Below are 213,998 nucleotides of genomic sequence, written 5' to 3' on the forward strand. Positions count from 1 at the left end.
AGACTTCCTCGATGGGCTCCAGGCGCTTGCCGTCCTCGTCGGTCTGGAACAGCACGCGGGGGCGCGAGATGGACAGTTCGAAGCCCTCGCGGCGCATCTGCTCGATCAGAACGCCCAGCTGCAATTCGCCACGGCCGGAAACCTCGAAGGCGTCCTTGCCGGCGGTCTCGCGCACATGGATGGCGACGTTGCTTTCGCATTCGCGGGCGAGGCGGGCCATGATCATGCGGGACGTGACCTTGTCGCCCTCGAGGCCCGCCAGCGGGCTGTCATTGACCGAGAAGGTCATGGACAGGGTGGGCGGATCGATGGGATTGGCCTTCAGCGGCTCGGTGACTTCCGGGGCACAGATGGTGTCGGCCACGGTGGGCTTGGTCATGCCGGAGATGGCGACGATGTCGCCGGCCTCGGCAAACTCCACCGGCACCCGCTCGATACCGCGGAAGGCCAGGATCTTGGCCATGCGGAAGGTTTCCAGCACCTGACCGTCATGGGACAGGCCCTTGACCTGGGCGTTGAGACGGGCGGTGCCGGAATAGATGCGGCCGGTCAGCACACGGCCGAGATAGGGATCGGCTTCCAGGGTGGTGGCCAGCATGGAGAACGGCGCGTCCAGGTCGCGGGTGGGCGGCGGCACATGGGCGACGATCAGGTCGAACAGCGCCGACAGGTCCTTGCGCGGGCCTTCCAGCGAGTCGTCGGCCCAGCCGTCGCGGCCCACCGCGAACATGGTGGGGAAGTCGAGCTGGTCGTCATTGGCGTCCAGCGCCGCGAACAGGTCGAAGCATTCGTCATGCACTTCGTGGGGGCGGGCGTCGCCGCGATCCACCTTGTTGATGACCACGATGGGGCGCAGGCCGAGGCCGAGCGCCTTGCCGGTGACGAACTTGGTCTGGGGCATCGGCCCCTCGGCCGCGTCCACCAGCACCACCACGCCGTCGACCATGGACAGGATGCGCTCCACCTCGCCGCCGAAATCGGCGTGGCCGGGGGTGTCGACGATGTTGATGCGCACCCCCTTCCATTCCACCGAGGTGGCCTTGGCCAGGATGGTGATGCCGCGTTCCTTTTCCAGGTCGTTGGAATCCATCACGCGCTCAGCCACCTGCTGGTTTTCGCGGAAGGTTCCCGATTGCCGCAGCATGGCGTCCACCAGGGTGGTCTTGCCGTGGTCGACGTGGGCGATGATGGCGATGTTACGCAGTTGCATGGGTCTAGACAGTCTCGAGAATGGAGGGGCCCAGCTTGGCACGGGCCAAGTCCTTGAGCGAATGCTCGGGGCGCGCCCCGAAATGGGAAATGATCTCGCCGGCGGCGATGCCGCCGAGCAGGGCACAGGTCGGCAGGTCGCGGCCCTGGGTGAAGCCGAACAGGAATCCGGCGGCATAGAGGTCACCGGCGCCGGTGGTGTCCACCACCGCCGCGACCGTATCGGCGCCCACCACATGGGTGTCGTCCTCGGTGATCACCACCGAGCCCAGCGCGCCGCGGGTGACGGCGGCCACCGTGCAATGGCCGCGCACGGCGCGGAGGGCGTCGTCGAAGGACTCGGTCTGGTAGAGCGAGCACAGTTCGGCCTCGTTGGCGAACAGGATGTCCACATGGCCCGACACCAGGTCCAGGAAGGCATCGCGGTGGCGATCGACGCAGAACGGGTCCGACAGCGACAGCGACACCAGCTTGCCCGCCTGATGGGCGCAGGTGGAGGCCTGCAGGAAGGCCTGCTTGGCCTGGGGCGGATCGTAGAGATAGCCTTCGAGATAGGTCACCGCCGCCGAGGCGATCAGGGCGTCGTCCAGGTCCTCGGGGCCGAAATCGACGCAGGCGCCGAGATAGGTCAGCATGGTGCGCTGGGCATCGGGAGTCACCAGCACGAAGCAGCGCGCGGTGGACGGGCCGGTCTCGGCGGGCTTGGTATCGAAGCGGACGCCGGCATTGCGGATGTCGTGGCGGAATACCTGGCCGAGCTGGTCGCCCTTGACCTTGCCCAGATAGGCGGCATGGCCGCCCAGCGCGGCGATGCCGACGATGGTATTGGCGGCCGAGCCGCCGGAGCATTCGATGCCGGGGGGCAGCTGGGCATAGATGGTCTCGGCCTGGTCGGCGTCGATCAGGGTCATGACGCCCTTTGTCAGCCCCAGCTTATGCAACAGCAGGTCGTCGGCATGGACAAGCACATCGACGATCGCGTTGCCGATACCGGCGACGTGGATGCTGTGGTCAGCCATAATTCGGTACAGCCTTTCGCGGGTCGAGCCCGAAACCGGATCGGGCAGCCTCCGGGGCGCGCAGTCGCGGCCGAGGGAGGAATTTTGCGGCGCAGTATACTGTCGCGGCCGCTCAAAACAACAAAAATGCCTGCATCGGGCTTGGCCGAAATCGCTGGGCGTGCTTGAATCGCAGGGATTCCACGGGTTTGGAGGCCAGTCGGTGATTTCCGCATTGATCAAGGCGTTCGGCCAACTGGGCGATCCGCGCCTGAAACGCATCCTCAAGATCGGGGTGGCGGTGGCGCTGGCCTGCTGGATCGGACTGGCGGCCATCGCGTCGGCGGTGGCTGGCCGGGTGCAACTGTTCGAGAACAGCTGGGCCGATACCGGCGCCGACACCGCCGTGATCCTGGCTTCGCTGGTGGTGCCCATCCTGTTCTTCTCGGCGCTGGCCACCTTCGTCATGAGCTTCTGGCTCGATCAGGTCTGCGACGTGGTGGAAGGCCATCACTATCCCCATCTCGGCCCCGCCGTCGAGCTGCCCTGGACCCAGGTGCTGCTGGCCTCGGCCCGCTTCCTGCTGGTGATGGTGACGGTGACCCTGGTGGCGGCGCCGTTCTATGTGGCGCTGCTGTTCTTCGGCCTGGGGCTGATCCTGAACTATGCCGTCAACGGCTATCTGCTGGGCCGCGAATATTTCGAACTGGTGGCCTGCCGCCGCCTGGAGGCGGATCAGGCAAAGTTGCTGTTCCGAAACAATCTGGGCAAGCTCTGGCTTTCAGGGGCTCTGATCAATCTACTGTTCCAGATTCCCTTGCTCAACCTGACGGCGCCGGTGGTGGCGACCGCCTTCATGGTCCACATGGTCCAGGGTTTGCGGCGGGGGCCGGGCGGGCTATGATGGCGGCCATGAAGACCATGCTCCGCCCCCTCGTCCTGCTGTCCGCCTTGGCCCTGGCCGCCTGCCAGGGCGCCAACCAGTCCACCGGTGGTCCGGCGGTGAGCCGCTGGAGCGTGCCCGAGGACGGTGCCACCGAGACCGCCGCCCTGCCCCGCTTCAAGGGAGGGCGTCCGGGGCCGGATAATCTGCGGGGCATGACCCTGGCCCAGGTGGAGGATTCCCTGGGCAAACCCAGCTTCCGCCGCAAGGACCCTCCGGCGGAAATCTGGCAATACCGGGTCAAGGTCTGCACCCTGGACCTGTTCCTCTACGAGGAGAAAGGCGGGGTGGTGGTGACCCATTACGCGGTGCGGGCGCCGCAAGGCGGCGGCATCACCGACAAGGGCTGCCTGGACGAGGTGCTGGATCGCAAGGACGGCCTGCCCACCAGCTGAGACGGTTGGCGGATATGAAAAAGGCGGACCCGAGGGCCCGCCTTGATCGTTTCGGTATGGAACCGAAAACTCAGACCATCTTGTCCAGTTCGCGGACCACGGTCTCGCCCATGACGGTGGTGGACACCTTGGCCTTGCCCGGCTGCATGATGTCGGCGGTGCGCAGGCCGCCCTTCAACACCGCCTTCACCGCGGCCTCGATCATGTCGGCCTCGGTGGCCATGTCGAAGGAATAGCGCAGGCACATGGCGAAGGACATGATGGTGGCCAGCGGATTGGCCATGTCCTTGCCCGCGATGTCGGGGGCGGAGCCGTGCACCGGCTCGTAGAGCGCCTTGCGGCGGCCTTGCGCGTCGGCGGCGCCAAGGCTGGCCGAGGGCAGCATGCCGAGCGAGCCGGTCAGCATGGCGGCGCAATCGGACAGGATGTCGCCGAACATGTTCTCGGTGACGATGACGTCGAACTGCTTGGGATTGCGCACCAGCTGCATGGCGGCGTTGTCCACATACATGTGGGAGAGCTCCACATCGGGGAACTCTTCCTTCTGCAGCTTGATCATCTCTTCGCGCCACAGCACGGTGCATTCCAGCACATTGGCCTTGTCCACCGAACAGACGCGCTTATTGCGCTTGCGGGCCAGCTCGAAGGCGACGCGGCCGATGCGGACGATCTCCGGTGTGGTATAGACCAGGGTGTTGAAGCCCTTGCGGGTTCCGTCGGGAAGGGTTTCGATGCCGCGCGGCTCGCCGAAATACAGGCCGCCGGTCAGCTCGCGCAGGATCATGATGTCCAGGCCAGCGACCACGTCGTGCTTCAGGGTCGAGGCATCGGCCAGGGCGTCCAGCACGGTGGCGGGGCGCAGATTGGCGAACAGGCCCATATCCTTGCGGATGCCCAGCAGGCCGCGCTCGGGCTTCTTGTCGAAGGGCAGGTCGTCCCACTTCGGCCCGCCCACGGCGCCCAGCAGGACCGCGTCGGCGGCCAGGGCCTTTTCCAGGGTCTCGGCGGGGTAGGGGGTGCCGTGCACGTCATAGGCGGCGCCGCCCAGCAGGCCCTCGGAGATGTCGAACTCGATCTTCCGCTTCTTCGCCATCCAGTCGATGATGCGGCGGACCTGGGCCATGACTTCGACGCCGATGCCGTCGCCGGGCAGGATCAAGAGCTTCTTGGCGGCCATGCTATTCTCCCAAATCAATGTCGGTCGCGGCTTACAGCCAAGGGGTCGACTGCTTGCGGGTGTTCTCGAACTTGGAAATCTTGTCTTCGCGCTGCAGGGTCAGGCCGATATCGTCCAACCCGTTCAGCAGGCAATGCTTGCGGAAAGGGTCGACCTCGAAGCTGATGGACCCGCCATCGGGGCCGGTGATGACCTGCTTTTCCAGATCGACGGTGACGATGGCGTTGGCGCCGCGCGAGGCGTCGTCCAGCAGCTTGTCCACCTGTTCCTGGGGCAGCACGATGGGCAGGATGCCGTTCTTGAAGCAGTTGTTGAAGAAGATGTCGGCGAAGCTCGGCGCGATGACGCAGCGGATGCCGAAATCACCGATGGCCCAGGGCGCATGCTCGCGCGAGCTGCCGCAGCCGAAATTGGCGCCCGCCACCAGGATCTTGGCCGAGCGGTAGGCGGGCTTGTTCAGCACGAAGTCGGGGACCTCGGCGCCTTCGGGGGTATAGCGCATCTCGTCGAACAGATTCTTGCCCAGGCCGGTGCGCTTGATGGTCTTCAGGAACTGCTTGGGGATGATCATGTCGGTGTCGACATTGATCATGGGCAGGGGCGCCGCGACGCCGGTCAGCGTGGTGAACTTGTCCATGTCCGTTTCCCCTTACAGCGAGCGAACGTCGGTGAGCTTGCCGGTGATGGCGGCGGCGGCGGCCATGGCCGGGCTGACCAGATGGGTGCGGCCGCCCCGGCCCTGACGGCCCTCGAAATTGCGGTTCGAGGTCGAGGCCGAGCGCTGGCCGGGCTTCAACTGGTCGGCGTTCATGGCCAGGCACATGGAACAGCCGGGCTCGCGCCATTCGGCGCCAGCCTCGATGAACACCTTGTCCAACCCTTCCGCCTCGGCCTGCTCCTTGACCAGGCCCGAGCCGGGAACGATCAGCGCCTGCACCGTGGGAGCGACCTTGCGGCCCTTGAAGATCTCGGCGGCGGCGCGGAAGTCCTCGATGCGGCCATTGGTGCACGAGCCGATGAACACCACGTCGACGGCGATGTCGGTGGCCTTCATGCCCGCGGTCAGACCCATATAGTCCAGCGAGCGCTGCACCGCCTTCTTCTTGGCCTCGTCCTTGATATCGTCGGGGTTGGGCACGGTGCCTGTGATCGAGATCACATCTTCCGGGCTGGTGCCCCAGGTGATCTGCGGCTCCAGATGGGTGATGTCCAGCTCGATCTCGGCGTCGAAATGGGCGCCCTCGTCGGTGAACAGGGTCTTCCAATAGGAGACGGCGGCCTCATAGGCGGCGCCCTTGGGAGCACGCGGCTTGCCCGCGATATAGGCGAAGGTCTTCTCGTCCGGGGCCACCAGACCGGCGCGCGCGCCCGCCTCGATGGTCATGTTGCAGACCGTCATGCGGCCTTCCATGGACAGATCGCGGATGGCCTCGCCCGCGAATTCCACCACATAGCCGGTGCCGCCCGCCGTGCCGATCTTGCCGATGATGGCCAGCACGATGTCCTTGGCGGTGATGCCCACGGGGGCCTTGCCCTTGACGGTGATGCGCATGTTCTTGGCGGGCTTTTGCACCAGGGTCTGGGTGGCCAGCACATGCTCGACCTCCGAGGTGCCGATGCCGAAGGCCAGCGCGCCGAAGGCGCCATGGGTGGCGGTGTGGGAATCGCCGCAGACGATGGTGGTGCCCGGCAGGGTGAAGCCCTGTTCCGGCCCGATGATGTGGACCACGCCCTGGCGGATGTCGTCCATGGCGAAGTACTCGACGCCGAACTTCCGGGCATTGGCTTCCAGGGTTTCCACCTGGATGCGGCTTTCCTCGTTCTCGATGCCCTTGGAGCGGTCGGTGGTGGGCACGTTGTGGTCGGCCACCGCCAGGGTCAGCTCGGGATGGCGGACCTTGCGCCCGGCCATTTCCAGCCCCTCGAAGGCCTGCGGGCTGGTGACCTCGTGGACCATGTGGCGGTCGATATAGATCAGGCAGGTTCCGTCATCCTGCACATCCACCAGATGCGCGTCCCAGATCTTGTCGAACAACGTGCGGGGCTTGGCCATGTGTCTTTCCTCAACAGCCTCGACCCCCTGCCCCGGCCTCGCCGGGGGAGGGTCGGGGTGGGGGCCCCGGCCTGCGCCGGGGATTACGGGTAGTCAGCCATGCGACGAATGCCCCCTCCCCATCCCTCCCCCGGCGAGGCCGGGGGAGGGGGGAAGAAAGCGAGGGCGGCTAGGGTCGCCCTATTCCTTGGCGCCTTCGACCTTGGCGGCCTTGGCGGCGGCGGCGTCGGCACGCTCGGCGGCGGAGACCTTGCCGGAATGGCCGGTGGTCTGCTCGGCGATACGGGCGGACTTGCCGCGACGGTCACGCAGATAGTACAGCTTGGCGCGACGCACATCGCCGCGGCGGACCACGTCGATGGAGGCGATGTTGGGCGAATACAGCGGGAAGATACGCTCCACGCCCTCGCCGTAGCTGATCTTGCGCACCACGAAGGACGAATTCAGGCCGTCATTCTTGCGGGCGATGCAGACGCCTTCATAGGCCTGCACGCGTTCGCGATTGCCTTCGATCACCTTCACATTGACCTTCACCGTATCGCCCGGAGCGAAGCTGGGGACGCCGCGCTCGGCGGTCAGCTTCTCGATCTGCTCCTTTTCGAGCTGCTCAATGATGTTCACCATGGCTCAACCCTCGTTTCCTGTCTTGGCGGCTTGGTACCGATCCCACAGATCGGGCCGGCGCCGCCGGGTTACGTCCTCTGCCTGACGCTTGCGCCAGGCGTTGATCTTCTCGTGGTGACCGGACAGCAACACGTCCGGCACCTCCCGCCCGTCCCAGACCTGGGGGCGGGTATAGTGGGGATATTCCAGCAATCCCCACTCGAAGCTCTCTTCCGCCAGCGATTCCTGCTTGCCGATCACTCCCGGCAGCAGCCGCACGATGGCGTCCAACATCACCAGCGCCGCCGGTTCTCCGCCCGACAGGACGAAATCGCCCACGCTGATCTCCAGCGCCTCGTGGGCTTCCAGCACCCGCTGGTCGACGCCCTCGAACCGCCCGCACAACACTCTGACGCCCGGTCCCTCGGCCAGTTGCCGCACCAGGGACTGGTCCAGCATCCGCCCGCGCGGCGTCATATACACCAACGGCCCCGGTGCCGGAGTTCCCCGGATGGCGGCGTCCAGCACATCGGGACGCATCACCATTCCGGCCCCTCCGCCGAAGGGGGAATCGTCCACGTTGCGGTGTCTGCCGGGTGCGAAGCCCCGGATGTCCACCGCGTCGATGGACCAAAGTCCCTCTTCCAACGCCCGGCCTGCCAGCGACAGGCCCAACGGCCCCGGAAACATCTCGGGGAAGATGGACAGCAGGGTGGCCCGCCAGGGCTGCCTAACCGTCTCTTCCACCGCTTCAACCATCCTTTTCACCATCAGCCTCAGGCGCCGGCGCGAACTCCGTTCGCTTGGCTTCCCTCCGCTGCGCTCCGGCTCGCTCAACGCTCGCGCGCTCGGCTTTGCCTCGCTCGTCCTCGTCGGCGGCATAGACCGGCGGGATCACCACCAGCCTTGCGCCCGCCACATCCACCACCGGCACCTGCGCCTTGGTGAAGGGCACCATCAGGTTGCCCTTCGGCGCCAGCGCGATGTCCAGCACGTCCCCGGCGCCGAAATCATGCACCGCCGCGACGGTGCCCAGTCTTTCGCCGCCTTCATCCTCCACCGCCAGGCCGATCAGGTCGGAATAGAGGAACTCGTCCTCCGTCGACTTGGGCAGGCGCTCGCGGGCGACCCAGAAACGGGTGCCCTTCAGCGCCTCGGCGGCGTCGCGGTCGGAAATCCCCTCCAGCGTGGCGATGACCGAACCCTTGGCCTCGCCCGTCACCTTCAAGCGGAACTTCCGGCTTCCGGTCTCGTCCTCCACCGGGGAGTAGTAGCCGATATCCTTCGGCTCCTCGGTGAAGCTCTTGACCTTGACCGCGCCCCGGACCCCATGCACGCCAACGACGACGCCGACGCACACCCGGTCCGACATGGGATGTTACTCGGCGCTGGCGGTTTCGGCGGCCGCGGCGGCGGCACGATCGGCCTCGTCCTTGGCGCGCTGCTGGGCCTTGGCCTTGGGCTGCGGCTTCTTGGTCTGCTCGGGCTTGGCGGCCTTGGCCACCAGGCCCTTATCGGCGAAGAAGCGCACCAGGCGATCGGTGGGCTGGGCGCCGACGGACAGCCAATGCTTTACCCGCTCCTCGTCCAGGGTCCAGCGCAGGCCGGATTCCACGGTGACCATGGGATTGTAGGTGCCGACCTTCTCGATGAAGCGGCCGTCGCGCGGGCTGCGGGCATCGGCCACCACGATCTTGTAGAAGGGGCGCTTCTTGGCGCCACCGCGGGAGAGACGAATCTTCAGAGCCATTCTTCAGTCTTCCTCTTAGAGAAAATTTCCCAGGACGCCGGAACCCCTAGCGCCCGAACCTCGCGCCGGGCGGCAGCAGACCGCCGATGCCGTGACGCATCAGCCCCTTCTGGCCCAGCTTGCCGACCTTTTTCATCATGTCGGCCATCTGCTGATACTGCTTGAGCAGCTTGTTGACGTCCTGAACGCTCATGCCCGCGCCAGCGGCGATGCGCTTCTTGCGCGACGCCTTGATCAGGTCGGGATTCTTGCGCTCGGCGGGCGTCATGGACAGGATGATGGCTTCCTGGCGGGCCACCATCTTGTTGTCGATATTGGCGTCCTTGATCTGCCCCGCCATCTTGCCCAGGCCGGGCAGCATGCCGATGATGCCCTTGAGATCGCCCATCTTTCGCACCTGGGCGAACTGCTTGCGCATGTCCTCCAGGTCGAACTTGCCCTTCTCCATGCGCTTGGCGAGACGTTCGGCCTCTTCGACCTCGATGGTCTCCATGGCCTTCTCGACCAGGCCGACGATGTCGCCCATGCCGAGGATGCGTCCCGCGATGCGGTCGGGGTGAAAGACTTCCAGCGCGTCCAGCTTTTCGCCCGCGCCGAGGAATTTGATGGGGCGTCCGGTGACGGAGCGCATGGACAGCGCCGCGCCGCCACGGGCGTCGCCGTCGATACGGGTCAGCACGATGCCGGTGACGCCGACCTTCTCGTTGAATTCACGCGCCAGGGTGACGGCGTCCTGGCCGGTCATGGCGTCGGTGACCAGCAGGGTCTCGGTGGGCTTGGCCACGTCGCGGACATTGGCGACCTCGGCCATCAGCTCCTGGTCGATATGCAGCCGCCCGGCGGTGTCCAGGATGACCACGTCGTAGCCTTCCTTGCGGCCCACATCCAGGGCGCGCTTGGAAATGGCCACCGGCATCTCGCCCATGACGATGGGCAGCGAGCCGACCTCGGCCTGTCCGGCCAGAATCTGCAACTGCTGCTGCGCGGCGGGACGATAGACGTCCAGCGAGGCCAGCAGCACCTTCTTCTTCTCGCGCTTCAGCTTGAAGGCGATCTTGGCCGAGGTGGTGGTCTTGCCCGAGCCCTGCAGGCCGACCATCAGGATCACCACCGGCGGCACCGCGGAGAGGTTCAGCTCGGTGCCCTTGGTGCCCAATGTGGCGATCAGCTCGTCATGGACGATCTTGACCACCATCTGGCCCGGGGTGACCGACTTGATCACCTCGGTGCCGACGGCGCGGGCCTTGACCCGGCCGATGAAGTCCTTGACCACCGGCAGCGCCACATCGGCTTCAAGCAGGGCGACGCGGACTTCGCGCAGGGCTTCGGTGACGTCGGCCTCGGTCAGCGCGCCGCGCCCGGTCAGCCGCTCGAAAACCTTCCCCAGCTTTGAACTCAAGCCCTCGAACATGCGAATCCGTGACCCATAAGCAATGACACGCCGGTGCGCGTAAAGTCGCGGACCGACGGGCCTCCGTGGAGGCGGTGGTCTCCAGAAATCTGAAGAGGGTGGGGTTGTAGTCCGCTGAGCGGGGAGAGTCAACAATTTCCCCGCCGGTTTTGTTCAGAGGCCATTCATGTTGCACCGCATATGCTGGCCGCTCCAATCCAAGCCGCACCTAGGGAGGATGCGCGCATGACCCTTTCCATAGAACCCGCAGACCAGCCGTTTCCCATTCTTCGGCTGTTTCGCACCCGGTTGGTTCCGGGCCTCGCGCTTTCGGCCGTGCTCTTGCTTGGTGGCGGCTGGGTTTCCGTAACCTCCCTTGAAAAGAGGGTCTATCTGGAAACCACCCAGCGCCGGGTCGAAAACACGGTGCGACTGGTTGAGCGGGCCGAGCCCCAGACCTGGGAACGATTGCTCAGTGGGGAGAGCCCCGCCCTGGTCCTGGCCGATCCGGCCGGGGCTCGCGCCCGCTTCCTGCTGGAAGAAACGGCCAATGACGGTCATGTGCTGCAACTGAAAATCTTCAACGAGCGGGGAATCACTTTGTACGCCACAGACCCGGCAGACCTGGGCGTGAGGGAGGAAAACGCCCTGATGCGACAGGTGCTGCGGGACAAGAAGCCGCAGATTGAAACCACTCAGCGGGATAATCTTTCACTCTACGAGATCTATGTTCCGATTAATACGAAAGAGCACACCATTGCCTTCGAGGTCTACGAGCCATCCAGCATACTGGACGAAGTCATCGTCGAGAGTTTCTCCCGCTTCGCGGTACTGCCCATCGTCATCCTGCTAGGCTTCGGGCTTTGGCTGCAGCGCGTTGTTACCAAGGCGCAGGCGGATATCGACGGACGTGTGGAGGTGCAACAGACGCTGAGGCGGCAGTTGGAACGTTTCGTATCCCAAAGTGCCGGTCTTGCCGCCAGGCAATCTCCAGGCGGCCAGGTGCCGACAACCCGCGCCGGCATGACTCTCTTTTATTCCGACGTTCGAGACTTCACCAGCCTGGCGGAATTTCATCCGCCCAAGGCCACGGTGGAGTTCCTCAACGAGTTGATGACCCGTCAGGTGGAGATCGTCACCACCCATGGTGGTGATGTCGACAAGATGATCGGCGATGCCCTTCTGGTGCGCTTCGAGGGCAGTGATCGTGAAGCCCGTGCCCTGGCCGCGGCCCAATCGATTCTGATCGACCTGGCGGCGCACCCCATGGCGCGAGCCATCGGAATCGGTATCTATGACGGTGAAGCCATCTTGGGGGCCATCGGCCCCAAGGAGCGCCAGGACTTCACCGTCATCGGCGACAGTGTCAACCTTGCCGCGCGTCTATGCTCCCTCGCGGAAGAAAACCAGCTTGTCATCGACGAACAAGCCCTGCGCCGCTCGGGATTGCCAGACGATGGCTTCTCTCCCGCCGAGGAAAACAAGGTCAAGGGCCGCAAGGGGCTGGTCAGCGTCCGGCGGTGGTCGCCATCCGTCTGAACCGTCAATCTCCGGCTCACAGCTTCAGGGCGTAGCGCAGGGCACCCCAATGGCGCGAGCCGACCATGATGGGGCAGTCGATTTCCTTCAGCAGCATGAACTGGCCACCGCCCATGTCGCGGACATAGGTTTGGGCCAGATAGGGCTGGGTATTGCGCGACGCCAGGATGCCGGTGCGGTCGTCGAAGATGCGGCGGTTGCGCGAATGAGCCATGTTCCAGAGCTTGTCGCCGGGGCGCTGTGGCTCGGAATACTTCCGGTTATGAGTGGCGATATAGCCGTTGCGATCCGAGGCGCAGCACAGCACCACCCGGGGATCCCGGGCCAGTTCGGTATCGATGATGTCGGGCAGCAACAGGTCGGTCAGGGCGGTGTGCTTGGCCAGCAGCTGCAACGGATCGGTATCGGGGATGGGGACATAGTCGTTGTCGAACAGGTCGCCCAGACTGATGCGGCCATCGGCCACGGCCTTTTCCAGGGCGGTGGCCACCTTGGCGGCGGTCTGTTGCGCTGCCTGGATATAGGGAAGGTCGCGGGCCTTGGCCGCCTCGATGGCGTCGGTGATGGCCTGTTTCTGATCCTTGGACACCTTGACGAACTGGCACTGGATGCCGAGTTGGCTGCCCAGGATGGCCTTGGACGGAATGGTGCCCACGCCGGGGAAGGTGATGGTGCCCATGGCGCCTTCCAGCTTGGGCGCGTTGCCCACCACCAGCAGGGCGCCCATCACCGAGATGTCGCCGGTCTGGCCCGAGAAGCGCTGGTCGCCGAATTCGGCCGAGAACTCCACCGAGACCGGCACCCGTTCCACGGCGCGGCGGTTGCCGCCGTAGGAGGTGCGCAGGATGACATTGAGGCGGCGTTGAAGCGCGCCGATATCGTGGCTGACCAGGGCGGACAGCTCGTTGACCTTGCGCGCCGTGGTGCCGGTCATCTCGGCCCCGTGCAGTACCGAGGCGGCGGTATGGGCCACTTCGCGGGTATGGTCGGCGGCCTGGACGGCGCTGGCCATGATTTCGGCGGTGGCGGCGCGCTGCTGCTCGGCGGATTCCGCCACCTGGCCCGCGATGGCATCAATGTCGCGGATGGTTTCGGCCACCGCTTCCACGGTGGTCACCGCCTCGCGGGTGGTGCGCTCGATGTCCTGGGCCTGGGCATTGACGCGGCCGATGGCGTCCTCGGTCTGGCCCGCCAGCCCCTTGACCTCGCTGGCCACTACGGCGAAGCCCTTGCCGGTCTCGCCGGCACGGGCGGCTTCGATGGTGGCGTTCAGCGCCAGCATGCGGGTCTGTCCGGCGATGGCCTGGATCAGCGAGGCCACATCGCCGATGCGGGCGGTGGCCTCGGTCAGGGTGCCGACGCTGGCGCTGGCGGCGTCGACCCTTTGGCGGGCCGCCTCGCTGTATTCCGAACTGTGCTGGATGCGCGCCGTGATCTCGCGCGACGAGGCTTCCAGTTCCTCGGTGGCTCCGGCCACGGTCTGGACATTGCCGCTGGTGATCTCGATGGCGGTGGCCATGGATTGGGATTGGGCCTGCAATTCCTCGGCGGTGGCCAGCAGCTTGGCGGCACCTTCGCGCAGGCGGTCGGCCTGGGTGGAGATTTCGGCGACGGTGGTTTCCACCTCGCCCTCCAGCAGGACGGTCAGCTTCAGCATTTCCTTCTTGAGGTGGGCCTCGGCCTTGGCGGCATTTTCCTGCCGTTCCAGGGCGGCATAGCCCAGCTTGGCCTTCATGGCGCGCAACTGGGCATTGGGGCGCTGGAACTCGGCGACCGCCTCGATTTCGATCTCATGGACGAAATCTCCGGCGGCGATGGCATTGAAATGCCGCTCCAGCCGCGCCAGCGGCTTGCGCAGGAAACGGACCAGCAGCACCGCCAGCAGCACCGCCAGCAGGGTTCCCGACACCAGGAACGTGAAGCCCAGCCGCATGTGATGGCGGAAATCCGTCTTGGCGTCTTCGTAGAGTTCGCCCGCGACCCGGAGCTGGAGCAGAACCAGGCTCCGCGCCGCCTGATGCGCTTCTTCGAACAACTGGTGCAAGGTGTCGGCGGAATGCCCGCGCAGACCCTCGAGATCCTTGGCCTCGGCCAGGGATATGGCCACTTCCAGTCCATTGGACACATAGCTTTTGCGGGCCTGTTCGAACTCGTCGGCCAGTTCCTTCTCTTCCTCGGTGAGGGGATTGGACCGATAGGTCTGCCAGACCGCCCCGATATGGTCGCGATTGGCCCGGATGCGGGCGATCCGCTTTTGCACGCCCAGGCTGTTGGACGCCGCCAACTCGTCTTGCAGCAACTGGGCGTTCAGCAGGTTGTCGCGCATGCGGTCGACGACATCCGCCAACTGTCCGGCGGGAACCGTGCGGTGTTCGTAGACCGCGCGCAAGGCCTCGTTGGAATCGCCCATGCCATCCAGCACCGCGCCCATGCCCAGGATCATCACCATCACCAGCACCGCGATGATGACGGTCAGGCGGCCGGTGATGCTGTTGGCCAGGCGGCCCAGCCGGGCGGCCAGGGTGGTGCCAAGCACCCTTCCTTCCGTGACCGTGATATTGCGGGCGGTGCCGTTGCGGATCTGCTCGTAGAGCTTTTCCGCCGCGTCGATCTGGGCGCGGCTCGGGGCCGAGCGGATGGAGATGAAGCCGGTGATCTCGCCATCGGTAATCTCGGGGGTGGCGTTGGCGCGCACCCAGTAATGATCACCGTTCTTGGCGCGGTTCTTGACGATACCTTCCCACGGCTTGCCCGATTTGATGGTCGCCCACAGATCGGCGAAGGCGGCGGGTGGCATATGGGGATGGCGGACCAGATTGTGGGGCGCGCCGATCAGCTCTTCCTCGGTATAGCCGCTGATGTCGATGAAGGCTTGGTTGACGAAGGTGATACGGCCCTGGGGATCGGTCTTGGACACCAGGACTGTGCCCTCGGGCAACTCGATTTCGTGATTGGTAATCGGCTCGTTGACACGCATCTGGACACCCGGCTCCCAAACCTGAAACCCCATACATCCGCTGTATGCATATAAACGAATGGAGTGTCCAGCCCGGCTTTAGGTTGGAACAGAGACCGTGGCGAAATGCCGGGCACTTGCCTGCTTTTTAGGCGATTCGCCTCAGTTATTCGGCCCGTCGCCGCCGTCTCCGGAATAGGTACACCTCTTGCATCAATGGCGGGAGCAGTAAGGCTCAAACCGCGCCAAGGCGGAAGAATGGGATTCGGGAGATGGCGGTCATCGTATTTTATGAAAAGCCAGGATGTGCCAACAACACCCGCCAGAAACAGGCGTTGATCCGGTCGGGGCACGACGTGGTGGCGCTGGATATCCGGGTTCAGGCCTGGACACCCGACACGTTGCGCCCATTCTTTATCGGCCGTCCGGTGGCGGACTGGTTCAACCGTGCCGCCCCCCGGGTGAAGTCGGGGGCGGTGGTGCCGGAACTGATGCAGGCCGACGAGGCCCTGGCGGCCATGTGCGTCGATCCCCTGCTGATTCGCCGCCCGCTGATGGAATCCGATGGCAGGCGCATGGTGGGATTCGACGAGGCGGCGGTGAATGCCTGGTTGGGGCTGGTGCCCGAAGGGCCGCCGCTGACCGAGGTCTGCCCCCGCAGCGACGGCGCCTGTCCTCCGCCGAAGGTGTGATCAGCGGCACTTGGAGAAATCGGGCGGTCGCTTCTCGGCGAAGGCGGCCACCGCCTCCTTCAATTCCGGCCGCTTCAGGCAGGCGTCGAACACCAGCGCCTCGCGGGTCAGGCGGTCCATCACCGGCTCGGCCGGGGTCTTCATCAGTTGCTTGATCATCAGCAGGGTGGCGCGCGGCTTGGTCGCCAGCTTGGCCGCCTGGGCCAGGGCGAAGGCCTCCAGCTCCTCGCCGGGCACCACCGCGTTGATCAGGCCGATGGCCAGCGCGGTCTCCACCCCGAAGGGCTCGCCCAGCAACAGCATCTCGGCCGCCTTGCGATGGCCGGCCAGGGCGGGCAGGGTCTGGCTCGACGCCGCTTCCGGCACGATGCCCAGATTGATGAACGGGGTCAGGAACTTGGTGCCCGGCGCGGCATAGACCAGATCGCAATGGGGCAGGATGGTGGCGCCCACCCCCATGGCGGCGCCGCGCACCGCGGCGACCACCGGCTTTTTCGCCCCGGCCACGGCGCGGATGAAGCGATCCGCCACCGAGCCCGACAGCTTGTCCCAGGTCAGGAAGTCGGGCAGGTCGTTGCCCGCGGTGAAGTCGGTCTCGCTGCCACGCAGCAGGAAGACGCCGGTCTCGGAATCGGCTTCTCCGCCCTCGAAGGCCTCGGCCAGGGCCTGGTACATCTCGCCTATCAGGGCATTCTTCTTGTCGGGGCGGTTGATGCGGATCACCCGCACACCGCTTTCCACATGGGTCAGGATCAAGTCAGTCATGGACGCCTCCGGTTCGGATTTTGAGCGAAGTGTAGCTCAGCATCGGCGGCTGGCAAGACGGGCCTGGGCGGGATATGGTTGAGACCGCCTCTTACCTTGGATCAGGCCATGACCGCTCTCAATCCCATCATCGTCATTCCCGCCCGCATGCAGGCCACAAGGCTGCCGGGCAAGCCGCTGGCCGATATCTGCGGCGAGCCCATGATCGTCCATGTCTGGCGCCGCGCCATGCAGGCGGGCATCGGGCCGGTGGTGGTGGCCTGTTCCGAGCCGCAGGTGTTCGACGCGGTCTATGCTCATGGTGGCAACGCGGTGATGACCGATCCCGATCATCCGTCGGGGTCGGACCGGGTGTGGGAGGCGGTGGAAAAGCTCGACCCCGACCGCGCCTATGACGCGGTGGTCAATGTCCAGGGCGACCTGCCCACCCTGGAGCCCTCGGTGATCCGCGCCGTGTTCGCGCCGCTGGAAACACCCGGCGTCGACATCGCCACGCTTGTGACCGAGATCACAATTGATGAAGAGCGGACCAACCCCAACGTGGTCAAGGCGGTGGTGTCGCTGGCGCCGGGGCAGCGCGTTGGCCGCGCTCTGTATTTCTCGCGCGCCACCGTCCCCGCCAATGCCGGGCCACATTATCATCATATCGGACTCTATGCCTATCGCCGCGAGTCGCTGCGGCGTTTCGTCGACCTGCCCCAGGGCGTGCTGGAAACCCGCGAGAAGCTGGAACAGCTGCGCGCCCTGGAAAACGGCATGCGCATCGATTGCGCCTTGGTTGACACGGTTCCGCTGGGTGTCGATACTCCCGCCGACCTGGAGCGGGCGCGGGTGCTGCTGGCCGGGTATCAGGCGAAGCGATGATGGGCGAAGAGATGATGACCGACACACTCGATCCCAGCCGCGCCATCGCCTTCCAGGGTGAGCCCGGCGCCTATTCCCATCTGGCCTGCCGCAACGCCTATCCGGCCATGCAGCCGCTGCCCTGTCCCACCTTCGAGGACACCTTCGCCGCCGTGCGCGAGGGCCGCGCCCGCTATGCCATGATCCCCATCGACAATTCGGTGGCGGGCCGGGTCGCCGATGTGCACCACCTGATGCCCTATGCCGGGCTGCACATCATCGCCGAGCATTTCGAGCGCATCAGCCATCATCTGCTGGCGGTGCCCGGCGCCACCATTGACGGCATCCGCACCGTGAAAAGCCATGTCCATGCCCTGGGCCAGTGCCGCAACCTGATCCGCGAACTGGGCCTGAAGGTGGTGGTGGGCGCCGATACCGCGGGCGCGGCGGCCGAGATCGCCGAGCGTGGCGACTCCACCGTCGCCGCCATCGCCTCGGAACTGGCGGCCGAGGCCTATGGCCTGATCTCGCTCAAGGCCAATATCGAGGATGCCGCCCACAACACCACCCGCTTCGTGGTGCTGGCCCGCGACGCGGTGGAGCCCAATCCCAACCAGCCCTGTGTCACCACCTTCGTCTTCCGGGTGCGCAATGTGGCCGCCGCCCTGTACAAGGCGCTAGGCGGTTTCGCCACCAACGGCATCAACATGACCCGGCTGGAAAGCTACATGGTGGGCGGCGAGTTCGTGGCCACCCAGTTCTATGCCGATGTGGAAGGCCATCCCGCCAACCGGGCCCTGCGCCAGGCGCTGGAGGAACTGGACTTCTTCAGCCACGAGGTCCGCATCCTGGGCGTCTATCCGCTGCATCCCTTCCGTCTGCGCCAGCGTCCGCCGGGGGAATAAGCCCCTCCGGCGTCGGTGTCGGGGCTGGCATCGCGGGCCTCGCGCTTGACGAGTCCTTAATTCCCCCCAAGATATACTACAGGAAGGGTGCCGGTGGTCGGGCCCTTCGGCACCGTACTCGCTCAGATGTGAGGAGGACGAGGATCCATGTCACGCATGTCCGCATTCAATAGCCCGCTATTGCTCGGCTTCGACCATTTCGAACGGGTCCTGGATCGTATTTCCAAGACCTCGGCCGAGGGCTACCCCCCCTATAATATCGAGCAGACCTCGGAAAACGGCCTGCGCATCTCGCTGGCCGTGGCGGGTTTCGCCATGGAGGACCTGTCGGTGTCGCTGGAAGACAATCAACTGGTCATCCGCGGTCGCCAGAACGAGGATGACGGCGGCCGTATCTTCATCCATCGCGGCATCGCGGCCCGCCAGTTCCAGCGCGCCTTCGTGCTGGCCGAGGGCATCGAGGTCAAGGGCGCCGCCCTGGACAACGGCCTGCTGCACGTGGATCTCATCCGCGAGGTGCCCGAACCCCGTATCCGCAGCATTCCCATCCAGGGAGCCGGAGCGGTCGATCCGGCGGCTCGCACCATCACGGTCGCCGCCGAACCCGACGAGTCGCATAAATCCCGGGCCAGAACCGGCCTTAAAAGGGAGGTCTGACATGAAAAACGCAGACGACAAGACCATCACCACCGCGTCCGCCGCGCCGCATGGCGTCATGAGCCCGGTAGACCTGGCCAATTGGGGTCTTCCCCTGGTCGCCTATGTCCGCCATGTGGGGGATGAAGGTGTCGGAGGCTGGGCCATCTGCGCCGCCGATGGCACCCGTATCGGCGGTGCCCCCGACCGCGCCACCGCCTTCGCGGCGGTGCGTCAGCACGACCTGGAACCGCTCAGCGTTCACTGAGCGGTTCGGGGAGGGGTTAACGGAGACCGCCACCGTGGAGGCCCTGGGAAAGCAAGGCCGCCCAGGTGGTGTAGTAGGAATTCAGCATCACTGCGCCCAGGGCTGCTCCGATCCCCAGGCGGGCCAGCCGCCACGGCGTGGCCGGCATGGCGCTGGCGGCCATGATCACCAGGAAGGGCAGCGCCATCATGGTGTAGCGGCTGGTGAAGCTGAGGGCGATCACGCCGGGATGGATGGCGATTCCCAGGGCGGCCAGCCCCACCACCACGTCGAAGGCATCCCGGCGGCGGCGCCACAGCCACGACATCGTGGCGGCCGCGAACAGCCAGGCCAGCACGGCGATCAGGCTGGAGGCCGCTACCGCCAGCAGGCCGATGACCGAATCAGGCAACAGGGACTGCAGCGCCGAGGTCATGGGAACCGCGTGGAGGAAGCCGGTGGTGGCATTGGCGGCGAATACCGCGACGGCCGCCATCAGGACAGCGCGGCCGGGCCGCATCAGGCCCGGCGCCATCAGCAGCATGAAGGCGCCGCAATAGCCCAGCGACAGGGCCATGGAGCGCAGGTTGAAGGCATCGGCGCGGCGCTCGGCGGGCGGCGTGAAGCCGTCCCAGGTCAAGCCCTCGCCCGGGGGCATGAAGCCCTTCCAGATGGCCATCTCCATCACGGGCAGCGGCAGGCCACAGGCCAGGTGCAGTACCACTTGGCGCCATCCCCAACCGCCCAGCACCAGGAAGATTCCCGCCACCAGCGGCACCATGGCCACATAGGGTTGGCGTCCCAGCGCCGCCAGGCCGAAGGCCAATCCCGACAGGATGGCGGCGCGATCGCGGTTGGCCTCGTCTGTCAGCGCCGCCATGCCCAGGGCGACGAACAGCATGGCGGGAATCTCGGTCAGCGCCATGCCGGTGACCACCCAGACGGTGGGAACCGCCAGGGCCATGACCACGGCCAGCGGCGGCTGGTTCCGCCGCTTCAGGATATGGGCCAGCGCCAGCAGCATTAGTCCGGCGAGGAGGGGATTGATCAGGCGCACCCCGGGTGCGGTTCCCGCCGTCAGCGGTAGCGCCGCCCAGTGGATCAGGGCGTAAAGCGGCCCCACGGCGGTGGGCAGCCGCCGCAGGAAATCCTCGCCGGGTCCCAGCGACTGGAACAGGGCGACGCCGGGAAAATGCAGGATTTCGTCGAAGATCAGGGCGGCGGGCGAGCCGAGAATCTGGGCCGCCATCAGGCCGGCCACCACGACGGCACCCGCCAGCAGCAGCCGGTCCGGTGAAAGCTTCGGCGTCATGACACCCTTGTCCTCTTCGGCCGGGGGCCGGTCAGGCCGCCCGCGAGGCCGGGGATTCGGTCAGCAGCGCGTAAAGGGCGTCGGCATTATCGGTGCCGCGCAGCTTTTCGCAGACGCCCTTGTCCCGCAGCAGCCGCGACACCCGGGCCAGGGCCTTCAGGTGATCGGCCCCGGCGCTTTCCGGCGCCAGCAGTAGGAAGATCAAATCCACCGGCTGTTCGTCGATGGATTCGAAATGGATGGGCTTTTCCAGCCGGGCGAACAGGCCGTAAAGCCGGTCCAGGGCGGCAAGCTTGCCGTGGGGAATGGCGATGCCGTTGCCGACGCCGGTGGTTCCCAGGCGCTCGCGTTCCAGCAGCACGTCGAAAATGGCCCGCTCGTGCAGGCCGGTGATCTCGGCCGCGCGGCGCGCCAAATCCTGCAGCGCGTGCTTCTTGGAGGTCGCGCGCAGATTGGGAATGACGGCGGCGGGGTTGATCAGGTCGGTGATTTCCATGAATCCACCCTATCATGCGGACTCTTGCCGGTCCGCGGAGTCTCCTGGCTCGGCCGGGAGCGGGGCGGAACATAGTTCCGGCCCCCGCCCGAGTCAAGCTTGACGCAAGTCACAGTCCCAGCGACTTCTCGCGACGCCGTTGTACCGACGACGCGATGTTCATGGCCTCGCGGTATTTTGCCACTGTTCGCCTGGCAATGTCGATGCCGTCGGCTTTGAGCGCCACCACGATCTGGTCGTCGGACAGCACCTGCTTGCCCTCGGCGTCGATCAGCGCCTTGATGCGGTGGCGCACCGCCTCGGCGGAATGGGCATCGCCGCCATCGGCGGAATTGATGGACTGGGTGAAGAAATACTTCAGCTCGTAGATGCCGCGCGGCGTGGCGATATACTTGTTGGAGGTGACGCGGCTGACCGTGCTTTCGTGCATGGAAATGGCGGTGGCGATGTCGCGCAGCACCAGCGGACGCAGATGCTGGACGCCGTGGCGGAAGAAGGCGTCTTGCTGGCGCACCAGTTCAGTGGCCACCTTCAAAATTGTGGTGGCGCGCTGGTGCAGCGACTTCACCAGCCAGTTGGCCGACTGGTAGCGCTCGCTGATATAGGTCTTGTCGTCCTTGGAGCGGGCCGCGCCGGCGATCTTGGAATAGTAGCGGGTATTGACCAGCACCCGGGGCAGGGTATCGGAGTTCAGCTCCACCAGCCAGCCGCCGTCCTGGGCGCGGCGCATCAGCACGTCGGGGGTGATGGGCTGGGCCACCACATGGTCGAAGCGCAACGCGGGCTTGGGGTCCAGCGCCTTGATCTCGCCGATCATCTCGGACATGTCCTCGGCGTCGACGCCGCAGATGCGCATCAGCCCGGCCAGGTCGCGCTTGGCCAGCAGTTCCAGATTGTCCAGCAGCGCCTGCATGGCGGGATCCAGGCGGTTGCGCTCGGCCAGTTGCAGGCCCAGGCATTCCTTCAGGGTGCGGGCGAACACCCCCACCGGGTCGAAGCCCTGGACCCGTTTCAGCACCCGCTCCACCCGCTTGGGCGGACAGCCCAGCCGCGCCGCCAGCTCGGCGAGGTCGCCGATCAGATAGCCCGCCTCATCCAGCATGGAGATGAGGTGGAGGCCGATGATGCGGTCGCCCGGATCGGGCACATCCATGTTGAGCTGGGCCACCAGATGGTCGCGCAGGCTGATCTCGCCCGCCACGGTGGCTTCCAGGCTGGATTCGCCGTCCTCGAAGCTGTGGCTGCCGCCATTGCGCGAGCTCCACTGGCCGAAGGCCTCGCCATCGGTGCCATCGGACGGGCTGTCATTGTTGAAGGTGTTGTCGTAGTCCACGTCCAGCCCCTCGCTGGCCGAGGTGGAGGTCATGTTATCCAGCAGCGGCGCCTCGGCGGCCGGAACGGAGTCCAGCAGCGGCAGATCATTGGCGTCGGCCTTGGGTTCGGTTCGTTCCAGGCCGCGCTCGGTGTCTTCCCGCTCCAGCAGCGGGTTACGCTCCATCTCCTGCTCGATGAAGGCGGACAGCTCGATATTGGACAGCTGCAGCAGCTTGATGGCTTGCTGCAGCTGTGGCGTCATCACCAGCGATTGGGTCTGACGGATATCCAGCCGGGGGGCGAGGACCATGACTGTTTCGGCCTACAGGCTGAACCGTTCGCCGAGATAGACCCGCCGCACCCCTTCATGGGCGACGATCTCGGCCGGGCGGCCCTCCATCAGGACGGCGCCGTCATGCAAGATGTAGGCGCGGTCGATGATGTCCAGGGTTTCCCGCACATTGTGGTCGGTGATCAGCACGCCGATGCCGCGATGCTTCAGATGGCCGACCAGATCGCGGATATCGGACACCGCGATGGGGTCGATACCGGCCAGCGGCTCGTCCAGCAGGATGAAATGCGGCCGCGACGCCAGGGCGCGGGCGATTTCGACGCGGCGGCGCTCGCCGCCCGACAGGGCCAGGGCCGGGGCGCGGCGCAAGTGGCTGATGGAGAATTCGGCCAGCAGGCTTTCCAGGTCGTGTTCCCGCCGCTCGCGGTCGGGCTCCACCACTTCGAGGACGGCCAGGATATTGCCCTCCACCGACAGGCCGCGGAAAATGGAGGCTTCCTGCGGCAGATAGCCGATGCCGAGGCGGGCACGGCGATACATGGGCAAGGACGTGATGTCCTCGCCGTCCAGGGTGATGGAGCCGGTATCGGGTGCGATCAGGCCGGTGATACAGTAAAAGCAGGTGGTCTTGCCCGCGCCGTTGGGACCCAGCAGGCCCACCGCCTCGCCGCGCTGAACGGTGATGGAGACATCGCGAACCACCGGGCGTTTCTTGAAGCTTTTGCCCAGGCCGCGCGCCACTAGGCCGGGATTGTCGGCCACCAGGCGCGGCACGGTGGTCCGTTCCCTGTCATGGGCCTTGCCCTTGTCGGGCATGCCCAGCGGCGGATGGGTGACCACAGGTTTCATCTGTCCCCTTACCTCCTGGCGCCGGGCACACTGCCCACGAAGCCGGGGGGGCCCTTGGTCCCCGCCTCTTCGGTGGCGTCCTTATCACCCTTCTTATGGGGAATGAAGACGCCTTGGACCCGCTTGCCGGACTCGGCGCCGCCCGGGGCCTCGGCGAACAGCTTGCTGACCCCGGAATTGAGATTGACGTGGGCGTAACCGCCTTGAAGCTGGTTGCCGCCTTCCCGGATGATCTTAACCGAACCCGAGACGGTGGCGATACCGCTTTCGGCGTTGTAGTCGCCGCGATCACCGGTGACGGTCTCGGTGCTGGTGGCCAACGCGACATGGCCATAGGCATCGGCGCGCTGCATCTCCAGCGATCCGCCATCGGATTTGGTGGCGCCGGGCTTGGCGGCGGCGGGCTTGGCCGCCTGGGTCTTGGCCCCCTTCTCCTTGAAGTGGGCGGTCAGGACATCGGCCTTCAGGGTCTTGCCGTCCTGGGTGGCCACGGCGTCGCCCCGCAGTACCGCCATACGCTTCAGTTCCCAGTATTCCAGCTGCTCGCTGGCCTGGAAGGTCTCGGTGGGCGTGACCAGCCGCGACGGCGCGCCCTTCAGCACGAACACCGCCTTGTCCAGGTCATAGACCGCCTTGGCCCCGGTGGCGGTCTCGTTGGGGGATTTGATGGTGACGTTGCCGTCGGCGTCCAGGCGCCAGATCTCGTCGCCCTTGGGTCCCTTGCGGTAGTGGGCGGTCAGGGTGTCGGCATTGACCGTCATGTCGCCGCGCACCGCGTGGGCGTTGCCCCGGGCGATGACGCGCATATCCTCGGAATGCCATTCGATGCCGTTGTCGGAATAGACCTGGATCTGCTGGTCGCCCGACTTGCCCATGTCGAACCCCTGGGCATGGACGGTCCCGGCCAGGGACACGGACCCCAGCAGCATCAGCAAAAGACGGGCGGTCGGCGTCATCGGCGTTTGGCTCCCTTGCCCTGGCCCTGGGGCGAGGCTCCCCGCAAGGTCAGGGCGGCCTTGCCGGTGAAGGTGATGTCGCGTCCCTTGCCCGCCAGCTCGAAACCGGCGGACTGGATGCGGCCTTGTGGTCCGTGCCCTTCCACCGGTTCCAGCCCCCGGCCGGTATTGCGGGCCAGGTCGAAGACGGCAGTGGGCGTGTGCAGTTCGTAACCGGCATCGTGGTACAGGTTGACCCCGCCCGCAAGGTCCAGGGTCTTGGTGACCTGGTTGTAGACGCCGGTGGCGGCATCCACCACGATATTGGCCCCCGAGGTGGAGGTGAAATCGGCCTTGGGCGCGGTGAGATGGATCAGGTCGCGGCTGCCCGGCTGCTGCTTCGCCAGATCGGCGGTGACCGCGTAGGGGCGGTTGGATTCGTCCAGGCCGAAATAACGGGCGTTCTGCATGGCCAGGGATTCGACCTCCTTGGACGGCAGCTTGGCGAACCCCACCTGGAAACGCTTGTCCTCCAGCGCCAGCTTGGGCCACACCACCACCAGCCCCAGCAGCACGGCGGCCAAGGCGGGCAGCAGCACCTTCATGAAACCGACGAAGCGGGAATAGCTGGAGAACGGCCCGGTCTGGGGTCGACGCAGACGATGCCGCAAGGCGGCCAGTCGTTCGGTCGCGCTGGGCAGCACCTAGGCCACTCCCGCGCGCAGGCAGTCATGGACGTGCAGCACGCCCACCGGGCACCCGGTTTCGTCGACCACGAACAGGCTGGTGATGGCCTTGGTGTTCATGATGCGCAGCGCTTCGGCCGCCAGCAGGTTGGGGGCCACCGTCTTAGGATCGCGGGTCATGACCTCGGCGGCGGCTAGGGTCGGCAGGTCGGGGCGCATATGGCGGCGCAGATCGCCATCGGTGACGATGCCGGCCAGCCGTCCGTTTCCGTCCGTCACCCCGGCGCAGCCCAGGCTCTTGGCGGTCATCACCAGCAGCACCTCGGCCATGGGGGTGGTGGGGGCCACCAGGGGCAGCCCCTCGCCGCCATGCATCAGGTCGCCCACCTTCAGCAGGCGCTGGCCCAGCTTGCCGCCGGGATGGAACAGCTTGAAATCGGCGGCGGTGAAGCCCTTGCGCTCCAGCAGGGTGACGGCCAGGGCATCGCCCAGGGCCAGCATCATGGTGGTCGAGGTGGTGGGCGCCAGCCCCATGGGACAGGCTTCCGGGATGGGAGGCAGCACCAGCGCCACATCGGCGGAGACGGCCAGGGTGCTCTTGGCGCCCGAGGTGATGCCGATCAGCGGAATCTCGAAGCGGCGGGAAAACGCCACCAGATCGCCCAGTTCGGGAGTTTCGCCCGAATTGGACAGGGCGACGACCGCATCCTCCGAGGTCACCATGCCGAGATCGCCATGGCTGGCCTCGGCCGGGTGGATGAAGAAGGATGGGCGGCCGGTGGAGGCCAGGGTGGCGGCGATCTTGCGCCCCACATGGCCGCTCTTGCCCATGCCGGTGACGATCACCCGGCCCTTGGCGGCTTCCAGCAGCCCCACCGCCTTGACGAAAGCCTCGCCCAGCCCGGCCGACAGCGCGCTCAGGGCCTCGGCCTCGGTGGCGAGCACCTTGCGGGCGGTGGCGATATCCTCGGCGGCAGAGGTCATGGCGAATCCCTTGTCCCGGCTCCCAATGACCGGAGGCCCTAACTATACGAATCCGGGTTTGGACGGAAAGCCAAAAGCAGGGGATGTGGTCCGTTTCCTGCATTAAAATCGCCAGCTTTAAAAACTGAACCGCTTGGTTTAGTTTTGCCGGAAGCAGTTTCCGGAGCCACCATGTCCAAGCCTTTATCCGGCCGCAAACCCTCGGCCAAGCGGGAAGCCATCCTGGATGCCGCCCAGGTGGTGTTCCTGGATGTGGGCTATGCCGCCGCCAGCATGGACGGGGTCGCCGCCCGGGCCGGGGTGTCCAAGGCCACCATCTATGCCCATTTCACCAGCAAGGATCAGTTGTTCTCGGCGGTGATCCAACGGCGTTGCGAACGCAGCGAGGCCTTTCAGAGCATCGACAGCCAGGGGGATGTCCGAGCCGTGCTGACCGGAGTGGCGCGGCGCCTGATGACTCTGTTGCTGTCGCCCGAGGCGCTGGCCATGTATCGCCTGGTGGTGGCGGAATCCCTGCGCCAGCCCGATCTGGCCCGCGCCTTCTATGACTCCGGACCGGCGGCCGGCAAGGCGCAGATTGCGGCGATCATGGCCGATCTGGCCGACAGGGGTGAACTGGTGCTCGACGATCCCTGGGTCGCCGCCGACCAGTTCATCGGCTTGCTGCGCACCGATCTGTTCATGCGGACCCTGCTGGGGCTGCCGCTTCGCGACGGCCAGACCCTGGACGGCGTGACCGTCGGCGCCGTCGACGTGATTTTGCGGGCCTTCGGTCCGAAACGCTGAAACCAGCTATTGATCGCCAGGTTATTGTGACTTTCCGTGGCGAATTGTTGGATTTGGCTTAACTTTCGTATAGGCGATATCGTATTTGTACGGCATCCAGAATCGCCGCCGGAAGAACGGCGATCTGGGGACAAGCTCGCGGTGAACAGGCAGGGCAAGGCCATGGACAGGTCGCTTAGCAATGTGGAACGGACGTTTCAGTGGGATGAGGTGATCGTCTCCAAGACCGATCTCACCGGCAAGATCACCTATGCCAATGATGTTTTCATCGGCATCAGCGGCTATACCGAGGACGAGCTGCTGGGCGCGCCCCATTCGATCCTGCGCCATCCCGCCATGCCGCGCTGTGTCTTCAAATTCCTGTGGGACCGTATCGCCCAGGGGCACGAGGTCTTCGCCTATGTGGTCAACCGGGCCAGGAATGGCGACCATTACTGGGTCTTCGCCCATGTGACGCCCTGCTACGACAAGGCCGGGCAGTTGATCGGCTACCATTCCAACCGGCGGGTGCCCAAGCCGGAAGCGGTGGCGACGGTCAAGCCGCTTTACGAAACCCTGCTGGGGATCGAGAACGGCGCCAGCGACCGCAAGCAGGGGCTGGAGCAGTCCTTCGCCGCCCTGGTGAAAACCATCGGCGATCTGGGTTTCGACAGCTATGACCGCCTGGTCATGACCATCAGCCGGTAGGAGACATCCCCATGTCCGCCCCCTCGCTCCGCCGGACGGTCGCCGCCTCGACCACCATGACCCTGATCGCCCTGCTGGCCACCGGCCTGGTGGCTTATGCCGCCATCGGCTACGGCCTGATGATGGACGCCTCGGTGACCGCCGCCCTAGCCGATGCCGCCAAGGGTGGCGATGGCTGGCGCGCCTCGCTGGAAGCCGCCGTCGCGTCCCATCGCGGTTTTGGCTGGACCATGGTGGTGCTGGCGGTGGTGGCGGGCGGCGCCTTGTTTTTCCTGGCTCTGCGCTCCAACGCCCAAATCCGCGCCATCATCGCCCTGGTGGAACGGGGCGAAGCGGTGGCGGCCCAGGCCGCCCAGGGCGACTTCAACGCCCGGGTCCTGCGCATCGGGCGCACCGACGAGCTGGGTCGCATGATGACCGGCTTCAACCGGGTGCTGGACCTGACCGAGGAATTCGCCAAGGACGCGGGCGCCGCCATGAAGATGGCGGGGCAAAAGCAGTATTTCCGCTATATCCCGCTGCAGGGTCTGCGCGGCGACTATCTCGGCTATGCCGAGGGCATCAACAAGGTGCTGGCGGACATGGACGCCCGCGACCAGGAGACCCGCAGATTCGAGCAGTCGGTTCAGGCCATGGTCGCCGACGTCTCCAAGGCCACCAATGCCATCGGCCAGACCGCCGGAATCATGGCGGCGCGCTCGGAAAGCGCGGGCGGCAGCTCGCTCACCGTGGGCGAGGCGGCCGAGGTCACCACCCAGCGGGCGGCGTCGGTGTCCGAGTCCATCCACCAGTTGGCCGGGGCCATCAACGAGATCGCCCAGCAGGTCACCCGTTCGGCCACCGTGGCGCAGAACGCCGTCGCCGATATCGGGACGACGGTGGAACGCATGAACGGGCTGGCCGATTCCGTCAGCCAGATCGGCGAGGTGGTCAGCCTGATCAACGACATCGCGTCCCAGACCAACCTGCTGGCGCTCAACGCCACCATCGAGGCCGCGCGGGCGGGCGAGGCCGGCAAGGGATTCGCCGTGGTGGCCAACGAGGTCAAGACCCTGGCCAGCCAGACCGCCCGGGCCACCGAGGACATTACCAATCAGGTGAACGCGGTGCAGGAAGCGGCACGTTCGGCGGCGTCGGGTATCGGCGATGTGGTGGAGACCATCCGCAGCATCGACCGCATTTCGGCCACCATCGCGGGCGCGGTGCAGGAACAGGAGGCGGTGACCCGCGAGATTTCCGAACATATCGACGAGGTGGCGGCACAGGCCGCCGATGTCTCGGAGAACGTCGCCCACCTGTCCCAGGCCTCGGCCCAGGCCTGCGGCGGCACCGTCCGGGTGATCTGGAGCGCCCGCATGCTGGGCAAGGTGGTTGAATCGCTGACCAGTCAGGTCAATGAGTATGTCAGCAAGGTGAAGTAGGGCGGGCGAGGCGCCCGCGCTCCGGGGTCATCGCACGCCCGGCGCTTGAGGGACAAGAACGGAGCGAAGCGACTGGGCCGTTGAGGCCCCGCGCCCGCGTGGGCGCGAAAGCCAAGCATTCCGGAGGAATGCGCCCGGCGCTTGAGGGACAAAAAAGACTCAGAACTTCCTTGCCGCCACCAGATCGCGGGGCATGCGGTTCATGCGGATGAACTGGGCCAGCACATGCATCAGCGACTGGTGCACATCCTCGATGATGCCGTAATTGTCGGCGCTGACATGCAGATTGGCATCGGCCAGCTTGGCGGTGCGCCCACCGGTGAAACCGGTCAGCGCGATGGTGCCGACGCCGTTGGCCTTGGCCCATTGGATGGCGCGGACCACGTTTTCCGAATCCCCCGACGAACTGATGGTGATCAGCACGTCGCCCGGCCGGGCGAAGGTCCTCAGCTGGTAGGCGAAGACCTCGGCATAGTCCAGGTCATTGGCGATGGCGGTGATCATCTCAATGGTGGCCGACAGGGAATGGACCCGGGGCTTCAGGCTGGTATCGGTCTGGATGCCCTTCACATGGTCGCAGACCAGATGATTGGAGATGGCCGCCGAACCGCCATTGCCGCAGACATAGACATGGGCATCGGCTTCCATGGCGCCCGACAGCAGGATTTCCGCCGCCGCCAGGGCGCTTTTCGGCACCGAGGCCAGCGCCTGGGCGATTTTCTCGCTATAGGCCTCGTAGAAGGCGGCGATGCTGGAATGGGGCTTTTCGGGGAAGTACATGGCGGTCCTCGGTTTCGGCAACGGGCAATGAGGCGGAAACGCCCACCTAATCCTCGTCACCCCCGGACCTGATCCGGGGGTCCATGGATGCCCGGATCAAGTCCGGGCATGACGGTGATGGATGAGTGGGATCCATATCAAAAAACACTGTCCAGCACGGCCTTGATGCGCAGGGCCGCTTTTCCGTCCCAGAATTCAGGAACGCGTCCGGCCTTGCCGCCGTTGTCCAGAATCTCGCGGGTGGCGGCCAGGATGCGGCCGGTGTCGCGCCCCACCACCGTATTGGTGCCGAACTCCACCGTGGCTGGACGTTCGGTATTGTCGCGCAGCGTCAGGCAGGGAATGCCCAGCGCCGTGGTCTCTTCCTGGATGCCGCCGGAATCGGTCAGCACCAGCCGGGCGTGCTTCATCAGACCCAGCATGGCGAGATAGCCCTGCGGCCCCAGCGGCAGGATGGTCCTGCCGTCCAGCTTGTGGGCCAGACCGGCGGCCTCGATGCGCCCACGGGTGCGCGGATGCAGCGGCATCACCACCGGCAGCTCGCGGCCGATCTCGGCCAGGCAGTCCAGCAGCCGGGCCAGCACCTCGGGCTCGTCCACATTGGAGGGCCGGTGCAAGGTGGACAGGGCGAAGCTCTCCGGCACCGCCAGCCCGGCCGCGGCCAGGGTCTCGGCCGGGGCGGTGGCGCGCGGCAGATTGGCCACCAATGTGTCGATCATGACGTTGCCGACGAAATGGACACGCTCGGGCGTTATGCCTTCCGCCGTCAGATTGGCCGCCGCCGAACGCTCGGTGGTGAACAGCAGGTCGGAAATCTGGTCGGTCAGCACCCGGTTGATCTCTTCGGGCATGGCGCGGTCGCGCGAGCGCAGGCCCGCTTCCACATGCACCACCGGCACGCCCTTCTTGGCGGCGACCAGGGCGCAGGCGATGGTGGAATTGACGTCGCCCACCACCAGCACGATGGGATCATGGGCGGCGTCGAGCACCGGCTCGAAGCGGATCATCACCTGGGCGGTCTGCACTGCATGGCTGCCCGATCCCACTTCCAGATTGGCGTCGGGGGCGGGCATGCCCAACTCGGCGAAGAAGGTGTCGTTCATGTCGGGATCGTAGTGCTGGCCGGTATGGACCAGCAGCGGACGGAAGCGGGCGGAGTCCTTCAACGCGGCGACGATGGGGGCCGCCTTCATGTAGTTGGGTCTGGCGCCGACGACGCAGACCACGGTTCTCGGCCTTTGGCTCATGAAAATCCCGTCCGGATGACGGCTCTGTATATAGCGGCAGGCTTCCAGGGGCAGAAGCGGAAAATTCCGACCTGTCCTCGGGCGCGGGCTGTGCTATATCCCCCGACAAATCCCGTCCGTGCCGGAGAGTGCCGTCCCATGTCCGATTTGATGCCCGTTCGCCGCGCCCTGATCTCGGTCTCCGACAAGACCGGCCTGATCGATTTCGCCCGTTTCCTGGAAAGCCGGGGCGTCGAGATCCTGTCTACCGGCGGTTCGGCCAAGGCCATCCGCGACGCGGGCATCAAGGTGGTGGAAGTGGCCGACCATACCGGTTTCCCGGAAATGCTGGACGGCCGGGTCAAAACCCTGCACCCCAAGGTCCATGGCGGCCTGCTGGGCATTCGCGGCAATGCCGAGCACGAGGCGGCCATGGCCGAGCACGGCATCGCTCCCATCGACCTGCTGGTGGTCAATCTCTATCCGTTCGAATCCACCGTGGCCAAGGGCGCCGGTTACGACGAATGCGTCGAGAATATCGATATCGGCGGCCCCGCCATGATCCGTGCCGCTTCCAAGAACCACGCCGCCGTGGCGGTGGTGGTGGATGTGGAGGATTACGGCGTGGTCAAGGCCGAGCTGGAGGCCAATAATGGCGCCACCACCCTTGCCCTGCGCAAGAAGCTGGCGGCCACGGCCTATGCCCGTACCGGCGCCTATGACGCCGCCATCTCCCAGTGGTTTGCCAAGCAGCTGGGCGACACCTTCCCCCGCCGGGTGGTGGTGGCGGGCGAGCTGAAGCAGTCGCTGCGCTACGGCGAGAATCCGCACCAGGCCGCCGCCTTCTACGTCACCGGCCATCAGCGTCCCGGCGTGGCCACGGCGAAGCAGCTCCAGGGCAAGGAACTGTCCTACAACAACCTCAACGATACCGACGCGGCCTATGAGCTGGTGGCGGAATTCGACAAGCCCGCCGTGGCCATCATCAAGCACGCCAATCCCTGCGGCGTGGCGGTGGGCTCCGACATCGTGTCGGCCTACAAGGCGGCGCTGGCCACCGATCCGGTCTCGGCCTTCGGCGGCATCGTCGCCATCAACCGCAAGCTGGACGGCGCCACGGCGGAAGAGATCGCCAAGCTGTTCACCGAAGTGGTGATCGCCCCCGATGCCGACGAGGCTGCCGTGGCCGCCTTTGCCGCCAAGAAGAATTTGCGCCTGCTGGTCACCGGCGGCATGCCCGACCCCAACGAGCCCGGCATGACGCTCCGCCCGGTGGCGGGCGGCTATCTGTTCCAGACCAAGGACAATGGCCGCGTCGCGCTGCAGGAGCTGAAGGTGGTGACCAAGCGGGCGCCGAGCCAGCAGGAACTGGAAGACCTGCTGTTCGCCTTCCGTGTCTGCAAGCACGTCAAATCCAATGCCATCATCTATGTGAAGAACGGCACCACGGTCGGTATCGGCGCCGGGCAGATGAGCCGGGTCGACTCCTCGCGCATCGCCGCCTGGAAGAGCCAGGAAGCCGCCACCGCGGCCGGTCTGGCCCAGCCGGGCACCATCGGTTCGGTGGTGGCGTCGGACGCCTTCTTCCCCTTCGCCGACGGCTTGCTGGCGGCGGCGGCGGCGGGGGCCACGGCGGTGATCCAGCCCGGCGGCTCCATGCGCGACGCCGAGGTGATCGCGGCCGCCGACGAGAAGGGGCTTGCCATGGTGTTCACCGGCATGCGTCACTTCCGGCACTGATTTCCAGGAGCGATCCCATGTCCCTCACAAAGCTCACCATCGTCATTCCTTGCTACAACGAGGAAAAGACCCTGGAAGCCATCGTTGATCGGGTCCTGGCGGCGGATCGTTGCGGCCTGGACCTGGAGATGGTGATCGTCGATGACGGCTCGCGCGACAAGTCGGTGGAGGTGATGAAGGCCCTGGCCGCCAAGCATCCCCAGATCATCACCGCCGAGCACGGCATCAACCAGGGCAAGGGCGCCGCGTTGCGCACCGGCTTCCAGAAGGCCACCGGTGACATCGTGCTGGTGCAGGACGCCGACCTGGAATACAGCCCCGCCGATTACCCCAAGCTGCTGAAGCCCTTCCTGGACGGCCGCGCCGACGTGGTGTTCGGCTCGCGCTTCAAGGGCGGCGACGAAAGCCGGGTGCTGTATTTCTGGCACTCCATCGGCAACCGGGTGCTGACGCTGGCGTCCAACATGTTCACCGACCTCAACCTCACCGACATGGAGACCTGCTACAAGGCCTTCAAGCGCGAGATCATCCAGGGCGTGACCATCGAGGAAAACCGCTTCGGCTTCGAGCCCGAGATCACCGCCAAGGTGGCGCGGCTGCGGCCCCGCCCCCGCATCTACGAGGTGGGGATCAGCTATTCCGGTCGCACCTACGAGGAAGGCAAGAAGATCGGCTGGCGCGACGGTGTCCGGGCGCTCTACTGCATCATCCGCTACAATCTGCTGGACTGACCGGACCATGAGACGCCGGGTCGCGCCGCTGCTGGCCTGGGCCTGGGTGGCGGTGGTGCTGGCCGCCTATCTGGCCCAGTTCCGTGGCCTGCTGCCCGCCGTGGCGGGGGCTTGGCTGAAATGAGCCTGCTCGTCCCCCTGGTCATGGCAGCCTCGGTGCTGGGATGGGGCGCCCTGGCGCTTCGGGCCTGCGGCGTGTCGGAGTCCCTGGCCTGGCGCGAGCGGGTCGCCTGGTCCTTCGCCCTGGGCATCGGCATTCTCGGCTGGCTGGCCTTCTTCCCGCCGCTGCTGGGCCGGGTCGATGCCGCCGCCTTCACCGTCTTGTGCCTGCCGGGGCTGTTCGGCCTGTGGTGGCTGCGCGGCGGCGAGGCCGAGTCCGAGCGCCCTACCCTCTGGACCTGGGCCTTGCTGGCGGTGCTGCTGCTGCTGGCCCTGGGCGATCTGGCGGAAGGCCTGGCGCCGCCCACCGACGCCGATTCCCTGGCCTATCACTTCGCCATTCCCCGCCAGATCCTGCTGCACGGCCAGCTGATCTTCGTGCCGCGCGCCGCCGATGGCGCCATTCCGCTGTTGCAGCAGATGACCTCTCTCGCCGCCCTCGCCCTGGGCGGTGAACCCGCTATGACCCTGTGGTGCGGGCTGTCGGGCTGGGCGGCGGTATTCCTGACCTATGCGGTGGCGCGGCGTCACCTGTCGCGCGACTGGTCGCTGGCGGCCGCCGTGGCCATGGCCGGGGTGCCCGCCTTCCTCTACGGCGCCGGATCGGGCCAGGTGGAGGCGCGGCTGGCCGCCTTTGCCACCATGGCGGTGTTGGCGAGTATGGAAAGCCGCCGCCGCTCCGGCCTGGGCTGGGCGGTGCTGGCTGGACTGGCCGCAGGTCTGTGCATGGCGTCCAAATATCCCGGCCTGCTGGTGGCCTTCCTCTGCGGTCTGGCGGTGCTGCTCCAGCGCGGCGGCGTGGTCAAGGCCAGTGTCTTTTCCGCCGCCGCCTTGGGCCTGGGGGCGCAGTGGTATGGCTGGAACTGGTGGAATACCGGCGACCCGGTGTTTCCCATGTTGTTCGGGCTGGTGCCCTATCACGCGGGCGTGCCCTGGAACGAGGCCCAGAACGCTGCCTTCAAGCTGTGGGGCGCTACCATCGAGGCACCGCTGCCGCGCGGGGTCCTGGACATCCTGGCCTATCCCCTGCGGGTGACCTTCTTCCCCCCCGATGCCCTGGATGCCGGTCGCACCGGCCTCGGCGTGCTGCCGATCCTGCTGGCGCCCTTCGCCGCCCTGGGCGCCTGGCGTTACCGAGCCCATCCCATCGTGCGGGCCTGGGCGGTGGCGGCGCTGATCGGATTGGGATTCTACCTGCTGTGGTCGGTGTTCGGCGCCTCGCAGCGGGTGCGCCACTACCTGCCCTTCATGCCGCTGGTTTTGGTGGGATTGCTGGTGGCGGCGGTACGGGTCGGGCCGAGGCTGCCGCTGGCGGCAGGGCTGGCGGCGGTGATCATGCTGCAACTGGCGGGACAGGCGGTGTTCGCCCGCACCTTCGTCCACCGCCTGGTCGCGGACGAGGACCGCACCGCCTTCATCGAGCGCAACGTGGCCTGGGCCTATGGCGTGACCTGGGCCAATGCCCATCTGCCCGCCGATGCCCGGGTGGTGACCAATGTGCGCCAATGGATTTATCTGCTGGAGCGGCCGGTGCTGTTCGTCACGCCGGTGCAGCAGGCCGAGGTCCAACTGTTAGACGATCGTCTGGATGTGACAGTATTCTGGACTCAGATGCGGGCTCGGGGAATCACTCATGTCATCCTGCCGTTTCCGCTGAAAGACATATTCGACCCCCCTCCGGAGGGAGATCGCCTGGCGATGATGATGGCCCGGCTGGAGCGAATCGGCTGCGCGTCGGTTGAGCGGGTGCTGACGGGCCCGGCCCCGGCCATGTCACGCACCCTGGCGAGCAATGGCCAGGGCAATTCCAGCGTCACGGTGCTGGCGCTGACGCCCGCGACCTGTCGGTTGGAAACACGCTGACCGTATCGATGAAATCGGGGTGGTCGTTGAGCGGGATCACCGGCCTTTGCATGCGGGCGTTGAGGGTCGAGAACAGCAGCAACAGCCCCAGCATCACCGTCTGGACCAGAAAGCCCAGGAAGGTGGAGACGATCAGCGAGGTCCAGCCGATGATGGGAATGTCGGTGAAGAACTTCTCGAACAGAACCTTGGCCAAATAGATCATCACCAGGAAAGACGAGGCCAGGGTAGCCAGGATGAAGCGGGTCGCCACCATTTCTCCATGCACCGCCAACCCGGAAAAGCCGTGGATCACCAGGCTGTAGAGATTCATGTTGGTGCGTCCAAATAATCTCGAACCGCGCGCCGCACCGATACTGGCATAGGGCAGGCGCGCCTTCATGATCCCGGCGGGGAAGTGCAGGCCGATCTCCCAGACTCCGGCCAGTTTGCGCACCAGCCGCCCCGGCACAACGCTGAAATTGCCGATGGAGATGGGCATGCCGGTGAGAGTCTTGTACAGGCGTTTGTAGGCGGCGTAGAAGGCCTTGAACAGCCAGGACTCTGACCGCTCCGTCCGGGCGGCGAAGACGATCTTGGCCCCGCCCTCGGCCCGGGCGGCGGCCAATAGCTCGGGGATCACCTCGGGCCGGTCCTCGTGGTCGCAATCCATCACCACCAGCCAGTCGCAGGTGACGTGGCGGGCAACCCAGCCCATGCCGATGGACAGCGCCCGCTGATTGCCGAGATTGCGGAGCAAATGCACAATCTCGACCCTGTCGATTACCTTGAACTCGTGGCCGTCCAGAAGGTCGCCGGGCAGGGCCAAGCTGGAACCGTCATCCATGCAGACCACCCGCACCGAGGCGGCATGCTCGGCCAGGGCGGCGTCCAGCAGCGGCAGCAGCGCCTTCAGCGACGGCCAGTCGTTGAGCGACGCGGTCAGGACGGTGATGGCGGGTTTTTCCAAGTCATCCTTCCTTGCGATGGTGGATCACCATGCCGTTGCAAATCTTGCCCGCAGTGTAGCGCAAGCCGATCGGCGTCCCAAACACCGCGTCCTCGCCCTGGTTCAGCACCAATGTGGCGAAATAGCCCGAAGCCACCAGCCCTTCGACGCCGCCGCCTTCCATCACCACCCCGGCCTTGTGGTCCAGGGGATAGTTCCAATGCAGGACGAAGGCGGGGTCGGACGGCACCAGCCAAGGCAGGGCCAGGGCGGCGCTGGCCACATAGACCGGACCGGGCTGGGGGCCGATGCAGCGCGCGGTCGAGACCTGGGCATGATGCATTTGCCGCACGGTCGGCGTGCCGCTGATGCCGAGGAAGGGCGCGGTCAGCGCCAGACCGGTGAGCAGCCAGCCCAGGGCGAGGGCGGCGCGGACCGGACGGGTAACCGTACCCGCACGCGCCATGGCCGCCAGCCCGGCGGCCAGGAACAGCGCCAGATGGAAGGACAGGGTGAAGAAGTAGTTCTCGGCGGCGCCCAGCTTGGCGCTGGCCGTCCCCGCCAATACGGCGGCGACCAGGCCGCCCAGCAGCGGCACCGCCAGCACCGGGCGTTCCAACACTTCGCGCCAGCCCTGCCGCAACAACAGTGCCGCCACGGCCAGGGCGCCCAGGATCAGCGGCGCGCTCTTGACCGCGAAATTGGCGGCGTTGCGCAGGAACTGGGCCGGGACCAGTTGAATCTGCGAGCCGCCGAAGAACACCATGCGGGCGAAGTCGGGGCTGCCCAGGCCTAAGGTGGCGGCCCACAGGGCGGGCATGCCGAGCGCCAGCAAGGCGGCGCCCAGCCAGTCGCGCCGCAGCAGCAGATACAGGCCGACGCCGCCCATGGAATAGACGAAGACCTGCTTGAAGCTCCAGGCCAGATAGGCCAGGGCGATGAACAGCAGCACGGCGCGGCGGGGCGAGCGGTCATACAGCGCGATGAAACCCAGGACCGAGGCGGCGTCCAGGGTCAGGGCCCAAATGTCCGGCGCGGTGGACATGGCCCAGAAACCCATCAGCGGCCCCAGGAACACCAGCAGCCATAGCGAAGCCACGGTCAAGTCCAGGCCGCGCGGCAGCGGCCCCACCAGCCGACGGCCCAAACTCAGGCACAAGCCCAGCCCGGTGGCGACGCCGGTGATGGTGACCAGCTTGCAGATCAGGGGAATCCAGAAATCACTCAGGCCGAACAGGGCGATGGCGGCCTTGGCGATACCGCCATAGAGCGCGTAATAGGCCCAGTTGTAATAGGTCCCGGCGAAGGGGATGCGGGTCTGATCGGCATAGGCGGGCAGGCCGTGCACCACCTTCCACACCACGTAAAGCGATTCGAACTCGGCGCCCGAGGTCAGGACCTGGGTCGGCTCGGGGGTGAACAAGGTGGTGGCGAGACGGATGGCCATCAGGGCCAGGGCCAGACCGATGGCGGCGAGGCCGAGACGCTCGGTTGCCTTCAGACCGGGAAAGGGACTCGCCATGGCTTCCGTTCGCTGCTACCAGGACCGACGTCTTAGCACAGGCCCGGCGGGCGTGCCACGGTGACAGGGACGGAAAACCGGAGTAGGTTGCGCCCCGTGAAAAAACGAACCGCCTCGCCCCGCTCCATCGCCCTCGACCTGCTGGCCGCCGTGCTCGACCGCGACCGCCTGCTCGACGAGGTATTGGAAGACACCCGCCTCAAGACCCTGGACGAGCGCGACCGGGGGCTGGTGCGCATGCTGCTGGCCACCACGCTGCGCCGTCTCGGCCAGATCGACGCCCTGATCGACGCCTGCGTGGAAAAGCCGCTGGCCGCCAAGTCGGCGCCGGTGCAACACGCGCTCCGCCTGGGCATTGCCCAGTTGCTGTTCCTCGACGTCGCCCCCCATGCCGCCATTTCCACCAGCGTCGACCTGATCAAGGGCACCCAGCTGGCCGGGTTCGCCAAGCTGGTCAACGCGGTGCTGCGCCGCCTGGACCGCGACGGCAAGAATCTGCTGGCCGCCCAGGATGTCGGCATGCTCAATACGCCGGACTGGCTGTGGCGCTCCTGGTGCCGCGCCTATGGCGAGGAGACCGCCCGCGCCATCGCCCTGGCCCATCTGACCGAGGCGCCCATGGACATCACCGTGGCGACGGATGCCCAGGGCTGGGCCGAGCGGCTGGAGGCCACGATCCTGCCCACCGGTACCCTGCGCCGCTCCGGCGGCGGTGCCGTCGCCGCCTTGCCGGGATTCGACTCGGGCGGCTGGTGGGTGCAGGACGCCGCCGCCGCCCTGCCCGCCCGCCTGCTGGGGGAGGTGGCGGGAAAGAACGTGGCCGATCTATGCGCCGCGCCGGGCGGCAAGGCCCTGCAATTGGCGGTGGCCGGGGCTCGGGTGACGGCGGTGGACCGTTCCGCCAAGCGGCTGGTGCGTTTCCGCGACAATCTGGCCCGGCTGGGACTGGCGGCCGAGGTGGTGGAGGCCGATGCCGGGGCCTGGACCCCGCCGGAACCGTTCGACGCCATCTTGCTGGACGCGCCGTGCTCGGCCACCGGCACGCTGCGGCGCCATCCCGACGTGGCCCGGCACAAGAGCCCGGGCGAGGTCACCAAGCTGGCCATGGTGCAGGAACGACTGCTCAGGGCCGCCATACCCATGCTGAAGCCCGGCGGGCTTCTGGTCTATTGCGTCTGCTCGCTGGAGCCCGAGGAAGGCGAGGAGCAGATCGAGCGCCTGCTGGCCTCGGGGGTGCCGCTGGCCCGCATGCCGATAACACCCGACGAGGTCGGCGGCCTGGCCGGGCTGATCACCCCCAAGGGCGAACTGCGCAGCCTGCCCTGCCATCTTGCCGAGATGGGCGGCATGGATGCATTCTTCGCGGTGCGACTGCAAAGGACCTGACATGAGCCAACGGCGTTTCGTGCTGATCGACCGCGACGGCACCATCAATGTGGAAAAGCATTACCTGTCCGATCCCGACCAGTTGGAGCTTTATCCCGGCGTCGGCGCCGCCATCCGGCGGCTGAACAGCCTGGACCTGGGGGTGGCGGTGGTGACCAACCAGTCGGGCATCGCGCGCGGCTATTTCGACATGGTGCGGTTGGAGGAAATCCACACCCGCCTGCTGGCGCTGCTGGAAGCCGAGGGCGCCGCCATCGACGGCATCTATATCTGCCCCCACGGCCCCGACCAGGAGTGCGACTGCCGCAAGCCCCTGCCCGGCATGGTGGCCCAGGCGGTGGCCGAGCATCATTTCGACCCGGCGCGGTCCTTCATGATCGGCGACAAGGAAGTGGACGTGGAACTGGGTCTCGCCGTGGGCGCCACCACCTTCCTGGTGCGCACCGGCCACGGGCACAAGCATGTGGAGGGCACCAAGGCCGACCATGTGGTCGCCGACCTGCCCGAGGCGGTGCGCCTGATCGAGACCATGCTGGCGGCGGAGGCGGTGTCATGACATTCGACCTGACCGGGAAAAAAGTCTGGGTGGCGGGCCATCGCGGCATGGCGGGCTCGGCCATCTGCCGTCGCCTGGAAAGCGAGGGCTGCGAGATCCTGACGGTGGGTCGCGAGGACCTGGATTTGCGCCGTCAGGCCGAGGTGGAAGCCTGGATGGCGGCCAACAAGCCCGACGCGGTGTTCTTGTGCGCCGCCACGGTGGGCGGCATCATCGCCAACAGCACCCGGCCGGCCGAATTCCTTTACGACAACATGATCATCGAGGCCAATGTCATCCACGCCGCCCATCTGGCCGGGGTGTCCAAGCTGCTGTTCCTGGGCTCCAACTGCATCTATCCCCGGGCGGCGGCCCAGCCCCTGGGCGAGGAACTGCTGCTGACCGGCCCGCTGGAGCCCACCAATGAGTGGTATGCCGTGGCCAAGATCGCGGGCGTCAAGATGTGCGCCGCCTATCGCCGCCAATACGGCAGCGACTTCATCTCGGTGCTGCCCGCCAGCCTGTTCGGCCTGGGCGACCATTACGACCCCACCCAAAGCCATGTGGCCGCCGCGCTGACCATGCGCATCCACGACGCCAAGCTTCAGGGGCTGGAGAGCGTGACCCTGTGGGGCACCGGCACGCCCCTGCGCGAATTCCTCTATACCGAGGACATGGCCGACGGGGTGGTGTTCCTGATGAAGACCTATTCCGGCGAGGAGATGCTCAATCTTGGCAGCGGGCTGGAATATTCCATCCGCCAACTGGCCGAAGCCATCGCCAAGGCGGTGGGCTGGACCGGCCGCTTCGAATTCGATACCTCCAAGCCCGACGGCATGCCGCGTAAATTCCTGGATTCCGCCAAGGTCCACGAACTGGGCTGGCGGGCCTCCACTTCCCTGGATGACGGTCTCGCGGCGGCCTATGCGGATTATCTGGCGCGCCTCACAACCCCATGAACTCCCCGGCCAGGCGGTATTCCTCGCCATTCATGCCGCGCTTGAAGGCGGCGATGCCGGGCGTCAGCCGCTCGTCGATGCCGCCGAGGTCGAGGGCCTTGACGCCGCGCTTCGGCAGCTCCACCACCGCCTCCCACAGCAGGCGGTTATTGGCCTTGAGCTTGCGGCCCTCGTCGCCGTTCCAGCCGATCAGATAGGTGGCGCAGTCGCCGTGCCGGGCCAACAGGATGCCCGCCACCGCGTCATGGCCGTGGCTGGCCTTCAGCACCAGCAGGTCGTCGGGCCGGAAGGCGTTGGCGGCCAGGGCCTCCACCAGGGCGGGAGGCGTGGCGCCGAAGCCCTTTTCCGCCAGTAGCTCGCAATAGCGGCTCAGCATCCAGGCCAGGAAATCGGGCGAGGCCTCCACCAGCAGCGAGGCCTTTTCCGAGGCGTTGAGCATATTGCGCCACTTGCCGTCCAGGCGCTTGCGCAAGAGTTCGGGCGGCTGGGTCAGGTCAAGCCAGGCCGAGCACCAGGGATCGAGGCCGCGACGGCGAAAGCCCGGCACCAGCGTACCCTCGGGCAATTCGGGGGCCAGGGACAGGGCGCCCAGATTGGTCCAGCGCCAGCGTTGCCGCAGCACCCGGATGACTTCCAGCCGGTCGGCGGGGGAAACCTCGCGCAGCCAGACCGGGCCGCGATTGAGTCGCCCCACCCGGATCAGGCCGCCCAGACGCTTTTCCAGCACCTGGGCCAGGGCCACCGGCTGGCCCAGCCAGCTGACCACGGCGCGGCGCGGCCGCCATCCCCCGGCATGGCGCTTGGCCTCGCCATAGGCCCAGCTCTGCACCAGCGAGGAGCGCGGCGCGCCCGCGAACAGCGCTTCCCATTCGGCCCGGTCGGCCAGGTCCCAATCCACCCGCAGGCTCATCTCAGCACCTTGCCATAGGCGCTAGCCAGTCGCTTGGGGTCCAGGGCGCCATGCACCGGCAGCAACAGCACGGAGGAACGCAGGGCTACCGCCCCCGCGCCGTGGCAAGGATCGGCCGTCACCTCGGGGGCCATATCGGGCCAGGTCTCCACCGGCAGACGGGCGGCGCGCAGGGCGCGGTAGCGTTCGGCCGCCGCTTTCGGCGAGGCGGCGCGCAAAGCCATGCGATAGGGAATCCAGTCCCCGGCGGGGAACAGCGGCCGCAAATCGGCCAGCGGCGCCACCAGTTCCCGCAGCGCGGTCTCGTTATCGCGCCGTCGCGTGGCCTCGGCCTCCAGGTCGCGGGCGTCCAGCAGCCGCTGGGCCAGACGTGACGGCGCCAGTGGCGGCTCCATGGCGATTGTGGGCGGATCGCTGGCGAAGTCGGCCTGTCCGCCCTGGGGCAGCAGCGGGCGCAGGGCGTCGGGGATCAGCGTTTGAGCCAGCCTCCGCGCCAGCCAGCGCCATTCATTGGCGGCCTCGGGCGGCGACATCGTCATATCCCCCAGTTCCTCGGCGATGGCGTCGGCCCAGGCCTCGGCGCGGGGGCGGATGGCGATGACGCCGCCAGCGGGAGTCGCCACCAGCTTGTGGGGGGAATACAGCACCACATCGCCGGATTCGTGGATGCCGGGGCCGGGCATCAGGCAATGGGCGGCGTCCTCCACCAGCAGGGCGCCGCGCCGGTTGGCGAAGTCGCGGGCGGCGTCCAGGCGAGCGGGACAACCGAAGGGATGAACCACCACCACCATGTCGAGACTGCCCAGCGCCTCGGCCGTCTCCCATTCCATGGCGCCGTCGGGCCGCACCGGCAGGAACAGCAGCTCCGCCCCCATCCGGCGTAACGGCCAGAGCGACTGGTTGCAGATCCAGCCCGGCAGCAGCACCCGGGGCGGCAGACCTTGGCGCCTGGAGATGGCCGAGGCGATGGCGGCCAGCGACCACGCGCTGCGGGGGCTGAGCAGCCCGCTATCCCAGGGCTTCAGCCAGGGGGAGATCCCGGCGGTGGCGCCGCCCAGGGCACGGCCGAGATCAGCGTAAAGCGGCAGCGGCGCGGTGGTGATCATGGGGACGACTTCCAACGTTCGAGCACCAGCAGCGCCCAGACCGGCAGCGACAGGTCGCGGCGCCCGGCGCGGTGCTCGGCCAGCAGCTTTTCCACCGCCTTCCACTCCAGGCCGAGATCGGCCATGCGGGACGGCGTCAGGCGCTCGGCCACCATACCGGCCAGCTCGGTCCGCAGCCACAGGCCCATGGGCGGATTGAAGCCCAGCTTGGGCCGGTCGACGATGTCGGCGGGCAGCAGGCGCCGGGCGGCGGCCTTCAACAGGGTCTTCTTGCCCGCGGCGAAACGGGTGGCGGCCGAAATATCCTGCACCAGTTCGATCAGGCGGTGGTCCAGCAGTGGCAGCCGCAATTCCAGGGCATGCATCATGCTCATAGCGTCGCCATAGGCCATCAGATTGCCGGGCAGGAACGAGAGCAGGTCGGTTTCCTGCATGGCGTCCAGCGGATCGATGCGGCTGGTGGCGCGATAGAGTTCGGCGATGGGGCGCGGGGGCAGGGCGCCGCCCAGCAGGGCCTGGCGTTCGGCCGGGCTGAAATATTCCACCCAGGAGGCATACATCTCGGCATCGGCTAGACCTGCGCCCGCGACGAATTCGCGGATGCGGCGAAGCGTATGGTTGCCGGACGAGCTTTCCGGAAGCCACCGCGCGGCGGGCTCGATCAGTCCCTTGCGCAGCAAGGCCGGGATGCGCCGCCATTGGGCCGCCAGCAGGCCGCCGTGATAGCGGGGATAACCGGCGAAGACCTCGTCGCCGCCATCGCCCACCAGCGCCACGGTGACATGCTGGCGGGCGCTATGGGACAGATCGCCGATCAGCAGGGCGGTGGGATTGCCGAAGGGCTCGCCGAAGGCCTCGATCATGCGGTCCAGACCGCCGACCAGCCCGGCCGAGGCGGGTAACTCGGTATGAATGGTGCCCACATGGGCGGAGACGGCGCGGGCGGCGTCGCGCTCGTCATAGGCGGCTTCCTCGAAGGTCATGGTGAAGCTGGCGACCCGGTCGCGGCCGCGTTCCTCCGCCATCAGGGCGGCGATCACCGAGGAGTCGATTCCCCCCGACAGGAAGCAGCCCACCGGCACATCGGCCACCATGCAAGACCGCACGGCGGCGCGAAGGGCGGGCATCAGCTCCTCGACGCCTTCCTCCACCGACAGCGCGCGCCGCCCGGTGAAGGCGGGTTTCCACCAGCACGCGATCTCGGGCGACCGACCGGGGGTGAAGCGCAACAAATGGCCGGGGGGAAGCTTCCTGATCCCGGCATGCATGGTGCGGGGCGCCGGAACATAGAGGCAGGCGAGGAACTCGCTTAAGCCTGCGCGGTCCAGGGACAGGTCGATGCCGGGCACCAGGGACAAGGCGCGGATTTCCGAGGCGAAGGCGAGACCGCCGCCGGGCAGGGCCGCCCAGACCAGCGGCTTGATGCCGACCCGGTCGCGGGCCAGCAGCACGCTTCCCGACTGGCGGTCCAGCAGGGCCAGGGCGAACATGCCCACCAGCCGCCCCAGCGCCGCCTCGCCCTCCTCCGCCAGCAGGGCCAGCAGCACCTCGGTATCGCTAGAGCTGCGGAAGCAATGGCCGCGCGCCTCCAACCCGGCGCGCAATTCGGCGTGATTGTAGATCTCGCCGTTGAAGGCGATCACCCAGCGGCCGCAGGGCGAGTGCATGGGCTGGCGCCCGCCCTCGGACAGGTCGATCACCGCCAGACGGGCATGGGCAAGGCCAAAGCCGGTGCGGTCGCAGACGAAATCGCCGCGTCCGTCGGGGCCGCGATGGGACAGCCGGTCCAGCATCCCGGCCAGCAGCGCGGGCGTGGCGGCGCTGGTTCCGGCTATGCCGCACATGGCAGGACCTCCTCGGCCGGGGGCAGCCGTGTCAGGAAATCGGGTCGGGCACCGCTGGCGAAGGGCAGGCGGGCCAGCATTTCCACCAGGCGTAGCGGGCACAGGAGCAACTGGAGCAGTGCCCGCGCCCAGTCGCCCCGGGCGCGGTGGCCCTGCACCGCCTCGTAATGGATGATCAGGCCGCGCAGCAGCACCGGCCCGATCACCGGGCCGGGCAGGCGCTTGATCACCCCCATATGGCGACGCAGGATGGCCAGCGAGCAGGCGACCTTGCGGTCCACCCGGCTGGTGATGCCCTCGGGCGCCAGGGTATAGCGCAGCAGCGGCTCGGCGAAGGTCTCGAAGCGGGGGCCGATGCGGGCCAGCAGCGCCAGCCACAGCTCGTAATCCTGGGCCGAGCGCAGACCGGAATCGAAGCCGCCCACCGCCACCACCAGATCGCGGCGCACCAGCACGGTGGACGACGAGATGAAGCCGCGCAGGAACAAGGTGCGATAGGGATCACGGGGATCGCGCAGGTAACGGGCGCGGCTGTCGTTGAAGCTCTCGCTGCCGTCGGGCGCCACATTGAACAGGTTGTGCGAACTCATCAGCAGATCGCCGTCCCGGGTGACCTCCAGGCTGCGTTGCAGTTTGGTCGGCAGCCATTCATCGTCGGCGTCGAGAAAGGCCAGCCATTGGCCGCTGGCGGCGGCGACGGCGCGGTTGCGGGCGGCTCCGGCGCCGGAATTGGCCTGGGCGAAGGCCCGCAAGCTTATGCCTTCCATCCGCCCGGCCATGGCGCGGATGCGCTCCACGGTGTCGTCGGTGGAACCGTCGTCGACCACGATGACTTCCCTGGGCTTCACCGTCTGGGCGGCGATGGAGGCCAGGGCGCGGGTGATTGTGGCGGCTGAGTTATAGGCGGGCATGACCACCGAGACGTCGGCGAAGTCGATGGGGGCGAAGTTGATGGGGGCGAAGGTCTCAGCCATCGGCCATCTCCGCCAGGCCGAAGCCGGGCGCTTCGGTGTAACTGCCTTCCACATGCAGCCGCACCGTCAGTTCCAGCGCCATCAGGGCGTAGAGGCGGAAGGCGTGGCGGCCGGGCTGGGCCAGCAGGTGCTCGACGCCGCCCCGGCTCCACCAGCCGCGATCCAGGCTTTCCTTCCGCGTCAGCAGGCGCCGGGCCAGATCGCCCAGCCCGCCGCTCTCGAACCAGGCCGGAACCGGCGAGGCGAAGCCCTGCTTGGGGGCATTCAACAGCGAGTCCGGTAGGAACGGCGCCGCCATGGCCCGCTCCAGTGCCTTCTGCCGCCCATGGGGGGTGCGGATGGCGGGCGGAACCGCCAAGGCGGCCTCCACCAGCCGGTGATCCAGCAGCGGCACCCGGCCCTCCACCGAATGGGCCATGGTGGTGCGGTCCAACAGGCAGAGCAGGTCCTCGGGCAGATAGGTGTTCAGTTCGGCATAGAGCCCGCCCGACTGGGCCGGGCCGTCATACTCGGTGAAGAAACGCCCCTGGGCCGACAGGCCGGGGGGCGCAAGGCCGCTTTCCAGCACATCCAGGATGGGCGGCGGGAACAAGGTGGAGTGGTCGAACAGATAGTCGCCGCGATTGGCGTCGAATTTTTCCGCCCGCGCCAATTGCCAGGCCAGGAAGGGCTTGGCGCCCCGCAGCCCCGCCTCCACCAGTTTGCGCAAGGCCCGGGGCAGCCGCAGATAGCGCGCCTCCACCGGCAGCTGGAAATAGCGGCCGTATCCGGCGAACAGCTCGTCGCCGCCGGTGCCGTTCAGCACCACCCGGGTCTCGGCACCGATCACCTGGTTGATCAGGTGATTGGGCAGCAAGCTGGCATCGGCCAGGGGCTCGTCGGCATGCCAGCAAAGACGGGGCAGGAGTTGCGCCGCGCTGTCGGTGGACAGCTCGAACACGGTGTGGTCGGTGCCGTAACGCTCGGCCACCTGGGCGGCCAGGGGCGTCTCGTCCACGGTCGAGCCCAGGAAGCGCACGGTATAGGTCTTCAGCGGCCGGTCCAGCCGACGCGCCGCCAGGGCGGTGATCAGGCCGGAATCGATGCCACCCGACAGCATGGACCCCACCGGCACGTCGGAACGCAATTGCAGCCCCACCGCCTCGTCCAGCAGTTCCGTCAGATGCTGGCGGATGCCGTCTTCGTCACCGGGCAGATCGGCGGCGGGGGCGGGGCGCCAATAGCGCTCGATGCCGATCTCGCCATCGGCGGCCACCGACATTAGCGAGGCCGGGGGCAGCTTGGACACCCCCGCATACAAGGTGGCGGGGGCCGGGACATAGCCATGGGCCAGGAAGGCGGCGACGCTGGCCTCGTCCACCTGGGGCCGGACCAGGCCACTGGCGAACAGCGCCTTGATCTCCGAGGCGAAGACCACGCCGCCGCCCTGCGTCCTGGCCCAATAGAGCGGCTTGACGCCGAGGCGGTCGCGCAGCAGCAGCAGCCGGTGGTCCTGGCGCTGGTAGAGCGCGATGGCATACATGCCGTTGAGGTCGTGAACGAAGTCGCGTCCCCTGGCCCGGAAGCATTCCAGCGCCGATTCCATGTCGCCCTGGGTCTGGAAGGCATGGCCGCGCCCGCTCAATTCGGCGCGCAGCTCGCGGTAATTATAGACCTCGCCATTGCCCAGCAGCACGGTCTCGCCGCCGCCCCGCACCAGGGGCTGGTCGCCGGTGGCGAGGTCGATGATGGCGAGCCGGGTGAAGCCGGCCTGAAAGCGGCGGTCGTCGGAGACATGGATGCCGGTGCCGTCGGGGCCGCGATGCTTCATCACCGCCAGCATGGCGGCGATATCGGCCTCGACCATCGTTGCCGAGTGGGGCAGGAACAGACCGGCAAGGCCGCACATGTCAGGGAAAATCCGACGGTTTCACCATGATGCTGCTTGTACCCCGCCCGGGGCGGAGCGGGCAAGGGTGGGCAGGGTCTGGTAAAGCTGCGCCGATTTCCCACTTATGAAATGCTCTCGGGCCTTGCATTGGCGAAAGCCGTCCAAGTAGGGTGCCGCAACGTCATTGAACCCCGAGGACCCCCGTGATCGCCAGCCTTCGCCCCGAGCAGATCGAGACCGGCGCTTCCGTCAGCATCGAGCACCGGATCACCGAGGTCGATATCGACGCCTTCGCGGCGCTGACCGGCGATGTCTCGCCGCTGCACATGGATGCCGACTTCGCACGCTCGCGCGGCTTTCGCGGCCGGGTGGCCCATGGCGTGCTGCTGTCGGGCTTCGTCTCGCGCCTGTTCGGGGTGCATCTGCCGGGCCGCGACTGCCTGTTGCAGTCCATGACCATGAAATGGGCGGCGCCCGCCTGCGCCGGTGATCTGCTGCGCTTCTCCGCCACGGTCAGCCAGATTTCGCCGGCCGCCGGGGCCATGTTGGCCGAAGTCAATGTGGAGAACGTCGAAACCGGCCAGCTTCTGGCCAAGGGCAAGGTTCAAGCGGGTTTCACCGGAGACGTGACGTGAGCGATGTCGATCTGATCCTGGTCTGCCAGTCCAATGTGGTGGATTACGACGCCTATTCCAGCTTTCCGCTGGATCGCCTCGATCTCTACCAGACCCTGGTCTATCCCCGCATGGTCCGGGACGGTGACCGGTTTCTCGGGCATCTCGACCTGCTCAACACCCTGAAATCGGGCCAGACCTATTTCGAGGCCGGGTTCCCCCAGCGCCGCGACCTGCTCAACATCTGGAACCTGCCCTCGGCCAGCGGCATGCATCTGGCCAATGTGCTGATGGCGTCGGGGCTGCGCACCAAGATCATCAACAACATCGATTCCGAATGGGACTGGTTCGAGCAGGCCTATACCGCCAATACCAAGCCGCCGCTGGTGGGGATTTCCTCGACCTTCTACCTGACCTTCAAGGAGGTGGGCAAGCTGGCCAAGCGGTTGCGCAAGCTCGACCCCGACATGGAAATCGTGCTGGGCGGCGCCTTCGCCAATGGCCAGGTGAGCGGCGGCGGCGGGGTCGCCGGGCTAGAAAAGCCCATGCGCCGCTATGGCATCGACTATGCCCTGCATGCCTTCAATTCCGACCGCGACCTGCGCGACCTGCTGCTGGTGCGCAAGGAGGGCGGCGATATCGGCACGGTGCGCAATCTGTGTTATTTCGACAAGGACAGGTTCACCGCCACCGCCTCGGAATGGAACACGCCGCTGCTCGACGAGGTCCCGGCCAATTGGGACAAGGTGGACGCGCCCTTCCTCAACCGCACCATCCAGATCAGGACCGCCTCGGGCTGTCCGTTCTCGTGCTCGTTCTGCTCGTATCCCACCACGGCGGGCGGCTGGAAGACCATCGAGGCGGAGCGGGTCCGCGCCCATCTGGAAAGCGTCAAGCGCATTCCCGGCATCGACCGCATCATCTTCATCGACGACACCTTCAACGTGCCGCCGCACCGCTTCAAGCAGCTGCTGGAAATCTTCAAGGACTACGACTTCGAGTGGTTCTCCTTCCTGCGGGTCCAGTATGTGGACGAGGACATCGTGCGCAACATGCGGGATTCGGGCTGCCGGGGAGTCTATCTCGGCGTCGAATCCGCCAATGACCGGGTATTGAAGAACATGAACAAGAAGGCGACCCGGGCCGATTTCGCCCGGGGCGTCAACCTGCTGAACAAATACGGCATCTCGTCGCTGTCGGCCTTCGTGCTGGGCTTCCCCGGCGAGAACGACGAGTCCATTCGCGACAATATCGACTTCATCGAGAATTGCGGCGTGGATTTCTACTCGCTGAAGGAGTTCTTCTACATGGAGAACACCGAAATCCATAAGCAGCGCGACAAGTTCGGCCTGACCGGCATGGGCATCAACTGGAGCCATGACACCATGAGCTATGAAGGTGCCAGCCAGTTGAAGCTCGACATGTTCCGCTCCATCAAGAACGCCACCTCCATCGATCCCGACACCAGCCTCTGGTACCTTGCCTATCTTTACGACCGTGGCTACGGTTTCGACGAGATCAAGCAGCTGCAGCAGGGGATGAACCGGATCATGATGGATCAATTGGACGGGACGATGTCCAACGACACCGAGGCCTTCCGGGCGCTTCGGGGCATGGTCGCCTAGCATGAACTGGGCCGATGTGAAGGTCAGGGCCGCCCAAGGCGATGCCAGGGGCGCGTTCGAGGCGCTGAAATCCATCGCCCGGCCGGGCGATGATTTCGTCACCCAGCGCAAATACGCCAAGCTGCTGGACAAGCTGCCCAAGGACGGGCTGGAGCTGCGGCCGCTGAAGCTGGCCCTACTGGCCACATCCACCACCGACCACCTCGCCGATATCCTGCGGCTGTGGCTGGCGTTGGAAGGCTTCGACGCCGAGATTCACCAGCCGCCCTTCGGCCAGGCGGCGCAGAGCGTGCTGGACCCCGACAGCGAACTCTACCGCTTCCAGCCCGACATGGTGTGGTTCTTCACCTCGTGGCGCGATGTGCGCCTCGACGCCATGCCCGGCGCCGACAAGGCGGCCGTCGAGGCGGCGGTGGCGGGGGCGGTGGCCGAGACCGCCGGGCTGTGGCGGGCGCTGCAGCAGCGGCTGTCCTGCCTGATCGTCCAGAACAACGCCGATATCCCTTCCATGGACGTGTTCGGCCATTTCGAGGCCAATGTGGCCTGGAGCCGCCGCTCGCTGCTGCGTCGCTACAATCTGGCCCTGGCCGAGGCGCTGCCCAACGCCGTGACCCTGTTCGACCTGGAGCATGTCTCGGGCTGCTGGGGCAAGGATGCCTGGGCCGAGCATCGCTACTGGTATCATTCCAAGCACGCCTTCGCCTTCGACGCCATCGGCCAGGTGGCGTTCCAGTTCGCCCGGCTGGCGGGCGCCGCCAAGGGCCTGGCCAAGAAATGCCTGGTGCTCGATCTCGACAACACCCTGTGGGGCGGCGTCATCGGCGATGACGGGGTCGAGGGCATCCGGCTTGGCAATGGCGCCGATGGCGAGGCCTTCGCCGATTTCCAGGACTATGTGCGCGCGCTGAAGGCGCGCGGCATCATCCTCACCGTCTGTTCCAAGAACGAGGAGGCCAACGCCCGCGAGCCGTTCGAGCGCCACCCCGACATGCGCCTGTCCCTGGACGACGTGGCGGTGTTCCGCGCCAACTGGGACAACAAGGCCGACAATATCCGCCTGATCGCCGAGACCCTGAATATCGGCCTCGATTCCATGGTCTTCGTCGACGACAACCCGGCGGAACGCTCGCTGGTGCGCGATTTCCTGCCCATGGTGACCATTCCGGAGCTGCCCGAGGACCCGACGCTCTATGCCGCCACCTTGCATGCCGAGCGGCTGTTCGAGACCCTGGCCTTCTCGGACGAGGACGCGGTGCGCAACGACTATTACCGCGCCAATGCCTCGCGCCAAGAACTGCGCAGCCAATACGCCGATCTGGGCGAGTTCCAGCGCGGGTTGGAGATGACGTCCGAGGTGGCGGAGATCGACGAGTTCCGCCTGCCGCGCTCGGCCCAGTTGATCAACAAGAGCAACCAGTTCCACCTGACCGGCACCCGTCACGGCGAGGCCGAGATCCTCGACATGCTGGCCGAAACGGACTGGATCGGCCGCTGCTTCGGGTTGAAGGACCGTTTCGGCGACAACGGCCTGATCTCGGTGGTGCTGCTGCGCCGCGATGGCGATTCCGCCCATGTGGATACCTGGGTGATGAGCTGCCGGGTGCTGGGCCGCGGCATGGAGGAATTCATCGTCAACGAGATGGCGATGGCCGCCCGCGCCGCCGGATGCACCCATCTGCTGGGCCGCTATGTGCCCAGCAAGAAGAACAAGCTGGTGGCGGGGCTTTACCAGCGCATGGGGTTCATCAAGCTGTCGGACGCGGGTGGCGAGACCCTGTGGCGGCTGGACCTGGACGGCTTCCTGCCGCTGAAGACCTTCATCGCGCGGGAATAACCCCGTTTGCCTTCAGTTCCGCCGCCAGCCGTTCCGCCCATTTGTGGGTCGCGTGGGGCAGCGGGTGGGTGGCGCCGTCCAGATCCTCCTCGGCATTCATGTCCTGCATGTCGACATAGACCGCGCCCTTGGCCCTGGCCGCCGCGAGCCATGGTCCCTTGGCGGCCTGATAGCGGTGCCACATGGGATCGGGGCCACTGAAGCTTACCGGCAAGGGCAGGTCCACCAGCACCAGCCGCCCCCCCTGTCGCGCCACCTTGTCGGCTACGGCCACCAGGGTCTCGAACTGGGCGGTGGGCAGCTCGAAATCACGCGCGGGCGGTCGCTGGGCCGGGGCCTGATCCTCGGTCCGGGCGGCGAGGCGCCGGGCCAGCGGGCTTTGCGAGCCGATCAGGATCTGCAGGGCGAAAATGGGACGCAGCAGGGTGGTCGCCATCTGGAAGCCGCCCGCGCCGACCTGAAGGGTGAAGCCGTCGGGTCCATGCTGGAAGATACCGAAGCGCTGCATCTGGCGACCCAGCTGGGTGGTGGCCGGAATGCTTTCGTTATGCAGGAACTCGCCATTCCACAGGCCGAAGACGAGGACCAGACCGTCGCGGCTTTCCGGCGGCCGCTGGCCGTAGACCAGATCCACCGCCGCCGCCATGGCGTCGATATTGCTGCCGCTGACCGCCATGTTGTGTACTGCCACCCCGGGCAGCAGCGGCGCCAGCTCGGCGGGGCGAAACCCCGCCTTGACGTTGGACGGCCCGATCAGCATCACCGCCGGATCCCGGCCCGCCAGCAGTTTGGAGGCGAACATCACATAGGCGGGTTCGGTGGCCAGGATCGAGCGCTCGGCGTCGGCGCTGTCGAGACGGGTGGCGGAATCGGCGGGAAAGTCCATGCCCGCCGCCAGCCACAACAGCGCCAGATAGGCCGCCAGGGTGGGGGCCAGCAGCTTGGCGGTCTGAATCAGGATCGGCCGCAGCATCTCTCAAAAGCCCTTGTAGACGAAATCGGGCACCGCCCCGGCATGGGACAGGGCGGCCAGCACCAGCAGCAGCAGCTTGACCGACAGCACCGCCGTCCCCGGCTTGGGCCGCTCCGCCGCCCAGTCGCGCAGAGACCATGCCGCCAGCAGCAGCAAGCCACCCAGCCCCGCCTTCATGGCGTCGTGCAGGCCGAAGCCCACCAGGCGCTCGATGGCCGAGGTGATGCCCAGCAGATTGCCCCAGACCAGCGCCAGCCACAGCAGGCCGAGATATTCGGCGGCGCTGGCCAGCGGCTCGGGCCAGCGCGCCAGGGCGCGGACAGCCGCATCCCAACTCCACAGGGCGAAGGCGGCGGCCAGCGAGGCCACCAGCATCAGCCGCGCGAGGCCAGAGCCGCCATACAGGCGGATCAGGGCCTCCATCTGGCGGGCATCCAGCCACAGGCAGCACAGCATCAGGGTGAAGAAGGCCAGGGTCACCCCGCGTGCCAGGGCGGCGTAAAGGGGATGGGCGGCCAGCCGGGCATAGCCCTTCTTGCCCAGCCGTCCCTGCAACAGCAGCTGGAACAGCTTGTTGGCGGCGACGCCGAGGCCGAGGATCAGGCCGTACCAGCGGAATTCCTCGGTGGTGCCGTGCCACACGCCCATGACCATGAAGGTGACCATGAAGGCGGGCACCGCCAGATAGGCCGAGGCCTTGCCGCGCCCCACATGCTGGGCCAAGGCCATCAGCAGCGGCTGGAACAGATAGGTCTTGAACCAGTCCGACAGGGTGATGTGCCAGCGGGTCCAGAATTCCAGCAGGCTGCGCGACCGCATGGGGCGATCGAAATTCTCGGGCAGGGAAAAGCCGAACAGCCGCGCCGCACCCAGGACGATATCCATGTAGCCCGAGAAATTGACGTAGAGATAGGCCAGGAAGGCGGCCCCGTGCAGCAGCAGCCGCGCCGACAGCCGCACCAGGGTATCGCCGTTGGAATTGGAGAACACCCAGGCGATGGGACCGCCCATGCCGTGGAAGATGGACAGGCCAAAATCCTTGTCCGGGCCGATGGCCAGCGGCAGGTTGGCGGCGATGTCGCTGGCCACCACGGCGGTGGCCACCACCTTGACGAAGCCGTCCAGCATGCGGGCCAGGGCGGCCTGGATCTGGCCTGGCCCCAACTGCTCCGTCGATCGCGCCACCCGGTCGCGGTGGTCCTCGTAGCGCTGGATCGGCCCGGCGACGAAGGTCAGGAAACAGAACAGATAGTTGAGGTAGTCCACCGGGTCGGGGACCCGCTCCAGGGCCTCTTGGCGCACATCGATCAGCAGGTGCAGCACCCGGAACAGCAGATAGGACAGACCCACGGCGGCATAGGGGAAGTCCAGCAACAGGGCGTCGGGCAGCAGGGAATAGCGCTTCAGCACCACGAACCAGCCCAGCAGGCCGAGAATGGCCAGGGGCAGGGCCGCTTCGCTCCGCGCCCGTACCATGACATGCAGCAGCAGCCAGCCGATCACGGCGAAGGACGCCACCGGCACGAAGGCCAGGGGCGTCTGGAAGAAGCTGGCGACGAAGACGGCGTTGATGGCGGCCATCCGCCAGCGCGACGGCAGGCGGGGCAGGCCGTGGAAGGCCAGCAGGGCGCCCAGCAGGAAGGCGAGGAAGGTGGGTGATCCGATATTCACGCCGCCTCCACCCGGATCAGGCCGGACCAGGGCAGCGGCGCGGCGGCGATGGTGATCTCGATGCGGCTGGCGGGCACGCCCTCGCCATAGGCGGTCCACAGGGTGGTCGGGCTAACCGTGATCTCGGCATCCGGGGCGGTGATGGTGAAGCGGCGCCCGCCGGGGGCATGAAGATGCAGCCCGCCCGCCACCGCCTCGACCCGGCAGGTGGTATGCAGGCGGCGGATCAGGAGATGGGGGCCGCTGCCCGCCACCGTGTCGGTGATGTCCAGCCTGCGGCCCTCGAATCGCCAGCGCCGGGTGACGGCACCGACGCCTTTGAGGCGGCGAAAACCGTTGATGTTCAGGTCGATGCCGTCGGGATCGCGGACCAGCCGGGGCGGCGCGCCGCCGAGCGTGCGGCGGAAGGACTCGGCGTAATAGGGCTTGTTGGCGGCGTAGGGATCGAAGCCGTCCACCGACAGGCCGTTATGGGCCTGGGCCGACACCATCTCGTCGGCCTCGCCCGCCACGGCATAGCTGCCGCGCCCCAGGTCGACGAACACCGCTTCCTTCTCGAAATGCAGTTCGAAGCCGCCGCAATCCTGGTGGCCGTGGCCGGGCATCTGGCTCCACCCCTCGGGATCGGCGTGCCACAGTCCCATCCAGTCGCCGAAGGAGGCCTTCAGCCAGCCGTCCTCGGCCAGGGGCTCGCTGGGCGCCACCTCGTCCAGCAGGGCGGCCAGGGGGGCGCGCTGGTCGGGGGGCAGCACGTCCAGCCAGCCCGAGCGGCGATCGCCGCCGGGAAGCAGGCCGAACAGATGCTCGGGCGGGCAGTCGGGCGAGATGTCGCCCACCAGGGGGAAGCGACCGGGCAGGCAGAGATGGGGCAGCACCGCCACGGCGCGGCGCAGCGCTTTCTCGAAGACCTCGGCCTCGGGGCGGTGATGCTCGCGCGCCGCCAGCCAGACGCTGGACAGCGACCGGGTCAGCAGCAGGTGGTAATGGCTGGAACCCTCGCGCAGCAGCCCCGACACCCGGAAGATGCGGCCCAGTTCCGAAGTCAGGATGGCGGCGCCGGCCGCGGTGGCGCGGGGCAGGCCGAGGGCTAGGCCCAGCAGGTAAAGGCCGCGGCCGTTGTTGAACAGGTGGTTCGAGGTGTGGTGCTCGCCGAAATATTCCAGCCGCGCCGCCATGGCGGGGGCATGGGCCGCCAGCACGGCCAGGGTATCCTCGGCCGGACCGGGCAGGCCGTGGCGGCGGATGAAGGTGATCAGGTTGATGGCGCGTTCGGCGGCGGTATAGGGATGCCAGGCCCAGGAGGAATCCGGGGTGCCGAAGCGAGCCCTCCAGGCGGCCCAGATGGTCGCCACCCAGCGGGCGTCGTCGCCCGGCTTCATCATGGGCACCCAGGCGAAGCGGTGCAGACCCAGCTGGGTCTCGGGATCGTCCAGCGGGGCGGCCACCAGTGTCGCCTCGCCGCCGGGCTCCACCTCCAGCACCCGACCGGGCAGCCGCAGGGTCAGGCGGCCCCGGGGGCTACCTTCGGGCAAGGCGGGGAACACCGCCTGGGGCGTCTCCGGCTCCAGCCCGGCCCAGCCCGGCCCCAGGCAAGGCGGGCGATGGGGGGTGAAGGCGGGCTCGCCCGGGGTCAGCCGCAGGGCGCGCAGGATCAGCCAGCGCCGCAGCACGGGGTCGTCGGAGAGTTGCCGCAGTTTGCGCTTCAGGCCGTCCAGCATGAAAATGCTTGTAGCGGAGTGAAAGGCCGGAAGCTATAGAGGATCGCACCATGACCGCTCCCGCCAAATCCGACATCCAAGCCTTCTGGAAGGCGCTGTACAACTCGCTCTACGAGGATGTGGACGCGCATCTGACCCGTGACGCCCTGTTCAAGTCGCTGGACGACCTGGAAGACATGTTCCGCCTGCGCCGTCACATGGCGGTGGTGGAAATGCCGCTGGCCGAGCTGGCGGGCAAGCGGGTGCTGGAAGTGGGGCCGGGTGCCGGCGGCCATTCCGCCCTGTTCGCCAAGCATGGCGCCATCATGACCAGCCTGGACATCACCCCGGCCAGGGCGCGGGCCACCGAGGCCAAATTCCGCCTGATGGGCGAGGCGGCGGCGGACTGCCACGCGGTCAATGGCGATTCGGAAAACCTGCCCTTCGCCGATGCCAGTTTCGATATCGTCTATTCCAACGGGGTGCTGCACCACACCCTGGACACCGAAAGGGCCATCGCCGAGGTGTTCAGGGTGCTCAAGCCCGGCGGACGGGCGGTGATCATGCTCTATTGCAAGAGCTCGTGGCACTACTGGATCAACATGTTCCTGCCCATCGGCCTGCTGATGGGCAAGGCGTTCCGCGACCCCAACTGGCTGGGCAAGGCCACCGAATGGGGCGGCAAGGACCGCCAGACCGTGGCCAATCCCATCACCCGTTGCTATACCGGCGCCGAAATCGGGCGGCTGTTCGCCGCCTTCAAGGACGTGACCTGGCGCAAGGGCGAGTTCTACTGGTATCTGGTGCCCAAGCTGGGGCGGCTGTACCGCAAATACCAGATCAAGCGCTACGGCACCCATCCCGGCGGCGTGCTGGTCTATGGCGAGCCCTGGCCGATCCAGTCGCCGCTGGAGCTGAAGCTGGGCGAGATCATGGGCTTTTCCTGGTTCATAGCGGCGAGGAAGCCGAAGAACACCCCCCTCCCCCCGCCATAGGTAGGGGGAGGCCGGGAGGGGGGCCCCCACCCCGACCCTCCCCCGGCAAAGCCGAGGGAGGGGGATATGTCCTCACGGCACCACGAACTGCCAGCCGAACCAGCGCCAGCGCCCTTCCAGGGTGGCGACGGTGCAGTTGAGGCGCACCCGGCCCTGGGGCAGCGGCTTGCTCATGCGCACCTCCACCCGTGGCCCCAGGCGTTCCACCCGCACCTGTCCCTGATGCGAGGCGAAGCAGGCCAGCCCATCGATACCGGGGATCTCCTCGGCCAGGGTGAAGCCGAAGGCCGGGGGATTGGCCCTGACCAGGGGATCGGCGGGGGTGATATCGGTGACCGGCAGCGGCAGCGCGCGTAGGGCTAGGCGGATGCGATCGGGCTCGCCATAGGCGGCGGTGGCGGCGAAACGGGGCAGATAGGTGGGATCGGCCTTGGCCCAGGCGGCGCCGGAATGCTGGCCGAAGGCGACTTTGTAGCCCGCCTGACGCACCAGCCGCATGGAGTCGGCGCTGGCCTCGCCCCAGGGCCAGACGAAAATCTCGGGCACCCGGCCCAATTCCTGCAGGAAGCGCTCCCGTGCCTTGGCCAGGTCGGCGGCGACGGCGTCGGGGCTGGCCTTGGCCATGCGCAGCCGGGCGGCGCCTTGGCTGGCGATGGCGACGCCCGCCTGGGCCAGATCGCGCAACTGGTTCCAGCTCAGCCCATCGGGGCCGCCGCGATCCACCTCGTCGGTGGCCACCGCCAGGGTTACCGGCACGCCCGCCTTGCGCAGCAGCGGCCAGGCGCGGCGAACGAAGGTGGCGCTGTCCTCGTCCACGGTCAGGGAGACTGCCTTGTCGGGCAGGGCACGGCCCTGCGCCATGGCCTCGACCACTTCGGCCAGGGGTAGCACCGTGTGACCACCGGACTTGAACTCGGCCAGATGGGCGGCCAGTTGCTCGGTAGTGGTGTTGAGCGCCGGAATGCGGTCGTCGTCAAAGCGGTGATAGAGCAGCACCACGGCGGACTCGGCAGCCAGGGCCGATGGGGCCCCGCCCGCCAGCAGCCCCACCAGCAGCCCCATCGGCACCAAGGCCCAGGCGCGACATCGACCCGCCATGGCTCTCGCTAGGCCTCGTCCACCAGCTTGCGCTTGAGCCGCGTCGTCGACATGGCTTCCACATGGCGCCGCGTCTCCCAGCCGAAGCGCTGCGCCACCATGCCGAGATAGCGCTCGTTCTCGAAATATTCGTGGAAGGCATCATCGCGGAACTTCAGCACCTGGGCCGCCGTGCAATGCTCCGTTGGCAGCGGCTGGCAGTCGTAGGAATGCTGCGAGAAGCCCGACCAGCTTTGCGGCAGTGCCCAGCCCTGGGCCACCGCCTGGTGGTAGAGCTGCGAGCCGGGATAGGCCATGGCGGAATAGAAATTGGCGAATTCGCAGTTGAGTTCCTTGGACAGGTCCAGGGTCTCGCGCATGGTCTCCAGCGTATCGTCGGGCAGGCCGAAGATGTAGTTGCCGATGACGCAGATGCCCGCTTTCTGGATGTCGCGGACGATGCCGATGATGTCTTCCTGCTTCAGGGCCTTGTCGGCGCCGTCGCGCACATGCTTTGAGCCCGATTCGATGCCCAGCGCCAGCCAGCGGATGCCCGCCTTGCGCAGCTTGGCCAGCATGGCGGGCTTCACCGTGTCGACCCGGGCATAGGCCCAGAAGTTCAGCTCGTCGGAATAACCCAGCTCGATCAATCCGTCGCAGATGGCGTTCACGTGCCGGTCGTTGAGCACGAACATCTCGTCGATGATCTTGAAGGTCTTGACGCCATGGGTGCGGTAAAGCCGGTCCACCTCGGCCACCACCTGAACGGGGGAGCGCATGCGGTAGCGGTTGGCGTCGAACGGGGCGTTGATGCAGCAGAAGCTGCACTTATAGGGGCAGCCCAACGAGGTATAGATGCTGGCATAGGGCTTGCGCGATCCCAGATCGCCAAAGCATTGCCAGTTATGGGCGCGGTACTTGTCCATGGGCAACAGGTGCCAGACATTGCCGTGCAGGTCGGCGTCCAGGTCATGGGTCAGGGCGGCGGGCTTGTTGACGCGGATCACGTCCTCGCCGTCGCGCCAGACCAGACCGGCCACGTCGGCGGGCTCTTCCGCCGCGCCCGATTGCAGCCAGTCGAGCAGTTGCACCACGGTGGCGGGACCTTCGCCCTTGCAGGCGAAATCCACCTTCTCCTCGGCCAGGGTCTTTTCCGGCAGCGCCGAGACATGGCCGCCGACGATCAGGATCGGCAGTTCCGGGGCGGTATCCTTCAGGGCCTCGCAGGCATGGGCGGCGCCCACCATCTGCTGGGTCGAGGCCGAGGGCTGGTGTCCGAACACCACCATCACCACCAGGGTGGGGTTCAGGGCCTTGACCCGGGCGGCGACCTCGTCCGGGCCGATTTCCTCGGCCTCGGAATCGATGATGGTGACGGTCTTGCCCCGGTCCAGGGCGTAACCGGCGATCAGGCGGCACCACAGCGGCGGCTCGATGGCGGTCAGCTCGCCACCCAGCTCCTGGTACACCGCCTCGCGACCGCCGGGATTGACCAGGACCAGATCGACGCGCTCGGACTCCATGGGCTCAGACATTGCCGTAGATCGAATTCTTGATCATGGTGAAGCCCTTCATCAGATCGGCGATGCCGAGATCCAGCGAATGGGCGGGCTTGAAGCCGGTCTTCTCGATCTTCTCGTTGGAGACGATGTAGTCGCGCTTGTCGGGGTCCTCGCCAATGGGCGCTTCCACGAAGACGAATTTGGGAATGTGCTTCTGGATCACCTGGCACAGTTCCCACTTGGACAGATTGGCATCCGACAGACCCACATTGTAGGGCTGGTTCTTCATGGACTCGAAATTGTTCAAGCCGTGCATGAAGGCGCGGGTGACGTCGCGCACATGGATGTAGTTGCGCTTGAAATGGGGCTCGAACAGCACCACGGCGCGGTCGGTGACGGCGCGGTAGACGAAGTCGTTGACCAGCAGGTCGATACGCATGCGCGGCGCCATGCCGAACACGGTGGCGAGGCGGAAGCTGATGGCGTTGCCGCGTTCCAGCAGAGCCTGCTCGACCTCGACCTTATGGACGCCGTAGAGCGAGATGGGGCGCAGCGGAGTTTCCTCGGTGCAGAACTTGCCCTTCTCGCCGACGCCATAGCCGGAATTGGTGATGGGCATCAAGACGCGCTGGTTGGGCGACAGCATCTTGAACAGCATCTTCTGGGCGTCGAGATTCGTGGTGGTGGCGCCGATGGGGTCCATGGCGCAGAGCGGCGCGCCGACCAGGGCGGCCAGCGGGATCACCACGTCCTTGTCCTTGATCAGTCCGGCCATCAGCTTCTCGTCGCGGCAGTCGCCCTTGACCACCGAGAAGTTGGGATCGGCGCAGACGCTGCCCAGCGAGTGCTGCTTGAACATGAAATTGTCCAGCACCGTGACCTTGTGGCCCGCCGCCAGCAGTTCGGGAACCATGATGGAGCCGAGATAGCCCGCGCCGCCGGTTACCAGGATGTTGTAGGTCATTGAGTCTTCCTTTCTTTTGCCTCAAGCGCCGGCGCGAACTCCGTTCGCTTGGCTTTCGCCGCATGAGCGGCGGGCGCTCAACGCGCCAGTCGCTTCGCTCCCTTTCCCTCCCTCTCCCGCTTGCGGGGGAGGGCCGGGGTGGGGGCCTTTTATCCTACCGGCAGGCCTGATCCAGCACTTCGCGCAGACGGGTGATCTGGGCGGTGAGGTCGAAGGGATGGTTGCCGACGAAGAAACCGTGGTCATGGGCGGTATCGGCATTGGGAACCGCGCCACCCACCACATCGTAGTCATAGTGCTTGATCACGTCATGGCGCAGGAAATTGCCGCCGGTGATGATGCGATAGCCGATATCGGCGTCCTTGAGCGCGGCGAAGACCTTGTTGCGGTCGATCTTCTTGGCCGGGTTCAGGATGATGGTGAAGGAGAAGGCGCTGCTCTTGCCGTTTTCCTTCTGGATGATGAAGCGGTCATCGGCGCCGAACAACTGCTGGAACAGAGCCAGGTTCTTGCGCCGCTGCGCGGTGAAGCCCGGCAGCTTCTTGATCTGCTCGCGGCCGATGGCGGCCTCGATCTCCAGCGGCCGGACATTGTAGCCGGGCAGCACGAAGCGGTAGGCCTCGAAGAAGTCGTTGCCCTTCTTCTGGAACACCGGGCTGTCGGCGGGCAGGTCGCGGGTCCAGCCATGGGCGCGCAAGCTCCGGCACAGATGGGCCAACTCGGTGTCATCGGTGAGGATGATGCCGCCTTCCATGGTGGAGATATGGTGCGAGAAGAAGAAGCTGAAGGTGTTGAGATGGCCGAAAGTGCCGGCCTTCTTGCCGTTCAACTCGGCATCCATGCTCTCGCAATTGTCTTCCAGCAGGTAGAGGCCGTGCCGGTCGGCGAATTCCCGCATCACGTCCAGCGCCGCCGGATTGCCCAGGATCGACACCGCCACGATGGCGCGGGTCTTCGGCGTCAGCGCCTTTTCCAACTGGGCGACATCGATATTGAGGGTCTGGAGGTCCACATCGACGAAGCGAAGCTTCAGCCCGTATTGCTGCAGCGGGTGATAGGTGGTGGCCCAGGAAATCACCGGCACGATGACCTCGTCGCCGCGCTGCAAGGGCTTGTCGGCCTTGTAGGCCAGGGCGGCCACCGCGATCAGATTGGCCGACGAGCCGGAATTGACCATGATGCCGTGCTTCATGCCGTGATAGGCGGCGAATTCCTCCTCGAAGGCCTTCACATGGGCGCCCATGGTGTAGAAGCCGGAATCGATGACGGATTTGGCGGCGGCTTCTTCTTCCGGACCCCAGGTCGGGGCGGCGAGTTCATAGAACATGGTCCAAGCAATCCTGTATCTAGGGTCGTTATTGCCGCTTGAGGAAGGCGCGCACTCTCGTCTCGGCCACCAAGGGGCCGATCCCCACCTGCTCGTGCAAGGTGGCGCGGTCGCCCAGCTCGAAACGATAGGCTGGTTCCACCCCGATGCCCAGGGTCGGGCGCTCCAGCCCCTTCCGGCTCAGCAGATCGCGCAGCAGCGAATCCACGCCGCCCCGGCCGCTGAAGCCCTCTTCCATGCTGATCAGCCTCGGCCGGGCGGCCAGCGCTCCGGCCAGGGCATCGGCGTCGAAGCCCGACAGATCGAACAGATCGACCACGGCCAGCTTGATCCCGTCCTTCGCGACGCTTTCCGCCACTTTCAGCGCGGTATGCACCATATAGCCGGTGGCCACCACGGTGGCGTCGGTGCCGTCCTGCAGCAGGGTGAAGCCCTTGTCCAGGTCGGGGGCGGCCTCGCCATAGAGGACCGGCAGGTTCTGGGCGTCGAAGCGCAGGTATTTCAGCCCCGGCCGACCGGCGCAGCGGTCAAACAGATGACCGGCGGTGATATGGTCGGCGGGCGACAGCACCGAGAACCCGGGCAGGGTCCGCATCAGGGTGATGTCCTCGTAGCACTGGTGGGTCGGACCCGACACCACATAGCTATAGCCCGCGCCGACGCCCACCAGGGTGACATTCATGGGCCGCACCGTGGACAGCAGGGCCAGATTGGTGCGGCACTGTTCATAGCAGCGCATGGTGATGAAGGGGGCGATGGCATAGGCGAAGACCTTGAAGCCTTCCAGCGCCAGCCCGGCGGAGACATTGATCAGATTCTGCTCGGCGATGCCCACATTGATGAATCGCTTGGGGAAATCACCCCGGATGCGGTCCAGGGTGGGGGCGCCGAAATCGGCGGCGACGAAGAACAGGCGTTCGTCATCGGCCATGTTCTGCCAGACGCGCTCCAGCAGGGCGTCGCGCATGGCCCGGGGCTTGAGCTCGGTCATGGCCGGGACTCCTGCAGCAGCGAGTCGATGAGGTCGATCTTCGGCGACATCACATGCGACAGGGGGGCGTTCTCCAGGCCGGGGACGCCGCGGCCCTTGATGGTGCGGGCCACCAGCGCCTTGGGCCGCCCGTCGCGGGTCTTCTTCAAGGTGGTCAGCGCCGCGTGAACCGCCATGACATCGTGGCCGTCCACCTCCAGGCAATTCCAGCCGAACCCGCCCAGGCGGTCGGCGAGCACGCCCAGCGAGTTGATCTCATCGGTGAAGCCCAGCATGCAGATGCGGTTGTCGTCCACCACCAGGGTCAGGTTGTCCAGCTTGTTCTGGGCGGCGAACATGATGGCCTCCCAATTGGCGCCCTCGTGCAACTCGCCGTCGCCGGTGACCACGAAGACGTCCTGGGCTCCGCCCTTGACCTTGAGGCCCAGCGCCATGCCGCTGGCCACGCCCAGACCGTGGCCCAGCGAGCCGTTGACCGTTTCATAGCCGGGGATCACCGGATCGGGGATGCCGCCCAGGAAGCTGCCCGCCTGGCACACCCGCTCCAGCTCCTCGGCCGGGAAGTAGCCGAGATCGGCCAGGATCGGATACATGCAGATGGAGCCATGGCCCTTGCTGATGATGCAGCGGTCGCGCTCTTCCCAATTGGTGCGCTGGGGATCGAAGCGCAGCAGGCCGCCGTAATAGAGCGAAACGAAAATCTCGATGGGCGACAGCGACGACGCCAGACGGACTTCCGGTGCCCGGCGATAGACTTCCAGGGTCTGGCGCCAGACCCACTCCGCCTTGGCCCGTAAATCCACGTTGACCCCTGAAGCTTCCACGCCTTGGACCCCTATCTTTTGATTCGAGCGCACACTAGCAAATCGTGTCTGCCGCTCCAAGCATCTCAATCCATGAAACCGTCATCGGGAATCCGCGCCACGCCGTCGCCGAACGGGGCGGCCTGGGCGAAGGACTCCTCGCAGTCGGTGACGAAGGTCCGGATGGCGGCGAGCGCGCAGTCGTCGGGGCTGCGCTTCAGTCGCCGCGCCACCCGATAGAGCCGTTCGGCCAGGTCAGGGGAAAGGGTGATCTGCATGCCGTGATCTCCACCATAGGAGTTCGCAATCCCACAATGCTAAACTGAAGCCATCGTAACCGGGAACTGTCACAGATGCGCGTCAACCGTGAATTCCAGGATGCCGATCTGGCGGGATTTCTTCAGACGGCGGATGAATCCATCATCGCCGCCGCGCTGGCTGGGGCGGAGGCATCCCGGATCGACGCCCTGAGGGCCGCGCTTGAAGCCGGTACGGCCAGTGGCGCGGCGGTGGATGCCGCCCCCATTTTCCAAAGGCTACTGTCCAAGTATGGTGGCTGATGCGGGGCGCGCGCCTGCGACCGGCAGCGGGGGCGGATCTTGAGGAAATCGGCGACTATATCGCCCTCGACAATCCCATGGCTGCCTGCCAGTTGATCCAGGACGTCATGGCGGCCTGCGGCTTGTTGGCCATCTCGCTCATGTTGGGGCGCGGCCGGTCGGGACTCGCTTCCGGCGTCAGGAGCTTTCCGGTCGGCCGCTACATCGTTTTCTATACCGCCACGCCGGATGGCATTGACGTGATCCGCATCCTGCACGGCGCCCGCGACGTCCGCAGCCTTTAACGCTTGATTCTTGCGCCACTTCCGGTGAAAACCCAGGCCCATGAGCACTCTCGACGACGCCATCTCGCTGCGGCGCACCTTCGCCATCATCTCGCATCCCGACGCGGGCAAGACCACGCTGACCGAAAAGCTGCTGCTGTTCGGCGGCGCCATCCAGCTAGCGGGCGCGGTGCGGGCGCGCGGCGAGCAGCGTCGCACCCGTTCCGACTGGATGGCCATCGAGAAGGAGCGCGGCATCTCGGTCTCGGCCTCGGTGATGACCTTCGAGCATGAGGGGCTGACCTTCAATCTGCTGGACACCCCCGGCCACGAGGACTTTTCCGAGGACACCTACCGCACCCTGACGGCGGTGGACTCGGCGGTGATGGTGCTGGACGCCGCCAAGGGCATCGAGACCCAGACGCTCAAGCTGTTCGAGGTCTGTCGCCTGCGCGACGTGCCCATCATCACCTTCGTCAACAAGGTTGACCGCGAGGGCCGCGACACTTTCGACCTGCTGCACGAGGTGGAAAAGACCCTGGCCCTGGACGTCTGTCCGGTGACCTGGCCCATCGGCATGGGCCGCGATCTCAAGGGCGTGTTCGATCTGGTGCGCGACCGCGTCATCCTGTTCGATCCCGGCCGGGGCGACCATATCGCCGAAATCGCCGTGGACGCCCCCCTGGACAGCCCCAAGCTGGACGAGGCGGTGGGCAAGGCGGCGGCGGCCAAGCTGCGCGAGGAAGTGGAACTGGTGCGCGGCGGCTATCCCGAATTCGACCTGGACTCCTTCCGCGCCGGTCACCTGACGCCGGTCTTCTTCGGCTCGGCCTTGAAGACCTTCGGCGTCGCCGAGCTGCTGCGCGGCATCGGCCGCCTGGCGCCTCCGCCCCTGGCCCGCAAGTCGGACAAGCGGGTGGTGGAGCCGAACGAGGCCAAGGTCTCGGGTTTCGTCTTCAAGGTCCAGGCCAATATGGACCCCAACCACCGCGACCGTATCGCCTTCTTCCGCATCTGCTCGGGCCGCTTCAAGCGCGGCATGAAGGTGAAGCATGTGCGGTCCGGCAAGCTGATGGCCTTGGTCAATCCGGTATTCTTCCTGGCGCGGGACCGCGAACTGGCGGAAGAGGCCTTCCCCGGCGACATCATGGGCATTCCCAATCACGGCCAGTTGCGTATCGGCGACACCTTGTCGGAAACCGAGGACCTCAACTTTCTCGGCATTCCCACCTTCGCCCCGGAAGTGCTGCGCCGGGTGCGGCTCGACGACCCCATGAAGGCCAAGCAGTTGAAGAAGGCGCTGGAGGATCTGGCCGAGGAAGGCGTCAGTCAGGTGTTCAAGCCCATCGACGGCTCCACCTGGATCGTCGGCGTGGTCGGCGCGCTGCAGTTCGATGTGCTGACCACCCGCATCGAGTCCGAATACAATATCAAGGCCGGGTTCGAGGAAGCCCCCTTCGTCACCGCCCGCTGGGTCGCCTGCGACGAGGAGGCCGAGATGAAGCGCTTCATGGATGCCAACAAGTCCAACATGGCCGAGGACCGCGACGGCGGCATCGTCTATCTGGCCCGCAACACCTGGCAGATGAACCGCGCCCAGCAGGATTTCGAGAAGGTCCGCTTCACCGCCACTCGCGAACAGCATTGAGTTTCCCTCGCCCGCTTGTGGGAGGGTGAGGGCCTTTAGCCTGGGTCCTTGCCCTCACCCGGCTCGCGATGCTCGCCACCCTCTCCCGCGAGCGGGAGAGGGTTTAGCCTGCCCAGCGCCTCTTCCCGGGTCCGAAATCCCAGTTCCAGCAGCAGCGGCGGCTCCAGCCCCGCCTGGGCCAATGCGTCGCGGTCGCCCAGAACCTCGGCGGCATCGCCATGGAGGATCACCCGGCCCCGGTCGAACAGGGCCACCCGCTCGGCGAAGGCCCAGGCCAGATCCACGTCGTGGGTGGTGAAGACCAGGGTGGTGCCCGAGGCTGCCAGCCGCTCCAGCGCCTGCAGCAGCAGCCGGGCGCCCCGGTGGTCCAGCCCCGCTACCGGCTCGTCCAGCAACAGCACTTCGGGCCGCATGGCCAGGGCTCCGGCGATGGCCACCCGCTTCTTCTGGCCGAAGGACAGCATATGGGTGGCCCGTTCGGCCAGGTCGGCGATGCCCAGGGCGTCCAGCGCTTCCGTCACCCGGTCGCGGGCCTCGGCCTCGGTCAGGCCGAGATTGAGCGGCCCGAACGAGACGTCTTCTTCCACCGTGGCGGCGAACAACTGGTTGTCGGGGTCCTGCAGCACCAGCCCCACCCGCCTGCGCCACGCCGCCAATTCGGCCCGGGAATAGCCCTGGGCGACGCCGTCCAGCCGCACCTCTCCGGCCGAGGGGCGCAGGGTGCCGTTGAGATGCAGCAGCAGCGTGGTCTTGCCCGCGCCGTTGGGGCCGAGCACCGCCAGGCGGCGGCCGCGCTCCACCGTCAGGCTCAGCCCCTCCAGGGCGATGACGCCGCCGGGATAGACATGGTGAAGGTCGAGGGCTTCCAGGATCATGCCAGCCACAGACACGTCCCCGCCAGCACAAGATGCAGTGATATGATCGAAATCATAGAGATGGCCGAGACCCTCCGATGGGGCCGCGCCAGGCGCAGCGTGCCGTCGAATCCGCGCGCCGCCATGCCCATTTCCAGGCGTCTGGCCCGCTCCATGGCCTGCGGCAGCAGTTGGGCGATCAGCAGGCCGAGGGATCGGAGCGAGCGGCCCCGGCCGTGCCAGCCCAGCCGGGCCTCCTGGGCGTTGCGGATGGATGCGGCGGCGTCTTGCAGCAGGAAGATGAAACGCCAGGTCAGCAGCATGATCTCGATCAGTTCCACCGGCAGGCCCAGGCGGCGCAGGCCCTGAACCAGATCGGGGGTGGGGGTGGTGGCGGCCAGCAGCAACAGGCAGGATGCGGCGGCACTGGCCCTCAGCACGATGGCCAGTGCCGCCCGGCCGTGATCGGCGGCCAGGGTGATGCCGTCGGGGCCGATCTCCACCGCCACCGCCGCCGCGCCGGTCAGGACGAAACCCAACGGCGCGGCGTTGAGCCGCAGCCAATCACCCCAGGGAATACGGGCAGCCGCCAGGGCACTGGTCCAGGCGGCGACCAGCACCAGGGCAGCGCCCGGCCAGGGCGGCAGGACCAAAGCAAGCCCCAGCAGGCCGAGGGCGAGCACGGCCTTCTCGGCCAGCGCCCGCTGCCGCCAGGGGCCGCCTTGGGCAAGGCGGTCCATGTGCAGGGTCATGGCCCCCCTCCCGACCTCCCCCCATGCGTCGCACGGGGGGAGGGGTTCGTGGGGAAGCGCGTCATCTATTTGTCCCGGCGGCCGTGGCGGCGGCCCAGGACATAGCCCAGCAGCCCGGCCCCGAAGGCGGCCTGGAGCGCGAACAGGGTGCTCTCCACTTCCTTGCTGGGGGTCCAGAACGGCGCCGTCCACTTCTCGTAGCCGGGATGGGAGGCGGCGACCGCCTCCGACGCGGCGTCGTCGGTGCCGCCAAAGGGGGCGTCGGGCCGCAGGGCCAGGGGCGCGGCGACGATCAGCACCGCCAGACCCAGCAGCAGGGCATTGCTCCGGGCGGTCATGCCTTTTCTCCCAAGCCATGCATCTGTCCACGGGCGGTCAGGGCATTGATCACCACCACGGTGACCAAGCCTTCCGCCACCGCCAGGGGGGCCTGGGTCACGGCGAAGATGGAGGCGAACTTGGCCAGGGCTCCGGCGAAGCCGGTCTCGGCATCGGGGAAGGCCAGGGCCAACTGGGTCGAGGTCACCACATAGGTGGCGAGGTCGCCCAGGAAGGCCGACAGGAAGACGCCGATGGCGGCGGGCAGGCCGAGGCGATCGGAAAGTTTCCAGACCCCATAGGCGACCCAGGGTCCGGCGATGGCCATGGAAAAGATGTTGGCGCCCAGCGTGGTGACGCCGCCATGGGCCAGCAGCAATCCCTGGAACAGCAGCACCACCGCGCCGAGCACCGCCATCACCGAGGGGCCAAACATCATGGCGCCCAGGCCGGTGCCGGTGGGATGCGAGCATGATCCGGTGACGCTGGGCAGCTTCAGCGCCGACAGGATGAAGGTGAAGCCGGCGGCGGCGGCCAGGGGCAGCCGGGCCTGGGGATTGTCGGCGAGAATGCGTTTCAGGCGGCGGACCCCCGCCACCACGAAAGGGGTGGAAATGGCGGTCCAGGCCAGGGCGTGCCCGGCTGGAAGAAAACCTTCCATGATATGCATGACAGACAGACTCCGTTCGTCGAGACCAATCGTCGTCGCGAAACGGAACACCAACCCACCGACTCACCCCGGCCGAACGGGCTCGCAACGACTCTCGCGATGGCAGGTCTCCTGACTTGCGGGTCATGAGGTCCGGCATAGCCTTCCCAGTCGCTTGGGCGACCAGTGGCGATCTCTAAGGGGCCGAACCCTCTCCGCTTACAGTTGCGGGGGCAGTCACGGAGTTGGTCCCCTTTTCGGGGGCCGCACCGTGTTCCCATTTTCACCCGACGCCCTGGGAGCGGCGGGAACCATCGCGGCCACTATAATTTCGCCATGATCCCGATGCAAACCCTTCGCGAGGTGTTACCCTGGCCTTATGCCAAGAGGGAGAGGTTTCGTGTCCCATACCATTGCCCTGGTCGATGACGACCGCAACATCCTGACCTCGGTGTCCATCGCCCTGGAGGCGGAGGGCTTCAAGGTCCGCACCTATACCGACGGCACCGAGGCGCTGCGCGCCTTGACCGCTCAGCCCGCCGACCTTGCCGTGCTCGACATCAAGATGCCGCGCATGGACGGCATGGAGCTGCTGCAACGCCTGCGCAAGCAATCGGCCATCCCGGTGATCTTCCTGACCTCCAAGGACGACGAGGTGGACGAATTGCTGGGCCTGCGCATGGGCGCCGACGACTACATCAAGAAGCCGTTCTCGCAGAAGCTGCTGATCGAGCGCATCCGCACCCTGATTCGCCGCCTGGAGGCCAATAACGGCGGCGACCAGCCCGGCGGCGAGACCATGGTGCGCGGCTCGCTGGTGCTGGACCCGGCCCGGCATATCTGCGCCTGGAAGGGGGCCAAGGTGGATCTCACCGTCACCGAATTCCTGCTGCTCAAGGCCCTGGCCCAGCGTCCCGGCCATGTGAAGAACCGCGACCAGTTGATCGACGCCGCCTATGGCGAATCCATCTATGTGGACGACCGCACCATCGACAGCCACATCAAGCGGCTGCGCAAGAAGTTCCGCGACGTGGACGAGAGCTTCAGCCAGATCGAGACCCTGTACGGGGTGGGGTATCGCTATAGCGATGAGTAGTTTGTCTTGCCCCTCGACGCGACAGGTGGACTTCACCCGCAAACCCTCTCCCGCAGGCGGGAGAGGGTGGCGAGCGAAAGCGAGCCGGGTGAGGGCATGGATGGCGGGCAGAGGCCCTCACCCTCCGGCCCTGCGGGCCTCCCCCCTCTCCCGCAGGCGGGAGAGGGGCAATAGGGTGCATCTCGCTCCATGTCCAGGACGGGCTGAATGACGTCACTTCATCCCCGAAAACTGCCGCGCTGGCGGGTGCTGGCCTCGCCGCTGACCCGGCGTATCCTGGCGGTCAATCTGCTGGCCCCGGTGGTGCTGGTGGCGGGGCTGTTCTATCTCGACCACTACAAGCAGGAACTGATCCGCTCGGAACTGGAAGGCCTCGGCGCCCAGGCCGCCATGATCGCGGCGGCCATCGGCGAGGGCGCGGTGATGGAGGCCGATGGCGGCGGCTATGATCTCAATCCCCTGGTGGCGCCGTCCATGCTGCGCCGTCTGGCCGAACCGGCCAAGCTGCGCGCCCGCCTGTTCGACCGCGACGGCGACCAGACGGCGGATACCCGGGTCCGCCACAGTCCCAAGGGGGCGGTGCAGATCGAGGAGCTGCCCTCCATCCCGCGCTGGAGCGACCGGTTGCGTCTCAGCCTGGAAAAGCATGTGGGCCATTTGTGGGAAGGGGAAACGCTGCCACCCTATCCCGAGGGGCATTCGCCCAGCGCCGCCGATTTCTCCGAGGTCGGCGTCGCGCTGGCCGGGCGGCCCGACTGGGCCTTGCGCTCGCGCAAGGGCGGCGGGCTGATGCTGACCGCCACCGCGCCGGTCCAGCATTACAAACAGGTGGCGGGCGCGGTGCTGCTGACCTCCGACGATGCCGCCATCGGCCGCTCGCTGTTCCAGGTGCGGGTGGCGATCCTGGAAATCTTCACCCTGTCGCTGGGCCTCACCATCGGCCTGTCGCTCTACATGGCGGGCACCATCGCCCGGCCCATCCGCAAGCTGGCCCTGGCGGCGGAACGGGTGCGGCACGGCCATGGCCGTGCCCATGCCATTCCCGACCTGTCGGACCGACGGGACGAGATCGGTGAGTTGTCGCTGGCGCTCAAGGACATGACCGAGGCGTTGTGGCGGCGCATGGACGCCATCGAGGCCTTCGCCGCCGATGTCTCCCACGAGATCAAGAACCCGCTGACCAGCTTGCGCTCGGCTGTGGAAACAGCGGCGCGCATCGAGAACCCCGAACAGCAACGCCGCCTGATGGCCATCATCCTGGATGATGTCGGGCGGCTGAACCGGCTGATCACCGATATTTCCGATGCCTCGCGGGTGGATGCGGAAATGTCGCGCATCGAGACCGCGCCGGTTTCCATGTCCGGGCTGCTCGACACCCTGGCCGAGGTCTATGGCACCACCACCGCCGACCAGGGCCTGCGCATCGTCCTGGACCGGCCCGACGATGATCCGCTGACGGTCATGGGCCTGGATTCGCGCCTGATGCAGGTGCTGCGCAACCTGATCGCCAACGCAGTGTCGTTCAGCCCGCCCGGCGGGGTGATCGCCCTGGGCGCCCAGCACCGCGACGGCCGGATCGTGGTCACCGTCGACGACCAGGGGCCGGGCATTCCCGCCAACAAGCTGGAAGCCATCTTCGAGCGTTTTTATTCCGAACGGCCCGAGGGCGAGAAGTTCGGCACCCATTCCGGCCTGGGCCTGTCCATCTCGCGCCAGATCATCGATGCCCATGGCGGCAGCCTGACCGCCGCCAATCGCGACGGCGGCGGCGCCCGCTTCATCCTGGACCTTCCTGCCGCCTGATTGGTGCCTGAATTTGGCCCCAATAGGGTGGCAGGCTTCCCCTCAGCGATAGAAAAGGAGTTTGTCGCCATGAAAAAGATGCTGCTTGCCGCCCTCGCCGCTGCTGGCGGTTGTGCCCGCGACCGCCCAGGAGAAGGGCGAATTGCGTCGCGATCATAAGGAGCTGCGCCAGGATCGTCGGGAAATCGGCCAGGACCGCCGCGAGCAGGTCCAGGACCGCAACCAGCTGCGCAAGGAATTGAAGGAAGGCGACAAGGACGGTGGCGCCGCCGCCCGCAAGGAACTGCGCGAGGACCGCAAGGAATTGCGCGAGGACAAGCGGGAAAAGCGCGAGGATCGCCGGGAATTGCGGGAAGACCGCCGCGAGCGTCGGCCCTAGTAGGCGTAGTCGCGGAAAATGGGATCGACACTGCCGCCCCAGCGGCTGGCGAAGGCGTCGAGCATGTCGTCGGCGGGAGTGCGGCCGGTGCGGACCGTGGTTTCCAGCGGCTCGAGATAGATGCTCTCGTCGCGCCCGGAATCGTTCAGCCGGGCGCGGCGCTTCAGTCCCGCCGAAGCCAGGGCGAGCACCTCGGCGGCGATCTCGCGCACGCCGTGTCCGCCGATACGGGCGTCCAGGGCCTGGGCGGGGACGGCGCGGCGCAGGGAGTCGCGGTCCTCGGCGCTCCAGCCCTTGACCAGATCCCAGGCCTGATCCAGCGCCTGGGAATCGTAAAGCAGGCCGGTCCACAGGGCGGGCAGGGCACAGAGCCGCCGCCAGGGGCCACCATCGGCGCCGCGCATTTCCAGGAACTGCTTCAGGCGCACATCGGGAAAGGCGGTGGTCAGGTGATCGGCCCAGTCGCCCATGGTGGGCAATTCACCGGGCAGGGCGGGAAGCCGTCCCGCCAGGAAGTCGCGGAAGCTTTGCCCGGCGGCGTCGATGTAATTGCCGTCGCGGTAGACGAAATACATGGGAACATCCAGCATCCAGTCCACATAGCGCTCGAAACCCATGCCGTCCTCGAAGGCGAAGGGCAGCGGGCCGGTGCGGTGGGGGTCGGTGTCGGTCCAGACATCGGCGCGGGCGGATTTCAGCCCCGATGGCTTGCCGTCAATGAAGGGCGAGGAGGCGAACAGGGCGGTGGCGATGGGCTGCAGTGCCAGCGACACCCGCAGCTTCTTCACCATGTCGGCTTCCGAGGCGAAATCCAGGTTCACCTGCACCGTACAGGTGCGCAGCATCATGTCGAGGCCCTTGCCGCCCACCAGCGGCATATAGCGGCGCATGACGGCATAGCGGCCCTTGGGCATCCAGGGAATGTCGTCGCGGCGCCATTTGGGCTGGAACCCGGCGCCGAGGAAGGCGACGCCCAGCTTATCGGCCACCTGACGCACCTGGGAGAGGTGATGGGTGATTTCCTGGGCGGTCTGGTGAATGTCCTCCTTCAGCCCGCCCGACAGTTCCAGCTGGCCGCCCGGCTCCAGGCTGACCGATGCGCCCTGGCCGTCCAGCAGGGCGATGACGTTGTCGCCCTCCCGCACCGGCTGCCAGCCCAGCCCCGCCAGCCCGTCCAGCATGGCCTGGATGCCGCGCGGCCCGTCATAGGGCAGCGGCCGCAGATCGTCGGTGGTATAGCCGAACTTCTCGTGCTCGGTGCCGATGCGCCAGGCGTCTTGCGGCTTGCACCCCGCCTCCAGGGATTCCACCAGCTGGCGTTTGCCGGTGATGGGCTGGCCGCTGGGCTTGGCGGGTGCGGACATGGACGGCATCATCCTGAATTCTTATGAGGAGTTTCAGCAAACGACAGCGGGGCCAAGGCCGTCAAGCGAGGAATCCATGACGCCGCCCCTTGAATTCGCAGGCGGCGGCGCAATTAAGGTATTGCGGAATTCGCGCCAGTCAGTTTAGGTCACAACCGGGTTTTCCTGTCGTTCCGGTGTCTCATGATGAATGTCATTCGCGCGAAGCTTCACGGCATTCGCGTCACCAATGCCGATCTCAACTACCACGGCTCCATCACCCTGGACCCGGAGCAGTGCGAACTGGCCGGTATCTATCCCATGGAATTCGTCGAGATCTGGAACAAGAATTCCGCCGCCCGCATCTCCACCTATGTGATCTTCGGCGAGCCCGGCTCGCGCTGTTGCGTGCTCAACGGCGCCGCGGCGCGCACCTGCCAGAAGGGCGACGAGCTGATCATCGCCGCCTCGGAGCTGATCAACGGGCCGGAAAAGCTCTATGACATCAAGCCGCGCATCCTGACCTTCCTGCCCGACAACCATGTGGATCAGGTGCTGTATTACGACGTGTTCCAGAGCGAACGGCGCCCCTACGACTTCCGCATCGTCGATGCCGACAAGCATACGGTGGAAAGCTGCCATACCTGGCCCAATGTGGATATCACAAGAGTGCGCGAAGGCCTGGAGGCCAAGGGCTGGAGCGAGGCCGAGATCGACGAGTTCATCGCGTCGCATTTTTCGTTGTAGAGTCGTCCCTCAAGCGCCGGGCGGCGGACCTCCGTCCGCCTTGGCTTTCGCCGCATGAGCGGCGCCGGCCCTTGGCCGCAACTCCGAACCCGTGACTTTGTTCACGGGTTCGTCGGGAACAGAGGTTCACCGTCATGAAGCCCGCTGTCGTCCTGCTGTCCGGCGGCCTTGATTCCGCCACCACGCTGGCTATCGCCAAGGCGCAGGGCTTCGCCCCCGCCGCCCTGACCTTCCGCTACGGCCAGCGCCACGCGGTGGAAATCGACGCGGCGCGCCGGGTGGCCTTGGCGATCGGCGTCGCCGACCACCGCATCGCCGATATCGACCTGCGGGTGTTCGGCGGTTCGGCCCTGACCTCGGACATCGCCGTGCCCAAGGGCCGCGACGATGCCGAGATGGCGGCGGGGATTCCCGTCACCTATGTCCCCGCCCGCAACACCATCATGTTGTCCTTCGCCCTGGCCTTCGCCGAGGTGATCGGCGCCGACGACATCTTCGTCGGCGTTAACGCGGTGGATTACTCCGGCTATCCCGACTGCCGCCCCGACTATATCCAGGCCTTCGAGGCCATGGCCAATCTGGCCACCAAGGCGGCGGTGGAAGGGCGCAAGCTGACGCTGCACACCCCGCTGATCACCCTGACCAAGGGTGAGATCATCCGTCAGGGGCTGGCGTTGGGGGTGGATTACGCCATCACGTCCACCTGCTACGACCCCGACCCGCTGGGCCGGGCCTGCGGCCAGTGCGATTCGTGCAAGCTGCGCCTGAAAGGCTTCGCCGAGGCGGGATTGCGCGACCCGGCCCCCTATGCCTGACGGCGTCGCACGGACGTCCCTTCCCTGAATCTCCCTCCCTCGGCTTCGCCGGGGAAGGGCCGGGGAGGGGGGACTTTCTCGCGAGCGGAGTTACATTCCCGCGATCAACCCGTCGATTTCCACCTGGGCCATGGCGCGGTCCGAGCCGTGGATGATGGCATTGGCACAGTCCATCAGCGCCTGGGCGGCGCGGCTGATGGCCTTGACGTGCTCGGTGATCAGGCCGGTATCGGAGCCGGCCAGGATTTCTTCTTCCAGCTTGGCCACGCCACCCAGAATCAGGGTGTTGAGGTGGTTCAGGGTTTCCTCGAACGGGCGGCGGAACTTGGATGGGACGCGCTCATAGGCTTCGATGGCCAGCAGCTTGTCCTTGAAGCTGGAATCGGCGAAATGCTCCACATAGGTCTTGGGCTGCCACAGCTTACACTCCTCCACCATGTCCGGCATGTCCGGAATCATGTCGAGAAGCATCACGATCTCATTGAAATGATTGAGATAGTCGGTGGCGAGCAAGGTCTGGGCGCTGATATTGGTACCGTCGACCCTGGCGGCGTATTCCTGGAATGCTGCCAACTCGTCCGGCGGAATGTCCGATTCCGTCACCACTCCTCCTGCCCCAATTGCTCTCCCCGTCAGCCATCCTTGCGCCATGAGGGCGAGAAATTCAAGAGGCGTCGGGACATATTCGTTTGATCACGTGCGATGGTAGGGGTGTCCGGCAAGGATGGCCTGGCTCCGCCACAACTGTTCCGCCAGCAGGGCGCGCACCAGCATGTGCGGCCAGGTCAGGCGGCCGAAGGACAGCAGCAGGTCGGCGCGTGCCCGCACCATGTCGCCATGGCCGTCGGCGCCGCCGATCAGGAAGGCCAGATCCTGGGTGCCGCCGTCGCGCCAGCCCCGGATTTTCTCGGCCAGTTCGGGCGAGGTCATGTCCTTGCCGCGCTCGTCCAACGCCACCACCACGGCGCCCGAGGGAACCACCGCCAGCAGCAGTTCGGCCTCGCGCGCCTTCAACTGGGCCGAGGCCAGCGGGCGCTTCTCCTCCACCTCGCGCAAGCCCAAGGGCGGCGACAGGCGTTTGGCGTACTGGCTGAACAGGTCCAGTTCCGGCCCGGCCTTGGCCTTGCCCACGGCGGCCAGCAGCAGGCGCATCAGCCGCCCTGCATGGCCTTGGCGCGGATGGCGGCGGCGTTGGGCTGGTCGGTCTTGGCCTCCAGCACGCCCCACATCTTCTCCAGATTGTAGAAGGCGCGGACCTCGGGGCGGAACAGATGGACGATGACGTCACCCGCATCCACCAGCACCCAGTCGCATTGGGGCTCGCCTTCGGTCTGGACATGGCAGCCGCCGGATTTCAGGGCGCGGCTGACATGGTCGGCCATGGCGCCCACCTGGCGCTGTGACTTGCCGGTGGCGATCACCATGTGATCACAGATGGAGGTGCGGCCCTTGAGGTCGAGGACGGTGATGTCCTCGGCCTTGTGGTCTTCCAAGGTGGTGACGACCAGATCGACCAGGGACTGGGCGGCGGGCGGGGTGGACTGGCTGGTAATGGCGGGCTCCTGCGGATTTAGGCGAGACGGGCTCGGATGGCGGTGGACGAGGCCGGATGGCGACGGATGTGGAGAAAGACCCAGGCGGGCGGTTGCTTCGACGCCAGCCCCCGCGCCAGGGCCGAGGCGGCGCGAAAGCGACGGAACCGGTGGGCGGATTTGCTCGCCAGGGTGCGGGCAGAATAGGCACCGCGCGCGAAAACCGCAACCGGCACGGACTGGAACAGGCGCGGCCAGCGCGCCCAGCGGTCCAGTTGGACCAGATTGTCGGCCCCCATCAGCCAGACGAATCTGGAGCGGCGGAAACGGCGGCCCAGCGCCGCCATTGTATCGACGGTAAAGCGGGTGCCCAGCGCGGTCTCGATACTGGTGGCGCGGATGCGGCGATTCCCGGCGGCGGCGATGGTGCGGGCGGACTCCAGCCGCTCCGCCAGCGGCGCCATGTCCGCCACGGATTTCAGCGGGTTCTGGGGGCTGACCATCAGCCAGACCTCGTCGAGGCCCAGCAGCCGCAGGCCGCTTTCGGCGATGTGGCGGTGGCCGTCATGGGCGGGGTTGAACGACCCGCCCAGCAGCCCGACCCGCACCCGGCGGCGGTCGCCCCAGGGATTGGGGGCAAGCGGACTCATGACTCCCCCTCCCTCGGCTTCGCCGGGGGAGGGTTGGGGTGGGGGCCCCCCTCCCGGCCTCCCCCCACGTCGGACGCGGGGGGAGGGGAGATAAGACGGCAGGCGATGCTCACCCCGGCCTCACCTGGCCGCTGCCCGTTACCACGTATTTGAAGGTGCAGAGCTGCTCGACGCCGACGGGGCCGCGCGCATGCAGTTTGCCGGTGGAAATGCCGATCTCGGCGCCCATGCCGAACTCGCCGCCATCGGCGAACTGGGTCGAGGCGTTCCACAGCACGATGGCGGAATCACAGCCATTCAGGAAGGTCTGGGCGGCGTCGGCATCCCCGGTGATGATGGCCTCGGTATGGTGCGAGCCGAAGCGGTTGATATGCTCCACCGCCGCCGCCACGCCGTCCACCAGCTTCACCGAGATGATGGAGTCCAGGTATTCGGTGCTCCAGTCCTCGTCAGAGGCGGCCACCACCCGTGCATCCACCGCCTGGGCGGCTTCGTCGCCACGGACCTCGCAGCCCGCCTCCAGCAGCATGGTGACCAGCGGCGCCAGATGGGTAGCGGCGCAGGCCCTGTCCACCAGCAGGGTCTCGGTGGCGCCGCAAACACCGGTGCGGCGCATCTTGGCGTTGAGCACCACCGTCTTGGCCATGACCAGATCGGCGGCACCGTCCACATAGGTGTGGCAGATGCCTTCCAGATGCTGGAACAGCGGAATGCGGCTTTCCTCCACCACGCGGGCCACCAGCGACTTGCCGCCACGCGGCACGATGACGTCGATATAGTCGGACAGGCGCAGCATGGCGCCCACCGCCTCGCGGTCGGTGGTGGGCACCATCTGCACCGCGTCGGCGGGCAGGCCACAGGCGGTGATGCCGCCCACCAGGGCAGTCATGATGGCCTGGGAGGAATGATAGCTTTCCGAACCGCCGCGCAGGATGGCGGCATTGCCCGATTTCAGGCACAGACCGGCGGCGTCGGCGGTGACGTTGGGGCGGCTTTCATAGATGATGCCGATGACGCCCAGCGGCACCGCCACCCGCGCGATGGCCAGGCCGTTGGGCCGGGTCCAGTCCGCCAGGGTGCGGCCCACCGGATCGGGCAGCCGGGCGATCTCCTCCAGCCCCTTGGCCATGGCCTCGACCCGGGCCGGATTCAGCATCAGGCGGTCCAGCAGGGCCTTGCTCAGCCCCTTGGCCTCGCCGGCCTCCATGTCCTTGGCGTTGGCGGCGATGATGTGGCGGGCGTCGATGCGGATGGCTTGCGCCGCGGCGCGCAGCGCCTTGCTCTTGGCGGCGTCAGGTGTCTGGGCCAGCACCCGCGCGGCGGCGCGGGCCCGTTGGCCCAGATCGGTCATCAAAGTCTGAAGGTCCGTGGTCATCATCTTGGTCCCAGGCTGCAAGGCTATTCGATCCGTCGGCAATGGGCGCGGGCGGCGGCCACGATGGCGGCGGCCAGATGCGCGCGGTATGATGGCGAGGCGATCATCGGCTCGTCCGTGCGATTGACGATGATGCCGCCCTCGATCAGCACAGCGGGCATGGTGGCCAGTCGCAGCACCGCCAGCCCATCGAATTGATATATACCGCGCCCGGCATCCAGAAGGGGGCGATTTTCACCGGCAATGGCCTCGGCGTGATGCAGGCTGGGCTGCAGACCCGCCGCGATCAGTCCGTCGCCGATGGCTTCGGCCACAAGCAGGCTTTCGTCCCAGGCGGAAGTCTTCCGGGACACGAACAGGCCGAAGCCGGAAAAGCGGTCGGAATAGCGTTGCGGCTTGCCCTGCCACTGCCAGGACGACAGATAGACTGGTTGGACCGAGTCGTGATGAAGCGACAGCAGCAGAGAGGCGCCCGCCGCCGCCGCCGCCTTGGGCCGCTGCTTCAACTCGATCGCCGCTCCCTCGGGATTGATCACCACGACTGGAATGGATGCGGCGCGCAAGGCCGCCGCCACGTCCTGGGCCAGGGCTGCATTGAAGCTGTACTCGGGCACGCCCCGGGCACTGACCGCGCCGGGCGCGGTGCGGGAGTGACCGATATCCACCGCGACGCGGCACTCCGCCCAGGCCGGCGCGGCCAGCAGCGGCCCCGCCAGGATCAGGGCGAGCCGTCTCATCTCTCGCCGAAGGGGCGATAGCCGTCGGGCATGGCGTATTCGAACGGACGCGAACCAAGATTAACCCGAACCAGCCCATTACCGACCAGTTCACCCACCGGCGAACTGGCGCGCACGACCGCGAAGAAGCCGTTGTTCAGCCGAAGCGGCACGCCACCGGAACTGCCGGGAACGGCCTTCCATTCACCGTTCTGGCGCACATAGACGAAGCCCTGATCCAGATCCACCGCCATGGCGATATTGACCGGTCCCGCCTCGGGATGGTTGCGGCGGATACTGACATTGCGCACCACCCCGGCGGTGGAGGACGATTCCGCCGCGATCTGCATCAGCACATCGCCCTTTTGGGCGATCTTTCCACGATCGATCCAGACCTCGTAGTACCAGCGACCACTGTGCCGCTGTGTCAGTGAGGTGGCGGCATAGCCTTCATCGACGAGTTTCATGCCCAGGGGGATTTCCTCGATGGTCATGGCCATGGCCGGAGCCAGGGGAATGGGAGCCGAGGGGGCGGGGGGCAGATCGGGTGCACCGCCGACGGTGCCCTTGGCCTTCAACAGGGTATTCAGATCCGTCACCCGGCTGAAGGTGAAGCGGACGACGCAGATGGTCTTGGCGGGATCGGCCATGATGGCCTGAAGCCACCTCTCGCGGTCGCTTTCCTTGGTGTCGAGGCCACAGGTCTTGTCGCGGCGCTTCAGCCAGGCCCGCTGCTCATTACGCAGGGCAAGGCGCGAATCCTCGTCCAGGGTTTCGCCAAGGGCCTTGTAGACGGCATTGATCCGCTTGTCGGAATCCCGCAGGTCCTGGGCAAGGCAAGCGGAAACCTGTGCTTCCGCCGCATTGGGATCGCAATCGGCCAGGGCGGTACCAGCGGCCAAACCCATCATCACGCCCGCGACCAATGCATGCTTCAAGATCATGGCTCGCCTCCAAAAATTGCGGTCATCCGTATCCTAGGCGGAGCCCGCGCCGCCGCCAAGGGGAGCTTCCATCACCAGATCGTCGCGGTGGATCAGCTCGTCGCGGCCGCGATAACCCAGGATCGGTTCGATCTCGCCCGATTTGCGCCCGGCGATGGCGCGGGCGTCGGGGCTGGCATAGGCCACCAGGCCGCGCCCCAGCACCTTTCCAGCCGCATCCTTGACCAGGACGCAGTCGCCGCGATCGAACTCGCCTTCCACGGTCGTGACCCCGGCGGGCAGCAGCGAGCGCCCCTGGGCCAGGGCGCGGGCGGCGCCAGCGTCCAGCACCAGGGTCCCGGCCGGGGCCATGGTGCCGAAAATCCACTGCTTGCGCGCCGTGCGCGGCTCGGAACTGGGCAGGAACCAGGTGCAGCGCCCGCCAGTCTCGATGGTGGTCAGCGGGTTCAGCGGCTCGCCCCTGGTGATGGCCATGCGACAGCCCGCCGACAGGCAGATCTTGGCCGCCGTCAGCTTGGTCACCATGCCGCCCGAGCCATAGGCCGAGCCGGGATCGCCCGCCATGGCCTCAATCTCGGGGGTCAACTCGCGCACCTCTGGCAGGAAGCGGGCCGTGGGGTCCTTGCGCGGATCGGCGGTATAAAGTCCGTCGATATCGGAGAACAGCACCAGCGCGTCGGCCGAGACCATCTGCGCCACCCGCGCCGCCAGCCGGTCATTGTCGCCGAAGCGGATTTCGGCGGTGGCCACGGTGTCGTTCTCGTTGATCACCGGCACCGCGCCCAGGCGCAGCAGGGTTTCCAGGGTGGTGCGGGCATTGAGGTAGCGGCGCCGGTCCTCGGAATCCTCCAGGGTCAACAGCACCTGGGCCACGGTGATGCCGTGATGGGCCAGCGCCTCCTGATAGGCATGGGCGAGGCGAATCTGCCCGGTGGCGGCGGCGGCCTGCTTCTCCTCCAGCTTCAAGGGCGGCGTCAGGCCCAGTTGGCGGCGGCCCACCGCCACGGCGCCCGAGGAGACCACGATCACCTCCTGGCCGCGTGCCCGGAAGCGGGCGATATCGGCACACAAGGAGTCCAGCCAGGCACGCCGTATCTGGCCGCTGGCATCGTCCACCAGCAGCGAGGAACCGATCTTGACGATCAGGCGGCGCGCGTCCGACAGCGGGCTCATTTTTCCCCAACGTCCTCTTCGTCGTCACCCTCCGCGTCGTCGTCCTGGTCCTCTTCCTCCTGGTCGTCTTCTTCCACGGTCTCGTACCAGATCCATTCGCCGTTGGGTCCCCAGTATCCCTCGTCCTCCTCGTCCTCCTCGCGGGCGCGGCGCTTGGCCTCGGCGAAGCTGGGGGTGGACTTCTTGCCGGCGCCGAACACGGCGGAGGCGGCCGGGACCTCGGGCTCTTCCTCGCGGGCGGCCTTGATATGCTCGAACAGCTTGGCCAGCACCGGCTTCAGGCCGACGCCCGAGACGCCGGACAGCGGCAGCACTTCCGAGCCGCAAGCCTCGGTCAGCGCCGCCAGCTTGGCCTCGATATCGTCCGAGGTCAGCGAATCGCATTTGTTCAGCGCCACCACTTCGGGCTTCTCGTCGAGGCCGCCGCCATAGGCCGCCAACTCGCCGCGCACGATGCGATAGGCCTCGGCCACATCCTCCTCGGTGCCGTCGATCAGGTGCAGCAGTACCCGGCAGCGCTCGATATGGCCGAGGAAGCGGTCACCGATGCCGAGACCCTCATGGGCGCCCTCGATCAGGCCGGGAATGTCGGCGGCGATGAATTCCTCGTCGCCCAGGGTCACCACCCCCAGATTGGGATGCAGCGTGGTGAAGGGATAGGAGGCGATCTTGGGCCGCGCCCTGGTGCAGGCGGCCAGGAAGGTGGACTTGCCCGCATTGGGCAGCCCCACCAGACCGGCATCGGCGATCAGCTTCAGGCGCAGCCAGATCCAGCGTTCCTCGCCCGGCCAGCCTTCGTCGAACCGGCGCGGCGCCTGATTGGTGGAGGTCTTGAAATGCAGGTTGCCGAAGCCGCCATCGCCGCCCCTGAGCAGCACCAGGCGCTGCCCGGCGACGGTGAGGTCGGCCAGGACGGTTTCCTTGTCCTCGTCCAGCACCTGGGTGCCCACCGGCACCTTGAGGACGATATCGTCGCCCTTGCCGCCGGTCTTGTTGCGGCCCTGGCCGTGATTGCCCTTGGCGGCCTTGAAATGCTGCTGGTAGCGGTAATCGATCAGGGTGTTGAGATTGGCGACGCATTCCAGGATGACATCGCCCCCCCTGCCGCCGTCGCCGCCATCGGGGCCGCCGAATTCGATGTGCTTCTCGCGTCGGAACGAGCAGCATCCGGCGCCACCGTCGCCGCTTTTCACGAAAATCTTGGCCTGATCGAGGAATTTCATAATCGTTCCATCAGTTTGTCCCTCTCCCGCCTGCGGGAGAGGGAGGGGCCCAGCGCGCAGCGATGGGAGGGTGAGGGCCCTCACCCGGCTCGGCTTCGCCTCGCCACCCTCTCCCGCAAGCGGGAGAGGGGCAGGAAACAAAAAAGGGGAACGGCGGACCGTTCCCCTTCTTCAAAACGCAAGCGTCCGGGAACGGCCTTATTCGGCGGCCTCCGGCAGGGGCTCCACGACCACGAAGGTGCGGCCCTCGGCCTTGTGCTTGAACGCGACCTTGCCCTCGACCTTGGCAAACAGGGTGTGGTCGGTGCCCATGCCCACATTGGTGCCGGGATAGAACTTGGTGCCGCGCTGGCGCACGATGATGTTGCCGGGGATCACCAACTCGCCGCCGAACTTCTTGACGCCGAGCCGCTGACCCGCTGAGTCGCGGCCGTTGCGGGACGAGCCGCCAGCCTTTTTATGAGCCATTGTCTACTCTCCTCGTATCCGACGCGGGCTTCAGCCGGCGGAAATATCGGTGATGCGCAGGATCGTCAGGTCCTGGCGGTGGCCGTTCTTGCGGCGCGAATTCTGGCGGCGGCGCTTCTTGAAGACGATGATCTTCTCGCCACGGGCCTGGGCCACCACGGTGGCCTTCACCTGGGCGCCAGCCACCACGGGGGCACCGATCTTGTCGCCGACCATCAGCACCTGGTCGAGCACCACTTCGGCACCGGCCTCACCGGCCAGCTTCTCGACGCGGATCACGTCGCCCGATGCCACCTTGTACTGCTTACCGCCGGTCTGAATGACTGCGAACATGACGATTCTACCTGAGCAAAAGAAACAGTGACGCGCAAGGTTGACCCCCGCGCGAGAGGGCCGAACTATACTCAGGCGCGACGCAGAGTCAACGGCTTTGTCGCGCCTGTCCTTCTTCAGGCCGCAAGGGGCCGTTCCCCGGCCACCAGGCGGGTGAAATCCTCGCGCCAGCCGGGGCTTTTCGCCTCGTTGACATCGAACTCGGCGTGCAGGCGGTCGTGATAAACCGAGCGGATGGCGGCATGCAGGCGTGCCTGGGTTCCGGCGATGGCGATCTCGACCACCGCCCCCGCGGGGAGGGCGGAGAAGTCGCCGTCGATGCCGCAGCCGCCCTCGGAACAGTCCACCAGATGGCCGGAAATGGCATGGCCATTGGCCTGGATGGTGCAGTCCCGCGCCACCCGGTAGCGGGGATGGCGGCGGCGGTTGACCTCGGCGGTGGCGGTGCGCACCACCCGCACCAGCACCTCGCGCAACTGGTCGATGCCGCCCGCCACCTCGGTGGCGATGGTCCCGACCTTACCCGCCCGGTCGCCGGTATCGCGGGCTTCGCCCGAGACCAGGGCGATGCGTTCGGCCACTTCGTGGGCGGCATCCGAGGTCTGGGCGACGTTGCGGGCGATCTCGGCGGTGGCGGCGCCCTGTTCCTCGATGGCGGCGGCGACGGCCGAGGAGACGTTGCGCACCTCGACGATGGCGCCCGCGATCTCGGTCACCGCGCGAACCGCCGCCTCGGTGGATTGCTGGATCTCTGCGATCTGGCGGGTAATGTCCTCGGTGGCCTTGGCGGTCTGGTTGGCGAGATTCTTGACCTCGCCCGCCACCACGGCGAAGCCCTTGCCGGCTTCCCCGGCGCGAGCCGCCTCGATGGTGGCGTTGAGCGCCAGCAGATTGGTCTGGGACGCGATGTCGTTGATCAGCCCCGCCACCTCGCCGATGCGGCCGACCGAGTCGGACAACTGCGAGATGGTGTCGCGCGCCCGCTGCGAGGCCCCCGCCGCGTTGCCGGTCAGTTGCGAGGCACTGCCCACCTGGTTGGCGATCTCGCGGATGGAGGCCGACAATTCCTCGGCGGCGGCGGCGACGGTCTGGGCATTGGCCAGGGCCTGGGCCGCGGCGGCGGCGACGCTTTGGCTGTTGTTGCCCACCGCTCCGGCCGAGTCGGCCATGCCATTGGCGTTATCGGCCATGCGCCGGGTCATCTCGGCGATGCTTTCCACGGCGGCGCGGGTCTCGCGCTCCACCGTCTCGGCCATGGTCTGCAGGGCGGTGACCTTCTCGCGCTCGGCGCGGGCCCGCTCCTGCTCTTGCAGGGCGCGCAGGCGCTCGGCCTCGGCCAGTTGTTCCTTGAACACCTGGACCGAGCGGGCCATGGCGCCGACCTCGTCGCCGCGATCGGCGCCGGGGATGGCGATGGCAAGCTCGCCCCGGGCCAGGGTGGACATCACCCCGGTCATGACCGTGAGCGGACGGTAGATGGAGCGCGCCACCACGCCGCCCACCACCACCATGACGGCAAAACCGGCCAGGGTCAGGATCAGGGACACCCGTCCCGAGAGATGCTCGATGCGTTGGGCCTCGGCGCGGGCCGCCACCATATCGGCCTCGGAATGATCGATCAGGGTCTTGAGCACCGGCTGGACGGCGGCGAAGCTCTGGCTGAGGCTTTTGGTGGTGGCGACCAGGGCCAGGCTGGCCTCGGCGGCGGCCTTGAAATCACGCTGATAGGCGGCCAGCAGGTCCAGCAGCCGGGGGCGGGTCTCGGCGGGAATGCCGGAGACGGCCAGGGCCTTGGTGAATTCCGCCGCCCGCTTGTCGAGATCGGCCACATATTTGGCATCGAGCCGGGCGAAGAAGTCCTTTTCGTGGCGACGCATCATCAGCATCAACACCAGCAGGCGCGGCTCGTCATGGTCCTTCAGCGCCGTCTCGATCTCGTGCACCGAGCCGCGCAACGCCCCCATCAGGCCGTCCTTCTCGGTCAGGCCGATACGGGTCTGTTCCTCGACCACCCGACGGAAGGCATCGCCATAGGCGGCAAGCCCGGTCCTGACCGCAGCGGCTTCCTGGCGCGAGGCGGCATCGGCCGCCATGGCGTCGGTCATGGCGCTCAATTCGGAGAGGGCGGTCTGGGTCGACTGGGCATGCTCGGCCGCGTATTTGGAATCCTTGCGCAGCAGGAAGTCCTTTTCCCGGCGTCGGCCTTCCAGCAGGGCGATTTCCAGTTTCGTGGCGTGTTCGCCGATGGTGCCCTGGCGTTCCGCCATTGCCAAGGCCCGGTCCACCGCCGTGCCGCCGATGCCTTGCACCGCGACGACGCCGCCCAGGATCAGCCCGGCAAGGGCGACCAGTGAGCCGATCTGAACTTTCAATGAAAAGCGAGAGAGCAAGGACCCCATGGCAGTTCCCCAAAAGCCGAACCATCAGCCGAGGGTGTTTCCATATCATGGGGAACCTGCCGCAAAAAGTCACATTTATGACATTGCTGCGAAAACCGCCATTTGCTGAAAGATCATTTTAGCATTACAGCTTTACGACATATGTAACTTGCATGTCATCGCCTGCGCGGAGCCATCACGCATCCATTTGCTGCTCTCTATTCAGGATGTTTTGCCAAATGGCTTTTTTTTGTGCATCACTGGCCGTCGACCACATCTGGATTTCGGCGCGGGTGCGTTTGCAACCGATGCACCAGCCCACCCGCTCGTCGATACGGCAGACGGACTTGCACGGGCTGTCGAAGATGCGCAAGGGCGGGTGGGGCAAGAAAACCTCCTCTGTCACGCCCCCAAGGGGCGGGCTGAAACCCATATGGGGCCTGCCCAGGCGGCCTACCAGCCCCTGGGGCTCTGGTGGGATGCGGCCGGGCGGCGTATCATAGGAAAAAACAGCCATGGGAGAAGAAGTGATGCTGCACGGCAAGGTCCTGGTCGCCCAGGGCGGTGGCCCCACCGCGGTCATCAACCAGTCCATGGTCGGCGCGGTGCTGGAATCGCGCAAATTCCGCAATGTGGACCTGGTCTACGGCGCCCATCACGGGGTGCGGGGGATCATCAACGAGGAATTCCTCGACCTCACCCAGGAAACCGGCCACAACCTGGAACTGGTGGCGCAGACGCCGTCCTCGGGCCTGGGCTCGACGCGGGACAAGCCCGACCTCAAATACTGCCAGGAAATCTTCAAGGTCCTGCAGGCCCATGGCATCGCCTATTTCTTCTATATCGGCGGCAACGATTCCTCGGACACCGTGCGCATCGTCTCGGAACAGGCCCACAAGGCGGGCTATCCGCTGCGCTGCATCCACATCCCCAAGACCATCGACAATGATCTGGTCCATAACGACCACACCCCCGGCTTTCCCTCGGCGGCCCGCTTCGTGGCCCAGGCCTTCATGGGCGTCAATCTGGACAACGCGGCGCTGAAGGGGGTCTATCTGGCGGTGGTGATGGGCCGCCATGCCGGATTCCTCACGGCTGCCTCGGCGCTGGGCAAGAAGTTCCCCGACGACGGCCCCCACCTGATCTACATGCCCGAGCGGGTGTTCTCGGTGGACGGCTTCCTGGCCGACGTCAAGACCACCTTCGACAAGTATGGCCGCTGCGTCATCGCCGTGTCGGAAGGCATCCACGACGAGAACGGCGCCCCCATCATCACCAAGCTGGCCAAGGATGTGGAAAAGGACGCCCACGGCAATCTGCAGCTGTCGGGAACCGGCGCCCTGGGTGATCTGCTGTGCGAGGAGATCAAGACCAAGCTGGGGATCAAGCGGGTGCGCGGCGACACGTTCGGCTATCTGCAACGCTCGTTCATCGGCTGCGTTTCCGACGTGGACCAGCGCGAGGCCCGCGAGGTGGGCGAGAAGGCGGTGCAATACGCCATGTGGGGCCAGGTGGACGGCTCGGTCACCATCCAGCGCACCGGCTTCTACTCGGTGGACTACAAGCTGCTGCCGCTGGAGATGGTGGCGGGCAAGACCAGGGTGATGGAGGAGCACTTCATCTCCGACTCCGGCACCGATGTCACCGACGCCTTCCGCATGTATCTGCGGCCGCTGCTGGGATCGGGCCTGCCCGACGCCTTCCGGCTGCGGCTCAATTCGGTGCCGAAGATCCTGAAGCCTTAGTCATTTGGTCGAGACGTACATTTTCATCGTCACCCCCGGACTTGATCCGGCCATCCATGGACCCCCGGATCAAGTCCGGGGGTGACGAATGGGAAAACCGATTTCACCAAGTTCAGGTGGACTCCAGGTAACTGGAACCGGACGGCAAAATCGGCTATGGCTGGCGGCAGTCAAGGCCGCCGGAGTAGCCCGCCCGCATGTGTGGCATCGCCGCCATTTTCGCCCATGGGCCGGATGCCCATCTGGTCGATCCCATGGAACTGCTGCGTATCCGCGACGCCATGCGCCAGCGTGGCCCCGATGCCGAGGGCGCCTGGCTGGGCGATTACGGCCGCATCGTCATGGGGCATCGGCGTCTGTCCATCATCGATCTGTCGCCCTCGGGTGCCCAGCCCATGGCGTCGGAGGACGGGGGCGCCGTTATCGTCTTCAACGGCGAGATCTATAATTACCGTTTCCTGAGGAAGCGGCTGGAAGCCCAGGGGGTGCGCTTCCGCTCCAGTTCCGATACCGAGGTCATCCTTGAGATGTACCGCCGCGAAGGTCCGGCCATGCTGGGGTCCTTGCGCGGCATGTTCGCTCTGGCCATCTGGGACGAGCGCAAGAAGGGCCTGCTGGTGGCCCGCGATGGATTGGGGATCAAGCCGCTCTATCTCGCCGATGACGGCAAGACCCTGCGGCTGGCCTCGCAGGTCAAGGCGCTGCTTGCGGGGGGCAAGGTCGACACCCGCCCCGACCCGGCCGGGCATGCCGGTTTCTTCCTGTGGGGTCATGTCCCCGAGCCCCATACCCTGTACAGGGGCATCCGCGCCCTGAAGCCAGGCACCTGGGAATGGTGGGACCAGGACGGCGGGCGCGAGTCCGGCTGTTTCTTCGACCTGGGGGCGGAACTGCGCCATCCCCAGCCGGTGGCGGGCGTCGACCTCAAGGCGGCGCTGGAGGATTCGGTCGCCCATCACCTGATCGCCGACGTGCCGGTGGGCGTGTTCCTCTCGGCGGGCCTCGATTCCACCACCCTGGCCGCCATGGCGTCGCGGGCCGCGCCCGGCCGCCTGCTCAGTGTCACCCTGGGCTTTTCCGAATTCAGCGGCTCGGAAGCCGACGAAGTGCCACTGGCCGAACTGGCCGCCCACCATTTCGCCACTGACCATCATACCGTCCGCATTCCCGGCAGCGACTTCGCCGCCCAGCGCGAGCGCATCCTGGCCGATATGGATCAGCCCTCCATCGACGGCGTCAATGTCTGGTTCGTCGCCCGTGCCGCCGCCAGCTGCGGGCTGAAGGTGGCGCTGTCGGGCCTGGGTGGCGATGAACTGTTTGCCGGATACAACACCTTCCGCGAGATCCCGAAAATGGTGTCGCGGCTGAAGCCGCTGGCGGGGATTCCCGCCCTGGGGCGCGGCCTGCGATTGGTCAGCGCCGGACTGGTCGGCCGCTTCGCCTCGCCCAAGCTGGCGGGGGTGCTGGAATACGGCACCTCGCTGTCCGACGCCTATCTGCTGCGGCGCGGGTTGTTCATGCCGTGGGAACTGGACCAAGTGATGGACCCCGACATGGCCGCCGCCGGGCTGGAGGCCCTCAGCCCCCGCCTGCGTCTGGCCGAGGCGGCCGAGGGCATGGCCGACGATCTGCTGGCCATTTCGGCCCTGGAAATGCAGTTCTATATGCGCAACCAGCTGCTGCGCGACGCCGACTGGGCGGGCATGGCGCACTCCCTGGAAATCCGGGTGCCGCTGGTGGACACCGCCCTGCTGCGCGGCGTGCTGGCGCTGCATGCCGGGGATCGGGCGCCCACCAAGCGCGACATGGCGCTGTGCGCCGCCCCCGCTTTGCCCGAATCCATCCTCAACCGGCCCAAGACCGGCTTTTCGGTGCCGGTGGCGCAATGGTTGGGCGAGACCAGCCTGCGCGGCTGGGCCCGGCGGGTCTATACGGCGCAGACGGGGGTATCGTGAGCCTGCGCGATGCCCTGGCGGCTCCGGCCTCGGTGCTGTGGCGGCTGGCGGCGCCGGTGGTTCCGCGCCCCGCTGGCGCCTTCCATGTCCTGATGTTCCACGACATCCCGTCCGGCCAGCGGGAGTCCTTCCGGGTTCTGGTCGAGGGTCTGGCGCGGGCCGGGCGGCTGATTTCCCCGGCCGAGGCCGAAGGCCGGTTGGCCGGGGGCGGGCCGAACCGGGGCCTTGCGCCGGTGCTGCTGAGCTTCGACGACGGCTTCGCCTCCAATCTGGCGGTGGCGGAAACGGTGCTGGCGCCGTTGGGGGCCAAGGCGCTGTTCTTCGTCTGCCCCGGACTGATCGAGCTTTCCGGCGAGGCCCAGGCCGAGGCGGTATCGCGCAATGTGCTGCGCGGCCAGCGTGCCGCCCCCGAGCCGCTGATGGACTGGGCGGGAATCGAGCGGTTGCGGGCGCTGGGTCACACCATCGGCAATCACACCCGTGATCATCTCCGCCTCGCCGGGCTGCCCGCCGACCAGCGGGCGGAACAGATCGAGGGCGCCGCCGGCATGCTGGCGGCGCGGCTGGGCGCGGTGCCCGACTGGTTCGCTTACACTTTCGGCGACATCGCCAGCATCGACGCCGCCGCCCTGGCCGAGATCGGCCGTCACCACCGCTATTGCCGCTCGGGCGTGCGCGGCGCCAATGGACGGGGAACGCCGCCGCTGGCCTTGCGCGGCGATCATGTGGATTTGGCGGCCAGCCGGGACTGGCAGGCCCTGGCCTGCGACGGCGCCCTGGCGCTGCTTTATGGCAAGCAGCGGCGGATGCTGGACGGATTGGCCCCCACCCCAACCCTCCCCCGGCAGAGCCGGGGGAGGGAGACGTAAGGAGTTCCCCCGGCTATGCCGGGGGGAGGTCGGGAGGGGGGCAAATGGAGAGCATCCCTACCTGATCTGCCGCATCAGCTCTTCCGCCCGCTGCACGCCATCGGCGCTGACCGGCGCCCCCGCCTCGGCCAGCACCTCGGCGGTCCAGGCGTTGCAGGTATGGCCCAGGGTGAAGCGGCCCTTGGCGGGGAAGAACAGGCTGAAGTCGTAAAGTCCCGCGCGGGAGACCGCCAGACCGCCGCCCTTGCGGTCCATGGTGGCGTCGAGGCGGCTGATCAGGCGGACGAACTGAGTGGCCGTCAGTGACAGTGGCGCCAACTCCATGGACGGGAACCGGTCCGCCGCCGGGATATCCAGCCCCGCCACATGCAGCACCGCCGCGCTGCCCGAAATGGCGCGAAGCGTATCCAACACTCCGGGATCGCGCACCGGATAGTACTCGGCGCTGCCCCAGCCGATCTCGAACCACTTGACCTCCGGCCCGAAAGCCTCCAGTTCCGGAAGCATCCCCGATGGAATATCGGCCCGGGCGATCACCAGCCCGGTATGCCAGCCATTGCTGGAAACCTGGAGATCGACGGCGAGGGCCGGGCTCCATAGCAGCGCAAGCAGCGGGACCAGCCAGCGCCGCATGTGACTCAACCGTAATCGCGGGCGCCGAAGATGGCCGAGCCCACCCGCACATGGGTGGCGCCCGCTTGCACCGCGACCGGATAGTCGCCGCTCATGCCCATGCTGAGCACGGCAAGGCCATTGCGGGCGGCCAGTTCGGCCAACATCCGGAAATGGGGGGAGGGATCGGCCTCGGCCGGGGGAATGCACATCAGCCCGGCGATGGTCAGGCCGTATTGGCGGCAGACCTGGATCAGGCCGTCCACATGGTCGGGATCGGCCCCGGCCTTCTGGGCCTCGCGGCCGGTGTTGACCTGGATCAGCAGTCTGGGCCGGCGGCCGACCCTGACCATCTCGTCGGCCAGGGCGCGGACCAGCTTGGGGCGGTCGAGGCTTTCGATCACGTCGAACAGCGCCACCGCGTCCCTGACCTTGTTGGTCTGCAACGGCCCGATCAGGTGCAGTTCCAGATCGGGATGGGCTTCCTTCAACTCCGGAAACTTGGCCTTGGCCTCCTGCACCCGGTTCTCGCCGAACACCCTCTGCCCGGCCCGGATGGCCTCGGCCACCGCTTCCGCCGGATGGGTCTTGCTCACCGCCACCAGGGTCACCGAGTCCGGGTCGCGCCCGGCGGCGCGGGCGGCGTCGGCGATGCGGGCCTTCACGGTTGCGAGGGCCTGCCCGATCATGACGGCTGGTACTCCGGCACCAGCCGCTTGAGGATGGCCAGCGCCGCCTCGGGGCGATGGGCGCGGCAGGCCTGGGACAGGTCGTCCAGGGCCAGGCCCAGTTCCTCGGCATCCACCGCGCGGGGCGTCGCCACCAGGATGCCCGGTTGCTCGGTGGCGACCGGGGGCTCGGCGCCGTGGAAGATTTCCTCGAACAGCTTCTCGCCGGGGCGCAGGCCGGTGAAGCTGATCTTGACGTCGACGTCGGGGCGCAGGCCCGCCAGCCGGATCATCTGGCGGGCGAGATGGACGATCTTCACCGGCTCGCCCATGTCGAGCACGAAGATCTTGCCCCGGAAATCGGGATGCAGCGCGCCGAAGGACGAGGCCTGCAGCACCAGTTCCACCGCCTCTCTCACCGTCATGAAATAGCGGGTCATGTCGGGATGGGTGACGGTGATGGGGCCGCCTGCCTCCAACTGCTTCTGGAACAGCGGCACCACCGAGCCGGTGGAGCCCAGCACATTGCCGAAGCGCACGGTGACGAAGCGGGTGCCGCCGGTCTGGGCCAGGTCCTGGGCCTGGGCATACATCTCGGCCACCCGCTTGGAAGCGCCCATGACATTGGTGGGATTGACCGCCTTGTCGGTGGAAATCTGCACCATCAGGCCGACCTTGGCCTCAAGGCAGGCATCCACCACGATGCGGGTGCCCACCGCGTTGGTCAGCATGCCCTCGTCCGGATTGTATTCCACCATGGGCACATGCTTCAGCGCGGCGGCGTGGAACACCAGTTCCGGCTGGTGCTGGGCCATGACCGAGCGCATCCGCTGGGCGTCGCGCACATCGCCCAGCACGGGAACCACCTCGCGGGCGCCGCCCCGGCCCGACAGTTCCTGGTCGATGGCGTAGAGATTGAACTCGCAGGCCTCGAACAGCACCAGCCGCGCGGGCTCCAACTCGGCGATCTGGCGGACCAGTTCCGAGCCGATGGAGCCACCCGCGCCAGTCACCATCACCCGGCGGCCCTTGATCAGGCTTTGCACGCCCGCCCGGTCCAGCGCCAGTTGCGGACGGCCCAGCAGATCCTCCACCGCGATGGGGCGAAGGGTAAGCTTGTCCTCGACCCCGTCCTGCAGGTCGGTCAGGCGGGGAATGCGCGCCAGGGTCAGGCCGAGGCGGTCGGCGGCGTCCAGCAGGTCGCGCACCACGGCGCCGTCCAGGCGGTGGTCGGTGATGATCAGGCGTAGCGGCGCCTGGCCGCGACGCTTGAGTTCCGCCAGCACCTCGTCCAACTGGTCGATGCTGCCCAGCACGTCGATGCCGTGGATATTGCGCCCCACCCGGCCGCCGCGCTCGCCCAGGATGCCCACCGCCCGGTATTCCGCCTGGTCGGATCGGGTGGCGCGGATGAACAGTTCGGCTTCGTCGCCCGCGCCCACCAGCAGGGCGGGAACCGCGCCGCTGCGGGCGGCGCGGGCGGCCTGGACCTTGTCCTTGAAGGTGCGATAGAGGAAGCGCGGCCCGCCCAGCAGGGTCAGCAGCACGAACCAGTTGATGACCAGCACCGAGCGCGGCAGGCTCTGCAGCCGGGTCATCAGGAACAGCACCGCCATGAAGATCAGCACCGCCAGGGTGGCGGCGCGGATCAGGGCCATCATGTCGCTGACCGAGGCATAGCGCCAGACGCCGCGATAGAGGTTCTGCGACAGGAACACCGGAATGGCCACGGCGGTGAACAGCCCGGCGCCCAGGGCGAGGTCGCCATTGCTCCAATAGCGGTCCATGCCATCGCCCAGGCGGAGATACAGCGCCAGCACGAAGGACAGCGCCGCCATGACCACGTCATGGGCGAAGGCCACATGGGCGCGCGACAGAATTTCCTTCATTCCCCACCACGGCTGGTCCAACTCGGCTCCCTGTTTAGCCCCGTTTTACGCCGCTGTCACGAACGGCCGTCCTTGTTTCGGCGTGCAAACCGCGATAGAACCAGCCCAGTTTCCCAAGGATAGGGGATTGTGTCCCATGTGCTCCGACCACGACCATCACCAACTGCACCCCAAGATCCGCCCGCTGACCGAGGTGGAAAGGGCCACCTGGCCCAAGACGGTGGTGGTGCCCTTGGAGAAGCCCCATGTGGACGAGCGCGGCGTCATTCAGCCGCTGGTGGACATGCCCATGGAAAGCTGCGTCATGATCACCTCCAAGAAGGGGGCGGTCCGCGCCAACCATTACCATCGCAGCGACTGGCATTTCTGCTATGTGGTCGACGGCGAGATCGAATATTACGAGCGCCCCCACGGCAGCGACGAGGCTCCCAAGAAATTCGTCATCAAGAAGGGCGAGCTGTTCTTCACCGGCCCCATGGTCGACCACGCCATGGTGTTTCCGGTGGACTCCACCTTCCTGACCTGGGGCCGCAACTCCCGTTCCCAGGACGTCTACGAGGCCGATGTGGTCCGTATTCCGGCCATTAATCCCTAATCGGCGGCGGATATGAGCGCCAATCATCATCGCCGCGACACCTGCCGCCTGTGCGGGTCCACGGCGCTGTCGCCAGTGGTCGCGCTGGTGCCGACGCCGCCCGCCAACGCCTTCGTCCCGGCCGCAGAGCTGGCGGTGGAGCAGGAGCGCTTTCCGCTCGACGTGTTCTTCTGCGAGGACTGCGCCCATGTCCAACTGCTGGACGTGGTCGACCCAAAGGTGCTGTTCGAGCATTACGTCTATGTCTCGGGCACCTCGCCGGTCTTCGTGAAGCATTTCGAGCGCTATGCCGATTTCGTGATGGAGCGCTTCAAGCCGGTCCCCGGCGGGCTGGTGATCGATATCGGCTCCAATGACGGCACCTTGCTGTCCTTCTTCCAGAAGGCGGGCATGGCGGTGCTCGGCATCGATCCCGCCCAGGAGATCGCCGCCACCGCCACCGCCAAGGGCATTCCGACCCATTGCGGCTTCTTTGGTCCCGATCTGGCGGGCGAGATCGCCGCCACCCGGGGCAAGGCCGAGGTGATCACCGCCAACAACGTCTTCGCCCATATCGACAATCTGTCGGGCGTGGTGGATGGGGTGCGTGGCCTGCTGGCCCCGGGCGGTGTCTTCGTATTCGAGGTGTCCTATCTGGTGGACGTGGTCCGGGATACCCTGTTCGACACCATCTACCACGAGCATCTGGACTACCATTCAGTCAAGCCGCTGGTGCGGTTCTTCGCCGCCAAGGGCATGGAACTGGTGGAAGCCATCCGGGTCGACTCCCATGGCGGCTCCTTGCGCGGCATCGCCCAGCTGAAGGGCGGCCCCCACACGGTGGGCGAGTCGGTAGCCATCGCCGTGGCCGAGGAGGAACGCCTGGGCCTGGACAAGGCCGAGACGCTGCGCGCCTTCTCCCGCGATATCGACGCGCTGGGCGGCCAGTTGAACGGGCTGCTGCGCGATTTGAAGGCCCAGGGCAAGCGCATCGCCGGTTTCGGCGCGCCGGCCAAGGCCACCACCTTGATGTATCATTTCGGCATCGGCCCGGATCTGGTGGATTTCATCATCGACGACAGCCCGCTGAAGCAGGGGCTGTTCACTCCGGGCATGCATATCCCAGTGCTGTCGTCTGCCGCCATCGCCGAGAAGAAGCCTGATTATCTGGTGATCCTGGCCTGGAATTTCGCTAGGCCCATCATCGACAAGAACGCCGCCTTCGCCCAGGCGGGCGGCAAATTCATCATTCCCATTCCCAAGGTCGAGGTCGTGTGATGGCCGAGTTTCTGCTGCAATCCGATATCGCCGAGATCTGCGAGCGCCTGGGCGACACCGCCCACGACTTCGCGGGCAAGACCGTGCTGCTGACCGGCGGCCGCGGCTTCCTCGGCCGTTATTTCATGGAAATCTTCGCCCATCTCAATGCCAAGGTGCTGAAGAAGCCGGTGACCCTGGTGGCGGCGGACAATTTGATCACCGCGGGCAAGGAAGGCTCGGTCGTGGCGGATTATCCCCACACCACCTTCCTCCAGCACGACGTGATCCAGCCGCTGAAGTGGAAGGGCAAGCTGGACTATGTGATCCACGCGGCGGGCATCGCCAGCCCCTTCTACTATCGCGCCCATCCCCTGGCGACCCTGGAAGTGGCCATCACCGGCACAAGGCGGATGCTGGAACTGGCCAACGACCACCAGGCGCGCTTCACCTTCTTCTCGTCCTCGGAAATCTACGGCGATCCCGACCCCAAGCATGTGCCCACCCCGGAAAGCTATCGCGGCCATGTGTCGTGCCAGGGGCCGCGCGCCTGCTATGACGAGTCCAAGCGGGTCGGCGAGACGCTGTGCTACATCTTCCACGGCGAGCACGGCACCGCCACCAACACCATCCGCCCGTTCAATGTGTTCGGCCCCGGCATGCAGGAAACCGATTACCGGGTGCTGCCCAATTTCGCCAACCGGATCAAGGCGGGATTGCCGCTCAACGTCTACGGCTCGGGCAACCAGACCCGCACCTTCTGCTACATCACCGACGCCATGGTGGGCTTCCTGCTGGTGATCCTGCGCGGCGTGGCGGGCGAGGCCTATAATATCGGCAATCCCAAGCCGGAAATCTCCATGGTGGATCTGGTGCAGCGCATCCAGAAGGTGTCGGGCAATCCGGTGACCTACAACATCATCGAATATCCGGATTCCTATCCCGCCGACGAACCCAACCGCCGCTGCCCCGATATCAAGAAGGCGCGGTTGCAGTTGAAGTTCGATCCCAGTGTCGATCTGGACGAGGGTCTGCGCCGCTTCCTGACCTGGGCCGATGGCGTCTATACCGGCGCGCAGTGAAGCCCCCATCCGCCTGGCCCTGATCGGGGCCGGGCGCTGGGGCCGCATCCATCTCAAGACCATCTCTGGCCTGGACGGCACGGTGCTGACCCGCGTCGCCTCCTCGAACCCCGAGACCGTCGCCCTGGTGCCGCCGGGATGCGTCGTCGAGGCCGACTGGCGCGCCGTGGTCGCCGCGTCCGACGTGGACGCGGTGGTGATCGTCACTCCCCCCGCCACTCATGCCGAGATCGCCCTGGCTGCCATCCGGGCGGGCAAGCCGGTACTGGTGGAAAAGCCGCTGACCCTGGACCCGGCCGAGGCCGATTCCATCCTGGCCGCCGCCGATTCTGCCGACATCCTGGCCTGGGTCGAGCACACCCAACTGTTCCAGCCCGGCTGGGCGGTGCTGAAAGCGGCGCTGCCCACTATCGGCGCTCTTCGGGCTCTCCGGGCCGAGGCGGGCAATCATGGACCGTTCCGCGCCGGGGTGGAGCCGCTATGGGACTGGGGCGCCCATGACGTGGCGCTGGTGCTCGACCTGATGGGCGCCGACCCGTTGAGCTGTTCCGGCATCCACGAGCGGCGCGAGGAGATCGACGGCGGCATCGGCGCGCTGGCGCGGTTGTCGCTGGGGTTCGAGGGCGGAGTCGAGGCGGTGATCCGCTGCGGCAGCCTGATGCCTACCAAGCGCCGCCGTATCGCGTTGCATGGCGAGGCGGGGGTGCTGGTGCTCGATGACCTCGCCAACCCGAAGCTGACTCGTCATCCGCCAACCGATGATTTCGCCTGGCCGATCGGGCCGGGCGAGGCCTTGCCGGTGGACGGGGAATTGCCCCTGAGCCGGGCGCTGCGCCTGTTCGTCCAGGCGGTGCGCTCGGGCAGTCGCGATCGCGTCTCGCTGGCCCTGGGGGTCAGGGTGGTCAGAATCCTGGCGCGAGTCTCAGGCTAGACCCGCCGCCCGCCACGGCTCGGTCCCCGGCTCCGGAACCGCCGCGTTTTCCAGCCCGTCGATGGCGGCGCGGCCCATGGCCAGTACCGCCTCCTCGGCGCTGCCGCCGATATGGGGGGTGGCCAGCAGATTGGGCAGGGCCAGCAGTTCGCGATCCTCGGGCGGCTCGCCCGCGAAGACGTCCAGCCCGGCCGCCGCCAGCCTTCCGTCCATCAGCATGGCTTTCAGCGCCGCCTCGTCCACCAGCCCACCCCGGGCGCAGTTGATCAGCACCGAATCGGGCCGCATCCGGGCGAGGCGCTCGGCCGACAGGATATTGGCGGTGGAGGCGTCATAGGGCAGGTGCAGAGTGACTACCTCGGCGCGGGCCAGTAACTCGTCCAGCCCCACCGCCTCGACCTCGTATCGGGCATAGAAATCGGGAAAGTCGCGGATGTCGTGGGCCAGTACGGTGCAGCCGAAGGCTTTCAGCAACGGCGTCAGGTCCTTGCCGATATGACCGCAGCCGACGATGCCCACCACCTTCTCGGACAGATGACGGCCCTGCAACTGGCGCCAGCCCCCGGCACGCACCTCCAGATTGCCCTTGGGCACATGGCGCAGTAGGCTGATGGCCATGGCGATCACCAGCTCCGAGACCGAGCGGCGGTTGACGCCGCCGGTCCAGCCCAGTCGGATGCCGCGCCGCCTCAAGGCTTCCAGGCCGACCATGTCGAGGCCGACCCCGTATTTGCCGATTACCTTGAGATCGGGCAGGGCGTCGAGCAGGGCGTCATCCACCCGCTCCAGGGCGGTGACGGCGCCGTCATGGCCCTTGAGGAACTCCAGCAGATCGGCGCCCGCCAGACTCTTGCCCGCGTCGTTGAAGCTGGCGTCGGGATAGCGGGCCAGCAGTTCGGCGCGCAGCACCGGATGCTTGGAAAACGAGCGCGAGGCGACGGCGACCCTCATGCCAGCACCTTGGCGATGGCGGGGCCGAGATCGGCGAAGCGGTCGATCAGGATGTCGGCGCCCAGATCCTCGGGGGGCATGCGGGCATAGCCGTAGGAGACCGCCACCACCGGCAGACCGGCGTCGCGGGCGGCCCTCACATCGGTGATGGAATCGCCCACATAGACGGCGGTTCGCCCCTCGGCGCCCATGCGGCGCAGAGTCTCGCGGATATGCTCGCCATCGGGCTTGCGGCGGGGAAAGTCGCCACCCAGCACGGCGGCGAAATGCTTGGCCAGTCCCAGGGCATCCAGCACGATCTCGGTCATGCGGTGCGGCTTGTTGGTGCAGATGCCGAGCGGAATCCCGGCGGCGCGCAGGCGCTCCAGTTCCGCCACCACGCCGTCATAGACATGGGTGTGGTCGGCGGGATGGGCGCGGTAATGGGCGAGATAGCGTTCCACCAGCGGCTTGACCCCGGTCTCGGCGGCGGCGTCGCCGGTCACCGCCCAGGCCCGCTCGATCAGGGCCGAGGCGCCCTCGCCCACCAATTCCTGGACCTCGGGCAGGCTCAGCTGACGGCGCCCTTCCTCGGCCAGCAGACGGTTGAGCGCGGCCCGCACATCGGGCGCGCTGTCGATCAGGGTTCCGTCCAGGTCGAAGACGACGGCCAGGGCGCCCACTTAAGGAACCCGCTCCATCAGCATGCGGATCATGGCGCCCACGTCGTTGAGCTTGGCGATCTCGCCCACCTTCAGTTTCAGGCCGAATTCCTTTTCCACCGACAGCACCAGGGTGATGTGGTTGACCGAATCCCAGTCGTCCACGTCCTCGGCAGTCATCTCATCGAACAGTTCGATGGAAGTGTCGTCAAACACTTCGTGGAACACGGCCTGAAGGCGGGCCTTGACCTCGTCATAGCTTGCCACGGTTGGACTCCTCAATAGGTTCCCCACAGTGGATCGGCCGCCAGGGCCGCTTCCACCAGATCGGCATCCGCCGGGCTGTCCACCGAGTAATAGGTGACGGCGGGGAACGGCGCCAGCCGTTGGAACCAGCCATTGTCGGGAATGCGGTTGGAATCACAGGATTCCTTCTTTTCCAGCGGCGATTCCGGTGTCTCGGTGAACCAGCGCAGCGCCGACCAGCGGAAGGCGAAGATGCCGCCCACCCGCCGGGCGCCAAGGTCGGGCGAGAAGGTCTTGGCATAGGGGATGGGGCTGCGCGAGGTATAGAGCACATTGCCCTTGAGGTCGTGGATGATCTTGACGATATCGGGGTTGCGCCACAGCGACTCGTCGGTGATGTGGACCCCCAGCATGGTGCCCTTCACCGATGGGTCCTCGTCGAAAGGACGGACCACCGCCTCGATCATCTCGGGCCGCAGCATGGGCTCGTCGCCCTGGACGCAGACCACGATGTCGTCGGCGCCGAGATCGACGCCGCCTCGGCCCGCCGCCTCGGCCACCCGGTCCAGGGCACGGGTATGGGTGTTCTTGGTCCAGATCACCGGGAAGCCCTTCTTGGCGCTGAAATCGCTGATCTCGACATCGCAGGTGCAGACCGCCAGCGCGTTCCAGCGGGGGAACTTGGCGGCACGCAGGAAGCAGTGTTCCAGCATGGGGCGACCCAGCAGCGGAAACAGCGGCTTTCCCGGGAAACGGCTGGCTGCCATGCGGGCGGGAACGAGACCGACGATCTTGGCCATGACAAAAGCCCTTACTGCGAACGGGGAGGAACGAACTTGTTCTCGACCAGCCACTTGGAAATCGCGGCACCGGCTACCTTGTGGCCCAGGGCGGACCAGTGGCCGTCATGGGCGAAATGGGTCGGTTGCCACCCGGCGGCCTTGAAATCGGCCAGCAGGTCGATGGATGCGATACCGCGCTGGGCCAGTTCGGCATGCATGCCGGTCCGCAGCGATGAGTAGAATTCGTTATCGTCGCGGATTTCATAGCGCGCGGGGAACACCGCCACAACGAAGGGCACGTCCGCCGGAATCATGGCGCGCAGCTTGGCCAACTCGGTGGCGGTGGACGCAACCATCTCGGCCCCCCTGGTGACATCGCGGCCATGGGTCATCAATGCGTTGGGATCGACGATGACGCCCAGTCTGGTCAACAGTGCCTCGCCCAGTCCGACCCGTTTCAAGGAAACGGCAAAGAAATTGTAAAGCGCCGAGTGGCTTGTGAACCAGCGCTTGATCATGATTGGGTTGGCCAGACTGCCCAGTTCCATGCGTTCCGGGACAGGAGGCTTGGCGTCCATGGCCGCGGCCTTGCAGTCAAAAATACCGACCCGGTTTTCCACCGTCAGCCCCACCACCACCGCCGACGGCCTGACATCCTTGGGCATGCGGGCATACAGCGACTGCCAGCCGCAGACATTGGACCCCGGCCCGGCGACATTGTAGGTGGGAACGCCGAGTTCGACAGCCAAACGGCTGGAATACATCTCGTCCCGCTGCACGCCCCAGCCGAACGACATGGAATCACCGATCACCCACAGCCGTCCATCGGCGGCGGCCACCGGTTCGTCATTGCGCAGGTTGAAGCCGTTGATCCGCATATGGCTGCGGAAATCACCATTATTCTGTGAGAAATAGCCATCGAAGCCCGCGACTCCAACGGTCACGTTGGAATGACCGGGCACCGAAATCTCGGTCATGAACCAGCCGGAATAGAATTCCCGCCATTGCGGCATCAAAATCCGCAACGCCACCTCGGCGACCACCAGCAGGACCAGCAGACCAAAACCCAGCGCTGCCACGGCGCCCAGGAATGACGTCTGCGGCTCGGAATTACGGTGGCGTCTTGGCCTGCTCATGCCCGTCTCCTGCCGATCACGTCGAAAAGGGCGCCCTCGCGGGCGATGGTGGCCAGCCAGGACAGCTGGGTCACCGCGCGTTGATAGGCATTGCCGGGGCTGGTCTTGTCGAACAGGCCGGGCGCGCTCTCGCCATCGGTATCCAGGATGGCGGGCGAGCAATTGAGGAACTCGATGTCGTTCTCGTCGAACCAGCCCAAGACCTCGTCGATGGAATGCCAGGTCTCGTGCGGATTGAAGTACTGGTCCTTGATCCAGACATCGGCCTTGCGGGCGTCGCGGATGCGGTTCCTGACCACATAGTCGATCTTGGGGCCGAGGACGCGGATCAGCTTGGAGCGCAGCCAGGTGGGGAAGCGCGACGGCTTGTTGTAGAGGCCGACCATGACGATGCCGCCGGGCTTGGCCTTCTTGACGATATTGCCGAAGGCGCGGCGCGCGTCGAAGGTATGGTGCAGCACGCCGTGCGAGATCACCACGTCGAAGCTGTTGTCCTTGATGGCCAGCTCGAAGATGTTCATCTGGCAGAAGCTGGCCCGGGTCAGCTGATTGCGGGTCTTGTGCTCCACCGCCAATCCCAGCGAGGCCAGCGACAGGTCGATGCCCAGGGTATGGTTGTTGTTCAACTGGAGGAAATGGCTGAGCTGGCCGGTGCCGCAGCCGCATTCCAGCACCGTCTTGTTGTAGCCCACCGCCTCCAGCAGATTGCGCGAGAACGGGTTGGATTGCCCCTTGGCCACCAATTCGCCGAACTCCTCCAGCCCTTCATAGCTGGGGAACGGCGTTTCCTCGTAGAAGGACCGGATACGGGCGGTGACGTCGGCGCCTTCCTCGGGCGAGGGATGGTAGAGCGAGGGAATACCGCGCAGGTACTCGAAGCGCTCACCGGTCTCGGCACAGCGCAGCGCACCATCCTCCACCACCAGATGGGTGTCGTCGCTCTTGCCGGGCGCCTTCAGCAGCGGCAGGATGCGGGGCGAGAAGGGGGCGAGAGCGCTCATTGCTCAGCCTTTCGCAGAACGAAATTGCCCAGCACCAGCATGTCCATCTCGGTCCCCATGAAGCAGCGCCAGGCATCGTCGGGGGTGCAGACGATGGGCTCGTCGCGGACGTTGAAGCTGGTATTGACCAACACGCCGTATCCGGTGATGGCCTTGAAGCTTTCCAGCAGGCGGGCGAGGCGGGGATTGCGCCCCGAATCCACCGTCTGGATGCGGGCGGAATGGTCCACATGGGTGACGGCGGGAATGTCGCTGCGCACCAGCTTCAGTTTCTCGATGCCGAACAGGCTAGCCTCCTCGGGCCCTGGCGCCACCCGGCGATCCTCGCGGACCGGGGCGACGATCAGCATATAGGGGCTTTCGCCCTCCAGCTCGAAGAACTGGCCGACATCGTCCTTCAGCACGATGGGGGCGAAGGGGCGGAAGCTCTCGCGGTACTTGACCTTGAGATTGAGCACCGACTGCATGCGCGGGCTGCGGGCGTCGCCGATGATGGAGCGGTTGCCCAGGGCCCGGGGGCCGAATTCCATGCGGCCCTGGAACCAGCCGATCACCTTTTCCTCGGCGATGGCGGCGGCCACGGTGGGGAACAACTCGTCGTCGGACAGTTCCACCGCCGTGGCGCCGCGCGCCGCGATCATCTCCAGAATCTGTTCGCGCGGGAATTCCGGCCCCAGCAGCGAGCCCTTCATGGCGTCACCCGGATTCACCTTGCGGGGGATGCCCGCCATCTCGTGGCTGACGGCCAGGGCCACGCCCAGGGCGGCGCCGGCATCACCGGCGGCGGGTTGGATCCAGATGTTGTCGAACGGGCCTTCGCGCAGCAGACGGCCATTGGCGACGCAATTGAGCGCCACGCCCCCCGCCAGACAGAGGTTCTTCTCGCCGGTCAGGGCATGCGCGGTCCGCGCCAGGCGCAGCACCGCCTCTTCCGTTACCTCCTGCAGCGAGCGGGCGAGGTCCATGTGCTTCTGGGTCAGTGGCTCGCCCGACTTGCGCGCCGGGCCGCCGAATAGCTCGGCGAAGGCGGCGTTGGTCATGGTCAGGCCGGTGCAGTAGTCGAAATACCGCATGTCCAGGCGGAAACTGCCGTCATCCTTGATGTCGATCAGGTGCTTCCGGATCAGGTCGACATATTTCGGCTCGCCATAGGGGGCAAGCCCCATGATCTTGTATTCGCCCTCGTTGACCTTGAAGCCCAGGTAATAGGTGAAGGCGGAATAGAGCAGCCCCAGGGAATGGGGGAAACGGATTTCCGAGATCAGGTCCAGCGCGGCGCCCCGGCCGTGGCCGATGGTGGTGGTGGCCCATTCGCCGACCCCGTCCATCACCAGCACGGCAGCGCTCTCATAGGGCGAGGGGTAGAAGGCGCTGGCGGCGTGGGAATGATGGTGGAAGCCGAACAGAATCTTTTCCGGCGCCACGGCGCCCTTGCCCAGGCCTTCCAGGCCCTTGTGCAGCATGTCCTTCTGCAACAGCTTTTCCTTCACCCAGACCGGGATGGCCTTGACGAAGGAGGTCAGGCCCTTGGGCGCGAAGGCCAGATAGGTCTCCAGCAGCCGATTGAAGGTCAGCAGCGGCTTGTCGTAGAAGGCGACCCAATCCACCTGATCCAGCGTCACCCCGGCCTCGGCCAGACAGTATTCCACCGCATGGGCGGGAAACCCGGCGTCATGCTTGACGCGGGTGAAGCGCTCTTCCTGGGCGGCGGCGATCACCACCCCGTCTTGAACCAGGGCGGCGGCGCTGTCGTGGTAGAAACCCGAAATGCCAAGGACGATCATGCGCTCGGCCGTCAGAAGATGGCGTAGATGAAGGGAGCGATGGCGGTGCTCTGCGCCGCGATCAGCAACAGCCCCAGCAGCAGCAGCCCCAGGATCAGGGGGGCCATCCAGAATTTGCGGTAGACCCGCATGAACTTGAACAGCTGCCCAAGGAGATTCAGCATCGCGGCAAACTCTCAGAAAAGGTCGCGGTAGGTTTCGGCCCCGGCCTTGCGCCCGACCGGCGTCAGATAGGAAGCGGCGGCGGGATCGATGCCACGGGTCATGGGGTCCTTGCCGATCAGGCGCATCAGAAGGCCCGCCGGCGTGACGAAGCCATAGAAGAACAGGCCGAGGATCAGGTGGTTGTTCACATGGCCCAGCCCACCGGCCAGCACCGCCCACAGCCGGTTGAGCGGCAACAGGACCAGGGGCGCCGCTAGGGCGACCACGGCGAATACCGCCGAAACCTCCAGCGCCCAGATCAGCCTTGCATCGAACACCAGCCAGCCCACGGCCGCGATCACCGCGAACACGGCGGCGAAGGTCAGTCCGAAGGCACGATTGGTCTGGCGCACTGCCATGGGTGGATTCCTAAGGGCCAAGACCCAATTATTGACCGCGACACATGGCCGCTTGAGGCTACCGGCCGGTGAATAGCATCAAACCCCAAAGATTTCCAGGGGGGCATGTAGGTGTATGCCAAGCCATGACGAGGATGGCCTTGGCACGAGGTTGACAATGAGGCGACGGCTCTCCATGGTCTGCCTTCAACTCGCCCAGGCCCAAGCCAACGGACCTGCCGTTCATTCACAGTTGCCACGACAAGACGAGAGTGTTGGTGCCATGGGACTGAAACAGACACTCCTATCCATGCTTGAGCATCCCGTGATCGGCCGTCTGGCGTCCTTGGCGGGGCGTTTCTCCCGCTATCGGCTGCGACTGGCGGGATTTACCAATCCTTTCTACGTTTCCCACCATGTGGTTGATCGCGAGGGTGCCCGCTATGTCGCCCCGGCAGGGTCCTATCTGGCACTGCGTTCACCCAGCCGCGAAATCGTGACCTTCGCCGACGGACGCATTGAATCCGAGGTGAGCTGGCTGCTGGCCGGGTTGGTCCGGCCGGGCGACACCGTTCTCGACATTGGCGCCAATGTCGGGCTGCATACTGTCGCCATGGCCAAGGCCGTACCCCAGGGCAAGGTGTTTGCGTTCGAGCCGGTTCCTGCCATGGCGGAGCGGCTGTCGGCGAATTGCGCCCTGAACGGATTGGACAACGTGGTTCTTGTCCGCTGTGGCTTGGGGGCGGAAAACGCTGAGTTGGAAATGCATGTGAACCGCGGTGGTGCCGGCATGGAAGGAACCTCCAGCTTCCTCGGCACCGACCATATGGAGCGCCATCCCGAGAACTATGCCGTCGAGCGGTTACCGGTGCGGCGGCTGGATGAGTTGATGATCACCCTGGACCCGCCGTCGCGAATCTCCTTCATCAAGATGGACACGGAAGGTTTCGAGCCGCTGATTATCGATGGCGCCCGCGAGACTTTTGCCCGTCACCGGCCAGCCATGCTGGTGGAGGCTCATTCCACGCGACTGAGAAAGCTGGGCCGTTCGTTCATGTGGTATGTGGAGACCTTTCCCGATTATCACGTGTTCATGGTTCCGGCCCCGACCCCGGCCAATCCATTCCTGCAGCTTGTTCCGCTAACGGAGGAGCCGGGTGAGGTCTGCCACAATCTCCTGCTGCTGCCCCGAATCGCCTCGACTATTCCGGTGTGAATGGACGGCGTCACCGTCGACATAGCCCTGCATGCTCCAGTGATTGCCGTACCATCAGGGTCCCGGTGTCAGGCGGGAAATGCATGGGATCGGCGGGGTAGAACCGTTCGGGCTCGGTGATGCGGTCGGAATAGTCGATGGATTCGGGGAATATCCGGCGGATGTCCGCTCGGAACTGCTGGAAATCCTTGACCAGACCCAAAGCCTCCAACCTAGCCGTCAGGGTTGGACCCATGGGGTTTATATAGACAACGGCCTTCACGCCGCGTGCGGCCAATACGTCTCGCAAATGCTCCAGGGCGACAACCTGGGTCACGGAATAGCGCCAGTTGCCAAACAGCAGCCGGACCACGCCATCAAGGCCTGCCTCGGTCAATTCGGCGGAATGCTGACCGGCCTGGTATTCCTCCCAAAAGGCCAAGGCGGCAGGCGCCGATCCATCATCGGCATAAAAGGCGGGACGTTGCTTGCGCCAGGTTTTGATTGTGTAGCGGGTTTGGCGGATGGCATCAAAGGACAGGGCATACGCCGCTGTCTTGGCAAGAGTCATCGTGCCGAAGCTGGGATGGAGGAAATCCGATTCGGTGGAGGCATTGAAGGCGAAGAAATCCAGGCCGATCACAGCCAGTTCCATGGGCGGCAGGAAGGCCTCCGCCATATAGGCAAGCTCGGAAGGCCGTGCGCCCGGGAAGGCGGCATTGTAGAGGCGGCAACCGGATATTCGGTTCGGGAACACGCCCATCATGGTCGAAGATCCCATCAGCACGCCCTCGGGCCGTTGGATGGAGATCATACGGGCCTTGACGTGGCGGGCCAGGGTGACGTCGTACAGCCCCAATGGCATCCGGCCGAAATAGCCATAGGGGTCCACCCACCAGGTGGCGGCGAAGACCAGCCCCAGGGCAATGGCCAGGAACCCGAGGACGGCGGCGATATAGCGCATTCCTCTCCCCCTAGAACTGGAAATAGATGAAGACTTGCGGCTGCGACAGGCTGAGGATTCCCCCCGCCAGGCATGCCGCCACGTAACCGGCCCAGGCCATGGTCGGGCGCCAGTCCAGCTTGCGCCAGTGCCGGTTGGCATCCAGCGGCTGCCCCACGGTGGGAACACGGCTTCCCAGGAGGTCGTGGGTATTGGGCAGCACCAGCGCCACCGCCAGCGCACCCGCCAGCCACGGCACCACTTGGGCGCCATTGGGGATCATGGTGCCTTCCGGCAGCCCCTGTTTCAGCATGGCCTTGATGCCGCCGACATCCGCCATGGCGGCCAGGATGGCCTGGGCGGCGGCGAAACTGTCGGCGCGGAACAGCACCCAGGCCACCACCACCGCCAGGAAGGTCACGGCCCAGGCCGCCGCCTTGGCCGCCCAGGCGGGAACCGGAGGCATCCAGGCCTTGGGCAGGTCGCGCCACAGATGGTTGACCACCAGATACAGGCCGTGCAGCACCCCCCAGGCAACGAAGGTCCAGGCGGCGCCGTGCCACAGCCCGCCCAGCAGCATCACCGCCATCAGATTGACCAGACGGCGGCGCGGTCCCTTGCGATTACCGCCCAGGGGGAAATAGAGATAGCTGCGCAGGAAGCGCGACAGGGTGATATGCCAGCGATGCCAGAAATCGATGATGCTGGTGGATTTGTAAGGGGAATTGAAGTTGAAGGGCAGGGCGATGCCGAACATCCAGGCGAGGCCGATGGCCATGTCGGAATAGCCCGAGAAGTCGAAATAGATCTGGAAGCTATAGGCCAACGCCCCGGTCCAGCCCTCGGCGAAGGAGAGGGAGGTGCCTTTTTGAGCGGCGTTGAACACCGGCGTCGCCATGGCTGCCATGGCATCGGCGATCAGGGTTTTCTTGGCCAGGCCCAGGGCGAACAGGGACAGCCCCGCCTGCACCCGCTCGGTGCGGATGCCGATGAGTCCGGGGGTGCGCAACTGGTCGTGCACATCGGGGAACAGCACGATGGGACCGGCGATCAACTGCGGGAAGAAGGTGACGAAGGTCAGGTAGTCCATGAACGACACTTCGTCGATGTCGCCGCGCTGGGCGTCCACCAGCAGGCCGATCTTCTGGAAGGTGAAGAACGAGATGCCGAGCGGCAGGATGATCTGGCCCAGGTCGATGGCACTGCTGGTAAGGGCGTTAAAGTTGAAGGCCAGGAATCCGGCGAATTTGAACCAGCCCAGCAGGCACAGATTGCCGACGATGCCCAAGGTGGCGATGGCCAGGCGGCGGCTTGATCCCGGGGCGGCGCCCAGCACGCCCTGGACCAGCAGATAGTTGACGCTGATGGAGGCGAGCAGAATCCAGACGAAGCTGGTGGACCAGAAGGCGTAGAACACCAGCGATGCCGCCGACAGCCAGGCCTTCAGCGCCCATCCCCCCACGCGCTGGGCCACCAGCGCGCCCGCGAAGGCGGCGGGCAAGAAGAGCAGCAGAAACTCGAAGCTGTTGAAAAGCAAACGCCTTCTCCACCCCATGACACCGACCCAAGCTTATGGACGCGGTACCCGCGGACGGTCAAGAACCTTGGGGAAATCCCAGCCTTTGCGCTCCTGGTGGTTCCGGCTATTCTTCGCGGATTCCGAACCATTACCTCTCGCCAGGATCGTGATCGCGCCCATGGAGAACGTGAAGCAAGTCATCCCCGCGCCCCTGCTGGTCGGCGCGGCCCCGTTCGTGGCGTTGTTTGCCTTTCGCGGAACGATCATTCTGCTGATCCTGATTGCCCTGCTCGGCCTTTGGGGCCTGTTCCAGAAGCAATGGTGCTTTCCGTCCTCCCGCGGGTGGCTGGCCTGGACGGCCGCCTTGCTCATATGGTGTGTCGCTTCGGCCGTTTGGGCCTCGACACCGGGACTGGCGCTGCCGAAATCGGCGGAATTGTTGGGCCTTGGTTTGGCCGGGTGTCTGGGCCTCGGGTATTTCCGCGCCTTGGATGGGGCGGCGGCCGACCGGATATTGCTGGCCATGATCTTTGGCCTGATTTCTTGCGCGGTCATCGCGCTCAGCGACCATATGGACGGCATGATGGTGTCCCGCCTCCTGCATGCCATGGTTGGCAAGCCCATCGCTCAGGGCCACGCCTTCAGTGCTCCAAAAGCATCGGCGACCCTGGCTGCCATCTGGGCAGTATTGTGTGTGGGAGCTTGCTGGATGCGGGGGTGGTACCGGCGTGCCGGGCTTGTCCTGGTCTCGGCCTTCGTCATCATCTGGGTGACCAACAGCAATACCGGTCTGGTGGCCGCCGTGGTCGGCTTCGTGGCCTTGGCGGTGGCCTGGTGGTTCCCCAGGGCGGTGCGGATGATCCTGGCGTCGTGTCTTGTCATCGGCTTTGCCGTGGGCGGTCTGGCATCGTCCATTCCCAATACCTGGGACATCGCCCAGAAAATCAGGCAGATTCCACCATCCGGGTTGCATCGTCTCGCCATATGGCAATTCACGGGCCAGCGGATCGATGAACGGCCGCTGCTGGGCTGGGGTCTGGACTCGTCGCGGGCACTTCCCGGCGGCGAGGACGATATCCCCGTAACCTTGAAATTCGTGGATGAACCAAGGGAAGAGGCCACCAATTGCAAGCCTGGGCGGGTCTGCGTCATGCAACTCCAGGCGCTTCCCTTGCACCCCCACAATTTCGTGCTTCAGGTCTGGGTCGAGCTTGGCGCCGTCGGCGCGTTCCTGTTCTGTGGGATGGTGGTGGCCATCTTGCGTGCTCGTGGCGGTGCCGATCCTGGGACGAGCACGGCGCTGGCGGTGATTGCCACATCCGCTATGGTGGCCATGGCCGGATATGGCATCTGGCAGATTTGGTGGCTGTCGGCCTTGTGGCTTTCCGCGCTGGTGGCCGTTGCCGTGCTGCAGCCACCTTATGCCAAAGCGTGTTGATCGGAACCGATCAACACGGCCCTCGGACGGCTGGCGGGTTTCTCCGAAACCCTTGCCTCCCGCGCCACGCATGCTCCGCATGCAATCAACCGCTTGCCAGCGGAGCTGGCGGGCGCGCGGCCCCTTGGGCCTACCCGACATGCGATGAGTTCCTCTCATCGCATGTCGGTATCAGAAGTCGAAATAGACGAACTGGGCGGAACTGCCTTGGCTCATGGTGATGGCCAAGATCCAGCAGAAGGCGATGCCCGTCCACACCAGCTCGGGCCTGACCTTGCGCACGATCGCCTTGATCCGGCGGTGATCATCGAAACGGTGGGTAACGGCAAAGACCGCGATCAGCAGGATCGGTAGGAGATTCCCCTCAATCAGCGGCAGCGTCCCTTGCCAGCTTCCCACCCATGGAGCCATGGCCATGTCCAACGCGCCTGAAAGGCTGCGGGCACGGAACACGGCAAGGCTGAGCAGGAAGGCCAGCATGGTCAACAACCATGCCAGGGTCGGTGGCAGGACCGGCATCTTGGCCAGCCTCCAGGCGAAATTAATGGACATGGCGATGCCGGTAATGACGCCGAACAAGACAAAATTCCATCCGGCGCCATGCCAGATGCCCGATACCAGGAAGGTGACATTGACCGGGATTGCCACCGCCAGGGCGAAGCTTCCCCATTTGCGATAGCGGCGCATGGCCGCGAATCGGGTCAGCCTTAGCGACAGCGGCGTATAGACGAAATCCATCAGAAAGCGGGTCAAGGTGATATGCCAGCGTCGCCATAGATCGCTGATCGACGTGGCGGCATAAGGACGGGCGAAGTTGTTGGGCAATCGAATGCCCAGCATCAGGGCGAGTCCGATGGCCATATCGGTATAGCCGCTGAAATCGCAGTAGATTTGCACGGCGAAGGCCACGACCGCCAAAATGGCATGCGGAGCGTCAGGCACGCCCGGCTGGGCATAAATAGCGTTCACCACTTCGGCGACCTGATCGGCGATGACCAGCTTCTTTAGTAGTCCGCTGGTGAAGATCGCCACCGGCACGATCAGCCGTCGAAAGCTGGCTGGCCTTGGATGCTCCAACTGGGGAATCAATTCGACGGGACGCAGGATCGGGCCCGCGATCAAATGGGGAAAGAAAAGAACATAGGCCAACATCATGGGGATGGAGCGGACCAGGGGAAACTTGCCGCGGGTGATATCCACCAGGTAGGCCGTCAGGGTGAATGTAACGAAAGAAATGCCGAGGGGCAGGGGTATGTCGAGGAGATTTCCGCTGAATCCGAATATTGATCCAATGATATCTCTGTAGATAAAATCGGTATATTTATAAATAACAAGTGGAAGAAATAGTATTGTTACAGCAACAATCATCCTGATGTCGCGTGATTCTCTTGAGTCCTTGGCGACGGTCCAGGATGCGCCGAGCATGACCATGCCGGTAAGGGCGTATGGAAGCCAAATGTATTCAAGCTTCCACCAGCCATAAAAGAAGGTGCTTCCGGCGATGATCAGATAGATCCGAAACCGGGCGGGTGTGAAGAAGTGCAGCACAAAGTAAATCGCGAAAAATACGAAGAATACAGGTGTGCTAAAAAGCATCTACGTCTCCATCACCGCGCTTATGTGGCCTGCTGCCGCCTATTTGTTGGCAGGCGGTTGATGAATAACAGGGAAGATGGCTTCCGCCATCAACTGGTGCCCAAGGGCATTGGGATGCGGATCGCCGGGCATGGCGAACAGGCTTTCGGCGGACCTGCCCTTCATGCTTGGCAGCAGGTCAATGAAGGTATAGCCATCTTCATTGGCGATTTCATGAATTATATCATGAATAAATCCGTATTTATAATCGACAAGGTTGTGAACGTCTGGAGACGCGGTCAGGTAAATTCTGATGCCATTGCTCTTGGCGTATTCGGAAAGTTCTCTCAGCTTTTGGCGCATGACCTGGAAGCCGTGGGAATTTTTATCATAAACCTTGCGGTAGTGCTCCGCCATGCCCTGTTCGTCCGGGCGCTCGAAAAGCCTCTGGCTTGCCAGCCACAACGTATAGGCCAGTTGGCTGTGGCGAAGGAGGGGATTGGCGCGCTCGACCTTCAAATCCTCGGCGTCGCGGTGGAAAAAATTGACGACGATATCGGTTGGCTTAAGCGGGGCGAGTTCCTGGAAAAAGCGGGTGACGTAACGTTGGGCGTTGTAATTGGCGACACCACCGTTGAGGACCTGCGCCTTCTCGCCAGCTTCCGTCAGCATCCGTTCAACCCGAGCCGAAACGGTGTCGCTTTCCGCCACGCCCCAGCCCAATGTGGTGGAGCCGCCGATGAACAGAATTCGCCGGCCACCCTGTGGCGCGGGGTCAAGGGGGGCGCCGCGCAGGCCGACCTCGTTCAGGCGAATCTCGACACTTTCCAGTTGCGCCGTCCTCGATGTCACATGGGTGAAGGGAAGGTCAGGATTATCGAGGCGCTGCTTCAGTTCGCGCGAATACTTCCACATTTCCATGTCGTAATTGCGCATGGAGCTGTTCTTGACGCGAAGGAGAATTTCGCCGGCGCCAATGGCGAGCGCGATGGAGAGGGCAAGGGTGAAAACCCTCATGACGACGCGCTCGCTGTTCACCACGATTTCCTTTCCTGCAGCGCTGGGATGTCCCTGGCGATCTGTGTGAACTCTTGATGCTCCGGTCGCGACGCGATGCCGTGCAAAAGGGAGCCTTGCTAAGAGTCGGCAGTTCCCGCTAGGCCTATCATCGAACGTGCCTGGGTGCAACCGTGAACGATCTGGTCATGACTTGATGTCGGGGGCTTCCCCAAAAACCGTTGACTTTCTTTGTTAAAATTGTTAGCTCAGCGATGTTCGGCGGAATAGATGGGTGCGATGTCTTCGTTTCTCAATAAATACGGCCAGTTCTTGCGGAATAACAAAAAGTACTGGCTGATGCCCGTTCTGCTTGTTGTTGTCTTGCTGTTGCTTGTAACTGTCCTGAACCCGGGCAGTTCCATGACTCCATTCCGCTACACTCCCTTCTGAGCCGGGGCCGGGGGCTCATCCCTCGGTGATATGGACGGGAAGCGGATTGAAGCTTGCGAGGTCCAGGCTCCACCGCGTGGTTCCGTCGTCCTGTTCGGACGTCTTTGTGAAGCCGAGTGTCGGGTAATGGTCGCGGACCAATTCATTGCGTGACGACGGGATGAAGGTGCCGTCCAGCCGCTTCGCCCCTGCCGCCCGGGCCGCGTTGGCGATCCGGTTCAAAATAAACCGCTCCACACCCCGCCCAAGAACCCGGCAACTCATCAGCCACGTGTCGATGTCCCAGGCTTCCGGCGTGATTTTGCAGATGATCACGCAGATGATGCCGTTGTCGCCAAAGGCGTCGCTCAGCCTGATTTGTTGGCCGTAGATCGCCGGATCATCCTCCATGTCCGCGACATCTAGCTCGGTGTAGCGCCGGGTGGTCAGATTGAACTGGTTGGACTTGTTGATCAGCTGGCTGACCCGTGCTCGGACCAGGGGCGAGAATGAGCCGCAGGTCGCGACCATGTCGAGCGAGCGCAAATAGCCGTCGAGGTCGTGATTGCTCTTCTGAAGTTCGACCCGCTTGGCATTGGCCGTATACTGCTCCGCCCTCTGGCCGTCCTCGGCGACGAAGGAAACCGTGTCGAAATATCCCGCATCCTGGAGGGTGCGGCTGTATAGCGCGGGATCCGGGGGCAGTTCGGGCACGCCGACCATTGGCAGGGCCTGGCGGACTTGCGCGCGTTCGGCGGGGTTGTCATCGAGCAGAACCAGACTGTCGATGCCTATAGTCAGCTTGTGGGCGATCGCTTCCAGATTGCTGGCCTTGTCGGTCCAATTGGCCTGGAAGACCGCGATGTGGTTCTCACGCAACAGCATGTCCGGATGGTCACGGAACGGCTGTAGGGCGACGTCGTGGTCGTTCTTGGAACTGACCGCCAGCACGATGCCACGCGCCCGAAGGGCAAGGGCGAGGCGCTGGACGTCGAGATGGGCCTCTCCCACCGCGGACCCGTTGCCAAGAACGATGCCGTTCAAGCCGTCATCGCCGATGACGCCGCCCCACACCGTGTTGTCGAGGTCCAGTACCAGACACTTCCTGGTGCGCCCGCGCATGGCGGCAAGCAAGCGTGCGACGTGTTCGGCATAAAGAGGCAGGGCGTGCTGGGAGAACGGCAACTTGGCCACGTGCCATTGAATTGGATCGTGCCAGGTCTTGAGGCCGATTCCGGAAGCAAGCCCCTCCACGTCCAGCAGCAAATCGCCCACGGAGGATCGGACCATGCGTTTCAGGGCCGCGTTGAAATCGGCGATAATGGCGCGATGGGTGCCATCGACCAGGGTGTCCAGGCTGCCGAACAGGGTTTCCGGCTGAGGCGGGATCGTCTGGAAAATTACGGCGCCGCCGCCATTGGAACGCAAGCCGTCGCGGATGCGCGACAAGTGATCGATGGCCACCTCCACATGGGCGGCGTGGTCCTGGCCGGGTGTTCCAATCAACGGCAGGGCGCGGTGGTCCAGGGCCAGGAGAATGGCATCGCATTGGGCGGTATTGATCGCCGCCGACGGGTCCAGGGCGTCTTGCAAGACCTGTCCAAATCCCCCCAGATGGACCCGAATGTCCAACCCATGCCTCAGGCCCGAAGCGGCAATGCTGGCCTTCAGGAAATCGGTCGTGGCGTTCGACAGCACTCCCAGGCGGAATTGGGGGAGGCCGATTCCATCCGCCGCGCGGGCGGCCAGCCGATCGCGGGCCTTTGCCAGCAGTTGCAACCTGCTGCCATCAAGGGCGTGACCGGCCAGCCAGGTCAGGGATGCCGCCGCGCTTTCCGTTTCCGAGTTACCCAGGGCGGAACACAGCTGACGAAAATTGTCAGGGAGAGGCGGAAGCCAACTGAGTTGGGTTGTCATGGCGGGAACACCTTGCGAGGACGGCGTCCTTCCTACTATATTCCGCCACTTGTCAGCAAGTTCCCCACCCCTCTGAAAATCCTAGAAAATCCCATGACGGCGGCAGTTCCGGAAAAAATGGCGACACCCCCATCCGTAACCCGGCTGGTTGATCGGCTGCTGGCGATGTGGCCGGAGCACGAGGGATTCGTCGCCACCAGCCTGGGGGGGCATGGCAAAGGCGAATTGGACCTGCTCGACATCCTGTCCGCTCGTATCTTGCGCCTGGCTGGAATCGACCTGGATCGCTTCATCGAGAGCTATCGTTGGCTTTGCGGCGTCTTCAATGAGGAGCAGCTATACTTCGTGCGCAACGGGCGCTATCGGTGCTCGAACTTTGCCGAGGTGAACGCGGCGGTCTACTCGAATGCAGAGTTCATGCGCAAATACATGGAGGGGCTGCTGGTTTCCCAGCTGTTCTGGCAGAACCATGCACGCTCCTTCATTTTCTTCAATGAGTTCATAAAGACGGCTGTTCCGGACTATCGCTATCTCGAGGTCGGCCCGGGGCATGGCCTGTACCTGGCATCGGTGGCGGCCGATTCCGATTGCGCCGAGGCCGAGGCCTGGGATGTCAGCGCGGAAAGTCTGGCCCAGACCAGGGCGTCGCTGTCGAGAATGGGGGTCGAACGGCCGGTGACCTTGGTGGAACAGGATGTTCAGGCTTCGACCCTTGACCTTGAGCGCCGGTTCGACATCGTGGTGATCAGCGAGGTGCTTGAGCACCTGGAAGCCCCCCTGGATGCTTTGAACACCCTGGCGGCGGCGCTCGCCCCAGCGGGGCGCATCTTGGTGAATTTTCCCATCAACAGCCCCGCTCCGGACCATATCTATCTGCTGGAATCGCTGGAACAGGTGGTTCAACTGGTGGAACAGGCCGGTCTTGTGGTCGAGCGGGCCGAAGCCTTCCCGTCCATGGGCTACAGCCTGAAGCGGGCCATGGCGGTCAAGGCGACGGTGTCCTGCGCCGTGGTCGCCCGTTTGGGAACCGAGCGCTAATCATGACGGCAAGCAAGGCGATTTGCTTCGAGCCGGAAGTGCATGAGGCATTCGCGCGGCTGTCCCAGGATTTCAATCCCCAACACATGGATGCCCTGGTCGCGCGCCGTTTGTTCTACGGCACCCGAGTGGTCCATGGCACTCATTCGTTGATGGCGGCATTGGATCGGGTGGCGGCGACTTATCCCGATTTCCAAGGCATGGCCGATCTCAAGGTCAGCTTTCGCGGGCCGGTACGACTGGGGCAGGGAGTCACTTTCGACCTTAGCCGGACGGGGAATTCGGTTACCGTCGACGTCTTGTGTGATGGGCAGCAGGCATCCAGGATTCGCCTGGCCTTGGGGACGACCGCGACGGATTTGGAGATTCCAGCAATCGGGGCGACCCCTCCGGTTTGCATCGAGCGATCAGAGGCGGATTTGCAGGGGCTGGCGGGTGAGGTGCCCCTCACCTTGGACCTGCCCTTGTACCGTCGGCTGTTTCCGTCCTTGTCCGCCCGCCTTCCCCATGCCCAGGCGGCGATTCTGCTGGCCTCCACCCGTCTGGTCGGCATGGACTGCCCTGGCCTCCATTCGATATACACCGGGTTGAAGCTGACTTTTGGCGTTGCCGAAACTCACCAGCCCATGGTTCTGCGCTATCAGGTCGCCCATTGGCAGCCGCAATTCCGCTTGTTGACCATGACGGTGGATGGTGGCGGCGCCAAGGGCAGCATCGAATGCTTCTTGCGTCCGCCTCGAGTGGATCAGGCCGACATCGCCCAGCTTCGATCCCTGGTCCAGGCTGGCGAGTTCAAGGGGCGTCGCGCGCTGGTGGTGGGGGGGGCGCGTGGCCTGGGCGAGGTTGCGGCCAAGCTCGTGGCCATTGGCGGCGGCTCGGTGGTGATTACCTATTTGGTTGGTCGTGACGACGCGGAACGGATCGTCTCCGATCTGGTCGTCCATGGCTATGACGCGCGCTGTCTGCCGCTGAACGTCTTGGAGCCAACGCCCCTTGACGATGATGGCGCCGGGCGGTTCACGGATGTGTTTTACTTTGCCTCGCCCCATATCGACAAGGGGGCGGAGACCGGCATGGATGCCACCTTGCTGCGTCGTTATTTCGATTATTATTGCGATGGGCTTGTCCGCACCGTCGAGGCGCTGGCGCCACGGCTTGATGGTCGGGCGCGGCTGATCTATCCCTCCACCATCTTCATTGATCAGCCTGAAAAAGGCTTCGCCGAATACGCCTGCGCCAAGGCTGCGGGAGAGGTTACGGTGGCCCATCTGGCGGCCAGCCTGCCGGGTCGCATCGCGGTGATCCGCCGTTTGCCCCGATTGCGGACGGATCAGACCCAGTCGCTGAGCGGCCCGGAAGCGGCTGATCCGGCGCCGGTCATTCTGGATCTTGTAAGGTGCGCCGCGGGTTCGCTCGACTGACCTAAGGCCCATTCCAACGGAGAAGGTTTCATGGACATTTACGCTCGCTTGACGCCGCTGATGTGCGACATTTTTGACAATGACACTGTGGTGGCGACTCCGACTCTGAGCGCCGAGCAGGTCCGCGAATGGGACAGCCTCAGCCATATCCGGCTGATGGTGGCCATCGAGGTGGAGTTTTCCATCAAATTCTCCACCGCCGAGGTCACCGACTTGAAGAATGTCGGCGAGCTGGTGGCGGTGATCGAAGGCAAGCTTAAGGGGCTTTGACCGAAAACAGAGACTGTTGGACGGCCTGGGCGATGGCAGCGTATCCCGACGCCAGGGGGTGGTCGTCATTGCGGAATGGATAGACGTGGGATCGGTTCTTCATCAAGGTCTGGAGGGCGGGGCGAGGCTGCACCAGAGGAATGCCCGCCTTGTCGAAGAACTCGGTGAAATGGGCTTCCAGATGGGTCTCGTTGGCGACTCCCTTCAGGAACTCCACGGGTAGCTTGTATCCCGCTTCTTCCAGATACGGCTTGACCACGCTGTTCTTGGTCGGAAAGAACACCACCGCGAAGCCGATGCCCTGGGCCTTTGCCTTTTCAGCCATCTCCAGGAACAGGGTTTCCGTCAACTTCATGGCGAAATCCGACCACGGCGCCTGGGTGTCGGAATTGTTCATGATGAAGATGCTGTAGTCGCGGCTGACGAAGGTGTCGTTTCGTCCATCCTGGAAGAATACGGTCCCAGGACCGGGCTGGCGGGTCGCGGCATCCTGATAGGGATCGACCACCAGGGTGCCGATGGCGCTGCCGATGGCGGTGCGACGAACCGCCAGCTTGATCCGCTGCAATGGCGTCGGCCCCAGGTCTCGCCCTTCCTCGCCCACCGGGGCTTCGCTGAGGTCGCGGCAAGGGGTGGTGTCGAGCGAGCGCCTGGCGGCCCAGTCGATCCAATAAGCGTTCGACACGAGCAGCTTGCAGACATCTTTCATGTCCTTGGCCACGTGCAGGCCCACCAAGATGACCTTTGGCTTCTTGGCCACGGCCGCATCCATCAGCCAGTAGAACTGGAGCGGGTTGTAGCCGCCAATGCCGTAATTGTAGACACTCATCCCGGTCAGACGGCCCAGCACTTGCGGCCAGGAGTCGTAAGAGGTGACGTTGTAGCCATAGGTGGCGGAGGCACCGAGTGCCACCAGATCGGGATGGGCGGGCGGATCGGGGTTACGAAAGCCTTCCGGGTCGATCTCGGGGAAGCTGGGATCGGTGACCATGCCCAGTATGGGGTGGTATTTGGCAAAGCCGGATTTCTCGAAGACGGGAAACGGCGTCGCGACCCGCAATATGACCTCGACAAGCAACAGACCGGCGATCAGGCCGATACCGTTGACCAGCACAATCCGCAACAGCTTGCCAAGCATTGATCCCTTCTCCCCATCCCTATTGGACACTGAGGCCCCAGCGGGCCTTCCAGGCCGGGTCGGCGCAATAGATGCGATAGACCAGTTGCATGGTCCTCAGCGCCTCTTCCGACGAGCCGTTGACGATGGGCTGGTCGCGCAGCACCGCCTCGGCGAATTCCGCGATCTCGTCGGACCAGCTGGGGTCGTGGTTGTAGCGGGTGGTCTGTTCCTTGGGATCTCCGGCGTCGTCGGCATGGGCCCAGGACACGGTCAGGGTCTCGGCGCCATAGGATTTGGAGCCCGACAGGATGCCCGACAGGATGATGGTGCCCTTGGCCAGGGTGATTTCCAGGTTGAAGCGGTGGCGCCATTGCGTCGCCGAGGAATGCAGCATGGCCACCACGCCGTCGCGCGAGCGCATCAGGGCATAGGCGTTGTCCTCGACATCGTGGCCCCAGACATCGTTGGTGACGATGGCGGAGATGTCCTCGAACTCGCCGCCGAACAGCCGGATCAGGTCCACCATGTGGATGCCCTGGTCCAGCAGGATGCCGCCGCCGGCGACGGCGCGCTTGGTGCGCCAGTGGTCGGGCGAACGGAAATCGATGATGGTGGACTTGCCATAGACGCCGCGCATGTTCAGCACCCGGCCGAACTCGCCCGATTTCACCAGCGCCAGCGCCTCCTTGACCGATTCGTGATAGCGGTGGTTGAAGCCGTATTTCAGCTTCAGGCCGGGATGGCGGGCCTCGACCTCGCGGACCTTGCGGATGTCGGAAACGTCGCGCCCCGGCGGCTTCTCGCAGAAAACGTGCAGGCCGCGCTCCAGCCCGGCCATGGTGACCTCGGCGGCGATGTCGTTGGTCAGGCAGACCAACAGCACATCCATCTCCTGCTCCAGCAGCCTTTGATAATGGTTGAAGCAGGGAATGCCGCCCTCGACCACGTCGCCGTCGGGCAGGCGCTGGTCGCAGACCGCCACCACCTTCATGTCCGGGCGCTGGTCGATCACCTGATGGCGGCGGCGGCCGACCACGCCGTATCCGGCGATGCCGACCCTAAGCATGCTCGGGCGTCCGGTAGAGGTTGGAAATGGCCTCGTCGGGGCGGCCCAGCAGGGTGGACTGTTCGGGGGAATTCACCGCGACCCAGCCGCCGCCTGCCTCGTCCGAGCGGTAGAAGGCGTGCAGCAGGCGGATGGTGGCCATGCAGTCCTCCCGGTCCACCGGATAGGGCTTGCCCTGGTGGAACGTGGCGGCGATGTCGCGGTACATCTGGGCATGGCCATAGCCGTAGACGGCACCGTGGCCCTCGATACCCTTGAAGTCCTCGGAATGGACGGCGCAGGCGGATGGATCGGGGGTGAAGACCTGCAGCTCGTTGACGGCGATGCCGCCGATCTGGGCCAGACCCTTCTCGCCGACGATGGAGATGGAGGCCTCGAAATCGTCGGGCCGCGCCGCAGTGGTCACTTCCAGAACGCCCACCGCCTTGGTGGAATAGGACAGGGTGGCGACCACGGTGTCCTCCACCTCGATAGTGGCGCCGAGCGTGCGCATGGTGGCGGACACCTTGTCGACCTCGCCGCCGAGATGGCGCAGCAGGTCCACATGATGGATGCCCTGGTTGGTCAGCGCCCCGCCGTCATGGCTGAAGGTGCCGCGCCACGGCGCCAGATCGTAATAGCGCTGCGGGCGGCACCAGCGCACCCGCACGCTCATGATTCTGATCTCGCCCAGCTCGCCATCGGCCAGGGCCTGGCGCACCCGCGCCACCGCCTTGTTGTGGCGGTTCTGGAACACCGGGAAGATGGAAAGGCCGAGACGGTCGGCACTGGCCCAGGCCTTGGTCAACTGCTCGGGGCGCATCATGGTGGGCTTTTCCAGCACGATATGCTTGCCCCAGCGCTCCATCATCTCCATGCCGTGCTCGAAATGCATGCCCGACGGCGTGATCACCGCCACCACCTGGATGTCGGGATGGTCGCTCAGCATACGGCGGTAATCGGTATAGGCGGGAACGCCGAACTCGCTGGAATAGGCCTCGGCCTTGACGGCATCCAGATCACAGACCGCCGCCAGATCGACGCCATCGGTGGCGGTGATGGAGCGGGCATGGTGCCCGGCGATGCGGCCGCAGCCCACCAGCGCGACTTTGACGGTGTTCGTGGTCACGGCTCAGTCCCTCTCTTGAACGGGTGCTGCGGGAATATCACCAAACATCAAGGATTTCCAGGTTCCCCTGTCCGGCGGCGACAGCAAGGCGGCGTGGTCCAGGGGCGCGGGCGCGGGCGTGGTGGCCAGGACCTCGGGCAGTTCCTCCGGCGTCACCGCCACCGCCTTGACGCCCTTGGGCAGGATGTCGACGGCCAGCCGGTCGTCGGGCAGCAGCCGGAAGGTGGGCAGGCCCAGCAGCAGACCCTCCAGGCTTGACGTGCCGGTGGCGGCGATCACCGCCGACAGCGCGGCATGGCCGGTGATGCCGGTCTCGGTGGGCTCCAGATTGGCTTCCGGGGCAAAGGCCAGCGGATACATGGGGTGCTGCTTGACCAGCACCTTCCGGCCCGTCCGGGCGATGGCGCGGGCGGCGTCCACCTGCATCCGCGCGATGGCGGGAATGGCCGACAGCGGCACGAAGACCTGGGCGGTGGCGTCGTAACGCCCGCCCGCGACGGGGGGCAGCCGCCAAGCCCCGGCATCGACGATGCGTGCTGCCGGGATGTCCCATTCCACCATCTCGGTGGCATAGGCGGGGCCGTCGGCGGCGACGATGTCGGGCAGGCTGGCCAGCCCATCCAGATTGGCGCGGGGGGAATAGTTGATCTGATGCGGCCCGATCACCGTGTGCTGATAGCCGATGGTGCGAATGTCCAGGCTCCGGGCGGCGCGGCACAGGTCACGCTCCCAGGCATGGTTCTCCCACGGCCAGCATATCCGACCGGGCCGGGCCGCCTTGAGGAAGCGGCGCTGGCAATGCATCTGCCAGGCATTCATGGCCGGGCCGCCGCCGCCATTCTCGCGCGACGCCGCCCGCCGTACCAGCCAGCCGAAGCGGCCGGACAGGTCGGCGGAACTGGGCCGCCAGGCCCGCAGCGGCAGGGTCAGGGCGAACAGGGCCGAGCCCCAGGCGTGGAGCGAGGCGGTGCGGCCATCGGCGGCCAGTTGGGCGACGCGCTCGGGCGGGCAGTCGCAATGCAGCAGCCGCTTGATGCCGGGCATCTCGGCCATCAGTGTGCCGAAATAGACGTCGAAGCCGTCGGCGCGGCTGCCGGGATGGCCATAGACCAGCAGGACCGGGTCGCCGGAGGCGATGGCCCCCCTCCAGCTTCGGGTCTTCAGCACCGAGAGGATCATGCGCAGCGCCAGCTTGCCCCGGGCGGCGAAGCCCCGGATCGCCCGCTTTCCTTCCACCAGCGCCAGGGGCGGCGGAGCTCCCGCCTCGACGCCGGGCAGGGCGGCGAGATGGCGGAACATCCAGGCATCGTCGCAGACCATCAGATAGGGCTCGGCCTCGGCCGCCAGCTCGCGGGCCATGCGGTCCCAGGCCAGCATCAGGCCGAAATCCGAGCCGAAGGCGCCACAGGCCACGGTATGGGACAAATGGGCGCCCGGCGACTTCGCCAGTTGGCGGGCCAGACTCCACCAGTCCTCGCGCGCGGCGTCGAAGGCGGCTTCCAGCCGATGGGCCAGGCGCGGCAGTTTGCGCGCCGACTCCAGGCCGGAGGTGTCGGACTCGGTGACCGCCAGCCAGCTCCGCCATTGGTCGGCGGCGGGCAGGTCGCGGGAGGTGCGCAGCAGGATGGTCATGGGTGAAAGTCTTGTGGCATAGTGCCGCCCGCCGCGCAAGGCGAGGGACAAAAGGGACGCACCATGGGCATGCACGCATATTTCCATCAGGTCATCGAGGCGCTGCGCCAGGCCGACCGCGACGGGCTTGTCTCGGACAAGGGCGCGGATGTGCTGGGCGGTCTGTCGGGCCGGGCCACGGTGGGGGCGCTGCAACGGCTGGTGGGGCTGGCCAAGGCCGGGTCCAGCTCGGTGTGCTATCTGGAAATCGGCGTGTTCCAGGGGCTGTCTCTGCTGTCGGTGGCCATCGAGCATCCCGAGTTTGCCTGTTTCGGCATCGACAATTTTTCCATTCTCGACCCCAAGGGCGAGAATCTGGGCATCGTCCAGGATCGCACCCGGCGCCTGAACGCCACCAACGCCCATCTGATCAACATGGATTACGAAGCGGCGCTGGAAAACCTGTCCTCCCATATCGGCAGCCGCAAGGTGGCGGTGTTCTTCGTGGATGGCGCCCATGACTACCGCAGCCAGTTGATGGCATTGCTGCTGATCCGGCCCTATTTGTCGGAACGCGCCGTGATCATCGTCGACGACGCCAATTATTTCGACGTGCGCCAGAGCACCCGCGATTTCCTGGTATCGCATCCCGAATTCAAGATGGTGTTCGAATCCTATTCCCCGGCCCATCCCGCCAATCTGGACAAGGCGACGCTGGAGACACACGAGGCGGGCTGGCTCAACGGCGTCAATGTGCTGGTGCTCGACCACGAGAACCTGCTGCCGGTGATGCTGCCCCGGGTCGAGCCCTTGGCCCGCGAGCTTTACGTCAACGAATGGCTGGCCCATCGCCACCGCTATGCCGAACTGGCGCCCCAGGCCCTTGACCTCGCCGCCTGCGCCATCGAGGGCCGCGACCCGACGGCGGCCACCGCAAGGCTGACGGCGGCCCATGCCAAGGACAAGGCGGTGTTCGACGCCCGCCTGGACGACCGCAACCTGCATTGCGCCGGATTACCGCAGTCCCGTTTCACCGAGTGGAAATAGGTTACAGCCAGTCGCCGCCGGTCAGCGGGATCATCTGGCCGGTGATGAAGGATGACCAGCCCGACAGCAGCCAGATCATCAGGGCGGCGGCCTCGTCCACATGGCCGCCACGCCGTAGCGGCACCAGTTGGGCGCGCTCGTCCATCTGCTGGGGCGTGCGGGCGTGCCAGCGCTGGTGAAAGCCCGATTCGATGAAGCCGAAGCGCAAGCCGTTGACCAGCACGGAATGGGCGGCGCCCTCGCGGGCCATGCCCTGAACCATGCATTCGGTGCCGCGCTTGGCCACGGCATAGGGGAACGAGGTGGGCGAACCACCATGGATGGCGGATTCGGTGCCGGTCAGCAGGATGCGGCCGCCGCCGCCCTGGGTCGTCATGCGCTCCATGGCGGCGCGGGCCAGGAAGAAGGGCTGGTCCAGGTTGAGGACCTGCTCGCGGCGCCACTGCTCCTCGGAGATGTCCTTCCAGTGGCCGGTGTAGAGGATGCAGCCCGACAGCACCACCAGGGCGTCGATGCCGCCCGCCGCCTGGGCGAATTCATCCACCACGGCGCGGCAATCGGCCTCGCTCTCGAACGGCCGCCGGATCGGGATCAGGCCGGGGGCGGGCTCGAAGCTCTGGCTGGCGCCATGGGCGCCGATGACGCAATCGGAACCCTCGCGCAGCATCGCGACCAGGGCGCGGCCCAATCCGCCGGTGGCGCCGGTGATCAGGATGCGCAGGCCCTTGGGCACGGCGGGAATCCAGTCGGGACGGATGAAGGGGCTGCGGGGCGCGGCGGTCATGGATAGCACTCCTTCAGGTAGGCCAGGGAGCGGGCCACATCGGCCAGGGGATCGGCATCGCTCAGCATGCGCTGTTCGCTGGAGACCCAGCCGTCATAGCCGATGTCGCGCAGCCTTTGGCCCAGCAGGGCGTGATCGACCACCCCGGTGGAGCCGGGCACCACCAGCCCGGGATCGTTGGCATGGAAATGGTCGAGGCGGCCCTTGACCGCTTCGAAGGTGGCGGCGCCGGTCTCGGCGTTTTCAACCAGCGCCTTGGCGTCCAGTTGCAGGCCCAGGGCCGGATGGTTGAATTCCTCGACCAGAGCCAGGCACTCGGCGGCGGTGTTGAGGAAGTCGCTGTCCTTGGGGCCAAGCGGCTCGAAGCAGAGTTTGGTGCCGTGGCCTTCCATGCGAGGCAGCAGTTCCGACAGGAAGGCGCGGCATTCGACGGCGGCGTCCTCGGGCCGAACCTCGCCCCGCCTGCGTCCGCCGCCATAGATCAGGGTCCGCCCACCCAGATCGCGGCACAGCACCGACAGATGCACCATGAAATCCAAGGTGGCGGCACGCAGGTCCGGCCCCTTGAACAGCCCCAGCTCGGGGCGGTCGAAGAACAGGGAATGCAAGCCCACCACCCGCAGTCCGGCGGCTTCCACGGCGCGGCGATAGGATTCGGCATCTGGATTGGAGGTGTCGCGCCAGACCCGGCTGGGCGCCACTTCCAGCCCGGTCGCGCCAAGCTCCGCCAGGCGGGGAAGCAGGCCGATATGGTCGAGGGGGGGCAGCGCGATGTTGGAAACGGCGTGGTTCACTTGAGCGGCTCCCCGTCCTTTAGACTCCGCTGTTCTAGCTTGGATTTCGGTATCTGTCACGACCGCCGGACCGCTCCAGATGGCAAGGGACAAGACATTAGACACCTTAGGGCGAACCATGTATATCGACCAAAACCAGACTTTCCCGCATGACCGGGGCGGATGGTGCCGTCGTTGACGGTGCGCTCCAACGAAACAACGAGACCTGCCATGACCGATGCCGGATCGACACTGCCGAAGCCGTCCCTCGTGGCTGTTGTCGCGGCCCTCGCCGCCATAATGGTCATCGGATATTTCGGCCTGTTCATGGGGCAGTCCTTTTTCATCGATGGCGATTGCGAGTCCCTGGCCAGCTTCGTGGAACACAATGTGCCCTCCTCTGGCTGGAGGACAGACATGGGTGTGGGTCTGTCCTCATTCATGGGAGATCCTGGCGCCGGTGCCCTTTGGGCGCCGCTTGGCCTGATCACCAAGCTTTTCGGTGGTTCGCCGCTGGTATTTCCAGTCTCGGTCTTCGCCCTGATGCTGATCGCGGCGACGGCTGTTCATTGGCTGCTGCGCCGAGTCATCCCCGACCCCGACCAGGGGTGGTGGATGGTGCCCGTGGCTGCGATGATCGTCTTCTCGCCGCTTCAGCATGAGTTCTTTTTTCAGCGCCATTGGATAACACTGTCGGCGGGCGCGCCACTGGCCGCCTGGCTCGTGGTCCGCTATCTGGAGCGGTCGGCCCTTCGCGACCTGCTGGCTCTGGGATTCCTGTCCGCGCTGGTCTTCGGCTTCGGTAGTTTCACCGCCCTGATGCATCTGGGGGCGGCGACGATTCCGCTATTGATTGCCCATACCCTCTATTTTCGGCGCCCAGTGGGTGGCAGCCTCGGCCGCTTCGTTCTGGTTTGGGGTGGGGCCTGCGTGATCATGCTGGGCCTGCTCGCCTGGACCCTCTATCCCATGGCCATTGAGCAGCTGGATGTCTCCTATGCTCGCGATCCCGTGCGGAGTTGGCCGCTTTTTTCTCAGAACAACCTGCTTTGGGTCGCCATTTACCTGAGCAAGTTCATTCATGTCGGATGGCTGCCCGAGGCGGCGTGGGGATATGATCTCAGCAATCTTGATCCCGTCGGGTGGGAGAACGTCGCTCCGATGTTCCCGTTGGTTCTGGCGGTGATGATGTTTCGCCGCGCCAACGGATTCTGGGAGTTCGCGGCCAAATGGGTCGTGGTCGGCCTTTGGGTCTGGCACCTGGGCTATTTTTTTGCACCGGGGTTATTGGTCGGTATGATCCAGCATGTGATCAACGCCTATCCCCTGGCCAAGTTCCACTGCTTCATCCAGGTCTTCGAACTGGTGCTGATCGCAAGCTTCCTCCTGCGACTGCGCCGGGGGGAAAGCCTGCGCAATCCCGGAGCGGGTGATTGGGTCCGGCGGATACTAGCTTTGACCTTGCTGGGATTCTATGGCGGGCTCGCGGTCGCCACCATTTTGGTGATGGTGTCGCCGGACGTGGCCAAGGCCGTGGTCGCCTCGGTGATTCAGACGATTTTCCCCATTGTCCGCCATGCGAAGCTGCTCGTCATGACCGGGGCTCAGATCGACCTATTGGCGCGGGTTTGGACGCCACTTTTTGTGATGTTCTATGTGGCAGGAGCCGGATGGGCTCTGCTGTTCCTGCTGCCGGTACGGCTGGAGGCCATGGCGCGCCGGTCCCTGCTCGGTGTCGCCGGCCTGATTTTGGCGACCAATCTTTTGATGTCGTGGACCGTCTATCCCCTGGAAGACTCGGTTCGTGTTTGGGACGAGGCAGCCCGGATACATCCCGAGGTGGTAGCCGCCATCAAGCCGTGGGAGCGCATGGCCGCCGCCTCTGCTGGACAGCCCGATCTATCGACGCCGGAGAAATGGCTGGCATTTCACCAGAGCCAGGAGGCCTTCCGGGTCGGCTATCGCAGCCCTCCGGCTATTGATCTGTCCTATCGCAAGAATCTGACCCAGAAGAATACCTTCGATTTTCAGATTGACCTGGTCAACGCATCCAGCGACCGGAAGATCACCAGCACACGGGCCCTGGCTAACGACCCGCCCATGCCGCCCCATGCTTTGCTGGACATTGCAGCCGTGCAGTGGGTCTACTCGCCTCGGCCACTTCCCCCCAACGACACCCTTGATCTCGTGATGCAGACCAAGGCGCTGTATCTCTATCGCTACCGTCAGGGGTGGCCCTATGCCTATCTGGCAGATGGGGTCGAGGTGATCGGCAAGGCCGAGGACATTCTGGGAAAGCCGTTCGGCCCCGCCTATGTGTCGGCCGCCGACCGCGCCGCGATTCCCGGCACCGTCACCAAGCAAGCTTCCGCCAGCCTGGCGCTGCACCATTTCGATTGGGGCGGGTACAGTTTCGATTACTCGAGTCCGGCAGCGTCTCTGCTGGTGGTGGCCGACGCCTGGCATCCGCGTTGGAAGGCCAGTCTGAATGCGACCGATGTACCCGTGGTCAAGGTCAACGGCATTTTCAAGGCGGCGGTTCTACCCGCCGGCCAGGGCCGGGTGGTGTTTACCTACGACGCCGTGGGATACAAGAACGGAGTGTTCATTTCGCTGGCTGCCGGATTGATCTGGCTTAGCCTCTTCTTCTGGTCACGGAGACGCGAGCCTGACCGCAAAGCCGTAATAGCGGCCCCGTAAGCACGTTCTGCCAGTGCCCGGCCTGGGCAGAAGCCGCTGGTGCGGCATCACTTCAGAACATCTCTTTCATGAGAATATTCTCTGAAAGATCGACATTCCTCAGCACGTTGACGATGCGCGGCGCGGTCTTTCCGTCGCCGTAGGGGTTGACCACTCCTTGCGCGGTGTCGCGAAATTCATGGATCCGCGTCTTGGAGAGGGCTGCCAAGATTTCGTCTCGGCCATGGCCACAGTTAATCACGTTGGGCGGTGCAAGGCGGCCTTCTTGCCGTCGGCCGATATTGACCACCGGCAGGCCGAACGAAGCCGCCTCAGTCATGCCACTCGACGAGTTCCCGACCATGCTGTGGGCCAGGGCCATGGCGCTGAAATATCCCTGGGTGCCGAGATGCGGCACAGCGAAGGCATGCCCCGGATGGTCGGCAATGAAAGCCTCGATCAGGTCGATGATCACATGTCCGGCTGTATCGGCATTGGGGTACGTGAACAAGATCGGCTCGGGGGCCGTCTCCAGGGCATCCATGAGAGCCTTGGCATAGTCCGCCGTGCGTTCGGCGTCACGGGTGACCGGGTGAAAGGTCACCAGGATGGGGGGCGTTTCGATGGCGGTACCGAATCGTGCGTTGAACGAAGCCATATCCAGGAGCTTCACCTGCTTCACATTATCGAGGGCCAGTGATCCGGCAACATGGACTCGCCAGGCGGCCTCGCCCATATCCAGGAGTCTCTGGCCCTGGGGGGCGGTTTCCGGGAAGTGCAGGTGGCACAGTTTGGTCATGGAATGACGCAGGCTGTCGTCGATAGCGCCACGGGTGATGGCGCCGCCGGCGATATGGGCCATGGGTATCAGCATGGGGACGGCGGCGCAGGCGGCGGCATGCATTTCATAACGGTCGCCCAGGACCACCAGCAGATCGGGTTTCAGGCTCTCATAGGCAGTGGCGAAGTTCATGGTCGCCAATCCCATCGAGCGCGCGATACTGGCGGGATTGTCTGAGGCCAAGGTGCAGTCGACCCGGGCGGCGGGCGTGAAGCCGTCGGCGATGATCTCGGACAGGGTGTCGCCGAATTGATGGGTCAGGTGGGTGGCGGCGACGATCAGCGACAGCTCCAGCGCCGGATCGGCGGTAATGGCCCGCAGCAACGGGCGGTAGATGCCATAATCGGATCGCGCCACCGAGACCACGGCGATGTGGCGGCTCATTGGATATCTTCCCATTCCAGCCGGGTGCCCGCCGCCAAGGGCCTGCGGGTACGACGGCCAATCACCATGCGGGATTGCGCGGGTGAAATCCCGCCGGCCGGGCGAAGGGCAATGAGATCAGGCAGGGTGATTTCCTCCTCCTCGGCCATGTCACGTCCGAGAAACAGGCTGCGACGGGCCACCTGGGCGGTATTGACCTCTGCCGCGCAGGGTTCCTTGCGGCCATGCCCCAGGGCTGATTCAATGAGGCGGACTCCCCGAATCAGGGCCGCCAGTTCCGAAGGATCCAGCGAGGCAGTGTGATCGGGGCCAACCATGGTCTTGTCCAAGGTGAAGTGCTTCTCCAGGATGCAGGCCTCGCGCGCCACCGCCGCCAGCGCCACCTCGATCCCCAGGGTATGGTCGGAATAGCCCACCGGCAGGCCGAAGGCCGCCCTCAGCGTATCCATGGCGCGAAGGTTGCTGTCCTCGAACGCGGCGGGATAGTTCGAGACGCAATGGAGGATGGCGATATGGTCGCAGCCGCCCTGGTGCAGGACGCGCAGTGCCTCATCCACTTCCCCCAGCGTCGCCATGCCCGTGGACATGATCACCGGCCTGCCGGTGGCGGCAATCCGGGCCAGATAGGGGAAATTGGTTATCTCTCCGGATGGGACCTTGAACAGTGGCATGTCGAGATCGTTCAGGAAGCCAATGCTGTCATCGTCGAACGGTGTCGACAGAAAGAGAATACCGCGATCGCGACAGTGTCGGCTGATGGTGCGGAAGTCGTCGAAGGACAGTTCCAGCTTGCGGACCATGTCGAGCTGGGATTCCTGCTCGCCGGTGGTCAGCATCTGGTATTCGGCCTTGTCGGCGATGGGAGAAACCACCTTGTCGGATTTGAAGGTCTGGAACTTGACGGCGTCGGCTCCGGCCGCCGCCGCCGCATCGACTAACTCCAGGGCCAAGGCCAACTTACCGTTGTGATTGATTCCCGCCTCCGCAATCACGAAGCAGGGCGCATCGCATCCAACGGGCCTGCCCAGGACCTTGAATTGCCCCTTGGCGATCATTTCACCCTTCTCCCAGCTTCTTCGCGCTGACTGCATGCGCCGGTATCGCCACCATGGGGGCAATTATGCCTCTCCGTGGTCGAGCCTTCCAGCACTACCGTCTGAGCGGGCCAGGATCAAAATCCAATTGGCCCGCTAGCCGCAGCCTAGGTCGTGAACGCCGCTGGTGCCTAGAGACAAGGCCCGGTCGTCCTTGCTTTCGCCGCGTCACGAATGTATCATTTTACCATTCATCGAAATGACGGTAGCGTTTCCCCATGCTCGAGACATTCGAAACCGTCGCCAAGGCCGTCGCCGACCCCAGTCGGGTCCGCATCCTGAAACTGCTGGAAAGCGGCGAGCTCTGCGTCTGTCAGATCACCACGGTGCTGGAGCTTGCGCCCGCCACCGTGTCCAAGCATCTGGCGGCGCTGAAGACCGCCGGACTGGTCCAGCAGCGCCGGGACGGCAAATGGGTCTATTACCGCCTGGCCGAACGCGACTTCAACGCCTATGCCCGGTGCTTCCTCGATCTGCTGGGGGCCTCCTTGAAGGACGACCCCACCACGGCCGAGGATCGCCGGGTCCTGGCGCTGGTCAACGCGGTGCCGGTCCAGGTCCTGTGCGACCAGGGGCGGGCGGCGCTGGTGTCGATGGCTCGGGCGGAATCCACCTGCTGTGGGGGACCACCATGAGCGAGAAGACCTTTAATGTCTTGTTCCTGTGCACCGGCAATTCGGCGCGCTCCATCATGGCCGAGGCCATTCTCAACCGCGAGGGCGGCAGCAAGTTCCAGGCGTTCAGCGCCGGCAGCCAGCCCAAGGGCCATATCGATCCGACGGTTCTCAATCTGCTGAAGAAGCTGAACTTCCCCGCCGATAGCTTCCGATCCAAGTCATGGGAGGAGTTCGCCCGGCCGGGGGCGCCCGAGCTGGATTTCGTCTTCACCGTTTGCGACAACGCCGCCGGGGAGGTCTGCCCGGTCTGGCCGGGTCAACCCATGACCGCACATTGGGGCGTGCCCGACCCCGCCGGGTTCGAGGGCAGCGCCGTCGAGAAGGCGGCCTTTGCCGCCGATGTGATGCGCATGCTGAACAACCGCATCAGCGTCTTCACCGCCCTGCCGATCCACTCCCTTGATCGTCTCGCGCTGCAAAAACATCTGGACGAGATCGGCAAACCCCGGACCTGACCAACGCGACAAGGTAATATCCATGACCGACAAGCCCATCAATGTTCTGGTTCTTTGCACCGGCAATTCCGCCCGCTCCGTGCTGGGCGAGGCCTTGATCAACCATCTGGGCGGGGCTAAGTGGAAGGCCTATAGCGCTGGCAGCAAGCCGGTGGGCCGGGTCAATCCCTTCTCCCTGGAAATCCTGGCGGAGAAGGGGCTGCCGACCGAGGGCTACCGCTCCAAGTCGTGGGATGAATTCGCCGCCCCCGACGCCCCCAAGATGGATCTGGTCATCACCGTCTGCGACAACGCGGCCGGTGAAGTCTGCCCCATCTGGCCGGGCCATCCCGCCAAGGTCCATCTGGGTTTTCCCGATCCGGCCGACGCCAAGGGCAGCCACGAGGAGCAACTGGCCGAGTTCCGCAAGGTCTATGCCATGATCGAGACCAAGATCCGGCGCCTGATTGAATTGGGGCCGGATCGGGCCGCCGAGGTCTGAGATGAACCTGTTCGAACGCTATCTGACGCTCTGGGTGGGTCTGTGCATCGTGGTCGGCGTGGCGCTGGGCCATTGGCTGCCGGGGCCGTTCCAGGCCATCGGCCGGTTGGAGCTGGCCCAGGTCAATCTGCCCGTCGCGGTACTGATCTGGCTGATGATCATCCCCATGCTGCTGAAGATCGACTTCGGCGCCCTGCATCAGGTCAAGGAGCATTGGAAGGGCATCGGCGTGACGCTCTTCATCAACTGGGGCGTCAAGCCGTTCTCCATGGCGCTGCTGGGCTGGGTGTTCATCAGCCACCTGTTCAAGCCCTATCTGCCCGCCGACCAGATCGAGTCCTATATCGCCGGGCTGATCCTGCTGGCCGCCGCGCCCTGCACCGCCATGGTCTTCGTGTGGTCCAACCTGACCAATGGCGAGCCCCATTTCACCCTGTCCCAGGTGGCGGTCAACGACCTGATCATGGTCTTCGCCTTCGCGCCGCTGGTCGGGTTACTGCTGGGCCTATCCGCCATCACCGTGCCGTGGGACACCTTGTTCCTGTCGGTGGTGCTCTACATCGTGGTGCCGGTGATGGTGGCGCAAGCCTGGCGCAAGGCCCTGCTGGCCCGCGGCCCGCAAGCCCTGGCCGCCACCCTGGCCAGGCTGGGGCCGGTCTCGCTGGTGGCGTTGCTCACCACCCTGGTGCTGCTGTTCGGCTTCCAGGGCGAGCAGATCATCAAGCAGCCGCTGGTCATCCTCATGCTGGCGGTGCCCATCACCATCCAGGTCTATTTCAATTCCGGCCTGGCCTATCTGCTGAACAAGACGCTGGGCGTCGCCCATTGCGTCGCCGGGCCGTCGGCCCTGATCGGAGCCAGCAACTTCTTCGAACTGGCCGTCGCTGCCGCCATCTCCCTGTTCGGCTTCCAGTCGGGCGCCGCCCTGGCCACCGTGGTCGGCGTGCTGATCGAGGTGCCGGTGATGCTGTCGGTGGTGAAGATCGTCAATGCCAGCAAGGGCTGGTACGAAAGGAAATCATCATGACCAAGCTCGACGTCTATGATCCCGCCATGTGCTGCTCCACCGGCGTCTGCGGCCCCGAGGTCGACCCGGCCCTGGTGGCCTTCGCCGCCGACCTGAAATGGCTGGCCGAGCAGGGCATCACCGTCCAGCGCTACAATCTGGGCACCGAGCCCCAGGCCTTCGCCGCCAATCCCCAGGTGCTCAAGGAGATGGAGGCCGGCATGGACCGCCTGCCGATCCTCGCCGTGGACGGCCATATCGTTTCCACCGGCATCTACCTCACCCGCGACCAGTTGGCGGCCAAGCTCGGTCTGGCGGCCAAGCCGAAGATCACCATCAAGGCCGACGGCTCCTCGTCCTGCTGCTCGCCCAAATCCGGGTGCTGCTGATGGCCTTGCCATCCGTCGACATCCGCATCCTGTTCTTCACCGGCAAGGGCGGCGTCGGCAAGACCTCGCTGTCCTGCGCCACCGGCCTCGCCCTGGCCGAGGCGGGCCGCCAGGTGCTGATCGTCAGCACCGATCCGGCCTCCAATCTGGACGAGGTGCTGGGGGCGACACTGTCCCAGGCTCCCACCGCCATTCCCGGCGCGCCGGGGCTGTTCGCCCTGAACATCGACCCCGAGGCCGCCGCCCGCGATTACCGCGAGCGCATGGTCGGCCCCTATCGCGGCATCCTGCCCGCCGCCGCCATCGCCAGCATGGAGGAGCAGTTCTCCGGCGCCTGCACGGTGGAGATCGCCGCTTTCGACGAATTCGCCAAGCTGCTGGGCGATCCCGCCGCGACGACGGACTTCGATCATGTCATCTTCGACACCGCGCCCACCGGCCATACGCTGCGCCTGCTGACCCTGCCCTCGGCCTGGACCGAGTTCATCGCGTCGTCGACCGGCGGCGCCTCCTGCCTGGGGCCGCTGGCGGGGCTGGAGAAGCAGAAGGCGCTCTATGCCGCCACCGTCGCCCAACTGGCCGATGCCGGGGCCACCACCCTGGTGCTGGTCAGCCGCCCGGAACACTCGGCGCTGCGCGAGGCCGAGCGGACCCGGGGCGAATTGGCCGAACTTGGCGTCACCAATCTGCGCCTGGCGCTGAACGGCGTCTTCACCGCCGCCAAGCCGGGTGACGCCATCGCCGAAGCCATGACGGCGCGCGGTCGCCAAGCCCTGGCGGCCATGCCTCCCGGATTGGCCCGGCTGCCCCGCACCGACACACCGTTCCTGCCCCGGGGCACCGTGGGGCTCGATTCGCTCAGGGCCATGGGCGCCGACAGGATCAGCGCCCCGCCCAGCTATCTGCCCATGCCCGAGATCGCCATGCCCGGCGGTCTGGACGCCCTGGTGGCCGAGATCGCCGCCGCCGGTCATGGCGTGGTCATGACCATGGGCAAGGGTGGCGTCGGCAAGACCAGCGTCGCCGCCGCCGTGGCGGTCGCCCTGGCCCGTCTCGGCCACACCGTGACCTTGTCCACCACCGACCCGGCCGCCCATGTCCAGGACGCGGTCGAGGGTAAGGTTCCCGGCCTGACCGTGACGCGCATCGACCCGGAACGGGAAGTCGCGGCCTATCGCGACGAGGTGCTGGCCAAGGCGGGCGGCGGCCTCGACATGGCCGGACGCGCCATGCTGGAAGAGGATCTGCGCTCGCCCTGCACCGAGGAAATCGCGGTGTTCCGCGCCTTTTCCCGCACGGTGGACGAGGGCAAGGACCGCTTCGTCATCCTGGACACCGCCCCCACCGGCCATACCATCTTGCTGCTGGACGCCGCCGAGGCCTATCACCGCGAGGTACTGCGCACCCAGGCCGAGATGCCCGACGCGGTGCGTTCGCTGCTGCCGCGGCTGCGCGACCCGGCCTTCACCCGGACCATCATCGTCACCCTGGCCGAGGCGACGCCGGTGCACGAGGCCGAGCGGCTGCAGGCCGATCTCGCCCGCGCCGGCATCACCCCCTTCGCCTGGGTGGTCAATCAAAGCCTGCTGGCCAGCGGCACCACCGACCCGCTGCTGGCGCAGCGGGGAACCTATGAAGTGCCGTTCATCGAGCGGGTGGTCGGCAATCCGTCCCGGCGAACCGCCCTGATCCCCTGGACCGCCTGACCCCGCCCCGCCCTGCCAACGGCTATGGCTGGACAGATGCCGGACGAGGCGTATCATCCCCAGGCGTATCATCCCATGTCGCCGCTTTTTCCGGAGACCGAGCTTGACCACCGAGAACGACCCCATGGCACCGGGAAGTGCGTTCCTGACCTATATGGGATCGGGCTTTTCCCAGATCGCGGGCTGGGCCGGACAACCGTCTTCCGTGGTGTTCATGGGCCATTTCAAGACCCTGTTCGACCAGCACGGCGTGACCGGGGGCGCCTGCGAGATCGGTGTCCATCATGGCAAATACCTGATCGCGCTTCACAACATCCTGGCGCCCGCCCGCTCCCTGGGCATCGACGTCTTCGACGACCAGGACAAGAATGTGGACGGCTCGGGCAAGGGCTCGTTCGACATCACCCGCACCAATGTGAACCGCTATGTGCTGGACCCCGCCAGCGTCACCCTGATGACCAGGGACAGCCTTGCCATCAACGCCGCCGAGCAGGTGGCGATCCAGGCCGAGTTCGGCCGCTTCGCCTTTTTCAGCATCGATGGCGGCCATACCGCCTTGCACATCACCCATGATTTCTTCCTGGCCAGCGAACTGACCTCGCCCCACGGCATCATCGCGGTGGACGATCTGTTTCATCCCGACTGGCCCGGCGTCACCGAAGGCATCCTGGCCGCCCTGGCCACCCGGCGCTCGCCCTTCGTGCCGCTGTTCATGACCCGCAAGAAGCTGATGCTCTGCCACTTCAGCGTGTTCGAACCCTATCGGGACTTCGTCCTCGCCACCTGCCGCGAGGTCTATGAGTTCGAACCCACCATGGTCACCCTGTGCGGCCAGGTCATTCCATCCCTGAATTTCGGATCGGAATACTAACAGCCTCCCTTCCAGATCCCCTGGTTCGCCCATACATAAGCATAGATCGGCACGATATCGCCTGGCCTTGCTTGCCTCGCCCCCGCCAATGCCCTAAAAATAGGCAATTGGGGAGAGGGCAAGTATTTTAGTCAGATACCGCGAGCTGTCGGGGGCATCGCCATATGTCCAAGGGTCTTGTCTTTGCAGAGAAACGCGCGCCGACGCCGGAATCCGGCGGCCGTCCCCCTTGGGTCATCCTGATCGTCGACGACGACCGCGAGGTGCACGAGATCACCAAGCTGGCGCTGCGGAATTTTTCCTTCGGCGGCCGTCCGGCCTTGTTCCTCGACGCCTATTCCGGGGCCGAGGCCGAAGGCATCCTGGCCGCCGAGCCGCAGATCGCCCTGGTGCTGCTGGACGTGGTGATGGAAACCGACGATGCCGGCCTGCGGCTGGTGGAATTCATCCGCAACCAGCTGAAGAACCAGCGCGTGCGCATCGTGCTGCGCACCGGCCAGCCCGGCCAGGCACCGGAAAAGGACGTGATCGTCGCCTATGACATCAACGACTACAAGCCCAAGACCGAGCTGACCCAGGAACGCCTGTTCACCACCGTGGTGGCGGCGCTGCGCGCCTATGAGGACATCATGGCGCTGGAGCTGAACCGGCGCGGCCTGGAAAAGATCCTGGACGGCTCGGCCATGCTGTTCCAGTTGCGATCCCTGCAACTGTTCTCCGCCGGGGTCCTGAACCAATTATCCGCCTTGGTGGGCTGCCGCGAGGACGGACTGATCTGCGCCGTCAAGGACGACGCCCCGGCCGTGACCGCCGACCACATCACCATCCTGGCCGGATCGGGCCGGTTCGAGGACCGTATCGGCGGCTCGTTGCGCGAACTGGCGGACCCGGCGGCGCGCGATGCCCTGGTCGGCGCCCTGGCCCGACATCATTCCCATTACGGCGACAGCTTCCTGTGCCTGTACCTGCACAGCCCCAATTACCGCCATCTCGCCATCTATCTCGCCACCACCCACCCCATTCCCGAGGTGGAGCGCCAGTTGATCGAGGTGTTCGGCAGCAAGGTGGCGCTGGGCTACGATAATGTCCACCTGATCGAAGCCCTGGGCGAGCAGTTGCAGCACCTCAAGCGATCCGAGGAACGCTATGCCCTGGCGGCCAAGGGCGCCAACGAGGCGCTGTGGGACTGGATGACGGTGGCCCAGACCATCTATTTCAGCCCGCGCATGGAGGAGATCCTGGGCGTGGCGGCGGGCAGCCTCAACGGCTCGCCCCAGACCTGGCGCCAGCATGTTCATCCCGAGGACCGCGCCCTGTTCCAGGCCGGGTTGGACGAGGCCTGCGGGCGGCGCTCCGATACCCTGGACCTGCAATTCCGCATGCGCCATGTCTCGGGGCAGACCCTGTGGGTCCGCATGCGCGGCGCCATCGGCTATGGCCCCGATGGCACGCCCACCCGGCTGGTGGGGTCCCTGGGCGACATCACCGACCGCAAGCGCTATGAGCAGGAACGCCTGCGCTCGGCCGCCGCCGAGGCCGCCAGCGTCGCCAAGTCGGAATTCCTGGCGGTGATGAGCCACGAAATCCGCACCCCCATGAACGCCATCTTAGGGATGATCCGCCTGCTGCTGGACAGCGAGCTGGACGCCACCCAGCGCGATTACGCCGAGACCGTGCTGTCCTCGGGCGAGGTGCTGCTCAGCATCCTCAACGACATACTCGACCTGTCGCGCATCGAGGCGGGCAAGCTGGAACTGGAACGCCTCCCCTTCGACCTGCCCAAGGTGATCGACAGCATCGTCCATCTGATGGCGCCGCGCGCCAGGGAAAAGGGTCTGGCACTCCGCAATGGCAGTGCGCCCGGCGTTCCCGGGCGGCTGGTGGGCGATCCCACCCGCCTGCGCCAGATCCTGCTCAACCTGCTCAGCAACGCCATCAAGTTCACCGAACGGGGCGAGGTCGCGTTGCACCTGTCGGCGCATATGCAGCCGGACGGCATCCCCGCCCTGCGCATCGAGGTCAAGGACAGCGGCATCGGCATCGCGCCCGAGGCCCGCGCCCGTCTGTTCGGCAATTTCGTCCAGGCCGACACCACCATCTCCCGCCGCTTCGGCGGCACCGGCCTCGGCCTCGCCATCTGCCAGAATCTGGTGCGGCTGATGAATGGCGAGATCGGAGTCGACAGTGTCCCGGGCCAGGGCAGCACCTTCTGGTTCGTGATCCGCCTGCCGGTGGCCGAGCCCCAGGAGGAGGGGCAACCCGGCCCCAGCGCACCGGCCAAGACCCTTCCGCCGCTGCAGGTGCTGCTGGCCGAGGACAATCCAGTCAACCGCAAGGTGGCGACCCTGATCCTGGAGCGCTCCGGCCATCATGTCACCGGCGTGGTCAATGGCGCCCATGCCCTGCGCGCTGTGCAGGAGAGCCCCTTCGACATCGTGCTGATGGACATGCAGATGCCCGAGATGGACGGGCTGGAGGCCACCCGGCGCATCCGCGCCTTGGACGGCGATGTCGCCCGCATTCCCATCCTGGCCCTGACCGCCAATGCCCTGGCCGCCGAGTTTGAACGCTGCATGGCGGCGGGCATGGATGGCTTCGTCACCAAGCCGTTCCAGATCGAGCTGCTGTGGAGCGAGATCGCCCGGGTGCTGGCGGAAAAGGCCTCGGGCTCCACCCATGCGCCGCCCTCGGTTCCGCGCACTCCCCTGCTCGACCGGGCGGTGCTGCACGACCTTCAGGATCGCTTCAATCCCGAGCAGGTGGCGGGACTGCTGGCCGACTATGTCGAGGACGCCCGTGCCAAGCGCGCCGACTTCGCCCGCTGGGCCGCCGCCAGTGACCGCATGCGGGTCCAGGCGGAAGCCCGGGGCCTGAAGGAATCCTCGGCCAATTTCGGTCTGGTGTCGCTGCGCAATCTGGCCGAGGCGGTGGAACTGGCCTGCCAGGACGACCGCTGGGGCGACGCCCTGCATCTTCTGGCGGAACTGCCCGAACGACTGGACGAGACCGTGGCCGAGCTGCGGCGGCTGTTTCCCAGCGCCGATGCCGCCATCGGCCAGCGCCAGTTCCATGCCGAGGGCGGAGCATCGTCGTGATCTCGCGCATCAGCGTCTCCGGCAAGCTGCTGCTGATCTATGCGCTGGACATGATCGCGGTGGTCTTCCTGGGCTATTCCCTGGCCGAGGAGAAGTACATCTCCATCAATTTCGCCCGCAAGGAGGTGGCGGGGAACGTCTATATCGACGCCGCCCGCGACGCCTTGTTCGCCATCGCCGAGCGCGGCGCCCTGGAACCGCCGCAGCAGGCGGCGCTGGAACAGGCCGAGGCGGCCCACGGTGCCGAGATGGCCAGCCAGTCGGAACTGGCGGTGTTGCTGGAGGCGGGCCGCGCCCTGGCCGCGTCCCCCCCCGATGACGCCGCCGAGCCCCGGCTGAAGGCGGTGGCCGCCGCCCGGGCGCTGATTTCCCGGGTGGGTGACCAGTCCAACCTGATCCTCGATCCCGACCTGGATTCCTATTACTCCATGTCGCTGGTGCTGCTGCGCTTTCCCGAGCTGGTGGACCTGCTGGCCCAGATCCGCGCCCTGGCCGCCCACGCCATCCATGACGGCGGCATCGCCGCCGACCAGCGCACCGAGTTCCTGATCCTGGAAGGCCGACTGACCACCGTCATCCGGGGCATCGAGGGCGACCGCCAGGCCGGATACAACGGCAATGGCGACGGCAGCCTGCAACGGGCGCTAACCCCCGGCTTCGCCGGGCTGGACACCGCCCTGTCCGGCCTGCTGACCGCGCTGCGCGTCAGCATCATCGACCAGTCGGGGACGGTGGACGCCGCCCTGGTCAACCAGGCCATCGCCACCTCGCTGCGCGCCACCCATGTGGTCTGGAGCCAGACCAGCGGCGAGTTGAACCGCTTGCTGGACCGGCGTATCGACGGTTTCTTCCGTCGGATGTGGGAGCACTTCGCCCTGGCGGGCGCCCTGCTGGCGGTGATCCTGACCCTGGTGCTGCTGGTGGCGCGGCGCATCGCGGTTCCCATCGGCCATCTGGCCGAGGTGGCCGAGACCGTGCGCCAGACCAACGACTACGACCTGCGGGCCAAATGGGATAGCGGCGACGAGATCGGGCGGCTGGTGGGGGCGTTCAACACCATGCTGGAACGCCTGCAGGCCGAGGGCCTGCGCCGCGAGGAACTGGCCGCCCGCACCCGTGCCGCCGAGGCCCAGCGCGATCTGCTCGAAGCCATTCCCACGCCGCTGACGGTGTCGCGGCTGTCGGATCATTCGCTGCTGCATGCCAATCCGTCGGCCGCGCTGCTGCTGGGGCTCGACGGCCAGTACGACGCCGCCGAGGACCATCTGTCGCCCGAGGACGGCGAGCGGCTGTTCCGCCAGCTCAGCCTGCAAGGCGCCGTCAACGAGTTCGAGGCCCAGGTCATCGGTCCCAACGGCGTCCCGTTCTGGGCGCTGATCTCGGCGCGGCTGCTGGTCTATCAGGGCGAGGATGCGCTGCTGACCACCATCACTCCCATTTCCGAACGCAAGCGCATGGAACAGGAGCTGCTGGGCGCCAAGGACCGGGCCGAATCCGCCCTGGCCGAGCTGCAACAGGCGCAGCAAAGCCTGATCCAGGCGGAAAAGATGGCGTCGCTGGGCGGTCTGGTGGCCGGGGTGGCCCACGAGATCAATACCCCCGTCGGCATCGGCCTGACCGGGGCCTCGACCCTGGCGGCGGAAACCGAGCGGCTGCGCAAGCTCTACGGCGACCAGGCCATGACCGAGGAGGATTTCCTCGACTACCTGAATGTGGCCGCCGAAACCGCGCGACTGTTGCTGACCAACATGAACCGCGCCGCCGAGCTGATCCACAGCTTCAAGCAGGTGGCGGTGGACCAGACCAGCGCCGAGCGTCGCCGCTTCGACCTGAAGACCTATATCGAGGAAATCCTCAACAGCCTGACCCCCAGCCTCAAGAAGCGTCGACTGAGGGTGGAGGTGAGCTGTCCGCCCCGGATCGAGATGAACTCCTATCCCGGCATCCTGTCGCAGGTCCTGACCAATCTGGTGATGAATGCCCTGGTCCACGCCTATGACGAGGGCCAGACCGGCATCCTGGCCATCACGGTCGAGGATCTGGGCGACGATGTCGCCCTGGCCTTTTCCGATGACGGCAAGGGAATCCCGGCGGAAAACCTGCCCCGCATCTTCGACCCCTTCTTCACCACCCGGCGCAGCAATGGCGGATCGGGCCTGGGGCTGCATATCGTGTTCAACGTGGTCACCGGCTCGCTCAACGGCCAGGTCGATGTGGCCAGCGCGCCGGGGCGCGGCACCACCTTCAACCTGCGCTTTCCCAAGACGGCGCGGGTCTAATCCATGACGTTCCTGGCCGAGGCATCGGGCGGAGGCGGCTTCGCCCCTCCAAAATTGCGACCTGGGCATGCGCCCATGGCTTTCGGCATAGGGCGATCCCTGCTTTTCGGTGCCCATGCCTTGAATTATTCTGCCCCAGGCGTCGGGTTGGCGGGCGTCCAACTGGGAAGTTTCGGTTAGAGCAGTCTCAATGCGTGTTCCCCTGATCGCCGCGACAGCCCTTGGGGCAGGCCTCCTTTTCCTCCTGATGCTGGCCCAGGATGTGGGCCGGCTGGGCGCGGCCTTTTCGAGCCTCGGCCCCGCCATTGCCGCCATCTGCCTGTTCCGGATCATTCCCATCGCCCTGCATGCCCAGGGATGGCGCAGCGTGATGGCCGAATCCGACCGCCCCGGCCTGCTGCCGACCCTGGGGATTCGCTGGATCGGAGAATCCGTCAATACCCTGCTGCCGGTGGGTCAGGTGGGCGGCGACGTGGTGCGCGCCCGCCTGATGGCCGCGTCCCGCCCCCGGCCGGACGGCGCCGGGGCCGAGGTGGCGGTTGATTTTCTCCTGGGCATCGTCTCGCAGGCACTCTTCGCCCTGATGGGGGTGGCGGCGCTGATGGCGGTGGCGCCGGGCATCGCCGCCAGCGCCCAGGTATTGGCGGGCACCGCCGTGCTGGTGGGGCTTGCCGCCTTTCTCGCCATGCTGCAACGCCGGGGTTTCTTTTCCGGCCTGGCCGGAATGGCGGGCAGGCTGATGGGCGAGCGGGCCAGTTCCGGCCTCGCCCAGGGGGCGGCGGGGCTCGACCGCGAGGTGGCGCGGATCATGGCCGACCGGCCCCGCATGCGGCGGGGCCTCGCCTGGCGCCTGCTGGGCTGGCTGAGCCATGTGGCCGAGGCCTGGATCCTGTTGGCCGCCCTGGGACTCCCCGCCGGGCTGGACACCGCCCTGGCCCTGGAAAGTCTCGCCTGGGCGGTGCGCAGCATCGCCTTCCTGATCCCCGGTGCCATCGGCGCCCAGGAAGGCGGCATTGTCGCCATCGGCCTGCTGCTGGGCCTGCCGACGGAACTGGCCCTGGCCCTGGCCCTGGCTAAGCGCGCCCGCGAGATCGTCGTCTGCGCCCCCGGTCTGGCCGCTTGGCTGGTCATGGAACGGCGCGGCATCAAGGGCCTGCTGAAATCGGGAGGCGCGCCGTGACCGCCGCGCCGCCGCTGTCGGTGGCTGTCCTGGTGGACCTGGAGCAGAGGCAGGGGGCCGGCGGCCATGTCAAATGCTGGGAACGGCTCTCCCAGGCCGCCCTGTCCTTTCCCGACGCCCTCGACCTGACGCTGTTCCTGTCGGGCAGCCGCGAGCAGGTCACGCCGCTGGGCCCCAATGTCCGCCATGTCACCTTGCCGCCGGTGTTCAGCACCCGCCGCCTGCAGGCATTGACCGGCCCGTTGCCGGATCATACTGACCTGTCGCCTTGGCATCCCCGTCTGGCACGCCATCTGCGCCAGGGAGGGTATGGGGTGGTGCATACCACCGACGCCTATTTCGCCTTCTCCCGCACCGCCGAGCGGCTGGCGACGCGCATCGGCCTGCCTCTGGTCAATTCCATCCACACCGCCACCCCCGAACTGACCCGCATGTTCACCGAGCAGGCCATCGGCAAGGCCTGCGGCCACGGCCGTCTGTATCGGTTGCTGTGTCAGCGGCTGAGACTTCCCGATCTGTTCAAGCAATCCAAGCTGGCGCGGCTGGCGGCGCATCAATCGCGCTGCGCCTTTGCCCTGGTATCCAAAGCCGAGGAAGCGGCCCGGGCACAGGGCGTGCTGCCCGCCGAGCGGGTGCGCAGACTGCGGCGCGGGATCAATCCGACCATGTTCAGCCCCGGCCTGCGCGACCGGGCCTGGCTGGCGGCGCGTTACGGAATCCCCGAGACCATGCCGCTGGCCCTGTTCGTCGGCCGTCTTGATCCCAGCAAGAATCTTGCTCCCCTGGTGGAAGCGGTGGGACAGGTCAACGGGCGTGGGGTCGAGATGCGGCTGTTCTGCGCCGGGGATGGACGCGAACGCGACGGGATCATGGCCCGACTGGGTCCGCAGGTCCTCTGCCCCGGCCAGTTGGCGGTGGAGGAACTGGCACGGGTCTATGCCAGCGCCGACCTGCTGGTGATGCCGTCCGAGATCGAGGAACTGAGCAACGTGGTGCTGGAAGGGCTGGCTTCCGGCCTGCCGGTGGTGGTTTCCGCCGAGGGTGGCATGGGGGAACTCGTCCAGCCCGGCCTCACCGGCGAAGTGGTTCCCGGTGGCGACGCTTCGTCCTGGGCCGATGTCCTGGCACGGCTGGCCGCCGACGCCGACCTGCGGAGTCGTATGCGGGCGGCCGTGGCCGCCGACGCCCCCAGGCGGCTGCCCAGCTGGGAACAGGTGCTGGCCGAGGACCTGCTGCCGGTCTGGCAGGCCGCCGTCCGCCCATGACATCCGCCTCGATCCTGGTCCTTGCTCCCCATCCCGACGACGAGGTGGTCGGCTTCTCGGCCCTGATCGGCCGGGCACGGGTGCGGGGAAGCCGCGTCGCAATCCTGACCCTGACCGATGGCATTCCGGCCGCCGAGGTGCTGTGGCCCTGGCAGCGGCGCGGCCGGGAGGAACGGGCGGAACGGCGCCAGGCCGAGGCGGCCGAGGCGGCGCGACTGCTCGACGTGGACAGTCTCGGCATCCTCGACATTCCCAGCCGCCGGCTGAAGGACAAGTTCCAGGAAGCGAGGCAGGCGGTGGCCGAGGTTATCGAACGGCTGCGTCCCGACGCATTGTGGGTGCCCGCCTATGAAGGGGGGCACCAGGACCACGACGTGGCCAGCCTGCTGGCGGCGGGCTTTCGCTCCCGGCTCGCCGTGTTCGAGGCGCCGCTCTATAATTTCGCCCATGGCCGGGTGAACAGCCAAAGCTTCATCGATCCCGACGAGGACTACACCCAGTCCATCCTCGTCCTCACCGCCGCCGAGCGCGAGGCCAAGCGGCGCCAACTCGCCGCCTATGCCAGCGAGGCGGGCAACCTGGATTATGTCGAGACCGAGCGGGAAGGCCTGCGACGCCAACCCTCGCACGACTATTCGCGCCCCCCCCATCCCGGACGGTGCTTCTATCAACGGTTCCAATGGGTCCCCTTTCCCCATCCCCGCATCGACTCCATCACGCCCGAGGAACTTTGCCGGGCCATGGGACAATTGACCGGGGGCGGGACACCTCGTTAAGGAACGTCTTGTTAAATCGGGATTTTATCCCCACCTTGGATGAAACGGCCCCGGCGGGAGCCGACAATAAGGTACGGGAGAGGGCTCCATGGACTTCGCCACCTTTCTGGACCAGCGGCTGTCGTCGCTGGCGCCAAGCTTCAAGGGCATGGGCGCCGAGCGGCTGATCCGCGCCACCATCGGCGGCATTCCGGCGGGCGATCTGGCCCGGGCCGATCCCGAAATGGTGTTCGGCGCCGCGCTGGGCCTGTTCACCTTCATCCGCGAGCGCCAGCCCGGCCGTCCCGCCGTCAGGGTGTTCGACCCCGACCTGGACCGCCACGGCTGGGTGTCCGGCCATACGGTGGTGGAGATCGTCAACGACGATATGCCGTTCCTGGTGGATTCGGTGGCCATGGAACTGTCGCGCCGGGGCATCGCCATCCATCTGCTGATCCATCCGGTGATCTCGGTCCGGCGTGGGGCGTCCGGACGGCTGGAGGAAATCCTCGACAACGGCGCGGGCGCCCGGGAATCGGTGATGCATATCGCCATCGACCGTCAGTTGCCCGACACCCACGACACCCTGGCCGAGCACTTGCGGGCGGTGCTGGCCGAGGTCCGCCTAGCGGTGGAGGACTGGAAGCCCATCCTGGCCCGCATGGAGACGGCGGTGGCCGAATTCACCGGCGGCAAGGACGGACTGGAGCCCGAGGAGAAGCAGGAGACCCTGGATTTCCTTTCCTGGCTGTCCGACAACCATTTCACCTTCCTGGGCTACCGCTGGTTCGAGCTGGGACGCAACGGCTCGGTGACGGCGGAGGCGGCCAGCGGCCTGGGCGTGCTGCGCCAGCCCCAGGCCCATGTCTTCGACGATGCCGTCACCCTGGCCGACATGCCCGCCGATCTGCGCGCCTTCCTCATGCGCCACGATCCGGTGCTGGTGACCAAGTCGGCGCGCCATTCCACCGTGCACCGCCCGGTGCGCATGGATATCATCGGATTAAAGCGGTTCGGCCCCAAGGGCGGCGTGGTGGGGCTGCACGCCTTTCTCGGCCTGTTCACCTCTTCGGCCTATACCGACCGGCCCGCCCAGATCCCGCTGTTGCGGCGCAAGATCCGCCGGGTGGAGGAACGCGCCGGATTCCTGCCCCATGGCCATGCCGCCAAGGCCCTGGCCAATATCCTGGAAACCTATCCCCGCGACGAGCTGTTCCAGATTTCCGAATCCGCCCTGCACGACACCGCCGTCGGCATCCTGCATCTGCAGGAGCGCCAGCATGTGGCGGTGTTCACCCGCAAGGACGAGTTCGAGCGCTTCGTCTCCTGCCTGGTGTTCGTGCCGCGCGACCGCTACGACACGCCGCTCAGGCTCGCCATCACCAAGCTGCTGGAGGAGAGCTTCGCCGGCCACCTGGACGCCTTCTATACCCAGGTCGCCGACCAGCCGCTGGCCCGGCTGCATTTCATCATCCGCACCACGCCGGGCGCCGTGCCCCATGTGGACGCGGTGGCCCTGGAAGCCCGCATCACCGAGGCGGCTCGGACCTGGGCCGAGCATCTGCGCGGCCAGTTGATCCTGGCCCATGGCGAGGCCGCCGGTCTGGGACTGGCCCGGCGCTGGGTCCAGGCCTTTCCCGCCTCGTATCGCGAGCGTCATTCGGTGCTGGCGGCGGTGGCCGATGTGGACCGCATCGAGGAGGTCGAGCGTCACGGCGGCATCGGTCTCAATCTTTACCGCCCGGTGACCGCCGCCGCCCATCAGGGCCGCCTGAAGCTGTACCGCGCCGGAACGCCGGTGGCGCTGTCCTCGGTGCTGCCCATGTTCGAGGCCATGGGCCTGATGGTGATCGCAGAGGTCCCCCACGAGATCCAGCCCGAGGGCCAGACCGGGGCCTCGGTGTGGATTCACGATTTCGAGGTGGAAAGCGCCGATGGCGCCGCCTTGGACGTGGCCGAGCGCCGCGACGCCTTCCAGGATGCCCTGGCGGCGGTGTGGCGGGGCGACGCCGAAAGTGACGGCTTCAACCGGCTGGTGCTGGGCGCCGGGCTGGACTGGCGCGACGTCATGGTGCTGCGCGCCTATGCCAAGTATCTGCGCCAGACCGGCGCCACCCATAGCCAGGCCTATATGGAGCAGGCCCTGTGCGGCAACCCGGCCATGACCCGCGCCCTGGTGGAGCTGTTCCATGCCCGCTTCGATCCCACCGGCGGCTCGGGCGATGCCGGAGCCGCCGAGGCGCGGCTGCTGGCCGGGCTGGAAGCGGTGGTCAGTGCCGATGACGACCGCATCCTGCGCCGCTTCCTCAACCTGATCCGCAGCACGCTGCGCACCAATTTCTTCCAGACGCTGCCCGGCGGCGGGCCCAAGCCCTATTTCTCGTTCAAGCTGGATTCCCGGGCGGTGGACGACCTGCCCGCGCCGCGTCCCATGGTCGAGGTCTTCGTCTATTCCCCCCGGGTGGAAGCCATCCATCTGCGGGGCGGCAAGGTGGCGCGGGGCGGCATCCGCTGGTCCGACCGCCGCGAGGATTTCCGCACCGAGATTCTGGGCCTGATGAAGGCGCAGATGGTCAAGAACGCCGTCATCGTCCCGGTGGGGGCCAAGGGCGGTTTCGTGGTCAAGAAGCCGCCTGCCAGCGGCGGGCGCGACGCCCTGCTGGCCGAGGGCATCGAGTGCTACAAGACCCTGATGCGCGGCCTGCTCGACATCACCGACAATCTCGGCCCCGAGGGTGTGGTGCCGCCGCCCGATACCCTGCGGCTCGACGGCGACGATCCCTATCTGGTGGTGGCCGCCGACAAGGGCACCGCCACCTTCTCCGACATCGCCAATTCCATCTCGCTGGAGCGCGGCTTCTGGCTGGGCGACGCCTTCGCCTCGGGTGGCAGCCAGGGCTATGACCACAAGAAGATGGGCATCACCGCGCGCGGCGCCTGGGTGGCGGTGGAGCGCCATTTCCGTGAAATGGGCATCGACACCCGAACCCAGGACTTCACCGCCATCGCGGTGGGCGACATGTCGGGCGACGTGTTCGGCAACGGCATGCTGCGGTCAAAGCACACCCTGCTGGTGGCGGCCTTCAACCACGCCCATATCTTCCTCGACCCCGATCCCGACCCCATGGCCAGCCTGGCAGAACGCCAGCGGCTGTTCGACGCGGTCAAGGCCTGGCCCGACTACGACGTCTCGCGGATTTCGGCCGGGGGCGGCATCTATCCGCGCAGCGCCAAGACCATCCCGCTGTCGCCCCAGGTCAAGGCCCGCTTCGGCATCGACGCCGACACGCTGCCGCCCAACGAGTTGATCCGCCTGTTGCTGAAGGCGCCGGTGGACCTGCTGTTCCTGGGCGGCATCGGCACCTATGTCAAGGCCTCGGGCGAGACCAATGCCGAGGTGGGCGACCGCGCCAACGATTCGCTGCGCATCGACGGCCGCGACATCCGGGCCAAGGTGGTGGGCGAGGGCGCCAATCTGGGCTTCACCCAGTTGGGCCGCATCGAATACGCCCAGGCGGGAGCGGGCGGCACCGGCGGGCGCATCAACACCGACGCCATCGACAACTCGGCCGGAGTCGACTGTTCCGACCACGAGGTCAACATCAAGATCCTGGTCAACGACCTGGTGGCGGCGGGCGACCTGACGCCCAAGCAGCGCGACAAGCTGCTGGTGGAGATGACCGACGAGGTCGGCGCCCTGGTGCTGCGCGACAACTATCTGCAGACCCAGGCGCTGTCCATGATGGAGGTGCTGGGCGCCGACCTGCTGGACGCCGAGGCCCGCTTCATGCGCTTGCTGGAAAAAGCCGGGCGGCTGGACCGCGCCATCGAATTCCTGCCCGGCGACGAGGTCCTGACCGAGCGGGCCGCGCGCAAGCAGGGCTTCGCCCGCCCCGAACTGGCGGTGCTGCTGGCCTATGGCAAGATCTGGCTCTACGAGCACATCCTGCATTCCGACCTGCCCGACGATCCCTTCATGGCCACCGATCTGGCCAAATACTTCCCCACCGCCTTGCAGGAGCGGTTTGGCGCGGAAATCTCCCGCCACCGGCTGCGGCGCGAGATCGCCGCCACGGTGGCGACCAATTCCATCGTCAACCGGGTGGGCGGCGCCTTCGTGGCGGAGTTGATGGAAACCACCGGGCACCCGCCCGCCCAGGTGGCCCGCGCCTATATCGTGGCCCGCGACGCCTTCCGCCTGCGCGAGGTCTGGAAGGAGATCGAGGGATTGGACGGCACCGTTCCGGCCGCGGCCCAGACCGCCATGCTGATCGAGGCCAACCGCCTGGTGGAGCGGGCCACCCTGTGGGTGCTGCGTTCCATGCCGTCCCCCTTCGCGCTGGGCGACGGCATCGGCGAGTTGTCACCCGGCGTGCTGGCCCTGGAAGAAGCGGTGCCCCATGTCCTGCCGCCCGATGCCGCGGCGGCCGTGGCGGCCCGCATCAACCAGTTCGTCGAGCAGGGCGTGCCGGAATCCCTGGCGCGGCGGGTGGGCAATCTGATCGTGCTGGCCTCGGCCGCCGATATCCTGCGCATCGCCACCCGCCGGGGAATTTCCATCAGCGTGGCCGGACGGCTGTATTTCGCGGTGGGCGCCCGCTTCTCGCTGGGTTGGCTGCGAGCCTCGGCGGAAAAGCTGTCGGGTCGCGGCCACTGGCTGAAGCTGGCATCGGCGGCGGCCATCGAGGACCTCTACGGCCACCAGCGCGACATCACCGACCGGGTGGCGGCGTCGCAGCCGGGTCTGGAGCCCGCCGAGGCCATCTGCGCCTGGGCCGAGGGCAACCGCGCGGCGGTGGAGCGCTCCGAGGCGCTGCTGGCCGAACTCAAGGCGGCGTCCCATATCGACCTGCCCATGATCATGGTGGCGGGGCGCCAGTTGCGCACCTTGACCGAGACAACGGTTGCCGGTACGGCGGAGACCGGATAAAGGAGTCAGAGTCTTCCCCTGTTTCGTCATGGCCGGGCGTGTCCCGGCCATCCACGCAAATCGGTGGGGGAGGCGCTTGATCCGGTCGCTTCGGGCGGGCGGCATGGATGCCCGGATCAAGTCCGGGCATGACGGTATTGGAGGAGCACCCCATGGAATTCGCCAAGTTTCTCGACCAGCAGTTCGCCGAGCACTCCGAAGTTGTCGCCAAGACCTCGGCCGCCGTGCGCGAGCCGTTCCAGAAGCTGGTGGAAGCCTGCCTGACCAGTCTGGCGGGCGGCGGCAAGATCCTGTTCTTCGGCAATGGCGGCAGCGCCGCCGACGCCCAGCATCTGGCCACCGAACTGGTGATCCGCTACCGCTACAACCGCAAGGCCCTGGCCTCCATCGCGCTCACCACCGACACCTCGCTGCTGACCGCCTGCGCCAACGACTTCTCGTTCGAGGAAATCTTCTCGCGCCAGATCGAGGCCCTGGGCAAGCCCGGCGATGTCGCCATCGGCATCTCCACCTCGGGCAACAGCCCGAATGTGCTGACCGCCCTGGCGGTGGCCCGTGACATGGGGCTGGTGGCGGCCGGGTTCGGCGGCCGCGACGGCGGCAAGATGGTGGGACTGGCCGACCCGCTGCTGATCGTGCCGTCCAATGTCACCGCCCGCATCCAGGAAATGCACATCCTGCTGGGCCATGCCCTGTGCGATCAGGTGGAAGCCAAGGCGGCCCCGAAGGAGTGAGGCGGGTTTGCCTCGGGGGGGGGCTTGTGCTAGAAGTCGCCGGGTCTTGAACGGATAGGCTTGTCACAGGCATGAGTTCCCCCCAAGCCGCGCTGGACGGAAACTCCCATGGCCGCAAGGTCGAAATGGGGTCGGAACGGTCCTTCGGCATCGTTTTCGCCGTTGTTTTCGCCATTCTCTGCCTGCTGCCGCTGAAATCCGGCGGATCACCCAACTGGTGGCTGGGAGGCGTCGGCGCCGCCTTTCTGGCGGTCGCCCTCGTCGCTCCCCGTCTGTTGAAGCCGCTGAACAAGGTCTGGTTCCTGTTCGGCCTGCTGCTGCACAAGATCGTCTCGCCACTGGTGATGGGGCTGCTGTTCTTCGGCACCGTCACTCCCGTCGCCCTGATCATGCGGGCTCTGGGCAAGGACCCGCTGAAGCTGAAGCACGATCCCGCCGCCGCCAGCTACTGGATCGACCGCCGCCCGCCCGGCCCCGCTCCCGATACCATGCGCCGCCAGTTCTAGGAGATCGACCCGTGGCCTTCCTCATCGAGCTTTGGCAGTTCCTGCGCGAGCGCAAGAAGTTCTGGCTGTTGCCCATCCTGATCATGATGGTGGTGTTCGGCGGCCTGATCGTGCTGTCCCAGGGCTCCGCCGTGGCACCCTTCATCTATACCCTGTTCTAGGCGGGCCTGCCCTTGCGTATTCTCGGCATCTCGGCCCTCTACCATGACAGCGCTTGCGCCCTGGTGGTGGATGGAACCGTCGTCGCGGCGGCCCAGGAAGAGCGCTTCAGCCGCAAGAAGCATGATGCCGGGTTTCCCGAGCACGCCATCGCCTATTGCCTGGCCGAGGCCGGAATCCAACTGAACGACGTGGACCACGTGGTGTTCTACGACAAGCCGTTCCTGAAATTCGAACGGCTGCTGGAGACCTATGTCTCCTTCGCGCCCAAGGGCTTCACCTCGTTCAAGGCGGCCATGCCGGTCTGGCTGAAGGAGAAGCTGTTCCAGAAGGACCTGCTGTCTCGGGAACTGAAACGTTTCGCCAATGACTTCGACTGGCTGAACAAGCTGCTGTTTGCCGAGCACCATCTCAGTCACGCCGCCTCGGCCTTCTTCCCCTCTCCCTTCGAGGACGCCGCCGTCCTGACCATGGACGGCGTCGGCGAATGGACCACCACCTCTCTGGCCATGGGATCGGGCAACCGGCTGGAGATTCACAAGGAACTGCACTTCCCCCATTCCCTGGGGCTGCTGTATTCCGCCTTCACCTACTATACCGGCTTCAAGGTCAATTCCGGCGAATACAAGCTGATGGGCCTCGCCCCCTATGGCGAGCCCAAATACACAAAGCTGATCCTGGACAATCTGGTCGATCTGAAGGAGGACGGCAGCTTCCGGCTCGACCAGTCCTATTTCGACTATTGCACCGGCCTGACCATGACCAACGACCGGTTCGCCGCCCTGTTCGGCCAACCGGTGCGCCGGGCCGACAAGGACCAGCTGACCCAGTTCCACATGGACATCGCCGCCTCCATCCAGGAGGTCACCGAGATCATCGTGTCCAAGCTGTGCCGGGGCATCAAGGCCGAGACCGGGGCGAAAAACCTGTGCCTGGCGGGTGGCGTGGCGCTGAACTGCGTCGCCAATGGCAAGATCCTGCGCCAGGGCATCTTCGACAATATCTGGATCCAGCCGGCCGCCGGTGACGCCGGTGGCGCGCTGGGCGCCGCCCTGGCGGGCTATCACCTGTTCAAGGGCCAGCCGCGCCAGGTGGCGGGAAACGGCAAGGATTCCATGAAGGGCTCCTATCTGGGGCCGGTGTTCGAGCAGGCCGACATCGAGGCGCGCCTGACCCAGGCCGGGGCCAGGTTTTCCGTACTGGGCGAGGACGAGGTCATCGCCGCCACCGCCCAGGCCCTGGCCGATGAAAAGGCGGTGGGCTGGATGCAGGGCCGCATGGAATTCGGCCCCCGCGCCCTGGGTGGCCGCTCCATCCTGGGCGATCCCCGCTCGCCCTCCATGCAGAAGACCCTGAACCTCAAGGTCAAGTACCGCGAGAGCTTCCGCCCCTTCGCGCCGTCGGTGCTGCGGGAAGACGTGGCCGAGTGGTTCGATCTGGACGGCGATTCGCCCTATATGCTGCTGGTGGCCCCGGTGGCGGAAAAGCACCGCCGCGTCATGACCGAGGACGAGAACAAGCTGTTCGGCATCGACAAGCTGAACGTGCCGCGCTCGAGTTTACCCGCCATCACCCATGTGGACTATTCCGCCCGGGTGCAGACCATCCATGCCGACACCAATCCGCGCTACCACGCGCTGATTTCCGCCTTCAAGGGCCTCACCGGCTGTGGCGTGGTGGTCAATACCAGCTTCAATGTGCGCGGCGAGCCCATCGTCTGCACACCGGAAGACGCCTTCCGCTGCTTCATGGGATCGGAGATCGAGGTCCTCGTGGTGGGCAACTGCTTCCTGAAGAAGGAAGAGCAGGACGAAGGCCTGAAGCTCGACTACAAGAACGCCTTCGAACTGGATTAGGGCGAGCCGCCCCTTATCGCCGCGCCGCGGCGCGGGCGATCATCATCAAGGCCCGCGAAGTGATCTCGGCGGCGGGCATGCCGGTGGTCTTGCAATCCAGCTCCGCCTCGGTCAGCAGGTCCAGCGCCTTGCCCAGCCGGTCGGCGGGCCAGCGCGAGAGCTGGCGGCGGAAGCGGTCGGCGGCCTTGAAGATCACCGGCGGCTTCAGCGCCGCCATGGCCTGATCCGGTGTCTTGCCCTGGGCCACCCCCCCGGCGGCCAGGTGCAGGCGCATGAAGTGCCGCGCCACCGAGCGCAGCATCTGGATGGGCGAGGCGCCTTCCCGCAACAGCCGGTCCAGCACCCGCTGGGCGCCCACGTGGTCGCCATCGGCGGTATCCAGTGCCAGATCGTCCAGGCCCAGGGCGGCGGTATCGCCGATACAGGCGGTGGCATCGGCCAGGGACACCCGGCCGGGACCGCCCATATACAGCGCCAGCTTGCCCATTTCCGCCCGGGTCAGGCGGCGGTCGCCGCCGAGATGGTCCACCAGATAGGCCATGGCGTCGGGGTCGGCGGTCAGCCCGGCGGTCTTCAACTCGTCCTGGATCACCCCGGCCAGCGAGCCGCCCTCGTCGCCGTAGCAGGCCAGGGCCGCCGCGTTGTCGGCGCCCTCGAAAAGCTTGCGCAAGCTGGAGCGCGGCCCCAACTCGCCGCCTTCCACCACCACCAGGGCATCACCCAGGGGATTGGCCAGGAAGGAGGATAGCACCGAGGTCTGGCCGTCACCGGCATCGCGCAGCACCACCACCCGGCGGCCACCGCCGAAGGCCATGGCGGCGGCTTCGTCGGACAGGCGCGACGGTGTTTCCTTCAGGGAGGCCGGGGTCAGTTCGGTGACGCGGAAGGGATCGGACAGGTCAGGGACCACCCCCTTCATCAGGCGCTGGACCCGCTCATTGACCAGTCCCAGATCGGGGCCGAACACTAGAACCGCCCTCGCCGCCGCGTCGGGCGACTTCAGGAAGGCCTCGATGCGGGCACCGGAAAGCTTCAAGGCCGCGCCGCCGGAGCCCCGGGCCGAACATAGGGCTTGATTTCGTCGGATTGGAGCCGCTGGAACCGGGGGTCCTTGGGATTGGCCCGATAGGCGGCAATGGCGACCGCCACCTGGCTGCGGATATCGTCGGCGAGTTGAGCCACCGCCCGTTCCTCGGCGTCGCGCTCCATGGCGACGCTGGCATAGCGCGGCCCCAGATAATCGAAATAGACCACGGTCTTGACTTGGCCACTCGCGAGGCTGACACCGTCGCCGCTCAAACTGATGGACGCATTCATGGTCAGGCTGCCCAGGGTGGCGAAGGAATCCCGCCGGTAGCCCATGTCCGATGCCGAGGAGGTCACATCGACGGCCAGATTGAAGCGGGGCGCTCCCGGCTCCCCCTGGGGAGTCAGCCGCTGGACCAGGGCGTTGCGCAACTGCTGTCCCAGGCGATCCTTGATGGGCTGGATGCGGATCTGCGCCAGATCGGCCGATACCGGCGAATCGGCGTCGCCTCTCTTGCCATATATGGGGCTGAAGCCGCAGCCCACGGGCCCCAGCGCCAGCAAAGCGATGACGAAAGCGACTCTAGACCACCACATTGACGATCCGATTGGGCACGACCACCACCTTGCGCGGCAGCTTCCCCGACATTGCCGAAATCACCTGGGGATGCGCAAGCGCCGTCTGCTCCGCCAGACCGGAATCAGCATCCTTGGGCAGCTCGATTGTGGCGCGCAGCTTGCCATTGACCTGCACCGCCAGGGTGACTGAATCCTCCACCAGCAGCGCGGGTTCCGCCACCGGCCAGGCCTGCTCGACCAGCAATCCGTCGCCGCCCAGTTCGGCCCACATCTCCTCGGCCAGATGCGGCATCATGGGACCGATCAGCCGGGCCGCCGCCTCCAGTCCCTCGCGCAGCACCCAGGCGCCGCCCTTGGCGCCCACCGGGATTTCCGCCAGACCATTGGTCATCTCGCGGATACGGGCCACCGCCTTGTTGAAGTGGAAGCGCTCCAGGTCCTCGCCCACCTGGGCGATGGTCTTGTGCACCAGGCGCCGCGCCTTCAGTGCCTCGTCCCCCAGTTCCGGCATGGCCGCGCCTCGGGGCGGCAGCTCGGCCAGGATGGTCATGCGCCACAGCCGGTTGACATAGCGCCAGGCTCCGTCGATGCCGGATTCGGTCCAGTCCAGGTCACGTTCGGGCGGGCTGTCCGACAGCATGAACAGCCTGGCGGTATCGGCGCCGTAACCATCGATGATGCCGGCCGGGTCCACCACGTTCTTCTTGGACTTGCTCATCTTCTCCGAGCGGCCGCCGGTGACCGGGGCGCCGGTCTCGGCATGGATCAGGGAGCCGCCGGGGCCGGGAGCGACCTCGGTGGGATACAGCCACTGGCCATCGGCCGACTTGTAGGTCTCGTGGCAGATCATGCCCTGGGTCAGCAGTCCGGCGAAGGGCTCCTTGACCCCGAGATAGCCGCAATCCTTCAAAGCGCGGGTGAAGAAGCGGGAATAGAGCAGATGCAGCACCGCATGCTCGATGCCGCCGATATACTGGTCCACCGACATCCAGTAATCCGCTGCCGCCCGGTCGAAGGCCACGTCGGCGCGGTCGGGCGAGGTGTAGCGGGCGAAATACCAGCTGGACTCGAAGAAGGTGTCGAAAGTGTCGGTCTCGCGCCGGGCGGGCTTGCCGCAGCACGGACAGTTCACCAGCTTCCAGGTGGGGTGATGGTCCAGCGGATTGCCCGGCCGGTCGAAGGTGACGTCCTCGGGCAGCCGCACCGGCAGGTCGGCCTCTGGCACCGGCACCACGCCGCAGGATTCGCAATGGATCACCGGGATGGGGCAGCCCCAATAGCGCTGGCGCGACACGCCCCAATCGCGCAGGCGGAAATTAACCGTGCGCTCGCCGCGCTTGGTCTCCTCGATGCGGCGAATGGCCTCGGCCTTGGCCGCCTCCACGCTCAACCCGTCGAGGAAACGGGAATTGATGGCGGTGCCGTCGCCGGTATAGGCCTCGCCCCGGGCAATGGCGGCAACCACCCCATCCTTGTCCGCGGCGGGCTCCACCACCTGAGTATAGCCCAGGCCATATTTGTTGGCGAAATCCAGGTCGCGCTGGTCATGGGCGGGACAGCCGAAAATGGCGCCCGAGCCGTAATCCATCAGCACGAAATTGGCCACATAAACCGGCAGGGTCCAGGCGGGGTCGAAGGGATGCACCGCCCGCAGGCCGGTGTCGAGGCCCTTCTTCTCGGCGGTCTCGATGGCCGCTTCCGAGGTGCCCATGCGGTTGCACTCGGCGACGAACTCGGCCAGTTCCGCATTGGACGCCGCCAGTTCGGCGGCCAGGGGATGGTTGGCGGCGATGGCGATGAATTTGGCGCCGAACAGGGTGTCGGGCCGGGTAGTGAAGATTTCCAGCCGGTCGGAGCGGCCCGCGAGATCGAACATCAGCCGCGCCCCTTCCGAGCGGCCGATCCAGTTCTCCTGCATCAGGCGGACGCGTTCGGGCCAGCGTTCCAGGGTGGCGAGGCTGTCGAGCAGGTCCTGGGCATAGGCGGTGATCTTGAGGAACCACTGCGACAGCAGCCGCTTTTCCACCAGGGCGCCCGAGCGCCAGCCGCGCCCGTCGATCACCTGCTCGTTGGCGAGAACCGTGTTCTCCTCCGGATCCCAGTTGACCCAGGATTCCTTGCGATAGACCAGCCCGGCCTTGAGGAAGTCCAGGAACATCTTCTGTTCATGGCGGTAGTATTCGGGTTCGCAGGTGGCGACCTCGCGCCGCCAGTCATAGGACAGGCCCATGGACTTGAGCTGCTCGCGCATGGCGGCGATGTTCTCGCGCGTCCATTTGGCGGGATGGACCTTGTTCTGGATGGCGGCGTTCTCGGCGGGCAGGCCGAAGGCGTCCCAGCCCATGGGATGCAGGACGTTGAAGCCCTTGGCCCGCTTGTAGCGCGCCACCACGTCGCCCAGGGTGTAGTTGCGCACATGCCCCATATGGATGCGTCCCGATGGATAGGGAAACATCTCGAGCACATAATATTTGGGGCAGTAGGGATCCTCGCTCACCTCGAAGCAACGGCGCTCGTCCCAGACGTGCTGCCATTTGGCCTCGGTTTCCTTGACATTATACCGTTCGTCGGCGCGCGACATGTCGTCGTCCGTTGCTGATGGTGCCAGAAATCAAAAAGACGGCCGCCGCCGCTATTCGGTGGAGACGATGCGCAGCTGGCGGGCCCGGGTCAGGATGGAGTTTTCCAGATCGCTGGCCATGCGGGGATCGACCTTCACATCGACCCAGTTGCCCATGGAATCGCGGGCCTGCTTGAACAGCGACACCTTGACCCCATCGGCGCGCAGAGTGCGGTCGAGGATGAAGACATTGACCTTGTAGCGCTCGTTGGGCGTCTCGGGCAGCTGGTACCAGTCGCTGATGATGGTGCCGCCGAAGGCGTCCGCCGTGGTGATGGGCATGAACGAGATGGTGTCCAGCGAGGCCCGCCACAGGAAGGCATTGACACCGATGCCGCCGCCTTCGCCCTCTTGCTTGGACTTGCCGAACAACCCCTCGGGGCCGAACACGGTCTCGCGCTTCTCATTGGACATGCGCGGAGCATTCTGTCCCTTTTCATAGGTGGGGTAGACCGCCTCTGACTTATCGCAGGCGGACAGGACCACGGCACCGATGAAAGCGGCGACCACGGCAACGGCTCCCGCAAGGTTTTTCCTCATCATGTCTCTTCTTCATCCCGCCGCCCTCCTCATCGAAGGCACGGCCTGTTGACAGTGCAGCGGCCCGCGTGGACGGCCCTGCCGAACCCGGCCCCGCGAGAATGCAACGAGAGCCGCCCCGGCGGCAAGCAAGAAAGCCCCCACCGCCCGATGTGTTGCCATCATGCCACAGTGCGCGCCTTTCGACACAGACGCCGCCCGGTGCGCTTGATCTTTGCCGGGGGCTATGGCGATATGGCCTTCGTTCGTTCATTTGGATAGCGGGTGCGGCCATTGGGGGTCGGTATCCGGAAGCCAAAGAGAGGAGATACCATGAAGAAGATTCTGTTCGCCAGCACCGCTCTGGTGGCCGCCAGCATGATGCATGCCGGTGCCGCCGAAGCCGCTGAGAAGATCAAGTTGAATGTTGGCGGCTACAGCAAGTGGTGGGTCGTCGGCGTTTGGCAGTCCGACGCCTTCCAGACCGCCTCGACCACTGGCGGCATCCTGAACAACAACCTGGGCGCCGCCGGCTCCAGCGGCACCGCGACCAACGGTTCGGGCCAGCGCTCCAATTTCGACGTCAAGGGCGACAACGAGATTTGGTTCTCGGGCTCGACCAAGCTGGACAACGGCCTGACCGTCGGCGTGCAGATCAACCTGGAAGCCGGTGGCCACTCCGACCACACCACCGACACCATCGACCAGAGCTTCGCCTGGATCGAAGGCGGCTTCGGTAAGGTCATCCTGGGCACCCACTCCAACGGCACCGCCCTGACCCACGTCCAGGCCCCCGACGCCGCCAACGGCAGCATCGGTGGCTCCATGATGGGCAACAACTTCGCCGTGGCGAAGCCGACCTCGGTCATGGGCATGAACCAGATCGTCGGTTACAGCGGCTCGACCAACACCACCGCTTTCATCGCCGACGACCGCGCCGAAAAGATCACCTATGTGGCTCCCAGCTTCTACGGTCTGACCGTCGGCGCCAGCTACATCCCGAACGTGGCCCGTCAGGACGTCCGTACCACTCAGCTGTCGCAGGCTGACGCTTGGGGCGGTACCGCTCTGTATGCCAACACCTTCGGCCCCGTGGGCGTGAAGGCCTCGGCCGGTTACGTCTACGTCGATCTGTCCTCGGCCGGTCAGACCCTGGGCCTCGACTCGTTCTCTGCCCAGATGTACGGCGCCCAGTTGTCCTATGCCGGCTTCACCCTGGGCGGCTCCATCCAGATGGCCACCCAGAACAACACCGGCCCGCAGGCCACTCTGACCAACTCGGTGATGTCCACCACCGGAGCCAACACCTCGGTCAACCTGTCGGCCGTCAAGGGCGGCGGTCAGCTCGACTTCGGCGGCACCGCCTTCGACGTGTCGTTGATGTACGCTTCCGGTCCGTATGCCGTCAGCTTCGGCTACTATCGTTCCGAAGTTAAGGGCCTGCTGGCCAACAGCGGCAACGACGTGATCGAGTTCTACCAGGCTTCGGGCAAGTACAATCTCGGCCCGGGCGTGGACGTGCTGGCCACTCTCGGCTATGCCAACTACAAGGACGAGCGTAAGGGCACCATGGGTGTCTCCGACGCCGCCTACGAGAACAGCGGCTTTGCCGCCATGACCGGTCTGTCGCTGGCCTTCTAATCGGCTCTCGACAACGGTTTAGTCTAGGGAAAGGGTGGCTCCGGCCACCCTTTCTTTTTTCGGAGCTTATCCTTGGTGCAGGACCTGATCGACACAGCCCTTGGCCATCACCGGGCCGGTCGGCTTGATCTGGCGGTGCCGCTTTACGCGGAAGCCTTGCGACACCGCCCCGACCACCCCGAAGCCCTGCACCTGATGGGAGTCGTCTCCATTCAGACCGGCCGCTTTGCCGATGCCGTGGACTGGATCGCCCGCGCCTTGGCCGCCCGCCCCGACTTTCCCGAGGCCCATAACAATCTGGGCAATGTCTTTCGCGCCCTGGGCCAGCCGGACCAGGCAGCCATCGCCTTTGGCAAAGCCCTGGAATTGCGTCCGGATTTTCCCGAGGCCCTGAATAATCTGGGGGTTTGTCGGCAAACTGCCGGTGACTTCGCCGACGCGGCGGACTTGTTCCGTCGAGCCTGTGACCTGCGCCCGACCTATCCCGAAGCGGCGATCAATCTGGCACAAGTCCTGGAACAAGCGGGACGGATGCCCGACGCTGCCCAGGCCTATGGCGTCGCCCGCGCCCTGGTCCCGGATAACGCCGATCTTCACAACCTTCATGGCAATGTCCTGCGAGGCCTTGGCGAAATCACCGAGGCCGCCGAGGCCTATGCCGATGCGGTTCGATCACAGCCAGACTCTATCGACTTCAAGGTCAATCTGGGCGTCGCCCTGACCGAATGCCGCCGCCTTTCCGAAGCCGTGGATATCCTGGCAGCCGCCCGGGGGCAGGCACCGGATCATGCCAGGGCCGCCATCGCCCTGGGTGTTGCGCTGATGCTCCATGGACAGACCGAAGATGCGATCATCTGCCTTCAGGACGCGGTGGCGCTGGCACCTGGGCTCGCTGCCACCCATGGCAATCTGGGGCTTGCCCTCGCCCGCCAGGGCAAACTGGACGAAGCCGCCGATTGCCAACGCGCCGCCTTGCGGCTTCAGCCCGACAATGCCATCGCTCATAACAATCTCGCCACCATCATGACGGAACTGGGGCAATGGGATGCCGCCATGGCGGCGGTGAACCAAGCCCTCGCCCTGCGCCCGGCTTTTGCCGAAGCCCATATGGCCAGGGGTGCCCTGCTCAAGGCGACGGGGCGGCTGGACGAAGCAGAGGCGGCATTGAGGGACGCGCTCGCCTTGGCGCCCAACTCCCCCGAGGCCCATACGGCCTTGGGATCGATCCACCAGCTTCAATGGCGGTTGGACGAGGCGGAGGCTTGCCATCGCACCGCCCTGGCGCTGTGGCCCGACTTTTCCGCCGCCGAGATCAATCTTGGTGCAACGCTGCAAATCCTTGGCCGTGCCGCCGAGGCGGCCGAGTGCTATGAGCGGATTCTCGCCCGCCACCCGGAACACTTCGTAGCTTTCGGCAGCCTGCTCAATGCCACCATGTACCGCGACGACCTGAGCACCGAGCAGGTCACCGCCATTCACCGTCGCTTCGGCGCCGCCATGGCCCGACCGCCGCTGGTAGAGCCCCCACTCCTCCGCCCCACCGCCACCGATTCGGATCGCCGCTTACGCATCGGCTATCTGTCGTCGGATTTGCGCGAACATCCGGTCGCCACCAATCTGTTGCCCATCATTCGCCATCATGATCGATCCCGTTTCTCGATCCATTTCTACGCTCATGTCGCCCGGCCCGATGCCTTGACCGATGAATTTCGCAGGCTGGGTGATGGCTGGTGCGACATTCGCGGCCTGACCGATCGGCAAGCGGCGGAACGTATCCGTATGGACGGCATCGACATCCTTGTCAGCTTGGCAGGGCGATTCGACCTCAATCGCCCTGGCATTTGCGGTTGGCGGGCAGCGCCGGTTCAGATCAACATGTACGATGTCGCCACCAACGGCATGGCCGAGCATGACTACATTATTGGTGATCTGGTGTTGATCCCGAAAGGCACGGTGGAATACTTCAGCGAGCGGCCACTTCGGCTGCCAAGTATCTATGTGGCCGATTTCCCTAACCTGCCGCCATTGCCGGCATCGCCTCGTCAAGGGCCGGCAATTTTCAACTGCTTCAATAATCCTGCCAAGATTTCTTCCACGAGCCTGGCACTGTGGGGGAAAATTCTGGCCACCCTTCCCCAAGGCAGGCTGATACTGAAATATCATCAAGCCTACAGTTCAGCCTCCTTGAGGGAGCGGCTGCTGCGGGAGCTATCCGCGGCTGGCGCCGATCGGCGACAAGTGGACTTCATCACCGGCAAGGATAGCGGTGCCAGCTTCCTGGAGCGCTACAATCAGACCGATATCTCGCTCGACACCCTGCCGTTTTCGGGCGCCACCACCAGCTACCAAGCCCTTTGCATGGGGGTGCCGGTGCTGACCCTGCCGAGCGAACGCATGGTCGGTCGCTGGACGACCTCCATGCTGCGGGTTGTTGGACTGCGGGACTTGATCGCGTCCTCGCCCAAGGATTTCGTATCGCGGGCGGTGGCGATGGCCAACAACATCGACGCCTGGCGGGCTCGCCGCGCCGATATTCGTGAAAGCGTCCGATTGTCCAGGCTTTGCGATGCCGCAGCGTGGACTGGCCATCTGGAGCGCCTGTACCGGGCCGCATGGCGTCATGCCTGCGGCATCTGACCACCGGTATTATTGCGCCCGAACATGTCGGCGTCCACGGCCTCCTCGATGCCGGGATGGAAGCAGTTAAACTGCATCTCGCCGTCTTCGGCAACGACACCATCGAGTTCTACCAGGCTTCGGGCAAGTACAACCTCGGCCCGGGCGTGGACGTGCTGGCCACTCTCGGCTATGCCAACTACAAGGACGAGCGTAAGGGCACCATGGGTGTCTCCGACGCCGCCTACGAGAACAGCGGCTTTGCCGCCATGACCGGTCTGTCGCTGGCCTTCTAATCGGCTCTCGACAACGGTTTAGATGTTTGATCCCAGGCTTTGATGGTGCAATCTTTTCCGTAGAATGGAAGGAGGCACTATGGGCCAGATACTCCACGGCTGCGCCACAACGACAGAGGCTATCCGTCGAGCAATACAAGATAGTCAAGAGAGCCTGAGAACCCTTGCCAAGCATTATGGGATCAACCCGAAGACCGTCGCCAAGTGGAAGAAGCGCGGCTCGGTTACGGACCTGCCGACCGGGCCGAAGGTGCCGAGATCGACGGTCTTGTCCATCGAGGAAGAGGCCATCGTGGCGGCCTTTCGTCGCCATACGCTGCTGCCCCTGGATGACTGCCTCTATGCCTTGCATGCGACCATCCCGCATCTGACGCGGTCATCCCTACATCGCTGCCTGCACCGCCACGGCATTAGCCGCCTGCCCGATGTGGAAGGCGACAAGCCCGCCAAGAAGAAGTTCAAAGCCTATCCCATCGGCTATTTCCATATCGACATTGCGGAGGTGAGGACCGCCGAGGGAAAGCTCTATCTGTTCGTGGCGATCGACCGAACCTCGAAATTCGCTTTTACGGAACTGCATGAAAAGGCCACGACGCGCATAGCCGCCGATTTCCTGCGAGCACTTCTCCAAGCGGTTCCCTACAAGGTGCATACCGTTCTCACCGACAACGGCACGCACTTCACGACACCTGGGAATAAGGGGTCGGCGGCGCCCGACATCAAGCTGGCAATGGAACGCGGCGAACGCTTCCGCGCTCATGCCTTTGAATTCGCCTGTGCCCAGAACGACATCGATCACCGCCTGACCAAGCCGAGACACCCGTGGACCAATGGGCAAGTCGAACGGATGAACCGAACCATCAAGGACGCCACGGTCAAGCGCTTCTACTACGAGACCCACCACCAGCTTCGGCGCCATCTCGGCGATTTCGTGATGGCCTACAACTTTGCCAAGCGGCTCAAGACCCTCAAGGGCCTCACCCCATACGAATACATCTGCAAAATCTGGACAACAGAACCAAAGCGATTCAATCTCGATCCGATCCATCAAATACCGGGACTAAACATCTAGTCTAGGGAAAGGGTGGCTCCGGCCACCCTTTCTTTTTTCGGAGCTTATCCTTGGTGCAGGACCTGATCGACACAGCCCTTGGCCATCACCGGGCCGGTCGGCTTGATCTGGCGGTGCCGCTTTACGCGGAAGCCTTGCGGCAACGGCCCGATCATCCCGAAGCCCACAATAATACTGGCAACGCCGTTCGTGCCCTGGGACAGCCGCACCAGGCCGCCATCGACTTTTCCATAGCCCTGGAATTACGTCCGGATCTTCCCGAGGCTCTGAATAAGATGGGAGTTTGCCGTCAAGTTGCCGGTGATTTCGGTGCGGCGATGGACCTGTTTCGTCGTGCCATTGACCTGCGCCCAACCCACCCGGAGACGGTGGTCAATCTGGCCCAGGCCCTGGGACAAGCGGGGCAGTTATCCGATGCTGCCAAGGCCTATGGCGTCGCCCGTAACCAGTTTCCGGATAACGCCGATCTTCACACTCTTCACGGCAACATTCCGCGCCGTCTTGGGAAAATTGAAGAAGCATCTGGCAGGGATCGGCAGCAGATGAGCTTCATCACCGCCAAGGATTGCGGCTCCAGCTTCATGGAACGATACAATCAGGCCGACATCGCGCTTGATACCCTGCCGCTTTCAGGCGACACCATCCGCTATCACGCCATTTGCATGGGGGTGGCGGTACTGACGCTGCCGGGCGAGCGCATGGTCGGCCGCTGGACCGCCGCCATGGCAGGGGCTGTGGGAATGCTGTATCGGGTGATCTGGCGGCGGCAACACCGAAAGGAAACTTTATGACTATTGGTCTGTTCGACGCCCTTAACGTGATCAGGGTGGCGGTCGCCATTACGACCTTAGTCGTCCTGTGGCGGATGAATCACCTGCCGACATCGCGCCGACACACCGCCGTGTTTGGGCTGGCCTGGGTGCTGTTGGCGACCCTGGAGTTCTGGGGGCTCGGCTCATTTTCGTTCGTCGAGCCCGCCAACGGCGTTGGCGTGGTCTTGCCCACTCAAATTTATGTCGACCGAATTCCAAACTCGACCCAATTCAGCCAGGCCATCGCGGGTGGCAATGACCTGGATGCATTGATCAACTTTACCGGCCAGGCCGTATCGATCGAACGAATACTGTTACGCCTGCCGCTGCCGATCGCCCTGTTCCTGCATGCCGTGTTCGTCTCAGGAGTCGGATATTTCGGCGCTTACCGGCTGTCGCGGGCGGTCGGCGCGCCCAGGCCCTTTGCTACCGCCGTGGCGGCCGCGTTCATTTTCGGCCATGACAACTTCATCACCGATACCTGGGCCCATGGCGTCAGCCTGACCATCGCGCCACTGCTGGTCTATATGTCCGTCTTTCGTTGGGGCCGCCCCCGGTACTTGCTAGGCACAGTGGCCGTCGCCGCCCTGTTCGCGGCCAGCAGCAATCCCACCCACACCATGCCCGCGGCCATGTTTGCCGTATTTCTGGGAGCGGCCTGGGTCGGGTGGCGGCGCATCCTCCAGGTCAGTCCCTCCCTGGTCGTCTTTGCGATTGTCGTCCTAGCCAACTGGCTAGAATCCCTGTGGGCAAAGGCGCAAGTCGCCCCCTTCACGCTCCGCGGCAGCTCATACAGTTGGGCATCTGCCAGTTTTGAAGCGTTTCTCGGCAATTTGGTCTGGGGTGGTGGTTCACTGGTTCTGTGGCCGCTCGGCCTCGTTTGCCTAGCCTTGCTGGTCAATCGCCGTGGCGGTCGATGGCTGCACGGTATTGGTTTGCTGGCGCTGTCGGCCTGCGCGGGGGTTCTGTTAAACCAGATTCCGTGGCGGGCCATACCGGGGCTCGGAATGGTTTCAGGCCTGAACTTGCAACACACCAGCTTTTCGGCACTGACCATGGCCGTCCTTTGTGCCGCGGCCTTTTCCGGCTGGGCCGACGAACGCCGTCGCAGGATGGCTACCGCCGCAGTCTTCGCCATCGCCACCAGCAGCTTTGTGTTTCTGAAGTGCTACCATCTGGCGGTACTGTTGTCCGAAGGTGGGATAAGCCCCCTCGCCGCCGTTGAAAAGTTGGACCGACGCGTCCTGGATGCGGCCGAACCAAGCCGCGTTGTGACCGTTCCCTATCGGCTTTCCAGCAACATGCTGTGGTCCGTCGGCCTGGACACTTTCGACGGTACCTATAACCTTGTCACGTCCGCCATGCATGACTATTGGACTTACGGTATCCTGCCCCGGCATTCCCCCAAGGACATGTCGTCCGGCTTCATCAATTTCGGACTCGCCGATTTTGACATGAAATGCTGCACCGATTACGACATCGCCATCCGGGCCGACCTGGATCTTCTGCGCATCGCGAATGTGGACTTCATTCTCAGCATCCTGCCGTTAACCAGTGTTCAACAAGTTGGCGGCCCCACCGAAGAGGTTCCAGTCAGACGGAGCGAACCGATTGTGCCGCGTCTGAAAGGCTATGCCCGCCAGCTTGTCCAGCCCCCGCAGATCCGAGTCTATCGCCTGGGCGGTGCTCTTCCCCGGGTGTTCGCCGCCTCGGGCGTGGCGGTGGCCCCGACCGGCCTGGACAAGCCCGCGCTGCTGGACTTGATCCGTGACAAGGCCATACGCCGCGAGGCGGTGATGTCGGCTGAATATGCCGGGCGAACCGCCCCGGCAACCGGCAAGGTCACCGATTTCCATCTGCTTCCCGACAAAGTCGTCGCCCATCTGGATGCGCCCGATGGCGCCATGGTGCTGATCAACATCCCCTATACCGGGTTCTGGCAAGCCACGGTGGATGGCAAGCCGACCGAGATCACTCCGGCGAATTTGATCCATATGGCGGTGTCGGCTCCACCGGGGTCAAAGCTAGTCGAATTGAACTATCATCGCTCCAGTCTGACTGAAAAGCTGTTCGGCCATTGAACGGCTTGCACCACTGACGTCCGGCAGGGTAATTAGGTCCGGCCTTTTAGACAGGAAAGCGCGACGTGTCCGAATCCGCCAATACCAACGCATGCTCCGCCCGCGATAAGATCAAGACGCTGGACCAACTGGCCGAACTGGCGCAACAGGCGCAGGCCACGGGCCTCAAGGTCGTTCTTTGTCACGGCGTGTTCGACCTTCTTCACATGGGCCATGTCCGCCACCTGGAAGTTGCCAAGCGCGAAGGCGACATGCTGATTGTCACGGTCAGTGCCGACGCCTTCGTCAACAAGGGGCCTGGGCGTCCGATCTTTCCCGATACCATCCGCGCCGAGATGTTGGCTGCGGTCGGATATGTTGACTGGGTGGGCATCAACCATTCCATGTCGGCCGAAACCGTTCTCAATGCCGTCAAGCCCGATGTCTATGTCAAGGGCTCCGACTACGAAAACCCGGACGATGATGTCACCGGCAAGATCCAAAGCGAACGTGACACCATCGAATCCCATGGCGGCAAGCTGGTCTTTACCCGTGACGTCACTTTCAGTTCGTCATCGCTGATCAACCGCTATTTCGATGTATACGACCCGCCGCTGCGCGACTACCTGGATCAGGCACGCGCCGAGAACGCTCTGCCACAAATCCTGGAGATGATCGAAAAGGTCAAGAATTTCAAGGTGCTTCTCGTCGGCGACACCATCATCGACGAGTATCAGTATGTGTCGACACTGGGCAAGTCGCCCAAGGAGAACATGATCGCCACCTTGTTCGAGAACAAGGAGTTGTTCGCCGGCGGCGTCATCGCCGCCGCCAATCATGTGGCGGAATTCTGTGCCAAGGTCGATATCCTGACCGTTCTTGGCGAGGGTGACCCCCATGATTCCCTGGTGCGCCAGGCCCTGAAGCCCAATGTCGGCCTGACTGCCTTGTACCGACCGGATGCACCGACCACCCGTAAGTGCCGATTTGTCGAACCGAACTATATGCGTAAGCTGTTCGAGGTCTATCACATGGATGACTCGCCTGCCGGCGACTCCATGACCGACAGCTTCAATCAGCGCTTGGCCGAACGGATCCAGGATTACGATCTGGTTCTCGTCACGGATTTCGGCCATGGCTGCATCCAGCCCAGCACCATTGAACTGATGGCTGACAAGGCCCGCTACTTAGCCGTCAACGCCCAGAGCAACAGCGCCAATATGGGCTTCAACCTGATTACAAAGTATCCTCGCGCGGACTATATCTGCATCGACGCCCCCGAGGCCCGCATGGCGGTGCGCAGCAAGAACGAGGACCTCTCCCTGATCGCCAGCGACCTGCTGCCGCGCAAGATCCGGAATTCCAGGGTCATCCTGACCCACGGAAAGCACGGCTGTGTCACCTATCAACAGGAACGAGGCAGCCACCGTATTCCCGCCTTCACCAAGACCGTGGTCGATACGGTCGGTGCAGGCGACGCCTTCCTGGCCATTACCTCGCCCCTGGTGGCCGCAGGTGGTCGTATGGACCATGTTGGCTTTGTCGGCAACGCTGCCGGCGCCATCAAGGTCGGCATCGTCGGCCACCGTAGTTCGGTTGAGAAGGCGCCGCTGGTCAAGTTCATCACTACCTTGCTGAAGTAGCCGACTCGCCGCCGGAGGAACACATGACGAAGACAGTTTGGAATATCCTGGTCACGGGCGGCGCTGGTTACGTGGGCAGCGCCCTGATCCCCGCCTTGCTGGAAGAAGGCCACCGGGTCACCGTGCTGGACCTGTACCTCTACGGTGAGGTCTTCGAGGAATTCAGGGGCAACCCCAACCTGCGCGAGATCAAAGGCGATATCCGCGACATCAACACCGTCAGGACGGCGCTGTCCGGCTGCGACTGTGTCATCCACCTGGCGTGCATCTCCAACGATCCCAGCTATGACCTGGACCCCAATTTGGGGCGCTCCATCAATCACGATGCCTTCCTGCCCCTGGTCCGCGCATCAAAAGCCGCCGGGGTACGGCGTTTCATCTATGCCTCGTCCTCATCGGTGTATGGCGTCAAGGAAGAGCCCGAGGTTACCGAAGACCTGCCCCTGGAACCGCTGACCGATTATTCCAAGTTCAAGGCCATGTGCGAGGTCGAACTGAATGCCGAAGCCGGGCCGGGCTTCACGGTCTGCACCATCCGTCCGTCCACCGTCTGCGGCTACGCCAAGCGCCAGCGGCTGGACGTGGTGGTCAACATCTTCACCAATCAGGCCGTCAATAACGGCAAGATCCGAGTGACCGGTGGGCCGCAGAAGCGTCCCAACATCCATATCCTGGACATGGTGCGGGTCTACCTCCATCTGTTACAGCAGCCCGACGGCAAAATTCAGGGCAAGATCTGGAATGCGGGCGATACCAACCACCCCATTTCCGAACTGGCGGAAATCGTCCGCCGGGTGGTCGGCGAGCATGTTGAGATCGAGACTGTCCCCACCAATGATCCGCGCTCCTATCAGGTTTCCGGCCGCAAGATGCGCGAAGAAATCGGCTTCCAACTGAAATACACCGTGGAAGACGCTGTTCGCGGTTTGGCCGAGGCGATGAAATCGGGCAAGCTACCCAATTCCATGACCGACGAACGCTATTTCAATATCAAGGTCATGCAGCACCTCGGACTGAAATGAGCGAGACCATGGCCCCCTCCTTCCTTGTCAACGATCAACTGGCGCTGTTCCGCAGCATGCTGCGGATTCGCTTGGTGGAAGAGGCCATCGCCACCCGCTACGCCGAGCAGGAAATGCGCTGCCCGGTTCATCTGTCCATCGGCCAGGAAGCGGTGGCCACGGGTGTCTGCCTCGCTCTGCGACCACAAGATCAAATCGTCTCTACCCATCGAAGCCACGCCCATTACCTGGCCAAGGGCGGCGACCTCAATGCCATGCTGGCCGAGATTTACGGCAAGGAAACCGGATGCTGCGGCGGGCGAGGCGGTTCCATGCATCTGTTCGACGCGGCCGCAGGTATCCTGGCCAGTCTGCCCATCGTCGGCAGCGCCATCGGTATCGCAACGGGAGCGGCCCTGGCATTCCAGCAAGAAGGCTCCGACTGTGTGGCAGTGACCTTTCCCGGTGACGCCTCGGTGGAGGAAGGCATCTTCCATGAAAGCCTGAACTTCGCCGCCCTGATGTCCCTGCCCGTGGTCTACGTCATCGAGAACAACCTTTATGCCTGCTTTACCGGATTGGAGCAGCGCCAGCCCCATCGCCCGTTGGGCGACCTTGCCCTGGCACATGGCCTGACCGCCGTTACCGCCGACGGTAATGACGTCGAGGCCATACACGCCGCCGCCAAAGATGCCATCGCCAAGGCCCGGGATGGAGGAGGGCCGTCGGTCCTGGTGTTCAATACCTATCGCTGGCGAGAGCATTGCGGACCCAACTACGATAACAATGTCGGATATCGCAGCGAGGAGGAGTTCCAGCAATGGAAAGCGCGCTGCCCGGTCGAAAGCCTGCAGAAGAAACTCATGGCCGAGGGGCAGTTGTCGGACCAAGACCTGGCCGCCATGACCGCCGAAATCGAGGCTGAGGTTACCGCCGCGTTCCAGGCCGCCAAGGCCGCTCCCTTCCCATTAGCCGCCAGCGCCGAGGAACGCGTCTATGCCTAATGCCGAACGGATCATCAGCGTCGCCGAGGCCTTGTGCGAAGCGACCAAGGTCGCCATGGAACGCGATTCCAAGATTTACGTGATCGGCGAGGGCGTCACCGACCCCAAGGCGATTTTCGAGACGACCCGTGGATTGCTCGACGCCTTCGGCCCCAAGCGAGTCATCGAGATGCCGGTGGCCGAAAATGGCCTGACCGGCATTGCCATCGGCTCGGCCATGATGGGGCGTAAGCCGCTGATGGTTCATCAGCGGGTCGACTTCGCCATGCTGTCCCTGGAGCAGTTGTTCAATAATGCGGCCAAGGCGTACTACGCCAGCAACGGCAAGCATTCGGTTCCGCTCGTGGTCCGAATGATTATCGGCCGCGGCTGGGGCCAGGGGCCTGCCCACTCCCAAAGCCTGGAAAGCCTGTTTGCCAGCATTCCCGGACTGAAAGTGGTGATGCCGACCACCGCCTATGAGGCTAAGGGACAACTGATCGCCGCCCTGGAAGACGGCAACCCGATCATGTTCCTCGAGCATCGCTGGGTCCACTATGTCACCGGCCACGTGCCCACAGGCTATTACACCGTGCCGCTGACATCGCGCAGGGTGCGCGACGGTAACGACGTCACCATCGTCGCCACGTCTTACATGCTGTTCGAGGCCATGATGGCCGCCGACTTCCTGGCCGAAGCCAATATCTCCGCCGAGATCATCGACTTGGCCGTGCTGCGTCCGCTCGACATGACACCGATCATGGACTCGGTACGCAAGACCGGACGACTGGTCACCGCCGATACCGGCTTCCGGACCCTGGGCATGGGCGCCGAACTGGTGGCCGAGGTGGCCTGCCGGGATATGAGCTGCCTGCTCGCGCCGCCAGTGCGCGTCGGCCTGCCCGATCATCCGACCCCCAGCAGCCGCAGCCTCGCCATCGGCTATTACCGGACCGCCATCGACGTGTTCGACGCCGCCGTCACCACCTGCGGCGTCGCTCCTCAGACCGTCGCCACCATCCGCGAAAGACTGGCCACCAAGCGCAATGCCTTGCCAAGCGATGTCCCTACCCCGGCCTTCAAGGGGCCGTTCTAGTGTCCTGATCGATTCTGAAATTCGAATGAGGCATGAAATTGATGGTGCGAATTTCAGAATCGGGACACTAGGCCCCGTCGCCAAAATCTCGTCAGGAGCGCCTGCCGGGGATAATTGCAGACCGACCGAAGCGATCTCTCCTCGGGTTTCGCCCGTTAAACTAGGCAGTTTCGATGACCATACCCGCCGACGATTCGACAAATTCCATCACCTTCATTGTTCCTGCCTACAACGAAGCGGAAGCCGTGGCGGATACGGTGGATACCATCATCAAGGCCATTACCGGACGGTGGGATGACTACGAGATCATCCTGGTCAACGATGCCAGCCAGGATGATACCGGCTCCATCATCGACCGTCTTGCCGCCGGCAATGATCGGGTCAAGGCCCTGCACAATGCCAAGAATATGAATTTGGGCGGCACATATAAGCATGGCCTGTCAAAGGCATCCAAGGCATATGCCATGATGGTTCCTGGCGACAACAGCTTTGACGCCGACAGCATTCGCACAATTCTAAGCAATATTGGGAAGGCGGATATTATCCTGCCTTATGTGGTCAATACGGAAGTGCGCACGAGGTTTCGTGCCTTTGCCTCTTCCGCTTTTACATATTTGATGAATTTTCTTTTTGGATTCACAATAAATTACTACAACGGGCCATCCGTCCACCGGGTCCGTCTATTGCGTCAGATTGAGATCAATACCAACAGCTTTGCCTATCAGGCCGAAGCGGTGATCAAGGTGCTCGCCAAGGGAAATTCCTTCCACGAGTGCCCGATCCGCCTCCAGGAACGCACCACAGGCCGTTCCTCTGCCCTCAAGATGAAGAATCAGGTCGCCATCCTGACCACCATCGCCCGCCTGCTCCTCTCGGTTGGACCGCGTTGTCTTTTCGCCAAGCCCAAGGCCCACTGAGCCTGTCAGCCACCCGATCCCAGATTCCACATTCGCTTGACGGCCAGGAAGAAGCGTGTAGGGGGGAATGCCTTTTCGGTGGCGAGGTAACGTCCATCCTCGCCCAGAGTGAACAGGCCATTGCCACGCATGATCTCCAGCCGCGCCCGCACCGCCTCGGCCGAGACGAAGCGGTCGTATAGGGCTTGCCGGGGCAGTGTCCCACCCGCTTCATCCAGCATCAGGATCGTCTCCACCGACAGCGAGGTGGCGATAACGAAGATGAATGGGATGTAGAGGACAAAGGCGCAGGCCATTATCATCGGCCCGATGACCATGCTCGTCAGCCACAACAGCATGCTGGCGTTGCCGCCACCCATGCCGCAATAAATGGTGATGCTCAGGGCGCAACCGGCCAGAGACAGCTTGAACGCGTTCCGCAGGACAAGTGCGAAGCGCCTCTCGCCGGTCAAATGGACCCAGGCGAGATGGCCTAGCATGAACATCACGAACCAGATCGTGGCGGCGATAACGCCGATCCATTGAGCGGTCATGGCGACGCCTTTCCCAGCACGTAAATGGATCGGAGCATGCGAAACAGCCCGGCGGTCTTGCGTCCACGCTCCTCGAGCACCGTCATCTCCCCTTGATCGGTAACGAAACCACCCTGACGCAGCCCGTCCATCCGGGTGTCGTACATCCAGGTCAAGCCGTGGCCATCGGAATAGCCGGTCAGGACCTCTTCAGGCGTTAACGAGCGCCGGGGGGAGAGGGCCGCGTCCATGGCAATCCGCAGGGAGTACCCCCGGCTGCCGATGTTGTAAAGCTGCAGCCAACCACCGAAATAGGACGCCGACAGAAAGAACACCGCCAGCAGCAGGTCAAGCCAAACCGGCCCCCCCGCCATTTCGGACGGCAGGAAACCAAGATCCGCTGGGGTTGCCCAATAGGTCACCAGCAGCACCGGTAGGGAGCCATAGAAGACCCGCAAGGACAGCAAGGCTTTGGGCAGATGGGGGCGGAACCGGAACGCGGTCGTCATGGCGGCGAAGAGACACAGGCTCACCAGTGAAGCCAATAATACAGCCTTCACATCACTCTCCGACATCAACAGGCCCGGTCGGCCAAACATGTGGACGTTGTACAGGATGGCCAATCCGCTTTGCAACAGGCCGGTCCATCGGGCACATTCCGCTGGCTGGAAGATCGCTTTGAGTTTAGTGTCCGGCCGCACGGCAGAATACGCGACGAGGACAGAGCGAAAGTGAACAGAAGTGCAAATTCCGACACGATGGCAAGTCCTCGCCTGGTAATTCGACGTCGGCTGATCTTGCTGCTGAAGGCAACTGTTTCGATTGGAATCGTTGCCTTTTTGTTGAGCAAGGTCGATGTCGGCGGCATCTTGCGCCGTGCCGCCGCGGCCGACCTGTTTTTCGCAGGTCTTTCCACGGCCATGGTCATGGGGCAGGTGATCATCGCCTCGTGGCGGTGGATGGCGGTGACACGGGCTTTGGACGGCCGAGTCCCGTTCGGCCTGTCCTTCCGCCTGACCTATATCGGTCAATTCTTCAATCTGATCCTGCCATCGACCGTCGGTGGCGACGCGGTTCGGATCTGGATGATCTGGAAAAGCGGCATGACGCCCATGGCCGCTGGCGCCAGCGTCTTGATCGACCGGCTGACCGCTGTTCTGGGCCTGATCGTGACCGTGGTGGTTACTCAGCCTTTCCTGCCGGACATGCCCCAGTCGGGCCTTCTCGGTCTTACGGTCTGGGCACTGGCCGTGGCGGCGGTATCAGGAACGGTCCTGGCCATGAGCGTCGACAAGCTAATCGGCGGCCATCGCAACCACCGTATCTTTTCCGCCCTGGCCGAACTGTCCCGGGATGTGCGGGCGGTTCTGCTGTCGCCACGCCATGCCTTGGGATCGATTGGATGTGGCATTCTTGGCCAGATCAATCTCTCCTATTCGCTTTTCTTTCTCGCCCTCTCGCTTGGCATTCCGCTTAAGCCTATCGAATGCCTGGTTCTATGGCCGCTGGTGGTTCTGGTCCTGCTATTGCCTGTCTCCATTTCCGGCTGGGGAATGCGCGAAGGCGCCATGGTGGTGGCGCTGGGCCTCGTGGGCATCGACGCCGACAGCGCGCTTCTCCTCTCCCTTCTCACCGGATTGATCGGAACGGTGGCCGCCTTGCCGGGAGGCATCATCTGGCTGCTGACCGATGTGAGCCGGTCTGACACGACCCAAACGGCCGAGGCGCTCAGTTCCCCAGATACTTGAACCAAGTCTCCGTCGCCTTGGCGATGGACGCAGGATCCCACAGAGGGGCATCGCGCCAGTAGTCGATATTCTCGACGATGAGGGCGACCCCTTCCTCGAACGACACCTCGGGCCGCCATCCCAATTCGGTCGTCAGCTTGGTGATGTCGGCGAAGGTGCAGTCAGGCTCTCCCGGGCGCTTGGGAATGTGAATCTTGTTGCCGCCGAGCAGTTCAACGAGGCGATTGACCGATTGCGGCCTGCCCGCCCCCAGATTCCAGACCTGACCGACCCGGTCGGTCTCGGCAGCGGCGAGAAAGCCGCGGGCCACATCGGTCACATAGAGGAAATCACGGGTCTGTGTCCCGTCGCCGACCACGGTCAGAGGCTTGTTGGCAAGCATCTGCCGCAAGAACACCCCGAACACCGCGCCATAGGCTCCCGATGTCCGTGAGCGGGTGCCATAGGCATTGAAGATGCGCACGGAATTGACCGGCAGTTTGTAACAGCCGTGCCAATGGAAGCAGGCCTGCTCGCCCTGATATTTGGACAGGGCATAGGGATATTGCGGCCGGATGGGATGATCCTCGCGCGTCGGGGTATCTGCAAGTCCATAGCAGGATGACGAGGCGGCATAGATCACCTTCGCCCCGACCGCGCGGGCGCATTCCAGCACATGGACGGTGCCCTGAACGTTGGCAGACATGTACTCCATCGGATTTTCCATCGATGGCACGATGTCGCCGATACCGGCGAAATGAAAGACATAGCGGGCGTCGGCGAATAGGGGCGAGCCCGGCAGCAAGGCGCGAATGTCGATATTCTCGAATATCACGTCGGGATTATGGGCGTGGTGGGCGAGATTGGCCTCGCGGCCACCGACCAAATTATCGACCACCCGCACGGCATAACCGCGAGCCACCAGCAGATCAACCATGTGGGATCCAATGAAACCGGCTCCGCCGGTGACGACAGCTACGGGATGCATGCTCATGGACGGACGGCCTCTTCGATTGGGCACGGATTGGGTCGGCAACCGTATATGATCCCGCATCGCATTGCAAAGGCACCCGACCGCGACTACCATCCCGCCCTTTCCTATCCCTCGAGAGCAGCATGCCCATCGGCCCGTCCCACCCAGTCGCCATGCCAGGCCTTGCCGATTCCTATGAGCGGATGGTGCTGGTTTCCCACCCCAGGCATCTGCCCGCAGCCCGCTCCTTCGGGCCGGAATGCCTGGTGGCCGCCTGCGACTGGGTGGTCTGGAAAACCCTGGTCGATGAAGGGGTGGCTTGCGTCTTGCTGGAACACCAGTTGGCCGATTTTACGCCGCCTCATGATTTGTTGGTCGGCTATTCCGACTGGATGTATCAGGCCGGACCAGAGGTCGGCCTGTTGTATGGCATGTCGACCGCCAAGGCGCTCAACCGCGAGGTGGAACTGGCCATGATGGGGTTCGAGCGCCTGTGGCGGGCATTGGACTCGCTCTGCCGACGCTTCAGCCCGCGACGGATCATCCTGATCGACCTGCGCGGCGATTTTGGAATGGTGAATGGCGAGCTGAAACAAATCCTGGTGGATGAACTCGCCAAGGCTCACGGCCTGATCGTGGAGGACAGACTGGACCCAGTCGCCCGCGATGATGGTCATTATTACGATGTAGCGGGTTACGGTGGCTCGGTTCGCCAAGGTGGCGCTAAGACGGTATTGCGCAACTTGGCCTGCGATCTGATCGGCATGGTTTTCCGCGCCTCCGCCTGGCTCCGGCCGCGCCGCCGGGTCCTGCTGTTCCTCAACCCACTGATGGAAGCCGGGCTTCTGAAGGCCTGGCCGGGTGGCGAGGTCGGCCCGGCGATGATCAGCCAGCGCTCACCCAAAACCTGGGGTTTTCTCTCGCAATGGCTGCGACGCGGCGCTGCCATGATCAGCCGTCCCCGCCTGACCCTGACCTCGGCAGAGCGTCTATCCCTGCAAGACGGCATCGAGCATCTGCGACGGTATTGGCGCGAGCACCCTCCGACAACGCCGGTGGAACGGGCGCGACGGGCCTTCTTGAACGCAGAGGCCTTCGACAGTGGGCGAATGCTGGACTTCGCCGCCGAAGCCAAGTCGGACCTTGCCATGTTGTCGCGCTGTCGGCCCGAACGCATCGTCGTCGGCGATTCCTCGAATTTCGGCGGGCGAATGCTGATCGAGGCGGCAGGTGTACTGGGCATTCCCGCTGATGAGATGCTCAACGGGATTTTTGTCCATCCTTTCGCGTCGGATGCTCGCTGCGGCGACCATCGCCATCCCCCTAAGCTGTCGCGCCTGTGGTCGTGGAGCAAGTCACAAGAGGATTGGCTGACGATGATCCATTCGACCGTCGCCTCGGTACGAATCGGCTATCCCGGCCTCGACACCCTCAAACGCTGCCGGAAAGACGTCGTCCTGCCGCCGGTTGGACAGGGAAACGTGCTGCTACTGCCCGGCAACGTTCCGATGATCAATGTGCGTGCCCTCAAATGTAACGTTTACCGGGACATCGTCGAGGCGTCTCGTATGCTGCGCCGTCTGGGCTATTCCTCCATCCGGCTGAAAGTCCATCCCGGCCATGGCAGTCAGGCGTTCCGTGCCCTGGCCCAGACCTTCGGCCTTGACCTCGATGTGGTCGAGAATGGCGTGGTTCCTGATCATCTGGACTGGGCCGATCTGGTGATCGGACCCGCCGATTCAGGCGCCCTGGTGGAAACACTGGCCGCCGGACGCCCCTATTACCCGCTGGTGCCGCTTCCCAACAGTATTGCCCTCGAATTACTCGGCCCCCTCAGGGTTTACCACTCGGCGGAGGAACTGGCGGCCGCCCTGAAGGCGGGGATGGTTCCCGATTGCGACGCGGTGACGGACTATATGTGCGATACCGGCGATGGCCGGTCGGCATCGGAACGGTTCTGGCAGTCGATGAGTCTTGAAAGTCGGGCTTAGAATCGTGCTACACATGGTCAGGACTGCGCCCAGGCGGCTGTGGCAGCGTTATTTTCAGGTCAAGAATGAACCCCTTCGCCTCCATATATCAGCAGTGCAACACCGGAAATTCCGAGAGTAAGCTCTCCAACCTGCCCGCATTTCCGCGCCTGCTCGATCTTGAGATGACCAACACCTGTAATTTCAGGTGCCTGATGTGCCCCACCGGCACCTTCTCCATGAAACGGCCCAAGGGCTTCATGGCCGAGGAGGTCTTCTACAAGATCCTGGACGAGGTAGCGCCACGCAAAACACCCCTTCGCTTCATCCGCTGGGGCGAGCCGCTGATGCATCCCAAACTGGTGGAATTCGTTACCGCCGCCCATGGCCGCGGCGTGTTGACGCACATCAACACCAACGGCAGCAAGCTGGACCGCCCTTATACCGAGGCATTGATCCAGGCTGGTCTGGACTCCATCAAATTTTCCTTCCAGGGCGTGGATCGCAAGAGCTTCGGCGAGATGCGCAACACCGATTTCTTCGACGGACTGATCGACACCATCCGCCTGTTCGTCGATGTGCGGGGGGAACGCAAGCTTCCCTATATCCATGTGTCCACCACCATCACCTACGAGACCAAGGAGCAGGTGATTGCCTTCAAGGCGCTGCTGTCGCCGCTGGTGGACCTGGTCAGCGTCGGGCGTACCGTGCTGGAGCATGTGGATCTGGCGACGGTGCGGCTGCGCGCCGACGAACTGGAAATGCTGAAAAGCCTGAAGGAGCAGGAATCGGTGGTGCGGAAACATCCCGAATGCCCCGAGGTCTTCGACAAGATGTCCATCGACTGGGACGGCACCGTTACCGCCTGCTGCAGCGACTCCGACAAGCTGATGCCGCTGGGCTCGGTCAAGGACAGCAGCCTGGAGGCCATCTGGAACTCCGACACCCTGAACCATTACCGCGCCCTGCTGGTCGCCATGCGTCACGACGAACTGCCGCTGTGCAAGACCTGCTACGATTATCACGGCTTGCAGACGCCGGGATTGCAGGATACCTGATGAAGCTAGCCTGATGAGCAATCAGGCCGCGACTTTCCAAGGCGGGTGATCATGAGCCCCAAGAAGATTCTGGTGACCGGAGCCGACGGCTTCATCGGCTCGCACCTGACCGAGGCGCTGGTGCGCCAAGGCCACGACGTGCGCGCCTTCGTCTACTACAACTCGTTCAATTCCTGGGGCTGGCTCGACCAGTCGGAGCCCGAGATCAAGCGCTCGCTCGATGTGTTCTCGGGCGACATCCGCGACCCCCACGGGGTGCGGGAAGCGGTCAAGGGCCGCGAGGTGGTGCTGCATCTGGCCGCCCTGATCGCCATTCCGTTTTCCTACCACTCGCCCGCCGCCTATGTGGAGACCAACGTCACCGGCACGCTGAACCTCTTGCAGGCGGCGCGCGACCTGGGGGTTTCACGCATGATCCAGACCTCCACCAGCGAGGTCTACGGCACCGCCCGCTTCGTGCCCATCACCGAGGCCCACCCCCTGTCGGGCCAGTCACCCTATTCCGCCACCAAGATCGGCGCCGACCAGATGGCGGAAGCGTTCTGGCGCTCCTTCGCCACCCCGGTGGCGACGCTGCGGCCGTTCAACACCTTCGGCCCCCGCCAGAGCGCCCGGGCGGTGATCCCCACCATCATCACCCAACTGCTGTCGGGCATGCGCAAGATCAGGCTGGGGGCGGTGCACCCCACCCGCGACTTCAACTATGTCGCCGACACGGTGGCGGCCTTCGTGGCCGCCATGACCGCGCCGGGGATCGAGGGCGAGGTGATCAACGCCGCCTCCAATTTCGAGATTTCCATCGGCGACACCGCCCGGACCATCGCCAAGGTCATCGGCTGCGACTTGGAGATCGAGACCGACGAGGCCCGGCTGCGCCCCGAGGCCAGCGAGGTGGAGCGGCTGTGGGGCGACAATGCCAAGGCCGCCCGCCTGCTGGGCTGGGCACCCGCCTATGGCGGCGGCGAGGGCTTCGAGCGCGCCATGGCCGAAACCGTGGCCTGGTTCCGCGATCCCGCCAATCTCGGCCGCTACAAGGCCGACCGGTACAATATCTGACATGGACGAGATCACCCGGCGACTGATCGAATTCTGGCGCGGCACCCAGGGGGCGGAGGGGCCGGTGCCGCTGCACGCCCCCGTCTTCGAGGGCCGCGAGTGGGACTATGTCAAGGACTGCCTGGATACCGGCTGGGTGTCCTCGGTGGGCGCCTATGTGGACCGCTTCGAGGCCATGCTGGCCGAGATCACTGGCGTCCGGCACGCCGTGGCGGTGGTCAACGGCACCGCCGCCCTGGAAATCTGCCTGCATCTGGCCGGAGTCAAGCCGGGCGACCAGGTGGTGATGCCCTCGCTGACCTTCATCGCCACCGCCAATGCCGCCAGCCATCTGGGCGCCACCTGCCGCTTCGTCGATATCGAGGAGCGCACCCTGGGCCTCGACCCCGCCCGCCTCGACGAGCATCTGATTGCGGCCAAGGGCCAGCCCATCGCCGCCGTGGTGGCCATGCACACCTTCGGCCATCCGGTGGATCTGGACGGCGTCGCGGCGGTCTGCGCCCGCCACGGCGTGCCGCTGATCGAGGATGCCGCCGAATCCCTGGGCAGTTCCTACCACGGGCAACACACCGGCCATCACGGCAGGCTGGCGGCGCTCAGCTTCAACGGCAACAAGATCGTCACCACCGGTGGCGGCGGCGCCATCCTGACCAATGACGCCGAACTGGCCAAACGGGCCAAGCACCTGACCACCACCGCCAAGGTGCCCCATCCCTATCGCTTCGACCATGACGAGGTGGGCTGGAATTACCGCCTGCCCAATCTCAACGCCGCCCTGGGCTGCGCCCAGTTGGAAGTGCTGGACGAGTATGTGGCGCGCAAGCGCCGCCTGGGCGATCATTACGCCCGTGTCTTCGCCGACCTGCCCGGTGTCCGGCTGATGCTCGAGAACCCGGGAACCACGGTGAATTACTGGCTGCACGCATTGCTGCTGGACCAGCCCGACCCGGCCCGGGTGGAGAGGGTGATCCAGGAAGCGGGAGCGGCGGGCATCCAGTGCCGCCCGGTCTGGACCCCCATGCACCAACTGCCCATGTATGGCGACTGCCCGCGCGGGCCATTGCCGGTGACCCAGTCCATCGCGGCACGGCTGATCAACATCCCGTCCAGCCCGGTGGCATCGTGAGTCGCCGGATCAGAACGGTCTGCGTCGCCACTGGTTCACGGGCCGAATACGGCCAGTTAGCCGACCTAATGCGGGTCATCGGCGCCGATGCCGAGCTGGACTTGCAGGTGCTGGTAACCGGCAGCCATCTGTCTGAACGGTTCGGCATGACGGTGGATGCCATCCTCGCCGATGGCTTCGCCATTGACGCCCGGGTGCCCATGCCGCTGGAAGGTGACGATCCGACGGATATCGCGCGGTCCATGGCGGCGGGGCTGATCGGCATGACCGAGGCGCTGGAGCGGCTGCGCCCCGACCTGCTGGTGGTGCTGGGTGACCGCTATGAAATGCTGGCCGCTGGCCAGGCCGCCTTGCTGACCCGCACCCCCATGGCCCATATCCATGGCGGCGAGGCCAGCGAGGGCGCCATGGATGAGTCCATTCGCCACGCCTTGAGCAAGATGTCCCATCTTCACTTCACCGCCGCCGAGCCCTATCGTCGCCGCGTCATCCAAATGGGCGAGCCCCCCCACCGCGTCTTTACCGTGGGAGCCATGGCCTTGGACGCACTGGAAGCCTTGCCGCGACTGACACGCGCCGAGGTCACCCAGCGCCTGGGCATTCCGGTCACCACCCCCTATTTCCTTGTCACCTATCATCCGGCGACCTTGGACCAAGGCGACCCCGCCGAAGCCATCGCGGCACTGGCTGCCGCCCTGGATCGCCATCCCGATCACAAAGTCATCATAACGGGTGTCAATGCGGATCCGGGCCATGACGCGGTTTCGTCGGCCATCGAGGCCTGGAGGAGCCGCCAACCCGACCGGGTCCGCACCTTCGCCTCTCTGGGGCAGGTTCTGTACTTCTCCGCCATGCGCCATTGCATCGCCGTGGTGGGCAACTCCTCCAGCGGTATCGTCGAGGCTCCGGCGGTGGGTGTTCCCACCGTCAATCTCGGAATTCGTCAGCAAGGCCGGATTCGGTCGCCATCCGTCATCGATTGCGCCGAAACCGAATCCGCTGTCGGCAAGGCCCTGGCCCTGGCCCTGGACGTCAACTTCCGATCCGAGGCCAGCCGCGCCCCCTATCCGTTCGGACGTCCCGGCGCGGCGCGGCGCATCGTCGAGGTCTTGAAGGCCACCGAAGTCGAAGGCCTCTTGACGAAGAAATTCCATGACCTTCCAGGAATGAACTCATGAGCGTCAACATCATCGCCGAGGCCGGCGTGAACCACAACGGCGACCTGGCTCGCGCCCTGGACTTGGTGGATGCCGCCGCCGCCGCCGGAGTGGACGTGGTCAAGTTCCAGTCATTCGTCATCACCAATGTCGTGACAAAGTGGGCGGGCAAGGCCAAGTACCAGACGGAAACCACCGGCGGCAACCAGAGCCAGCAGGAGATGCTGGCGGGCCTGGAACTGGACGAAGCCGCCCATCGCGCGCTGATGACACGATGCCAGGACCGCGGCATCCGCTTCCTGTCGACCCCGTTCGACCTCGACAGCATGCGCCTTCTGACCCAGACGCTGAAGCTGGACATGCTGAAGATTCCGTCTGGTGAGATCACCAATGCGCCTTTGCTGCTGGCGGCGGCCCGCAGCGGCCGCAAGCTCATCATGTCCACTGGTGCCAGCACCCTCGACGAGGTGGAGACGGCGCTGGGAGTGCTGGCATTCGGCTACAGCCGACCCTTGGATGCCCCTCCCGGGGAAGAGGCCTTCGCCGCCGCCTATGCCGACCCCGCCGGAAAAGCCGCATTACGGATGAATGTGCAGCTCATGCATTGCACCAGCGAATATCCGGCCCCGTTCGCCGAGGTCAATCTGCGGACCATGGATACTCTGCGCGATGCCTTCGGCCTGCCGGTGGGCCTGTCCGACCATACCGAAGGCATCGCCGTCGCCATTGCCGCCGTGGCCCGGGGGGCCGCCTCGGTGGAAAAGCATTTCACCCTGGACAGGCGTCTGCCTGGTCCGGATCACCGCATGTCGCTTGAACCCGCCGACCTTGCCGCCATGGTCTCGGCGATTCGCCAGGTCGAACTCTCCTTGGGCGACGGGCGCAAGCAACCTACCGCCTCGGAGCGCCAGAACCTTCCGATTATCCGCAAGTCCCTGGTCGCAGCGCGGGCGATCGCCAAGGGGGCAATTATCGGCCCGGACGACATCACCATGAAGCGAACCTCCGGCTTCGGCATTTCCCCCATGCGACTGTGGTCGATCCTCGGACGAACCGCCAGCAAGGCCTATGAACTCGACGACACCCTGGAAGAGACTCCGTGAGCAAGTCCGTCCTGGCCCTGATCACCGCGCGCGGCGGCTCCAAGGGCCTGCCCGGCAAGAATATCCGCCCCCTGGGCGGCAAGCCGCTGGTGGCCTGGACGGTGGAGCAGGCCCGCGCCTGCCCCCTGGTGGACCGGGTGGTGATTTCCTCCGATGACCCCGAGATCATCCTGGCGGCCCAGGCCGCCGGGTGCGAGGCCCCCTTCATCCGCCCCGCCGAACTGGCCAGCGACACCGCCAGCTCCGCCGATGTCGCCATTCACGCCCTGGACGCGCTGGGACAGGATTTCGACATTCTGGTCCTGCTGCAACCCACCTCGCCACTGCGCGAGAGCGCCGATATCGATGCCTGCATCCGCAAGCTGGTCGACCATCCCGAGGCGCCCTCGGTGGTCTCGGTGACCGAATCCTCCAAGTCGCCGTGGTGGATGCAGACCATGGACGACGGCGGCCGCCTGTCGCCGTTGATGCCCGACGCCAATGCGGCGCGGCGCCAGGACCAGCCAAGGGTGTTCGTGCCCAACGGCGCCGTCTATGTGGTGCGGGTGGCCTGGCTGCGGCAGCGCCGCGCCTTTCTGGGCGAGGGCAGCCTGGGCCACGAGATGCCCGCCGATCGTTCGGTGGATATCGACTCTTTGCTTGATTTCCGGATCGCCGAGGCCATCCTGGCCGCCGGAGGCCAAGTATGAAGAATTGGACCATGGCCCTGGTCGGGCCGGACAGCCCGACCCTGGAGGTCATCAAGACCCTGGACCAGTCCGCCACCCAGATCTGCCTGGTGGTGGACCCGGGCCGCGTGCTGCTGGGCACCGTCACCGATGGTGATATCCGCCGCTCGATCCTGCGCGGTGAAAGCCTGGACCAGCCGGTGCGCCTGATCATGAACCCCAAGCCGCTGGTGGCTACCCCGGCGATGCCGCCCGCCGAGCGCCTAGCCCTGATCCGGGGGCGCCGCCTGCGACACCTGCCGGTGGTGGATGCCAAGGGCGTGCTGATCGGGGTCGAGACCGAGGGCGAACTGCTGACCGGCGAGGAACTGCCCAATTGGGCGGTGGTGATGGTGGGCGGCCTGGGCGAGCGGCTGCGGCCGCTGACCGCCACCACGCCCAAGCCGCTGCTGCCGGTGGGCGGGCGGCCGCTGTTGGAAACCATCTTGCTGCAACTGGCGGGCAGCGGTTTTCGCCGGGTCTATCTGGCGGTCAATTACATGGCCGAGAAGTTCGAGGACGCCTTCGGCGACGGCTCGCGCCTGGGCCTCGACATCCGCTATCTGCGGGAAGACGGCAAGCTGGGCACCGCCGGGGCGCTGGGCCACCTGCCCGAACGTCCCGAGGCGCCCATGGTGGTCATGAACGGCGACGTGCTGACCGCCGTCAACTACCGCTCGCTGCTGGACTTCCACGCCGAACACGCCGCCCGCGCCACCATGTGCGTGCGCGAATACGACATCCAGGTGCCCTATGGCGTGGTCGAGGTGGAGAATTCCCGCGTTCGGGCGCTGCAGGAAAAGCCGGTGCTGACCCATTTCATCAATGCGGGCATCTATGTGCTGGACCCCAGTGCCCTCGACCGGCTGGAGCCGGGGCATCCCTGCGACATGCCCACCCTGCTGCAGCGGGTGATGAACGCCTCCGAGCCGGTGGTGGCCTTTCCCATCCGGGAATACTGGCTCGATATCGGGCGGCTGGATGATTTCGCCAAGGCCAACGGCGATTTCGAGCGGGTGTTCTCGTCGTCCGACGGCGGCGCGGCATGATCGCCCCCGTCCTGGTGGCCGGTGGCGCCGGTTATATCGGCAGTCACGTTGCACTGGAGCTGATCGCGGCGGGCCGGTCGGTGGTGGTGCTGGACGACCTGTCCACCGGACGGCGCGATCTGGTGCCGCCCCAGGCCGAATTCGTCCAGGGTGATGTGGGCGATTCCTCCCTGGTGCGTGACCTGCTGGCCCGGCATGGCTGCGCCAGCGTCATGATGTTCGCGGGCTCCATCATCGTCTCGGAATCCTTCCAGCAGCCGCTGCCCTATTGGCGCAACAATATCGGCGCCGGGTTCGCCTTCCTGGACGCCTGTGCCCGGGAAGGCGTGCGCCACCTGGTCTATTCCTCCACGGCGGCGGTGTACGGCGCGCCCGACTCCCTGCCCATTCCCGAGGACGCGGCGCTTCGCCCCATCAGCCCCTATGGCCGCTCCAAGCTGGCGCTGGAATGGGCGCTGGCCGACCTGTGCTCGGTGTCGGAGATGCGTTTCGCCGCGCTACGCTATTTCAACGTGGCGGGCGCCGACGCCCAGTTGCGCAGCGGTCAGGTCTCGCCGGTCGCCACCCATCTGATCAAGATCGCCACCGAGGTCGCGACGGGCAAGCGCCCCGGCATGGCCATCTATGGCGACGACTATCCCACCCCGGACGGCACCTGCATCCGCGACTATATCCACGTCTCCGATCTGGCCGAGGCCCATGTGCTGGCGCTGAACCACCTGGAAGCGGGCGGCGAGTCGCTGATCGCCAATTGCGGCTATGGAAGGGGCTTCTCGGTGCGGGACGTGCTGGCGGCGGTGGAGCGGGTGGCGGGCAAGCCTCTTGCGGTAGAAATCGGCCCCCGCCGACGCGGCGACCCGCCCGCCCTGGTGGCGGATTCCTCGCTGTTGAAGCAGGTGCTGGGCTGGAGCCCGAAGCGCGACGACCTCGATCTGATGGTTCGTTCGGCGCTGGATTGGGAAGGTAGGAACCGGTGAGGTTGTTCGACCTCACCCTGGCCTTCGGCTCCGGCGTGCCGCCCTGGCCGGGCGAGCCCGCGCCACGCATCACCCGCCTGTCCGACATGGACGTGGGCGATGCCTGCACCGTGACGCGCATGGATTTCGTGGTCCATTACGGCACCCATCTCGACGCACCGGTCCATTTCATCCAGGGCGGCACCGATGTGGCGTCGCTGCCGCTGGACGTGCTGATGGGGCCGTGCCATGTGGCGCGGGTGGCGGATTCGGTGGACACCATCGGCCCCGACGCCTTCGAGATTCCGGCGGGCTGCACCCGCCTGCTGGTGCGGACCCGCAATTCCGATCTGTGGAATACCCCGGCTCATCCCTTTCACCGCGATTTCGTCGCCTTCACCCCCGAGGGCGCCCAATGGCTGGTGGAGCGCGGCATCCGGCTGGTGGGCATCGACTATCTGTCGGTGCAGGGCTTCCACGACGCCGCGCCCACCACCCACCGCATCTTGCTGGGCGCGGGCGTCATCGCCGTCGAGGGCCTGGATATGCGCGGCGTCGAGGCGGGAGAGTATCATCTGACCTGTCTGCCGCTGAAGATCATCGGTGCCGATGGGGCGCCCTGCCGGGTGGTGCTGACCCAGGAGACTTGACCTCTTAGTCCCGAAGCGCGAGAAAGGCCGACACCGCCCTGCCCTCGGAGCCGCCATGACCTGGAACGTCCTGATCAGTGCCCCCTATATGATCCCGGTGATCGACCGTTTCCGGCCGTGGTTCGCCGAACATGACATCGAAATCACCGTGGCCGACGTCCAGGAGCGGCTGGAAGAATCCGACCTGCTGCCCATCATCGCCAAGTATCACGGCATCGTCTGCGGCGACGACCGCATCACCAAGGCGGTCATCGACACCGCCACCAATCTGAAGGTGATTTCCAAATGGGGCACCGGCATCGATTCCATCGATTCGGCCTATGCCGCCAGCAAGGGCATCCCGACGGGGCGCACGCTTGACGCCTTCACCCAACCGGTGGCCGACACCGCGCTGGGCTACATCCTGTGCTTCGCCCGCAACCTGCCCTGGATGGACAAGATGATGAAGGCGGGGGTGTGGGACAAGATCCCCGGCCGCGCCTTGAACGAATCCACCATCGGTGTGGTCGGGGTCGGATGCATGGGCTCGGCCGTGCTGCGCCGGGCCAAGCCCTTCGGCGCCCGCCTGCTGGGCAACGACATCCGCGAGATCGACCCCGCCTTCGTGGCCGAGATGGGTGTCGAGATGATGGATCTGGACTCCTTGCTGGAACAATCCGACTTCGTCAGCGTCTGCTGCGACCTCAACCCGACCTCCTACCTGCTGTTCAACGATGCCCGCTTTGCCCGCATGAAGGCCGGTTCAGTGCTGGTCAACACCGCCCGCGGCCCGGTGGTCGAGGAGGCCGCCCTGGTCCGCGCCCTGCAATCGGGCAGGATCGCCGGTTGCGCGCTGGACGTCTTCGAGCACGAGCCGCTGCCCAAGACCAGTGCGCTGCTGGGCATGGACAACGTGCTGTTGGCGCCGCATAACAGCAATTCCAGCCCCAAGGCCTGGGAACGCATCCACCATTCCACCCTGAAAAACCTGCTGGATGGTCTGCGTGGCTGAGGCAAGAGCGGTCGAAACCTCGGTCCTGATCCGCTGCTTCAACGAGCAGAAATACCTGCCCGGCCTGTTCGACGCGTTGGACCGCCAGACCTACCGCGACTTCGAGGTGATCATCGTCGATTCCGGGTCGTTCGACCGCACCCGCGAGATCGCCGAGGCTCGCGCCGACACCGTGCTGCGCATCTCCAGCCACGATTTCACCTTTGGCTATTCCCTGAATGCCGGGATCAAGGCGGCGAGGGGGAAATTCATCGCCATCGTCTCGGCCCATACCGAGCCCTGCGACGAACACTGGCTGGAAACCCTGATCGCGCCGCTGCGCGACGCGACGGTGGCCATGACCTATGGCCGCCAGTTGGGCAAGGCCTGTTCCAAATTCTCCGAGACCGAGGATTTCGAGCGGACCTTCGGCCCCCGGCCCCGCGAGGAAAGCCCGGCCCGCTGGTGCGTCAACAACGCCAATTCCGCCATCCGCCGCGACCTGTGGGAGAAGTATCCCTTCGACGAGGAACTGACCGGGCTCGAGGATATCGACTGGGCAAGGCGCTGGATGACGGAAGGCTTGCGGGTGGTCTACCGCCCCGAGGCCCGGCTGTACCATATCCACGAGGAAAGCTGGCGCCAGATCAGGCGGCGCTATTACCGGGAAGCGGTGGCGGCGCGGCGCATGGGCATCAAGGGACCAGACCGGGTGCTGAACGAGGCCTTCGCCGAATTGCGCCACACTGTCTCCGACCTGGTCAACGCCTTTTCGCCCGGTGACAACCCGGTGGCGGCGCGCCTGACCCTGGGGCAGCGGCTGCGCGAAGTGGTCTATTTCCGCGTCAACCGCAATATCGGCACCTTCAAGGGCCTGCTGGAAGCCCATCCGCTGGAGACCCGCGCCGAGCAGGAGGACGCCCTATTCGACCGCTCCACCCGCGCCGTGGTTATCCATGGCCCCGGCAAGGTGGCGCTGGAAAATATCGAACTGCCCGAATTGAAGCCCGGCGACGTGGTCATCCGCACCGCCCATGTGGGGGTCTGCGCCACCGACCTGGAACTGCTGGCGGGCAGCCTCGGCTATTACAAATCCGGCATGGCCAAGTATCCCATCGTGCCCGGCCACGAATTCTCGGGCCGCATCGTCACGGTGGGCCAGAACGTCATCGCCTTCAAGGAAGGCGACCCGGTGGTGGTGGAATGCATCCAGAGCTGCGGCTCTTGCGGCGAATGCCGGGCGGGCAACTTCATCGGCTGCGCCGAGCGCGCCGAGGTGGGGGTGCTGCGGCTCAACGGCGCCTATGCCGATTTCGTCACCGTTCCCGCACGCTTCGTCCACCGGCTGGCGCCCGGCACCGATCTGCGCCAGGCCGCCCTGTGCGAGCCCACCGCCGTGGTGCTGAAGGGCATGCGCCGCCTGATGCCCGCCTTGGAGGCCCAGCCCAATGCCGAACGCCGCTGCGCCGTCATCGGCGCCGGTTGCATTGGCCATATCTGCGCCGTGGAACTGGCGCGGCGCGGCCATGCCGTTACCGTATTCGACCGCAACGCCGCCCGGCTCGAGGTGTTCAAGGGCCGCCCCATCCAGACCTCGGCCGATCTCGACCGGCTGGGCGAGTTCAACGTGGTGGTGGAAGCCACCGGCCATCCGGAGGTGCTGGACAAGGCCTTGCACGCCGCCCCCGCTGGGGCCACCCTGCTGCTGCTGGGCCTGCCCTATGCCCGCAAGGAATTCTCGTTCGAGGCCATCGCCGCCTTCGACAAGACGGTGATCGGCTCGGTGGGCAGCACGGCGGAGGATTTCGCCGAGGCCATCCGCCTGATGCCGGAGCTGGACCTGTCGGCGCTGATGGCCTGCTCCCTGCCGCTGTCGAAATTCGCCGAGGCCTGGGAGTTGGCCCGCGCCGGCTCGCGCCTGAAAATCATCCTGGATGTGGAGGACCGCCCGTGACCCTGAAGACCATCGCCCCCGGTGCGCTCCGCACCATCGCGATCGTTCCCGCCCGCATGAATTCCGGCCGCTTCCCCGGCAAGCCGTTGAAGTATATCGACGGCATGTCCATGGTCGGCCACTGTTATTTGCGCACCCGGCTGTGCCAGAGCCTGACCAAGGTGGTGGTCGCGACCCCCAACGAGGAAGTGGCGGACGATATCCGGCGCTTAGGGGGAGAGGTGGTGGTCACCCCCGAATTCGACATGTGCAACGACCGCATCGCCTGGGCCTATGAAGAGGTGGCGAAGACCGACGGCGCTTACGATCTGGTGATCAATGTCCAGGGCGACCAGCCGCTGGTCCATCCCGACATGCTCGACCAGATCATCAATGCCCATGCCGCCGAGCCCGATCTCGAGTCCTCCACCCTGGTGGAGCCCCTGACCCTGATCGAGGAATTCCACGACCTGAACCGGGTCAAGGTGCTGTTCCGGGACAGCGACGGCGGCCTGATCTACATGTCGCGCGCCCCCATCCCCAGCCCCAAGAAGCACGGCGTGCTGCCCGAACGCGTCTACAAGCACACCGCCATCATCGCCTTCAAACCCGCCTTCCTGAAGGAGTTCCTAGCCTTCGGCATGACCTATAACGAGGAGGTGGAAGGCATCGACTACAACCGCGTCATCGAGATGGGCCGCGGCATGAAGGTGCTGGTCACCCCCATCGTCTCCGACACGGTGGACAATGCCGAGGACTTGGCCCGCGTCACCAAGACCATGGCCAGTGATCCCTTGTGGCTGAGCAAGGCCTATGGCTGACGACGTTCTCGTCCTCAATGAACTGACCGCACTGTCTCTCTTTCTGCGCGTCCGGCGGGGCGAGGCCCCGCGCCTGCTGCTGATCGACCCCATTCTGCCGCCGTTGCGGCCGTTGCTGGACCGTCTATGGACCTGGGCCAGGGGCAGGGGGGCGCGCCTGCTGATCGAGGACTATCCCGAGCACCGGCAGGAATGGTCCTATCCCACCCTGATCTTCACCGACAATGTGCTGGAGGTCATCGAGCCCTGGCAGGGCGAGCATTTCCGTTTCGACGCGGCCGACAGGGATGAGCGCCACGGCATCGCGCTGAAGCTGCTGGCCACCATGTTCATGTTCCGCCGCTACATGGCCGCCTTCCTGATCAATAAGCATGTGGGCCTGACTGGCGCCAAGGTGATCGGGCTGTCGCCGGAAATCACCGGGCTTGCCAGGGCCTGGTTCGGTGCCCAGGCCCTGGCGGGGGTGAGCCCGGCGCGGCTGCCCAACCGGCTGCTGACCTGGCCGTTGGCCCTGGCCGGGTGGCTGTCGGCCCTGGCGCTGGTGCTGACCCGGCTGCGGAGCGAGGTCACGCCAAAGCCGGTCTTCGTCATGGCGGACCAGAACAATGACTGGCGCGACCTGGAGCTGTACCGCGCTTTCGCCAAGGGCGGCGAACTGCTGGTGGTCATGCGCAACGCCGAAATCGCCGCCCAGGCCCGCGACAAATTCAAGGAGTGGCCGTACTGCCTGCCCGGCGACGGGGCCTATGACCCCAGGGGCGCCTGGGAGGCCGCCCTGGATGCCAGCCGCGACGCATTCGACATCTGGCGCCGCTGGGGTGGGCTGGCGCCTGCCCTGTTCTGGGAAATGGCGCTGCTGCCCTGGCGCCGGGTCAAGCTGCGCGCCCTGTTCAATCGCTTCCGCCCCCGCTATTTCTGGGCGCGGGACGATTACAACGTGGACCATGTGCTGCGCCGCCAGGAATTGAACCGGGTCGGCGCCCAGCAATGGGGCCTCAACCACGCCGTCCAGGGCATCACCATCAAGATGCCGCAACTGCGCCATGTCTCCATGGACCGCTATTTCACCATCGGCTCGGCCTTCCATCCCTATTTCAAGGACACCTGGAAGGTGGACGCGCTGCACGCCATCGGCTCCTTCGCCTTCACCGAGCAGCATTTCAAGGCGCCCATCCGCACCTCGTCCGACATCTTGTTCATGGCCCGCTTCGCCATCGGCAATGCGGAATTTATCCGCGCCGTGCGCCTAGCCGCCCAGGCCTTTCCCGACCGCCGTATCGCACTTCAGGTGAAAAGCGGCTATCCCCATGACGAGTTGATCCCCGCCTTCATCGAGGACTGCCGCCGGGGCCTTGCCAACGTGGCCCATGTCACCGATCCGGTCTATGATCTGGTGCTGCGGGCGGACATGATCATTTCCGACCCATCGACCATCATCGCCGAGGCCCTCCAACTGGGTATCCCCACCGCCATGATCGACGTGATTCCCGGCCAGAAGCTATCCATTTTCCGTGAATTTCCTGGCCTGTGCCTGACCACGGCGGAGGCGGTGGTGGAGCGGCTGAAAGCCTGGATCGACGGAACCGAGGTCTTCGACTCCTCCCGTTACGACACCCTGGTCAACCTGGACAAGCGGCCCTATCACGAGATGGTGTGCGAGAAGATGCCGGAACTGAACGGCGACATCGCGAAGGCCTCGCCATGAGTGGTGGCAAGGGTCGCGTCCTCCTGTCCGTCCGCCGCGCCGTGGCGATGATCGATCGTGGACTGGCCCGGCAATGGCTGGTGGTCGGGGGCTTGGCCGCCACCGCCGCAGTGTTGGAAATGCTAGGGGCAGGAGCCGTCTTCGCCCTGATTGGAACCGTGGCGGATGTGTCGCTGTTGGCCAAGGTCCCCGTTGCCGGCGGCTATCTGGTGGAGTTCGCCAAGGCCAATCCCTCCTGGGCGATTCAACTGCTGGCCATCTGTGTTGCCGGCTTCTTCGTGGTCAAGAATCTGTTCCTGTTCTTCGAGATATATTACCGCGAACACTGCGAGCTGCGGATCATGGCCTTCATCAGCGGCCGACTACTGAAGGGCTACCTTTACGCCCCCTACGCCTTCCATTTTCAGAAGAACTCGGCCGAGCTATTCCGCAATATCGGCTATTCCGTCGAACTGGTAACCAAGAACGTCATCCTGGCAACCGCCGCCCTGTTCTCGGAATCCCTGACCATCATTGGCCTGCTTGCGACCTTGATGATCGCCGATCCCATGGTAACCATCGTGACCGCCGGCGTGATGGGCGCCCTGGTGGCGCTGATCCTGATCACGTCCCAGCGGGGTTTCGTCCTGCGGGGCCAGCAGACCCAGAAATTGCAAGCCGAGATGTTCCAGGCCATCCACGAGTGCCTGGGGGCCTCAAAGGAGGCCAGGGTCACCGGGCGCGAGTTGTTCTTCTGGCAGCGCTACAATACCTATCTTTGGAACCGCGGCAGATTGCTGCGCCGCGATTCCGCCGTATCTCAGGCCCCACGGCTGGCCATGGAAACGGTCCTGGTCCTCACCATCGTGGTGCTGATCGGCGTCGCGTCGGCCCGTGGCGACAGCGGTAGCCAACTGGTCTATCTGTTGGGGATGTTCGGTTATGTCGGCTTCCGTGTCCTGCCCTCCTTCAACCGCGCCGTGGTTCACATCAACAAGATTCGCAATAGCAGCGCCGCCGTCGAGCTGATTTGGAACGACTACCGCGCCCTCTGCGAGAGCGATCCGTCCGCCCCGGCTGACGGCGACCCCGTGGTGTTCCAGCAAGACCTTGTCCTTGACTCAGTTCACTACACCTATCCCGGTTCCGATCACGAGGTGCTTCGGGGCATCAATCTGACGGTGCCGCGCGGCACGGCCATCGGTATCGTCGGGTCCACCGGCGCCGGGAAAAGCACCCTGGTGGACGTCATCCTGGGCCTGCTACGCCCCGATTCGGGCGACATTCTCGTCGATGGCGCCAGCATCCTAGATAATCCTCGCAGTTGGCAGCGTCGGATCGGATACGTCCCCCAGACCATCTACCTGACCGACGATAGCCTGCGCCGTAACATCGCCTTCGGCCTGGACGATACCGATATCGATGACGTCCGATTGGGCAGGGCGTCCGAGATGGCTCAACTCAGTGAATTAATTGCCTCGCTGCCACAGGGCTTCGATACCCATATCGGTGAGCGTGGGGTCCGGCTTTCCGGTGGCCAGCGCCAGAGGATCGGCGTGGCCCGGGCGCTGTACCACGATCCGGAACTGCTGATCTTCGATGAAGCCACCTCGGCGCTGGACAGCGGTACCGAGTGGGAAATCACAGAGGCCATCAATGCCCTGGCCGGTCACAAAACCCTGATCCTGGTGGCGCATCGTCTCAGCACCCTGAAGAACTGCAACCACTTGATCATGCTGCATGACGGTGTCGTCAAGGCGGAGGGCGGTTTCGACCAGTTGATCGGCAGCGACGAAAACTTCCGCCGCATGGTCGAACTGTCCAGCCTGGGCTTGCACACGGCGGCGTCTGGCGATGATGAAGCCGCCGATTGACCGGGCTTGACCAGGAAAAACCACAAAAACAAAAGTCTTGAAGCCGCACCCGTTGGGGCGTTAGTAGTTGCGATGGCTGGCCTCTGGCCGCGTGCCTATGCGGAGCCCTGATATGTGGCCACCGCTTCGGCCCATGAATATTGATGGATCGCCCCTTGACTCACGCTCCCGCCCAGGACCAAACCGTATGCCTGTCGACAATTGAGGGGAACGCCAAGGACCTAGTTCTGATCTACCCACCTTGGCCGGCCCTGGAAGAGCGCGCCGCGCTTCAGAATTTCCTGCCACCCCTTTCGGTCCTGTCCATCGCGTCCTTCGTCCGCTCCAAGGGCTATTCCGTCGGCGTGATCGACGTTCATGGTCAACATCTTGACGAGGGCGAGGTTCGCGCCCGTCTGCGTGCGGCACGTCCCCGTTTCGTCGGCATTTCGGTGCTGACCAATGCCTGCGTGCCCGCTCATCGCATCGCTCGCATCGTCAAGGAGGAATTGCCGGACTGCATGGTCGTGGTCGGAGGGTCGCATGTGGAAGCGCTGCCCGAACGCTCGCTGCGCAACTCGGCCATCGACATCGTGGTGCGTGGCGATGGCGAAGATGCCATGGTGGAAATCATGGAAGGCCGCCCCCTGTCGGAGATTCCGGGCCTGACCTACCGGGTCGGCACCGAAGTGCGCCACAACAAGCACCGGCCGGTCGAGATGAATCTCGACCGCTTCCCCATGCCAGCCTACGACTTGGTGGATTTCGACTTCTACTTCCCCGCCGCAGGTTCCTACCGTCATCTGCCCGCCATCAACGTCCTGATGACCCGTGGCTGCCCGGGGCGGTGTAGCTTCTGCAACTCGGCGCGAACCACCCTGCGGTCCCGCTCGCCGGACGAGGTGGTGAAGCAGATTCGCCATCTCCACGACACCTACGGCATCCGCCAAGTTCAGTTCTATGACGACACCTTCACCGTCATGAAGAAGCACTGCCTGGACTTCTGCGAAGCCCTCGCGGCCGAGCGGATGGATGTCAGTTGGACCGCCTATATCCGGGGTGATTGCTTTTCCGACGATATCGCGGCCGCCATGAAAAAGGCTGGCTGCCATCAGGTCCTGGTGGGGGTCGAGACCGGCAATCCCGAAATCGCCAAGAAGATCGGCAAGCCCATCGACCGCGAACGCTACAAGGAGACGGTGGCCATCGCCCGACGGCACGGCCTGGAAATCCGGGCGACCTTCATCATCGGCCATCTGGGCGAGACCTGGCAGACCATGAAGGACACGCTGGACTTCGCCATCGAGCTGGATGTTGACCTGTTCCAATTGAACATCGCTACCCCCTATCCTGGCACCCAACTTTACAACGAGGCCGTGGAACTCGGCTGGCTGACCTCGAAGGACTGGTACGAATACGGCCAATGCCAGGTTCTGATCCGCCAGCCGCAACTGAGCCCGGAAGAGATCCTGAAGTTCGAGCGCTATGCCTTCCGACGCTTCTATATGCGCCCGAAGACAATCTGGCGGATGATGAAGCGCATGGTGTCATGGCACCACCTGCGGGACTATTACCGGGCTCTTGAGGCCCTGATCCTAGGTCGCAAGAAGTCGAATGTCGATCAGAGCTGGGATTGCTGGCGAGGCTTCAAGGAAGAGGACTTCTTCGACGTGAACTTGGTCGAGCCAGAGCAATTGCGCCTGACCTATGAACTGCGTCAGGGCGTCGGCTGAGCGGGCCGAATAAGCGAGGATTGGTTACATGACTGCCAAGAATGCGTTGTTTCTCAAGCCGCCGCTATCCGGTGCCGGAGCCCGGAACGTCGTCCGCGACTTCCTTTACGGCTGCTGGTGCAACGGCCGCCGGATCGGCGGCATGCAGATGCCCCCCCTGACCGAGTTGACCGCCTGCACCCATGCCCGGCAGGATGGTGTCGAGCCGGTCTTCCTGGATGCGTTGGTAGAGCCCGAGCGGTTTCAGGCCCTGATCGATACCCGGTTCGAAGGCTTTTTCGCCGTCGCGGTGATGAGTTCGACCCAGTCGTTCCGTCAGGACGTGGAAACGCTTGAGCGCGTCAAGGCGCTCAATCCCGGCATAAAGGCGATCCTGTTCGGGTCGCACCCCACCTTCATGCCCGAATACTGCTTGCAGGAAACCGTGGTGGACTATTTGGTCCTGCGCGAGCCGGAGGACACCCTGCGCGAGTTACTGGGCGCATTGACCCGTGGCGAGCCGGTGGACGAACTGGCGGGCCTCGCACTGCGTCATCCCGACGGCAGCGCGCGCATCAATGAACACCGCGCTTTTGTCACCATGGACAATTTGCCCATTCCCGACCGGACTTTGCTGCCGGCGGGCGCCGACTACTTCAACCCGGTCGTCAAGCGACTGCCCTACACCACCATGCAGACCTCGCGCGGTTGCCCCGCGCGCTGCAACTACTGCACCGCGCCGACCTTTTACGGCAACAAAACCCGGGTCCGCTCTGCGGAAAAAGTGCTAGAGGAAATGCGCGAGATCAAGCGGCTGGGCTACCGCGAAATCTTCTTCCGCGATGAAACCTTCTCTGCCTACAAGGGGCGGAATTTCAAGATTTTCGAGGGGATGGCCGCCGAAGGCATGGACTTCAGCTGGATCGCCAACGCCCGCGTCGACATGATCGACGAGGACAGCATGCGCGCCATGAAGAAGGCCGGCTGCCACATGCTTAAATTCGGCGTCGAGACCGGGTCCGACGAGATGCTCGTGACCTACAAGAAGGGCACCACTACCGACCAGGCCCGGTGGGCCTTCGCCAAGGCGCGCGAGGTCGGCCTGGACACCCATGCCCACATCATCTTCGGCGGGCCGGGCGAAAGCCTGGACACTATCCGACAGACCATCGCTTTCGTGAAGGAAATCCGGCCCAGCACGGTGACCTTCGGCATCCTGACGCCTTATCCCGGCACCGAAATTTTCGATATGGTGGCTGAAAAGCAACCAGAGATCCTAGATGGGTCTGGTTCAAATATGGAAAATCTACACACCAGCGGCTTCTTCAACGAATCCCTCTGTGGTCTGTCGGGTGACGAATTGTCCCGGCAAATCGTCCGGGCCTACCGGGAATTCTATGTCCGGCCGGGCTATTTGCTGGAACGACTGAGCAAAATCAGGAGTTTTGAAGAGCTGATGATTTCCCTTGTGGCAGGGGCCAATGTCATGCAATTTGCGCTGACCGGCAGGAAATAACCCTAGGACGACCCCGTGTTCGAACTTGTCAGCGTTGTCGTGCCAGCGTTTAACGAGGCGCCGTCACTGAACGAGCTCTACGAGCGAGTGCGGACGGTTCTGGGTGGCCTTCAGCAACCTTTTGAATTTATCCTGATCGACGACGGCAGTACCGATGACACCCAGGCGGTGGTCGAGGCGCTTGGGCGCCAATATGGCAATGTCATCTACATCCAGCACTTCCGCAATCAGGGCAAGTCCATTGGATTGATGCAAGGGTTCGACGCGGCATCGGGGGATGTCGCCATTACCTTGGATGCCGACCTTCAGGACCAGCCAGAGATGTTCCCCCGGCTGCTGGAACAGATCGAGGCGGGCTACGACTTCGTCAACGGCTGGCGCCGCAGCCGCCACGACCCGGCGGCGAAGAAGATAGTTTCGCGGATATACAACGGCTTGGTCAATCGCGTATTCGGTGTCCAGCTTAACGATATCAATAGTGGGCTGAAGGCCTATCGCCGCGAAGTCTACAAATCCATCGAACTGCGGGGCGATCTCCATCGTCTGGTCCCGGTTCTGGTGGCGCTGAAGGCCTTCACGATCTCTGAAATTCCGGTCGAGCACTCTGAACGCAAGCACGGCCAGTCCAAATATCGCTTGCTTCGCCATCGTGGCATCCTTGATGTCTTTGCCCTGATTGCAGTCAATGCCACCCAGACGCGACCATTCCATATTTTCTGCGAAGCCGCCTTCGTCTTCTGGATGTTCGGGCTGATGTGCTTCCTGAGTTGGGTTGGACTAACCTATGCCGTGTGGGGCGGCAACTCGCATTGGCGGATTGTCGGAACACTGCTTGGCGGAGTGGGGACCTGGGCAGCGTTCGTGGGATCGGTGCTGCCCATTTTCGGCCTTTTCCTGGAGATCGAGGCCGGACGCGCCCAGGACGTCAGATGGCGTCATCGCCTCGTACGCCACAACAAGCGTTTTTCCACCGACCCCCAGGGCTGACCGGCCATGTGTGGAATCTTCGGCGCCGCCATGGCCCGGCCCGACCCCGAGCTAGGCCGGATCGGGACTGCCATGGGCCGACGCCTCGCACATCGGGGTCCCGACGATATGGGTGTATTCGCCGATGATTGGGCGGTGCTTGGCAATACCCGTCTATCCATCATCGACCTTGCCGATGGACATCAGCCGATCATCAACGAGACCGGCGATCTGGTCATCGTTTTCAACGGTGAAATCTACAATCACCGAGAGCTGCAGCGTGACCTGACCGCCAAGGGCCATGTCTTCAAGACCCATTCAGATACCGAGGCGATCCTGCACGCCTTCGAGGAATGGGGGCCTGACTGCCTGCTCCGTCTCAACGGCATGTTCGCCGTCGCCATTTGGCACTGCCCCAGCCGCCGGATGTTCATCGCCCGTGACCGCCTGGGAATCAAACCGTTGTATCTGGGCCGCGGCATCCATGGAATCGCATTCGCCTCGGAACCCAAGGCGCTGTTCCCCATCATGCCGGACCGCCCGGCGCCGCATTGGCCATCCCTGGCGCGATTCCTCCAACTGGGCTATTTCGCCCCCGGAGACTGCGCCTTCGCCGGAATCGAGAAATTCCCCGCCGGACATTTTGGCTGGATAGAGAAAGGTCACCTGTCACTTCACCGTTGGTGGACCCCGCTGGTCGGGCAGGGAGACCCGGTGCCATTGGCCGAGGCGGTGGCCAAGGCTGCTGAACTGCTGGGCGACGCGGTTGAAAGCGAATTGTTGGCCGATGTCCCGGTGGGCGTGTTCCTCAGCGGCGGCCTGGACTCCTCGGCGGTGGCCGCCGCCGCCGCCGAACGCGGCCGCAAGCTTCCCGCCTTCGCCTTATCGTTTCCAGAGGCGACCCACGACGAATCAGCCGATGCCCGCCTCGTGGCCGACAGTCTGGGGCTGGACTATTTCGAGCACCGCCTGGAGGTGGATGAACTGCGCGCCACAGTGTCAGAGGTTGCGACCATGTTGGACGAGCCGTTCGGCGATGCCACGGTAGTGCCGCTTTTGGCGCTGTCTCGCTTCGCCCGACGCCACGTCAAGGTGGTTCTGACCGGTTGGGGCGGTGATGAGCTGTTCGCTGGATATCCCACCCTGAGGGCCCACCGGGCGGCCAGGCTCTATCGCATGCTGCCCGGCTGGCTCGGCGACGGCCTGTTGCCGGCGGCTATCCGGCGCCTGCCTGTCTCCGAGCGCTATCTCAGCCTGGAATTCAAGGCCAAGCGCTTCATCCAGGGCATGGACCTGACCCCGGAACAGCAGCACCTGGGCTGGATGGGCTACTTCAACGCGACCGGAGTAGCGGCGTTGTTGCGCCCCGAGATTGCCGAGGCCGCGAGCCACGACGGCCACAGGGCGCTGGCGGTGCCCGATCTCGCCCGCCCAACAGAAACCGATCCGGTTGACCGCATCCTCCACCTGGACATGTGTACCTTCCTCGAGGGTAACGGACTTTTCCAGGCCGACCGCATGACCATGGCCGCCTCGCTGGAAGCACGGGTCCCATTGCTCAATACGGTGGTGATGGATTATGTCGCCGCCCTGCCCGCCGGGGTCAAGATGGCGGGAGGACAGTTGAAACCCCTATTGAAAATGGCGTTGAAACCAAAGCTCCCCTCACGGATTATCACCAAGCCGAAGAAAGGCTTTGGCCCGCCTTCGGCTGGTTGGCTGAGATCTGCCCTGTCCGATACGCTCCGGACAACATTGTCGAGGGAAAAGATTGAGGCGGATGGTATACTAGCTGCCGAGGCGACCGAACGATTGGTCGATGATCACCTCAACCGACGGGCCGATCACGGCCGGGCGTTGTGGGCGTTGTTGAGCTTTCAGCTCTGGCACGACAATTTCATCTCCGGTGCGGTGCAAGGTTAGGTTCGATTCATGGCATTATCTCTCTCCCTGGCAGGACGTCCCATCAAAGTCCTGCTGGTTCAGCCGTCTAGCGATAACTGCGTCCAGTCGCTGTTCACTTATCACAAGGATCACGGCATCGGCCACAAGCCACCGCTGGGCATCATGATCCTTGCGACCTATCTGCAGCGCGAAGGTTTCGCGGACGTCCATTGCCTGGATGCGCAGATGGAGGAGATATCCCCCGAGGAAACCGCCCGGCGCATTGCCCAGGAGAAGCCGGACCTGGTTGGTTTCACGGTGTGGACCGATTTCTGGTATCCGGCATGGAAGACCATCGAGGAGACCCGCCGCCTGCTGCCTGACAGCGTCATCGTTCTGGGAGGCCCCCATGCCGGCTGCTATCCCAAGGAAACGGTGGAGGGCTGCTCCGCCGACTACCTGGTCGTAGGCGACGGTGAGGACGTGCTGCTGGGTATGGTCCAGGATCTCCAGGCCGAGCGACCAGTGGCGGATCACCCGGGATTATGGCGCCGTCTCCCAAACGGCAGCGCACAAGCTCCCTCCGAAGCTATGGCCGTCGTCAAGGACCTCACCAAGATTCCGGCTCCCAATCGCCTACTGCTCCCCTATAAGCGCTATTCGTCGGTGCTGACCCCTACCGACTATGAAACCACCATGGTGACGTCGCGAGGCTGTCCCTATAAGTGCGTCTTCTGCAAGATGGACGTCCAGAAGGTCTATGCCCGCACCGCCGAGCAGGTGGTGGATGAATTCGCCGACATCGCCGCACTGGGAATCACCGATGTCCAAGTCTATGACGACACCTTCACTTGGGGCCACCAGCGGGCCAAGGATATCTGCCAGGGCATCATCGACCGCGGCATCAAGGTCAACTGGGCCATACGCGACCGCGTCAACCGGGTCACTCCCGACTTGTACAAGCTGCTGAAGGAGGCAGGGTGCTACCGGGTTCATTTTGGTGTTGAGACCGGTTCGCAGCGTATTCTTGATTTGTCGGGCAAGGCCATCACCTTCGAGCAGGTGGACAAGGCCATGGTAACCGCCCGCGAGATCGGCATGACCGTCATGGCCTATTTCATGTTCGGTTTCATCAGCGAAACCCGTGAAGATGCGCTCAAAACCATCGCCTACGCCAATAAGCTCGATCCTGACTACGCCGTCTTCGTGGTCCTGATCCCATATCCCGGCACCGCCGTCTACCGGGAGGGCATGGCCAAGGGCATCATTCCCACGGATTTCTGGCGTGACTTCACCTTGAATCCGCAGCCCGACTACGTCATCCCCCACATCATCGAGGACGAGTTGTCGCGCCAGGAACTGGTTTCCATGAAGAATATGGCGACCCGCCGCTACTATTTCCGTCCGTCCCGCATCCTGCGAGAAATTCGCACACTATCGTCATTCAGGGAACTTAAGAGCAAAGCGCGTCTTGCCTGGATGCTGCTCCATGAGTCCACGTCAAAGCTGACACCGCGAATGCCAATAACCTGAACCGTTCGTGGACAGATACGCGATGGCAAACAACGGATGATCGTGCAGTGATCCTTCTCGCCAGGAATGGGTTTGGCAATGTCGGATGAAATTCCTCAGCACCCGGGGGCTGGCTGGAACCCGTTCGACCAGGGATATTTCAGCAGTGACGAGTTGCGGCAATTCGGCTTCAAGGAAGTCGGTCGCAACGTGATGATCGCAAAGAACGCGACCATTATCGGGCTGGCAAACATATCGATCGGCAATAATGTCCGGATCGACGGCGGCGTCACCATCGTTGCTCAGTCTGGCCGGTTGGCCTTGCATGACTTCATCCACATCGGCTCCGGCTGCCATCTGAACTGCGCCGGTGGCATTACCATGTCGAGTTTCTCCGGCCTGTCACAAGGCGTCCGCATCTATTCCGGGACAGACGACTACACGGGCGAATCCCTAACCAACCCGACCGTGCCAGGCAAATATGCCAAGACCAAGATTGCGCCGGTCGAACTGGGACGCCATGTCATCATCGGATCAGGCACGGTCATTCTGCCCGGCGTAACCATTGGGGAAGGCGCCTCCGTCGGGGCGCTGTCTCTAGTGCCCAAGTCCCTTGACGACTGGTGGATTCATGCGGGAATCCCAGCCCAGAAAATGAGGCAGAGAAGCCGTGCCTTGCTTGCTCTCGAACAGCGCCTCATGGAGGAAATCGTCTAGAGGGCGTTGACATTCAAGATTCCCACGGCCCCTAAAATCTGATTCAAACTCCTTTTCGAGAAGGAGGCTTGAATGAGCGGGGTCCGTTTGACCTTAAAGTATCATCAATGGGATCGGATGGCGCCACATTTGCCGGGCAAGCGCAGCGATCCTGGCAGGACTGGTGCGGATAATAACCGCCTATTCCTGGAAGCTGTGCTATGGCTGGCCCGAACGGGTTCCCCATGGCGTGATCTGCCGGATTTTTTCGGCAATTGGAACAGCGCGTTCATCCGTTTTTCCCGCTGGTCCAAGGACGGTGTATGGGACCGGCTTTTCGCCATGATGGCTGACGACCCCGACATCGAATACGTCATGATCGACTCGACTATCGTCTGGGCGCACCAACATGCGGCGGGCAAAAAAGGGGGCCTGAAGCTCGTGCGATCGGCCGTTCGCGCGGCGGGCTGACCACCAAGATCCACGCCATAGTCGATGCCTTGGGCAACCCGCTGCGCTTTATCCTGACGCCAGGACAGGCGAGCGACTACACCCAGGCAGAAGCCCTCATCGCCGACATCCCGGCAGAGCACGTTCTTGGCGACAAAGGCTACGATTCCGGGGCATTCCGCGACGCCATCCGCGAAGACCGTCGCCAAGTGGAAGAAGCGCGGCTCGGTTACGGACCTGCCGACCGGGCCGAAGGTGCCGAGATCGACGGTCTTGTCCATCGAGGAAGAGGCCATCGTGGTGGCCTTTCGCCGCCATACGCTGCTGCCCCTGGATGACTGCCTCTATGCCTTGCAGGCGACCATCCCGCATCTGACGCGGTCATCCCTACATCGCTGCCTGCACCGCCACGGCCTAAACACCTAGCCCTGCTTGGCGGCCGAGACCGTCTTGTCGATGACCGGGCGGACCCGGAAGGCCGTCACCACCATGACCAGGAAGGGCAGCAGGATCATCAAGGGAATCGACGCCACGAACAGGACGAAGAGATCAAGGCCGACCAAGGCCAGCAGATCGGAAAAATGCTCGATGTGGAACAGGGCGACGACCGTGTAGACCAGCACCACCAGCACCGACAGCACCTGCCCCCCGGTGACGATCCGGCTTTCCAGCGGGCTGGGTGTCAGGTTGGGTGAGAAGTCGAAGAACAGGAAGCGATAGCCCCAGCGATCGATCGCCCAACCGATCAGGGTCGGGGAGAGGAAGCACCACAAGATACACACCAAGGCCACGGCAACCGCGGCGTCCTCGTGACCGCGGATACCCAGAAAGACACCGGGGATGGGAAGGAGAAACAGGGGGGCCAGCCAGCAAAGCTTATGGGTCTGGGATCGGAAGACGAAACGGATGCGCATGCCCAATTGGGGGACATAGGTGGATTCCACCAAATCCTCCGCCTCGGCCTTGGCAAGAGCGGCGGCCTCCCGTTCAGCCTTGGCCGCCTTATCGGCGCGGGCGCGGGCGTTTTTCGTTTTCAGGAGGTGGTGCGCCGCCTGTTCCTGGGCCGCGACCCCGGCCGCGACTTCCGCATCCGTGGCGGGACGCACCTCCGTTACCGTCGCGGAAAACACCAGGGTCATTCCGGCCCAGGGGTGATTGCCGTCAAGCTTGGCCGTGTCGTCATCCACCGCGACGACACGGTAGAGCAGGGTCGCCCCGGCGAAGTCGCGTTCGACGATATCGCCGATCACCGGCGGCGCCTGGAAGCTGGCCAGCGGCACGCCGATGACCAGATCCGGATCATGCTCGCCATGGGCATCGGCGGGGGCGAGGGTCGCCCGCACGGTGTCTCCCACGCCCTTACCGGCGAGCGCGTCCTCCAGCTTGGCGAAAATACCGCCGTAGCCGCCATGCAGATAGCGGAGCGGCTCGCCGCCGTCGTCGAGGATTTGCCCACCGGGATCGGTGACGCGCTGGGCCAGGGTAACGAAGGTGTTCTTGCGGATATTCATGTCGGTCCCCGGCGAGATGGCTGGCCGATGTCCATGACGCGCTGATCCGTCGACACGTCTACAAGGACGGCATGCCCCATCAGGCCTTCTTCACGAACTCCGACTTCAGGTTCATGGCGCCGATACCGTCGATCTTGCACGAGATGTCGTGGCCGTCGACGCCGTCCACCAGGCGGATACCCTTGACCTTGGTGCCGCCCTTGACCACCAGGGACGAGCCCTTGACCTTCAGGTCCTTGATCACGGTCACTGAATCACCATCGGCCAGCGGATTGCCGTTGGCGTCGCGGATGATGCGCTCCTGGGAGGCCTCGGCATCGGATGCGCCGGGGGTCCATTCATGGCCGCAGTCCGGGCAGTTCCACAGGCTGCCGTCGTGATAGACGTTCTCGGACTGGCATTTGGGGCAGGTCGATTCGCTGGTCATGGTTTTCCTGTCGGCTAAGGGATCACGATTGCTTCGGCTTGGGCTTTCCCCCCGCCTTCAGGCGCCAGGGAGCCTGCGGCGCTGGCTTGGGGGGCTTGGCCGCCTTGGGTGATTGCGGGCGGGGCTCATGCGGGCGCGGCTCGCGGGCCGGGCGTTCGGCCTGCGGCACCTCGTCCAGCGGCTCGATGCGGACATCGGCCCGTTCCAGCTGGCGCAAGGCGGCCAGGAAGCGCGCGGCCACCGTGGCGTCGATCTCGAAGCGGGTGTCGCGTTCGAAGATGCGGATGGACCCGATCTCCTGCTTGGTGATCTTGCCCTGGCGACAGATCATCGGGATCAGCCAGCGCGGATCGGCATTCTTCTGCCGTCCCACATTGAGGCGGAACCACACGCTGCCGCCGGGTAGGCTGGGACCTCGCTCGCCCCGGGGCTCGCGCGGCTCGCGCGGTTCGCGGAACGGGCGCGGCTCCGGCGACGCCGTGCCGGGACCGGGATCGAACACCTCCTCGGCGGCGGGCAGATGGGCGCGGTACATGCGCACCAGGGCGGCGGCGATATCCTCGGGCGAGCGTTCGGCCAGCAGTGCCCTGGCCATGGCCAGATCGTCCTCGGTCACTTCCTCGGCCAGCAGCGGGCTTTGCAGCAGCCGCTCCTGGTCGACCTTGCGGATATCCTCGGCCGAGGGCGCGCCGCCCCAAATGGCCTGGACCCCGGCGGCCTGCAGCAGCATCTCGGCCTTGCGTCGCCGCGACAGCAGCACCAGCAGCACGCTGATGCCCTTGCGCCCGGCCCGTCCGGTCCGTCCGCTGCGATGCTGCATGGTCTGGGCGTTCTGCGGCAGTTCGGCGTGAATCACCAGCCCCAGATTGGGCAGGTCGATGCCGCGCGCCGCCACGTCGGTGGCGACGCAGACCCGGGCGCGGCCGTCGCGCAGCGCCTGGAGCGCCTGGTTGCGCTCGTGCTGGCCCAGCTCGCCCGACAGGGCCACGGCGGCGAAGCCCCGTTCCAGCAGGATGGCCTGGAGATGGCGGACGGAATCGCGGGTGTTGCAGAACACCATGGCGGTGGGTGATTCGATGAAGCGCAGCAGATTGACCACCGCGTGCTCGATCTCGTTGGGCGCCACCCGCACGGCGCGGTATTCGATATCGGCATGGCCCTGGCTTCCGGCCGAGACGGCGATGCGCCAGGCATCGCGCTGGTACTGCTTGGCCATGGTGACGATGGCCTTGGGCAGGGTGGCCGAGAACAGCAGCGTCCGGCGGCTTTGCGGCGTGGCTTCCAGGATGAATTCCAGATCCTCGCGAAAGCCGAGGTCCAGCATCTCGTCGGCCTCGTCCAGCACCACGGCGCGCAGCTTGTTGACGCGCAGCCCGCCCCGTTCCAGGTGATCGCGCAGACGGCCGGGGGTTCCCACCACGATATGGGCGCCCTGGGCCAGCATGCGCTGCTCGGCCCGGGGGTCCATGCCGCCGACGCAGGACACCACCCGCCCGCCGGCATGCTGGTAGAGCCAGCTCAACTCGCGGTGCACCTGCAGGGCCAGCTCGCGGGTGGGGGCGACGATCAGGGCCAGCGGCTCGGCGGCGAGTTCCAGTACCGGGGCATCGCCCAGCAGGGTCTCGGCCATGGCCATGCCATAGGCGACGGTCTTGCCCGATCCGGTCTGGGCCGAGACCAGCAGATCGCGGCCCTTGGTTCCCGGTTCGAGAACCGCCGCCTGCACGGGGGTGGGCTCGGTGTAGTCACGCTCGGTCAGGGCACGCTGCAGCGGATGCCCGGCGGGAAAAAGGTCCATGGGAGATGTCATGCTTTCATTGAAAATGCGGCACGGGGCGCCGAGCCGCAGCGATGGGGCACCATATCATCTGTCTCGGCCTCCGAACACCTCGCGGGCGCGTTGGGCGAGGCCGGTGGCCACCGAGATGAATTCGCCCCCGGCGCTGAGGCGGTTCTCGCCGAAGCGGCTGGCGAAAATGGCCCGCACCGAGGGCACCAGCGACGAGCCGCCGGTCAGGAACACCCGGTCCACCTGGGACAAAGCGGTGCCGGTGCTTTCCAGCAGCCCGTCGACGCAGGTCTCGATGTCGGCGAGTTCCTTGGCGATCCAGCCCTCGAATTCGCTTCGGGTGACGCGGCGTTCCACCACCACCGGGTCATGGTCGAAGCGCAGTACGGTCTCGTCCGAGTGGGACAGGTCGCGCTTGGCCTGCTCCACCGCGCGATAGAGGTGATAGCCGAGATTATGCTCGATCAGCGCCAGCAATTGCTCGATCCGGTCGGGATGCTCCACATGGCGCTGCAGATCGCGCAGCAGCCGCAGGGTCGGGGGTGTGTTGAGGAAGGCGACATGGTGCCAGCGCTCCAGCTTGGCATAGACCCAGGCGGGCATGGGCAGGACCTTGCCGTCGCTGACATAGGTGGTGGTCTTGCCGAAATGCCCGGACAGGCCATGTTCCACCATGCGGCGGTCGAAGGCGTCGCCGGCGATGCCGACACCGGCGGTGCCGATGATGGCGTCCTCGGGCCGGGCCAGACCGGCGCGACCCGGCCCCAGGCGGATCAGGCAGAAATCGCTGGTGCCGCCGCCGAAATCCGCCACCAGCACGGTCTGGTCGCGCTTCAGCGTGCTTTCATAATAATAGGCGGCGGCGATGGGCTCGAACTCGAACACCACCTCGCCGATGCCCGCCTTGGCGAAGGCCTCCACCAGCCGTCCGGTGGCATAGGCGTCCTCCTCCTCGCCGCCCTCGGCGACGAAGCGCACCGGCCGACCGGCCACCACCCGGTCCACCCTGGCGCCCGTCGCCTCGGCGGTTTCGCGCAGGCGGGCGACGATCAGCGCCACCAGCGTCTCCAGCGAGTATGGCGCCCCGTAGATGGCGGTGCTGGTGAAGGAGCGGCTGGTCAGGTAGGACTTGAAGGATTGCAGGAAGCGGCATTCGCCGTCGCCGTGCAGATAGGCGTCGATGGCGTCATGGCCGACCAGGGGCTGGATGCAGCGTTGGGCGTCGCGCCGGGCATTCTCGAAGGCCAGCACCGAGCGCAGGGTCGAGACCGGGCCGTCCACCGTGGCGAAATTCAGCACCTCCACCGCCCGGTCGGCTGCGGCCAGGGCGACGGCGCTGTTGGTGGTGCCGAAATCCATTCCGACAAACATGGCTTGGCCCTGTGCGATGGGTCCGGGCAGGGGCCGCCCGGCGGGGAGACGCGGTGTTACGCCTGTGCGGCACCGGGATCAACATGAAATGGCGGCGGTAACCCGCTTTCCCAACTCCGGCGGCTTGGCTATTCTCCATCCGTCGAAACTGTGGGCCGGGCCGATGCGACCTTACCAGAACGCCGATCGCTTCAAGGCCGCCGTCAAGCAGCTCGCCCGCCTCGACGCGGCGACAGCCCAGGCGCTGGAAGCGGTCCGTCCCTCCACTCGCCTGGTGATCGGTGACGGCGGTGGCCTGAATGTGGATCTCGGCGGCGGCCAGACCCTCTATCCCGACAGCGCCGAGGCGGCGGCGATGCGCCAGGTGGAAGACTATGTCGCCGCGCCGTTCCGCATCTTCCTGCCCCCCGGCGACGTGCTGGAGGACTGCATCGCGCTCAACGCCCTGACCCGGTCGCTGCGGGCGGGGATGGCGGAGTTTCCCCGCGCCCCGGCCCAGGCGCCGTTCGGCGGCTTTCTCGTGGTCTTCGGCGTCGGGCTCGGCTACCACATCAAGGCCCTGGTCGAGCGCCTGCCCTTCAAGACCCTGATCGTGGTCGAGCCCCATGACGAGCTGATCGCCCACAGCTTTCACGCCATGGACTGGCAGGGATTGTTCCGCACCCTGGCGCGTACCGGCCGCCAGATCCATTTCGTGCGGGGCGCCGGGCTGTACGAGCAGGTGATTCGCATCATGCGGGGCGCCGATTATCCGCTGGTGGACGGGTCCTATTCCTATTTCCATTACGCCACCCCGGAACTGACGGCGGTGGGGCAGCGTTTGCTGGCGCCGGGGGCCGCAGGCGAATCGAGCCTGGGGCTCGGCATGGCGGCGGGTTGGGTGGAAGACCAGTTGCTGATGCTGAGGAACAACGCCGCCAATTTCGCTCGGCCGGGCTTTCATCTGCAGACGGCGCGTTTGCGCAGCGCACGCTCCATCCCGGCCATCGTGGTCGGCGCCGGTCCGTCCCTGGACGCCGCCATCGAGGCCATCCGCGCCGTGCAGGACCGCGCGGTCATCATTACCTCGAGCAGCGCCCTCAAGGTCCTGCTGTCCAACGGCATCCGCCCGCATATCCACTGCGAACTGGAGAACGGGGCCGGGTTGGGCGTGGTGGCGGAAGAGCTGGACGCCCGCTTCGGCCTGTCCGACATGGTTCTTTACGCCTCGCCCACCGTCGATCCCCGCATTTCGCCCCGGTTCCGCCAGACGGTCTATTTCCACCGCAGCGATCTCAGCTCGACCCATTTCTACGCCAACGGCGCCGAGATCACCGGACTGGCCGAGCCCACCTCGGGCAACACCGCCGTCTATTGCGCCTTGTCGCTGGGCTTCCGCGAGGTCTATCTGTTCGGCCTGGATTTCGGCGCCCGCGACCCGGATTATCACCATTCCCGCCATTCGGTCTATTTCACCTACCAGGATGAAAGCGAACTGGCGACCTATACCCCCTATGACTTCGACAAGATCCTGCCGGGCAATTTCGGCGGCCAGGTCCGCAGCGGCTGGGTGCTGGACTGGGGGCGCGAATCGGTGGTCAACGCCATCCGCGCGGTCGGGCAGGCCAGGGTATGGAATTGCAGCGACGGCGTGCTGATCGCGGGGGCGGCGCCGCTGGACCCGGATTCGGTGGAAATCGCGGCCGCGGCCGAGCCGCCGCACGTTGTGGTGGACCAGGCCCTTTCCGAGCTGACCCTGTGCCGGGACGATATGTCGGAGCCCGAGCGGTTCGCCGCCATGGTGGCGGAGTTGCACGGCTTCCTCGACGGGGTCGTGGCCGAGATCGAGGGCCTGCGGCTGGAGGGGAATTCGCCCCAGGCCGCCATGGTCGGCCTGTGCGAACGGATCATGGGGCGGTTGCAGTCGCTGGAATCGGGCCAGCGCGCCATCCATGCCACCGTGCTGGGCCATCTGGAAAAGGCGCTGGCCGCCGCCTACCACTATGCCTCCACCGTGGAGCCCAGCCATGCCGACGAGGCCTTCGCCGTCCTGCGCCGGGTCCTGGGCGATGGCGTGCAGGCGCTGCACCCCATGATTCAAGCCTCTCTGGGAGCCCCCCCGTCATGACCTCCCCTGCCGATCTGGCGAGTCTGATCGATTCCGATAGCCCCGGCACCTGGGCTCCCGAACTGATCTGGGCGGCGTTCCGCCAGATCATGGACCGGGAAAGCCCGTTGCCCGGCCTGGGGGCGCGGCTTGAACCCTTCGAAGCGGTGTTCCGGGGCGCCCTCGACAAGATCACCGCCGAGCATCGGCGCTGCACCGCCCGCTATTACCGGGACGCCGACGGCACACCCCTGGTCAACCCCCTGAATATCGAGCACCTCACCCGCCTGCTGCAGGTGTTCACCCGGCGGCTGTTCCTGGCCGAGGCTCCCACCACCTTGCTGGATTGCCTGTTCTATGTGATGCGGGGGCGCTGTGGCCTGAACCTGTTCTACCGCACCCAGGAAATCGACCTGTTCTTCCCGCTGCACGCCCTGGGCAGCGTCATCGGCTATGGCGAGTTCGGCCCCTTCATCGCCGTGACCCAGAATTGCACCATCGGCCATAATCACGGCCATTACCCCACCATCATGGGCGGATTGTGGATGGGGCCGGGCTCCTCCGTCCTGGGGAAAAGCCGGATCGGGCGCAATGTGCGCCTCGCCGCCAACACGCTGGTGGTGGATCGCCACGTTCCCGACGACGTGGTGGTGTTCGGCATCGGCAGCAATATCGAGTTCAAGCCCAACGACCGCGACAACCGGCTGATGGTCCTGGACAGCACGGCGGAGATCGCCGCCGAAGCCCCCCTGTGATGGAGCCTCCATGTCCGTTCCCCCCGCCCCCCGCGATCTGATCGCCACCGCCCTGGAATGCGATCCGGACTCCTTGTCCGACGAGTCCGGTCTGGGCAGCCATCCCCAATGGGACAGCATGGGTCATATGGCGGTGATGCTGGCGCTGGAAGCCCATTACGGCGTCGCCATCTCGGATGCGACCATCCGGGCTTACGCCTCCTTCCCGTCCATCAGGGAGCTGTACGCCAGTCTGGCGCCACCGGGTCCCGTTGCGGATGGCGGCTGATCCCTGCTGGATTTGATCCGAGACTCTATCGGCGGCTGAGAATCGTTTCGGCGGCGCGGTGCGCTTCAACGATGGCGCTCTCTACCGCCGACATGCCTTGGCCGTCGGAATGAGCCAGCAGGATGTTGCCGAAGCGTTTTTCGTGGCGACGCATGGCCGCCACCAGCCCAACCCGCGATGTCAGTAACTGGTGCCCATAACGGGTCAGGCGCACTTCCTCCAGTCGGGAATTGGCGAAGAAATCCGGTGCGAACCGCCTCAGGCCGTCGACGACCGGCTTGGCGGCGGCGGCCTGATTGCCGGCCAGCAATTGGACTCTCCCCGCTGCGGGATCGGTGAATGGCGCATAGATGGTGATGACATCGCGGTCTTGCGGACGGGCACGGGCCGACAAGCTTGCGGTGGCGCTGACGAAGTCGGTGAAGCCTGGATTGGACGGTGTCCATGAATCATAGGGTCCAGGCAACTGGCGGCCGCTGAAGCAGCAATTCGCCACCAGATAACTCCCATGGGACAGCCCCTTCATGAAACCGGCGGCGGCGGGATCAATGCCACGGATGATCCGACCGGCGAAGAAATAAGGCGCGGCGACCACTACCCAGCGGGCCGAGACGGCGCGGGCTTCTCCGCTTGAATGGTCCAGATAGCCGACCAGGGTGCGGCCGTTGGCATCGGGCTCCACCGCGAAGACCGAGGCCCCGCCAACCAGTCTTTTGCCTCCCGACCGGTTGATCTTGGACGTCATGGCTTTCGCCAAGGCGGCGTTCCCTCCGGGAAAGGCATAAATGGGGGCCGCGATTTCCGACAGGAAATTGATGCCGCAATAGGCGGAAATACCATTGGCGCCACCGCCCAGCGACGACCAGCAATAAGCGTCGATCATAGGCATCAGCGCCGCCGAAACCTGCTCGCGGCGCAGATATTCAGAAAACGGGATCTGGTCCAAGGCCAGGGAGCGGGACGTCGCCGTCTCGATGGGAATCCGGGGAAAATCCTTGGACTCGGACGCCGCGGCCAGCAACTCCACCAGTTTGGCATAGGGCCTGCGCAATGGGCCTTGAAGGGCATCGGCCATGTCGGGCGAACCAGTCAGGACCCGATCCGCGGGCTCGCTGACCGGCGTCAGGGTCAGGCCCAAACTGTCATAGAACGGGCCGTAGGGCTCCTCGGTATCGGCCAGATAGGCCGAGCCAAGTGCATAGTCGATGCCGCGCCACTGGCCCGCCTTGGCGTTACCGCCCATGGTGTTCTCACGTTCCAGCAGGACAAAATCGCTGTCGCTGAGCAGCGTCGCCACCGCCAACCCGGTCAGACCGCCGCCGATAATGACCACCTCGACCCGCCGTTCTGGCTTGGGGATGGCGCGCGGCTCATGGCCGTCGCGAATGGCGTGCATGGAGTCGAAGTTATCCCCGGTCCACTCCGGCAGGGCGTAATCAGGGCGTTCCTCGGCCAGCACCCCCGGCCGTGGCATCAGCAAACCGGCGCCAAGGGCTGACACCTGACGCAGAACGTCTCGTCGAGATGGCATTGCGAAGGTCTCCTGACCGGCCCCTTAATGGCGGCTTCAAATCAGAAGTCAGTGAAGCATGGTTGATGTCGGCTGACCAGGGCACGGTAGTCGGATGATGGCCGTGGCTCTCGGCCAGGGGCTTGCCATCTGCCATGACGTGGTGATCAATAAGCAGGGCGACCAGAGTCTGGTCGGCGGCAAGCCCGGCGAGGGTGCGGTATTCACAGTCAGGATTCGTGACATGATTTGGCTAGGCCTTTGCCGGGCGGGCATTGCCCTTGTGGTGGCGGCCCAGGTCATGGCCGCATGGGCGGCAATGGCCGCCCCCCGTTCGGTTCCGGCCTATGCCGAGATCAAGGACTGGATGGTGGCCTGCGACAACACCCGCTCTTGCGAGGCGCAGGGGTCTTCGGATGAAAATCCGGGGCTGTCCATGATCATTCGGCGGAATGCTGGACCTGAAGGCAGCTTGGAAATCACCCTGGCCTCGGAAAGCGAAATCGAACCCTCGTCGCTGATGCTCGATGGCGGGCCGTTCAACACCGCAGCCAGTTGGGCCATCCGGCGGGATGAGCGGAGCACCATGCTTCTCGCATCCGGACAACAGGCCGCCGCTGTCCTGAAGGCACTGCGCAACGGGATCGTCTTGTCATCCGGCCCGCGCAAGGACCGATCGGCCCCGGCTCTATCCTTGCGCGGGCTTGCCGCGGTGCTGATGCTCATGGACGACGTCCAGGGGCGTGTCGGCGGTGAGGGCGCCCTCGCCCTCCCAGGTCCGGCGCCCGCCGATCAGGTTCCACCGGCCCCCGCCCTTCCCATGGTGGTGGCGGCGGCCATGGCTCCGACCCTTTCCCCCCAGGCCGCCCGATCCTTGATCGGCGCGATCCGTGTGGCGAAGGCATCGGACATGACTGCGGCGGAATGCGAGCCGGAAGCGGATGTCGGAACCCCTCACGATCGGGACCGGGCCATGCTGTTGTCGCCCGGCGAGGCGCTGGTTCTGCTGGAATGCTTCCGGGGACCCTATCAATCGGCCTCGCTGGCATTCCGGGGTCCGACGGACAGGCCGACCCAGGCGGAACGCCTGACCCTGCCGCTGCCCCTCGAAGCCGCGCCCATGGATATGTTTTTCTCGGCGGATTACGATCCGACAACCCACATCTTTGCCATGAAGGCCAATGGACGGGGCTTGGGCGATTGCGGCAGGTCGGCGTCCTGGGTATTCGATGGCCGCCGGTTCCAACTGGCCGCCTACGCCAAACAGGGCCGGTGCGGCGGCATCGTATCCTGGCCCGTGCTTTGGCGCTCCGCCAATGTTCCGGTGCGGCCATGAATCCCTGTGCGCCGGGCCGCTGGGCCGCCTTGCTTATTCTGGCGGCGGCCTTGTGGCCGCTGCCGGGCCAGGCCAATGACAGCACCGGCTTTCAGGGCACGACCGGAATCGAATTGTCGGCGACCCGCGACATCGAAATGGTGTCCGAGGATCTGCGGATCGGACCCGACGAAATCCGGGTCTCCTACGTCTTTCGCAACGTCACCGACCATCCCGTGGAAACGATCGTGGCCTTTCCCTTGCCCGATCTCGACCTTTCCGCCGGGTTAGAGGCGCCCAATTGGGGGTTCCCCGTCAACAAACCTGATTTCCTGGACTTCAAACTGTGGGTCAACGACCGGCCGGTCCCCGCGACTCTGGAACGCCGCGCCCAGTTCAAGGGCCAAGACGTCACCCGAGAGCTCGCCGCGGCGGGCGTGCTCGATATTGGCCCCTGGAAGCCGGGGGGCTATGACCCGCAATTCGCCCATGTCCCGAAGGAAACAATCACCCGTCTGCGCGAGGCCGGACTCGTCACCGACGGAGACGACGACCACGACATGCCCACCTGGGTTCTGCAAACCAAATACTTCTGGACGCAAACATTTCCCGCCGGGGCCGAAACCCGGATCCGGCATGTCTACAAGCCCTTCGTCGGCCGGATGGTCGGCCATAAATCAGCCGATATCGGAGGCAAGACCGCTGTCGGCCGATTGGTCGGCGAAGACCGCTCCGGCGCGGACCGCTATTGCATCGATGGGGCGACAAGGAAAGCCTTGCAGACCATCGAGACACGCCAGCCGGTTCTGTTTTCCCCATGGGAAATCGAATACATCCTGACCACCGCCCGGAACTGGCGGGGTCCCATCGGCAGGTTCCGGCTGGTCATCGACAAAGGGGCGCCCGAGAATATCGTCTCCCTGTGCTGGAACGGGCTGCGCAAGACCGGACCGACGACCTTCGAATCCACCATCCGCGACTACGTTCCCGACCGCGACATCAGGCTTCTGATCCTGAGCCGTGGACCGGCATCATTCTGACCAGGGCTCATACTCCAGCCGAACCGTGTTCCGGCCCGATGGAATGACGGTGACGACCAGATTGTCTTCTGGGTCGACGAAGGCGAAAGGCCAGTTCCCATTGGCGGCCGCCATCTCCACGTAAAGCGGATTGAAATACGACTCCGTCGCGCCCTGCGGATCATAAGGGAATTTCACGGTGAAAACCGGAAACTTGTCCTCGCGACACAATTCCGCCTTCAGCAGCCGTACCTGACGCTCCGCCATCACCTCCTTGGTGGGATGGCTCCATGTGGCCATCTGGATGGGGCGGCAATCCGAGGCGATTTGGGTCTGGAACAGCGTCTCTCCGGCCATGGCCGCAAATGGCAGCAGCGCCATGACGACGGCAAGACGTTTTCCGTTCATGGTTGTCTCGCTCTACGCTCGGATCGTGGGCAGCTTGCCGCCACCGGCCAGGACGACGGCCGCCATGCCGCCGAAGTCGAGGCAAAGGGCGATGATGGAAATTCCATAATTCCCCTGCCTGAACTGGTAGAGGTCGTCGACAAAAACATTTCCAGCAACGACGACGAGGATGCCTGAAACCGCCAGTCCAATCCAGGTCACCGCCGCATGGCCCGGCGGGACGAGACGCAGAGCCGTATCGATGATCTTGGCCCCCAGGATATGGGCCGCCACCAGGCCGAGGGGTGTCAGGAAGATGAACGCTCCGGCCATGAGGACGCTGTTCAAGCCCCCCGGAGAATTCGGGCTCCCTCCCGCCATCACGGCCAGATAGAGCAGCAAGAGCAGTGAGAGCGGCGATATGATGAGGTTCAGCTTCCAAAAGCCTCTTCCCAGCACTGCCAGCGGAACTGTCGCCGTCATTTTCCGGTCGTCCTCGGCCGCCCTTGTCGTGTCCGCAAGCTTAGGGGCTGGCCGAAACAGGGAAAAGGGATTTTCGCCCAGCCCCGAACCCATGTGACGCCGAAACCCCGGCATGACTTGAACCTGTTGCTCTTGGCCATGTCGATAAAGGCCTGCCGCGCGAGCAGCGCGAATGGTCGCCTAGATGACCCGGACCAGAGGCGGTGGATTATGCTGGGACCGCAGCGTGGCGGACCATGCCATGCGGCATCGCCGCCCCAAGGGGCGTCGTCGAGATCATGCCATAACTCATTGAATTTGTTGGTGCGCCGTGATGGTCAAAGGTGAGAAGATCGTGTCCCTTGGATTGGTGTAACAGCGCAGTCGCCGTTTGATCTCCGGCGGGCTTGGCCGGATTGATCAGGCTG

At 65.2% G+C, this 213,998-nt stretch carries 195 protein-coding genes, 2 pseudogenes and 1 riboswitch (1 of these 198 only partly in view); of the genes and pseudogenes, 101 read left to right on the forward strand and 96 right to left on the reverse strand.

Going from position 1 to position 213,998, the window contains the following annotated elements; all coding sequences use genetic code 11:
• Together typA and A6A04_RS12810 are read right to left on the reverse strand one after the other, a co-directional pair.
• A protein-coding gene (gene typA, locus A6A04_RS12805) for a translational GTPase TypA (protein WP_068493475.1) crosses the window boundary here: on the reverse strand, window positions 1-1,210 show its 5' portion. It extends 611 nt beyond the left edge of the window; only the first 1,210 of its 1,821 coding nucleotides appear in the window; it begins with the start codon at window positions 1,208-1,210; its stop codon lies off the left edge, out of view.
• Between the two features lie 4 nt (window positions 1,211-1,214).
• Entirely contained in the window at window positions 1,215-2,228 is a 1,014-nt protein-coding gene (locus A6A04_RS12810; RefSeq protein ID WP_068493477.1) for an adenosine kinase, read from the reverse strand.
• Window positions 2,229-2,430: 202 nt separating this feature from the next.
• Here A6A04_RS12810 and A6A04_RS12815 point away from each other — a divergent pair, with 202 nt between their 5' ends.
• On the forward strand, window positions 2,431-3,111 hold the full coding sequence (locus tag A6A04_RS12815; protein ID WP_068493479.1) for an EI24 domain-containing protein: 681 nt from the start codon (window positions 2,431-2,433) through the stop codon (window positions 3,109-3,111).
• A gap of 8 nt (window positions 3,112-3,119) precedes the next feature.
• Window positions 3,120-3,545: a hypothetical protein gene (locus A6A04_RS12820; RefSeq protein WP_156612594.1), complete on the forward strand. Its 426-nt coding sequence runs from the start codon at window positions 3,120-3,122 to the stop codon at window positions 3,543-3,545.
• 70 nt (window positions 3,546-3,615) lie between these two features.
• Here A6A04_RS12820 and leuB read toward each other — a convergent pair whose 3' ends face one another.
• The 8 genes from leuB to ffh all read right to left on the reverse strand — a co-directional run bounded on the left by leuB (window position 3,616) and on the right by ffh (window position 10,539).
• Window positions 3,616-4,722, reverse strand: a complete 1,107-nt coding sequence (gene leuB / locus A6A04_RS12825; RefSeq protein WP_068493483.1) for a 3-isopropylmalate dehydrogenase — start codon at window positions 4,720-4,722, stop codon at window positions 3,616-3,618.
• A gap of 31 nt (window positions 4,723-4,753) precedes the next feature.
• Complete coding sequence (leuD, locus tag A6A04_RS12830; RefSeq protein WP_068493485.1) at window positions 4,754-5,359, reverse strand: 3-isopropylmalate dehydratase small subunit; 606 nt, start codon at window positions 5,357-5,359, stop codon at window positions 4,754-4,756.
• 12 nt (window positions 5,360-5,371) lie between these two features.
• Window positions 5,372-6,775, reverse strand: coding sequence for a 3-isopropylmalate dehydratase large subunit (gene leuC / locus A6A04_RS12835; RefSeq protein ID WP_068493487.1), 1,404 nt, complete (start codon window positions 6,773-6,775; stop codon window positions 5,372-5,374).
• A gap of 180 nt (window positions 6,776-6,955) precedes the next feature.
• Window positions 6,956-7,396, reverse strand: coding sequence for a 50S ribosomal protein L19 (gene rplS, locus A6A04_RS12840; protein WP_216636112.1), 441 nt, complete (start codon window positions 7,394-7,396; stop codon window positions 6,956-6,958).
• A gap of 6 nt (window positions 7,397-7,402) precedes the next feature.
• Complete coding sequence (gene trmD, locus A6A04_RS12845; protein ID WP_068493489.1) at window positions 7,403-8,137, reverse strand: tRNA (guanosine(37)-N1)-methyltransferase TrmD; 735 nt, start codon at window positions 8,135-8,137, stop codon at window positions 7,403-7,405.
• Entirely contained in the window at window positions 8,130-8,750 is a 621-nt protein-coding gene (gene rimM / locus A6A04_RS12850) for a ribosome maturation factor RimM (RefSeq protein WP_082914897.1), read from the reverse strand. The genes trmD and rimM overlap by 8 nt, the downstream gene beginning before the upstream one ends.
• Before the next feature lie 6 nt (window positions 8,751-8,756).
• A complete protein-coding gene (rpsP, locus tag A6A04_RS12855; RefSeq protein WP_068493491.1) occupies window positions 8,757-9,128 on the reverse strand; it encodes a 30S ribosomal protein S16 in 372 nt (123 codons plus the stop codon).
• Between the two features lie 46 nt (window positions 9,129-9,174).
• Entirely contained in the window at window positions 9,175-10,539 is a 1,365-nt protein-coding gene (ffh, locus tag A6A04_RS12860; protein WP_068493492.1) for a signal recognition particle protein, read from the reverse strand.
• A 225-nt stretch (window positions 10,540-10,764) separates the two neighbouring features.
• Here ffh and A6A04_RS12865 point away from each other — a divergent pair, with 225 nt between their 5' ends.
• The gene (locus A6A04_RS12865; RefSeq protein WP_068493494.1) at window positions 10,765-12,057 is read left to right on the forward strand and encodes an adenylate/guanylate cyclase domain-containing protein; all 1,293 of its coding nucleotides are present in this window, start codon (window positions 10,765-10,767) and stop codon (window positions 12,055-12,057) included.
• Between the two features lie 16 nt (window positions 12,058-12,073).
• Here A6A04_RS12865 and A6A04_RS12870 read toward each other — a convergent pair whose 3' ends face one another.
• A complete protein-coding gene (locus A6A04_RS12870; protein WP_068493496.1) occupies window positions 12,074-15,034 on the reverse strand; it encodes a methyl-accepting chemotaxis protein in 2,961 nt (986 codons plus the stop codon).
• Window positions 15,035-15,285: 251 nt separating this feature from the next.
• Between A6A04_RS12870 and A6A04_RS12875 the strand changes: the two genes are divergently transcribed.
• Window positions 15,286-15,705 (forward strand): ArsC/Spx/MgsR family protein, encoded by a 420-nt coding sequence (locus A6A04_RS12875; protein WP_068493498.1) that lies wholly within the window; start codon window positions 15,286-15,288, stop codon window positions 15,703-15,705.
• On the opposite strand, the gene A6A04_RS12880 is transcribed toward A6A04_RS12875, so the two are convergent.
• The gene (locus A6A04_RS12880) at window positions 15,706-16,470 is read right to left on the reverse strand and encodes an enoyl-CoA hydratase (RefSeq protein WP_068493500.1); all 765 of its coding nucleotides are present in this window, start codon (window positions 16,468-16,470) and stop codon (window positions 15,706-15,708) included.
• A 108-nt stretch (window positions 16,471-16,578) separates the two neighbouring features.
• Here A6A04_RS12880 and A6A04_RS12885 point away from each other — a divergent pair, with 108 nt between their 5' ends.
• The 4 genes from A6A04_RS12885 to A6A04_RS12900 all read left to right on the forward strand — a co-directional run bounded on the left by A6A04_RS12885 (window position 16,579) and on the right by A6A04_RS12900 (window position 19,122).
• Entirely contained in the window at window positions 16,579-17,334 is a 756-nt protein-coding gene (locus A6A04_RS12885) for a 3-deoxy-manno-octulosonate cytidylyltransferase (RefSeq protein ID WP_068493502.1), read from the forward strand.
• Window positions 17,335-17,345: 11 nt separating this feature from the next.
• Window positions 17,346-18,218: a prephenate dehydratase gene (locus A6A04_RS12890; RefSeq protein ID WP_407670267.1), complete on the forward strand. Its 873-nt coding sequence runs from the start codon at window positions 17,346-17,348 to the stop codon at window positions 18,216-18,218.
• A gap of 147 nt (window positions 18,219-18,365) precedes the next feature.
• Window positions 18,366-18,875 (forward strand): Hsp20 family protein, encoded by a 510-nt coding sequence (locus A6A04_RS12895; RefSeq protein WP_068493504.1) that lies wholly within the window; start codon window positions 18,366-18,368, stop codon window positions 18,873-18,875.
• Between the two features lies 1 nt (window position 18,876).
• Window positions 18,877-19,122 (forward strand): DUF1150 family protein, encoded by a 246-nt coding sequence (locus tag A6A04_RS12900; RefSeq protein ID WP_068493506.1) that lies wholly within the window; start codon window positions 18,877-18,879, stop codon window positions 19,120-19,122.
• Between the two features lie 16 nt (window positions 19,123-19,138).
• On the opposite strand, the gene A6A04_RS12905 is transcribed toward A6A04_RS12900, so the two are convergent.
• From A6A04_RS12905 to A6A04_RS12935, 7 genes are all read right to left on the reverse strand, one after another.
• Window positions 19,139-20,413, reverse strand: coding sequence for a hypothetical protein (locus A6A04_RS12905; RefSeq protein WP_068493508.1), 1,275 nt, complete (start codon window positions 20,411-20,413; stop codon window positions 19,139-19,141).
• A 31-nt stretch (window positions 20,414-20,444) separates the two neighbouring features.
• Window positions 20,445-20,909 (reverse strand): PTS IIA-like nitrogen regulatory protein PtsN, encoded by a 465-nt coding sequence (gene ptsN / locus A6A04_RS12910; protein ID WP_068493509.1) that lies wholly within the window; start codon window positions 20,907-20,909, stop codon window positions 20,445-20,447.
• A gap of 109 nt (window positions 20,910-21,018) precedes the next feature.
• On the reverse strand, window positions 21,019-22,533 hold the full coding sequence (rpoN, locus tag A6A04_RS12915) for an RNA polymerase factor sigma-54 (protein ID WP_068493511.1): 1,515 nt from the start codon (window positions 22,531-22,533) through the stop codon (window positions 21,019-21,021).
• A 12-nt stretch (window positions 22,534-22,545) separates the two neighbouring features.
• Window positions 22,546-23,331: an LPS export ABC transporter ATP-binding protein gene (gene lptB / locus A6A04_RS12920; RefSeq protein WP_068493830.1), complete on the reverse strand. Its 786-nt coding sequence runs from the start codon at window positions 23,329-23,331 to the stop codon at window positions 22,546-22,548.
• 41 nt (window positions 23,332-23,372) lie between these two features.
• Window positions 23,373-24,320 carry an LptA/OstA family protein gene (locus tag A6A04_RS12925; protein WP_068493513.1) on the reverse strand — a complete coding sequence of 316 codons (948 nt, stop codon included), beginning with the start codon at window positions 24,318-24,320 and terminating at the stop codon, window positions 23,373-23,375.
• Window positions 24,317-25,003: an LPS export ABC transporter periplasmic protein LptC gene (lptC, locus tag A6A04_RS12930; RefSeq protein WP_245651195.1), complete on the reverse strand. Its 687-nt coding sequence runs from the start codon at window positions 25,001-25,003 to the stop codon at window positions 24,317-24,319. Before lptC ends, A6A04_RS12925 begins: the two co-directional genes overlap by 4 nt.
• Window positions 25,004-25,969 carry a KpsF/GutQ family sugar-phosphate isomerase gene (locus A6A04_RS12935; RefSeq protein ID WP_068493515.1) on the reverse strand — a complete coding sequence of 322 codons (966 nt, stop codon included), beginning with the start codon at window positions 25,967-25,969 and terminating at the stop codon, window positions 25,004-25,006.
• Between the two features lie 171 nt (window positions 25,970-26,140).
• Between A6A04_RS12935 and A6A04_RS12940 the strand changes: the two genes are divergently transcribed.
• The 3 genes from A6A04_RS12940 to A6A04_RS23450 all read left to right on the forward strand — a co-directional run bounded on the left by A6A04_RS12940 (window position 26,141) and on the right by A6A04_RS23450 (window position 28,863).
• On the forward strand, window positions 26,141-26,755 hold the full coding sequence (locus tag A6A04_RS12940) for a TetR/AcrR family transcriptional regulator (RefSeq protein ID WP_068493517.1): 615 nt from the start codon (window positions 26,141-26,143) through the stop codon (window positions 26,753-26,755).
• A gap of 162 nt (window positions 26,756-26,917) precedes the next feature.
• Entirely contained in the window at window positions 26,918-27,442 is a 525-nt protein-coding gene (locus A6A04_RS12945) for a PAS domain-containing protein (protein ID WP_068493834.1), read from the forward strand.
• 11 nt (window positions 27,443-27,453) lie between these two features.
• A complete protein-coding gene (locus A6A04_RS23450) occupies window positions 27,454-28,863 on the forward strand; it encodes a methyl-accepting chemotaxis protein (RefSeq protein ID WP_172822771.1) in 1,410 nt (469 codons plus the stop codon).
• 159 nt (window positions 28,864-29,022) lie between these two features.
• On the opposite strand, the gene A6A04_RS12955 is transcribed toward A6A04_RS23450, so the two are convergent.
• Both A6A04_RS12955 and wecB read right to left on the reverse strand, forming a co-directional pair.
• Complete coding sequence (locus A6A04_RS12955; RefSeq protein ID WP_068493519.1) at window positions 29,023-29,643, reverse strand: SIS domain-containing protein; 621 nt, start codon at window positions 29,641-29,643, stop codon at window positions 29,023-29,025.
• 137 nt (window positions 29,644-29,780) lie between these two features.
• A complete protein-coding gene (gene wecB / locus A6A04_RS12960; RefSeq protein WP_068493521.1) occupies window positions 29,781-30,890 on the reverse strand; it encodes a non-hydrolyzing UDP-N-acetylglucosamine 2-epimerase in 1,110 nt (369 codons plus the stop codon).
• Window positions 30,891-31,028: 138 nt separating this feature from the next.
• Here wecB and purH point away from each other — a divergent pair, with 138 nt between their 5' ends.
• The 3 genes from purH to A6A04_RS12975 all read left to right on the forward strand — a co-directional run bounded on the left by purH (window position 31,029) and on the right by A6A04_RS12975 (window position 35,362).
• Complete coding sequence (gene purH / locus A6A04_RS12965) at window positions 31,029-32,609, forward strand: bifunctional phosphoribosylaminoimidazolecarboxamide formyltransferase/IMP cyclohydrolase (protein WP_068493523.1); 1,581 nt, start codon at window positions 31,029-31,031, stop codon at window positions 32,607-32,609.
• A gap of 17 nt (window positions 32,610-32,626) precedes the next feature.
• Window positions 32,627-33,340 (forward strand): glycosyltransferase family 2 protein, encoded by a 714-nt coding sequence (locus A6A04_RS12970; RefSeq protein ID WP_068493524.1) that lies wholly within the window; start codon window positions 32,627-32,629, stop codon window positions 33,338-33,340.
• Window positions 33,341-33,460: 120 nt separating this feature from the next.
• Window positions 33,461-35,362: a glycosyltransferase family 39 protein gene (locus A6A04_RS12975; RefSeq protein WP_068493526.1), complete on the forward strand. Its 1,902-nt coding sequence runs from the start codon at window positions 33,461-33,463 to the stop codon at window positions 35,360-35,362.
• Here the strand turns inward: A6A04_RS12975 and A6A04_RS12980 are convergent.
• Complete coding sequence (locus tag A6A04_RS12980; RefSeq protein WP_068493528.1) at window positions 35,313-36,311, reverse strand: glycosyltransferase; 999 nt, start codon at window positions 36,309-36,311, stop codon at window positions 35,313-35,315. The two genes, A6A04_RS12975 and A6A04_RS12980, sit on opposite strands and share 50 nt — an antisense overlap.
• Window position 36,312: 1 nt before the next feature.
• The gene (locus tag A6A04_RS12985; RefSeq protein ID WP_068493531.1) at window positions 36,313-37,812 is read right to left on the reverse strand and encodes a hypothetical protein; all 1,500 of its coding nucleotides are present in this window, start codon (window positions 37,810-37,812) and stop codon (window positions 36,313-36,315) included.
• Between the two features lie 96 nt (window positions 37,813-37,908).
• Between A6A04_RS12985 and A6A04_RS12990 the strand changes: the two genes are divergently transcribed.
• The 3 genes from A6A04_RS12990 to A6A04_RS13000 are packed head-to-tail and all read left to right on the forward strand — an operon-like array spanning window position 37,909 to window position 40,692.
• Complete coding sequence (locus A6A04_RS12990) at window positions 37,909-39,198, forward strand: RsmB/NOP family class I SAM-dependent RNA methyltransferase (protein WP_068493533.1); 1,290 nt, start codon at window positions 37,909-37,911, stop codon at window positions 39,196-39,198.
• A 1-nt stretch (window position 39,199) separates the two neighbouring features.
• Window positions 39,200-39,754 (forward strand): D-glycero-beta-D-manno-heptose 1,7-bisphosphate 7-phosphatase, encoded by a 555-nt coding sequence (gene gmhB, locus A6A04_RS12995; RefSeq protein WP_068493536.1) that lies wholly within the window; start codon window positions 39,200-39,202, stop codon window positions 39,752-39,754.
• On the forward strand, window positions 39,751-40,692 hold the full coding sequence (locus A6A04_RS13000; RefSeq protein ID WP_068493537.1) for a GDP-L-fucose synthase family protein: 942 nt from the start codon (window positions 39,751-39,753) through the stop codon (window positions 40,690-40,692). The genes gmhB and A6A04_RS13000 overlap by 4 nt, the downstream gene beginning before the upstream one ends.
• Here A6A04_RS13000 and A6A04_RS13005 read toward each other — a convergent pair.
• From A6A04_RS13005 to asnB (A6A04_RS13025), 5 genes are read right to left on the reverse strand one after another with little or no spacing between them, the layout of a single operon-like run.
• Window positions 40,679-41,602, reverse strand: a complete 924-nt coding sequence (locus tag A6A04_RS13005; RefSeq protein WP_068493539.1) for a lipid II:glycine glycyltransferase FemX — start codon at window positions 41,600-41,602, stop codon at window positions 40,679-40,681. The genes A6A04_RS13000 and A6A04_RS13005 overlap by 14 nt on opposite strands.
• Complete coding sequence (locus tag A6A04_RS13010; RefSeq protein WP_068493541.1) at window positions 41,599-42,708, reverse strand: DegT/DnrJ/EryC1/StrS family aminotransferase; 1,110 nt, start codon at window positions 42,706-42,708, stop codon at window positions 41,599-41,601. Before A6A04_RS13010 ends, A6A04_RS13005 begins: the two co-directional genes overlap by 4 nt.
• Window positions 42,705-44,552, reverse strand: coding sequence for an asparagine synthase (glutamine-hydrolyzing) (asnB, locus tag A6A04_RS13015; RefSeq protein WP_068493543.1), 1,848 nt, complete (start codon window positions 44,550-44,552; stop codon window positions 42,705-42,707). Before asnB (A6A04_RS13015) ends, A6A04_RS13010 begins: the two co-directional genes overlap by 4 nt.
• The gene (locus A6A04_RS13020) at window positions 44,540-45,526 is read right to left on the reverse strand and encodes a glycosyltransferase family 2 protein (protein WP_068493545.1); all 987 of its coding nucleotides are present in this window, start codon (window positions 45,524-45,526) and stop codon (window positions 44,540-44,542) included. The genes asnB (A6A04_RS13015) and A6A04_RS13020 overlap by 13 nt, the downstream gene beginning before the upstream one ends.
• Window positions 45,519-47,414 (reverse strand): asparagine synthase (glutamine-hydrolyzing), encoded by a 1,896-nt coding sequence (gene asnB / locus A6A04_RS13025; protein ID WP_068493547.1) that lies wholly within the window; start codon window positions 47,412-47,414, stop codon window positions 45,519-45,521. The genes A6A04_RS13020 and asnB (A6A04_RS13025) overlap by 8 nt, the downstream gene beginning before the upstream one ends.
• Before the next feature lie 185 nt (window positions 47,415-47,599).
• Between asnB (A6A04_RS13025) and A6A04_RS13030 the strand changes: the two genes are divergently transcribed.
• From A6A04_RS13030 to A6A04_RS13040, 3 genes are read left to right on the forward strand one after another with little or no spacing between them, the layout of a single operon-like run.
• Window positions 47,600-48,031: a MaoC family dehydratase gene (locus A6A04_RS13030; protein WP_082914900.1), complete on the forward strand. Its 432-nt coding sequence runs from the start codon at window positions 47,600-47,602 to the stop codon at window positions 48,029-48,031.
• Window positions 48,028-49,635: a radical SAM protein gene (locus tag A6A04_RS13035; protein WP_068493549.1), complete on the forward strand. Its 1,608-nt coding sequence runs from the start codon at window positions 48,028-48,030 to the stop codon at window positions 49,633-49,635. Before A6A04_RS13030 ends, A6A04_RS13035 begins: the two co-directional genes overlap by 4 nt.
• A 1-nt stretch (window position 49,636) precedes the next feature.
• Window positions 49,637-51,469, forward strand: coding sequence for an HAD-IIIC family phosphatase (locus A6A04_RS13040; protein WP_068493552.1), 1,833 nt, complete (start codon window positions 49,637-49,639; stop codon window positions 51,467-51,469).
• On the opposite strand, the gene A6A04_RS13045 is transcribed toward A6A04_RS13040, so the two are convergent.
• The 3 genes from A6A04_RS13045 to A6A04_RS13055 are packed head-to-tail and all read right to left on the reverse strand — an operon-like array spanning window position 51,453 to window position 55,831.
• Window positions 51,453-52,442, reverse strand: coding sequence for a hypothetical protein (locus tag A6A04_RS13045; protein WP_068493554.1), 990 nt, complete (start codon window positions 52,440-52,442; stop codon window positions 51,453-51,455). The genes A6A04_RS13040 and A6A04_RS13045 overlap by 17 nt on opposite strands.
• A 3-nt stretch (window positions 52,443-52,445) precedes the next feature.
• On the reverse strand, window positions 52,446-54,113 hold the full coding sequence (locus A6A04_RS13050) for an MBOAT family O-acyltransferase (RefSeq protein ID WP_068493556.1): 1,668 nt from the start codon (window positions 54,111-54,113) through the stop codon (window positions 52,446-52,448).
• Complete coding sequence (locus tag A6A04_RS13055; protein ID WP_068493558.1) at window positions 54,110-55,831, reverse strand: heparinase II/III domain-containing protein; 1,722 nt, start codon at window positions 55,829-55,831, stop codon at window positions 54,110-54,112. Before A6A04_RS13055 ends, A6A04_RS13050 begins: the two co-directional genes overlap by 4 nt.
• Before the next feature lie 50 nt (window positions 55,832-55,881).
• Between A6A04_RS13055 and A6A04_RS13060 the strand changes: the two genes are divergently transcribed.
• Complete coding sequence (locus A6A04_RS13060; protein ID WP_068493560.1) at window positions 55,882-56,805, forward strand: class I SAM-dependent methyltransferase; 924 nt, start codon at window positions 55,882-55,884, stop codon at window positions 56,803-56,805.
• A gap of 72 nt (window positions 56,806-56,877) precedes the next feature.
• On the opposite strand, the gene A6A04_RS13065 is transcribed toward A6A04_RS13060, so the two are convergent.
• The 7 genes from A6A04_RS13065 to A6A04_RS13095 form a co-directional block, all read right to left on the reverse strand.
• Window positions 56,878-57,903, reverse strand: coding sequence for a polysaccharide deacetylase family protein (locus A6A04_RS13065; RefSeq protein WP_068493562.1), 1,026 nt, complete (start codon window positions 57,901-57,903; stop codon window positions 56,878-56,880).
• An 8-nt stretch (window positions 57,904-57,911) separates the two neighbouring features.
• Window positions 57,912-59,417: a B12-binding domain-containing radical SAM protein gene (locus A6A04_RS13070; RefSeq protein ID WP_245651196.1), complete on the reverse strand. Its 1,506-nt coding sequence runs from the start codon at window positions 59,415-59,417 to the stop codon at window positions 57,912-57,914.
• On the reverse strand, window positions 59,410-60,348 hold the full coding sequence (locus tag A6A04_RS13075; RefSeq protein WP_068493566.1) for an NAD-dependent epimerase/dehydratase family protein: 939 nt from the start codon (window positions 60,346-60,348) through the stop codon (window positions 59,410-59,412). Before A6A04_RS13075 ends, A6A04_RS13070 begins: the two co-directional genes overlap by 8 nt.
• 154 nt (window positions 60,349-60,502) lie before the next feature.
• On the reverse strand, window positions 60,503-61,675 hold the full coding sequence (locus A6A04_RS13080; protein ID WP_068493568.1) for a DegT/DnrJ/EryC1/StrS family aminotransferase: 1,173 nt from the start codon (window positions 61,673-61,675) through the stop codon (window positions 60,503-60,505).
• Between the two features lie 28 nt (window positions 61,676-61,703).
• Window positions 61,704-62,666, reverse strand: a complete 963-nt coding sequence (locus A6A04_RS13085) for a transketolase family protein (RefSeq protein WP_068493570.1) — start codon at window positions 62,664-62,666, stop codon at window positions 61,704-61,706.
• Entirely contained in the window at window positions 62,663-63,490 is an 828-nt protein-coding gene (locus tag A6A04_RS13090; protein WP_068493572.1) for a transketolase, read from the reverse strand. The genes A6A04_RS13085 and A6A04_RS13090 overlap by 4 nt, the downstream gene beginning before the upstream one ends.
• Window positions 63,491-63,555: 65 nt before the next feature.
• Complete coding sequence (locus tag A6A04_RS13095; RefSeq protein ID WP_068493574.1) at window positions 63,556-63,747, reverse strand: hypothetical protein; 192 nt, start codon at window positions 63,745-63,747, stop codon at window positions 63,556-63,558.
• 75 nt (window positions 63,748-63,822) lie between these two features.
• On the opposite strand from A6A04_RS13095, the gene A6A04_RS13100 reads away from it, so the two are divergent.
• From A6A04_RS13100 to A6A04_RS13110, 3 genes are read left to right on the forward strand one after another with little or no spacing between them, the layout of a single operon-like run.
• Window positions 63,823-64,029 (forward strand): hypothetical protein, encoded by a 207-nt coding sequence (locus tag A6A04_RS13100; protein ID WP_068493576.1) that lies wholly within the window; start codon window positions 63,823-63,825, stop codon window positions 64,027-64,029.
• On the forward strand, window positions 64,029-64,313 hold the full coding sequence (locus tag A6A04_RS13105; protein WP_068493578.1) for a type II toxin-antitoxin system RelE/ParE family toxin: 285 nt from the start codon (window positions 64,029-64,031) through the stop codon (window positions 64,311-64,313). The genes A6A04_RS13100 and A6A04_RS13105 overlap by 1 nt, the downstream gene beginning before the upstream one ends.
• A gap of 40 nt (window positions 64,314-64,353) precedes the next feature.
• A complete protein-coding gene (locus A6A04_RS13110) occupies window positions 64,354-65,940 on the forward strand; it encodes a peptide chain release factor 3 (RefSeq protein WP_068493580.1) in 1,587 nt (528 codons plus the stop codon).
• A gap of 35 nt (window positions 65,941-65,975) precedes the next feature.
• On the opposite strand, the gene A6A04_RS13115 is transcribed toward A6A04_RS13110, so the two are convergent.
• From A6A04_RS13115 to A6A04_RS13130, 4 genes are all read right to left on the reverse strand, one after another.
• Window positions 65,976-66,815, reverse strand: a complete 840-nt coding sequence (locus A6A04_RS13115) for an energy-coupling factor ABC transporter ATP-binding protein (RefSeq protein WP_068493582.1) — start codon at window positions 66,813-66,815, stop codon at window positions 65,976-65,978.
• On the reverse strand, window positions 66,812-67,546 hold the full coding sequence (cbiQ, locus tag A6A04_RS13120) for a cobalt ECF transporter T component CbiQ (protein ID WP_068493584.1): 735 nt from the start codon (window positions 67,544-67,546) through the stop codon (window positions 66,812-66,814). The genes A6A04_RS13115 and cbiQ overlap by 4 nt, the downstream gene beginning before the upstream one ends.
• A 65-nt stretch (window positions 67,547-67,611) precedes the next feature.
• Window positions 67,612-67,884 carry an energy-coupling factor ABC transporter substrate-binding protein gene (locus tag A6A04_RS13125; RefSeq protein ID WP_068493587.1) on the reverse strand — a complete coding sequence of 91 codons (273 nt, stop codon included), beginning with the start codon at window positions 67,882-67,884 and terminating at the stop codon, window positions 67,612-67,614.
• A complete protein-coding gene (locus A6A04_RS13130; RefSeq protein WP_068493589.1) occupies window positions 67,881-68,534 on the reverse strand; it encodes an energy-coupling factor ABC transporter permease in 654 nt (217 codons plus the stop codon). The genes A6A04_RS13125 and A6A04_RS13130 overlap by 4 nt, the downstream gene beginning before the upstream one ends.
• 84 nt (window positions 68,535-68,618) lie before the next feature.
• Window positions 68,619-68,844, reverse strand: a riboswitch (cobalamin riboswitch).
• Between the two features lie 69 nt (window positions 68,845-68,913).
• Between A6A04_RS13130 and A6A04_RS13135 the strand changes: the two genes are divergently transcribed.
• The 3 genes from A6A04_RS13135 (at window position 68,914) to A6A04_RS13145 (ending at window position 71,791) form a co-directional block, all read left to right on the forward strand.
• A complete protein-coding gene (locus A6A04_RS13135) occupies window positions 68,914-69,609 on the forward strand; it encodes a response regulator transcription factor (RefSeq protein ID WP_068493591.1) in 696 nt (231 codons plus the stop codon).
• A gap of 207 nt (window positions 69,610-69,816) precedes the next feature.
• Window positions 69,817-71,412, forward strand: a complete 1,596-nt coding sequence (locus A6A04_RS13140; RefSeq protein ID WP_068493594.1) for a stimulus-sensing domain-containing protein — start codon at window positions 69,817-69,819, stop codon at window positions 71,410-71,412.
• 85 nt (window positions 71,413-71,497) lie between these two features.
• Window positions 71,498-71,791 (forward strand): hypothetical protein, encoded by a 294-nt coding sequence (locus A6A04_RS13145; RefSeq protein WP_068493596.1) that lies wholly within the window; start codon window positions 71,498-71,500, stop codon window positions 71,789-71,791.
• On the opposite strand, the gene A6A04_RS13150 is transcribed toward A6A04_RS13145, so the two are convergent.
• A complete protein-coding gene (locus A6A04_RS13150; RefSeq protein ID WP_068493598.1) occupies window positions 71,788-73,155 on the reverse strand; it encodes a glutamate--cysteine ligase in 1,368 nt (455 codons plus the stop codon). The genes A6A04_RS13145 and A6A04_RS13150 overlap by 4 nt on opposite strands.
• Before the next feature lie 183 nt (window positions 73,156-73,338).
• Between A6A04_RS13150 and A6A04_RS13155 the strand changes: the two genes are divergently transcribed.
• Both A6A04_RS13155 and queC read left to right on the forward strand, forming a co-directional pair.
• Complete coding sequence (locus A6A04_RS13155) at window positions 73,339-73,881, forward strand: aspartate 1-decarboxylase (RefSeq protein ID WP_068493600.1); 543 nt, start codon at window positions 73,339-73,341, stop codon at window positions 73,879-73,881.
• A gap of 134 nt (window positions 73,882-74,015) precedes the next feature.
• Entirely contained in the window at window positions 74,016-74,696 is a 681-nt protein-coding gene (gene queC, locus A6A04_RS13160; RefSeq protein WP_068493602.1) for a 7-cyano-7-deazaguanine synthase QueC, read from the forward strand.
• Between the two features lie 90 nt (window positions 74,697-74,786).
• On the opposite strand, the gene A6A04_RS13165 is transcribed toward queC, so the two are convergent.
• From A6A04_RS13165 to A6A04_RS13225, 13 genes are all read right to left on the reverse strand, one after another.
• A complete protein-coding gene (locus A6A04_RS13165; RefSeq protein WP_068493603.1) occupies window positions 74,787-75,302 on the reverse strand; it encodes a hypothetical protein in 516 nt (171 codons plus the stop codon).
• Between the two features lie 87 nt (window positions 75,303-75,389).
• Entirely contained in the window at window positions 75,390-75,848 is a 459-nt protein-coding gene (gene rlmH / locus A6A04_RS13170; protein WP_068493605.1) for a 23S rRNA (pseudouridine(1915)-N(3))-methyltransferase RlmH, read from the reverse strand.
• Window positions 75,848-76,189: a ribosome silencing factor gene (gene rsfS / locus A6A04_RS13175; protein ID WP_407670268.1), complete on the reverse strand. Its 342-nt coding sequence runs from the start codon at window positions 76,187-76,189 to the stop codon at window positions 75,848-75,850. Before rsfS ends, rlmH begins: the two co-directional genes overlap by 1 nt.
• Before the next feature lie 77 nt (window positions 76,190-76,266).
• On the reverse strand, window positions 76,267-76,878 hold the full coding sequence (locus A6A04_RS13180; RefSeq protein ID WP_068493609.1) for a nicotinate-nucleotide adenylyltransferase: 612 nt from the start codon (window positions 76,876-76,878) through the stop codon (window positions 76,267-76,269).
• A 109-nt stretch (window positions 76,879-76,987) separates the two neighbouring features.
• Window positions 76,988-78,274 (reverse strand): glutamate-5-semialdehyde dehydrogenase, encoded by a 1,287-nt coding sequence (locus A6A04_RS13185; protein ID WP_407670269.1) that lies wholly within the window; start codon window positions 78,272-78,274, stop codon window positions 76,988-76,990.
• A gap of 2 nt (window positions 78,275-78,276) precedes the next feature.
• Window positions 78,277-78,990: an N-acetylmuramoyl-L-alanine amidase gene (locus tag A6A04_RS13190; protein ID WP_068493611.1), complete on the reverse strand. Its 714-nt coding sequence runs from the start codon at window positions 78,988-78,990 to the stop codon at window positions 78,277-78,279.
• Window positions 78,987-79,913 (reverse strand): lysozyme inhibitor LprI family protein, encoded by a 927-nt coding sequence (locus A6A04_RS13195; RefSeq protein WP_068493613.1) that lies wholly within the window; start codon window positions 79,911-79,913, stop codon window positions 78,987-78,989. Before A6A04_RS13195 ends, A6A04_RS13190 begins: the two co-directional genes overlap by 4 nt.
• A gap of 33 nt (window positions 79,914-79,946) precedes the next feature.
• Window positions 79,947-81,086: a glutamate 5-kinase gene (proB, locus tag A6A04_RS13200; protein WP_068493615.1), complete on the reverse strand. Its 1,140-nt coding sequence runs from the start codon at window positions 81,084-81,086 to the stop codon at window positions 79,947-79,949.
• Window positions 81,083-82,309: a GTPase ObgE gene (gene obgE, locus A6A04_RS13205; RefSeq protein WP_068493617.1), complete on the reverse strand. Its 1,227-nt coding sequence runs from the start codon at window positions 82,307-82,309 to the stop codon at window positions 81,083-81,085. The genes proB and obgE overlap by 4 nt, the downstream gene beginning before the upstream one ends.
• 198 nt (window positions 82,310-82,507) lie before the next feature.
• Window positions 82,508-82,777: a 50S ribosomal protein L27 gene (gene rpmA / locus A6A04_RS13210; RefSeq protein ID WP_068493618.1), complete on the reverse strand. Its 270-nt coding sequence runs from the start codon at window positions 82,775-82,777 to the stop codon at window positions 82,508-82,510.
• 30 nt (window positions 82,778-82,807) lie between these two features.
• Window positions 82,808-83,110: a 50S ribosomal protein L21 gene (gene rplU, locus A6A04_RS13215; RefSeq protein ID WP_068493620.1), complete on the reverse strand. Its 303-nt coding sequence runs from the start codon at window positions 83,108-83,110 to the stop codon at window positions 82,808-82,810.
• A gap of 116 nt (window positions 83,111-83,226) precedes the next feature.
• Window positions 83,227-85,509 carry a methyl-accepting chemotaxis protein gene (locus A6A04_RS13220; protein WP_082914902.1) on the reverse strand — a complete coding sequence of 761 codons (2,283 nt, stop codon included), beginning with the start codon at window positions 85,507-85,509 and terminating at the stop codon, window positions 83,227-83,229.
• Window positions 85,510-85,684: 175 nt separating this feature from the next.
• A complete protein-coding gene (locus A6A04_RS13225; protein WP_216636109.1) occupies window positions 85,685-85,876 on the reverse strand; it encodes a DUF1289 domain-containing protein in 192 nt (63 codons plus the stop codon).
• Between the two features lie 142 nt (window positions 85,877-86,018).
• Here A6A04_RS13225 and A6A04_RS13230 point away from each other — a divergent pair, with 142 nt between their 5' ends.
• From A6A04_RS13230 to A6A04_RS13240, 3 genes are all read left to right on the forward strand, one after another.
• Entirely contained in the window at window positions 86,019-87,233 is a 1,215-nt protein-coding gene (locus A6A04_RS13230; RefSeq protein ID WP_068493840.1) for a 6-phosphofructokinase, read from the forward strand.
• Between the two features lie 197 nt (window positions 87,234-87,430).
• The gene (gene asnB, locus A6A04_RS13235; protein ID WP_068493627.1) at window positions 87,431-89,188 is read left to right on the forward strand and encodes an asparagine synthase (glutamine-hydrolyzing); all 1,758 of its coding nucleotides are present in this window, start codon (window positions 87,431-87,433) and stop codon (window positions 89,186-89,188) included.
• Window positions 89,185-90,057 (forward strand): polysaccharide deacetylase family protein, encoded by an 873-nt coding sequence (locus tag A6A04_RS13240; protein WP_068493629.1) that lies wholly within the window; start codon window positions 89,185-89,187, stop codon window positions 90,055-90,057. The genes asnB (A6A04_RS13235) and A6A04_RS13240 overlap by 4 nt, the downstream gene beginning before the upstream one ends.
• 57 nt (window positions 90,058-90,114) lie before the next feature.
• Here A6A04_RS13240 and A6A04_RS13245 read toward each other — a convergent pair whose 3' ends face one another.
• From A6A04_RS13245 to A6A04_RS13255, 3 genes are read right to left on the reverse strand one after another with little or no spacing between them, the layout of a single operon-like run.
• On the reverse strand, window positions 90,115-90,690 hold the full coding sequence (locus A6A04_RS13245; RefSeq protein WP_068493631.1) for a DUF2459 domain-containing protein: 576 nt from the start codon (window positions 90,688-90,690) through the stop codon (window positions 90,115-90,117).
• A 5-nt stretch (window positions 90,691-90,695) separates the two neighbouring features.
• Window positions 90,696-91,358: a YggS family pyridoxal phosphate-dependent enzyme gene (locus A6A04_RS13250; protein WP_068493633.1), complete on the reverse strand. Its 663-nt coding sequence runs from the start codon at window positions 91,356-91,358 to the stop codon at window positions 90,696-90,698.
• A complete protein-coding gene (locus A6A04_RS13255; protein WP_068493635.1) occupies window positions 91,355-93,226 on the reverse strand; it encodes a polysaccharide biosynthesis protein in 1,872 nt (623 codons plus the stop codon). Before A6A04_RS13255 ends, A6A04_RS13250 begins: the two co-directional genes overlap by 4 nt.
• A gap of 136 nt (window positions 93,227-93,362) precedes the next feature.
• Here A6A04_RS13255 and A6A04_RS13260 point away from each other — a divergent pair, with 136 nt between their 5' ends.
• Genes A6A04_RS13260 through A6A04_RS13275 form a run of 4 tightly spaced genes read left to right on the forward strand, consistent with a single transcriptional unit; the run spans window position 93,363 to window position 97,070 of the window.
• Window positions 93,363-93,821 carry a cupin domain-containing protein gene (locus tag A6A04_RS13260; protein WP_068493637.1) on the forward strand — a complete coding sequence of 153 codons (459 nt, stop codon included), beginning with the start codon at window positions 93,363-93,365 and terminating at the stop codon, window positions 93,819-93,821.
• Window positions 93,822-93,833: 12 nt separating this feature from the next.
• On the forward strand, window positions 93,834-95,078 hold the full coding sequence (locus A6A04_RS13265; protein ID WP_068493639.1) for a class I SAM-dependent methyltransferase: 1,245 nt from the start codon (window positions 93,834-93,836) through the stop codon (window positions 95,076-95,078).
• A complete protein-coding gene (locus A6A04_RS13270) occupies window positions 95,078-96,139 on the forward strand; it encodes an NAD-dependent epimerase/dehydratase family protein (RefSeq protein WP_068493641.1) in 1,062 nt (353 codons plus the stop codon). The genes A6A04_RS13265 and A6A04_RS13270 overlap by 1 nt, the downstream gene beginning before the upstream one ends.
• Window positions 96,114-97,070: a Gfo/Idh/MocA family protein gene (locus A6A04_RS13275; RefSeq protein ID WP_068493642.1), complete on the forward strand. Its 957-nt coding sequence runs from the start codon at window positions 96,114-96,116 to the stop codon at window positions 97,068-97,070. The genes A6A04_RS13270 and A6A04_RS13275 overlap by 26 nt, the downstream gene beginning before the upstream one ends.
• Here the strand turns inward: A6A04_RS13275 and A6A04_RS13280 are convergent.
• Genes A6A04_RS13280 through A6A04_RS13315 form a run of 9 tightly spaced genes read right to left on the reverse strand, consistent with a single transcriptional unit; the run spans window position 97,062 to window position 104,174 of the window.
• Window positions 97,062-98,021: a phosphoglycerate dehydrogenase gene (locus A6A04_RS13280; protein WP_068493644.1), complete on the reverse strand. Its 960-nt coding sequence runs from the start codon at window positions 98,019-98,021 to the stop codon at window positions 97,062-97,064. The two genes, A6A04_RS13275 and A6A04_RS13280, sit on opposite strands and share 9 nt — an antisense overlap.
• Window positions 98,018-98,683: a phosphoglycolate phosphatase gene (gene gph / locus A6A04_RS13285; protein WP_068493646.1), complete on the reverse strand. Its 666-nt coding sequence runs from the start codon at window positions 98,681-98,683 to the stop codon at window positions 98,018-98,020. Before gph ends, A6A04_RS13280 begins: the two co-directional genes overlap by 4 nt.
• A complete protein-coding gene (locus tag A6A04_RS13290; protein WP_068493648.1) occupies window positions 98,684-98,929 on the reverse strand; it encodes an acyl carrier protein in 246 nt (81 codons plus the stop codon). It lies immediately after the preceding gene.
• Between the two features lie 11 nt (window positions 98,930-98,940).
• The gene (locus A6A04_RS13295) at window positions 98,941-99,708 is read right to left on the reverse strand and encodes a 3-deoxy-manno-octulosonate cytidylyltransferase (RefSeq protein WP_068493650.1); all 768 of its coding nucleotides are present in this window, start codon (window positions 99,706-99,708) and stop codon (window positions 98,941-98,943) included.
• An 11-nt stretch (window positions 99,709-99,719) separates the two neighbouring features.
• The gene (locus tag A6A04_RS13300) at window positions 99,720-100,826 is read right to left on the reverse strand and encodes an SGNH/GDSL hydrolase family protein (protein WP_068493652.1); all 1,107 of its coding nucleotides are present in this window, start codon (window positions 100,824-100,826) and stop codon (window positions 99,720-99,722) included.
• On the reverse strand, window positions 100,823-101,827 hold the full coding sequence (locus A6A04_RS13305) for a class I SAM-dependent methyltransferase (protein WP_068493653.1): 1,005 nt from the start codon (window positions 101,825-101,827) through the stop codon (window positions 100,823-100,825). The genes A6A04_RS13300 and A6A04_RS13305 overlap by 4 nt, the downstream gene beginning before the upstream one ends.
• Window positions 101,824-103,611: a carbamoyltransferase family protein gene (locus tag A6A04_RS13310; protein WP_068493655.1), complete on the reverse strand. Its 1,788-nt coding sequence runs from the start codon at window positions 103,609-103,611 to the stop codon at window positions 101,824-101,826. The genes A6A04_RS13305 and A6A04_RS13310 overlap by 4 nt, the downstream gene beginning before the upstream one ends.
• A gap of 11 nt (window positions 103,612-103,622) precedes the next feature.
• A complete protein-coding gene (locus A6A04_RS22705; RefSeq protein WP_172822772.1) occupies window positions 103,623-103,775 on the reverse strand; it encodes a DUF5989 family protein in 153 nt (50 codons plus the stop codon).
• A gap of 12 nt (window positions 103,776-103,787) precedes the next feature.
• On the reverse strand, window positions 103,788-104,174 hold the full coding sequence (locus A6A04_RS13315) for an SxtJ family membrane protein (RefSeq protein WP_068493656.1): 387 nt from the start codon (window positions 104,172-104,174) through the stop codon (window positions 103,788-103,790).
• Between the two features lie 289 nt (window positions 104,175-104,463).
• Here A6A04_RS13315 and A6A04_RS13320 point away from each other — a divergent pair, with 289 nt between their 5' ends.
• Window positions 104,464-105,369, forward strand: coding sequence for an FkbM family methyltransferase (locus A6A04_RS13320; RefSeq protein ID WP_068493658.1), 906 nt, complete (start codon window positions 104,464-104,466; stop codon window positions 105,367-105,369).
• A 10-nt stretch (window positions 105,370-105,379) separates the two neighbouring features.
• Here the strand turns inward: A6A04_RS13320 and A6A04_RS13325 are convergent, their stop codons facing one another.
• Window positions 105,380-106,312 (reverse strand): hypothetical protein, encoded by a 933-nt coding sequence (locus A6A04_RS13325; RefSeq protein ID WP_068493660.1) that lies wholly within the window; start codon window positions 106,310-106,312, stop codon window positions 105,380-105,382.
• A 10-nt stretch (window positions 106,313-106,322) separates the two neighbouring features.
• The gene (locus A6A04_RS13330) at window positions 106,323-107,828 is read right to left on the reverse strand and encodes an MBOAT family O-acyltransferase (RefSeq protein WP_068493662.1); all 1,506 of its coding nucleotides are present in this window, start codon (window positions 107,826-107,828) and stop codon (window positions 106,323-106,325) included.
• A gap of 148 nt (window positions 107,829-107,976) precedes the next feature.
• Between A6A04_RS13330 and A6A04_RS13335 the strand changes: the two genes are divergently transcribed.
• The gene (locus A6A04_RS13335) at window positions 107,977-109,248 is read left to right on the forward strand and encodes an O-antigen ligase family protein (RefSeq protein WP_172822773.1); all 1,272 of its coding nucleotides are present in this window, start codon (window positions 107,977-107,979) and stop codon (window positions 109,246-109,248) included.
• A 171-nt stretch (window positions 109,249-109,419) separates the two neighbouring features.
• On the opposite strand, the gene A6A04_RS13340 is transcribed toward A6A04_RS13335, so the two are convergent.
• A complete protein-coding gene (locus tag A6A04_RS13340) occupies window positions 109,420-110,844 on the reverse strand; it encodes an MBOAT family O-acyltransferase (protein WP_082914906.1) in 1,425 nt (474 codons plus the stop codon).
• A gap of 39 nt (window positions 110,845-110,883) precedes the next feature.
• The gene (locus A6A04_RS13345) at window positions 110,884-111,864 is read right to left on the reverse strand and encodes an SGNH/GDSL hydrolase family protein (protein WP_156612596.1); all 981 of its coding nucleotides are present in this window, start codon (window positions 111,862-111,864) and stop codon (window positions 110,884-110,886) included.
• Window positions 111,865-112,119: 255 nt separating this feature from the next.
• Between A6A04_RS13345 and A6A04_RS23610 the strand changes: the two genes are divergently transcribed.
• Window positions 112,120-112,272, forward strand: coding sequence for a DUF5989 family protein (locus A6A04_RS23610; RefSeq protein ID WP_407670270.1), 153 nt, complete (start codon window positions 112,120-112,122; stop codon window positions 112,270-112,272).
• Between the two features lie 15 nt (window positions 112,273-112,287).
• Here A6A04_RS23610 and A6A04_RS13350 read toward each other — a convergent pair whose 3' ends face one another.
• Entirely contained in the window at window positions 112,288-114,168 is a 1,881-nt protein-coding gene (locus A6A04_RS13350; protein WP_068493670.1) for an HAD-IIIC family phosphatase, read from the reverse strand.
• Window positions 114,169-114,261: 93 nt separating this feature from the next.
• Between A6A04_RS13350 and A6A04_RS22710 the strand changes: the two genes are divergently transcribed.
• The 3 genes from A6A04_RS22710 to A6A04_RS13365 are packed head-to-tail and all read left to right on the forward strand — an operon-like array spanning window position 114,262 to window position 116,897.
• The gene (locus A6A04_RS22710; protein ID WP_082914907.1) at window positions 114,262-115,206 is read left to right on the forward strand and encodes a class I SAM-dependent methyltransferase; all 945 of its coding nucleotides are present in this window, start codon (window positions 114,262-114,264) and stop codon (window positions 115,204-115,206) included.
• Between the two features lie 2 nt (window positions 115,207-115,208).
• Window positions 115,209-116,627, forward strand: a complete 1,419-nt coding sequence (locus tag A6A04_RS13360) for a MaoC/PaaZ C-terminal domain-containing protein (RefSeq protein WP_068493675.1) — start codon at window positions 115,209-115,211, stop codon at window positions 116,625-116,627.
• Window positions 116,628-116,657: 30 nt separating this feature from the next.
• Window positions 116,658-116,897, forward strand: coding sequence for an acyl carrier protein (locus A6A04_RS13365; RefSeq protein ID WP_068493677.1), 240 nt, complete (start codon window positions 116,658-116,660; stop codon window positions 116,895-116,897).
• Here the strand turns inward: A6A04_RS13365 and A6A04_RS13370 are convergent.
• Genes A6A04_RS13370 through A6A04_RS13385 form a run of 4 tightly spaced genes read right to left on the reverse strand, consistent with a single transcriptional unit; the run spans window position 116,884 to window position 121,823 of the window.
• A complete protein-coding gene (locus tag A6A04_RS13370) occupies window positions 116,884-118,035 on the reverse strand; it encodes an SGNH/GDSL hydrolase family protein (RefSeq protein ID WP_068493679.1) in 1,152 nt (383 codons plus the stop codon). The two genes, A6A04_RS13365 and A6A04_RS13370, sit on opposite strands and share 14 nt — an antisense overlap.
• Window positions 118,036-118,054: 19 nt before the next feature.
• Window positions 118,055-119,083 carry a Gfo/Idh/MocA family protein gene (locus A6A04_RS13375; RefSeq protein WP_068493682.1) on the reverse strand — a complete coding sequence of 343 codons (1,029 nt, stop codon included), beginning with the start codon at window positions 119,081-119,083 and terminating at the stop codon, window positions 118,055-118,057.
• The gene (locus A6A04_RS13380) at window positions 119,076-120,191 is read right to left on the reverse strand and encodes a Gfo/Idh/MocA family protein (RefSeq protein WP_068493684.1); all 1,116 of its coding nucleotides are present in this window, start codon (window positions 120,189-120,191) and stop codon (window positions 119,076-119,078) included. Before A6A04_RS13380 ends, A6A04_RS13375 begins: the two co-directional genes overlap by 8 nt.
• Window positions 120,192-120,194: 3 nt before the next feature.
• Complete coding sequence (locus A6A04_RS13385; protein ID WP_068493686.1) at window positions 120,195-121,823, reverse strand: hypothetical protein; 1,629 nt, start codon at window positions 121,821-121,823, stop codon at window positions 120,195-120,197.
• Window positions 121,824-121,886: 63 nt separating this feature from the next.
• Between A6A04_RS13385 and A6A04_RS13390 the strand changes: the two genes are divergently transcribed.
• Window positions 121,887-122,849 (forward strand): class I SAM-dependent methyltransferase, encoded by a 963-nt coding sequence (locus tag A6A04_RS13390; protein ID WP_068493688.1) that lies wholly within the window; start codon window positions 121,887-121,889, stop codon window positions 122,847-122,849.
• A 1-nt stretch (window position 122,850) separates the two neighbouring features.
• Here A6A04_RS13390 and A6A04_RS13395 read toward each other — a convergent pair whose 3' ends face one another.
• Both A6A04_RS13395 and A6A04_RS13400 read right to left on the reverse strand, forming a co-directional pair.
• On the reverse strand, window positions 122,851-123,633 hold the full coding sequence (locus A6A04_RS13395; protein ID WP_068493690.1) for an SDR family NAD(P)-dependent oxidoreductase: 783 nt from the start codon (window positions 123,631-123,633) through the stop codon (window positions 122,851-122,853).
• Window positions 123,630-124,427: a sugar phosphate isomerase/epimerase family protein gene (locus A6A04_RS13400; RefSeq protein WP_068493692.1), complete on the reverse strand. Its 798-nt coding sequence runs from the start codon at window positions 124,425-124,427 to the stop codon at window positions 123,630-123,632. The genes A6A04_RS13395 and A6A04_RS13400 overlap by 4 nt, the downstream gene beginning before the upstream one ends.
• A gap of 210 nt (window positions 124,428-124,637) precedes the next feature.
• On the opposite strand from A6A04_RS13400, the gene A6A04_RS13405 reads away from it, so the two are divergent.
• Window positions 124,638-127,106, forward strand: coding sequence for a hypothetical protein (locus tag A6A04_RS13405; protein ID WP_068493694.1), 2,469 nt, complete (start codon window positions 124,638-124,640; stop codon window positions 127,104-127,106).
• A gap of 52 nt (window positions 127,107-127,158) precedes the next feature.
• On the opposite strand, the gene neuC (A6A04_RS13410) is transcribed toward A6A04_RS13405, so the two are convergent.
• Together neuC (A6A04_RS13410) and neuB (A6A04_RS13415) are read right to left on the reverse strand one after the other, a co-directional pair.
• Window positions 127,159-128,310 (reverse strand): UDP-N-acetylglucosamine 2-epimerase, encoded by a 1,152-nt coding sequence (gene neuC / locus A6A04_RS13410; protein WP_068493696.1) that lies wholly within the window; start codon window positions 128,308-128,310, stop codon window positions 127,159-127,161.
• On the reverse strand, window positions 128,307-129,365 hold the full coding sequence (neuB, locus tag A6A04_RS13415; RefSeq protein WP_068493698.1) for an N-acetylneuraminate synthase: 1,059 nt from the start codon (window positions 129,363-129,365) through the stop codon (window positions 128,307-128,309). Before neuB (A6A04_RS13415) ends, neuC (A6A04_RS13410) begins: the two co-directional genes overlap by 4 nt.
• A gap of 257 nt (window positions 129,366-129,622) precedes the next feature.
• Between neuB (A6A04_RS13415) and A6A04_RS13420 the strand changes: the two genes are divergently transcribed.
• The 17 genes from A6A04_RS13420 to A6A04_RS13495 all read left to right on the forward strand — a co-directional run bounded on the left by A6A04_RS13420 (window position 129,623) and on the right by A6A04_RS13495 (window position 151,748).
• Window positions 129,623-130,039, forward strand: coding sequence for an ArsR/SmtB family transcription factor (locus A6A04_RS13420; RefSeq protein WP_068493701.1), 417 nt, complete (start codon window positions 129,623-129,625; stop codon window positions 130,037-130,039).
• On the forward strand, window positions 130,036-130,536 hold the full coding sequence (locus A6A04_RS13425) for an arsenate reductase ArsC (RefSeq protein ID WP_068493703.1): 501 nt from the start codon (window positions 130,036-130,038) through the stop codon (window positions 130,534-130,536). The genes A6A04_RS13420 and A6A04_RS13425 overlap by 4 nt, the downstream gene beginning before the upstream one ends.
• A 22-nt stretch (window positions 130,537-130,558) precedes the next feature.
• Complete coding sequence (locus A6A04_RS13430) at window positions 130,559-131,017, forward strand: arsenate reductase ArsC (RefSeq protein WP_068493705.1); 459 nt, start codon at window positions 130,559-130,561, stop codon at window positions 131,015-131,017.
• A gap of 1 nt (window position 131,018) precedes the next feature.
• On the forward strand, window positions 131,019-132,044 hold the full coding sequence (arsB, locus tag A6A04_RS13435) for an ACR3 family arsenite efflux transporter (protein ID WP_068493707.1): 1,026 nt from the start codon (window positions 131,019-131,021) through the stop codon (window positions 132,042-132,044).
• Window positions 132,041-132,412, forward strand: coding sequence for an arsenite efflux transporter metallochaperone ArsD (gene arsD / locus A6A04_RS13440; protein ID WP_068493709.1), 372 nt, complete (start codon window positions 132,041-132,043; stop codon window positions 132,410-132,412). The genes arsB and arsD overlap by 4 nt, the downstream gene beginning before the upstream one ends.
• Entirely contained in the window at window positions 132,412-134,118 is a 1,707-nt protein-coding gene (gene arsA / locus A6A04_RS13445) for an arsenical pump-driving ATPase (protein WP_068493711.1), read from the forward strand. The genes arsD and arsA overlap by 1 nt, the downstream gene beginning before the upstream one ends.
• Before the next feature lie 103 nt (window positions 134,119-134,221).
• Window positions 134,222-134,989: a class I SAM-dependent methyltransferase gene (locus tag A6A04_RS13450; protein WP_068493712.1), complete on the forward strand. Its 768-nt coding sequence runs from the start codon at window positions 134,222-134,224 to the stop codon at window positions 134,987-134,989.
• 164 nt (window positions 134,990-135,153) lie between these two features.
• The gene (locus A6A04_RS13455; RefSeq protein ID WP_068493715.1) at window positions 135,154-138,084 is read left to right on the forward strand and encodes a DUF3369 domain-containing protein; all 2,931 of its coding nucleotides are present in this window, start codon (window positions 135,154-135,156) and stop codon (window positions 138,082-138,084) included.
• Window positions 138,081-140,363, forward strand: a complete 2,283-nt coding sequence (locus A6A04_RS13460; RefSeq protein ID WP_068493716.1) for a sensor histidine kinase — start codon at window positions 138,081-138,083, stop codon at window positions 140,361-140,363. Before A6A04_RS13455 ends, A6A04_RS13460 begins: the two co-directional genes overlap by 4 nt.
• Before the next feature lie 190 nt (window positions 140,364-140,553).
• A complete protein-coding gene (locus A6A04_RS13465; RefSeq protein WP_082914910.1) occupies window positions 140,554-141,543 on the forward strand; it encodes a lysylphosphatidylglycerol synthase domain-containing protein in 990 nt (329 codons plus the stop codon).
• Window positions 141,540-142,808: a glycosyltransferase gene (locus tag A6A04_RS13470; RefSeq protein WP_082914911.1), complete on the forward strand. Its 1,269-nt coding sequence runs from the start codon at window positions 141,540-141,542 to the stop codon at window positions 142,806-142,808. Before A6A04_RS13465 ends, A6A04_RS13470 begins: the two co-directional genes overlap by 4 nt.
• Window positions 142,805-143,584 carry a PIG-L deacetylase family protein gene (locus tag A6A04_RS13475; RefSeq protein ID WP_068493719.1) on the forward strand — a complete coding sequence of 260 codons (780 nt, stop codon included), beginning with the start codon at window positions 142,805-142,807 and terminating at the stop codon, window positions 143,582-143,584. The genes A6A04_RS13470 and A6A04_RS13475 overlap by 4 nt, the downstream gene beginning before the upstream one ends.
• Before the next feature lie 88 nt (window positions 143,585-143,672).
• Entirely contained in the window at window positions 143,673-148,493 is a 4,821-nt protein-coding gene (locus tag A6A04_RS13480; RefSeq protein ID WP_068493720.1) for an NAD-glutamate dehydrogenase, read from the forward strand.
• 152 nt (window positions 148,494-148,645) lie between these two features.
• Entirely contained in the window at window positions 148,646-149,227 is a 582-nt protein-coding gene (locus A6A04_RS13485) for a D-sedoheptulose 7-phosphate isomerase (RefSeq protein ID WP_068493723.1), read from the forward strand.
• Window positions 149,228-149,298: 71 nt separating this feature from the next.
• Window positions 149,299-149,733, forward strand: coding sequence for an SxtJ family membrane protein (locus A6A04_RS13490; RefSeq protein ID WP_082914912.1), 435 nt, complete (start codon window positions 149,299-149,301; stop codon window positions 149,731-149,733).
• An 11-nt stretch (window positions 149,734-149,744) separates the two neighbouring features.
• The gene (locus tag A6A04_RS22715; protein ID WP_172822774.1) at window positions 149,745-149,894 is read left to right on the forward strand and encodes a DUF5989 family protein; all 150 of its coding nucleotides are present in this window, start codon (window positions 149,745-149,747) and stop codon (window positions 149,892-149,894) included.
• Between the two features lie 12 nt (window positions 149,895-149,906).
• The gene (locus tag A6A04_RS13495) at window positions 149,907-151,748 is read left to right on the forward strand and encodes a carbamoyltransferase family protein (protein WP_068493725.1); all 1,842 of its coding nucleotides are present in this window, start codon (window positions 149,907-149,909) and stop codon (window positions 151,746-151,748) included.
• Window positions 151,749-151,761: 13 nt separating this feature from the next.
• Here the strand turns inward: A6A04_RS13495 and holA are convergent, their stop codons facing one another.
• From holA to A6A04_RS13515, 4 genes are read right to left on the reverse strand one after another with little or no spacing between them, the layout of a single operon-like run.
• The gene (holA, locus tag A6A04_RS13500; RefSeq protein WP_068493727.1) at window positions 151,762-152,784 is read right to left on the reverse strand and encodes a DNA polymerase III subunit delta; all 1,023 of its coding nucleotides are present in this window, start codon (window positions 152,782-152,784) and stop codon (window positions 151,762-151,764) included.
• Window positions 152,781-153,371, reverse strand: coding sequence for an LPS assembly lipoprotein LptE (gene lptE, locus A6A04_RS13505; protein WP_068493729.1), 591 nt, complete (start codon window positions 153,369-153,371; stop codon window positions 152,781-152,783). Before lptE ends, holA begins: the two co-directional genes overlap by 4 nt.
• A complete protein-coding gene (gene leuS / locus A6A04_RS13510; RefSeq protein WP_068493731.1) occupies window positions 153,358-155,934 on the reverse strand; it encodes a leucine--tRNA ligase in 2,577 nt (858 codons plus the stop codon). The genes lptE and leuS overlap by 14 nt, the downstream gene beginning before the upstream one ends.
• Window positions 155,935-155,985: 51 nt before the next feature.
• Window positions 155,986-156,513, reverse strand: a complete 528-nt coding sequence (locus tag A6A04_RS13515; protein WP_407670271.1) for a DUF3576 domain-containing protein — start codon at window positions 156,511-156,513, stop codon at window positions 155,986-155,988.
• Between the two features lie 312 nt (window positions 156,514-156,825).
• Here A6A04_RS13515 and A6A04_RS13520 point away from each other — a divergent pair, with 312 nt between their 5' ends.
• The 11 genes from A6A04_RS13520 to A6A04_RS13570 all read left to right on the forward strand — a co-directional run bounded on the left by A6A04_RS13520 (window position 156,826) and on the right by A6A04_RS13570 (window position 170,629).
• Entirely contained in the window at window positions 156,826-158,133 is a 1,308-nt protein-coding gene (locus tag A6A04_RS13520; protein WP_068493736.1) for a porin, read from the forward strand.
• Window positions 158,134-158,208: 75 nt separating this feature from the next.
• Window positions 158,209-160,770: a tetratricopeptide repeat protein gene (locus tag A6A04_RS13525; protein WP_245651198.1), complete on the forward strand. Its 2,562-nt coding sequence runs from the start codon at window positions 158,209-158,211 to the stop codon at window positions 160,768-160,770.
• Window positions 160,771-160,826: 56 nt separating this feature from the next.
• A complete protein-coding gene (locus tag A6A04_RS13530; protein WP_156612597.1) occupies window positions 160,827-161,045 on the forward strand; it encodes a hypothetical protein in 219 nt (72 codons plus the stop codon).
• Window positions 161,046-161,124: 79 nt separating this feature from the next.
• Window positions 161,125-162,117, forward strand: a complete 993-nt coding sequence (locus A6A04_RS13535; RefSeq protein ID WP_068493743.1) for an IS481 family transposase — start codon at window positions 161,125-161,127, stop codon at window positions 162,115-162,117.
• A gap of 53 nt (window positions 162,118-162,170) precedes the next feature.
• Complete coding sequence (locus A6A04_RS13540) at window positions 162,171-162,908, forward strand: tetratricopeptide repeat protein (RefSeq protein WP_245651199.1); 738 nt, start codon at window positions 162,171-162,173, stop codon at window positions 162,906-162,908.
• Window positions 162,905-165,010, forward strand: coding sequence for a DUF2339 domain-containing protein (locus tag A6A04_RS13545; RefSeq protein WP_068493746.1), 2,106 nt, complete (start codon window positions 162,905-162,907; stop codon window positions 165,008-165,010). Before A6A04_RS13540 ends, A6A04_RS13545 begins: the two co-directional genes overlap by 4 nt.
• Before the next feature lie 65 nt (window positions 165,011-165,075).
• On the forward strand, window positions 165,076-166,632 hold the full coding sequence (locus tag A6A04_RS13550; protein ID WP_068493749.1) for a PfkB family carbohydrate kinase: 1,557 nt from the start codon (window positions 165,076-165,078) through the stop codon (window positions 166,630-166,632).
• Window positions 166,633-166,655: 23 nt separating this feature from the next.
• On the forward strand, window positions 166,656-167,654 hold the full coding sequence (locus A6A04_RS13555; protein ID WP_068493751.1) for an NAD-dependent epimerase/dehydratase family protein: 999 nt from the start codon (window positions 166,656-166,658) through the stop codon (window positions 167,652-167,654).
• 8 nt (window positions 167,655-167,662) lie between these two features.
• Window positions 167,663-168,637, forward strand: coding sequence for a thiamine pyrophosphate-dependent dehydrogenase E1 component subunit alpha (locus A6A04_RS13560; protein WP_068493847.1), 975 nt, complete (start codon window positions 167,663-167,665; stop codon window positions 168,635-168,637).
• A complete protein-coding gene (locus tag A6A04_RS13565) occupies window positions 168,630-169,712 on the forward strand; it encodes an alpha-ketoacid dehydrogenase subunit beta (protein ID WP_068493752.1) in 1,083 nt (360 codons plus the stop codon). The genes A6A04_RS13560 and A6A04_RS13565 overlap by 8 nt, the downstream gene beginning before the upstream one ends.
• 173 nt (window positions 169,713-169,885) lie before the next feature.
• Complete coding sequence (locus tag A6A04_RS13570; protein WP_068493756.1) at window positions 169,886-170,629, forward strand: glycosyltransferase family 2 protein; 744 nt, start codon at window positions 169,886-169,888, stop codon at window positions 170,627-170,629.
• Window positions 170,630-170,634: 5 nt separating this feature from the next.
• Here the strand turns inward: A6A04_RS13570 and A6A04_RS13575 are convergent, their stop codons facing one another.
• Together A6A04_RS13575 and A6A04_RS13580 are read right to left on the reverse strand one after the other, a co-directional pair.
• Window positions 170,635-171,162: a hypothetical protein gene (locus tag A6A04_RS13575; RefSeq protein WP_068493758.1), complete on the reverse strand. Its 528-nt coding sequence runs from the start codon at window positions 171,160-171,162 to the stop codon at window positions 170,635-170,637.
• Window positions 171,159-171,716: a hypothetical protein gene (locus A6A04_RS13580; RefSeq protein WP_156612598.1), complete on the reverse strand. Its 558-nt coding sequence runs from the start codon at window positions 171,714-171,716 to the stop codon at window positions 171,159-171,161. Before A6A04_RS13580 ends, A6A04_RS13575 begins: the two co-directional genes overlap by 4 nt.
• A gap of 24 nt (window positions 171,717-171,740) precedes the next feature.
• Here A6A04_RS13580 and A6A04_RS13585 point away from each other — a divergent pair, with 24 nt between their 5' ends.
• On the forward strand, window positions 171,741-172,889 hold the full coding sequence (locus A6A04_RS13585) for a lysylphosphatidylglycerol synthase transmembrane domain-containing protein (protein ID WP_156612599.1): 1,149 nt from the start codon (window positions 171,741-171,743) through the stop codon (window positions 172,887-172,889).
• Here the strand turns inward: A6A04_RS13585 and A6A04_RS13590 are convergent.
• The gene (locus A6A04_RS13590; protein WP_068493764.1) at window positions 172,870-173,862 is read right to left on the reverse strand and encodes an NAD-dependent epimerase/dehydratase family protein; all 993 of its coding nucleotides are present in this window, start codon (window positions 173,860-173,862) and stop codon (window positions 172,870-172,872) included. The genes A6A04_RS13585 and A6A04_RS13590 overlap by 20 nt on opposite strands.
• A gap of 122 nt (window positions 173,863-173,984) precedes the next feature.
• Between A6A04_RS13590 and A6A04_RS13595 the strand changes: the two genes are divergently transcribed.
• From A6A04_RS13595 to A6A04_RS13705, 23 genes and pseudogenes are all read left to right on the forward strand, one after another.
• On the forward strand, window positions 173,985-175,832 hold the full coding sequence (locus A6A04_RS13595) for a hypothetical protein (RefSeq protein WP_156612600.1): 1,848 nt from the start codon (window positions 173,985-173,987) through the stop codon (window positions 175,830-175,832).
• 164 nt (window positions 175,833-175,996) lie between these two features.
• On the forward strand, window positions 175,997-176,869 hold the full coding sequence (locus tag A6A04_RS13600) for a radical SAM/SPASM domain-containing protein (protein WP_172822775.1): 873 nt from the start codon (window positions 175,997-175,999) through the stop codon (window positions 176,867-176,869).
• 51 nt (window positions 176,870-176,920) lie between these two features.
• Entirely contained in the window at window positions 176,921-177,925 is a 1,005-nt protein-coding gene (locus tag A6A04_RS13605) for an NAD-dependent 4,6-dehydratase LegB (protein WP_068493769.1), read from the forward strand.
• 1 nt (window position 177,926) lies between these two features.
• On the forward strand, window positions 177,927-179,051 hold the full coding sequence (locus A6A04_RS13610; protein ID WP_068493771.1) for a LegC family aminotransferase: 1,125 nt from the start codon (window positions 177,927-177,929) through the stop codon (window positions 179,049-179,051).
• Complete coding sequence (gene neuC, locus A6A04_RS13615; RefSeq protein WP_216636110.1) at window positions 179,048-180,229, forward strand: UDP-N-acetylglucosamine 2-epimerase; 1,182 nt, start codon at window positions 179,048-179,050, stop codon at window positions 180,227-180,229. The genes A6A04_RS13610 and neuC (A6A04_RS13615) overlap by 4 nt, the downstream gene beginning before the upstream one ends.
• Window positions 180,226-181,311: an N-acetylneuraminate synthase gene (gene neuB, locus A6A04_RS13620; protein WP_068493772.1), complete on the forward strand. Its 1,086-nt coding sequence runs from the start codon at window positions 180,226-180,228 to the stop codon at window positions 181,309-181,311. Before neuC (A6A04_RS13615) ends, neuB (A6A04_RS13620) begins: the two co-directional genes overlap by 4 nt.
• On the forward strand, window positions 181,308-182,000 hold the full coding sequence (locus tag A6A04_RS13625; RefSeq protein WP_068493773.1) for an acylneuraminate cytidylyltransferase family protein: 693 nt from the start codon (window positions 181,308-181,310) through the stop codon (window positions 181,998-182,000). The genes neuB (A6A04_RS13620) and A6A04_RS13625 overlap by 4 nt, the downstream gene beginning before the upstream one ends.
• Window positions 181,997-183,067, forward strand: coding sequence for a nucleotidyltransferase family protein (locus tag A6A04_RS13630; protein WP_068493774.1), 1,071 nt, complete (start codon window positions 181,997-181,999; stop codon window positions 183,065-183,067). Before A6A04_RS13625 ends, A6A04_RS13630 begins: the two co-directional genes overlap by 4 nt.
• The gene (galE, locus tag A6A04_RS13635) at window positions 183,064-184,044 is read left to right on the forward strand and encodes a UDP-glucose 4-epimerase GalE (protein ID WP_068493775.1); all 981 of its coding nucleotides are present in this window, start codon (window positions 183,064-183,066) and stop codon (window positions 184,042-184,044) included. The genes A6A04_RS13630 and galE overlap by 4 nt, the downstream gene beginning before the upstream one ends.
• A complete protein-coding gene (locus A6A04_RS13640; RefSeq protein ID WP_068493776.1) occupies window positions 184,041-184,673 on the forward strand; it encodes a cyclase family protein in 633 nt (210 codons plus the stop codon). Before galE ends, A6A04_RS13640 begins: the two co-directional genes overlap by 4 nt.
• 55 nt (window positions 184,674-184,728) lie before the next feature.
• Window positions 184,729-185,664 (forward strand): NAD(P)-dependent oxidoreductase, encoded by a 936-nt coding sequence (locus A6A04_RS13645; protein WP_068493778.1) that lies wholly within the window; start codon window positions 184,729-184,731, stop codon window positions 185,662-185,664.
• Complete coding sequence (locus A6A04_RS13650; protein WP_172822776.1) at window positions 185,657-187,597, forward strand: alcohol dehydrogenase catalytic domain-containing protein; 1,941 nt, start codon at window positions 185,657-185,659, stop codon at window positions 187,595-187,597. Before A6A04_RS13645 ends, A6A04_RS13650 begins: the two co-directional genes overlap by 8 nt.
• Complete coding sequence (locus A6A04_RS13655) at window positions 187,594-188,397, forward strand: 3-deoxy-manno-octulosonate cytidylyltransferase (protein ID WP_082914914.1); 804 nt, start codon at window positions 187,594-187,596, stop codon at window positions 188,395-188,397. Before A6A04_RS13650 ends, A6A04_RS13655 begins: the two co-directional genes overlap by 4 nt.
• Window positions 188,390-190,102 (forward strand): hypothetical protein, encoded by a 1,713-nt coding sequence (locus A6A04_RS13660; RefSeq protein ID WP_068493782.1) that lies wholly within the window; start codon window positions 188,390-188,392, stop codon window positions 190,100-190,102. Before A6A04_RS13655 ends, A6A04_RS13660 begins: the two co-directional genes overlap by 8 nt.
• Entirely contained in the window at window positions 190,099-191,955 is a 1,857-nt protein-coding gene (locus tag A6A04_RS13665; protein ID WP_068493784.1) for an ABC transporter ATP-binding protein, read from the forward strand. Before A6A04_RS13660 ends, A6A04_RS13665 begins: the two co-directional genes overlap by 4 nt.
• Before the next feature lie 155 nt (window positions 191,956-192,110).
• Window positions 192,111-193,667, forward strand: a complete 1,557-nt coding sequence (locus A6A04_RS13670) for a B12-binding domain-containing radical SAM protein (RefSeq protein WP_172822777.1) — start codon at window positions 192,111-192,113, stop codon at window positions 193,665-193,667.
• 28 nt (window positions 193,668-193,695) lie between these two features.
• On the forward strand, window positions 193,696-195,162 hold the full coding sequence (locus A6A04_RS13675; RefSeq protein WP_068493788.1) for a B12-binding domain-containing radical SAM protein: 1,467 nt from the start codon (window positions 193,696-193,698) through the stop codon (window positions 195,160-195,162).
• Between the two features lie 15 nt (window positions 195,163-195,177).
• Entirely contained in the window at window positions 195,178-196,149 is a 972-nt protein-coding gene (locus tag A6A04_RS13680; protein WP_082914915.1) for a glycosyltransferase family 2 protein, read from the forward strand.
• A gap of 6 nt (window positions 196,150-196,155) precedes the next feature.
• Complete coding sequence (gene asnB / locus A6A04_RS13685; protein WP_068493791.1) at window positions 196,156-198,051, forward strand: asparagine synthase (glutamine-hydrolyzing); 1,896 nt, start codon at window positions 196,156-196,158, stop codon at window positions 198,049-198,051.
• Between the two features lie 9 nt (window positions 198,052-198,060).
• Window positions 198,061-199,545 (forward strand): B12-binding domain-containing radical SAM protein, encoded by a 1,485-nt coding sequence (locus tag A6A04_RS13690; protein WP_082914916.1) that lies wholly within the window; start codon window positions 198,061-198,063, stop codon window positions 199,543-199,545.
• 78 nt (window positions 199,546-199,623) lie between these two features.
• Window positions 199,624-200,241, forward strand: a complete 618-nt coding sequence (locus tag A6A04_RS13695; RefSeq protein WP_068493796.1) for an acyltransferase — start codon at window positions 199,624-199,626, stop codon at window positions 200,239-200,241.
• A 72-nt stretch (window positions 200,242-200,313) separates the two neighbouring features.
• Window positions 200,314-200,867: pseudogene (locus tag A6A04_RS13700) on the forward strand (IS5 family transposase); the annotation flags it as partial.
• Window positions 200,866-201,090: pseudogene (locus A6A04_RS13705) on the forward strand (IS481 family transposase); the annotation flags it as partial. The pseudogenes A6A04_RS13700 and A6A04_RS13705, both read left to right, overlap by 2 nt.
• A gap of 2 nt (window positions 201,091-201,092) precedes the next feature.
• Here A6A04_RS13705 and A6A04_RS22935 read toward each other — a convergent pair.
• The 4 genes from A6A04_RS22935 to A6A04_RS13725 form a co-directional block, all read right to left on the reverse strand.
• Window positions 201,093-202,181 (reverse strand): FKBP-type peptidyl-prolyl cis-trans isomerase, encoded by a 1,089-nt coding sequence (locus tag A6A04_RS22935; RefSeq protein ID WP_068493801.1) that lies wholly within the window; start codon window positions 202,179-202,181, stop codon window positions 201,093-201,095.
• A 79-nt stretch (window positions 202,182-202,260) separates the two neighbouring features.
• A complete protein-coding gene (locus tag A6A04_RS13715) occupies window positions 202,261-202,608 on the reverse strand; it encodes a zinc ribbon domain-containing protein YjdM (RefSeq protein WP_068493802.1) in 348 nt (115 codons plus the stop codon).
• 22 nt (window positions 202,609-202,630) lie between these two features.
• Complete coding sequence (locus A6A04_RS13720; RefSeq protein WP_068493804.1) at window positions 202,631-204,406, reverse strand: DEAD/DEAH box helicase; 1,776 nt, start codon at window positions 204,404-204,406, stop codon at window positions 202,631-202,633.
• Window positions 204,407-204,472: 66 nt separating this feature from the next.
• Window positions 204,473-205,768: an Hsp70 family protein gene (locus A6A04_RS13725; RefSeq protein ID WP_068493810.1), complete on the reverse strand. Its 1,296-nt coding sequence runs from the start codon at window positions 205,766-205,768 to the stop codon at window positions 204,473-204,475.
• A gap of 163 nt (window positions 205,769-205,931) precedes the next feature.
• Here A6A04_RS13725 and A6A04_RS13730 point away from each other — a divergent pair, with 163 nt between their 5' ends.
• From A6A04_RS13730 to A6A04_RS13740, 3 genes are read left to right on the forward strand one after another with little or no spacing between them, the layout of a single operon-like run.
• The gene (locus tag A6A04_RS13730; protein ID WP_172822778.1) at window positions 205,932-207,875 is read left to right on the forward strand and encodes a motility associated factor glycosyltransferase family protein; all 1,944 of its coding nucleotides are present in this window, start codon (window positions 205,932-205,934) and stop codon (window positions 207,873-207,875) included.
• Complete coding sequence (locus tag A6A04_RS13735) at window positions 207,872-208,609, forward strand: LbetaH domain-containing protein (RefSeq protein ID WP_068493812.1); 738 nt, start codon at window positions 207,872-207,874, stop codon at window positions 208,607-208,609. Before A6A04_RS13730 ends, A6A04_RS13735 begins: the two co-directional genes overlap by 4 nt.
• A 10-nt stretch (window positions 208,610-208,619) precedes the next feature.
• Window positions 208,620-208,877, forward strand: a complete 258-nt coding sequence (locus tag A6A04_RS13740) for an acyl carrier protein (protein WP_068493813.1) — start codon at window positions 208,620-208,622, stop codon at window positions 208,875-208,877.
• A gap of 25 nt (window positions 208,878-208,902) precedes the next feature.
• Here the strand turns inward: A6A04_RS13740 and A6A04_RS13745 are convergent, their stop codons facing one another.
• Complete coding sequence (locus A6A04_RS13745; RefSeq protein ID WP_068493814.1) at window positions 208,903-210,408, reverse strand: NAD(P)-binding protein; 1,506 nt, start codon at window positions 210,406-210,408, stop codon at window positions 208,903-208,905.
• 103 nt (window positions 210,409-210,511) lie between these two features.
• Between A6A04_RS13745 and A6A04_RS13750 the strand changes: the two genes are divergently transcribed.
• Together A6A04_RS13750 and A6A04_RS13755 are read left to right on the forward strand one after the other, a co-directional pair.
• Window positions 210,512-211,723, forward strand: coding sequence for a DUF1176 domain-containing protein (locus A6A04_RS13750; RefSeq protein WP_156612601.1), 1,212 nt, complete (start codon window positions 210,512-210,514; stop codon window positions 211,721-211,723).
• Window positions 211,724-211,773: 50 nt separating this feature from the next.
• A complete protein-coding gene (locus A6A04_RS13755; RefSeq protein WP_172822779.1) occupies window positions 211,774-212,742 on the forward strand; it encodes a DUF4424 family protein in 969 nt (322 codons plus the stop codon).
• Here the strand turns inward: A6A04_RS13755 and A6A04_RS13760 are convergent.
• The 3 genes from A6A04_RS13760 to A6A04_RS22940 all read right to left on the reverse strand — a co-directional run.
• A complete protein-coding gene (locus tag A6A04_RS13760; RefSeq protein WP_156612603.1) occupies window positions 212,734-213,129 on the reverse strand; it encodes a hypothetical protein in 396 nt (131 codons plus the stop codon). The genes A6A04_RS13755 and A6A04_RS13760 overlap by 9 nt on opposite strands.
• A 12-nt stretch (window positions 213,130-213,141) precedes the next feature.
• Window positions 213,142-213,591: a hypothetical protein gene (locus A6A04_RS13765; protein ID WP_156612604.1), complete on the reverse strand. Its 450-nt coding sequence runs from the start codon at window positions 213,589-213,591 to the stop codon at window positions 213,142-213,144.
• A gap of 208 nt (window positions 213,592-213,799) precedes the next feature.
• Window positions 213,800-213,998, reverse strand: a 199-nt coding sequence (locus tag A6A04_RS22940) for a hypothetical protein (RefSeq protein WP_216636111.1), incomplete at its 5' end; no start/stop codon positions are given.

This window comes from Paramagnetospirillum marisnigri (assembly GCF_001650715.1).
GTDB classification, from domain to species: Bacteria; Pseudomonadota; Alphaproteobacteria; order Rhodospirillales; family Magnetospirillaceae; genus Phaeospirillum; species Phaeospirillum marisnigri.

Bases quoted from the DNA above. Each gene is read 5' to 3' on its own strand.
- A6A04_RS12810 (WP_068493477.1), bottom strand. From the start codon at position 2,228: ATGGCTGACCACAGCATCCACGTCGCCGGTATCGGCAACGCGATCGTC.
- A6A04_RS12820 (WP_156612594.1), top strand. From the start codon at position 3,120: ATGAAGACCATGCTCCGCCCCCTCGTCCTGCTGTCCGCCTTGGCCCTG.
- leuB (WP_068493483.1), bottom strand. From the start codon at position 4,722: ATGGCCGCCAAGAAGCTCTTGATCCTGCCCGGCGACGGCATCGGCGTC.
- leuD (WP_068493485.1), bottom strand. From the start codon at position 5,359: ATGGACAAGTTCACCACGCTGACCGGCGTCGCGGCGCCCCTGCCCATG.
- leuC (WP_068493487.1), bottom strand. From the start codon at position 6,775: ATGGCCAAGCCCCGCACGTTGTTCGACAAGATCTGGGACGCGCATCTG.
- trmD (WP_068493489.1), bottom strand. From the start codon at position 8,137: ATGGTTGAAGCGGTGGAAGAGACGGTTAGGCAGCCCTGGCGGGCCACC.
- rimM (WP_082914897.1), bottom strand. From the start codon at position 8,750: ATGTCGGACCGGGTGTGCGTCGGCGTCGTCGTTGGCGTGCATGGGGTC.
- rpsP (WP_068493491.1), bottom strand. From the start codon at position 9,128: ATGGCTCTGAAGATTCGTCTCTCCCGCGGTGGCGCCAAGAAGCGCCCC.
- ffh (WP_068493492.1), bottom strand. From the start codon at position 10,539: ATGTTCGAGGGCTTGAGTTCAAAGCTGGGGAAGGTTTTCGAGCGGCTG.
- A6A04_RS12865 (WP_068493494.1), top strand. From the start codon at position 10,765: ATGACCCTTTCCATAGAACCCGCAGACCAGCCGTTTCCCATTCTTCGG.
- A6A04_RS12870 (WP_068493496.1), bottom strand. From the start codon at position 15,034: ATGCGTGTCAACGAGCCGATTACCAATCACGAAATCGAGTTGCCCGAG.
- A6A04_RS12875 (WP_068493498.1), top strand. From the start codon at position 15,286: ATGGCGGTCATCGTATTTTATGAAAAGCCAGGATGTGCCAACAACACC.
- A6A04_RS12880 (WP_068493500.1), bottom strand. From the start codon at position 16,470: ATGACTGACTTGATCCTGACCCATGTGGAAAGCGGTGTGCGGGTGATC.
- A6A04_RS12885 (WP_068493502.1), top strand. From the start codon at position 16,579: ATGACCGCTCTCAATCCCATCATCGTCATTCCCGCCCGCATGCAGGCC.
- A6A04_RS12890 (WP_407670267.1), top strand. From the start codon at position 17,346: ATGATGACCGACACACTCGATCCCAGCCGCGCCATCGCCTTCCAGGGT.
- A6A04_RS12895 (WP_068493504.1), top strand. From the start codon at position 18,366: ATGTCACGCATGTCCGCATTCAATAGCCCGCTATTGCTCGGCTTCGAC.
- A6A04_RS12900 (WP_068493506.1), top strand. From the start codon at position 18,877: ATGAAAAACGCAGACGACAAGACCATCACCACCGCGTCCGCCGCGCCG.
- A6A04_RS12905 (WP_068493508.1), bottom strand. From the start codon at position 20,413: ATGACGCCGAAGCTTTCACCGGACCGGCTGCTGCTGGCGGGTGCCGTC.
- ptsN (WP_068493509.1), bottom strand. From the start codon at position 20,909: ATGGAAATCACCGACCTGATCAACCCCGCCGCCGTCATTCCCAATCTG.
- rpoN (WP_068493511.1), bottom strand. From the start codon at position 22,533: ATGGTCCTCGCCCCCCGGCTGGATATCCGTCAGACCCAATCGCTGGTG.
- lptB (WP_068493830.1), bottom strand. From the start codon at position 23,331: ATGCCCGACAAGGGCAAGGCCCATGACAGGGAACGGACCACCGTGCCG.
- A6A04_RS12925 (WP_068493513.1), bottom strand. From the start codon at position 24,320: ATGACGCCGACCGCCCGTCTTTTGCTGATGCTGCTGGGGTCCGTGTCC.
- A6A04_RS12935 (WP_068493515.1), bottom strand. From the start codon at position 25,969: ATGACCTCTGCCGCCGAGGATATCGCCACCGCCCGCAAGGTGCTCGCC.
- A6A04_RS12940 (WP_068493517.1), top strand. From the start codon at position 26,141: ATGTCCAAGCCTTTATCCGGCCGCAAACCCTCGGCCAAGCGGGAAGCC.
- A6A04_RS12945 (WP_068493834.1), top strand. From the start codon at position 26,918: ATGGACAGGTCGCTTAGCAATGTGGAACGGACGTTTCAGTGGGATGAG.
- A6A04_RS23450 (WP_172822771.1), top strand. From the start codon at position 27,454: ATGTCCGCCCCCTCGCTCCGCCGGACGGTCGCCGCCTCGACCACCATG.
- A6A04_RS12955 (WP_068493519.1), bottom strand. From the start codon at position 29,643: ATGTACTTCCCCGAAAAGCCCCATTCCAGCATCGCCGCCTTCTACGAG.
- wecB (WP_068493521.1), bottom strand. From the start codon at position 30,890: ATGAGCCAAAGGCCGAGAACCGTGGTCTGCGTCGTCGGCGCCAGACCC.
- purH (WP_068493523.1), top strand. From the start codon at position 31,029: ATGTCCGATTTGATGCCCGTTCGCCGCGCCCTGATCTCGGTCTCCGAC.
- A6A04_RS12970 (WP_068493524.1), top strand. From the start codon at position 32,627: ATGTCCCTCACAAAGCTCACCATCGTCATTCCTTGCTACAACGAGGAA.
- A6A04_RS12975 (WP_068493526.1), top strand. From the start codon at position 33,461: ATGAGCCTGCTCGTCCCCCTGGTCATGGCAGCCTCGGTGCTGGGATGG.
- A6A04_RS12985 (WP_068493531.1), bottom strand. From the start codon at position 37,812: ATGGCGAGTCCCTTTCCCGGTCTGAAGGCAACCGAGCGTCTCGGCCTC.
- gmhB (WP_068493536.1), top strand. From the start codon at position 39,200: ATGAGCCAACGGCGTTTCGTGCTGATCGACCGCGACGGCACCATCAAT.
- A6A04_RS13000 (WP_068493537.1), top strand. From the start codon at position 39,751: ATGACATTCGACCTGACCGGGAAAAAAGTCTGGGTGGCGGGCCATCGC.
- A6A04_RS13005 (WP_068493539.1), bottom strand. From the start codon at position 41,602: ATGAGCCTGCGGGTGGATTGGGACCTGGCCGACCGGGCCGAATGGGAA.
- A6A04_RS13010 (WP_068493541.1), bottom strand. From the start codon at position 42,708: ATGATCACCACCGCGCCGCTGCCGCTTTACGCTGATCTCGGCCGTGCC.
- asnB (WP_068493543.1), bottom strand. From the start codon at position 44,552: ATGTGCGGCATAGCCGGAACCAGCGCCGCCACGCCCGCGCTGCTGGCC.
- A6A04_RS13020 (WP_068493545.1), bottom strand. From the start codon at position 45,526: ATGGCTGAGACCTTCGCCCCCATCAACTTCGCCCCCATCGACTTCGCC.
- asnB (WP_068493547.1), bottom strand. From the start codon at position 47,414: ATGTGCGGCCTTGCCGGTCTGTTCCTGCCCCACTCGGCAACGATGGTC.
- A6A04_RS13040 (WP_068493552.1), top strand. From the start codon at position 49,637: ATGAACTGGGCCGATGTGAAGGTCAGGGCCGCCCAAGGCGATGCCAGG.
- A6A04_RS13045 (WP_068493554.1), bottom strand. From the start codon at position 52,442: ATGCTGCGGCCGATCCTGATTCAGACCGCCAAGCTGCTGGCCCCCACC.
- A6A04_RS13055 (WP_068493558.1), bottom strand. From the start codon at position 55,831: ATGCTGGACGGCCTGAAGCGCAAACTGCGGCAACTCTCCGACGACCCC.
- A6A04_RS13060 (WP_068493560.1), top strand. From the start codon at position 55,882: ATGACCGCTCCCGCCAAATCCGACATCCAAGCCTTCTGGAAGGCGCTG.
- A6A04_RS13065 (WP_068493562.1), bottom strand. From the start codon at position 57,903: ATGGCGGGTCGATGTCGCGCCTGGGCCTTGGTGCCGATGGGGCTGCTG.
- A6A04_RS13070 (WP_245651196.1), bottom strand. From the start codon at position 59,417: ATGTCTGAGCCCATGGAGTCCGAGCGCGTCGATCTGGTCCTGGTCAAT.
- A6A04_RS13075 (WP_068493566.1), bottom strand. From the start codon at position 60,348: ATGACCTACAACATCCTGGTAACCGGCGGCGCGGGCTATCTCGGCTCC.
- A6A04_RS13080 (WP_068493568.1), bottom strand. From the start codon at position 61,675: ATGTTCTATGAACTCGCCGCCCCGACCTGGGGTCCGGAAGAAGAAGCC.
- A6A04_RS13085 (WP_068493570.1), bottom strand. From the start codon at position 62,666: ATGACCGAGCTCAAGCCCCGGGCCATGCGCGACGCCCTGCTGGAGCGC.
- A6A04_RS13095 (WP_068493574.1), bottom strand. From the start codon at position 63,747: ATGCAGATCACCCTTTCCCCTGACCTGGCCGAACGGCTCTATCGGGTG.
- A6A04_RS13100 (WP_068493576.1), top strand. From the start codon at position 63,823: ATGCGCGTCAACCGTGAATTCCAGGATGCCGATCTGGCGGGATTTCTT.
- A6A04_RS13105 (WP_068493578.1), top strand. From the start codon at position 64,029: ATGCGGGGCGCGCGCCTGCGACCGGCAGCGGGGGCGGATCTTGAGGAA.
- A6A04_RS13110 (WP_068493580.1), top strand. From the start codon at position 64,354: ATGAGCACTCTCGACGACGCCATCTCGCTGCGGCGCACCTTCGCCATC.
- A6A04_RS13115 (WP_068493582.1), bottom strand. From the start codon at position 66,815: ATGATCCTGGAAGCCCTCGACCTTCACCATGTCTATCCCGGCGGCGTC.
- cbiQ (WP_068493584.1), bottom strand. From the start codon at position 67,546: ATGACCCTGCACATGGACCGCCTTGCCCAAGGCGGCCCCTGGCGGCAG.
- A6A04_RS13125 (WP_068493587.1), bottom strand. From the start codon at position 67,884: ATGACCGCCCGGAGCAATGCCCTGCTGCTGGGTCTGGCGGTGCTGATC.
- A6A04_RS13130 (WP_068493589.1), bottom strand. From the start codon at position 68,534: ATGCATATCATGGAAGGTTTTCTTCCAGCCGGGCACGCCCTGGCCTGG.
- A6A04_RS13140 (WP_068493594.1), top strand. From the start codon at position 69,817: ATGACGTCACTTCATCCCCGAAAACTGCCGCGCTGGCGGGTGCTGGCC.
- A6A04_RS13150 (WP_068493598.1), bottom strand. From the start codon at position 73,155: ATGTCCGCACCCGCCAAGCCCAGCGGCCAGCCCATCACCGGCAAACGC.
- A6A04_RS13155 (WP_068493600.1), top strand. From the start codon at position 73,339: ATGATGAATGTCATTCGCGCGAAGCTTCACGGCATTCGCGTCACCAAT.
- queC (WP_068493602.1), top strand. From the start codon at position 74,016: ATGAAGCCCGCTGTCGTCCTGCTGTCCGGCGGCCTTGATTCCGCCACC.
- rlmH (WP_068493605.1), bottom strand. From the start codon at position 75,848: ATGCGCCTGCTGCTGGCCGCCGTGGGCAAGGCCAAGGCCGGGCCGGAA.
- A6A04_RS13180 (WP_068493609.1), bottom strand. From the start codon at position 76,878: ATGAGTCCGCTTGCCCCCAATCCCTGGGGCGACCGCCGCCGGGTGCGG.
- A6A04_RS13190 (WP_068493611.1), bottom strand. From the start codon at position 78,990: ATGAGACGGCTCGCCCTGATCCTGGCGGGGCCGCTGCTGGCCGCGCCG.
- A6A04_RS13195 (WP_068493613.1), bottom strand. From the start codon at position 79,913: ATGATCTTGAAGCATGCATTGGTCGCGGGCGTGATGATGGGTTTGGCC.
- proB (WP_068493615.1), bottom strand. From the start codon at position 81,086: ATGAGCCCGCTGTCGGACGCGCGCCGCCTGATCGTCAAGATCGGTTCC.
- obgE (WP_068493617.1), bottom strand. From the start codon at position 82,309: ATGAAATTCCTCGATCAGGCCAAGATTTTCGTGAAAAGCGGCGACGGT.
- rpmA (WP_068493618.1), bottom strand. From the start codon at position 82,777: ATGGCTCATAAAAAGGCTGGCGGCTCGTCCCGCAACGGCCGCGACTCA.
- rplU (WP_068493620.1), bottom strand. From the start codon at position 83,110: ATGTTCGCAGTCATTCAGACCGGCGGTAAGCAGTACAAGGTGGCATCG.
- A6A04_RS13220 (WP_082914902.1), bottom strand. From the start codon at position 85,509: ATGGGGTCCTTGCTCTCTCGCTTTTCATTGAAAGTTCAGATCGGCTCA.
- A6A04_RS13230 (WP_068493840.1), top strand. From the start codon at position 86,019: ATGCTGCACGGCAAGGTCCTGGTCGCCCAGGGCGGTGGCCCCACCGCG.
- asnB (WP_068493627.1), top strand. From the start codon at position 87,431: ATGTGTGGCATCGCCGCCATTTTCGCCCATGGGCCGGATGCCCATCTG.
- A6A04_RS13245 (WP_068493631.1), bottom strand. From the start codon at position 90,690: ATGCGGCGCTGGCTGGTCCCGCTGCTTGCGCTGCTATGGAGCCCGGCC.
- A6A04_RS13250 (WP_068493633.1), bottom strand. From the start codon at position 91,358: ATGATCGGGCAGGCCCTCGCAACCGTGAAGGCCCGCATCGCCGACGCC.
- A6A04_RS13255 (WP_068493635.1), bottom strand. From the start codon at position 93,226: ATGAAGGAAATTCTGTCGCGCGCCCATGTGGCCTTCGCCCATGACGTG.
- A6A04_RS13260 (WP_068493637.1), top strand. From the start codon at position 93,363: ATGTGCTCCGACCACGACCATCACCAACTGCACCCCAAGATCCGCCCG.
- A6A04_RS13265 (WP_068493639.1), top strand. From the start codon at position 93,834: ATGAGCGCCAATCATCATCGCCGCGACACCTGCCGCCTGTGCGGGTCC.
- A6A04_RS13270 (WP_068493641.1), top strand. From the start codon at position 95,078: ATGGCCGAGTTTCTGCTGCAATCCGATATCGCCGAGATCTGCGAGCGC.
- A6A04_RS13275 (WP_068493642.1), top strand. From the start codon at position 96,114: ATGGCGTCTATACCGGCGCGCAGTGAAGCCCCCATCCGCCTGGCCCTG.
- A6A04_RS13280 (WP_068493644.1), bottom strand. From the start codon at position 98,021: ATGAGGGTCGCCGTCGCCTCGCGCTCGTTTTCCAAGCATCCGGTGCTG.
- A6A04_RS13295 (WP_068493650.1), bottom strand. From the start codon at position 99,708: ATGGCCAAGATCGTCGGTCTCGTTCCCGCCCGCATGGCAGCCAGCCGT.
- A6A04_RS13300 (WP_068493652.1), bottom strand. From the start codon at position 100,826: ATGAGCAGGCCAAGACGCCACCGTAATTCCGAGCCGCAGACGTCATTC.
- A6A04_RS13305 (WP_068493653.1), bottom strand. From the start codon at position 101,827: ATGAGCGCTCTCGCCCCCTTCTCGCCCCGCATCCTGCCGCTGCTGAAG.
- A6A04_RS13310 (WP_068493655.1), bottom strand. From the start codon at position 103,611: ATGATCGTCCTTGGCATTTCGGGTTTCTACCACGACAGCGCCGCCGCC.
- A6A04_RS22705 (WP_172822772.1), bottom strand. From the start codon at position 103,775: ATGCTGAATCTCCTTGGGCAGCTGTTCAAGTTCATGCGGGTCTACCGC.
- A6A04_RS13315 (WP_068493656.1), bottom strand. From the start codon at position 104,174: ATGGCAGTGCGCCAGACCAATCGTGCCTTCGGACTGACCTTCGCCGCC.
- A6A04_RS13320 (WP_068493658.1), top strand. From the start codon at position 104,464: ATGCTTGAGCATCCCGTGATCGGCCGTCTGGCGTCCTTGGCGGGGCGT.
- A6A04_RS13325 (WP_068493660.1), bottom strand. From the start codon at position 106,312: ATGCGCTATATCGCCGCCGTCCTCGGGTTCCTGGCCATTGCCCTGGGG.
- A6A04_RS13340 (WP_082914906.1), bottom strand. From the start codon at position 110,844: ATGCTTTTTAGCACACCTGTATTCTTCGTATTTTTCGCGATTTACTTT.
- A6A04_RS23610 (WP_407670270.1), top strand. From the start codon at position 112,120: ATGTCTTCGTTTCTCAATAAATACGGCCAGTTCTTGCGGAATAACAAA.
- A6A04_RS13350 (WP_068493670.1), bottom strand. From the start codon at position 114,168: ATGACAACCCAACTCAGTTGGCTTCCGCCTCTCCCTGACAATTTTCGT.
- A6A04_RS22710 (WP_082914907.1), top strand. From the start codon at position 114,262: ATGACGGCGGCAGTTCCGGAAAAAATGGCGACACCCCCATCCGTAACC.
- A6A04_RS13360 (WP_068493675.1), top strand. From the start codon at position 115,209: ATGACGGCAAGCAAGGCGATTTGCTTCGAGCCGGAAGTGCATGAGGCA.
- A6A04_RS13365 (WP_068493677.1), top strand. From the start codon at position 116,658: ATGGACATTTACGCTCGCTTGACGCCGCTGATGTGCGACATTTTTGAC.
- A6A04_RS13370 (WP_068493679.1), bottom strand. From the start codon at position 118,035: ATGCTTGGCAAGCTGTTGCGGATTGTGCTGGTCAACGGTATCGGCCTG.
- A6A04_RS13375 (WP_068493682.1), bottom strand. From the start codon at position 119,083: ATGCTTAGGGTCGGCATCGCCGGATACGGCGTGGTCGGCCGCCGCCGC.
- A6A04_RS13385 (WP_068493686.1), bottom strand. From the start codon at position 121,823: ATGACCATCCTGCTGCGCACCTCCCGCGACCTGCCCGCCGCCGACCAA.
- A6A04_RS13390 (WP_068493688.1), top strand. From the start codon at position 121,887: ATGGGCATGCACGCATATTTCCATCAGGTCATCGAGGCGCTGCGCCAG.
- A6A04_RS13395 (WP_068493690.1), bottom strand. From the start codon at position 123,633: ATGACCGCCGCGCCCCGCAGCCCCTTCATCCGTCCCGACTGGATTCCC.
- A6A04_RS13405 (WP_068493694.1), top strand. From the start codon at position 124,638: ATGACCGATGCCGGATCGACACTGCCGAAGCCGTCCCTCGTGGCTGTT.
- neuC (WP_068493696.1), bottom strand. From the start codon at position 128,310: ATGAGCCGCCACATCGCCGTGGTCTCGGTGGCGCGATCCGATTATGGC.
- neuB (WP_068493698.1), bottom strand. From the start codon at position 129,365: ATGATCGCCAAGGGGCAATTCAAGGTCCTGGGCAGGCCCGTTGGATGC.
- A6A04_RS13420 (WP_068493701.1), top strand. From the start codon at position 129,623: ATGCTCGAGACATTCGAAACCGTCGCCAAGGCCGTCGCCGACCCCAGT.
- A6A04_RS13425 (WP_068493703.1), top strand. From the start codon at position 130,036: ATGAGCGAGAAGACCTTTAATGTCTTGTTCCTGTGCACCGGCAATTCG.
- A6A04_RS13430 (WP_068493705.1), top strand. From the start codon at position 130,559: ATGACCGACAAGCCCATCAATGTTCTGGTTCTTTGCACCGGCAATTCC.
- arsB (WP_068493707.1), top strand. From the start codon at position 131,019: ATGAACCTGTTCGAACGCTATCTGACGCTCTGGGTGGGTCTGTGCATC.
- arsD (WP_068493709.1), top strand. From the start codon at position 132,041: ATGACCAAGCTCGACGTCTATGATCCCGCCATGTGCTGCTCCACCGGC.
- arsA (WP_068493711.1), top strand. From the start codon at position 132,412: ATGGCCTTGCCATCCGTCGACATCCGCATCCTGTTCTTCACCGGCAAG.
- A6A04_RS13455 (WP_068493715.1), top strand. From the start codon at position 135,154: ATGTCCAAGGGTCTTGTCTTTGCAGAGAAACGCGCGCCGACGCCGGAA.
- A6A04_RS13465 (WP_082914910.1), top strand. From the start codon at position 140,554: ATGCGTGTTCCCCTGATCGCCGCGACAGCCCTTGGGGCAGGCCTCCTT.
- A6A04_RS13475 (WP_068493719.1), top strand. From the start codon at position 142,805: ATGACATCCGCCTCGATCCTGGTCCTTGCTCCCCATCCCGACGACGAG.
- A6A04_RS13480 (WP_068493720.1), top strand. From the start codon at position 143,673: ATGGACTTCGCCACCTTTCTGGACCAGCGGCTGTCGTCGCTGGCGCCA.
- A6A04_RS13485 (WP_068493723.1), top strand. From the start codon at position 148,646: ATGGAATTCGCCAAGTTTCTCGACCAGCAGTTCGCCGAGCACTCCGAA.
- A6A04_RS13490 (WP_082914912.1), top strand. From the start codon at position 149,299: ATGAGTTCCCCCCAAGCCGCGCTGGACGGAAACTCCCATGGCCGCAAG.
- lptE (WP_068493729.1), bottom strand. From the start codon at position 153,371: ATGTGGTGGTCTAGAGTCGCTTTCGTCATCGCTTTGCTGGCGCTGGGG.
- leuS (WP_068493731.1), bottom strand. From the start codon at position 155,934: ATGTCGCGCGCCGACGAACGGTATAATGTCAAGGAAACCGAGGCCAAA.
- A6A04_RS13515 (WP_407670271.1), bottom strand. From the start codon at position 156,513: ATGAGGAAAAACCTTGCGGGAGCCGTTGCCGTGGTCGCCGCTTTCATC.
- A6A04_RS13520 (WP_068493736.1), top strand. From the start codon at position 156,826: ATGAAGAAGATTCTGTTCGCCAGCACCGCTCTGGTGGCCGCCAGCATG.
- A6A04_RS13530 (WP_156612597.1), top strand. From the start codon at position 160,827: ATGGAAGCAGTTAAACTGCATCTCGCCGTCTTCGGCAACGACACCATC.
- A6A04_RS13535 (WP_068493743.1), top strand. From the start codon at position 161,125: ATGGGCCAGATACTCCACGGCTGCGCCACAACGACAGAGGCTATCCGT.
- A6A04_RS13545 (WP_068493746.1), top strand. From the start codon at position 162,905: ATGACTATTGGTCTGTTCGACGCCCTTAACGTGATCAGGGTGGCGGTC.
- A6A04_RS13555 (WP_068493751.1), top strand. From the start codon at position 166,656: ATGACGAAGACAGTTTGGAATATCCTGGTCACGGGCGGCGCTGGTTAC.
- A6A04_RS13560 (WP_068493847.1), top strand. From the start codon at position 167,663: ATGGCCCCCTCCTTCCTTGTCAACGATCAACTGGCGCTGTTCCGCAGC.
- A6A04_RS13565 (WP_068493752.1), top strand. From the start codon at position 168,630: ATGCCTAATGCCGAACGGATCATCAGCGTCGCCGAGGCCTTGTGCGAA.
- A6A04_RS13570 (WP_068493756.1), top strand. From the start codon at position 169,886: ATGACCATACCCGCCGACGATTCGACAAATTCCATCACCTTCATTGTT.
- A6A04_RS13575 (WP_068493758.1), bottom strand. From the start codon at position 171,162: ATGACCGCTCAATGGATCGGCGTTATCGCCGCCACGATCTGGTTCGTG.
- A6A04_RS13580 (WP_156612598.1), bottom strand. From the start codon at position 171,716: ATGTCGGAGAGTGATGTGAAGGCTGTATTATTGGCTTCACTGGTGAGC.
- A6A04_RS13590 (WP_068493764.1), bottom strand. From the start codon at position 173,862: ATGAGCATGCATCCCGTAGCTGTCGTCACCGGCGGAGCCGGTTTCATT.
- A6A04_RS13595 (WP_156612600.1), top strand. From the start codon at position 173,985: ATGCCCATCGGCCCGTCCCACCCAGTCGCCATGCCAGGCCTTGCCGAT.
- A6A04_RS13600 (WP_172822775.1), top strand. From the start codon at position 175,997: ATGACCAACACCTGTAATTTCAGGTGCCTGATGTGCCCCACCGGCACC.
- A6A04_RS13605 (WP_068493769.1), top strand. From the start codon at position 176,921: ATGAGCCCCAAGAAGATTCTGGTGACCGGAGCCGACGGCTTCATCGGC.
- A6A04_RS13610 (WP_068493771.1), top strand. From the start codon at position 177,927: ATGGACGAGATCACCCGGCGACTGATCGAATTCTGGCGCGGCACCCAG.
- neuB (WP_068493772.1), top strand. From the start codon at position 180,226: ATGAGCGTCAACATCATCGCCGAGGCCGGCGTGAACCACAACGGCGAC.
- A6A04_RS13630 (WP_068493774.1), top strand. From the start codon at position 181,997: ATGAAGAATTGGACCATGGCCCTGGTCGGGCCGGACAGCCCGACCCTG.
- galE (WP_068493775.1), top strand. From the start codon at position 183,064: ATGATCGCCCCCGTCCTGGTGGCCGGTGGCGCCGGTTATATCGGCAGT.
- A6A04_RS13645 (WP_068493778.1), top strand. From the start codon at position 184,729: ATGACCTGGAACGTCCTGATCAGTGCCCCCTATATGATCCCGGTGATC.
- A6A04_RS13660 (WP_068493782.1), top strand. From the start codon at position 188,390: ATGGCTGACGACGTTCTCGTCCTCAATGAACTGACCGCACTGTCTCTC.
- A6A04_RS13665 (WP_068493784.1), top strand. From the start codon at position 190,099: ATGAGTGGTGGCAAGGGTCGCGTCCTCCTGTCCGTCCGCCGCGCCGTG.
- A6A04_RS13675 (WP_068493788.1), top strand. From the start codon at position 193,696: ATGACTGCCAAGAATGCGTTGTTTCTCAAGCCGCCGCTATCCGGTGCC.
- asnB (WP_068493791.1), top strand. From the start codon at position 196,156: ATGTGTGGAATCTTCGGCGCCGCCATGGCCCGGCCCGACCCCGAGCTA.
- A6A04_RS13690 (WP_082914916.1), top strand. From the start codon at position 198,061: ATGGCATTATCTCTCTCCCTGGCAGGACGTCCCATCAAAGTCCTGCTG.
- A6A04_RS13695 (WP_068493796.1), top strand. From the start codon at position 199,624: ATGTCGGATGAAATTCCTCAGCACCCGGGGGCTGGCTGGAACCCGTTC.
- A6A04_RS22935 (WP_068493801.1), bottom strand. From the start codon at position 202,181: ATGAATATCCGCAAGAACACCTTCGTTACCCTGGCCCAGCGCGTCACC.
- A6A04_RS13715 (WP_068493802.1), bottom strand. From the start codon at position 202,608: ATGACCAGCGAATCGACCTGCCCCAAATGCCAGTCCGAGAACGTCTAT.
- A6A04_RS13720 (WP_068493804.1), bottom strand. From the start codon at position 204,406: ATGGACCTTTTTCCCGCCGGGCATCCGCTGCAGCGTGCCCTGACCGAG.
- A6A04_RS13725 (WP_068493810.1), bottom strand. From the start codon at position 205,768: ATGTTTGTCGGAATGGATTTCGGCACCACCAACAGCGCCGTCGCCCTG.
- A6A04_RS13730 (WP_172822778.1), top strand. From the start codon at position 205,932: ATGCGACCTTACCAGAACGCCGATCGCTTCAAGGCCGCCGTCAAGCAG.
- A6A04_RS13735 (WP_068493812.1), top strand. From the start codon at position 207,872: ATGACCTCCCCTGCCGATCTGGCGAGTCTGATCGATTCCGATAGCCCC.
- A6A04_RS13740 (WP_068493813.1), top strand. From the start codon at position 208,620: ATGTCCGTTCCCCCCGCCCCCCGCGATCTGATCGCCACCGCCCTGGAA.
- A6A04_RS13745 (WP_068493814.1), bottom strand. From the start codon at position 210,408: ATGCCATCTCGACGAGACGTTCTGCGTCAGGTGTCAGCCCTTGGCGCC.
- A6A04_RS13760 (WP_156612603.1), bottom strand. From the start codon at position 213,129: ATGAACGGAAAACGTCTTGCCGTCGTCATGGCGCTGCTGCCATTTGCG.
- A6A04_RS13765 (WP_156612604.1), bottom strand. From the start codon at position 213,591: ATGACGGCGACAGTTCCGCTGGCAGTGCTGGGAAGAGGCTTTTGGAAG.